Origin of the sequence: Chromobacterium sp., from assembly GCF_041912965.1 — a bacterium.
GTDB lineage: Bacteria > Pseudomonadota > Gammaproteobacteria > Burkholderiales > Chromobacteriaceae > Chromobacterium > Chromobacterium aquaticum.
In genome coordinates this window covers 1-169986 of the sequence record NZ_JAYSGF010000005.1, presented here as the reverse complement: position 1 = coordinate 169986, position 169986 = coordinate 1, and the positions used below count along the sequence as shown (strand labels likewise).

The window sequence follows — 169986 nt, the reverse complement described above, 5'->3', positions numbered from 1 at the left end:
GGTTGCGCCAGTCCTCCTCGGTGATCTTGAAACGCTTGAAGCCGGTTTCCTCGCGGCCCTTGAAACGCGCCATCTGCTCGTCCTTGCTGATGGCCAGCCAGAACTTGACGATGACGGCGCCGTTTTCGCTGAGCTGATGCTCGAAGTCGTTGATCTCGTAATAAGCGCGCATCCAGTCCGCCTCTTTGGCGAAGCCCTCCACCCGCTCCACCAGCACCCGGCCATACCAGGTGCGGTCGAAGATGGTGATGCCGCCCTTGCCCGGCACATGGCGCCAGAAACGCCACAACCAGGGCTTGGCCTTTTCTTCCTGCGTCGGCGCGGCGATGGGCACCACCCGGTAACGACGCGCATCCAGCGCCTGGGTGATGCGGCGGATGCTGCCGCCCTTGCCGGCAGCGTCGTTGCCTTCGAAGGCCAGCACCAGCGAGTGCTGGGCGAAGCGCGGATGCCGGGTCAGCCGGTGCAGCCGGCCTTGCAGTTTTTCCAGTTCAGCCTTGTATTCGGCCTTGTCCATGGCCTGGTCCAGCTGCAGGGTGTCCAGCAACAGCTTGTTGTCTATCGGCGCCAGCAGCGGTGGCGCGTCTATCAGCTCGGCCTGCGAGCCCTGCGCTTGCGCCAGGCGGTTGCGGATGGCGTTGAGCAGGGTGTTGCCCACGGTCAGACTGCGGTAATTGGCGTCCTCGCCGTCCACCACCACCCAAGGCGCGGCGGCGGTATTGGTCAGCCGCAGGATGTGCTCGGCGGATTTGCGGATCTTGTCATAGCGCTCGTAGTGTTCCCAGTCGGTCTTGGTCACGCGCCAACTGCTGGCCGGGTCTTTTTCCATCTGCTTGAGCCGCTTGTGCTGCTGTTCACGGGTCAGGTGGAACCAGAATTTCAACACCAGCGCGCCGTCCATGGTCAGCATGCGCTCAAAACGCAGAATGTCGAAAATCTGCCGGTCCAGCGCGTCGCGGTCGCTGCGGGCGAACACCCGATCGAACAAGGCATCGGAATAATAAGAGCCGAAGAACATGCCGATGCGGCCCTTGGTCGGCAGTTGCATCCAGTAGCGCCACATCCAGGGCCGGGAGCGGGCATCGTCGTTGGCCTCGGCGAAGGCGACGGTGTCTATCAGCCGCGGGTCCAGCCATTCATTGATCAGATTCATGGTTTCGCCGCGGCCGGCGCCGTCGAAACCGTGGATCAGGATCAGCACTGGAAAGTCGGCTTTTTCCTTCAGGTCGTATTGCAGATCCAGCAAGGCCTCGCGCAATTTTGGCATGGCTTCGCGGAAAGTCTTTTTGTCTATGCTGTGGCCGATTTCGGCGGATTCGAACATGATGCGTCCTTGTTATTGTCGGCTCGCCCCGGCGCTACTCTCCCCTTGAACCTGTTTACGATCTGCTGCGCGTCGGCGGGATAGATAGAAATGGGCGTTGAAACCGAGCTCAAAATGCTCATGCACCACCTGTGTATTCCGCTTTTTCGCTCGTTTTCGCCTTGTCTCGCCTTAGCTCGCAAGATCGTAAACACATTCTTACCGGATGCGTTCCACTTCAGATAATTCAGCTTAGTCGGATACCCCTGGCTCGCGCACTCCGCATTCCTACGCATGCCCGCCGGCAAACCAATGGTCCAGCGCGTCCAGCAGCGCCGGCGCCGGCTGGTCGTGCCAGATGCCGCAGCCATCGGCGCCGATGCCGCGCAGATAGAGATAGCGCACGCCACCGAAGCGGGCGGCGAAATCGATGCCGCGCGCGCTGAAATAGCGGCGTAGCGCCACACTGTAGATCAGGTACTGCAGATAATAATGCTCCTGCGCTATCGACTCCGCCAAGCGCTCCGCCCGGTAATCCTCGTGCTGGCCGCCCAGATGGTTGGATTTGTAGTCCACCAGGTAGATAAACCCGTCCGCCTCGAACACCAAGTCCATGAAGCCCTTGAGGAAGCCGCGCACGGTGGCGAAGTCCAACTGCGCCGCCGCCGCGCGCAAGGGCGCGGCCAGGCCGTGCTCCGGCGCGGACAGGATGGCGGACAGCCGAGCCACTTCCAGCTTGGGCGCCGGCAGCATGAACTCCATTTCCACCAGCCGCTTGCCGTCCGGCACCGCCGCCAGCGTCACGCCCGGGTCCAGTTCTGCATTCAGCGTCGCCGCCACCATCTCATAACCGGCCTCGGCCCATTCCGGCGCGAAGCCGTGCTTGGCCAGCGCCAGTTCCACCGCTTGGCGCAGCCCGGCCGCGTCGACGCCAAAGCTGATGGTTTCGAAAATCTCGTGCAGGCAGGTACCCGCCTTGGCGCCGCGTGGAAAACCGAAGCGATCCAGCGCCGGCGGCTCTTGCGGCGCCGGCGCCGAAGGCTGGCGCGCGTCGTGGTCCGGACTTTCCTGCCATTTGCCAGCCGCCTGCGCATGGGTCAGCGAGGTGAAGCTGGCCACTCGCCACGGCGCGGCCAGCCGCCGCGCGAAAACCTGCGCCCGGTAGTCCTGTCCGCCGGCGCGCGGCGCGGCCAGCGACGACCGCTCCACAGCCCCTTCCAGCACCGCGCAGGCGGCGCCGGCCTCGGCATTGGCCGCGGCGACGAAGCCATCCAGCTGACGCCTGACCACCCCGGCGTCCAGTTCCAGCTGTTCCAGCTGCGGCAAACCACGCGCGTCGCGGCCGTGCAGCAGCCAGGACAGCGCCGCGGTTTCCATGCCGCGCACCCAGCCCCAGCACAGGTATTGGCGGTATTGCGCCCTAGTTAGCGCCACATAGAGCAGGCGCAGTTTTTCCGCCAGCAGCTCGCTGCGCGCCGCCAGCCTGACGTCGGCGTCGGCGGCGACGTCCGGCGCCAGCCAGGATTGCTCCTCGGCGTGGTAACGCCAGAAGGCGGTGTCGCGCCGCTCCAGCGCGCCGCCCCATAGAAAGGGGCAGAAGGCCACCGGGTATTGCAGGCCCTTGGCGGTATGGATGGTGACGATCTTGACCAGGGCCGCGTCGCTCTCCAGCCGCAGCACCGCTTCTTCGCCGCCCGGCGGCTGCGCCACCCGCGCTTCCAGCCAGGCCAACAACGGCGCCATGCCTTGCCGGCTGTCGCTTTCCTGCTGCAGCAGTTCCGCCAGATGCGATAGATTGGTCAGCCGCCGCTCGCCGTCCGGCAGCGGCAGCAGGCGCTCGGCCACTCGCTCACGCGCGAAGAAATGCCGCCACGCCGCCATGAAACCGCGTTCGCGCCACAGCAGATGATCGGCGGCATTGGCCTGCAGCTGCGCTTCCCAGCGTGTCTCGTCCTCGACCCTGGACAGCAGTTCGCCGGCATCGACGCCAGCGAGTTCGGTCACCAGCGCCGCGCGCAAGCGCGCCTCGCTGGCCGGTTCCGCCCAGGCGCGCAGCAAGGCCAGCAACTCGCCGGCCTCCCGGCTGGCGAACACGCTCTCCTGGGTCAGCGCCACGCTGGCCACGCCGCGCTCGGCCAACGCCTGCCTCACCCTATCCCCCTGGCGATGGGTGGACACCAGCACCGCGATGTCGCCGCCGGCCAGCGGCCGCCGCGTCTCGCCACCGACGATGGCGGCGCGGCCGGCGGCGGCCAGCGCCAGCAAGCGCGCGATCTCGTCGGCGCAAGCGTCCGCGGCCAGCGCGGTGGCGGCTTCGCCGCTGGCGGCCTTGTCCGCCGCCTCCGGCTGCAGCCATTGGAAGCAGAACGGCGACCGGCCATCGTCGACTTCCAGCCGGCCGCCGGAAGCCGGCGCCGCAGCCACCGGCTGGTAGGCGATGCCGTCGATCAGGAACGGCAGCTCACGCGCGAACAGCGCGTTGACGGCGCGCACCAGCGGCGCCTCGGAACGGCGGTTGGTGTCCAGCGTGTAATGGTGTTGCGCGTCGTCGCGCGCCGCCAGATAGGCGAAGATGTCGGCGCCGCGGAAGCTGTAGATCGCCTGCTTGGGATCGCCAACCAGGAAGACCGGCCGCTGCTGCGCGACGAAGCAATGGCGGAAAATCGAGTATTGGATGGGATCGGTGTCCTGGAATTCATCGATTAGCGCCACTTGGAAACTGCGTGCCACATGGGCCGCCAGCAAGGGGCCGCTGATCGGATCAATCAGCGCCGCGCCCAGATCGGTCAACAGATCGTCGAAACCACGGCTGCGCTCGCCGGCGCGGCGCGCGCTCAGCTGCTGATTAACCCAATCGATCAACTCCAGCTTCAGTTGCGCCACCGACAGGGCCACTTCTGCCAGATAAGCGTCCCAGGCGCCCAGCCAGGCCTCCACCAAGGCGAACAAGGGATGCTCCGGAGCGGCATGGCCTTTCTTCATGCCCTTGGCCAGGTTGGACGGCAGCCATTTATCCAGTTGGCGGCGGCCGTCCTTGTCCAGCACCGGCACCGTGTCCGGCGTGCGCAGCAGGGCGTCCAGCGCCTCGATGGCGCGGCCAATGATGGCCGGACTGTAGCTGCGCGCATTGAAGCCTTCGACCGCGCGCAACACATCGGCGGCCTCCGCCGCCAGTTCCGGCCGCGCCGCCAGCGCCCGCCAGCCCTGCTCCACCGCGAGCAAGGCGCGTTCGAGGCCGGCGACATGCGGCGCGCGCATGCGCAGATAAGGCTTGGATAAATAGGGGCGCACCTCGGCCAGCCAGGCGTCCGGCGTTTCACCGTTATCCACCAGCACCTGGGCCAGCAAAGGGTCGTCCACCACTCGCCGTCGCCAGAAGTCGTCGACGATTTCGACCAGTCTGTCCTCGTCATCGCTGACCAGTTCGGCTTCGAAGGTCTGGCTGCTTTCGAAGGCGGCGTCGGTCAGCACCCGCTGGCAGAAGCCGTGAATGGTGTAAATGGCGGCGGCGTCGAAGCCGGTGATCGCCGCGTTGAGCCGCTGCAGCGCCAGGGTCCGTACCGGACCAGGTGGAAAACGCACCGCCAGCGCCGGCAGGAAGGGATCGCCGCCGGCATCGCCGTCGCCGGCCAAGGTCTGCGCCAGCTCGCTCAAGCGCCGGCGCAGCCGTTCACGCAGCTCGGCGGTGGCGGCCTTGGTGTAGGTGACCACCAGCAGTTGATCGATGCCGGGCGGCGGCTGGCCGTCGCGCTCCTCCAGCAATAGCCGGGCGAACAGGGCCGCGATGGTCCAGGTCTTGCCGGTGCCGGCCGAGGCCTCGATCAGATTGATGCCGGTCAGCGGACAGTTCAGCGCGTCCAGCGCTTGGGGAAGCAGGCTCATGATGGCGACACTTTAATGCGATTCGGCCATTTAAACGACCCGTAAACGTCTGTTTATGCTGTTGCGCACGGGAGCGGCATCCTGAGCAGCCCCACGCCCCCCGGCCTCAAAAGCGCTCATCCAGGATCGCGGGCAGGATGATTTCCCGCGCGAAGGAGGCATCGGACAAGTTCAGCAAGGCGCGCGTCAGGCTCACCACATCATGCAAGGGAATCAGTTGGCCGGCGCCGCGCTCGGCCGCTTGCGCGCGCGGCACGGACAAATCGTCCTCGGTGTTAAGGTAGCCCAATTGCAGGCAGGTCACGGCCAGGCGCTGGGCGCGATACTCTTCGCGCAGCGCGTCGGCCATGCCGCTCAAGGCGAACTTGCTGGCGGCGAAAGCCACCTCGGGCCGGCCGCTGCGCGGCAGCGCCGATGTCGATCCGGTCAAGAACAACTGCGGCTTGGCCGCGCCCGACATGCGCGGCAGCACATGCTTGAGCAGCAGGATGGTCGCCGTGATATTGACCTGCACCACCTCCATCAGCTCCAGGTCCGAGCAATGGGAAAACGCATAGGACGGCTCGAACGCCTCCCGCTCCCAGATGCCCACATTGCACATCACCACGTCCAGCCGTTCCGGCAACGCGCTCATCACCTGTCGCACCGCCTGGGTCGGATTCGACAAATCGGCTTCGATCCAGTCCAAAGCCACGCCAGCCGGCGGCTTCAAACCTTCCGGTCTGCGCCTGGAGACGCCGATCACGCGATCGCCCTCCTGCCCCAATCCTTCCACAAAAGCCTTGCCAAGGCCCCGGCTCGCTCCAATGATCAGTATATTCACGGCCTCTCCCGTTTGAGCAGATTCTGCGCGGCGCTTCCGCGGCAGTTCCAGGCCAGAAGGATAACCGATTCGTCAGATTTGTCGGCCATGCCGGCAAAGGGGATAATCCCTGCCCGAACACTTGCATTCAAGGCCAGACACAATGAGCGACACCGCAATCCGACTTTCAAAACGCATGGTGGAACTGGGCTTGTGCACGCGGCGCGAAGCCGATGCCTGCATTGAGCAGGGCCTGGTGAAAGTGGACGGCCGGATCGTCACCGCGCTGGGCAGCCGGGTGGAACCGCAACAACGCATAGAACTCTTGGGCCGGCCCGACGCGCAACGCGACGCGGCAATCACCTTGCTGCTGCACAAGCCGGCCGACGCCGAGCCGCTGACGCTGCTGGGGCCGGACAGCCAGATGCCCGGCGATGTCAGCGGCCTGAGCTGGCTGCCGCGCCATCGCCAGCATCTGCAAGGTTTCGGCGCGATGGCCGAGCATGCCCACGGCTTGGTGGCGCTGACCCAGGACCGCAAGCTGGCGCAGCGGCTGGCCGATTGCCAGCTGGAGTTCCTGATCAATGTCGACGCCGCGCCTTCCGCCGCAGATCTACAGCAACGGCAGAACGGCCTGTGCCCCGGCGGCAAGCCTCCACGCGATCTCAAGATTTCGCGCCAGAGCGACCGCCAGCTGCGCTTGGTGTTGCCGGCACGCGACGCGCGCTGGTTGGACGATATCTGCGCCGGCCTCGGCGTCAGCCCGCTGGCGCTGCGCTGCATCCGCATCGGCCGGCTGGCGATAGGCCAGTTGACCGCCGGGCAATGGCGCTATGTGCCGGACTTCGAGCGTTTCTGAGAACCGATTCAAAGTCTGCTGCGCGTCAAATGCTCATGTACCGCCTGTACATTCCGCTCCCTCGGCTGTTTTCGCCTTGTCTCGCTCTTGCTCGCTAGATCGTGAACCGGTTCTGCGAGCTTAGTTTCATGCCCAGCGCCAGCGCCGCCGCCGCATTGCGCGCGGCGCGGCGCACATTGTCGCTCGCCTCGGCCAGCGCCTGTTCCACGCTGCAAGGCCGGCTGACCGCGGCGAACACCGCGTCCAGCCCATGCGCATGGGTCAGCTCGCTGCCGGCGCCCAGACAACCTCCTATCGCCAACACCGGCACGCCATAACGCCGGGCGACGCGGGCGACGCCAATCGGCGTTTTGCCCTGCACGCTCTGGCCATCGATACGGCCTTCGCCGGTCACCGCCAGATCGGCGTCGGCCAGCGCCGCGTCCAGGCCCACCGCCTCGGCGACGATGGCGCTGCCGGAGCGTAGCTGCCCGCCCAAGCAGGCCAACAGCGCGGCGCCCATGCCGCCGGCGGCCCCGGCCCCCGCCACCTCCGTCACCGCCACGCCCGCCTCGTGTTCCAGGCGGGCGGCGAAATGCGCCAGCGCCGCGTCCAGCTCGGCCACCATCGCCGGGGTCGCGCCCTTCTGCGGCCCGAAGACAGCCGACGCGCCGCGCGGCCCGGTCAGAGGGTTGTCGACGTCGCAGGCCACGTCGATGCGGCAGCCGGCCAAACGCGGTTCCAGGCCGGACAAATCCAGCCGCGCCAACCGCGCCAGTGCCGCGCCGCCCGGCGGCAGCTCCCGCCCGTCCACGTCCAGCAGCCGCGCGCCCAGCGCCTGCAGCATGCCGGCGCCGCCGTCATTGGTGGCGCTGCCGCCTATCCCCAGCACGAAGCGGCGCGCGCCGGCGTCCAGCGCCGCGCGTATCAGTTCTCCGGTGCCGTGGCTGCCGGTCAACAAGGGATTGCGCCGCGCCGGCGGCACCAGCGCCAGACCACTGGCGGCGGCCATCTCGATCACCGCGACGCCGTCCACGGTCAAACCGTAACGCGCGGACACCGCCTCGCCCAACGGGCCTCGCACCAGCGCTTCGCGCCACTGCCCCCCCAAGGCGTCCAGCATCGCCTGCACCGTGCCCTCGCCGCCATCCGCCATCGGCAGCTTGCAATAGCGGGCAGCGGGAAATATTTCGCGGAAACCGTCCTCGATCGCCTGGGCCACGTGCAGCGCGCTCAGGCTTTCCTTGTAGGAGTCCGGGGCTATGACGATTTTCATGCGGTTTTCAATCACAGAAGATGACAAGAGCAAGATATTAGCGATTGACCAGCCGCGGCGGAATCCTCAGCACCAGCAGCGCGCCCGCCAGCATCACGCCGGACAGGATGTACAGCGCCGGATCGGTGCTGTGGGTCAAGTCCTTGATCCAACCAACCAGAAAGGGGCTGACGAAGCCGGCCACCTGGCCCAGGGAGTTGATCAACGCCAGCCCGCCGGCGGCGGCGGCGCTGCCCAGGAAGGCGGTGGGCAACGGCCAGAACATCGACAGGCCGGCGAGCGCGCCCATGGTGGCCAGGGTCAGGCCCAGCATGGACAACCAGACCACGCCGCCGCTATTGGCCGCCAGCAGCAAGCCGGCCACGCCCATCAACAGTGGCAACACCACGTGCCAGCGGCGCTCGCCGCGCCGGTCGCCGGAACGGCCGACCCAGACCATGAAGAAGCAGGCGGCCAGATATGGCAGCGCGCTGAGCCAGCCGATGGCGCCGGCGTTCTGAAAGCCCAGGCCCTTGATGATGGATGGCAGCCAGAAGTTGATCGCGTACACCCCCATCTGGATGGCGAAGTAGATCGCGCCCAACATCCATACATTGACATTGCCCAGCACGCTGGCGAAAGACTGCTCCATCGGACGCTGCGCCGCGCGCCGCGCCTCGTCGTCGATCAGCGCCTGCTGCATCGCCGCCTTCTCTTCCGCGCTCAGCCAGCGCGCCTGGGCGATGCCGTCGTTCAGATAGAAATACACGCCCAGACCCAGCAATACCGTGGGCAGGCCTTGCAGCAGGAACAACCACTGCCAACCGGCCAGGCCGCCCTGGCCGGCGGCGAAATGCTGCAGCATCCAGCCGGACAGCGGGCCGCCCAGCACGCCGGACACCGGGATCGCCGACATGAACAAGGCCATCACCTGGCCGCGCTTGTCAGCGGGGAACCAGCGGGTGAAATACAGCACGATGCCGGGGAAGAAGCCGGCCTCGGCCACGCCGGTGAAAAAGCGTAGCGTATAGAAGGACTGCGGCGTGGAGACGAACATCAGGCAGGCGGACAGCGCGCCCCACACCAGCATCAGCAAGGCGATCCAGCGCCGCGCGCCCACCTTGTGCAGCATCAGATTGCTGGGCACGCCGCACAAGACGTAGCCGATGAAGAAAATGCCGGCGCCCAGGCCGTAGACCGTCTCGCTCAGGCCCAGCGCGTCCAGCATCTCCAGCTTGGCGAAGCCGACGTTGACGCGGTCCAGGTAGTTGAACAGATAACAGACAAAAATGAAGGGAATCAGCCGCCACACGGCTTTTTTGTAAGCACCGTCCAGAATGTCCTGCCGCGGCGCGTTCGGGGTTTCGCTAGGGTTCAAATCCATCTCCTCCGCGCGCGGGGGCCTTCCCTCCGGCGCATCTCCTTGGTTCTGATGAATATTGTTTTTGTATTGTGCCGCCCATTCTGGTCAGCGCCGCCGGAAAATTCTTCATGCAAACATCTGGTTTATGCACTGGGATTGCCGGAATATATTATGCAAACGCACAAAACCGGGAAGCGCCATGCCCATTCTGACCGCCGAACTCGCGCAGGACATCGTTAGCCGCACCATGCGCATCATCCCCTTCAATGTGAACGTGATGGACGCCCAAGGCGCGATTCTGGGCAGCGGCGACGCTGGCCGGCTGGGCCAGTTGCACGACGGCGCGCTGCTGGCGCTGGCACAGCGGCGCACGGTGGAGATAGACGAGGCCACCGCCGGCAAGCTGCATGGCTCGCGCCCCGGCATCAATCTGCCCTTGCAGGTGGACGGCCGCATCGCCGGCGTGGTCGGCTTGACCGGCCAGCCGGAGCAGGTGCGCCAGTTCGGCGAACTGGTGCGGCTGACCGCCGAGATGATTCTGGAACAAGCGCAGTTGCAGCGGGCGCTGCAACACGACGCGCGCCAGCGCGAGGCTTTCGTGTTGGAGTGGATACGCGAGGAATCCGACGCGGCGCTGGATGCTTGGGCGCAGCGGCTGGGGCTGCGGCTGGATCAGAACCACGTGGCGCTGAGCCTGCAGCTGGATGCGACGGACTTGGCCGCGGACCAGGCCCAGGCGGCGCTGCAGCAGTTGCAGGCGGCGCTGGCGACGCGCTGGCCGCGGCTGCTGAGCGCGGTCGCGGCTCCGTACGAGTTGGTCTTGGTGGAGGCTTGCTCAGAAGACGGCGAGGCCGAAGGCGGAACGCAGCTGCGCCGTCGGCTGCACGCGCTCAACGCCTGGCTGGAACAGGCGGACACGCCGGACTACCACTTGGGCATGGGCATTGCGCTGCCCGGCCGCGATGGCGCCGCCCAATCCTGCCGCAGCGCGCGCGCCGCCGCGCGCATCGGCCGGCAGCGGCAGCCGGAACGGCGGGCGCACAGCTATTACGAACTGACGCTACCGGTGCTATTGTCCGATCTCAATCACGGCTGGCAGGCGCAGCAACTGCGTCTGCCGCTGCGACGGCTGGAGCATGCCGGCAAAAGCGGGCTGCGCCGCACCGCCGAAGCCTGGTTCGCCCACCAGTCCCATCCCGGCGCCACCGCGCGGGCGCTGCACATCCACCGCAACACGCTCGACTACCGGCTGGCCCGCATCGCCGAAATCACCGGCCTGGATCTGCAACGCCACGAGGACCGCTTCCGGCTTTACATCGCGCTGTTGCTGGGCTGAAGAAACTCAGTCGCCGCCGGCATCGGCTTCGGGCTGCCGGCCTATGCGCTTGAGCCGCGCGGGCTTGGCGCCCTGCTGCGCCAGCGCGATTTCCAATAGGGTTTCCAGACGAATCACGCGCTCGGTCAGGCTTTCGATCTTGGCCTGCTGGCTTTTCATCGCTCCGGCCATGCGCTCCACCTTATCATTCATCTTGATCACGGTGGTCAGCGCGTCCCACATCTTGTCAGCCACCCCCATCACGCCACCCGCTTGCCACTGGCGCGCGCTTCCATGACGGCGATGCGGCGGTTGGAGGCCTCGACATAGCTCAAGGTCTCGTCGATGGCGGCGCTGGCTTGCGCGGTGGTTTTCTCCATCTGCGCAATCATCGCGGCCAGCAGCGCATCGTCGTCCCCGGGCCGGAAAGCGTCGGCGGCACGGCGCATGAACTCCCCCACCGGCAGGCCAGCGGCCTCGGCCAGTGCCTTGTAGCGCTTCTTGTCCTCCGCGGTGACCAGCACCGGAATCCGTTCCGTCGTCATTGCCGTAAACCTCCCTGATAGATGGTCATGTGCAGCACATGACCATCATAAACAGCGCCCCCCGCCGCGGCAAGCCTCCGGCGGCGGCGGCGCTGGATGCGCTACACTAGCGCTTTTCCCCAGAATTCGCCGCCATGACGCGAACAAGCACCCTCTCCCGCCGGCTGGCTTGGACCGCCGCCGCCGGCTGCCTTGGCTACTATCTGCTGCTGGCGCTGCGTCCGGCCTGGCTGGAAGCCAAGCTGGGCGGCTGGCCAGCATCCGTCCTGCTGGCGCTGGCCATGTTCCTGCTGTTCTTCCTGCTGGCCGCCGGCTATGCGCTGGCCGCCGGCCGCGCCGACGATGCGGAGCGTTCATGAGCCACGCTTCCGCCTTTTTCCTATTATTCGCGCTGCTGACGCTGGCCATCACCGCCGCCGCCGCGCGGCGCACCACCTCGGCCGGCGATTTCTACACCGCCGGCGGCCGTATCCGCGGCTGGCAGAACGGCCTGGCGCTGGCCGGCGACTACCTGTCGGCGGCGGCCTTCCTCGGCGCGGCCGGCATGTATCTGTCCCAGGGCTACGATTCGCTGGCCTATGCCGTCGGCACCCTGGCCGGCTGGCCGCTCTTGCTGTTGTTGCTGGCGGAGAAACTGCGTGGCAGCGGCTGCTATACCGCCGCCGCGGTGCTCAGCCGCCGCTTCAACCATGACGGCGTGCGGCTGGCCGCCAGTGTCAACTCGCTGACGGTGACGCTGTTCTATCTGATCGTGCAGATGGTGGGCGCGGGCAAATTGATCGAGTTGCTGTTTGGCCTGCCCTATCTGGCCGCGGTGAGCCTGGTCGGCGCGCTGATGGTGCTCTACGTGGCCTTGGGCGGCATGTTGGCCACCACCTGGGTGCAGATGGTCAAGGCGGTGCTGATGTTCGGCTGCGCGCTATTGCTGGCCGGCGGCGTGCTGGCGCGCTTCGGCGGCGATCCGGCGCGGCTGTTCGCCGCCGCCGAGGCGCTGCGCGGACCGCAAGCCTTCCTGCCCAGCCCGGCTCTGAGCGATCCGCTGGAAGTGCTGTCGCTGGGCCTGGGCCTTTGCCTGGGCCTGCTGGGCCTGCCCCATGTGCTGATGCGCTTCTTCACCGTGCCGGACCGCCGCGCCGCGCGCCAGTCCGCCTGCTTCGCCACCGGCCTGATCGCGCTGTTCTTCGCCGTCAACATCATCATCGGCTACGGCGCGTTGGCGCTGGTGGGGCCGGAACCCAGCTTCCACGACGCCGCCGGCAAGCTGCTGGGCGGCGGCAATATGGCAGCCATCCACCTGGCCACCTTATTGGGCGGCCCGGCCTGGCAGGGCCTGGTGGCGGCGGTGGCCTTCGCCACCATCCTGGCGGTGGTATCCGGCCTGGCCATGGCCGGCGCCAGCGCCATCAGCCACGATCTCTACGCCGCCTGGTGGCGGCGCGGCCGCGCCGACGCCAACGCCGAGCTACGGGTGTCGCGGCTGGCCACCGTCGGCCTGGGCCTGCTGGCGCTGCTGCTGTCCACGCTGTTCCAACAGCAGAACATCGCCTTCCTGATGGGCCTGGCCTTCGCCATCGCCGCCTCGGCCAATTTCCCGGTGCTGCTGCTCGCCCTGCACTGGCCCGGCCTCAGCGCGCGCGGCGCGCTGTGGGGCAGCCTGGGCGGCCTGGCCGCGGCGGCGGCGCTGATCGTGGCCGGCCCAGCGGTATGGGTGGGCGTGCTGGGCCACGCCAAACCGCTGTTTCCCTACGCCAACCCGGCCCTGTTCTCGGTGCCGCTGGCCTTTGCGCTGGCTTGGCTGGGTTCGCGCCGCGGCGCAACGGCGGTATCATCGGCTAGCGAAACTTCTCACCGACCCTGACCCTCATGACCACACTGACTCTTTACGGCAACCGCTTGTCCGGCCACAGCTATAAAGTGCGCCTGGCGCTGATGCTGGCCGATGTTTCCCATGATTACGTCCACGTGGACCTGGCCGTGCCGCGCGAGCAGCGCCCGGAGGATTTCCGAGCTGCCAGCCGCTTCGGCGAAGTGCCGGTGCTGGTGGCCGACGGCACCGCGCTGTGCCAATCCAACGCCATCCTGCAATGGTTGGCCAATAATTTCGGCCAGCTCAGCGGCGAGCACGGCAGCCGCGAGACCGTGCGCGAATGGCTGAGCTGGGAAGCCAACCGTGTCGGCTTGTCGGTGCCCAATCTGCGTTGGTCGCGGCTGAACCAGCTACCGCAGCCGGAGGTGGAAGCCTGGCTGGAACAACGCGCGCGCGCCGATCTGGACACCCTGAACGCCGCGCTGGCCGAACAGCCTTACCTGGCCGGCCAGCGCCTGAGCATTGCCGACCTCTCCGCCAGCGCCTATCTGTGGTGGCTGGCCGACGCTGGCCTGGCCATCGCCGACTGGCCTCAGGTCCAGGCCTGGCTGGAGCGCATCGCCCAGCAGCCCGGCTGGCAGCACCCCGATGTGCTGATGGCGCCGGACATTCCCGACTAAGCCCCCACGGAGCCCCGCCCATGTCCTCCCGTCCTGATTGCATCAAACACTGGAGCGAGCTGATCGAGCCCGGTTCGCAAAGCTATCCCGGCAGCCAGGAACCGCTGGCGCGCGGCGCGGCGCTGGGCAAGCATTACGGCTTCGCCCGCCTCGGCATCCATCATGAACTGCTGGAGCCGGGCCAACGCACCAGCTGGCCGCACGCGGAAAAAACCGAGGACGAATTCGTCCACGTGCTGGAGGGCGAGCCCGACGTCTGGCTGGACGGCGCGCTGCACCGGTTGCGGCCCGGCGATTCGGTCGGCTTCAAGGCCGGCAGCGGCCTGGCCCACACCTTCATCAACAATAGCGATAGCCCAGTGCGCCTGCTCTGCGTCGGCGACGTCAACCGCGACGACAACCAGGTGCACTATCCGCTGCATCCTGCGCGCAACGCCGCCATCGGCGATCTGCACTGGAGCAACGCGCCGGAACGGCCGCTGAGCGATCACGACGGTCTGCCCGATCTGCTGCGCGCGGCCGGAGGCCCTTTCTGACATGGACGACTTTCTCCAAGCCGCGGCCTCCCTGATCGGCCCAGCCCACCTGCTGACCGAGGCCGCCGACACCGCGCCCTACACGCTGGACTGGCGCCGCCGCTATCAAGGCCGCCCGCTGGCGGTGGCGCTGCCCGGCAGCGCCACCGAGGTGGCCGAGTTGGTCAAGCTCTGCCGCCGCCACCAAGTGGCTATCGTGCCGCAAGGCGGCAACACCTCCACTTGCGGCGCGGCCACGCCGGACGCCAGTGGCCGCCAACTGGTGGTGGCGATGCGACGGCTGCGCGCGGTGCGCAAACTGGACGCGGACAACAACGCCATCACCGTGGAAGCCGGCGTCACGCTGCGCGAGGTGCAGCTGGCGGCGGAACAGGCCGGACGGCTGTTTCCGCTGTCGCTGGCCTCGGAAGGCAGCTGTCAGATCGGCGGCAATCTGTCCACCAATGCCGGCGGCGTCGCGGTGCTGCGCTACGGCACCATGCGCGAACTGACGCTGGGCCTGGAAGTGGTGCTGCCGGACGGCCGGGTGCTGGACGCGCTGGCCGGCCTGCGCAAGGACACCACCGGCCTGGATCTCAAGCAATGGTTCATCGGCGCCGAAGGCCAGCTGGGCCTGATCACCGCCGCCACGCTGAAACTGTATCCGCTGCCCAGCGCCCGCGCCACCGCGCTGATCGGCGTGGACGACATCGACACCGCCATCGCCTGGCTCAACGGCCTGCGCCAGCGCTTCGACGACCGTCTCACCGCCTTCGAGGTGATCGAGGCCGATTGCCAGCAGGCGATCGCGCGCCATCGTCCCGGCCAATTACCGTTCACCGCGCCATGGCTGTTGTTGATCGAGCTGTCCGACGGCGGCGACGCCGCCGCGTTGAACGAGGCGCTGCTGGACTGGCTGGCCGGGCAGAACCCGCGCGACGGCGTGGTGGCGCAAAGCGAGACCGAGCGACGCAAGCTGTGGCTGCTGCGCGAGGAGATTTCGGAAATCCAGAAACTGGACGGACCCAGCATCAAGCACGACATCGCGGTGCCGACCTCGGCGCTGCCGCAATTGGTGCGCGACTGCGGCGCCGCGCTGCGTCGGGCTTATCCCGGCGTGCGCATCATCGCCTTCGGCCACGCCGGCGACGGCAATCTGCATTACAACATCAGCTATACCCGGCCCGGCAACGTCGATCTGTTCGAAGACGAAGCCGCGGTCAACGCCATCGTCTACGACCACGTCTACCGCCTGGGCGGCACGCTGGCGGCCGAACACGGCATAGGCCAGCTCAAGCCGCAATGGCTAGAGCGCTACAAGGACCCGCTGGCGCTGGAACTGATGCGCACGCTCAAGGCCGCGCTGGACCCGGAGCGCTTGATGAATCCGGGCAAGTGGCTGTGATCGATCCCCCTGTCGCGCTCAGCCGCTGAGGTCCAGGCAGCCCGGCAGCGAGTTCGCCAGGCGAGCCAGCGTTTCCATCCAATCCCCCGGCTCGCGTTGGCGGAACAGGCGATGCCGCGGATACCAGGGCGTGGTTTCGCTCCCCAACCCCCAGCGCCAGTCGGTGTGCCGCGCCGACAGCAGCAAGGCGCAGGGCAAGCCCAGCGCGCCGGCCAAGTGGCCGAAGGCGGTGTCCACCGTCACCAGTCCGTCCAGTTCCGCCAGCAAGGCGGCACTGGCGGAGAAATCCGCCAGCTCATCACCCAGGGCCGGCACGCCGCGCGCGCGCAGCCAGCCGCGCTCAGCCTCGTTCAACTCCGGCTGCAAGGCCAGCCACTGAACACCGGGCAAGGCCAGCAAGGGAAGCAGCGTCTCCAGATCCGGCAAGGAGCGGCAATGATCAAACTCATGCTCCGGCCGGCCACGCCACACCAGTCCCAGTTTGCGGCCGCTGCTTGGCAAGCGCGCGCGCCAGACGGCGCGGCTGGCGGCTTCGGCGCGCAGATAGGCCGGCTCCGGCGCGGGCTCCGGCTGCAACAGGCCGGGCAAGCTCATCGAAAACACATGGCAGTCGTGTTCCGGCCACGGTCCCGCCAGATCCGCCAACGGCAGCCACTCCACCGGCCCACCCTGCGCTCGCAGCAAGGGCAGCAGCACAGGCCGGCAGGCGACGATCATGCGTCCGGGGCCGCGTCGCAGCAGTTCCGGTAAATAGCGCGCCATTTGCAGCGCGTCGCCATAGCCTTGCTCCAAGCACAGCAGCAGGCTGCGGCCGGCCAGTTCCTCCCCGAGCCAGCACGGCGATGGCGGCGTGGGCAGCGGCATCGTCTCCAGCCGCGCCTCGTGCAGCGGCCAGCCCTCGTCCCAACGTCCCTGGGTCAGCAGCAAATAGCCCAGATTGCGGCGCAGTCCGGCGTGCAGCGGCTGAGCGTCCAGCCCGGCGCGCAGCGTCACCTCGGCCTCTTCCCAGCCGCCTTGCTGCGCCAGGATCAAGGCCAGGTGCTGATGCGCGTCGGCGTCGGCGGGCGCCAGCGACAGCTCACGGCGCGCCAGCGGCTCCGCCTCCGCGCTGCGCCCCTGCCGCCACAAACACAGGGCCAGATTGCCCAGCACCTGCGCCTGCCGCGGCGCCCGCTCCGCCGCCGCGCCCAGACAAGCCTCGGCCTCGGCCCAACGCCGCTGCAGCTGCAACAGCAAGCCCAGATTGCTCAAGACGCCGACATGGTCGGCATCCTGAGCCAAGGCGCGGCGCAACAGCGTCTCCGCCTCGGCGTGCTCGCCGCGCTCGGCCAGCCGCTGTCCCAGCAGATTGAGCGTATCGACATCATCCGGCGCGAGCGCCAATGCGCGGCGCAGCCAAACCTCGGCCTGCTCCGGCTGTCGCTGGTACAACAAACGCCCCAGATTGAAGCTGTGGGCGGCGGATTGCGGCCGCAGCCGCAAGGCCTGCCGATATTGCGCCTCGGCCTCGTCCAGTCGTTCCGCCTCCTCCAGCAGCACGCCCAGATTGCCATGGCAGGCGGCGTGTTCCGGACGCTGCTCCAGTTCGGCGCGGTAATGCGCCTCCGCCTGCGCCGCCTGGCCCTGGCTCATCAGGCAGCGCCCCAGATTGTAGTTGGCGTCCGGCGTATGCGGATCGCAGTGCAGCGCCTGGCGCCAGCATTGCTCGGCCAGCGCCAATTGCTCCAGCCGCGCGGCGCAAACGCCCAGCAGATTCCACAGCTCGGCATTGTCCGGCTGGGCTTGCAAGCCGCTTTGCGCGGCCAATAGCGCGCCGCTGACATCGCCGGCGGCCAGCAAGGCGCCGGCGCGCAAGGCGTCGGGGGTCAAATCGGTCATAAGCTCTCGGCGCCCGGAACGCATCCGGGCCGGACGCATCCTGATAAGCGCTTTTTGAAATCAGCGAAATATCGTCTCCCGCATAGTAACCAGCATTCTCTCTTCATGAAATGCCATCCGCCATGCCTAGCCTGAATCTGCTCCAAGCCCTGCGGCCGTCCAACTGGATGCGCAGCTCCGACGCGCGCCCAAGCGCCACCGCCCATGACGGCCCCGTCGCCGGCAGCGCGCCGGCGCCGCGCAAGCTCAGCGCCGCCGACATCCAGCGCGTGGCTCCCGACGGCGGCTGGCTCAGCCACCTGAGCCAGCACGCGCAAGCGCCCCAGGCGTCCTCGCGTTCGCTGCACGGCTTGTACGCGCTGCAAAGCCACAAACTGGAAGCCGCCCACCTGGCCTTGCATGGATTCGGCCTGGGGGACAGCGCCGAGGCCAAGACCTTGCACGCGATGGCCGAGCAATTGCAGGCCGCCCGCTTCAAGCCAGACCGCGCGGTGCAGCCGCGGGAAATGGCCTCCAATTCACAGCTGAGCCGCGATGTAAGGGCGGTGATCGCCACGGCGCTGACCCGGGCTGGCCTGCCGGCCAAGCTGGCGCAGCGCGAAGCCAAAGCCTCATTGCAGCAGGCCAGCACCCGCTTGTTGAACCAGCGCCCGTGGCAGACGGTGGAAACCCGCCTGCAACACAATGGGCGCGAATACAGCTGCACCCTGACTCCGGCCGGGCAAATGAAGCTGGGCGGCGCCGGCGATATCTTCCCCAACGGCTACCACGACAATGGCGTCTGCTCGGCCTCCACCACCGAGACCAGCCACGCCGCCAATCTGTGGCTGTCCGAACTGCATAGTCCGGACGCGGACGACGCGCAGCGAACCCTGTTCAAGGGGATTCGCCACGGCATTCTGTCGCCCTATGGCGTGGAAGACGCCACGCGGCGTCAGGACGGCGCGCGCCAACGCGCGACCGAGGTCGCCACCGCCGCGCTGTTTTCGCAGCCGGACACGCTGCGACAAGCGCTGGCCGGCGATACTGTCACCCTGCGGCTGACCTCGACCGCGCTGGTCACGCCGGGCCTGGGCGGCGAAGGCGGCATGCTGCGCGATCAGATCGGCGCCTGGCGCGCGCTGAGCTCGGCGCCGCAGCCGCTGACGCTGCAAGTCAAAAACGCCGATGGCGAGCTGCAAGCCGTTCAGGTGAAGCTGGAGGTGGCCGCCTTCAATTTCGGCGTCAATGAGCTGGCGCTCAAGCTGGGCATGGGCCATGGAGAATCCGACAAGCTCAACCTCGAAGCCTTGCATCAATTGCTGGGTCCGGATCTGAAGCCGGACGCCGCGCTTGGCGGCTGGGTGGGCAACTATCTGCGAGACAATCCGGACAACAGCGGCCGAGTCTGGCAGATGGCCCAACAATTAAAGGATATCTGGGCGCGGCAATCCCATCGCCGCGATGGCGGCGAGCCTTACAAGGCGGCGCAGCGGGTGGCGATGCTGGCCTTCGAGATCGGCGCGGTGCCGTGCTGGAACTGCAAGAGCGGCAAGGACCGCACCGGCATGCTGGATGCCGAGATCAAGCGCGAGGCGATCGCCCAGCATCAGGGACACGCGCCCAGCCGGCCCGAGGCCGCGCTGGATGCGGGCATGCGCGAACTATTCGGCAAGGTGCTGACCCAGGGCGGCAATCTGGAGGTGCAGGCCTACAACACCGGCGCACCCGGCAACAAGGTGATGAAGCAACTGCCCCTCGGCTCGCTGCTCAATCTGTCCTACGCCCAGCGCGTCGGCGACGCCGCGGCCTGGCAGCAGGCGCAGGGCTTGTCCACCCTGCTCAAATCCTGAGGAGGCGCGCGATGAATACGCTCTTGCTCAGTTTGTACGACACCTTGGGGCTGGCACTGGACGACGAGGAGCCGGTGCTGTTCTTCGGCGACGACTTCGCGGTGCACTTCGAGGAAAGCGCCTCCGGGCTGGAAATGGTGTGCCCGCTGGGCGCGCTGCCCGCCGACGCCGGCACGCTGCAGCGCCTGCTGCAGCACAACTTCGCCAATCGGGTCACGCTGGCGGCGGACGCCGACGGCGAACTGCTGCTGGCGCTGCTGCGGCTGCCGGACGACAGCAGCGGCGCCGAGCTGCAAGCCGGGCTGGAGTTCCTGGTCGGCGTCGCCCGCGGCCTGCAGGCCGAACTGGGGCTGGGCGGCCGGCTGGATGCGCAAGCCGGCTGATCCGCCACATGTGAAAACGGCCGGGGAGCATGCTCCCCGGCCGTGTTTTGCTGCGCTCGCCTTTTATAAACGGAATTTGTCGAACTCGGCGTTCATCTTGCCGGCATTGAGCGACAAGCCGGTCAAGGTGCTGCTGACATTCTGCAAGGCATCGTCGTTTTCCAGCACATGGCCGTTGATCGCCTCCGAGCTTTGCGCGATCAAGGTGGTTGCCTTGTGTTGCTCGCTGGTCGAATCGGAAATCTCGTTCATCTTGGCCACCACGTCCAGCATGGACGCACGGATTTCCTCGATCTTGGCCACCGCTTCGCGCGTCAGTTCCACGCCCTCGTCCACCGCGGCCACGGTCTGGTTGACATCGCTGACCGCGCGGCCGGTTTCGTCGCGAATCGCGCTGACCATATTGGAGATTTCCAGCGTGGCCTGGGCGGTGCGTTCGGCCAGCTTGCGCACTTCGTCCGCCACCACCGCGAAGCCGCGGCCTTGTTCGCCTGCGCGCGCGGCTTCAATCGCCGCGTTCAAGGCCAAGAGATTGGTCTGATCGGCGATGTCGCGGATCACATTGGTGATGCCGGAGATTTCCTGCGAACGCTTGTCCAGCGAGGACAACATGGTTTCCAGGCCGCGCACCGACTGCACCGTGCCCTCCATGCCGCTGGACAGACGCTGCATATTGCTGGCGCTGGCCTCCAGGCTGGCGCCGGTCAGGCTGGTCAGTTCATCGGCTTGGCGCGCGCTGTCGGCGATGTGGGAGATGGATACCGTGATCTGCTCCAGCGTGGCCGCGTTGGACGAGGACACATCGGAAATATGGCGCGAGCTGTCGGCGACGCCGGCCACCAGCTGGCTGGCGTCCTGCACCCCGCTGACCACGCCGGCGGCATCCTGCTTCAGGCCGCGGAACAGCTGGGCCAATTGCGCGACGAAGGTGTTGAAGGCGCGCGCGGTGGCGGCGATCTCATCCTGGCCGTCATCCTTCAGGCGCAAGGTCAGATCGCCTTCGCCATGAGAGATGTCTTCCATCGCGTTCTTCAAGCGCACCAGGCCGGCCAACATGCGGCCTATCACCCAGCTCGCCAGCGGAATCATCAGCACGAACACCAGCGCGGTCAGGCCGGCGATGGTGTACAGCAGCGTGGTCAGCGGCGCCAGCACGGTGGCGCGGTCAGCCACCAGGGCCATCACCCAGTTGGTGCCTGGGATTTCCTGCGCCGACAGCAGCATGCTCTGGCCGCCGATCTGCACTTCCGACGCCTGGTCGTGGCTGACGATGTCGGCCAGCCGCTCCGGCGTCAATTCCGGCGCCACCGAGGTGATCGGCTTCAAAGCCAGGTCGGTTTGCGGGTGGGCGATCACCGTGCCCTTCTTGTCCATGATGAAGGCGTAGCCATTGCCGCGCACTTTCAGACCCAGCACCGATTTCACCAGCGCCTCCACCATCACGTCGCCGCCCACCACGCCGGCGAAGGCGCCGTTGTGGCTGAACGGCGCGGAAATGGTCACCGTCAGCTTCTTGGTGGCTTCGTCCAGATAGGGATCGGTCACCACCGCCTGGCCGCTATCCTTGGCGCGCTTGTACCAGTCGCGGTCAGCCACCTTGTAATCGGCCGGCGCCACCCAGTCGTCGGAAAACAGCGAGCGGCCGTCGGCGTAGCCGGCGTAATTGACATTGAAGCCGCCGGCCTTGGCGCCTGTCTTGAGGAAGCGGATGGCGTCGGATTCCGCCGCCATCGTGCTCTGCGCGACGATCTGCTGTTTCTTCTCTCCCAGCCAGGTGGTCACCACCGAGCTCTGCCCCTTGAGGCTGGCTTCGAATTCCTGGTCCAGGCCCTGCAATATTTCCGTGCGCATCTGCACGAACACGATGACGACGAGCACCAGCCCGAACACCGCCATCAGCAGCGCGTTCAGGGCGATCAGCCGACTACGAAGAGATTTCATGAACAGTCCTTTTTCTCGCGTGATTGACAACCATGGCTCCGCTGTCGCGCGTTTCCGGCGACACTCCCCGATACCGTTGGCAGCCAATTGTTATTGTTGATTTATATCCAGCCAGTTTAACGGAAGTCACCCCTTATAAATATCAAATATGGGTACCGTTGTGACAGATTATGATTTTGTTTGATCAAACACAGGAAGGCGGGAAGACTGACGCGCGCGGCGGGCAAAAAAAACCCCCTGCGGTTTGACAACGGCAGGGGCCAACACGAGGAAGAAACGTCGTCCGGCACGCCGGCCGACATTTCGAGGGGCTAACACCTCAAAACCATGCGGTTTTCAGTGCAGCCGCCACTGTAGCGTAATTACTCTATTCAGTCCAGCCCATTCCGCGGCCAGGCTCAGGAACGCCAGCGATAATCGCGGAACTGCTCGCGCAGCCGCACTTTCTGCAATTTGCCGGTGGCGGTGTGCGGCAGCTCGTCGACGAAGACCACATCGTCCGGCGTCCACCACTTGGCGATCTTGCCTTCGTAAAAACCCAGCAACTCCTCCACCGCGGCGCTGGCGCCGGGCTTGAGCACCACCACCATCAGCGGCCGTTCGTCCCATTTGGGGTGCGGAATGCCGATGGCGGCCGCCTCCGCCACCGCAGGATGGCCGACCAGGATGTTTTCCAGCTCGATGGAGCTGATCCACTCGCCGCCGGACTTGATCACGTCCTTGGTGCGATCGGTGATGCGCATGAAGCCGTCGGCGTCTATGGTCACCACGTCGCCGGTATTGAACCAGCCATCGGCGCTGTGGCTGGCGTCCAGTTCGCGGCGGAAGTATTGCGACAGCACCCACAAGCCGCGCACCTGCAGATTGCCGAAAGCGACGCCGTCATGCGGCAACGGCTTGCCGACATCGTCGACGATGCGCAGCTCGATGCCATAGATAGGCCGCCCCTGTTTGCTGAGCAAGGCGTTGAGTCCAGCCTGGTCCAAGCCCTCGTGCTTGAGCTTGGGCGTGCCGGTGGTGCCGCAGGGCGACAGCTCGGTCATGCCCCACAACTGGCGCATTTCCACGCCGTGTTCGGCCAATTGCTCGATCATGCTTTCCGGCACCGCCGAGCCGCCGGCGATCACTCTCTTCAGCGAGCGCAGCTTCAGATGGTTTTTCTGGCAATGCTGCAACAGCATCATCCACACCGTCGGCACCCCGGCGGTGACCGTCACCTGCTCGGCCTCGATCAGCTCGTACAGATTGACCCCATCCAGCTTGGGTCCGGGCAGCACCAGCTTGCTGCCGTTCATGGTGCAGCTATAGGGCAGGCCCCAGGCGTTGACATGGAACATCGGCACCACCGGCATCACGCAGGCGCGCGCCGAGATGTCGAAGCTGTCCGGCAAGGCGCTGCCGTAGGCGTGCAGCACGGTGGAACGATGCGAGAACAGCACGCCCTTGGGATTGCCGGTGGTGCCGGAGGTGTAGCACAGGCTGGAGGCGGCGTTTTCATCCAGCAGCGGCCATTGATATTGATCGCTGTGGCTGTTGACCAGGTCTTCGTAACACAGCAGATTGGACAGCGGCGTTTGCGCCGGCATATGCGCCTTGTCCGTCATCAACACGAAGTTTTCCACCGTGCCCAGTTGCGGGGCGATCTGCTCCACCAGCGGCAGGAAGCTCAGATCGAACATCAGCACGCGGTCTTCCGCGTGGTTGACGATCCAGGCGATCTGCTCGGCGAACAGCCGCGGATTCACCGTATGGCACACCGCGCCATAGCCGGACACCGCGAAATAGCTCTCGTAATGGCGATAGCCGTTCCACGCCAGGGTGCCGACGCAATCGCCCTGGCGCACGCCCAGCGCCGCCAGCGCATTGGCCAGCTGCCGCGCGCGCTTGGCCGCCTCACGGTAGGTGTAGCGATGGATGGGGCCTTCCACCGTGCGCGACACGATGGCGGTATCGCCATGATAGGTTTCCGCGTGGCGCAGCAGATCGGAAATCAACAGCGGCCGGTCCATCATCTGTCCGTGAAGCATGGTGTCACCCCTCTATTGGCATGGTTTTGGGGATTCACCATACGGCAGGCTAGAGTCAAGGCTCCAATCAATTTTTCTGATGGCGCGGCCAAGCCAAATTTATACCCTTATCATTATTGGGTAATTAAAAAACAAAGCCCGTCACAATCCATATTCGGCCAGTCACAACCGCAATTAAAATGCTGTAGCAATACAACAGCCGCGACTAACTCTTTACCGGTTTCTTGGCCAGCATCCGTTGCAAAGTGCGTCTGTGCATGTTCAAGGCGCGCGCGGTGGCGGAGATATTGCCGTCGTTCTCGCTGAGCACCCGTTGCAGATGCTCCCAGGTCACCCGCCGCAGCGACATCGGCTGCGGCGTCAGCGGCAGCTCCGGATTGGCCTGCTGCTGCTCGAAAGCGGCCAGGATCTCGTCCACCGTCGCCGGCTTGGCCAGGTATTGCACCGCGCCCAGCTTGGTGGCCTCCACCGCGGTGGCGATGCTGGCGTAGCCGGTCAAAATCAAAATGGCGCTGTGCGGGCAGGCGGTGTGCAGCGCCGGCAACAGGCGCAGGCCGCTGTCCCCGTCCAGGTTCAGGTCCAGCACGATGCGCGCCGGCGTGTCGCCGGCCAGCTCCAGCGCCTGCGCCGCGGTCTGCGCGGCGCGCACCTTGTAGCCGCGCCGGCTCAAGGAGCGCGCCAGAATGGCGGCGAAGGCCTCGTCGTCGTCCACCAATAGAAAATCCAGCATCAGGCTCCGTCCTTGTCGTCCACCAGCAGCGGCAGCCGCACTTGCGCGTGCACGCCGCCTTCCGGCCGGTTCAACAGCCGCAGCGAACCGCCCAAGCGCGCCAGCGTGGCGTGGCTCAGCATCACGCCCAGCCCCATGCCCACCAGCTTGCTGGACGGCAGCGGCGTCAGGCCGGCGCGCTCCAACTGTTCCTCGGTCAGACAGCCCTGGCTATTGCTGATGTCCAGCAGCAGCACGCCCTCCTCCAGCCGCGCCGCCACCGTCAACTCTCCGCCGCCGGCTTCGGCCGCGTTATTGATCAGATTGAAGAAGGCCGGCCAGAACGCCGGGTCCAGCGCCACCAGCGGGTCCGGCCCCTGCGGCGCCCGCCAGTCCAGCCTCACGTCCGGCCGCAAGGAACGCCAGCCGGCCAGGCGCTCGGTCAGCGCGGCGAACAATGCGCTCTCGCCCGGCGCCGACTCCGAGCCCAGCTTCAAGCGCGCCAAGGCATTGCCGCAATTGGCCAGCTGCGCCTTCATCAGTCGCAGATCCGCCATCAGCTCGGCGTCCGGCTGCCGCGTGGCCAGCAACTCGTCCACCAGCAAGGTCATGGTATTCAGCGGCGTGGACAGGGAATGGGCGGCACCAGCCGCTTGCATGCCCACCGCCAGCAGTTGTTCGTCGCGCAGCTGGGTTTCGCGCGCAGCCGCCAGCGCCGCCTCGCGCAAGGCCAGCTGCTGCGCCAGCCAGGACACGAAGCCGGCGATAAGCAACGCCGACAAGGCGAAGCTCAGCCACATGCCGGTCAGGTGCATGGAGAAGATGTGCAGCGCGTTGACGTGGTCCACCGGCCAGGACAAATGCCATTCGAACAGCAGGCCGTAGGCCACGACGCTGGCCAGCGCCAACGCCCAGGCGAACAGGCCCGGCGACAGCAGCGCGGCGAACAACACCGGCGGCAAAAACAGCGAGGCCAACGGATTGGCCGCGCCGCCGGTGAAGGCCAGCAGCTCGGTTAGCACCAGCACATCGGCGGACAAGCCCAAACGCAAGGCCAGCAAAGGGTCGCCGCCGCGACGCAGCCACCACGGCAGCGCGGCATTGAGCGCAGCCAGGGTCAGCAGCGCCTGGATCAACAACGGCCAGGGCAGATAGACGTGCTGCCACCAACAGGCCAAGGCCACGCAGGAGCCCAGCAACAACATCAGCCAGCGCAGCCAGCCTATCAGCCACGCCGAGCGCGCGATGTCCGCGGTCAGGCCCAGGCGGGGGGAGGAAACAGGGAATCCGGCAATCATGGCCGACACTTTATCACCATGCGGCAACGCACGGCGCTGCGACACTTTGCCGCATTGGGCCGCCACATCATGCAATTTAGAATTGTCACTCTCAAATTTGTTAACGTTAGTTTCTAAAATGCCTAAAAAACACTATTTGCTGCCGATTCCACTGGTGATCGCCGTCGGCCAAGCCTTTGCCCAGCAGTTGCCGGAATTCCGCGGCGAGGAGGTTCTGGTCACCGCCACCAAGACGGAACAGCCGCTGAAAATGTCGGTGGACCCGCGCGCGCCACGCCAGCCGCTGCCGTCCGCAGACGGCGCCGGCCTGCTCAAGGGCCTGCCCGGCTTCAATGTGATCCGCAAGGGTGGCGCCTCCGGCGATCCGCTGCTGCGCGGCCTGGGCGGCTCGCGCTTGGCCATCCTCGCCGACGGCAACTTCGTGTTCGGCGGCTGCGGCGGTCGCATGGACCCGCCCACCGCCTATCTCTATCCGGACGCTTACGACGAGGTGAACGTGGTCAAGGGCCCGCAAAGCGTCAAGCTCGGCCCCGGCCTGATCAGCGGCGGCGTCAACTTTGAGCGCAAGACCAAGCGCTTCGACGAGGCCGGCGTGCGTTTCAACGGCAGCCTGACCGGCGGCAACGCCGACCGCAACGACGCCTATGCCGACGCCGCCTTCGGCTCCAGCCTGGGCTATGTGCGCGCCATCGCCAGCCACAACCACGGCGGCGATTACAAGGACGGCAATGGCCGCAAGATCCACTCCAGCTTCGATCGCGACAGCCAGACCCTGATCGCCGGCCTGACCCCGGACCGGGACACCACGCTGGAACTGGCGCTGGACCGCAGCCGCGGCCAGGCCGCCTACGCCGACCGCGGCATGGACGGCAGCAAGTTCGACCGCGACGCCTGGAGCTTCAAGGCCGAGCGCCGCAATCTCAGCGGCTGGCTGGACGCGCTGCGCCTGCAGTTGGGCCACAGCGAGGTCGACCATGTGATGGACAACTACTCATTGCGCCCGCAAACCACGCTGGCCGATCGCTCGGCGATGAATCCGGACCGCGCCACCGATACCGGTCGCCTGGGCGCCGACATGGCCTTCGGCGACTGGGAAGTCAGCGCCGGCTTCGACTGGCTGCGCGACCGCCATCGCAGCCGCATGGGCAAAGGTCCCAACGCCGGCGCCTACGTGGACCAGCCGCGTACCCCCAATCAGAGCTTCGACAGCCACGGCGTCTACGCCGAGGCCAGCCACCCGCTGGGCGATGGCGGCAAGCTGATCGCCGGCCTGCGCCGCGACCAGACCCAGGCGGTGTTCGAGCCCAAGGCCGCGGCCATGGGCAAGCCGGCCCAAGCACGCCAGGAAAGCCAGTACCAACTCAACGCCGGCTTCCTGCGTTACGAACACAGCGCCGGCAACTGGACCCGCTACCTTGGCTTTGGCCAGGCGGAACGCGCGCCGGACTTCTGGGAGCGCAACAAGAGCGACAGCCTGAACAGCGAGATCAACCGCCAGTTGGACGCCGGCCTGCTCTATCGCGGCGACAAGCTGCAAGGCTCGCTGTCCGCCTACGCCAGCCGCGTGCAGAACTTCATCCTGGTGGAGGGCAAGCCCGGCCTCGTCGGTGGCAGCGCCCGCAATATCGACGCGCGCCGCTACGGTTTCGAAGGCGATCTCAGCTGGCGCTTCGCGCCGGAATGGACGCTGTCCGGCAGCCTGGCCTGGGTCTGGGCCGCCAACCTCGATGAACACCGCCCGCTGGGCCAGACCCCGCCGCTGGATGCCAAGGCGGCGCTGAAATGGGACAACGGCAAGTACGCGGCCGGCCTCACCGTGCGCGGCGTGCAGCGCCAGGATCGCGTGGCGCCGGGCCAGGGCAATATCGTTGGCACCGATATCGGCGTGACGCCGGGCTTCGGCGTGGTGTCGCTGGACGGCGGCGTGCGCTTGAACAAGCACGCCAAGCTCTTGTTCGGCGTCGACAACCTGTTCAACAAGGCCTATGCCGAAAGCGTCAGCAAGGGCGGCGCGATGGTGGCCGGCTACGAGCGAGTGGACCAGGTCAACGAGCCGGGCCGCACCGTGTGGAGCCGCGTGCAGCTGCAGTTCTGAGAACCTGCTCAATGCCTGCCGCGCGTCGGCAATACGGCATTGAGCCGGCTCTGAGAACATGTTTACGATCTCGCGAGCAAGAGCGAGCCAAGGCATTGCGGTTGAGAAAGCGGAATGTACAAGCGGTACATGAGCATTTCGAAGGTGTTTTCAACGCCGTATCGCCGCAGCGCAGCAGAGCGTAAACAGGTTCTGAGCGCGCGCCCTCTCGCCGCCAGGCCCCCAGTCTGCTAGGCTGGAGGCCTTTTGCCACCGCCCGCTCCCGCCGGATGAAAACGCCCTATCTGAAAATACTCGCCTGCGGCCTGACCCTATTCATCCTGCTCGGTCCGCTGGTGGCGCTGCTGGCCAGCGGCGTGATGCCGATGATGGCTTATTTGATGGGCGCGATCCCGGCGCTGGGTTTCGGGCTGCTGCTCTGCCTGCTGCGCATGCTGCTGGCCCGGCCCATCGCCGGCTGGCAGCACAGCTGGCCGCGCTGGCTGCTGGCCCTGGTCGCCTTCCTGCCCGGCGCCTTCAGCGGCAGCGTGATCACCTTTGTCTACGCCCGGCTGGCCGAACCGCTGCTCTACAACGACATCATGAACCTCTACCTCGGCGCCATGGCCGGCGGCGTCTGCAACGCGCTGTTCTGGCTGATGCGCTTTGGCTCGCCGAAACACCCCAGCTGAACAAAAAGAAAGCCCGCCGAAACCGGCGGGCTGCAACCAATTGTTTAGAGAGCTGGCTGCGTCAGGGCCAGCACCACCAGCATAGCCGGAATCCCCCGCCGCTCCCATGCGGCGAATTGCCGCAGTCCCAGCGTCTGTTCAAAGTCTCGCGAGCAAGAGCGAGACAAGGCGAAAACGACTGGGAGAGCGGAATGTACGCGTGGTACACGAGCATTTCGAGGGCGTACTCCCCGTGCCACGCCTCACGAAGCGCAGCGGACTTGGAACAGTTTCTCAGCGCCGTCTCAATCCGGCCTCCAGCCCGCCGCCATCGCGGTTGGCCAGGCTGAGCCGCAAACCATGCAGCTCCGCCACCCGCTCGACAATGGACAGGCCCAGGCCGCTGCCGGCCACATCCTGGCCCGGCGGCCGGAAGAAGCGCTCGCGTATCCGCTCCAGCCACTCCGGCGCCACGCCCGGACCGCGGTCCTGCACCGTCACGCTGTCCTCGTCCAACACCAGCCGCGCCGTGCCGCCTGTCGCGCCGTAGCGAACCGCGTTTTCCAATAGATTGCGCAACATCAGCGTCACCAGGGTTTCATCGCCGCTCAAGGGCAAGACCCGCTCCGGCGCACATCGCCACTCCGTCTCCAGGCTCACCTTCTTGCCCGCCGCCTCCGCCGCCAGTTCCGCCAGCAGACGCTCCACCAGCGCCGCCCAGGCGATGGGCTCGCCTTGCCGCGGCTGGCTCAAGGGATCCAGGCGCGACAATGCCAGCAACTGCTCCACCAAGCGCGTGGCGCGATCTATGCCCAGCATCAACTGTCGCAGCGCATGCCGGCGCTTGGCTTCATCCGGCAGCAGCTCCAGCACCTCGGCCTGCACCCTCAGCGCCGCCAGCGGCGTGCGCAGCTCGTGGGCGGCGTCGGCGGTGAAGCGCCGCTCGTGCTCCAGCGTGGCGGCGATACGGGCGAACAGCGCATTGAGCGCGTCCACCAGCGGCAGCACCTCCTGCGGCACCTCGCGCGGCACCGGCTCGCTATCGTCCGGCGCGCGCCGGGCAATGCCGGCGGCCAGGCGCTTCAGCGGTCCCAACTCGCGACGCACCGCCATCAGGATCAGCAACAGCATCACCGGCAAGCCGATCAGCCATGGCAGCAGCTGGGCGGACACCACTTTCAGTACCATATCGTGGCGCAGGCCCTGCTTCTGCCCTACCGCCACCAGCCGCGAACCATCCGGCGCGGCCAGATAAATCAGCCGCCAGTTGTGATCGCTGTCCTTGCCGCGATAATCGTGGAAGCCGCGCCGTTCCGGTTCATAATCGAAACGGCGGCCACGGCCGTCGCTGAGTAGCAGATTGCCGTGGCGGTCCCACACCGCCAGGCCGAAATCGTCATTGTCCATCTGCCCCTTGTCAGCGTGCTTGAGCAGGTGCTTGAGCTTGGGCAGATCGACCAGGGAGTTCTCGCTGACCTCCACTAACAGCAGTTGGCGGGCGAACTGCCCCATCTGGGTATCGAACAGTTCGTCCACCTCCTCGTGCGCCAGCCAGGCGGCGGTGGCCGACGCCACCAGCCAGATAAGCGGCACGATCAGCAACAACAGCAGCAGCAAGCGCGCCTGCAGGCTGCGCGGCCTTCTCATGCTGGCTCTCCCAAGGTGTAACCCACGCCGCGCAGGGTGCGGATGAAGGCGCTGCCCAGTTTCTTGCGCAAATGATGCACATGCACTTCCACCGCATTGCTCTCCAACTCCTGGCCCCAGCCGTAAAGCTTGTCCTCGATCAGCTCACGCGGCAGTACCCGCCCCTTGTGGCTGAGCAGCAGCTCGAGCAGCGCCAGTTCGCGCGCGGTCAACTCCAGCGGCGCGCCGTCCAGCGTCGCCACGCGCGCCACCGGATCCAGGCAAAGACGGCCATGCCGCAATTCCGGATGGCTCTGGCCATGGCGGCGCCTATGCAGCGCACGCAGCCGCGCAGCCACCTCGGCCAGCGCGAAAGGCTTGACCAGGTAGTCATCAGCGCCGGCGTCCAAGCCGCCGACGCGGTCAGCCAGCGCGTCGCGCGCGGTCAACACCAGCACCGGCACATCCTGGCCGCCGCGCCGCCACGCCGACAGGATGTCCATGCCGTCCATGCCCGGCAGCCCCAGGTCCAGCACCACCGCGTCGTAGGGCGCGGCGCTCAGCGCCGCCAGCCCCTGCTTACCGTCGCGAAACCAGTCCGCGACAAAGCCCAGCTGCTCCAGGCCCATTTTCAGCCCGTCGCCGATCTGGGCATCGTCCTCCACCACCAAAACCCGCATTTTCTGCCTCTCCGTCGCCGGGCGTTCATTCTCTTGCCGAAGCCTAGCGCGCTCTCGCCGCCGGAACAACCGCGCCCTCCTTGGACCCGATTGCAACACGCGCCTCTTAAGACAATCTTAAACCCTGGACACGGAAGAAATTTCATCGCGCCGTCACCGAAATCTCACGCGGCTGTCACTTGCCGCAGGCAGCATCGCCTGCAGTTCTCAGGACGACGGAGCCGCCATGCAGCCAGACCCCGCCCCCGACAGCGCCAGACAACTGCGCGCCATCTGGATTTCCGACGTCCACCTCGGCACCTCCGGCTGCCGCGCCGACCATCTGCTGGACTTCCTGCGCTGCCACGAATCCGAATACCTGTACCTGGTCGGCGACATCGTCGACGGCTGGCAGTTGAAGAAATCCTGGTATTGGAAGCAAAGCCACAACGATGTGGTGCAGAAAGTGCTGCGCAAGGCGCGCAAGGGCACCAAGGTGATCTACGTTCCCGGCAATCACGACGAGGCGGCGCGCCAATACGCCGGCCTGGACTTCGGCGGCATCGCCATCCGCCAGGAAGCGGAACACCACACCGCCGACGGCAAGCGCCTGCTGATCCTGCACGGCGACGAATTCGACGGCGTGATCCAGTACGCCAAATGGCTGGCCTATGTCGGCGACAGCCTCTACACCCTGATCCTGGAGCTGAACCGCGGCTTCAATTGGGCGCGGCTGAAGCTGGGCCTGCCTTATTGGTCGCTGTCGCAATACCTGAAGCACAAGGTCAAAAACGCGGTCAACTTCATCAGCAACTTCGAAACCATTCTCGCCGGCGAAGCGCGCCGGCGCGGCTTCGACGGCGTGGTCTGCGGCCATATCCACAAGGCCGAGGTCCGCGACATCGACGGCATTCTCTACGGCAACAGCGGCGACTGGGTGGAAAGCCTGTCCGCGCTGGTGGAGCATCCGGACGGACGACTGGAAGTGCTGTACTGGACCCAAATGGGACAGCCGGCCGCCGCCTTGCAAGCCCAAACGGCGCAAGCCGACCACAAGGAGACGACATGCGCATCCTGATTGTCACCGACGCCTGGCTGCCCCAGGTCAACGGCGTGGTCCGCTCGCTGACCGAAACCGCGCGCGAGCTGAGCGGCTTCGGACACCAGGTGGAAATGATCACGCCGCAGGCCTTCCGCACCCTGCCTTGCCCCACCTACCCCGACATCCGTCTGTCGCTGTTTCCCTACCGCAAAGTGGCCGACCGCATCGCCGCCTTCGCGCCGGACGCCATCCACATCGCCACCGAGGGCCCTCTGGGTCTGGCCGCGCGCCGCTATTGCCTGCGGCACGACCTGGCCTTTTCCACCGCCTATCACACTCGCTTTCCGGAATACGTGCACGCCCGCTGCCGGCTGCCGCTGGCGCTCAGCTACGCCTGGATGCGCCGCTTCCACAACGCCGCCCATTGCGTGATGGTGCCCACCCAGTCCATCGCCGACGATTTGAGCGCCCGCGGCTTCCAGAACGTCAAGCTGTGGAGCCGCGGCGTGGACACCGCGCTGTTCAGCCCCGGCCCTCGCGAACGGCTGGACGGCACCGCACCGCCACGCTTCGTCTACATAGGCCGGGTGGCGGTGGAAAAGAATATCGAAGCCTTCCTCAAGCTGGAGCTGCCGGGCAGCAAATGGGTGGTGGGCGACGGCCCGCAGCTGACGCGGCTGAAACAGCAGTATCAAGACGTCCACTTCGCCGGCATCTTCCCGCAACAGGAGCTGGCGCGCTTCTACCGCGCCGCCGACGTTTTCGTGTTTCCCAGCCTGACCGATACCTTCGGCCTGGTGCTGCTGGAGGCGATGGCCTGCGGCACGCCGGTGGCCGCCTACCCGGTGGCCGGGCCGCTGGACGTGGTCGGCGACAGCGGCGCCGGCGTGCTGGACGCCGACCTGCGCACAGCCTGCCTGAAAGCGCTGGAACTGGACCGCGGCCATGTGCGCGCCATCGCCGAGCGCTATTCCTGGCAGGCCGCCAGCCGCCAGTTCGAGCAGCACTTGCGTCCTGCCCGGCTCGCGCTGGGCGCGCCGCTGCCGGACCCAAAGGCCGGCTGAGGCCGGCTTGCATTGGCCGTGGCCGAGTCGTATAGTGAAATGGTCAACACGACAGGGAGGGTTCCGAATGCTTTCATGGCAGAATGCCGGCGGCCATCCAGTGATCCACGCGTTGAGCATCGGCCAATAAACACGGCCAGCCAAATCGGCTCAGTCCGCAACGCCAAGCCAGCCTCCAAGACGGAGCAGCAGCAGTCCCGGCCCGGCCGGTCCGCCAAATTCAGAGTTAGCAAACTTGAAATTACCGTTTGTCGATTTGCCAATAAGAAAGAAGCGGTTGGTCTTTCTGTGATGTCCATCAAGGACACAAGCGCGGTGGCCAGTCATGATGACGGCTCCGCCACGATACGGCATCGTCGTTGCGCTGTCTTTGACAGCCCGTTCTTTGGTAACGGTCTTGCGGCTAGGTTGTGGTAGTTAAGGCCGGCAAGGGTAAAGCGCACAGTATTTCTCTATGATGTTGTCTGAGAGGGCGTCCCGCCATGGTGACGCCCTCTTTCGTTACATCGCCGGCAAATAACGCACAGCGATAAACACATCAGAAAACAATCGTTCGGCGGCGGCGACAATGTCGGTTAACATGCTGTTCCAATTGAATTTAACGTCGACCTCGCCGCGCTTGCCCAGCAAGAACAAGCGGCGATGCGACAAACCGGTTAAAATCGGCCCCATACTTTTCGAGCTTCTACTTCATAAATTAGCGAGCAGCAAACCTTATGTCCTCTCCCAACCTGACCTCCGAAAAGGTCCTGTCCGTCCATCACTGGAACGACACCCTGTTCAGCTTCACCTGCACCCGCGACGCCGGCCTGCGCTTCATCAACGGCCAGTTCGTGATGATAGGCCTGGAAGTCAACGGCAAGCCGCTGATGCGCGCCTACTCCATCGTCAGTTCCAACTACGAAGAACACATGGAGTTCTACAGCATCAAGGTACAGGATGGTCCGCTGACCTCCCGCCTGCAGCACCTGAAGGTGGGCGACACCGTGATGATCAGCAAGAAGCCCACCGGCACGCTGGTGCAGGACAATCTGCTGCCCGGCAAAAACCTCTATCTGCTGTCCACCGGCACCGGCCTGGCCCCGTTCATGTCCATCATCAAAGACCCGGACGTGTATGAGCGCTACGACAAAGTGATCCTGACCCACGGCGTGCGCTGGGTCAGCGAACTGGGCTACCACGACTACATCACCAAGGAACTGCCGGAAAACGAATTCTTCGGTGAAATGGTGCGTGAAAAGCTGATCTATTATCCGACGGTCACCCGCGAGCCGTTCCGCAATCAGGGCCGGCTGACCGACCTGATCACCAACGGCAAGCTGTGCGCCGATATCGGCCTGCCGCAGCTGAACCCGGAACACGACCGCGCGCTGATCTGCGGCAGCCCGTCCATGCTGCACGATCTGTGCGAGATCCTGAACGGCATGGGCTTCAAGGAATCGCCGCGCATGGGCGAGCCGGCCGACTACGCGATCGAACGCGCCTTCGTCGAAAAATAAGCCCGAGCCTGGCTCGCAGCAAAAACGCCATCCTTCACGGATGGCGTTTTTCATGTCCCGGCGACACGCGTTATCCCGCGCCCACCGGACAGGGAAAGCGTGCTTACTTCAGCACGCTTTCCAGTGCCTTCAGGCACAAGGCCACGTTCTCGCGACGCGCGCCGTAGCCCATCAGACCGATGCGCCAGGCCTTGCCGGCCAGATCCCCCAGGCCGCCGCCTATTTCCAGGTTGTACTCCTGCAACAGACGATTGCGCGTGGCCGCGTCGTCTATGCCCTCGGGAATATACACCGCGTTCAGCTGCGGCAAACGCGCGGCGGCGTCGACCACGAACTTCAGGCCCAGCTTCTCCAAGCCGTCGCGCAAGAGCAGATGCATGTCGCAGTGGCGCTGCCAGGCGGCTTCCAGCCCCTCGCCGGCCAGTTGGCGCAGCGATTCGTGCAGTGCGTACAAGGCGTTCACCGGCGCGGTGTGGTGATAGCTGCGCTTGCCGCCGCCCCAATAGGCCATGACCAGGGTCTGATCCAGAAACCAGCTGGGCACCGGGCTTTGCCGTGCCTGCAATTTTTCCACCGCCGCCGGCGAAAATGACAGCGGCGACAGACCGGGCACGCAGGACAAGCATTTCTGGCTGCCGGAATACACCGCGTCCACGCCCCATTCGTCCACCCGCAGCTCCACCCCGCCCAGCGAGGTCACCGCGTCGACGATGCTGAGGCAGCCGTGGCGTTTGGCCAGCGCGCACAGCGTCTTGGCGTCGGACAGCGCGCCGGTGGAAGTCTCGGCATGAACGAAGGCCAGGAAGCGCGCGTCCGGATTGGCTTTCAAGGCGCTCTCCACCGCGTCCGGGTCCACCGGCTGTCCCCAGGGGCTGTCCACCAGCACCGGCACCGCGCCCAGGCGCACCACGTTCTGACGCATGCGTTCGCCGAACACGCCGTTGCGGCAAACGATGACCTTCTCGCCCGGCTCCACCAAATTGACGAAGCAGGCTTCCATGCCGGCCGAACCCGGAGCCGACAGCGCCACCGTCATCGTGTTTGAGGTCTGGAACGCGTATTGCAGCAGGCTTTTCACCTCGTCCATCATACCGACGAACAAGGGGTCCAGATGGCCAACGGTGGGGCGAGCCTGGGCGGCCAGCACTTCCGGGTAGACATCGGACGGGCCCGGCCCCATCAGGATGCGGCGCGGCGGATGGAAGGCATTGACTTGCGGGGCGACTAGCATGGCGGCTCCTTAAGCGCGAAATGAACGGATCGAGCAATGACGATGCCGGGGCATGCGGCCGGCATCGAGCGTCTGAGTGTAACAGCATCCCGCCGCCGCGCGCGCCTGTCCGCCCGGCGGCCGGCCAAAAGAAAAGGAGGCCGCGGCCTCCTTTGAATCCTGGCCTCCCTGAGGGGCCTGTTTTTTTAGCGAGCCAGACGCGAGGTCCGGTTTATTTGGCAGCCGATGCAGCGGCCTTCTTGGCCTTGCCGGCGTGCTTCTTGTGATGAGCGGCTTTTTTCTCCACTTTCTTGGCCGGGGCGGAGGCCTCGGCCTTGGCGGCCTGGGCTTTCTGCGCCGGAGCGGAGGCTACTTTCTTGGCCTGCTTGGCGTGCGGCTTTTTAGCTGCGTGCTTCTTGGCCGGAGCGGAAGCCTCGGACTTGGCGGCCTGGGCTTTCTGGGCGGCGGCGGAAGCGGCCTTCTTCGCATGCTTGGCGTGCGGCTTCTTGGCGGCGTGCTTGGCCTTGGCCGGAGCGGACGCTTCAGCCTTGGCGGCCTGGGCTTTTTGCGCCGGAGCGGAAGCGGCTACCTTTTCGCCTTTCTTGGCGTGGTGAATCTTGGCCGGGTGCTTTTCAGCTTTCTTGGCGGCCGGCGCCATTTTGGCGACCGGGGCGGAAGCAACCGGCTTGGCGGTTTCGGCGGCGAAACCAGCGGCGGAGCTCAGGCCGAAAGCGGCGGTCAGGGCAAGCAGAGTCAGTTTGTTCATGATGCATCTCTCCAGTTTCAGTCTTGGGAGCCTCGAGCTCCCGTTCACCGATCACATCGCGCCGGGTTTGGCGCTTCCTTGAGACGTATCCTAGTCCTGCCCCCTGCCCGGGTCTGTTAGTCGCTTGTAAGCCCGTGTAACGTCAAGTACGGCATGTTCTCAACGCTTCCTCTGCGCGGTTGTCACCTGGTACACCCCGCCGAACAAGGTGCGCTTGTACCAGTCGAAATCGTCGGCCGCTTGCGCGTAATCGCGGATCTCGTGCGTCCACAGCGCCTCGGCGAACGGCTCCAGCACGCGGTTCACCCATTTGAGCAGCCAGCCTATCGGCTGCCATGGCTTGGGCCGGTGGTAATCGACGAACACCGCGCGGCCGCCGGCCGGCACTTGCGCCAGCATATTGTCAATGATGGCGCGCTTCAGATGATCCGGCACCTCGTGCAGCAGGAAGAAGCTGCAGATCAAATTGAAGTCGTCCGCTTCCAGCCGGTAATCGCCGGCATTGGCGCGCACCACCGCGGCCTGCGGCCGGTCGCGCAGCTTGCGCTCGGCGTGCTCGATCTGCACCGGGGTGATGTCGGTGAGCACGAAGCGCCCATCCTTGCCCACCCGGTCCGCCGCGCGCTGCACCAGGTCGCCATAGACATGGGCTACCTGCCACACTTTGTCGCCGGGACGGATCTGCTCCAGATAGGCGCGCATCAGCCTTTGATCGTTGAAGAACAACAAGACGCGCACCACCAGATTGCGATCCAGCCAGCCGGCCTTGCGCGGGTTGACGTAAGCCCAGTCGTATACCTGGGTCATGTATTCCGGCACGCCCTCGTAATACGGGTCGACCGGCAGTTTGGGGTGGTTTTGAGTCATCGCACAGCCATCTGCAAACAGGAGAGTTTCCAGACTAGCAAAACCGGCCGGCGGATTTTTTGAGGCAAGCCAAGAAGCTGGCGGATAGGCCGGCGGCAGCCCGCCTTTCGTCCTGGCCATTTCTGGGGCCAGGCTAGCCAGTCCGCCCAGCGGCCGGCTCACGCTCTTGCGGGCCCGCAGGAACAAGTTCTAACGCGCCACATACACCAAGGCGAACAACAGCAGCCACACCAGATCCACCATATGCCAATAGGCGGCGGCGGTTTCGATCTCGTCCATCGATCCCGGCTGGTAACGGCCGTCGCGGGCCAGCCGCCACACCGCCGCCACGATCACCATCCCCAGCACCACGTGCAGGAAATGAAACACCGTCAACGACAGGTAGAACATCCAGAAATCGTTGCTGGACAAGGTGATGCCCTGCAAGGCCTTGTTCACCAACTCATAGCCCTTGAGCGCGAGAAATCCGCCGCCAGCCAGCAGGGTCAGCGCCAGCCAGCGCCGTCCGGCGCGCTGCCTGCCGCCGGAAAAAGCGCCGAGCGCGGCCAGCATGGCGGCGCTGCCGGCCAGCAGCAACAGGGTGTTGAGCGTGGGCAGGCCCAGCTCCAGCCCGCCCTGCCCTGCCGCGAACAACGCCGGCTGTTGCCGGCGCGCCCAGGCATAGGCCAGGAAGAACACGCCGAACACCGCCAGCTCAGCCAGGATGAAACACCACATCGCCAGATCGCCCGGCACGCGGCGCTGCTGCGGCGCGCTCAGTTCCATATGGACAGCCCTCTCCCTGCCGCCGCTCCCGCCACCGTCAATCCTCGCGCTTGCCGGTGACGAAGAAGCTGATCACATACAACACCAGCCCGCAGAAGAAACTGATACCGAACACCCAACGTCCCCAATAGATGGGCATGATCCGTTCCTGCGTCTCCATGAAGGACAGCGGCGTGGCGGACATGCGCTGCAACCATACCTGGACCGCGCCGGCGGCGGTCAGGCACAAGGTGATGGCCACGATGGACAGGGTCATCACCCAGAACGCGGTTTTTTCCACCTTCTGCGCCTGCGCGCAATTGGCCTCGCGTCCGCGCAGCAGCGGCATGGTGTAGGAGATCATGGTCAGCACCACCATCACGTAAGCGCCGTAGAAGGCCATGTGGCCGTGGGAGGCGGTCACCTGGGTGCCATGGGTGTAGTAGTTGACCACCGACAGCGTGCCGATGAAGCCCCACACCCCGGCGCCGAGGAAGGACATCACCCCGGTACCCAGCGCCCACAGCGTGGCGGCCTGGTTGGGGTGTTCGCGGCGGCGGCGTTTGACCATATTGAAGGCGAACAGGGTCATCATGAAGAAGGGCACCGGTTCCAGCGCGGAGAAGATGGAGCCCCACAGCTGCCAGTAGGCCGGCACGCCTATCCAGAAATAATGGTGGCCGGTGCCGATGATGCCGGTGATCAAGGTCATGGCGATGATCAGGTACAGCCATTTTTCGATCACCTCGCGGTCCACCCCGGTCACTTTCACCAGCACGAAGGCCAGCATCGCGCCCATGATCAGCTCCCACACGCCTTCCACCCATAGGTGCACCACCCACCACCAGTAGTACTTGTCCAGCACCAGGTTGTTGGGATTGACGAAGGAGAACAGGAAGAACACCGCCAGGCCCCACAGGCCCAGCATCATCACGATGCTGATGCTGGTCTTGCGGCCAGCCAGCAGGGTCATGGACAGATTGTAGAGGAAGGACAGCGCCACCAGCACGATGCCCACCTTGGTGATCAGCGGCTGCTCCAGATAGCCACGGCCCATGGTGGGCAGCAGGTCGTTGCCGGTGAGCCGGGCCAGTTCATGGTAGGGCAGGCCCAGGTAGCCGAGTATGGTCAGCGCGCCGGCCACCAGGAATACCCAAAAGGTGATGATCGCCAGCCGCGGGCTGTGCAGTTCGCGCTCGCTCTCCTCCGGGATCAGGTAGTAGCCGGCGCCCATGAAGCCGAACAGCAGCCAGACGATCAGCAGGTTGGTGTGCACCATGCGGGCGGTGCCGAAGGGCACGGCGGGAAACAGGAAATCGCCGATCACGTATTGCAGGCCTATGATCAGGCCAAACACGATCTGGCCGATGAACAGGCCGATGGCGGCGATGAAATAGGGTTTGGCCACGGCCTGCGAGCGGTAGCGCACCTGCGCGACGGCTGCGGTCGCGCCGCGCGGCGGCGTGGCCACGGTAGCGTTGCTCATTGTGTTCTCCAAAGATAAAGGGATGGGACGGGATCAGCCCTCGATATTGGGCGGCCAGTTATTGGTGTTGATCTGCGACGCGTACTTCAGGAAGGCCACCAGGTCGTCCAGCTCGGCCGGGTTCAGATGGAACTGCGGCATCTGGCGGCGGCCCGGCGCATTGGTCGGCATCGCCTGCATCCAGCCCTTGATGAATTCCGGGCCGCGGCGCACATAGACGTTGCCCAGCTCGGGCCCAAAGTAAGCGCCCTCGCCCAGCAAGGTGTGGCAGCCGCCGCAGCTGCGCGTCTCCCAGATCTTCTTGCCGCGCACCGCCTGCTCGGTGAGCTGGGCCTTGGCGTTATGGCTGGGCAGGGCCAGGGTGGTATCCAGGGTCAGCCCCAGGAACAACAGAAAAAAGAAAACCGAGCCGCCGTAAAAAATATTGCGGGCGGTCGATTTGGTGAAGCTCGCGCTCATCATGTCCTCCTCGAATGCTTGCACCGCCGGCGCGGTACTCGGGCCGAACTGTACGGATCCGGGCATCCCGTGAGCATTGATTCGAATCAACGATTTCCGGCCGTCCGGTTTTCTACACTGGCGTCATTCGTCCTCGCCATGCCCTGGAGACCGCCATGATCCACCCTGTTACTCCCCTTCCCCGCGCCGGACAGGAAACCGCCGCCCCTCCGTTTCCACCCGGCAGCGTCGTGCTCTTGGGCGCCGGCCCCGGCTGCGCCGATCTGCTCACCGTGCGCGCCGCGCAGCGCCTGGCCCAGGCCGACGCGGTGCTGTACGACCACCTGATAGATCCCGAGATCCTGAGATTGGCACCACCCTCCGCCCGCCGCGTCTGTGTCGGCAAGCGCGCCAGCCGCCACACCTTGCCGCAGGCCGAAATCAATCAGCTGATGATCGCGCTGGCGCGCCAGGGTCTGCGCGTGGCGCGACTGAAGGGCGGCGATCCCTTCGTGTTCGGCCGCGGCGGCGAGGAGATGCACGCGCTGCTGGCGGCTGGCATCCGCTGCGAGGCGGTGCCGGGCGTCAGCGCCGCGCTGGGCGCTGCGGCCAGCCTGGCGCTGCCGCTGACCCACCGCGACTACGCCCAGGGCTGCCGCTTCGTCACCGGCCACCGCCGCGAAGGCGCGTCGGCGCTGGCCTGGACCACGGACAGCGGGCCGGAAGAAACCGTGGTGGTCTATATGGGCTTGGGCGAGGCCGCCAATATCGCCGAACAGCTGCTGAGCCACGGCCGCGCGCCGGACACGCCGGTGGCCATCGTCGAACAAGCCTGCATGCCGGGCGAGCGCTGCGTCTGCGGCCGGCTCGCCGAGCTGGGCCGGCTGGCGGAGCAATACCGGCTGCGCGCGCCAGCGCTACTGATCATAGGCGGCGTGGTGAAACTGCATCAGGAACTGACGGCGCTACGCGCCGGCCTGGGCCATGGTTTGGGATTCCTTGATCCCGGTCATTCTGCCGCCCCCGTCGTCGCGACCATACTGCGCGCTCCATCCCACGAGTACACGCCATGAGCGCCATCGACACCCTTGTTGAGCAACACCGCGTCTGCGACGCGCGCTTCGCCGACTGCGAAACCGCGGCCCGCGCGCAGGACTGGGCCCTGGCCCTGAGCCATTTCCGGGCCTTTCGCCAGGATATGGAAGCACATTTCGCCGTTGAAGAGGACGCGCTGTTCCCGGCTTTCGAAGCCGCCAGCGGCAGCAGCATGGGGCCGACCCGCATCATGCGCATGGAGCATCAGGACATGCGGGATTTGCTGGAGGACATGGACGAGGCGCTGGCCGCGCAACATCTGCAAGCTTTCCTGGGTCTGAACGACACCCTGCTCATCCTGATGCAGCAACACAATATGAAGGAAGAAAACGTGCTCTATCCAATGTGCGCGCAAGCGCTGCCGGAAATGGCGGCGTTGATTGCAGAGGGCGCGCAGCCATGACCCCGCAAGACCTGCGCCACCTGGCGCCGCCCGAGCCTATGGAGATCATCCTGGACGCCGCCGAACAGATGCGGCCCGGCGACAGCCGCGCCTGGGTGCTACCCCACCATCCCACTCCGCTGCTGCCCATGCTGGAAAAAGCCGGCCTGCTTTATCGCTTTGAACTGTCGGGAGACGGCGGCGTCGTGCTGATTCTTAGTGCCGGTTCAAAGTCTCGCGAGCAAGAGCGAGACAAGGCGAAAACGGTTGAAGAAGCGGAATGTACAGGTGGTACATGAGCATTCTGAAAGCGTTTTTAACGCCGTATCGCCGAAGCGCAGCAGACTTTGAACAGGCTCTGAGCCGGCTATGAGCCAGGCCTGGCTAGACTACCAGCAGGCGCCGCCACTGTGGCTGCCGCTGGCCCATATGCTGGCCGCCCCCGGCTGGCTGCTGGCCCTGGCGGCCTTGCTGGCGGCGCTGCCGGACGGCGCGCCCTCGCGTTTCCAGCCCGAGGTGCTGGCGCTGACCCACGCGCTGGCGCTGGGGGTGCTCGGCAATGCGATGCTGGGGTCCTTGTGGCAGTTGCTGGCGGTGACGGCGGGGGTGCCGATTCCGTATCCGCGCCGGCTGCTGCTGGCTTGTTTCCTGCCCTTGCAGGCCGGCTGCGCGCTCCTGGTGGCCGGTTTCCAGCTGGGCCTGTCGCCGCCGTGGCTGCAGGCGGGCGCCGCGCTGCTGACGCCGGCCTTGCTGACGCCGGCGCTGTTCGGCCTGCGCGGCTTGCTGCGCAGCCCGGCGCGGGACGCCGGCAGCCGGGGCTTGCGGCTGGCGCTATGCGCGCTGGCCGTCGCCGTCGGCTTTGGCGCGGCCCTGGTCTTGTTGCTGGGCGGCCGCGTCGCGCTGCCCTTGGGCCCCTTGCTGGACAACCATGTGCTGTGGGCGGCGCTGGGCTGGCTCTTATTGCTGCTGCTGTCGGTGGCGCGCACGGTGATCCCGATGTTTCTGGTCACGCCGCCGCCGGCGACGGGGCGGCTGCCGCGGGAGACGCTGTTGTTCGGCCTGCTGTGCCTGGGCGGCGTCGCGCTGACCTGGGACGCGCCCGCCGCCGTCTCCGGCCTGCTGGCCGCCTTGGCGCTGTTCGTGCTGTGGCAGGGCCTGCGGCAATTGGACGCGCTGCGGCGCAGCCAGCGCCGCGCCGACCCCTTGCGCCGCGGCTGGCGAGCCAGCATGGTCTGGATGATGACGGCCACGCCGTGCGCGTTCGCCGCGCGCTTGCTGCCGCTGTCGGAAGCGCTGCCCGTTTTGGCCGGCTGGCTCTGGCTGGGCGGCTTCGGCCTGGGCGCGGTGCTCTCCATGCAGGGCAAAATCTTGCCCTTCCTCGCCTGGCTGGACCTGAAACAGCGCGGCCTGCCCAGGCGGCAATTGCCGGCCACCCATGAATTGCTGGGCGAGGCCTCCCACCGCCGGCTGCTGGGCCTGCACAGCGTCTGGGTCGGCTGCGGCCTGGCCTGGATCGTCGGCGGCTATCGCCTGCCGCTGTTCACCGCAACGCTATGGCTGGGGCTGTACTGGGCCGGATTGGCCGTCGCCTTGCTATCCCGGCGCCGCAGTAGCCTTCGCGCCACTCACTAAGAACCTGTTTACGATCTGTGCGCGTCGGCGATACGGCGTTGAAACCGAGAGAGAAAGCGGAATCTACACACGGTCCATGAGCATTTTGACGCTGTCCTCTCTGTGTCACCACTCACGAAGCGCAGCGGACTTTGAACAGGTTCTAAGCCATTCACGCGGACAACCGCTCAACCCCTTGGCGCCGCCGATTATCGGCCTGTTCTTGCCCGACCACAGAACATGGTAAAAAACATAGGCATAATCTGGGCATTTTTCAGGAGCGTCGACCTCGTGTATCGCGCCAAGGGATTCACTCTGTTCGAACTGGTGATCACCATCGCCATCGCGGCCATCGTGCTAGGCCTCGCCGCGACCTCCTATCGCAGCACCATAGACAGCAGCAATATCGTCGCCGAACTCAGCGATTTGAAAAACGATGTCATGTACGCGCGCAGCGAAGCCACCCGCCAAGGGCTCAATGTACTGATCTGCAGCTCCAGCGACGGCCAAACCTGCAGTGCCTCGTCCAACTGGGCCAATGGCTGGATCGTAATGCTGCCGACCGGCGGCGGCTGCACCGTCAGCGCCGGCCTGACCGCGCAGACCGGCGGCCTGCTGCGGGTGCGCACCTCGCTCAGTTCCGGCGATAGCGTGACTTTTGCGCCATCGGGCAGCAACACTAGCCAGGGCATCTGTTTTTCCAGGATAGGCAGCGGCAGCACCGGCAAATTCACCCTGGCCACCGCCACCGCCGCCACTGCGCCAAACCAGTTGAACAAGCAATGCCTGTTCGTCACCGCGGTGGGCCTGCCGCATACCGTGGCTTACGGCATCAGCGATTCTGTCGGGAGTTGTTGAGCGTGGGACATCTCAAGCGCGGCATCCAAGGTTTTACCCTGCTGGAAGTGCTGGTGGCGTTGCTGATCGTTTCCATCGGCCTGCTCGGCCTGGCCGGCCTGCAAGTGGCGGCGATCAACAACACCAATACCTCCCGCGTCCGCGGGCTGGCGGCGATACAGGCCGGCAGCCTGGCCGCCGCCATGCACGCCAACCCTGCCTATTGGCAAAACATCACCGCGTCCACCACACTGGCGAACATCCCGGCCTCCGGATCCTGCGCCAGTTCCGCCTGCACCGCCTCGCAAGTGGCCGGCTACGATGTGGCGACCTGGACCAGCGACTTGGCCAGCCTGGCGATCCCCTCGGCCAGCGGCGGCTTCCAATGCACGCCGGCCAATGCCAGCGGACCGGTGACTTGTACCATCACCATTAGCTGGTCGGAGAAAACGGTGAATGTGAACTCACTAAGTTCCACCGCCAGTTCCGCGGTCAGCACCGCCTCCTATCAAATGGTGGTGCAGCCATGAACACCCAGCGCAGAACCCTGGCCTCGCGGCGCCACAGCCGCGGCATGACCTTGATCGAATTGATGGTGGCCATCACCGTCGGCCTGTTCCTGCTGCTGGCGATGTACGCGATCTTCGTGTCCTTCAAGCTGACCAGCCAGTCCCAGAACGGCCTGGCCCAGATGCAGGACGACCAGAGGATGTCGATGACCATCCTGTCGCAGATCACGCAGTCGGCCGGCTATTTCGGCAATGTGCAGACCCAGTTGGTGAATACCGCGCTACTGGCCGACAACAGCACCGTCAGCGGCGTCAGCTTCAGCGCCGGCCAGGCCCTTTTTGGCACGGACAGCGGCTCGGCCACGGTGCCTGACACCCTCTACATCCGTTTCCAAAGCCAGCAGAACGACGGCGTGCTCAACTGCCTGGGCAATACCAATACCGCCAGCGCCGGCACGGTCACCTATATCAATCAGCTGGCGGTGGCCTCGTCCACTCTTCAGCTCACTTGCGGCATCAACGGCGCCAGCGCCCAGCCCATCGTCGGCGGACTAGCCAGCCCGGTGACCACCTGCCCCAGCATAGGCTACCGCGGCATCAGCAATATCCAGTTCCTGTATGGAGTGGACCCGAGCAATACCGGCTCGGTCACCCAATATGTAACCGCCGGCTCGGTCACCAACTGGTTGAATGTGCGCTCGCTACGCGCCACTCTCTCCATGCAGTACTGCGGGCAAATCGGCGCGGCCCCGGTGACGATTTCCTTTCCCCGCTTCATTTTCCTGCCCAACCAGATATGAACGGACCGCGAAGGGAGGCTGCCATGAAACGATCGCCCAAAGGCATTGCCCTGATCACCGGCCTGCTATTCCTGATCATCGTGACCCTGCTGGGCGTCGCGCTGATGCGCAACTATGGTCTGCAGGGTCGCATGGCCGGCAATTTCCGCGAGAAGGGCCGTTCCTTCGAATCGGCGCAAGCCGCGCTGCAATACGCGGAGTGGTGGCTGTCTCAGGGCAATGTGCCCACCGCGCTGTCTTGCTCCAGCCTGGTATCCAGCGCCACGGTCTGCTCCAACGCCATTTCCAATCCCACCACGCTGCCATGGACCGTCGGCGTCAACTACACCCCCAGCGGCATGAGCACCAGCGGTGGCGGCAGCGGTTTCTCCACCAATCCGCAGTTCTACATCCAGTATCTGGGCGTCAACGCCGTCAACGGCGGCAATGTCTACCGAATCACTTCGGTAGGCTACGGCGGCAACGCCCAGGCGGCCACCGTGCTGCAATCCACCTATGTGGTGGCATCGTCTTTCACCAACCGGGGCCGCTAGCAGCCGAAGGAGTCGCGCCATGGACCATTCAAACAGACAAGCTTGCCGCAACAGCCTCTGGGCGCTGGTCGGCGCACTGTGGGTGTCCTCGACCTGGGCCTCGACCCTGAACGTCGTCGACAACTTCACCGGCGCCACCAATACCGTGAACTGGTACGCCTACGGCGCGCTGTCGGCGGCGAACTCGACGCTGGGCATCGCCAGTGCAGGCGCCTGCCTGACCGCCGGTACCACTTCCAGTTCCAGCAGCAGCGCGGCCAGCCCCAGCAATGCCGGCCAGATCCCGATGTGCGGTTCCGGTTCCGGCGGCGCCACCGGCACCATTCCGGACGCCACCGGCAGTGGCGCATTACGGCTGACCAATAACAGCGCCCACCAGACCGGTGGCATCATCTACGCTGGCGACAGCAGCGGCAACGCTTTCCCGGCCAATACCGGCATCAACGTCACCTGGACCAGTTACAGCTACGGCGGCAGCGGCGCGGATGGCATGACCTTCTTCCTGCTGTCCTCGCCGCAGCAGCTATTCACCGGCAATCAGCCCAATCGCTTGGGCGCCAACGGCGGCTCTCTAGGCTACTCCTGCTCGCAGAACGGCTCCAACCCGACCGACAAAACTGTCACCGGCATGGGCATGACCGGCATTCACAACGGCTTTCTCGCCATCGGCATGGACGAGTACGGCAACTTCTCCAACAAGAACGACGCCACCCCCACCGGCAATAACGGTGGCACGCCGAACGCCATCGTGATCCGCGGCAAGGGCGACCTCAGCAACGACACCTACCCGACCATGCTGTCCACCGTGGTGTCCACCGCCTGCAGCACCGGCCTGGTGCTGGGCACCGCGCAGACGCTGTATCCCTTCTATCGGCTGAATGGAACCAGCAACGGCACCTATGTGCTGCCGTCCAGCGCACCGCTATACACCAGCGCCACCACCCGGGCCACGGCCAAGCCCATCAGTTATCAGTTGCAGATCACCACCAATAATCTGCTGACGCTGAAGTACAGCTATAACGGCGGCGCCTGGACCACGGTCACCAACCCGGCGGTCAACATCACCAGCATCAGCGGCGCGCTGCCGTCTTATCTGAGCTTCGGCTTCGCCGCGTCCACCGGCGGTTCCACCAACTATCACGAAATCACCTGCTTCCAGGCCGCGCCGTTGACGACATCGGCCAGCTCCGCCGGCTCCAACAACCAGCAGACCGCCCAGGTGCAAACCGGCACCCAGGCCTACTTCGCCTATTACAACGCCAACAACTGGTTTGGCGGCGTCACCTCCAACTCCATCGTGGCCAACTCCACCACCGGGGTGGTTTCGGTGTCGAGCACGGCCAGTTGGGACAGCTCCTGCAACCTGACCGGCGGCGCCTGCACCACCACCGGCACCACGCCGGTGGCCTCGCCCATTCCCAGCACCGACCTGAACTCTCCAGCCAACCGCACCCTGGTCACCTGGAACGGCAGCGCCGGCGCGCCGTTCGAATGGGCCAACCTGACCTCCGCTCAACAGACCAGTCTGGGCAGCTCCAATGTGCTGCAATTCCTGCGCGGCGACCGCAGCAATGAAGTGGGCGGCTCCGGCACCCAGGCTTACCGCAGCCGCACCAGCGTGATGGGCGATGTGATCAATGCCAGCCCGGTATGGATAGGACCGCCGGCGCAAGGCTATGCCGCCACCTGGAGCGACTATCTGAACACCTCCGCCACGCAGCCTGAGAACGGCAGCTCCGCCACCAGTTACCCCAGCTTCACCTCGACTTACGCCACTCGGCCCAATGTGGTCTATTCCGGCTCCAACGACGGCATCATGCACGGCTTCCGCACCGGCTCCTACACCAGCGCCGGCGCCTACTCCACCAGCACCGTGGCCAACGACGGCTACGAGGTGATGGGCTATGTGCCGGCTGCGGCGGTCTCCAACCTGGCCAGCTACAGCAACATCATTTACTCCCACCAGTATTTCGTCGACGCCACTCCTGGCACCGGCGATCTGTTCTACTCCAACAATTGGCACACTTGGCTGGTGGGTGGCCTGGGCGCAGGCGGCCAGGCGATCTACGCGCTGGATGTGACCAACCCGGCCACCACCACCTCCACCAGCAGCGGCAATGCCAGCGAAACCACGGCGGCCAGCCAGGTGGTAGGCGAGTGGAACGCGTCCAATATCAGTTGTACCTATACCAACGGCAGTTGCGGCAGCGATCTCGGCTATACCTATGGCACCCCGGTGGTGGCTCGCTTTCACAATGGCAAGTGGGGGGTGATCTTCGGCAACGGCTACAACAGCTCCACCGGCGTCGCCGCCATCTTCGTGATGATGGTGGACCCGAGTACCGGCGCCAAAACCTTCTACGAGTACTCGACCGGCTACGGCCCCAGCAAGGACCCCACCAGCAACAGCAGCAACAACGGCATTTACTACACCACCGCCACGGATCTGGATGGAGACAACATCACCGACTACATCTACGCCGGCGACCTGTTCGGCAACGTCTGGCGCTTCGATGTCACCAACACCGATCCCACCAAGTGGGCGGTGTCCTCCTACGCCGGCACCAAGCAGCCGCTGTTTTCCACCCCCACCAACGGCTCCGGCACCAGCAAGAGCCTGCAGCCCATCACCACCAAGCTGATCGTGGGCTCGATCAGCGCTTCCGCGACCCAACCGCGGCTGATGGTGTATTTCGGCACCGGCCAGAAGATTCCGATGACCACCACCTCGGGCAATACCTACGCCACCGGCAACCAGGGCTTTTATGGTGTCTGGGACTGGAATATGGCCGGCTGGAACGGCGTATCGTCGGCCCAGTACGCCAGCAGCACCACGCCCAGCGGCACGCTCACCACCAGCAGCCTGGTGGCCCAGACCATAGCCGGCACCTCCACATCGTCCAGCACCACGGTGACCAACTATGCCGGCACCAGCAATAACGCTGTCTGCTGGGCCGGCACCTCGGCCTGCTCCTCCGGCAACACCCAGTACGGCTGGAAACTGGTGTTTCCCAACAGCAGTTCCAACGAACAATTGATCTACAATCCGCAAAGCCAGCTCGGCGCCATCGTGTTCAACACCACGATTCCCGCCGCCAACAACGTGACCTCCTGCACCAGCAGCGTGGACACCGGCTGGTCTTATGCGCTGAATCCGGTAAACGGCGGCAATTTCCCCAAGTCCTTCTTCGCCAACAGCTCGGGGAATTTTTCCGGTGTCAGCAATTTCATGATCAACGCCATCCAGGCCAGCGCGGTGGGTTCCTTCCAGTCCGTCGGCTATAACGGCAGCCGCTACCTGGTGTATCAGACCTCGTCCGGCTACGTCACTGGCAACATCATCGGCGTCAACCCCGGTGCGGCCGGCCAGGGCAACCGCCTGACCTGGATAGAATTGCGCTGAAGCCGCGCCCCTTAGGAGATGAAATGAAGCAGCCGCAGCAAGGTTTCACCCTGATCGAACTGGTGGTCGCCGTCGCCATCGTAGGCATCCTGATCGCCATCGCCGTGCCCAGCTACAACACCTATGTGCAAAAGGGCAACCGAGCCGCGGCGAAAACCGCGCTGCTGGACCTGGCCTCGCGCCAGGAAAGCTATTACTCGCTGAACAATGCCTACACCACGCAGATGGCCAGCATGGGCTATTCCAGCAATTCCAATATCGCCATCCCCAGCGCCACCCAGAACTACTACACGCTGAGCGTGGCCGCAGTCAGCAGCGGCACGCCGCCCGGCTACACGCTGCAGGCCACGCCGGTGGTCGGCAGCGTGCAAGCCACCGACGCCTGCCAGGTCTACCAAGTGGACAATCTGGGCAACAAGACCAATGTCAACGCCTCCGGCAGCGCCGTCACCACCAGCGGTTGCTGGTGAGCGGGCCATGGCCGTGCTCGCCCGGCCGCCGGATGAACGTTTCACCGCCGCGGCGCCGTCATGGACAGCGGCTCAATCCCACTGCAGCGCGCCTTTCTTCCATTCATAAACAAAGCCCACCGTCAGCACGCCCAGGAATACCGCCATCGCCCCCAGGCCGAAACCGCCCAGTTCTTTCAGCGTCACCGCCCAGGGAATCATGAAGGCGACTTCCAGATCGAACAGAATGAACAGGATGGCCACCAGGTAGTAGCGCACGTCAAAGCGCATGCGCGCGTCTTCGAAGGCCTCGAAGCCGCATTCGTACGGCGACAGCTTTTCCGGGTCCGGCCGGTTCGGCCCCAGCAACTTGCCCATCAGCAGCGGCACCACACCTACCAGCAGCCCGACGACGATGAATAACAGGATGGGAAAGTAATTCTGCAACATGGGGCCTGCTCCTCCGAATTGTGAATAAAAGGAGATAGACCATCCTGAAACCACAAGTTTACCGCCAGAGAAAATATCCCGGCGGGAAGCCCATCACGGCTCGCCAGCCACATCCGCCAACAGGGCGCTCAGCGCCGCCAGATGGGCCTCGACCTCGGCTCGCACCGCTTGGATCGAGTCCAGTGGCGGCAGCTCGGCCTGATGCAGGCTTTCCTCCAGCCTGGCGGCGGCGGCGGCCAGTTGCCCCAGGCCCAGCGTGGCTGCGGTGCCCTTCAAGGTATGCGGCAAGCGCAGCGCCGCGCTGTGGTCGCCGGCTTTCAAGGCCACCTCCAGCTCAAACATGTCATTGGAGTGGGATACGATAAAACGGCGCAGCAGATCCAGATACTTGTCGACGCGGCCACGCATCAAGGCCAGGCCGCAAGCGATGTCCACGCCGCAGGTATCCGCCAGCGCCTGCAGGCAGGCCTGCTCCCTCGGTCCCGCTTCCACTGCCGGAACCGATGCTGTGGCATCCGCGCTGACACCGCTCCCCGGCAGCCATTTGAGCAGGGCGGCGAACAACAGCGCCGGGTCCACCGGCTTGGCGACAAAATCGTTCATGCCCGCCTGCAGACAGGCCTGCCTGTCCTCGGCGAAGACATTGGCGGTCATCGCCAGCACCGGCAACAACTCGCAACCCGGCAGCCGACGAATCTGCCGCGTGGCCTCCAAGCCATCCATCACCGGCATCTGCACATCCATCAACACCAAGGCATAGGCTCGAGCCTGCACCATGGCCACGGCCTCGCGTCCGTTCTCCGCGGTGTCCACCCGCATTCCGACATCCTGTAGCAGCTCCAACGCTACCTCGCGGTTGATCACATTGTCTTCCACCAGCAAGAGCAAGGCTCCGCCACTGCGCTGGCGCAGACCATCCTCAACGCCGGCTTCGGCCGATATCGGCGACGCCGCCGACAGCATGCCACGCTCCAGGCAGGCGCTGAACCAGAACAAACTGCCCTGCCCGGGTACGCTGCTGACGCCGGAATCGCCGCCCATCGCCTGCGCCAGATGCCGGGTGATGGCCAGGCCCAGGCCGGTGCCGCCATAACGCCGGGTCGTGGCCGCGTCTTCCTGCTCAAAGGCTTGAAACAAGCGCGGCAATTGCTCCGGGGCGATGCCTATGCCGCTGTCTTCCACTTCGAAGCGCACCAGCACTTGCCGCGCGTCGGCCTGCAATACCTTGGCCCGCAGCACGATGCCGCCGCTGGCGGTGAACTTGACGGCATTGCCCGCGTAGTTGAGCAGGGCCTGGCGCAAGCGCGTCAGATCCCCGCGCAGCCACAAATCTCCCTCATCGCACTCCAGTTCCACGCTGAGCCCCTTGCTGCGCGCGCTGTCCTGGATCAGATTGCGCACGTGCTCGACTACCGCGCCCAAGGTCAAATCCTGATCTTCCAACTGCAGTCGGCCAGCCTCGATCTTGGACAGGTCGAGAATGTCGTTGATGATGGAAAGCAAGTGCTGAGCGGCGGCGTCTATCTTGCCCAGACGCTCCTGCTGCAGCGTGGTGGCGCCATCCCGACGCAGCAGATGGCTCAGCCCGAGAATCGCATTCATCGGCGTGCGGATTTCATGGCTCATATTGGCCAGGAAGGCGCTCTTGGCGCGGCTGGCGGCTTCAGCGCGCTCACGCGCGTCGGCCAGCTGCAAAGTACGTTCAGTCACCAGTTCCTCCAGATGGCTGCGGTGACGCTCCAACTCCTCATGCAAGCGTTTTTTCTCGGTGACATCCTCCTTCACCGCGACAAAGTGGCTGATGTGGCCGTCCTGCTGCCGGATCGGGGAAATAGCGGCGAACTCATGATAGAGCTCGCCGTTCTTGCGGCGGTTGATCATCTCGCCATGCCAGGGCTGCCCCTGCCGCAAGGCATTCCACAATGCCTGGTAGGTGGCGCGCGGCGTCAGGCCAGACTGCAGCAAGCGCGGATTGCGGCCCAGCACTTCCTCTCGGCTATAGCCGGTGGACTGGACAAAGGCTTCGTTGACATACTCGATATTGGCCTGCACATCGGTGATGATGACGCTCTCCGGGCTTTGCTCCACCGCCAGCGACAGCTTGCGCAATTGCTCTTCCGCCAGCTTGCGTTCCGTGATGTCCATGCAAATGCCGGACAAGCGCTCCACGCCACCCTCCGCATCCAGGTAGAAACGCCCCTTGGCGCACAGCCAACGCAGCTCGCCGCTCTCGTGGAAAACCCGGTATTCCGCCTCGAAGGCGGCATCGCTGCCTAACGGCGGCCGCCATTGCTTTTCGATTTCCAGCCAATCCTCGGGCAGCACCCGGCGTTGCCAGTCGTCGCGGCTCTGCAGCGCGCCGGGGGCTGCACCATACAGGCGCTCGCACTCCGGCGAGAAATAAATGCGCTTGCTGCCGGCATCCCAGTCCCACAGCCCGATATGCGCGCCATCCTGGGCCAGGCGCAAGCGCTGTTCGCTGTCGCGCAGCGCCTCTTGCGCCAGCTTCTGCTCGGTCACGTCGCGGGAAATGCCGAAAATGCCTATCACCTCGCCCTTGTTATTGCGCAACGGCCCCTTGGTGGCCAAGAACACCCGCCGTCCCAAGGTCGTGTCCAGCACCTCCTCGCAGCTTTGCACGCAGTCATCGGCCAGCACCTGACGACCGATGGCCATCAGCATCTCGGCCTGCTCCGCTGGGAATAAGGCCCGGTCGTCCTTGCCCAGCATTTCCTCTCCGCTCTTGCCGACAAACCTTCCCGCGGCCTGATTGAACAGCAAGTAGCGGCCTTGCCGGTCCTTGGCGAAAATAGCGTCATCCGAGCTGTCCACCAGCGCCTCCAGCAATTGCAGAGTATTCAGGTGCGCCTCCTGCTCCTGACGCATGCCCTGCTCGCGAGCCAATTGCTCGCGCTGGCTCAACAACAGGCTCACCGCGCCCAGCATGAACAGGCCAAACAAGCCCAATAGAGCGGTACCGACCGCATCGCCCAGCATGCTGGCATAGAGCTCGGACTGGTCCTGTTTAACCAATAAAAACCAATCGGTGCCGGCGATCTGACGCACCACGCCCACCACCGGCACTCCGCGATGATCACGCGCCCAGATGGCGATGCCCTGCTCGCTTTCACCGCGCAAGACCCGGGCGATCAATAGCCGTGGATCATTCAATGGCGCGCGCCGTGCGCTGTGCTTCGCATCTCCAGGCTCCAGCTGATTCAGAAACACTACCTGGTCGTCCTCCCGGCGCGCCAACACAGTTTGCTCGCTATGACCCTCTCCCGAGCCGCTGAACAGCAGGGCATGCACCCAAGTGGCCTCGGACTGTAATACCAACAACGATGACCCAGGGCCCTTCAGCGGCACCACGAAATCCAGCCGCAGGCGGTCCGCGCCGCTGAAATAGGGGCCGATGCGGGCCAAGGTTCCTTCCCGGGACGCCAGGGCCACAGACGCTTTCATCGGCGCGCCGGGCTCGGGCAGAACCTTGGCGGAACACCATTGCGTCTTGCCCGCCGCATCCAGCAGACAAGCGCCGCCGAAACCCTCGCTTTGACTCAGGCCTTCCAACCTCCGCTTGAAATCAGAGGACGACACAGAGCCCAACGCCCCGTCCGGCCAGGCGAACACTATGCTGGCGCGCACGGTATCGGCATGCCGTTGCTGTTCACGGAACCAGTTGGCCAATTCCTTGCTCTTCGCCGTGGCCACCGAACGTAGTTGTTCCGCCGCGCGCGCCTGGTGCTGGCGCACGGTCTGAGACACGCCGACCACGGTGCAAATCAACAGCAGCAGCGCGATCAAACCTGACCAGCGGTGCTGGCGCCAACTGGCCTGAACGGCCGCGCCGTCGGCGGAGCGCGTCAGCCGCGCCAACAAGACATAGAGCAGCAGAGAAGTCACGACGATGAACAGCCAGCCTTTCAAAGTACTGACCAGCAGCCACTGCAGCGGATCGGCAAACAGGGAACTGACGACGCGATCGGACAGCGCCACCCATAGCGAAGCCACCACCGCGTAAGTCAGCACCACGCTGGCGGCGCCGCCTCGGCTCAGGCCCTCGACGATGCCAGCGTTCCATTCCTTGGTCTGCTTCATGTTTCCATCACTGAAGGTACCGAATCCGGCGCGGCGCTCAGCCTTGCACATCCGTCAAGCCGGGCGCCGCCGACACGGAGAGCCCCTCTCTCCCCCCAAGGACGTGCCACCGCCGACGCCCCGTTCCAACAGTATAGAAAGCGCGGCGGACCGCCGGACGCCGACGAAACGACGGAAAATATCGGTTACACTATTAAGCCAACGGCATCCCTATCCTCGATGCCCGCGCCCTTCCGGCCCTGGCCCCAACCCCGACGCCAGTTTCGCCTTGCCTCCCCACCCCTTGGGCAAGCCGCGTGCAGGAATAGCCGTATCGGGCCCGCAGCCTGCTCGCCGGACACCTCGCTCACAACATCATTCCATTCCGGCGCGACAGACATGCCCGACCATGCCCAAGAAACAGCAAGGGCAGAGCACGCCGACGGAGGCCCGCGCTCGGCCGTTCAATAACAAAATAGAGGTATCAACCATGCATCTTGCCCTGCAAACCTTACTGACCCGGGTCCGTCAACGCGACCCGGAGCAGCTGGAATTCCACCAGGCGGCGGCTGAAGTGCTGCACAGCCTGGACGGGCTGCTAAGCCGCCATCCGCACTATTTCGACCACGGCTTGCTGGAACGCCTGCTGGAGCCTGAGCGCGTGATCCAGTTCCGCGTCTCTTGGGTCGACGATCACGGCCGGGTCCAGGTCAACCGCGGTTACCGGGTGCAGATGAACAGCGCGATAGGCCCGTACAAGGGAGGGTTGCGTTTCCACCCGGCGGTGACGCTGGGCACGCTGAAATTCCTGGCCTTCGAACAGACGTTCAAGAACGCGTTGACCGGCTTGCCGCTGGGGGGCGCCAAGGGCGGCGCCGATTTCGACCCCAAGGGCAAGAGCGACGGCGAGGTGATGCGCTTCTGCCAGGCTTTCGCCTGCGAGCTATTCCGGCACATCGGCGCCGAGACCGATGTGCCGGCCGGCGACATCGGCGTCGGCGCACGTGAAATCGGCTATCTGTTCGGCCAGCACAAACGCCTGTGCAATCAGTTTTCCGGCGTGTTCACCGGCAAGGGGCCTAGCTACGGCGGCAGCCTGATGCGGCCGGAAGCCACCGGCTACGGCCTGGTGTATTTCGTCGAGCGCATGCTGGCCACCCGCGGCCAAACGCTGGCCGGCAAGCGCGCGGCGCTGTCCGGTTCGGGAAATGTCGCCTTGTACGCGGCGGAAAAGCTGCTGGCGCTGGACGTCAAGGTCGTCAGTCTGTCGGATTCGGAGGGCACGCTCAGCCTGCCGGCGGGTCTGAGCCCGGCCCAACTGGACGCGCTGATGGAGCACAAACACCAGCGCCGTGGACGTCTGGCCGCTTTCGCCGCCAGCCACAGCCTGGACTTTCTCGTCGGGCAGCGGCCATGGCGTCAGCCCTGCGACATCGCGCTGCCCTGCGCCACCCAGAACGAGCTGGACGCCGACGACGCGGAAGCGCTGCTGGCCAATGGCTGCTTTTGCGTGGCGGAAGGCGCCAATATGCCGTGTTCGCCGCAGGCGACGCTGCGCTTCCAGCAGGCCGGCGCGCTCTATGCGCCGGGCAAGGCCTCCAATGCCGGCGGCGTGGCGGTGTCCGGCCTGGAGATGAGCCAGAACGCCTCCCATCTACCCTGGAGCGCGCAAGAGGTGGACGCCCGACTACGCCGCATCATGGAGGACATCCATGCGGCCTGCGTCCAGCATGGAAGGCTGGCGGACGGCGGCATCGATTACGCGCTGGGCGCCAATGTCGCGGCCTTCGGCAAAGTGGCCGCGGCGATGTTGGCCCAAGGCGTGATCTGAGCCGGACGCTCATGTAAAAGCCCCGCCGGATGGCGGGGCTGTGTAAGAACCTGTTTACGATTTGCTGCGCGTCGCGAGACGTCACACGGTGAGTACGTCTTCGAAATGCTCATGTACCACGCGTACATTCCGTTTTCTCAGCCGCAACACCCTGTCTTGCCTTAGAACCTGTTTACGATCTCGCGAGCAAGAGCGAGACAAGGCGAAAACGAGCGAAAAAGCGGAATGTACACCTGGTACATGAGCATTTTGAGCTTGGTTTCAACGCCGTATCGCCGATGCGCAGCAGATCGTAAACAGGTTCTTAGCTCGCGAGACTTTCAACAGGCTCTAACATCGAATAGAAAACGCTTCTAGAACAACTGGTCTTTGACGTTTTCCACCGCATCCTGCGCGGCGGGCTTGTCCTGCGGCTCGCTGGCGCCGCCGCTGGCATCGCCGCCGGCACCCGGCACCGCGCCGTGGTTGTCCACTTTCAATTCCGGATTGGTCTTCTGGAATTCCTCGTAGTAGTACTCGTCGCCACCGCGCTGACCGGCGCCGGCCTTGACCACGATGCCCTGCGGCACCGGCATGTCCACCTCCGGCTGGCCCTTGAGCGCATTGGCCATATAGTTGATCCACACCGGCAGCGCCGCGGTGCCGCCATAGCCGTAGCGGCCCAGCGAACGCGGCTGATCGAAGCCCACCCAGGCGGCCGCCACCAGATTGGGGTTGTAACCGACGAACCAGGCATCCTTCCAGTCCGAGGTGGTACCGGTCTTACCGGCCAGATCGGTGCGACCCAGGCTCATCGCGCGATAGCCGGTGCCGTAGCGCACCACATCCTTGAGCATGGAGCTCATGATGAAGGCGTTGCGCGGATCGATGGCTTGCGGCGCGTTCTGGCCGGCGATGGTGGGCACGGTCTTGGCCAGCACGCGGCCGGACTGGTCTTCAATGCGGTCAATGAAATAGCCCTTGCTGCGGTAGCCGCCATTCGCGAACACCGAGTAGCCTTCCACCATTTGCAGCGGCGTCACCGCGCCCGCGCCCAGCGCCATGGTCAGGTAGGCCGGATGCTGTTTGGCGGCAAAGCCGAAACGCTGGATGTACTGCTGGGCGTAATCGGTGCCGGTCGCCATCAGCACCCGCACCGACACCAGGTTCTTGGACTGAGTCAGGCCGCTGCGCATGGTGATCATGCCGGCGAACTTGCCGTTGTCGTTCTTGGGCTCCCAGCGCTGACCATCAGCGCCCACCACCGACAGTGGCGCGTCATTGATCATCGTCGACGGCGTCAGGCCACGCTCAATGCCGGCGGAGTAGATGAAGGGCTTGAAGGTGGAACCGGGCTGACGCCAGGCCTGGGTCACGTGGTTGAAGCTGCGGCGGTTGAAATCGAAGCCGCCCACCAGCGAGCGGATCGCGCCGCTGCGGGTGTCCATCGACACGAAAGCGCCTTCCACCTCCGGCATCTGCACGATTTCCCAATAGCCTTTCTCATGCGCGCGGATGCGGATCACCGAACCGCGACGGATCTGCTGCGCTGCGCTGACCTTGCCGCCCAACGCGCGTCGCGCGAAATCCAGGCCGCTGCCCTTGATCACCGCCACCTTGCCGCCGCGCATATAGGCGCGCACTTCCGCCGGGCTGGCGGACAGCACGATGGCCGGCAGCATATCGCCGCTGTCGCGCAATTCGCTGATCGCGTCGTCCAGCGCCTCGGTCTGCTGCTCGCCTTCCACGCCGGACAACTCCACCACGCTTTCCGGGCCGCGATAGCCCATCTTGCGGTCGTAATCGACCAGGCCGGCGCGCAAGGCGTCGTAAGCCCACTTCTGATGGCGGCTGTCCAGCGTGGTGTAGACCTTGAAGCCCTCGGTGTAGGCGGACTCCTTGTAACGCTCGTACATCGCCTGCCGCACCATTTCCGCCACATATTGCGCCGGCTGGCTGCTGCTGTCCGCGCTCTGGCTAGCAAGCTTCATCGGCTCGGCCACCGCGGCGTCGTATTGTTCCTGAGTGATGAAATTAAGCTCGCGCATCCGGCGCAGCACGTATTGCTGGCGCAGGCGGGCGCGGTCCGGATTGACGATGGGGTTGTAGGCGGATGGCGCCTTGGGCAGGCCGGCCAGCATCGCCATTTCAGCCACAGACAGATCCGCCAGCGGCTTGCCGTAATAGGCCTGGGCCGCGGCGGAGAAGCCATAGGCGCGCTGCCCCAGATAGATCTGGTTGAAATACAACTCCAGGATCTGGTCCTTGGTCAGCGTGTGCTCGATCTTGAAGGCCAACAGCGCTTCGTTGAATTTGCGGGTAAAGGTTTTTTCGCTGGACAGGAAGAAATTCTTGGCCACTTGCATGGTGATGGTGCTGGCGCCGGAACGGGCATGGCCGGACACCAGATTGCCGACCGCGGCGCGCACCACGCCGACGTAATCGACGCCGCTGTGCTGGTAGAAGCGCTCGTCCTCGGCCGCCATCACCGCCTGTTTCATCAGTTGCGGCACTTCATGGATGCGGGAAAACGAACGACGTTCCTCGCCAAATTCCCCTATCAATTGATTGTCGGCGGAATAAACGCGAAGCGGGATTTTTGGACGATAGTCCGTCAGTACATCAAGACTCGGCAAGCGAGGGTAGGTTATGATGATTGCAATGGCGCCTGCGCCAGCAACCAATACGGCTCCACCTAGAAACAGACCTGCAAGTATTGCGAGGATTCGTCTTAGCATATTTACAATGGGCTTTCACTGGAAACCGGATTATAACGTCTTGTGAAAGCGCGCAAGACAAACAATGGCAGCGACACGCCAAAAAACTGTCGCATAGGACCAATCGAGGCACCTGATGCTTATCGACAAACTTAAAATCGCCCCGTCCTGGCTAGAACCTCTTGGATTGGGGAAAGCCAAGAACGTTCCCATGCTCGGGCTGGATATCAGCAGCACCGCGATCAAATTGGTGGAGCTGTCCCGCGCAGGAAAGAACTGCCAAGTCGAGCGCTATGTGATCGAAGCCTTGCCCAAGGATGCGATCAGCGACGGTAATCTGGTGGAGATAGAAGGCATTGCCGAAACCCTGCGTCGCGCCTGGAAACGCTTGGGCAGCCCCACCCGCCACGTCGCTATCGCCATCCCGACCTCGATGGCGATTTACAAAAAACTGCTGGTGCCGGTCAGCCAGACCGACAATCTGTCCGAGCTGATCGAAGCCGAAGCCAATCAGAGCATTCCCTTCCCGCTGGAAGAAGTGAATCTGGATCATCAGGTGCTGGGTCCGGCGCCGGCCAGCATAGATGACCTGGAAGTGCTGCTGTGCGCCGCCCGCAAGGAAAAAGTGGAGGAGCGCGTGGCGGTGGTGGAAATGGCCGGCCTGCGCGCCCAGGTAGTGGACGTCGAGTCCTTCGCCATGATGACCGCCTTCGAGCAGATCGAGCAGCAATTGCCGGAACAGGGCATGAACCAGACCTTCGCCTTGTTCGACATCGGCGCCAGCCGCATCCACTGCAATATCATCCGCAATAATCAGCAGGTCTATTACCGCGAACAGGTCTTCGGCGGCCAGCAATTGACGCGCGACATCCAGCGCCGCTACGGCATCAGCTACGAAGAGGCTGAAAGCGGCAAGCGCGGCATGAGCCTGCCGGACGGTTACGAATCCGAGCTGATGCACCCCTTCGTCGACTCCCTGGCCCAGGAAATCCAGCGCGCGCTGCAATTCTTCTACACCACGGTCAGCGTGTCGCAATATCTGCGCGTCGACTACATCCTGCTGGCCGGCGGCTGCAGCATGCTGCCCGGGCTGGACGACGCCGTCGCCGGCCGCACCCAGATCAGCACCATGATAGCCAATCCGTTCAGCACCATGGTGCAGTCCGGCAATATCCGCCTGAAGGAGTTGCTGATGGACGCGCCCGCGTTGCTGGTGGCCTGTGGACTGGCCATGCGGAGGTTCGACTGATGATACGCATCAACCTGCTTCCGCACCGCGAACAAAAGAAAGCCGCGCATAGATTGCGCTTCCAGGTGCTGCTGGGCCTAACCCTGGTCGCATCTCTGGCGCTGGTGGTGCTCAGCTACCTGATCATCGGCAGCCGGCTCTCCCATCAGCAGCAGCGCAATGACTTCCTGCAAGGCGAAATCGCCCAATTGGACAATCAGATCAAGAATATCGGCACGCTGAAGAAGCAGCGCGATGATCTGCTATCGCGCAAGCAATTGGTGGAACGGTTGGAACAGGGCCGCAATGAAGGCGTGCACGTGTTCGACCAACTGGTGCGGCAAACCCCGGACGGCGTCTACTTGAAAAGCTTCAAGCAGACCGGCAACCAGTTCACGCTGTCTGGCTACGCGCTGTCCGGCGCCCGCGTCTCCAACTATATGCGCAGCCTGGCGCAGTCCAATGTCTTCGACGCCCCGGTGTTGATCGAGGTGAAAGCCTCCAGCATCAATAATCAGCGCGTCAACGAATTCACCCTGAACAGCAGCCTGCGCGAACCCGCTCCGGCCAAGAGCGGCCAGCCCGCCGCCACACCTGGAGCCAAGCCATGACGCTGGACGAACTGCGCACGCTGGACCCCAAGGATATCGCCAACTGGCCGGCGCAAGGTCAGGCCATCGCCTTGGCGCTACTGGTCGCCTGCTTTATCGGCCTCGGCTATTTCTTCGTGCTGGGAGACGAACTGGACCGGCTCAACGCCGCCAAGCAGCAAGAGGAGCAGCTCAAGCAGACCTATCTCGACAAGAAACGCCAGGCGGTCAACCTGGACGCGCTGCAGCAGCAGTTGAAGGAAATCGACGCCTCCTTCGGCGTGTTGTTGAAGCAGTTGCCGACCAAGTCGAATATGGACACGCTATTGACCGAGATCAACCAGGCCGGTCTCGGCCGCGGGCTACAGTTCGAGCTGTTCCGGCCCAATCCCGAAATCAAGACGGCCGAGATGGCGGAAGTGCCGATCACCATCCGCCTGACCGGCAGCTATAACGACCTCGCCGCCTTCGTCAGCGATGTGGCGCAGCTGTCGCGCATCGTCACCATTTCCGACATCAGCCTGACTCCGGACACCAAAGGCGCCCGCCTGACCATGGATGCCACCGCCAAAACCTTCCGCGCGCTGGAGCCCGAAGAGCGGTCTGCGCAGGCGGCCGCCCACAAGTGAGTCCCAACACCATGAAAAGAACTCTCGCTTGCGTACTGCCCTTCTTGCTCGCCGCCTGCGGCAGCGGCGATACCGACGACCTGCGATTATGGATGCAGACCAGCACCCAAGGCTTGCGCGGCCAGATCGAGCCGCTACCGCAGGCGCAGTCTTATCAGCCGTTCGCCTACCAGGCTTTCGACTTGCTCGACCCGTTCAACGCGCAAAAACTGGCCGCGGCCAAGAGTCAGAACCAGGCCAACGCGCCGGATATGAAGCGGCCGCGCGAGGCGCTGGAAAACTATGATCTGGACAAGCTGGCGGTGGTGGGCGTCATCCGTCGAAGCGGCACCAACTACGGCCTGGTGCGCACGCCGGAAGGCGCGGTCTACCGGGTGCAGGCAGGCAACTTCGTCGGACCCAATTTCGGCCGGATCAAGAAGATCGGCGACACCGAAATCGAACTGACTGAAACCGTGGAAGATTTGAACGGAGAATGGGTGCAGCGCAACACCAGCCTGTACCTGGACGAACAAGGGCAGAACAAATGAGCAAGCACTCCATCAAACTGTTGTCGGGGCTGGGCCTGTCCCTGCTGTTCAGCTGCGCCGCCGCCGGGCCAGCGATCACCGCCATCCAGCTGGCGAACGGCGACGGCGATCAGCAAGTGCTGAAAATCAGCTTCGATGGTCCCGCGGTTCAGCCCAATAGTTTCGCGATCGCCAATCCCCCGCGCATCGCCTTCGATTTCGCCGGCGCCAGCGTCAAAATGGCCAAGCCGCAACAGGACCTAGGCGGTTCGCTGGTCAAATCGGCGGTGGCGGTGGAGGCCAACGGCCGCTCGCGGCTGGTGCTGAGCCTGAGCCGCAATGCGCTGTACAGCAGCACCGTGTCCGGCAATATGCTGCTGGTCACGCTGAATCCGAACCTGGGCAGCGCCGCCCAATCCGCGACACCGGTGGAACGACCCGCCGCCGGCGCCCAAGTCGCCGCGCGCCCTAGCCCGCCGCTGGCCGCCAATGCTCCAGCCCTGGCGCTGGACTTCCGTCGCGGCAAGAATGGCGAGGGCCGGGTGGAAATTAAGTTGCCCTCCGCCAGCACCCCGGTCGATATCCGTCGCGAAGGCAAGCAGCTGCTGGTCGACGTGCTGGGCGCGCAACTGGATAGGCAGAACCAGCGCCGGCTGGATGTTGCCGACTTCGGCACCCCGGTGGCCAAGATCGATGCCCGCAACCAGGGCGGCAACAGCCGCATCCAGATTCAGCCCCAGGGCGATTGGGACTTCTCCTCCTACCAGACCGATGGCCAATTGGTGGTGGAAGTAAGACGGCCGACGCCCGAATCCGCCAGCACCGCCGACAGCAATCAGAAGCCGCAATACAAGGGCGACAAGCTGTCGCTGAATTTCCAGAACATAGAAGTGCGCACCGTCTTGCAGGTGATCGCCGAATTCACCGGCCTCAATATCGTCACCAGCGACACGGTGAGCGGCAATATCACGCTGCGATTGAAGGACGTGCCCTGGGACCAGGCCTTGGACCTGATTCTGCAAACCAAGGGCCTGGATCAACGCCGCGCCGGCAACATCATCCAGATCGCGCCGCGCGAGGAATTGCTGGCGCGCGACAAGCAAGTGCAGGAAGCCAGACAGCAACTGGCCACGCTGGAACCGGTGCGCTCGGAAACCTTCGTGCTGCGCTACCGCTCTGCCGAGGACTTCAAGAAGGTGCTGGACGGCACGAATACCACCGGCAAGAAGGAAAGCATCTTGACCGAGCGCGGCAGCGCGCTGATCGACCCCAAAACCAATACGCTGATCATCAATGATACCGGCAGCACCATAGACAAGATCCGCGACATCATAGGCAAGACCGATGTGCCGGTGAAACAGGTGCTGATCGAGGCGCGCATCGTTGAGGCCACCGACAACTGGAGCCGCAATCTGGGCGTCAAACTGTCCTACGACCGGGTAACCAGCAACGGCATCATCTCCGGCGGTGGCTTGACCAATGCCATTACCAACGCCAACGGGAGGATGGGCATCGTCGGCAATGCCACGCAGACACCCTATGTCATTGCCCCCGGCGTCAACCTGCCCATCACCAACCCCGCCGGCTCACTGACCGCGCTCTACAGCGTGGGCAAGTCCGCCATCATCGGCCTCGAACTACAGGCGCTGCAGACCGAGAACAAGGGACGGGTAATCTCCAGTCCGCGCATCATGACCGCGGACCGGCAGGAAGCCACGATAGAACAAGGCACCGAGATCCCCTACCAGGAAGCCTCGTCCAGCGGCGCGACCTCGACCTCGTTCAAAAAAGCGGTGCTCAGCCTGAACGTGAAACCGCAGATCACACCGGACAATCACGTGATGCTGGACATCAAGGTCAACAAGGATAGCGTCAGCCCCACGCTGACCGTTGGCGGCACACCGGCGCTGGACACCAAGAAGGTCAATACCCAAGTACTGGTGGAAAATGGCGGCACGGTAGTGATTGGCGGCATCTACCAGCAACAGATCAGCGACATCGTCAACAAAGTGCCGCTGCTGGGCGATATTCCCATCCTGGGCGCCTTGTTCCGCAGTTCACAAAAATACGATAACCGTACCGAGTTGCTGGTCTTCATCACCCCCAGGGTGGTCGACGATCTGAGCGGCAACAATCAGTAAAACGGCGGCGCCTGCCGCCGTTTTCACGCTGCTGCGACGCCGAAAGACAGAGCGGCCAAGCTCGGCTACAATGCCTGCCATGGAGAAACTGGCAGGCAATTTTTTTCTGGTCGGCTTGATGGGCGCGGGCAAGACCACGGTGGGCCGCGCACTGGCGCGTCGCACCGACAGAACCTTTTACGATTCTGACCACGAGATCGAGGCCAGAACCGGCGTGCGCGTGGCCACCATCTTCGACATCGAAGGCGAGTTGCGCTTCCGCGACCGGGAAACCTCGGTCATCGCCGACCTAGCCCGCCTGGACAATATCGTGCTGGCCACCGGCGGCGGCGCCGTCATCCGTCCGCAAAACCGCGCCTGCCTGTCCGCCCACGGCACCGTGATCTATCTGCGCGCGACGATAGACGATCTGCTGGCCCGCACCCTGCACGACAAAAACCGCCCACTGCTGCAGATCGCCGATCCACGCGCCAAACTGGAAAGCCTGTTCCAGGAGCGCGACCCGCTCTACCGCGAAGTGGCCGACATCGTCGTCGACACCACGCAACAGAATGTCAGCCTGTTGGTTGCGCGCCTAATGGAGCAACTGGCTGGTCTCCCCCCCAAACACCGCCCCGCACAAGGAAGCTGATTGTGATAAGCCTAGACCTGATCCTGCCTGATACCCGTTACCCTATTCACATTGGCCGGGACTTGCTGGAACAGGTCGAATTGCTGCTACCGCATCTACCCTTGCCCAAGGTCGCCATCGTCAGCAACGAGACCGTGGCGCCGTTGTATCTGGCCCGGCTGCAACAGGCGCTGGCCCAGCACCAGATAGAATCCTTCTCCATCGTGCTGCCGGACGGAGAGCGGCACAAGAACTGGAACACGCTGAATCTGATTTTCGACGCATTGCTGTCGCGCAATGCCGAGCGCAAGACCACCCTGATCGCGCTGGGCGGCGGCGTCATCGGCGACATGACCGGCTTCGCCGCCGCCTGCTATCAGCGCGGCGCACCCTTCATCCAGATCCCCACCACCCTGCTGGCGCAAGTCGATTCCTCGGTCGGCGGCAAGACCGCGATCAACCACCCGCAGGGCAAGAATATGATAGGCGCCTTCTATCAGCCACAAGCGGTGATCGCCGATATGTCGCTGCTGGATACCCTGCCTGAGCGTGAACTGTCCGCCGGTCTCGCCGAAGTGATCAAATACGGCCTGCTCGGAGACGCCGCCTTTCTCGGCTGGCTGGAAGACAATATGCCGCGGTTGCGCGCGCGCGACCCCGACGCGCTGCAATACGCGGTCAAGCGCAGCTGCGAAATGAAGGCGGACATCGTCGGCCAGGATGAAAAAGAACAAGGCGTGCGCGCCTTGCTCAACCTCGGCCACACCTTCGGTCATGCCATCGAGGCCGGCCTGGGCTACGGCGTCTGGTTGCATGGCGAGGCCGTCGGCGCCGGCATGGTGCTGGCAGCGGCCGCCTCCGCCGAGCTGGGCTGGCTCACGCCGGCGGAGCTTGAGCGCGTGCGCGCGCTGATCGCCGCGGCGGGCCTGCCGGTTAAGAGCCCGGCCATGCCGCTGGCGCGCTGGCTGGAGTTGATGAGCCATGACAAGAAGGTCGAGGCAGGCACCATCCGCTTTGTGCTATTGCAACAATTGGGCCAAGCCGCTATCCAGCCAGGCCTGTCCTCTGCGATACTCGAAAAAATACTGAATGAAAACTGTTAGAGCGAAAACAATATAAGTACAGATTCGATAAGGATTTTTACGGATTGCCGCTCGCGCCACTTCATCAGAATAATGAATCTACTGGAGATGAGAACGACTGCGGGCAATATCCGGCATCGTGATTGAGGCCATAGCGCACAACGCGACGGGGTTTGCCGGCGGAATCAATTCGCCGCAAAGCGGAAGGGGAGACCACATGGTTGCGTTGAGCGCGTTTGCCGCCAGCTTCGGACTGATGGCAAGTTACTACGCCCTACGATTCTTATGGAAGAAATTACGCTACACCAAGCCGCGTCAGCGCGGCATTGACCCGGTGGGAGAAGCCGAGGTCTTTCTCGCCTATGGCCGCACCAGCGATGCGGTGCGGGTGCTGAAAGACTCGCTGCGCGACAATCCGGATGACCTGCCGGCAAAAGTCACGCTGCTGCGGGCCTATTCCAGCGAATGCAACCGCGAGGCCTACTGCTTGCTGGCGCGCGATGTTCAAGCGCAAGTCCAAGGCCAGCCGGTCTGGCACACCATACAGGAAAACGGCCGCCGCCTAGCGCCGCAAGATCCGCTGTTCGAAGTCAAGCTCTGAACCGTATTCCTCAATACAAAACGGCCAAGGCGGATGCCTTGGCCGTTTTATTATCGCCGTCGCAAATGCTCAGTCCTCCGCCGCATCCTCATCCTTGAACTGCAAGCTATGCAGCTTGGCGTAGAGTCCCGCGCGCGCGATCAGCTGCGCATGCGTGCCCTCTTCGGCGATCTCGCCTTGGTGCATCACCACGATGCGGTCGGCGCTCTCGATCGTAGACAAACGGTGGGCGATCACGATGGTGGTGCGGTTCTTCATCAGGTTTTCCAGCGCGTTCTGCACCAGGCGCTCGGATTGGGTATCCAAGGCCGATGTCGCCTCATCCAGAATCAACAGCGGCGCGTTCTTCAACAAGGCGCGGGCGATCGCCAGCCGCTGGCGCTGGCCACCGGACAGGCGCACGCCGTTTTCGCCGATCAGGGTGTCGAAGCCTTCCGGCATCGCCTCGATGAACTCCAGCGCATTGGCCGCGCGCGCGGCTTCCACCAAGGCCTCGCGGCTGACTTCGTCAACACCGTAGGCAATATTGGCGGCGACACTGTCGTTGAACAGCACCACGTCCTGGCTGACCAACGCGATATGCCGACGCAGTTCATGCAAGGGAATATCCTGCAGCCGCACATCATCCAGGCGGATCTCGCCATGATCCGGGTCGTAAAAACGTGGAATCAGGCTGACCAGCGTGGTCTTGCCGCTGCCGGACGAGCCCACCAAGGCCACGGTCTCTCCAGGCTGCACCTGCAGATTGATGTCGCGCAAGATCTGGCGCTCCGCCGATGGGTAGCGAAAGCCCACCTGAGACAGGGAAAGCTTGGCGCGTGTGCTCGGCAAGGCGGTATGACCATGATCCGGCTCTTCCGGCAGATCGAGGAATTCAAATACCGACTCCGCCGCGGCCAAGCCGCGCTGCATCGCCTGGGCAATGCCGGTGATACGCTTGACCGGTGCGAACAACAGCATCATCGCGGTCAGAAAGGACATGAAATCGCCGGCGGTGAAAGCCCCGCCCTGGGCTCGCAGCGTGGCGAAATACAGAATGGCCGCCAGCGCGCAAGCTATCATCAATTGGGTCAGGCCGGTATTGGCCGAGGTGGCTGCGCTCTGCTTGACCGCGTTGCGCCGAATCGCGGCCGCCGCCTGGTGGAAACGCCGGCTCTCGCGCGCCTCGCCGCCATAAACCTTGATCACGCGCTGACAATCGATGCCTTCGCCCAGCACCTGGGTCAGCAAGGCCATGTTCTGCTGATTCTCGTGCGACAGATTGCGCAAGCGCTTGCCCACCACCCGCATGCACAAGGACACCACCGGCAACACCAGCAGGCAGATCAAGGTCAGCTGCCAGTCTATATACAGCAGCCAGGCCAGCAGGCTGACCGCGGTGACGCCATCCTTGACCGTGACCGTGATCACGCTGAAGCCGGCCTCGGTGACCTGATTGACATCGTAGGAAACCCGCGACACCAAGCGGCCCGATTGATTGTCGGCGTAGTACTGCACCGGCAGGCACAGCATCTTGGCGAACATCTGCTCTCGCAGCGTCTGCACCAAGTGGCCGGTCAGCCAGCTGGAGGTGTATTCATTGATGAAGCTGGTGACGCCACGCACCGCGAATACGCCGATGATGGCCAAGGGCACCCAGGCGATGGCTTCTGGATCGCGATTGACGAAGCCGCTGTCGATGAGCGGCTTCATCAGTCGGGCGAAGGCCGGCTCGGTCAGCGCCGCCACCGTCATCGACACCAGCGAGATCAGGAATACCTTCCAGTAGCGGCCCAAATACCCCAGCAAGCGACGATAGATCGCCCAATTGCTTTGCAAAGAATGCTTCATCCGTTTCCATCATCACAATGCCCGCATGCGCGGGCGGTCATCAACATGGGCATCAAACGCCCATCGCATCCAATCCGCTCAAGGTCAGGATCTGCCGCAAATTCCGCTCAGGGGCGAAGCGCGAACGCACATCGTCGCGTCCGGCTTGCGCCCAGGCTTTCATCAGCGCCGGCTGGGTCAGCGCTTGATCGATAGCCGCCGCCCAGGCGGCGCTATCCTCCGGAGCCACCAGCATTCCGGTTTCACCGTGGCGCATGGTTTCCGGAATGCCGCCGGTGTCGCTGGCAAGCACCGGAACACCCAAGCCCAGCGCCTCGATCTGCGACATGCCCAAGGGCTCGTAGCTGGATGGCATCAACACCAGGTCGGCGCGCGCCAACAAGGCCGCCACCGGGCTGACCACGCCGACGAGCAAGACTCTATTCTGCAAGCCCAACTGCCGCGTCAGTTCGGCGATCGCCTGCTGCTCCGGCCCTTCTCCAGCGATCAGATAACGCGCATCGGGCCACTTGTCCTTCAACAAGGCCAAGGCCGCCAACACCGTCCTATGTCCCTTTTCGCCGCGCAGCATCGCCGCCTGCACCAGCAGAGGACCGGAAGAACGGGACAACCATTGCTCCAACGCTGCCGGCAAGGGCAGCGCGGCGGCCTGATCCAGGGCGGCGAAATCGATGCCGGGGTAGACCACATGCAGTTTGTCGGCCCGTATCGCCGGATTCTCCAACAAGCAACGCTTCAAATAAGCGCTGGGCAACATGGTCGCGTCCACCAGCTGGTTATAGCTCCAGGCCGAGGCCTTGCCCGGCTGATAGGTGCGCGAGCGCAGCAGGAAAGGCCGGCCACGCCCCATCAGCCGCGCGGCAATGGCCAGATTATTGCTGTCGTGACCGCTATGGCAGATGGCCAGTCGCGGACGGTGACGTCGCATCCAATCATGTAGCGCTAGAATGGATGGCAGGTGCAGGCTGTTGCGAAAACGCAGCGGCAACACCTCAAGTCCGCGCTGACACGCGACCTCCATCACCCGGCTCTGCGGCCGGCAGGCCAGCACCGGCCTGAACCCTCGTTCCCGCAACACGCGCATCTGCTGCATCAGCTGCAGCTCCTGGCCGCCGACATTGGACGAAGATTCGGTGAACAACACCCAATCACGCATGCGCGGAGCCTTTTTCCCGCTGTTTCAACTCCGCCAACAAGGCTGCGGCAGTGAACAGAAAGATATGCAGCATATGATCCTTGTTCACGCTTTCCAGCAACATGCGCCCAAGAAAGCCGCAGGTCACCAACATCAACACCAGTCCCAGCGTATCGCGGCGCAGACGGAAGGCTCGATAGCCGGTCCAGATCAACACGCCGCAAAACGCCAGCCATAACACGATACCGAACACGCCCAGTCCCACACCCAGATCAATGAAACCGCTATGGCTATGACCCACCTGATTGGGATGACCCGTCGCCGTCAGCGCATTGGTGAATGCGTTGCGGCTATAGCCATAACCCAGCGGGTTCGCCGCGATGAGGTCAAGACCGCTATGAATCCAGGCCACTCGCTCATAAGCAGAGCCATCCACAATCACACCATTAGACAACTTGGGTAGCGGCGCTACACGCAGCCAAGCTTTAGTGTCTGCATAATGCCAACCCGCGGTCGCCGACTCAAAAAATATTTTATTTCGACTGTCTTGCTTGATCGCATATGCAGCAAGGCCTCCCAAGGCAACCAAGACCAGGCTGGCAATAAGCAGAGTTTTGCCCCACCCAATTTTCACGCCTTCAAATACGGAATAAACCAGCAGCATGGACAGCATCAGATAAATGATACCAATCATGCCGTTGCGCGCGCCCGCTTTGAGGCTGACAAACAGAATCAAAGCCGCAGCCAAGCACAGCGCCCAGCGGGGAAAGAATGTGAGAGGTTGAGGCCCACGTTGCCCGAAACAAAACGCGGCCACAATGAAGGCCAGCACAAAATTCATGAAGAAGGTGAACTCCAGCTTGGTGGCGGTGGTGAACACATCATTATTGAACGGCCACGAGCCCGTAGTCAGATATACATACGCTCCACGGGTAAACTCGGCCGAGGCCAATACGCAGCCGGCGACGATGACCAAGTCGGAAATCGTCCAGCGCCGAGGCGCATGGAACAAGGCTAGACCCACGGCAAACCACAGCCCCCCCATCAATAACTGACTGTGGAACTCGCCGGCGGAAGCTTCCGGCCACATTGAAAGCAATAGGGTGTGAAGCAACGCGTATAGCAAGAACGCGCCCATGGCCATCAGTGGCCCACGCTGGTCGCGCCAACAGCTTTTGAGTTCGGTATAGTTTTTCGCCACCAGAATCAGCATCAGCAACAGAATCACGTAGCGCAACGCAATCGTGTGGGACACATTCGCCAAGGTCAAAAACGCCAAGGACAGACCGATTGCCAAGCGGCCATGCCAGCGCGGCTCACAACCCAGATGATTATTCATGCAGAAATTTTTCCAAAGTCTTGGCCACTTTCCCGACAGGTATCGCAGCCATACACTGCGCCTGACGGCATTCGCCGGCCTGATTTCCAAATTTTCTAAAACAACGCAGGGCCCAATCCACGTCGCGATAATGCACACTGCGCTGATTACGGCAAGGGAACCAGCTAGGACCTACTCCAACACATGTGAAGTCGGCAAAAAACCGGCTTGCGCCGAACAAGATCTCGCTGCCCGGTCCGAACAGCATCAGCAAGGGCGCGCCCGCCACTTTGGCCAGATGCGCAATGCCGGTGTCCGGACACACGCAGGCGTGGGCGCGGCTCAACACCGCGCGCAATTGCGCCAGGCTCAGCGTGCCGGCCATCACGATATCGTCCGGCCCCGCCTCGACGGCCGACAGCAAATGCTGCTCTCCCGGTCCGCATGACCACAGCACCACGCAGCCGCAAGCCCGGACCGTGGCCGCGACCCGGTTCCAGCTGGCCGCGGGCCAGAAGCGGGTCGCCGAACTCGCGCCAACATGCAGCACGACGAAGCGCGGCGGCACGGGCGGCAACCCTTCAACTGCTACCGGCCAATCCTGCAAACGAAACGGCTGGGGCTCGGGGCCGTCGATCAAGCGCGCGGCGGTATCGGTCCAGGCTTCCGGCTGATCCGTATACGCCACAGCCTCGTCCAGCAGCCAGTTCTTGTAGCGTGGCGTTTCACCAGCAAAGCCCACCACCCAACGCGCACCGATGGCGCGGGCGAGGAAGCTGAGCCGGTTCTCGCCCATCAGATAGACGATGTCGAAGCGAGGTTCGGCGAACAGTCGCCGGATCGAGGCGAAATCGCGCGGCTGCCAAGCCAAGGCACGGATGCCGTATGGTCGCGTCGCATACAAGGGCGCCTGCCCCGGCGGGCAAGCCAGCACGATATCCGCGATGGGAAACTGCTCGCGCGCCTTGGCCAACAGGCTGGTCGCCATCAAGGCGTCGCCCAACAGGAATTGATGCAGAATCAAGACCCGACCCGTACGCTCTGGGTCAGGCTTGCGGCGCAGCCACTGCAAGGGCAGACGCAGCAATAGCGCCGCGAAAATCAGCAAGCGTCCGGGAAAACGTCCCGGCCTCATCTCGATGCCTCTTCGGCGGACAGCAAAGCGCGATACAGCGCCAACATCTGCGCCACCATATGCGCCTCGCTCAAACCGCGCACGCGCTCGCGCGCCAGTTCGCCTCGACGCTGCCAATCGTCGCGCACAGCCAGCCAGGCCGCCACATTGCGCCGCCAGGCCTCGTCGTCACGCGCCGCGGCCAGCCAACCAGTCAGTCCAGGTTCCAGCAGCTCCGCGCCGCCGCAGCGAGTACTGGTCAGCACCGGCAATCCGCAGGCCATCGCCTCACCCACCACCGAGCCGAAGGGCTCGTACACGGTGGGCAGAATAAAGCCGTCCGCCAGCCCATAGTGGCTGCGCACATCGCGCTGCGGGCCGGTGAAGTGCGCGCGCTCGGACACCCCCAGCTGCGCCGCCAGATGCTGATAATGCGCCAGCTTCTTGTCGCCACCGACCACTACCAGATGCACGGCCGCGTGCGGCGCAATGGCGCGCAGCGCCTGGGCCACGCCCTTGCGTTCGAAGCCGGAGCCGACATAGACCAACACCGGCGCCTGCGGCGGAATGTCGTATTGCGCACGCAGCGCAACGCGCTGCTCGCGCGCGGCGGCAGGATTGAAGAAATCGCTGTCCACCCCGTTGTGAATCACCGCGCAGCGCCGCGGGTCCACGCCGAAACGGCCGACCACGTCGTCGCGCACCAAGGCCGAATTGCAGATCACCGCGCGCAGCGCCGAATGCCGGAACATCGCGCGCTCGGTGCGCAGCATGTAATGATGATAAGGGTTGCAGAAAGTGCTCAGCCGTCGCCACCATGGCCGCCCTTCCAGGCGCGCGTCCAGCCAGGCCGCGTGCACGCCGTCGCCGGCGCGAAACACATGGCAGCCGGGGATGCGCTCGTGCGATTGCACCAGGTCGGCGCCCGCCTGTCGCCACGCGGCACGCGCGGCGCGGGCAAAGCCCCAGTCGCGCCAGACGCTGCCCAAGTAGAACGGTTTGACCCGCAGCGCCTCCACGCCAGGCAGGCTTTCCCAATTGCGGCTGATCAACAGCGGGCTGAGCTCGCCGCCAGCTTGCAATTGCTTGACGATGGCGCTGACGATGCGCTCCGCGCCCCCAGCCGGATTGTATTTCTGCCGGATAATCGCCAGCCGCTTCACGCGCTTTCCCTCAATACCGCGTCCACCGCCGCCAGCACCGTCTCCACTTCGATGCGCTGCAGGCATTCGCTTTGCCAGCCACCGCCGCAGCCGGCATTGCCGCAAGGACGACAGGGCATGGGCTCCGACACCACCCGGTGCGGCACCTGCCACGGACCCCATTCGACATCGCCGGACGGGCCGAACAGCGCGACGCAAGGCGTCTTCATCGCCGAGGCGATATGCATGGGCACCGAATCCACGCCGATATACAAGCGCGCCTGGTCTATCGCCGCCGCCAGCTCCTTCAGGCTCAGTTGGCCAGCCAGGCTGGCCACCGGCCGTTGCAAGCGCGCTTCGATCTCGGCGATCATCGCCATCTCTTCCGCGCTGGGCGCAGCCGACAGCACCAGTTGTTCGCCACGCGCGCTCAAGGCGTCGATCAGAGCGCTCATTTTCTCCGCCGGCCAGCTCTTGAACGACCAGCGCGAGGTCGGGTGCACCAGGATGTACTCACCGGACCGCAAACCACGCTCGGCCAGCTTGGCCGCCAGCGTCGCCTCGGCGTTATGCCCAGGCACCAAGACCAGGCCGCGCTGGTCCGCGTCTGGGTAGACGCCGATGCGCCGCAACGCATCCAGGTGGATTTCTATGGTGTGACGGCGATTGCCCGGCACCTGCAAATAGCGGTGGCTGAAACTCTTCTTGAAGAAACGGCCATAATCGCCGTCCGGCCCCACCGACCAACGCGGCGCGAGCAGGCGCGCCAGCCAGGCGCCGCGATTATGCTCGGTCAGCGTGATCACCAAGTCGTAACGGCGAGCGCGCAAGCGGCTCAGCAGGCCCAGTTCGGCGCGGCACTGGCCCAGCACGCCCAGTTTTTTCCAATTGCGGTCTATGGTGTGCAGCTGACCTATGGCCGGGTGCAGGCTCAGCATTTCCCGGGTGTCGTGGTAGACCAGCGCGTCGATCTCCAGATGCGGCGCCTGCTGCTGCAGCGCGGCGAACAGCGGAGAAGTCAGCAGCACGTCGCCATGGTGGCGCAGCTTGATGACAAGCACGCGCCGCACGGCGTTCAGGTCGATGGGATCGTTCAGCATAAAAAGGAAAAAGCCGGATCAGACACCCGGCTCTGCATTCAGTTGTTGCAAAAGATCGGCGATTTTATCAGGGTCTTCGCTTCTAAGCATGCGCGCCGTAATCGGCGCGATCTGGTCCAGGTGGGTGTTGAGCACCTGTTGCTTGACCGCCAGCAGATTGGCCGGATGCATGGAAAACTTGCGCAAGCCCATGCCCAGCAGCAGCCGCGTCAGCCTGGCGTCGCCCGCCATCTCGCCGCACACCGATACCGGCACCCCGCCCTTGATGCCCGACTTGATGGTGTGCAGGATCAGCTTCAGCACCGCTGGATGGATGGGATCGTACAAATGGCTGACCGAGTCGTCGTTGCGGTCGATCGCCAGCGTGTACTGGATCAAATCGTTGGTGCCCACCGACAGGAAGTCGATGTGTTTGAGAAAGCTGCCCACCACCAGCGCCGCCGACGGAATTTCTATCATCGCGCCCGCCTCGATGTCCTCGGCGTAGGCGATGTTTTCCTCGCGCAGTTCCTGCTTGGCGTATTCCAGTTGCGCCAGCGCCTGCTTCAGCTCCGGCAAGGAATTGACCATGGGGAACAAGATCTTGATCTTGCCATGCACCGAGGCGCGCAGCAGCGCCCGCAATTGCGCGCGGAACATCAAGGGTTCGGCCAGGCACAGACGGATGCCGGTCAGCCCCAGCGCCGGATTGTCCGCCACCGCGTGGTTCAACCACTTGGGATTCTTGTCCGCGCCCAGGTCCATGGTGCGTATGGTTACCGGCAACCCCTTCATGGTTTCCGCCACGTGCCGATAAGCCTCGTACTGCTCGTCCTCGTCCGGCAGGGTGTCGCGTCCCAGGAACAGGAACTCGCTACGGAACAGGCCGACCCCAGCCGCCCCGGACTTGCGCACGTCCTCCACGTCCTGCGGCAACTCGATATTGGCCAGCAATTCGATCGCGGTGCCGTCCTGGGTCTTGGCGTTGGACTTGCGGATCGACGACAGCTTGCGACGGGCGTCGCGCCAGGCGCGCAGCCGGCGCCGATACTCGGCCAGCACCAGATCGTCCGGATTGATGATCACCACGCCCTGCAGGCCATCGACGACGATCAACTCGTCTTCGCGGATCAACTCGCGCGAATGGTGCAGCGCGATTACCGACGGCAGGTCCAGGCTGCGGCCCAGGATAGCGGTATGCGAGGTGGCGCCGCCGACATCGGTGATGAAGGCGGCGAAGTTCGAGTCTTTGAAATAAACCATGTCGGCCGGCGACAGGTCGTGCGCCACCAGGATATGGTCGTCGACCAGGTCTTCCGGCGCCGGCAGCTGCGGCACATCGCCATCCAGGTTCTTGAAGATGCGCTCGACCACTTGCAGCACATCGTTCTTGCGCTCGCGCAGATAGTCTTCCTCGATCGCGTCGAACTGCTCGACCAGGGATTCGCATTGCAGCTTCAGCGCCCATTCGGCGTTGCAATGCTGTTTTTCTATGATTTCGCGCGGCTCGCGCGAGATGGTGACGTCGCCCAGCAGCATGATGTGCAGCGACAAGAAGGCGCCCAGTTCCGCCGGCGCGTTCTCCGGAATGCTGCCCCACAGCATTTCCAGTTCTTTGCGGGTATCGCGGATGGCTTCGTCGAAGCGCGCCAACTCCGCCGGGACTTCCTCGTCTTCCAGCAGATAGTGCGCAACATCGTCCATGCTACGCGAAATCAGATGGGCGCGACCGATGGCGATGCCGCCGCCTATGGCCACCCCGTGCAGGATGATGCTCATCGTCCCGTCCTTAGGCTCCGCTTATTCGGCTTCGTCGAACCGGTTGTTGATCAGCGCCACCAGGGCATCCATCGCCAGTTGCTCATCCTCTCCGTTCACCTCCAGCTCCACCGTCGCGCCCTTGGCCGCGGCCAGCATCATCACGCCCATGATGCTCTTGCCGTTGACGCGGCGATTATTGCGCGCGATGAAGATATCGCTCTTGAAACGGCTGGCCAGCTGGGTGAACTTGCTGGAAGCGCGGGCATGCAGGCCAAGCTTGTTGATGATTTCGACTTCAGTTCGCAGCATTGCCTTCCCCCGGAATGATATAAAGCACGCCCTCCAGACCGCCGGTAATCGCCTTGCTGACCACGATTTCCAACGGCTGGCTGCTATAGCACAAGGCCCTGACCACCATGGGCAGGCTGGCGCCGGCCACCGCCTCCACCCGCCCCGGCCGGATCAGCCGGCTGGCGATATTGGACGGCGTGCCGCCATACATATCGGTCAGGATCACCACGCCCTCGCCCGTGTCCAATCGGTCCACCAGGAGCTGGGCCTCGGCTTGCTTGCTTTCCGGGTCGTCGGTCTTGTCGACCGCCATCACCGCCAGATTTTCCGGCTCTCGGCCCAGGATATGCCTGGCGCAATCCGCCAGGCTGCGCCCCAGGTCGCCATGCGCGATTATCAATACACCTACCATGCCTGATTCTTCATGTTGGCAGCGCCGCCGATATCGAACCGGCCGCTGCAGCAAAAAGGTTGATCAACACGTCAGTCTGCCATTGTATCAGCAGTATTCTCTATTCGTCGGAACCATCCCAGCTTATCCGCCAATCCCACCACCTCGCCGACAATGATCAAGGCAGGCGACGCGATATTATGCCTGGACATCAGTTCCGGCAGGTTTTCAAGCGTGCCCGTCACCGTGCGTTGACGCTCGGTGGTCGCCCATTCAACGGCGGCGGCCGGCGTCGTCTCCGGCTTGCCATGCTCAATGAAGGCGCGGCACAGCTCCTGCGCGGTGGACACACCCATGTAGACTACTACGGTCTGGGCCGGCCGGGTCAGCGCAGGCCAGTCAAGGTGAATGCTGCCATCTTGCTTGTGACCGGTGACGAAAGCCACCGACTGCGCATGGTCGCGATGAGTCAACGGTATGCCGGCGTACGCGGCCGCGCCGCTGGCGGAAGTGACCCCGGGCACCACTTCGAAGGCGATGCCGTGCGCGGCCAGCGTCTCGATCTCCTCGCCGCCGCGCCCGAAAGTGAACGGATCGCCGCCCTTGAGCCGCAACACCCGCTTGCCCTGCTGCGCCAATTCGACCATCAACAGATTGATATCTCCTTGCGGCAAGGCGTGATTGGCCCTGGCCTTGCCCACATAGATGCGCTCGGCGTCGCGCCGCACCAGTTCCAGCAGCTCCGGAGCCACCAGATTGTCGTGCAAGACCACATCGGCCTGCTGCATCAGCCGCAATGCGCGAAAAGTCAGCAGGTCGGGGTTGCCCGGCCCCGCGCCCACCAGATAGACCGCGCCCTGAGGCGCCTGCGCGCCTGCGTCTTCCAGCCGCCGCGCCATCGCCTGCTCGGCAGTGGCCTCGTCGCCATTGATCACCGCCTCCGCCAGCGGGCCTTCCAGCACCGACTCCCAAAACGCGCGCCGGCGCTCGACATCGGGAATGCCGGCCTTGACCCGGTCGCGGAAGCCGGCGGCAAAGCGCGCCAACCGGCCAAAGCCGCTGGGAATCAGACTCTCCAGCCGACCTCGGATCAAACGCGCCAGCACCGGCACGCCGCCGCCGGTGGACACCGCGATCACCAGCGGCGAACGGTCGACGATCGCCGGGGTGATATAGCTGGACAGTTCCGGGTCGTCCACCACATTGACCGGAATATTCAAGGCCTGACAGGCGGTGGACACTTGGCGATTGACCTCGCGTTGATCGGTTGCCGCCACCACCAGGCGACGGCCTTGCACCTGGGCCGGCTCGAAACAGGAACACAAATGCTCCAGCTGCCCCCGCCGCGCCATCTCGGCCAGTTCCGGCACCAGTTCCGGCGCGGCCACCGTCAGCTTCGCGCCGGCGGACATCAATAAGCGCGCCTTGCGCAGCGCCACTTCGCCGCCCCCTACCAGTAAACAGGATGCGCCTTGCAATTTAAGGAAGATAGGGAAGTAATCCATTTGGCCAGCTCCGCGATGATGTTTGCAGCATACTGCATTTGTTGCATAAAAACGACGCTGGCGGATGCTATCGATATGACGAAACGCGCGCGGCTTGGCACGAATGCCATCATTGCGGTTTTGCGCGCAGCCACGCTCCGGAGAACTATTTGAACCCAGCCCCCCGCCGCCCATCCCGCCTCTTGCGCGCAGCGGCAGGCCTGCCATGCCTGCTTGCCGCCGACAGTGCCCGGGCCGCGACGCCGGGGTGGATGCAGGAGCTGGCGCTGGCCCTGCCCCTACTGGTCTTGCTCGCCGCGCTGGGCTGTCTGTGGCTCGCACGCAGGCGGCGCGCCGCCTTGTGTCGCCATGTGCGGCAAAGCCCGCAAGCCCTGTTGCTGGCGGATGCCGGCGGTCGCTTGCTCGCGATCTCGCCGCATGCGCCGGCATCGGCGCGCGAGGGCGGCCCGCTGTCCGACTGCGGCTTCAGCGCCCACGATCTGACCCTGCTGCTCGACCCGGCCCACCCCGGACATCGCGACGGCCTGCTGGCGGCCCATGCCGAGCTGCTGGCCTTCCCGCTGCCCTGCGCCATGCCCGGCCTGCTATTGCTGCGAGTACAAACGCAGCACGCCGGCCACGCGCCAGGCGACGAACTGGCCTCATGGCGGCTGGCTCTGCAAGAAGCGCGGCTGGGCTTGCTGGAGTTCGATCTGGATGCCCGCACCGTGCAAGGCTCCCCCCAGGCGCTGCACGCGTTGCTGGGCTTGCCGGCCGACGCGGAAAGACTGGCATTCTCGCATTGGCTGGAATTGCTGCACCCCGAGGACCGCTCCTTGTTCTCCGCGCTGCTCAAACACCCGGAACAGCGCCAGGAAAGCGCCAGCGGCATGGAATTCCGCGTGCGCCATCCACACGGCCACTGGGAATGGCTGGAACAGCGCACCCAGTTCCGCAAGGATGAACAAGGCCGCATCAGTCATATCCATGCGCTATGCCAGATCGTCACCGCGCGCAAATCGGCCGAGGCCGCGATGCTGCGGCGGGAGCAGGAATTCCGCACCCTGGTGGAGAACTCGGAAGACGTCATCGCCCGCTACGACCTGGAGCTGCGCTGCCAGTTCATCAACCGCAGCGTAGGCCGCTATTCGGCGCTGACGCGCGAAGAACATCTGGGCCGCGGCGTCCACGACAAGGACTGGCCGGACAGCGCGCGCGCTAATTTCGCCGAAGAATGCGCGAAGCTGCTCACCAGCGGGGAAGCGCGCCGCTTTGAGCTGGAACTGAACCTAGCCGCCCGGCGCGTGATCTTCGAAGTCAGGCTGTTTCCCGAGTTCGACCTCAGTGGCGGCCTCAGAAGCATTCTGGCGGTGGAGCGTGAAATCACCCACAGCCGTCAGAGCGAGCGCTTGCTGGCCGAGGAAAACGCGGTGATGGAGATGATCGCCGGCAACACGCCGCTGCAGGACGCGCTGAACCAGGTCTGCCGGATGATGGAATCGCAGCTGAATCGCGGCGCCTGCTCCATCATGTTGTTGAACGCCGCCGGAGACACGCTGCGGCTGGCCGCCGGCCAGAGCCTGCCGCCGGGCTACCGTCAGTTGCTGGAGCAGGTGCCGGTCGGCCCCGAGGCGGGCTCCTGCGGCACCGCCGTCCACCGCAAAAGCCTGGTCATCGTCGAAGACATCGCGCTCAGCCCGCTATGGGCCGGCTATCGCGAACAGATCGCGCCATTCGGCTTGCAAGCCTGCTGGTCCACGCCCATTTTCTCCAGCGACCGTCGTCTGCTCGGCGCTTTCGCCATCTACCATCCGGAACCGCACCAGCCGGAGCCGGAGGAGCTGCAGCTGGCGCAGCGCAGCACCCACTTGATCGCCATCGCGCTGCAACGCGACGCCCATGAGAAAAAGCTGTATCAGCTCGCCACCCTGGATGAACTGACCAGCTTGTGCAATCGCCGCCAGTTCATCGCGCTGGCTGGTCGCGAGATCGAGCGCAACCGCCGCTACCAGCTATCGCTGGCGGTACTGATGATGGACCTGGACCACTTCAAGAGCATCAACGACCGTCATGGTCACGCCAAGGGCGATGAAGTGATCGTCCATTTCGCCCAAAGCTGCCGCAATGTATTGCGCAGCACGGATATCTGCGGCCGCCTGGGCGGCGAGGAGTTCGCCGCGGTGCTGCCGGACACCAAGATGGAGGACGCGCTGCTGGCGGCGGAGCGCCTGCGCCGCGCGGTCGCCGAAGCCCGCCTGCCGGGCGGCGAGGCCGGTCCGCTGCAATACACGGTCAGCATCGGTGTCGCCGTGCTGCGCGCCGACGAAAGCGATATAGACGAGGTGCTGATCCGGGCGGACCGCCAGCTGTACCAAGCCAAGCATAGCGGCCGCAACTGCATCAGCGGCGAGGAATTGCTGCTATTGCGCTAAAATGCCGGCTTGAACCCTTTCTTTCCCAAGATGTCCACCGTGAGCGCCTGGCAAACCGACTACCTCTCCCATCCGCTGTATCTGCCCGTCCGCGACGCCGCCGCGCTGATCGCTCCCACCACCTGGCCGGAGCAAGCGGATTATGACCAGTTGCTGCGGCGCTATCGCCGGCAGCGCCCTGACGCGCTACCGCCCCAGCTGCGCTTCGCTTGCGATCTGGAACCGGAAGCCTATTACGAGATGCACATCGGCCACACCGGCGAGGTTCCAACCCGCCGCGGCAATTGGCACGACTGGTTCAACGCCTTGGCCTGGCTGGCCTGGCCGCTGAGCAAGCAGGCGCTGAACCGCCGCCACCTGCGCGCCATCGCCCGCGGCGAAACCAAGCGCGGACCACTGCGCGACGCCGCCACGCTGCTGGACGAATGCGGCATCATCATCGCCGTCGCCGATCCCGCCTTCAGCCGGATGCTGGACGATATGGAATGGCAGCGCCTATTCCTGGAACACCGCGGCGACTGGGGCCAGCGCATCGACGTCCACGCCATCGGCCACGCGCTGTTCGAAGTCGGCCTGCGGCCGCATATCGGCTGGTGCGGCAAGGCCTTGCCGCTGCAGGTGCCGACGGAATTCTTTGCTTGGGAAGAGGCGCGCCGCCTCGCGTACTTGGACGAGGCACTGGCGCGCCGGCTGGACGACGACGGCTTCATGCCGGCGCCGCGCGCGCTGTGGCCGCTGCCGCTGCTGGGCATTCCCGGTTGGTGGCCAGACAATGAAAATCCGGCCTTTTACGATAATAGAGATTATTTCCGGCCGACGCGGCGAGCGAAATCCTCCAGCGTCACCGACTGAAGTTCAGCCGTCATCGGCCCCAGCAGATTTTCCACCCCGACGCCGACGTCATCGTCGCGGTAGTTGTCGCTGCGATAAACGAATAGCTCGAACAGCTCCACCATGCAGATCGCCGACAGCCGCTTGCCCAGCACCCAGCCGTCGCGCTGGCTTTTCTGCACAAAGCCGCGCGACATCAGCATGTCCAGCACGCCGCCCAGCTCGTCGTAGCCCACTTTCACCTGGCTGCGCAGTTGCACCGGGCTCAGCAGTTCGCCACGGCTTTGCGCCGCGTCCAGTAGCAGCAACACCTCCACCGCGTCGAGAAAACGCCGCCGCGGCTCGAAGCGGCGCCGCCAGGCATCGCCCTCCCAGTAAGACAGCGAGGCGGTGAATACCGCGCCGCTGAGCACCACCATCCACAGGCAGTACACCCATAGCAGGAAAATCGGAATACTGGCGAAAGCGCCGTAGACCAACTGGTAATTGGCCACCTGGCCGATGTAGAAGCCGAACAAGGCGCGAGTGGCTTCCAGCAGGATGGCGGTCAGCAAGGCGCCGACGCTGGCGTGCTTGATCGGCACGAAGCGATTGGGCACGATGCGGTATAGCAAGGACAGCACCAGCGCGGTCAGCAGGATGGAACCGCCGGCCTCCACCATATTGGCCAGCACCGGCAACGCATGGTCGAACTTGCTGACCTTGAACAGGCTGCGCCAGGCCAGCAAGCTGCCTCCCAATACCAGCGGCCCCAGGGTCAGCACCGTCCAGTACACCATGCTCTGCTGCAATAGCGGTCGTCCACGGCGCACGCCCCAGATGGCGTTGAAAGTGCGGTCTATGGTGGACATCAGCATCAGCGCGGTCACGCCCAGCATCACGATGCCGGCCGCGGTCAGCTTCTCGGCGTTGTCGGCGAACTGGCGCATATAAACCGTGATCACCTTGCCTGCGAACTCTGGCACCAGCGTGGACAACAGCATGATCTTGAAACGGGTGCTCAGATCGGAGAACACCGGAAACGCGGAAATCACCGTCAAAGCGATGGTGAATAGAGGCACCAGCGCCAGCAGCGTGGTGAAAGTCAGGCTGCCGGACACTTGCGCGACGCGATGGCTGCCCATGCGGCGGGCCAGAAAGCGCGCAAAGCCCAGATAGGGTTCGATTCGACTCATTTGCATCCCGGCAAAATAATGGCAAAGCGCGGATCAGGCAAGCCACGAATAGTTGCATTATCATGCACCCGCTTGCGCTGCGGCGCGCGACTTAGCATTTTTACCTCAGATGGAAGACCACGACCCCATGCAAGACCTCCTGGTGCTTTACTACAGCCAGCACGGCGCCACCCGCGAGCTGGCCCGCCTGATCGCCCGCGGCATAGAAAGCGTGCCCGGCTGCCAGGCACGGCTGCGCACCGTGCCCAAGGTGTCCACGGTCTGCGAAGCGACCGAAGCCGCGATTCCGGACGCCGGCGCGCCCTATGTCGAAACATCGGATCTGACCGAATGCATAGGCCTGGCGCTGGGCAGCCCCACCCGCTTCGGCAATATGGCGGCGGCGCTGAAGTATTTCCTCGACGGCACCAGCCCGGAATGGATGCAGGGCGCGCTGGCCGGCAAGCCCGCTTGCGTGTTCACCAGCAGCGCCTCGCTGCATGGCGGCCAGGAATCGACGCTGTTGACCATGATGGTGCCCTTGTTGCACCACGGCATGGTGATGGTGGGCCTGCCCTATTCGGAAACCGCGCTGACCCAGACTCGCACCGGCGGCACCCCCTATGGCGTCAGCCATGTCGCCGGCGTGCGCAACGAGCAGCCGATCAGCGACGATGAGAAACAGCTGGCGCTGGCCCAGGGCCGCCGGCTGGCGGAGATTGCGCTGAAACTGGCTGCACCGGTTTAAATCTGCGGCGCGTCGAAGAAAGCGCTGGGCGACGCGCCCAGCTCGCGCTTGAACATCGTCGCGAAGGCGCTGGGACTGGCATAACCCAGGTCCAGCGCCACCTCCAGCACGCTGGCGCCGCGCGCCAGACGTTCCAGGGCCGCGACCAGCCGCGCCTGCCGCCGCCACTGTCCGAAGCTTAGCCCGGTCTCGCGCTGGAAACGGCGCTGCAGCGTGCGCGGATCCATCGCCGCCTGCACCGCCCACTCGGCAACGCCACGCGCGTCTCCTGGCTGGTCGAGCAACTGCCGGCATAGTTGGTCCAACACCGGCGACGCCGGCTGCGGCAAGGACAAGGCCAGGCTGGGCAGGCTGCGGATTTCATCCAGAATCAAGCCCATCACCCGCTCCGCTCGGCTATCCGGCGGATAAGGCACCGTAATGCCGGTCGCGGCCAGGATCAACTCGCGCAACAAGGGCGACACCGCCAGCACGCAGCACTCCCCCGGCAGGCCGCTCAAGGCGTCGCCGCGCACATACACCGTGCGCATCCGCACCCGGCTCAACATGTTTACCTGGTGCCAGGTGGCGATGGGCAGCCAGATGCCGCGCGTCGGCGGCACGATCCAGCGCCCCTGATCGGTGGTGACCATCATCACGCCCTCCACCGCGTACAGCAGTTGGGCGGTTGGATGGGCATGGCGCGGCGAAACGCCGCCGGCCGGGTAATCGCGCGCCTTGCCCACCACAGGCGCCGCGCCGCCGTCGTAGTCATGCAAATGATCAAAATCAGCCATAACGCCTCTTTTACAAAGATGCCTGCCCTATTTTCGCAGGACGGGCGTTGCTTTGCTCGCTAGTATGACTTCACCCACTAGCTGAATGATTCTCAAGCCCATGACTACCGCCGCCGCCTCCGCGCCAGATCAAGACAGCACCCGTTTCCGGGTGCTGGGCGCCATCAGTTTCTCCCATTTTCTCAACGACATGCTGCAATCGCTGCTGCTGGCGATCTACCCTTTGCTCAAGGGCAATTACCAGCTCAGCTTCGCCGAGATCGGCCTGATGACCCTGACCTATCAATGCACCGCCTCGCTGCTGCAGCCGCTGGTCGGACTCTATACCGACAAGAAGCCGATGCCGTATTCGCTGGTGCTGGGCATGGGCGCCACCCTGTGCGGCCTGCTGCTGCTGTCCAGCGCCGGCAGCTTCCCGCTATTGCTGCTGGCCGCGGCGCTGGTCGGCACCGGCTCCTCGGTGTTCCATCCGGAATCGTCGCGGGTGGCGCGCATGGCCTCCGGCGGCCGTCCCGGTCTGGCGCAGTCCATCTTCCAGGTCGGCGGCAACGCCGGCAGCGCCAGCGGGCCGCTGCTGGCGGCCTTGATCGTCATCCCCCTGGGCCAGGGCAGCATCGCCTGGTTCGGTCTCGCCGCCTTGCTGGCGATGGCGGTCTTGTTCAAAATCGGCCAGTGGTACAGCCATCAACAGCGCAAGGCCAAAGCCGCCGCCGCCGTTACGCCGCCGCCGCTGTCTCCGGCGCGCGTGAAGCTGACGCTGTTCGCCTTGCTGGTGCTGCTGTTCTCCAAATACTTCTACACCGCCAGCATCACCAGCTACTTCACCTTCTATCTGATCAAGCATTTCGGCCTGGGCGTGCAAGCGGCGCAGCTGCATTTGTTCCTGTTCCTGCTCGCGGTCGCGCTCGGCACCATCTTCGGCGGCCCGATAGGCGACGCCATCGGCCGTAAGCGGGTAATCTGGTTCTCCATCCTCGGCATCGCACCGCTGACCCTGCTGCTACCCTACGTCAATCTGTTCTGGACCAGCGTGCTGTCGCTGGGCATAGGCTTTGTGCTGGCCTCCGCCTTTCCCGCCATCATCATCTACGCTCAGGAACTGATGCCGGGCCGGGTGGGCATGGTGTCCGGCATGTTCTACGGCTTCGCCTTCGGCATCGGCGGCATCGGCGCCGCGGTGCTGGGCCAGCTGGCCGACAGCCATGGCATCGAATTCGTCTATCAGCTCTGCGCCTTCCTGCCGCTGCTGGGCCTGGTGGCCGCCCTGTTGCCAGATCTGCGCGGCGACAAGGTTTGACACTGGCGCCGCCCTGCCCGGATACTTCCGCCATTCAATTTTTCCAACGCGCTTGCGGCGCCGTCTGAGCGCTCGGCGGCTTGCCGGGCGCCTTGCCCATTCGGACAGAAAATCATGTGTGGAATCGCCGGCTTCTTCTCTCAACGCCCCACCGCCGCGGCCACCGCCCAGGCCATGTTGACGGAACTGGGCCGGCGCGGGCCCGACGCCGCCCATCAGTTATTGTTGAACACCGACTGGCAGCCGGCGGCTGACGGCGACATCCACAACGCGCTGCTGCACGCGCGGCTGTCCATCATCGATCCGCGTCCCATTGCCGACCAGCCCATGGCCAGCGACGACGGCCAAGTCTGGATCTGCTACAACGGCGAGGTCTACGACTGGGAGACCGACAAGGCCGAACTGGAAGCCGGCGGCGCGCGCTTCAGCACCCACTCCGACACCGAATTCATCCTGCGCGGCTACCAGGCCTGGGGCATTGAAACCCTGCTGCAGCGGCTGCGCGGCATGTTCGCCTTCGCCATCCTGGACTTGAAGCAACGCAAGGTGCACCTGGCGCGCGACCGCATGGGTGAAAAACCGCTGGTCTACTCGCTACTGGACGGCGATTTCGCCTTCGGCTCGCTGGTGCGCTCGGTGCTGCCCTTCTTGCCGCCACAACAGCGCGATTTCTCCGCCGACGCCATCGACGCCTATCTGGCGCACCGCTATATTCCGTCGCCCGCCACCTTGTTCAGCCATATCCAGCGCCTGGAAAACGGACACCGGCTGGAGTTCGACCTGGACACCCGCTCGCTGCGCAAACTGCGCTACTGGCAGCCATCCAAGGACGACGGCGACTGGCTGCAGGAACTGGACCGCGCGGTGGCGATGCGCACCGTCGCCGACCGTCCGCTGGGCGTGCTCTTGTCCGGCGGCATAGACTCCACCGTGATCGCCAGCCGGCTGGCCACCCAGCAACTGACACAATTCAGCAGCTTCACCGCCGCCTTCCCCGGCTCCAAGCTGGACGAGGCCGCCGACGCCGCCGACTCCGCGCAAAGAATGGGCCTCGCCAACCTGGCGGTGCAGATGCCGGACAATCTGGCGGCGGATTTCGAACGCATCGTCGCCGACCTCGACCAGCCCTTCGCCGATCCATCCAGCTTCCCCACCTGGTATCTGTCGCGCGAAGTCAGCCGCCACGTCAAGGTGGTGCTGGTGGGCGACGGCGGCGATGAGCTGCTGGCCGGCTACAAGCGGATCAACAAGCATTTGCGCACCCGCTGGCGCAGCCTGCTCAAGCTGCCGCTGACGATCAAGCCGTCGCTGGATGGCAAGGGCGCCGGCAAGCTCGCCACCGAGCTGGCGATGAGCTGGCAGGACGCTTACTCACTGCGCTTTTCCGGCTTCACCCCCGGCCAGCGCCTGTTCCTGCAAGGCAACCGGCCGCTGACGCGGCTGTGCCACTGGCGCGCGCCGGACGATATCGGTCCGCCGCCGGCCAATGCGCCGGCCGGCCTGCATCATTTGCTGGCGATAGACTTCGCCAACTATCTGCCGGACTACATCCTGCAAAAGTCGGACCTGTGCACCATGGCCCACGGCCTGGAGGGCCGCGCCCCGCTGGTGGATCACCGCTTCTACCAGACCTTGCTGGCGCTGGACGGCAAGCAGCGCTTCACCCAGCCGGCCAAGCTGATCTTCCGCCGCGCCATCCACCCGGCGCTGCCGGCGGACTTCTTCCAGCGCAAGAAGCGCGGCTTCAACCCGCCGCTGTCCGGCTGGCTGAAAACCAGCCTGGCCCCGCGCATGGACGGCCTGGGCGAGCGCTTGGCACAGCTCAGCAACGGCCAAATCGACGCCGCAGCGGTGGACGCCTTCGCCGCAGCCTACCGCGACGGCGCCGAGCACCTGGCCGAGCAGATGCTGCAATTGCTGATCCTGGACGAAAGCCTGGGGCAGCTCAGCCGGCTGGCGACGCAGGACTGAGGACCGCTCGGCATCCGCACTGGCGGCGGAAGCTGAATGCTCAATGGGCTGAAGACGCTTTTCAAGGTGGCCTCGCCAACGCGCGCTCACTCGCGGACAGCCCCGCGCGCGCCTCGGCGCATGCCATACCTATGGCCAGCGCCGCCCGGCGTCGCATCTGCTACATTCGACAACACATTTTCGTTTGAAAACGATAATGATTAGCATTAGTATTTTTAGGCAGGCCAAGCACATAACAATAAAGCGCTCACCCGCCAGCCCGGCGTCTTTCGCCAGCAAGCGGCCCGCTCGGGCCAAGCAGTGCCCTACTCAATTGAAACCAAAAGGAAACACTATGCGTCGCTTTGTCCAACTGGCTCTCGCCACCGCCGCACTGGCCGCGTCCACCGCCGCCATGGCCAAGGAATACCCGATCGGCAAGCCGGCCCTGAAGAATGGCATGGAGATCGGCGCGGTCTACCTGCAGCCGACCAAGATGGAACCGGAAGGCATGATGCGCAAGGCCGAGCAATCCGACATCCATCTGGAAGCGGACATCCACGCCACCAAGAACAATCCGAACGGCTTCGAAGAAGGCGCATGGATGCCCTATCTGGTGGTCAAGTACGAGTTGAGCAAAGTAGGCGGCAAGGAAGTGCTCAAGGGCGATCTGATGCCGATGGTGGCCAACGACGGCCCGCACTACGGCGACAACATCAAGCTGCAGGGTCCGGGCAAGTACAAGCTGAAATACACCATCATGCCGCCGTCCGCCAACCAGCACGCCCACTTCGGCCGCCACATCGACAAGGAAACCGGCGTGGGCCCATGGTTCAAGCCGTTTGAGCTGAACTACGAATTCACTTATGCCGGCATCGGCAAAAAAGGCGGCTATTAATCCCGTTGTTCTTGTAAAAACAGGATTAATGCGAATGAGAATGTAAACGCAAGCCATTCTCATGCGTTAAAATAAGACAGCGCATGCCTTCGCCTGCGCTGTTTTCAATCCGGAGACCCATTCCGATGAAGTTCACGCCCTTGACCCTGGCCGCCGTCACGGCCTGCCTGTTGTCCATGTCGGCCATCGCCGACGAGATGCCGGTATTCAAACTGGTGATGAAGGACGGCGTGTTCACTCCCGCCCGCCTGGTGGTGCCCGCCGGCAAGAAATTCAAGGTTGAAGTGATCAATGCAGGCAAGACCCCGGCCGAATTCGAAAGCACGCCGCTGCGCAAGGAAAAGGTGCTCGGCCCCGGCGCGGAGTCCTTCCTGGTGTTCCAGCCGCTGTCCCCCGGCGAATACAAGTTTTTTGACGAATTTCACATGAAGACCGGCCAAGGCGTCATCGTCGCCAAGTAAACGCGGCTCATCCGCTGTTTAGCCGTATTCAGGAGTAGACCTCATGGGACAAGTCCTATTCATCGTCTGGCGCGAAAGCGTCGAAGCCTTGCTGGTCGTCGGCATTCTCAATGCCTGGATGAACCAGAACCCGGCCGGCGCCGCCGGCAAACGCTATTTGTGGGCCGGCGTGGCGCTGGGCCTGCTCGCCGCCGTCGGCCTGGCCGTGGCGCTGTTCGCCGCCAGCAGCCTGATGGCCGGCGCTCAGGACATCTTCCAGACGGTGATGGTGTTCACCGCCGCGGCGCTGATCGTGCACATGGTGCTGTGGATGCGCGAGCATGGCCGCACACTGAAGAAAGAACTGGAGGCCGGCCTCCGCGAGAACGCCAGCAGCGCCAACTGGTGGGGCGTCACCTTGCTGGCCGCCATCGCCATCGCCCGCGAAGGCAGCGAGACCGTGGTCTTCCTCTACGGCATGCTGGCCGAGGCAGACGGTTCCACGCTGGCCAGCATGAGCTTTGCCGCCGTGATCGGCCTGGGCCTGGCCTTCCTGACCTTCTATCTATTGCAGCTGGGCGGCAAATACCTGTCCTGGCGCTTGTTCTTCCGCATCACCGAAATCATGCTGCTGTTGCTCGGCGCCTCGCTCTTCCTCAGCGGCGTGGAAAAGCTGATCTCGATGGACATCCTGCCGGCGCTGGTCGATCCGCTATGGGATAGCTCCGCGCTGCTGGACGACATGAGCCCGGCCGGCGGCGTCATCGCCTCGCTCACCGGCTACCGCGCCCATCCCGCCCTGATGAGCCTGATCGCCTACGCGCTGTTCTGGGCGACGATCTGGGCGCTGTTCCAATGGCGCAACCGCAAGCAAGCGCTGGCCGTATGAAATCCGCCCGCCCGCCCCTTCCCCATTCCGCCGGCGCTTGCGCCGGCGCTTCCTGTAGTCAGCCGACGGCCCCAGGATTCATGGCCGCCGTCGGCCTGTGGCTGCGCGACCACGCCGGCCTGCTGCGCGCGCTGCAATGGGGGGTGGTGCTAGTCTACGCCGCGCTGCTCATCGTGCCAGCCTGCCTGGACCTTCCCGGAGATACCGCCCGGATCTGGAACAATCTGACCATCTTCGCCCAATTCGTGTTCTGGGGCATTTGGTGGCCCTTCGTGCTCTTGTCCATGGTGTTGTTCGGCCGGCTGTGGTGCGGCGTGTTGTGCCCGGAAGGCGCGCTGTCGGAATGGGCGGCCAAGAAAGGCCTGGGCCGGCCCATCCCGCGCTGGATGCGCTGGGGCGGCTGGCCCTTCGTCGCCTTCGCGCTGACCACCATCTACGGACAACTGGTCAGCGTCTACCAATATCCCAAGGCGGCGCTGCTGGTGCTGGGCGGCTCCACCGTGGCCGCGGTGATCATCGGCTTCATCTACACCCGCGGCAAACGCGCCTGGTGTCGCCACCTGTGCCCGGTCAACGGCGTGTTCGGCCTGCTGTCCAAGCTGGCGCCGATGTATTACCGCGTGGACGAGGCCGCCTGGAAGGCGGCGTCTCAGGACAAAACCATCCCGATTCAAGCGGTGGACTGCGCGCCGCTGCAACCGCTGCGCCATATGCAAGGCGGCAGCGGCTGCCATATGTGCGGCCGTTGCAGCGGCCATCGCGACGCCATCGAACTGAGCCTGCGCTCGCCCACCGAAGAAGTGGTCAAAGTCGCAGCCAAGGAAGCCGACGGCTGGCAGACCGCGCTGATCGTTTACGGCCTCTTGGGCGTGGCGATGGGCGCCTTCCACTGGACCATGAGTCCCTGGTTCGTGGCCATGAAACAGGCGGCGGCGGAATGGCTGGTGGACCACGACATCCTGTGGCCGCTAGACACCGAGGCGCCGTGGTGGCTGCTGACCCATTACCCGCAGCATAACGATGTGTTCTCCTGGCTGGACGGCGCGGCGCTGATCAGCTACGTGCTGGCCACCGCGCTGGTGCTGGGCAGCGGCCTGCTGCTGTGCCTGGCCGCCGGCGTGCGCATCGCCGGCCCCTGGCGGCTGCAACGCCTGCACCACCTGGCGCAGAGCCTGATCCCGCTGGCCGGCTGCGGCGTGTTCCTGGGTCTGTCGGCGCTGACGGTGACCTTGCTGAAGGCGGAAGGGGTGCCGATGTTCTGGGCCAACGACGCGCGGCTGGCCTTGCTGGCCGGCGCCAATCTGTGGTCGCTGTGGCTGGGGCGTGCCATTCTCGCGCGCTGGAGCAGCGGCGGGCGCCAGGCGCTGGCCTTGCTTCCCTTGCTGGCGGCGCTGGCTCTGGTGGATGCCGCCTGGGGCTTCATGTTCTGGTGGTGGTAGCCGCCCGGCTGGCGGCGGGGTGGGCGCTGTGCGATAACAAAGCATGCTCCCACCCTGATCCTGGAGTCGCGCCATGTGGCGTCCGCTGCTGCTTATCCTCTATTGCCTGGCCGCTTCCGCGCGCGCGGAAGCGCCGGCGATAGACTTCGCCACCGGCGAGTGGCCGCCCTATGTGTCGCGCAGTTTCACCGCCGACGGCGTATTCGCCGACATGGTGCGGCAAGCCTGCCGGCGCGCCGGCTATAACGCGCGCTTTCACTATATGAGTTGGCCGCGCGCGGAGGCCGAGGTCAAGGCCGGCCGCGCCGCTGCCGCTTTTCCTTACCGTCCGACACCGGAACGCCAGCGCGACTTCGACTTTTCCCCGCCGCTGATCCACAGCAGCAGCTACTTCTTCTATTACAAGCCCCGACTCGCCAACCCTCCCGACGGCTTCCGCAGCCTGACCGACTTGCGCGCCTACCGCATCGGCGTGCAGCTGGGCTATTGGTACCAGCCGCTGTTCAAGCAATCCCGCTTGAACACCCTGAACACCAACGACGAGGAAAACGCGATTAGGCTGCTGCGCGCCGGTCATCTGGACCTGGCGCCGCTGACGCTGGAACGCGGGCTGTTCCTGATCCGCACCCAGGCCGCCGGACACGAGCGCGAATTCGCCTACATTCCCACGCCGCTGGACAAGGCCACGCCGCTGGGACTGATGTATTCACGCAGCTATCCGGACATCGCCAAACTACGGCGCGCAATCGATCAGACCTTGCAAGCGATGCAGGCCGACGGCAGCCTGCAAGCCATTTACCAGCGCAACTTTCCCGAACTCAAGCCGCGGCGCTGACCAGAACCGGCCGCAGCACCCGCTGCGCCTCTTTCGGGTCCATGCCGATCAGAAAGCCGCGCTTGCCGCCGTTGATGTAGATGCGCTCCAGCTCGACGATGCTGGCTTCCATATACACCGGCATCGGATGGCGGGTGCCGAAAGGGCTGGTGCCGCCCACCTGGTAGCCGCTGTGCTTGTCCGCGGTCTTGGGATCGCAGGGATGGACCTTCTTGACGCCGATCTGCTTGGCCAGCATGCCGGTGCCCACTTCGCGGTCGCCGTGCATCAGCACGATCAAGGGACGCTTGTTCTCGTCCTCCATGATCAGGGTCTTGATCACGCAGTGCTCATCCACGCCCAACTCCCGCGCCGACACCGTGGTGCCGCCCTTTTCCTCGTACTTGTACAGATGCTCGCTATAGCTGACCTGATGCTCGCGCAATACCCGGATCGCCTGAGTGACCGGGGCTTTCTCCTTGGACATGATCTTCACGGTGAAAAACAAAACGCCACTGTAGAAGTTTGAGCGTCGGCTGGCAAACCCCAAGCCGCCACTCCGCCGCTCCAGTGCGGGGGGATTTGTCCCAGCTCAAGCGCCGCCGGGCCGGCGCAGCCGCCACCACAGCCGCAGCCCCAGCAGCACAGCCAACACCGCCGCGTAGATCAAGGGCTGGCTCAAGTCCTTTTTCACCAGCCACCAGTAATGGATGACCGCCAGCAGCGCCACCGGGTAGACCAGCCGGTGCAAGCGTCCCCAGTTGCGCTTGAGCCGGCGCATCCAGCCCTGGGTAGAGGTCAGTGCCAGCGGCGCCATCAGCAAGAGCGCGGCGAAGCCGACGGTGATGAAGGGCCGCTTGTAGATGTCCCTGACGATGCCGGCCCAATCGAAGAACTGGTCCAGCCACAAATAGGTGAGGAAATGCAGGCTCAGGTAGAAAAAGGCAAACAAGCCCAGCATGCGCCGGCACTTGAGCGGCCAGTTGCCGGCGCCCAGGCGCCGCAAGGGCGTCATCGCCAGCGTCGCCAGCAGCCCGACCAGGGTCCAGGTGCCGGTGGAGCGGGTAATGAATTCCACCGGATTCACCGCCTCGCCGGACAGCACGATCCAGGCGGCGCGCGCCAGCGGCAGCAGACAGACCACGAACAGCAGGCATTTGAACCAGGCCAGCGCGCGATCAGCCGGACGAGCGGAAACGGATTTAAGGCGCAATGTCGTCATCTCCGCCCCATCAATAGTTCTTGCGCAGATCCAGGCCGCGGTACAAGCCCGCCACCTGCTCGGCATAGCCGTTGAACATCAGCGTCTTGCGCTTGAAGAATTCGCCGATGCGGCGCTCGCTGGCCTGGCTCCAGCGCGGATGATCCACTTCCGGGTTCACATTGGAATAGAAGCCGTACTCGCGCGCATTGGCCATATTCCAACTGGTGGCCGGCATGGTTTCCTGCAAATGGATGCGCACGATGGACTTGATGCTCTTGAAGCCGTATTTCCACGGCACCACCAGGCGGATGGGCGCGCCGTTCTGATTGGGCAGCACATCGTTGTACAAGCCGACGGCCAGAATGGTCAGCGGGTGCATCGCTTCGTCGATGCGCAGGCCCTCGCGATAGGGCCAGTCAAGCACCCGACCGCGCTGGCCGGGCATTTCCGCCGGCCGCTGTAGGGTTTCGAAGGCCACGTACTTGGCGCGCGAGGTTGGATTCATCTGCTTGAGCAGGCTGGCCAGCGGAAAGCCCACCCACGGAATCACCATGCTCCAGCCCTCGACACAGCGCAGCCGGTAGATGCGCTCCTCCAGCGGCATTTTCAGCAATTGCTCAATACCGAAGCTGCGCGGCTTGGCCACCTCCCCGTCCACCAGCACATTCCAGGGACGGGTTTTCAGGCCGCCGGCATTCGCCGCCGGGTCGGCCTTGTCGGTGCCGAACTCGTAGAAATTATTGTAGCCGGCAATCTCTTTCAGACTATTGGCCTTGTCATTTCCGGCCAAGGTCGACAAGGGGCTTTTCTTGGTGGCCAGCGCCGCCAGCGTCTCCGTGGACAGCAGCAGGCCGGCGCTGCCCAGCATGAAGTGGCGGCGATTCAGGTACACGCCTTCCGGCGTGATGTCCGACGAGGGAATGTCGGCGGGTTTCTTGATCAGCATGGCGGTGTCTCCAGTCTCTACCCCCATGAGTCGGGAGCGGCTCCTGAATCTGACAATCGACCACGCGGATAATTTACGCAAGCCGTTCCGTATCCGGCCGCCAAGATTGTCCCAGCGCGCTACCCTGGCCGCCGTCCCGCGCCAGCAGCCGGCCTATCGCCTGCAAGGCGGTCCAGCGCGGACCGCACCAATCCGGCGCGATCAAGGTGGGCGCCTGCGCCGTGGCCGACACCCGGTGATACACCACTTGCGTTGGGGTGTGGCGGATCAGGCTGGCGGCCACCTCGGCATAGTCGTCCAGGCTCCACGGCATCACTTCTCCGCGCCGGTATTGCGCCGCCATCCGCGAGCCGCGCACCACCATCAGTGGGTGCAGCTTCAGCCCCTCGACGCCGATGTCCAGCACCGTGGCCAAGGAGGCATGGACGGCGGCGGCATCCTCGCCGGGCAGGCCGGCGATCAGATGGGTGCAGATCTTGAGCCCGTGACCATGCGCGCGTCGCACCGCGTCACGGTATTCGGCCAGACCATGGCCGCGCCGGATCAAGGCCTGAGTCTGGTCATGCGCGGTTTGCAAGCCCAGTTCCAGCCATACTTCGCTGCCTTGGTCCTGGTATTCCGCCAGCAAGGCCAAGGTGGCGTCCGGCACGCAGTCCGGCCGAGTGCCGACGCACAGCCCCGCCACGTCGGCGCCGGCCAGCGCCTCGTCGTACAAGCGGCGCAGCAGTTCGGTTTCGGCATAAGTGCTGGTATAAGCCTGGAAATAGGCGAGGTAGCGCCGCGCGCGATCGGTCTTCTCCTTCTCCCGCGCCAGTTGCTCGCTGATAGACAAAGCCGCCGGATCGCGGCCGAAGCTGCGCACATTGCAAAACGTGCAGCCACCGCGCCCCAGCGTGCCGTCGCGGTTGGGACAGGTGAAATCGCCAGCCAGCGATAATTTGTGCACGGTCTCGCCGAAGCGGCGTTTCAGATAATAACCAAAGGTATGCAGATGCCGGGTCAGGTCCATCGCCAAACAACGCCCAAAGCCGGGCAGTCTAGCAAACGGAGCCGCCGCCGGCGCTGAGCGGGATCAAGGATGGGCGCGGCGGGCGCGGCTCACAAACGATGCCAGCCCAATAGATACAACGCCGAAAACAAGCCAGCGCTGAGCAGCAAGGCCAATGCCAAGGTGCTGAACAACTCGTGCAGGCTCTGCCGCTGACGACGGTTGAGCAGCCAGCGCGCCAGCATCAGCAAGACGCCGCACAACACGAAAAACTTGAAAAGACGACCGAACATGGCGGGCCAACGGAGGAAAGTCGCCCGATTATCCAGCGCGCCGCCCTGGCTGGCAAGACGGCTGTCGCCGGCGGCGAAAGACATGCTAAAGTCCTGACTGTAGCCTACAGGAGGCTCCGCGACAGAGAATGGCCGGCATGGACCGACCGCCGGCGGAGCGGACATGTCCGACGCGCGGCCCAGCCGGCGCGCCCGACGCATGTCGAAAACAGCAATAGAGGCACTCAACCCCCATGTCCGATCCTCACGACTCCATCGGCATCGTCACAGCCCAGACCGCAGTCTTCGATGCCCCCTTGCCGCTGAACTGTGGCGCCACGCTGCATGACTACCAGCTGCGCTTCGAAACCTATGGCGAACTCAACGCCGCCAAAAGCAACGCCATCCTGATCTGTCACGCGCTGTCCGGCCATCACCACGTGGCCGGCCGCCACCAGGCGGACGATAAGGCCGCCGGCTGGTGGGACAATATGGTCGGCCCCGGCAAGCCCATAGACACCCGCCGCTTCTTCGTGGTCGGCGTCAATAATCTGGGCGGCTGTCACGGCAGCACCGGCCCGTCCAGCATCAATCCGGCCACCGGCCAGCCCTGGGGCTCCGCCTTTCCCGTCGTCACCGTGTCCGACTGGGTCGCCAGCCAGGCGCGGCTGGCGGACCGGCTGGGCGTGGAACGCTGGGCGGCGGTGATAGGCGGCAGCCTGGGCGGCATGCAGGCCTTGCAGTGGAGCATAGACTACCCGGATCGCATCGCTCACGCGCTGGTGATCGCCTCCGCGCCCAAGCTGTCGGCGCAGAACATCGCCTTCAACGACGTGGCGCGCCAGGCCATCATCACCGATCCCGAATTCCATGGCGGCGACTTCTATGCCCACGACGTGCTGCCGCGGCGCGGCCTGCGGCTGGCGCGCATGCTCGGCCACATCACCTATCTGTCCGACGACGGCATGGGCGAGAAATTCGGCCGCATGCTGCGCTCCGGCGACTATCGCTTCGGCTATGACGTGGAATTCGAGATCGAATCCTATCTGCGCTACCAGGGCGACAAATTCTCCGACGCCTTCGACGCCAACACCTATTTGCTGATGACCAAGGCGCTGGATTACTTCGATCCGGCCAAGAGTTTTGGCGGCGACCTGGTTGCCGCGCTGAAAAAGGCCAGCGCCCAATTCCTGGTGGCCAGCTTCACCAGCGACTGGCGCTTTTCGCCGGAGCGCTCACGCGAAACCGTCAAGGCGCTAGTGGCCGCCAACCGGCCGGTTGCTTATGCCGAAATAGAATCCGCCCATGGCCATGACGCCTTCCTGATGACCGACGAGCCCTATGTCCAACTGATGCGCGCCTACCTCGACCGCGTGGCGCGGGAGGTGCGAGCATGAACACCCCGCAAACCACGGCGCCGCTGCGCGCCGACCTGCAATTGATCGCCGACTGGATCGCCCCCGACAGCCGGGTGCTGGACCTGGGCTGCGGCGACGGCGCGCTGCTATCCTGGCTGCAGGGCAACAAGAACACCACCGGCTACGGCGTCGATCTGGATGTGGGCAATGTGGTCAAATGCGTGACCTCCGGCGTCAATGTGCTGCAGGGCGACCTGGAAACCGGCCTGGCCGAATTCGACAGCGGCGCCTTCGACCACGTGGTGCTGTCGCAAACCATACAGGCGATGCGCGAAACCGAGCAGATCCTGAATGAAATGCTGCGCGTCGGCCGCGAAGCCATCGTCACCTTTCCCAACTTCGGCTACTGGGAAAACCGCTGGCAGATCCTGCAAGGCCATATGCCGGTGTCCGACACCATTCCCTACCAGTGGTACGATACGCCCAATATCCACTGGTGCATGCTCGGCGACTTCGAGGCGCTGTGCGCCAAGAATCGGCTGCGCGTGCTGGAACGCGTGGTGATGAACGGGGTCAAACGGGTGACTTTCATGCCCAATCTGCGCGGCAGCCTGGCCTTCTACCGGGTGGCGCGCCAATAACAACAAGCGGCGGGGGCGGCCCCGCCGCGCGATCCGTAGAAACATAGCCTGCCCATGAGCAATACAACCATCGATTGGCGGCGCGACGTCTTTTCGCGCACCATGCTGATTTGCGTCTTCACCGGTTTCGCCTCCGGTCTTCCGCTGTACACCCTGATCAATCTGCTGCCGGCCTGGCTGCGCAGCGAAGGCGTGGACCTCAAGGCCATAGGCCTGTTCGCGCTGATCGGCCTGCCCTACACCTGGAAATTCCTGTGGTCGCCGCTGATGGATCGCTATGTGCCGCCGCTGCTGGGCCGCCGCCGCGGTTGGATGCTCTTGACCCAGTTAGCGCTGATCGCGACCATGGCCGGCTTCGGCCTGTTCAACCCGGCCCAGCACATCTGGAGCATCGCCGCGCTGGCGGTGGGCGTGGCCTTCTTCTCCGCCAGCCAGGACATCGTGCTCGACGCCTACCGCCGCGAGATCCTCAGCGACAGCGAACTGGGCCTGGGCAATACCGTGCACATCAACGCCTACCGCTTGGCCGGCCTGGTTCCGGGCTCGCTGTCGCTGATCCTCGCCGATCACATCCCCTGGGACCAGGTCTTCCTGATCACCGCGCTGTTCATGATTCCCGGCCTGTTGATGACGCTGCGAGTCAGCGAGCCCAAGCTCGCCGGCCAGGCGCCCAAGACCCTGCGCGAAGCCGTGGTCGAACCCTTCCATGAATTCATCACCCGCCAGGGCTGGCAGGGCGCGGCCTGGATTCTGGGCTTCATCTTTCTGTACAAGCTGGGCGACAGCATGGCCACCTCGCTGGCCACTCCGTTCTACCTGGACATGGGCTACGCCAAATCCCAGATCGGCCTGGTGGCCAAGCACGCGGCGCTGTGGCCGGCGGTGATAGGCGGCCTGCTCGGCGGCCTGTGGATGATCAAGCTGGGCATCAACCGCGCGTTGTGGGCCTTCGGCGTGGTGCAAGTACTGTCCATCCTCGGCTTCGCCTGGCTGGCCAGCTATGGCCGCTTCTCCGCCATCGGCGCGCATGAGCTGAGCATGCTGGCCGTGGTCATCGGCTTCGAGGCGCTGGGCGTGGGTCTTGGCACCGCCGCCTTCGTCGCCTTCATCGCCAAAAGCACTCACCCGGCCTATACCGCCACCCAGTTCGCGCTGTTCACCAGCCTGGCGGCGGTGCCGCGCACCCTGGCCAACGCCGCCACCGGCTATATCGTCGACAGCATAGGCTGGACCAGTTTTTTCCTGCTGTGCACCGCGCTGGCGCTGCCCGGCATGGTGTTGTTGCTGAAAGTCGCCCCATGGAGGGAAAAGGAGGGAGCATGAAGGCATGGAAACCGGCGCTGCTGGGCACCGCGCTGCTGGGAACGGCCATGGCAGCCGTTGCGGAGCCCGTCGGCGAAGTCATGCACACCATCAAATACCGCTGCAACGGCAGCAAGATGGTGGTGGTCGAATACCCGAAGCCGGAGCAGGACAGCTCCGCCGCCATACGCCTGAACTGGAACAACCATCACTACCGGCTGACGCCGGCCAAGGTCGCGCAGGGCGAGCGTTACGTCAGCCAGCAGCTGATCTGGTCACTGCGGGATGAGCAGGCGCGGCTGACCACCCGCGGCGGTCGGGTGTTGGCTCAAGACTGCCGCGAGATGCAGCTGCCAGCGTCGGGTTCTTAGAACCTGTTTACGATCTCGCGAGCAAGAGCGAGACAAGGCGAAAACGAGCGAAAAAGCGGAATGTACAAGTGGTACATGAGCATTTTGAGCTGGTTTTCAACGCCGTATCGCCGACGCGCAGCAGATCGTAAACAGGTTCTAAGAGGCAAGCCGGACGCGGTCATATCCCAAGTTCAATCTCCCCAGGCGCGGCATGGCGCTGGGACGGCCCCCTCGTCCGGCCCGCATTGCAACAGATTGCCATCCTGATCCACACTCAACAACAGGCGCCCAGCCAGACGATGCCCGGTCTTGGGCCGGGCCAGCAAACGGAAACTCGCTTGCCCTGCGCTATCCGTGCCCGGGCTTGCGCTGCCGAGCTGAATGTCGAAATCACGAGTGCCCTGCCGCGGCAAGCCCGGCCATTCCGCTTGCCGCAGACGGCTCTCCAGCCGCCAGCGTTGGACGAAGTGCAAGTTTTCCAGCAAGGCGGCGCGCGCTTCCGCCAATTGCGCGCGCAACATCTGCTGCTGATACGCCGGCCAGGCCATGCCAGCCAAGATTGCCGCCAGCGCCAGCGCCATCAACAACTCCAAGAGCGTCATCCCCCGCGCAGTCCTCATTCCTCCTCCTCCGCCTGCCGCCAGTTCAAACGCCCGCCCTGCTGTGCCCGCGCGCCGACGCCAGCCCAGAACCAGCTTTGCAGTGTCAACGCTCTACCCTCGTTGTCCCCCCAGACTCGCAAGCTGATCCGGTACAGACGACCGCTGGCGCCGTCGGCGGGGCGGAACGCCGGATTCAACAACTCGACCAGATAACGCGGCGCGCTCCACGGCTGACCGGCGCGCGGTCGCGGCGGGACACAGACGCCAGCCACGCGCCCGTTTTCCGCAGCCAAAGAGCGGCTGGCCCCGCAGGGGTGCAACAGCGGCCAGCGCCTTCCCTGCACCACCGCGCTGCGCCGCCACAACGCGGGGGCCGTTGCGCACAAGCCGTCCCCAAGACCGCCGCCGGCGGACAGACAATCCGGCATGAACCAGCCCGGCGCACGGCCATCTCCCTGCCAGGGCTTGCCGCGCCCGTTCGCCAACTCACCGTCGAAATACGCGTTCAACGCCAATACCCGTCGCTCCGCCGCCTGCAAGGCTTGCATCGCCGCCAGCCACAAAGCCCGCTGTTCGGCCAGGTTGCGCGTGGCGCGCTGCTCCACCGCCAGCGAGCGCGCGGCGCCCACTGCCAGCACCGTCAGCAGGCTGAGCAGCGGCAGAATAAGCCACAATACCGCGCCGCATGGCCTGGCCTTCATTCTCCCGGCTCCAGAGCGCACGGCAGGGCCGGCGTCAACGCCACCATCGTGCTCCATGCCCAACGCTCCTGGCCCAAGCGCATTTCCAGCGTCAGTTCCACCCGCAACAGGCGTCGCCAATCCTCCGTGCTCAATTGGCCGGCCTGCTCCCGCCATTTCAGTGTCAGCGGCCGGCAAGCGCTGCGCACGCCGAAGCGCTGCCGCAGCGCGGTCACCCCTGCCGCCAACAGCTGCGGCGCCTCCGTCGCCTGACCGGGCAGGCCTTGCTCCAACCACAGCATGCTGTCGTTGCCGTTCTGGCGAAGGAAATAACGCTGCCATTTTATGGCCATGGCCTCCAGCGACGCGGGGTCGGCATCAGGCCAAGACTCCTCCGCGCTCCCCGGCAAGATCAGCAGTTGGTCTCCGGATTCCCGCCGCCACTGCCAAGCGCCGTCCCCGCGCCGCACAATGCGCAGGCTGGCGCAACTGGCCAGCGCCGCCTCCGCCAAATCCGCGCTGCCCGACCAACGGATGACGGCCCCGCCTTCCCTCCGTGTCACTACCGCGGGCCTGACCCCGTAGCGAAAGCGCATGCCTTCCGACGTGTCAAATCCGGCTCCGGGCGACGAGCCCAGTTGCGCACAGGCGAAGCGGCCATGCTTGCGCCAGCTATCGGCCAATTGCAGCAACGCGAACTGCCCATCCTGGTGCAGGCGCAGCCGGCGCTCTATCGCGTACAGGCTGTTCTGCATCGTCAACGCGCCCTGCAAGGCCAAGGCCAGCACCAGCAGCCCAAGACTCAGCGCCACCATCATCTCCACCAGGGAGAAGCCCCGAGGACGCACAGCGGGCACCATGGCTAGGGAGCCTCCATGACCAAGGCGTAGCGGTACTCGAAACGAGCGGCGCCCTCCCCGGCGGCCGCACCGCGCCAGGCCAGCGACAAAAAGGAGCCGGTCCCCAGCTGCGCGCAGCGGCCAGTCAAGTCATCCGCCGCGCCACGGCACAAGCGGGCCTCGAGCAGTCCGTCTCCCGCCAGCTGCGCCAACCGCTGCTGCCCGCGCTCCCAATCCTCCACCCGCTGCGCCGCGGCGTCCGGCTCTGGCCACAGCAAGGCGGCCTCGCCCAGCGCCAGCGCCTCCGCGATCACTTCCGCCCGCAGCAGCGCGTCGCGGCCCTGCAGCAAGGCCCGCAGTTGCACCGAAGACAGCGCCAGCATCGCCACCATGAGCACGAACAAGGCCAGCATGGTTTCCAGCAGAGCGCCGCCGGACGCGGATTTATGCCGGGCAATCACCGCGGACCTCGCCTATGTCCGGCCGGCCATGACCGCTGACCGTCAACGTCAGACACTGGCCGGAAAGCGGGCTCTCCAGCAGCAGGCGCACGCCCTGGCCGCGTTCCAGCCGACCATTGGCCATGAATTGCAATTGATCCCGCCCTACCCGCATCCGCAGCTTGCCCGCCGCGAACACCAGCAAATGCAAGCGCTCCTGACTATCGTAGGCGCCCGTGCCGCCACCCCCTCCATCCGCATACGCGAGGATGCCGGCGTCCCAGACTTGCCGCTGCCGGGCACAGCCTTGCAATTGCAGATTCCGTTTCAGATTGGCCGCGCATAGATAGACCGGGCGGTTGCCGCGCAAGGCCTCGCCGCGAGCATAATGCAGCACGCCGGCCACTGCCTGCGCATGGCTGCGCAGTTGCTGCGCCAGCAAAAAGCGGCTCAGCCCCGGAGCGGCCAAGGCCAGGCACAGCAGCATGACGGCCAGCGCCGTCATCGCTTCGATCAGGGTGAAACCGCTCTGGCTGCGCATGGCAGAATCTCCGCCTGGGCTGGAATATGGCTAATATATTCACCAAGCGGCGACGATGAAATCGATCTTGTCCCCGTTCGCCCGCGCTACGCCAGGCATTAAGGCCAGGCGGGCCGGCGGCCAATAAAAAAGCCAGCCCGGAGGCTGGCTTGCGTCAGATGAGCGCGACGACTCAGTGCGCGGCTTCCCAACTATCTCCGGCGCCCACTTCCGCCAGCAGCGGCACCTTGAGCCTGGCCACGCCGGCCATGATTTCGGGCAGGCGGCGTTTGACCTGCTCCAGCTCGGCTGCCGGCACTTCCAGCACCAGTTCGTCATGCACCTGCATGATCAGCTTGCTGCCCAGGGCTTCGCGCTGCAGCCAGTCCTGCGTCGCGATCATCGCCAGCTTGATCAGGTCCGCCGCCGTGCCCTGCATCGGCGCGTTGATCGCCGCGCGCTCGGCACCGGCGCGACGCGCCGGATTGGACAGCTTGATCTCCGGCAGGTATAGCCGGCGGCCGAACACGGTTTCGACATAGCCTTGCTCCCGCGCGGTTTCGCGCGTGGTCTGCATATACTCGGCCACGCCGGGATAGCGCATGAAGTAACGATCTATGTATTGCTGGGCGGCGCTGCGTTCTATATCCAGCTGCGCGGCCAGACCAAACGCGCTCATGCCGTAGATCAGGCCGAAGTTGATCGCCTTGGCGGCGCGGCGCTGATCGGCGCTAACCTGGTCCAGCGCCACGCCAAACACCTCGGCGGCGGTGGCGCGGTGAATGTCCTCGCCGCTGGCGAAGGCTTGCAGCATGCCGGCGTCGTCGGACAGATGCGCCATGATGCGCAGTTCAATCTGCGAGTAGTCGGCGCTGACGATCACATGCCCCGGCGGCGCGATGAAGGCCTCGCGCACGCGGCGGCCTTCCGGCGTGCGCACCGGGATGTTCTGCAGATTGGGATCGGAGCTGGCCAGCCGGCCGGTGATTGCCACCGCCTGCGCGTAATTGGTGTGCACGCGGCCGGTATCGGCATTGATCAGCTGCGGCAACTTGTCGGTATAGGTGGACTTGAGCTTGGCCAGGCCGCGGTACTGCAGGATGCACTTGGGCAACGGATAATCCAGCGCCAGCGCCTCCAGCACCGATTCATCGGTGGAATAGCCGCCGGAAGGCGTTTTCTTCACGCCCTTGGTGGGAATACCCAGCTTGCCAAACAGGATTTCCTGCAATTGCTTGGGAGAATTCAGGTTGAACGGCTGGCCGGCCAGTTCGTAAGCCTCGCTTTCCAGGCGCAGCATCTCGGTGCCCAATTGATGGCTCTGCGCCATCAGCCTGTCGCGGTCTATCAATACCCCGTTGCGTTCCATCGCGAACAATACTTCAGCCACCGGCAGTTCGATGTCGCGGTAGACCTCGCGCAAGCGACCGCTCAACTGGCCGGCGAAGTATTGGTTCAGGCGCAAGGTGATATCGGCATCCTCCGCCGCATAATTGGACGCGGTATCCACGTCCACCTCGCCAAAACCGATCTGTTTGGCGCCCTTGCCGCAGATTTCCTCGTAACTGACCGTGGTTTCACCCAGGTGGCGGCGCGCCAAATCGTCCATATTGTGGCGCTCATGGCTTTCCACCACATAGGACGCCAGCAGGGAATCATCGACCACGCCGGCCAGCCGGATGCCGTGGTTGGCGAACACATGACGATCATACTTCAGGTTCTGGCCACACTTTTTCTTGGCGGCGTCTTCCAGCCAGGGCTTGAGCTTGGCCAGGCACTGCTCCAGGTCCAGCTGCTCGGGCGCGCCGGCATAGTGATGGCCTAGCGGCAGATAGGCGGCTTCGCCGGAGCGCACCGAGAAGCTGACGCCGATGATGCGCGCCTGCATCTGATCCAGGCTGGTGGTTTCCGTGTCCAGCGACACCACTTCCGCCGCCGCCAGCTTGACCAGCCAGGCATCCAGCTGCGCGGGCTCCAAAATGGTTTCATAGCGTCGCTCCGCCACCGCCTCCGGCAGGGCCGGGCTGTGTTGCGCGGCTTCGATGGCGAACAAGTCATCACCCTGCACGCCGGGCGCGGTCTGCGCCACCGCCGGCATTTCCTCGCCCTCGGTCACTTCGCGGTAGAAGGTGCGGAAGCCCAAGCCCTGGTAGAGCTCGGCCAGCCGCGGCTTGTCCTTGACGCCATGCTGCAGGCTGTCCAGGCCATAGGGCATGTCGGTGCTCAGGTCCACATCGCATTTGATGGTGATCAGTTCGCGGCCCTTGGGCAGCCAATCCAGCGCCGCGCGTAGGTTCTCACCCACCTTGCCGCTCACTTCCGCGGCCTGGGCGATGACGGCGTCCAGGCTGCCGTATTGCTCCAGCCACTTGACCGCGGTCTTGGGGCCGCACTTGTCGACGCCCGGCACATTGTCCACCTTGTCGCCGATCAGGGTCAGGTAGTCGACGATCAATTCCGGCGGCACGCCGAACTTGTCCTTGACCCCGTCGCGGTCGAAGGTTTCATTGGTCATGGTGTTGACGATGGACACCAGCTCGTTCACCAGCTGCGCCATGTCCTTGTCGCCGGTGGAAATGATCACCCGCATGCCGGCGGCCGCGCCGGCCCGCGCCAGCGTGCCGATCACATCGTCGGCCTCCACCCCGGGCACCACCAGCATCGGCCAGCCCGATGCTTGCACCACCTCGTTTACCGCCGTAATCTGGGAGGCGAGTTCCTCCGGCATCGACGGGCGATTGGCCTTGTATTCGGGGTAGAGGTCGTCGCGAAACGTCTTGCCTTTGGCGTCGAAAACGCAGGCGCTATAATCGAACTGCACTTCCTTCTCCAGCCGCCTGAGCATGTTCACCATGCCATAGACAGCCCCCACCGGGCGGCCATCCGGAGAACGCAAATCGGGCATCGCGTGAAAGGCGCGGTACAAATAAGAAGAGCCGTCGATCAATAACAGTGTTTTCATAAAAAGAGGCAGAATATGAGCTTGTCCGATAAATTACCGCAAACCAGCGATCGTCACGCGATGATGCAGCGTTTCCGTTCCCGCGAAGCCTGGCATGTGATGAAGATTATGTCGGAGTTTGTCGATTCGGCCGAGGCCTTGCAAGGCATCATGCCGGCGGTGAGCATCTTTGGCAGCGCGCGCACGCCGCGCGACCACAAGTATTACAAATTGACCGAAGAAGTCGCGCGCCTGCTGTCGGATTCAGGCTTCTCCGTCGTGTCCGGCGGCGGCCCCGGCATCATGGAGGCCGCCAATAAGGGAGCATTCTACGGCAGAAGCCCGTCGGTGGCGTTGAATATCGTGCTGCCGCATGAACAGAAACCCAACGAATACCAAGACCTCAGCATCAAGTTCAATCATTTCTTCAGCCGCAAGGTCATGTTCGTCAAACATGCGATCGCCTATGTGGTGATGCCCGGCGGCTTCGGCACTCTGGATGAGATGTTCGAGGCGCTGACGCTGATCCAGACCGGCAAGAGCCGCAAGATCCCCATCATCCTGTGCTGTCGCGAGTTCTGGGAAGGCCTGCTGGACTGGGTTAAGGACCGGCTGATCAGCGAAGGCATGATCAATCCCGACGACATGAATCTGATCCAATTGATCGACGACCCGCGGCAAATCGTCGAAACTATCTTCAAACATTACGAAACCCGCGGTTTTGAAGCTCTGCCAGAAGAGCGCGAACAACTGCTGCACCTTTAAACTAAACTGATGACAATCAAGGACCACGCCATGCGCCGCCTGCTCGCCGCCCTCGCCCTGCTGCCCCTGACAGCCGCCTGGGCAGATACGCCCCCTCCCGCCAAAACCCCGGTGCCGCCGCCGCCCGCCATCAGCGAGCAGAACGCCGCCACCGCGGAACCGGAAGTGCGCATCATCCAGAAGGGCGAGGACAAGATCGAGGAATACCGGCTCAACGGCCATCTATACATGGTCAAGGTGACGCCGTCGCATGGCGTGTCCTACTACCTGATGGACGACAACGGCTCCGGCACCATGAAGCAAATCGATCCCGCCAACCGCATCATCATCCCACGCTGGGTGCTGATCCGGTTCTGACGAGGAAAGCCATGTCGGTTTACACCACGGTCGGCCACGACCAAATGCAGGAGTGGCTCAAGCGCTACACCTTGGGCCAATTGCTGGACTTGCAAGGCATTGCCTCCGGCATCACCAATACCAATTACTTTGTCACCACCACGCATGGCCGCTATGTGCTGACGCTGTTCGAAACGCTGAAGCCACAGGAACTGCCCTATTACCTGACGCTGATGAGTCACCTGGCGCGTCACGGCGTCGCCTGCCCGGCGCCGGTGGCGGATAGTACCGATCAGTTCTCCTCCATGCTGGCCGGCAAGCCAGCCTGCCTGGTTAGTTGTCTGCAAGGCGCCGATGTCGAACGTCCAAGCGCGGCCCAATGCCGCGCGGTCGGCGAGATGTTGGCGCAAATGCATATCGCCGGCGCCACCTTCCCCGGCAAGATGGACAATCCGCGCGGTCCGCGCTGGTGGAGCGCGACCGCGCCCCAGCTTTACTCCCGGATGCGCGCGGAAGATGCCGCCATGCTGCGCGAAGAGGTGCTGTTCCAGGACAACCATCGCTTTGACCATCTACCATCCGGCGTGATCCACGCCGACCTGTTCCGCGATAATGTGCTGCTGGACGGCGATCGCATCTCCGGCTTCATCGACTTCTACTATGCCTGCAACGACGTGCTGCTCTACGACCTGGCCATCGCGGTCAACGACTGGGCCCGCAACGATGACCACAGCATCGACGACCAGCGCGCAGCCGCGCTGCTCTCCGGTTACCAGTCGGAACGCGAGCTCACCGCGGAAGAGAAAAAAGCCTGGCCACTGATGCTGCGCGCCGCGGCGCTGCGCTTCTGGGTATCGCGTCTGCAGGATCTGTATTTTCCGATGAGCGGTGAGATGACTTACACCAAGGATCCTGGCGTTTTTCAGGCTGTACTTGTTTCGCACAGGACTCGCCTGCACTTTTGGGTATAAACCCTAGTAAGCCGTGAAATAGCGCACGTCATACAGCATTCACTTTGCTAAAGCCAATGCACTGTCTTATGATGCAGCTTGTAGTATCTCGCAAATATTCTTGTGCCCAACTTTTCGAATATATAAGGACTTTGTCATGTTGAAGAAAATTATGCTGATCGCTCTGGCTGGCGTGCTTTCTGCCCCGGTATTCGCTGCGGAAGAAGCCGCAGCCACCTCCGCTGCAGGCTCTAGCGCCGCGGGAACCACCTCGGCAGCTGCCGCTGGCGCCGCCGGCACCACTGCAGGCATTGCAGGTTTGAGCGTTGGCACTATTGCTGCTATCGGCGCAGCTGTTGCAGCTGCCGTAGCGGTCTCGAGCAACAGTGACTCCTCGACTAGCCACTCCGCGACCACTCATCACTAACAGTTCACCCATTTGGCCTGATTATCGCTTAGGCCATATGGACTTAGCTGTATTAATCAGGCAGTTTATCTTCGACAAGCAGAGATAGCTGCCTGATGTTTTATCCTATTAAAATTTTGGGCTATGCGGCACCCCGAAAAAGTACGCCCTCATAGCATCATAGAAAATTTAAATAATTCAAAATATTGTGTCAATTTCTCTTTCTTTGCGCAGCGGGATAATCAAAGGGGTTTTAATTAGTGGGGCATATTATTACGCGCCACACACTTTGGCTCAACCAAGTCTAAATGGTCAGCTTGGCTATATCAATATGCCATCCGCTGATGTTGGCCGCGATGGCTCCCTAAGCTTTGGTTTCAGCGCAGACAAGCCCTATGATACTCTCTGGACCTCGGCAACCATTCTACCTTTCCTACAGATTTCTGGCCGCTACATTTCCATTTCTGGCATTGCTGGATTTGACGACCAGCAATACGGAGGAGGGTATGGCAGCTATAAAGACAAAGCCATAGACACCAAGTGGCAGATATTTTCTGAAACCTCAAAGTGGCCCGCTGTATCTTATGGACGCACAGACATATTCGGCACTGCCTTGTGGCGAGGCAATTACATTGTTGCCAGCAAACATTTTCTGCCTAATCTAGAGGCTTCAATTGGCTTCGCCTCGGAACGCATCAACGGCCCTTTTGGCGGGGCCCGCTGGACTCCCCAGAGTTACCCTAACTGGTCATTAGTCGCAGAATACGACGCCAACAATTACCCTAAAGATTTTCGTGCCGCAGACACCTTTGCGCATCAGAGAAAAAAAGGCCCTGCTGCAGGCATAGAATACCGATGGGGTTGGCTAGGACTACAGCTAGCCAAACAGAATACTCACACTAGCCTAAACGCATCCATTGAAATCCCCCTCAATGAACGCGAGTTTGTGCCAAAAATCTCCGAGCCGGCCTACTTCTCAGGCAGCCCGGAAGTACCGCTCCGCCCCACTCTAAAACAGTGGCAAAGTGACACCAGCTATGGGCACCATTTGGTGTCGGCTCTCAGCCGCCAGGATTTCAAGAATATCCGCATTAGCGTTCAAGGCGACGAGTTGCTGCTAGAGCTCACCAATAGTCGTATTTCCAATGTAGGCCGCGCCGTTGGCCGCGCAGTGCGCACCGCCCTTTATTTTGCGCCGATAGAAACACGTAATATCCGCGTCGTATATACCAAACTGGAGCAACCTATCGTCACTTATAGTTTCTTTAACTTGACGGTACTGAACAACTACTTGCTGGGCAAAGTCGATCGGCAAACTTTTCTGGATAGCGTCTCGGTCAAGCCGGGCAGAGATGCTGAACTGGCAGAACGCTCGGCCGAGCAACTGGCCTCTACCATTCGAGATGGCATAAGCCTGGAGATCATGGCGGGCAAGGACGGCGACATTGTCCAAGTCAATGCGGAAGACAATGAAGCTAACCGCTTCCGTCTCGTTCCCAAAACCGGCATTTATTTCAATGATCCCAGCGGAGCATTCCGCTACGAAATTGCCGCCGCCGCTACTTACACCAAGAGACTTGGTAGCGGCTTATATCTGAACAGCGCCCTGAGCACCAATCTATACAATACCGTGTCCGGCGTTAAGCAGCCATCGAATAGCCTATTGCCCCATGTGCGTTCAGATGTTGCAGATTACAAAAAGACGAATACTCCCAAGCTCGATCGCCTGCTGCTAAACCAATATCTGACATTCGGCGCCAATACCTATGCTCGCGCCTCCGCGGGCATTTATGAGGAGATGTTCCGCGGTGCAGGCGGCCAAGTCTTGTACTTCCCGGAGACTAGGCACTGGGCAGTGGACCTGTCAGTCGATGCGTTGCAACAGCGGGATGTCAAAGGCTGGTTCGGCAAGCGCGACTATCAAACCGTTACGGCTCTCGCCGCCTTGCATTACCGCTTGCCGATGAATGTGACCGCCACCGTCCGTGCCGGGCGTTTTCTGGCCAAGGACATGGGCGCCCGCCTGGAAGTGAAACGACGCTTTCACTCTGGCATCGAGATCGGCGCTTGGTATACCAGCACCGATGGCAACGATATTACCTCCCCTGGCAAACCAAGCTCACCTTATAAAGACAAGGGCCTGTTCATCTCCATTCCTCTGAACAGTATGCTGACCTTGGACACTCAGGCTGTCGGCAATTTTTCCCTGTCACCATGGACCCGCGACGTCGGTCAAATGGTCATGTCGCCTGGCGACCTTTACGACATTCTCAGCGACCCACGCCATGATGTAGAGATGTATGATGGCCTCGGCAATTTTGCGGAACGTGCAGACGAGCTGAATCTGCCGGCGGTCAATCCGCCATTGCCAACCTTCCAGCCTTGGCCGGCCATACGTTTGCGTCTTGAGGATAGCCATCAGCAGTTTTCCCGTTTCGATGATAAAACCACTGCTTTGACGACTGCGGCCGGATTGACCCTAGCGGCGATGGTGCTAGACAAGCCGATGAATGATGCCATCGGCAAACGTCAAAACCTGCGCTTGCTGCGTAGCTGGAAACATATCGGCGATGCCGCTCCCCTCGCCGCGATCGGCCTGGCAGGCAGCGCTTTCGCCTTCGGTGATGAGCGATTGAGCAATACCGGCCTGATATCCCTCGAGTCCGCTGCACTAGCAAGTGCCGGTAGCATTGCACTCAAAGGTTTGGTCAATCGAGCTCGGCCCGACAGCAGCGATAGTCCATGGCAGAAGCAGGCTGCCGATGCCGCCCGCTTCCAAAGCAGCTTCACTTCCAATCATGCAGCTGCGTTATTTGGAGCGGTTACTCCGTTCGCCAAAGAGTATGACCAGCCTTGGCTCTATGGCTTGGCAGCAATCGGCGCACTGGGCAGGGTTGCCGGCAAGGAACATTGGCTGTCGGATGTCACCGCGGGCAGCCTGCTCGGCTATGCTTCCGGCGCCTGGCTATGGCAGGCGCAGCGAGATGAGTCCCGATATCGCACCTCGCTGATGCTTGGGCCTAATCAAGCCGGGATCCAAATTTCGAAATCATTAAACTGAATCACTATTGAATATGGTCTTATAAGCAATGAAAATCTTACAAAATATTTCAAGCGACATTTCCATCCGCGTGCTTGCGGGCATCTTCGCCCTCGGTGCTGCCTCGGCCCACGCAGCCCCAAATGGTAAATCCGCCGCCACAGGATTTTCGGAAACGATGATGCAGGGCTATGACAGCGACTCTTCATTCGGCATGCCCAATATAGCCAACCAGCAACCTCTTCCGAATCAGACACCACGTTTTGGCCAAGCATACCAAATGCGGCCTCCCAAGCTCCGCAAACAAGACGAGCAGGAACTTAGTCCATTTATTGAGTTTGTGCGGGTAGCAACCGGCAAGACCTTACCCATCTTTGGTAGTGATCTGTTCACCAATCCACCATCGACTTTTGCACCAACCGATGCGGCCCAGGTCAATCCTGATTATGTCATAGGGGTGGGCGATCAAATCCAGGTCAAGGGTTGGGGCATGGTCGATATAGACTTGACCTTGACCGTCGAACGCAATGGCACCGTCTACCTGCCCCGTGTCGGTTCGGTGGCAGTCGCCGGCGTCAAGTTCAAGGATTTGCAAGACACGCTGAAGAAAAGTGTCTCCCGCGTTTTCAATAATTTCGAACTCAGTGCCAGCCTGCTGCAAACACGCGCAGTGCAAGTCTATGTGGTCGGCAATGCCCAAGCGCCTGGCAGCTACACCTTGAGTGGAATGAGTACGCTGTTGAACGCACTGTTTGCCTCCGGCGGCCCCAACGATAATGGTTCGATGCGCAATATCCAGCTGATGCGCGATGGCAAGGCAGTCGGTACCCTCGACCTGTACAAGATTCTGGTCGATGGCGACAAGTCCACTGACTTGACTCTCCGTGATGGCGACGTCATTCACATCGCCCCAGCCAATAAGCGAGTCGCTCTGCTAGGCGACGTCAAACACCCCGCTGTTTATGAATTCTCTGCAGGGGAAAGCAGTGCAGACTTGTTGCGTTGGGCTGGCGGCCTTGAGTCCGCTGCAGAAGGCAAAGCATGGCGGCTGGAGAAAAATACTGACAATCAATTCACATTGCAATGGCAAGCCAGTCCAGACAATAGCAACATCAATGCCCCGGCGCTGAAACAGCTCAAGCTAGCTGCCAGCGATATCTTCCGGGTATTCTCTCCCAGCGCTCTACCCGTCGATGTCCGCCAAGAAACGGAGTTTGTTCGAGTCACAGGCGAAGCCAAACAAACCGGCACTTTCCAGCTACAAAAAGGCGAGACGCTGCGCGAACTGGTCATGCGCCTGGGCGGCACAACCGAATATGGCTATATCTTTGCCACCGCCTTGCAACGCGAAAGTATACGCAAAGAACAACAAGTCAAACTGGACGAAGTCGCCTCTCGTTTCGAGAAGGAACTGGAACAGACCGCCGCAGCCAGGCTCTCCAAGCAAACCGACAAAGACAATGTCACCGCCATCACCGCCGAAGTCGAGCGCCAGCGCAAGCTGGCCGAGAAAATGCGTACGATCAAGGCGGAAGGCCGAGTCGTGTTGGAACTCAGCGGAGCCGATGCCCAGGTCAAGGATCTGCCAGACCTGCCGTTGCAGAATGGCGACACCGTTACCATTCCACGCCGCCCCGGCACCGTCAATGTATTGGGAGCGGTCTATCAAAGCAATGCCTTCATCTATCGCCCACAACGCGCGGTCAAGGACTACCTTGATCTTGCAGGTGGCATTACCCAGACTGGCGATAAATCCGCAACCTATGTGCTGCGAGCGGATGGCACCGTAGCCAGCAACAATAACGCTGGTTGGTTCTCCAGCTTAGGCGGCAAACGCATCAATCCAGGCGACACCATCGTCGTGCCTGACGAAGTCGTCGTCAGCAGTTGGACCCAGTCCTTGAAAGAATGGACCTCGATTCTTTACCAGTTCGGCTTGGGTGCTGCCGGCCTTAAAGTCCTGAAATAAGCGATCGCGCCCTAACATCTGGAATTGATTATGTCCATGAATGAGAACACCACACTAGCAAGCAACACCCCGGAAGAGCTTAATCTTCTGGATATCATTCGGGTATTGGTGCAACAGAAATACTGGATCCTTGGCAGTACCGCTTGCCTAGGAGCCGCCGCGTTGTTAGTCAGCCTCTTGCTGCCACCCACGTTTACCTCTACCGCAAAAATCCTGCCGCCGCAACAACAGAGCGCAGGCATGAGTGCGCTGCTGGGGCAGCTAGGTGGTTTGGCCGGCATTGCCGGAGGTGCCTCTGGTTTAAAAAACCCAAACGACCTTTATATCGGCATGTTGCAAAGCAGGACCATAGCGGATAGCTTGATTCAGCAGTTCAAGCTGAAGCAGCGTTACCAAACGGAATCCATGGAGACCACCCGAAAAGAACTGCAAAATGCCAGCGCAATCAGTAGTAGCAAGGATGGCTTAATCACTATCCGCGTGGATGATGCCGAGCCCCAATTTGCCGCCAAACTAGCCAACGCCTACATCGAACAGTTGATAAAACTGAATCAAAACCTAGCCGTGACAGATGCGGCCAAGCGGCGCCTATTCTTCGAAAACCAGCTTAAGCAGACCAAGACACAGCTTGCCGAAGCGGAAACCGCATTGCGCAAAACCCAGGAACGCACCGGCATGATCCAGCCGGAGGGGCAGGTATCAGCCATCATGAACACCGTCACCCAAGTCAAAGCCAGTATCGCGGCTAAAGAGGTTCAGCTGGAAGCGATGCGTAGTTACGCCACCGAGCAGAACCCACTATACCTGCGCACTAGCCAAGAGCTTGCCGGCTTAAAAGCACAACTGGCCAAATTGGAAACCGGTAAAGAAAGCGCTGGTGATGTGATGGTGCCAACTGGCAAAGTGCCGCAGTCCGGGCTGGAATATCTGCGCCGCCTGCGCGATGTCAAATATCAGGAGACCATTTTCGAACTGCTCTCCAAGCAATACGAGTTGGCGCGTATAGAGGAAGCCAAGGACTCTTCCCAGATCCAGGTACTGGACAAAGCGGAAGTTCCCGAGTTGAGCAGCAAGCCCAAACGAGCACAGATCGCCATGCTGGGTCTCTTTGGCGGACTGGCGATAGGTATTCTGCTTGCCTTCCTGCGCGACCGTATAAGCTCGGCCAAACAATCCGGACGCTTACGCGAGTTTGCGCTGGCTCTCAAACAAGGCTGAGCCTCTTCAAACAAAAACACCACAGCTAAACTGTGGTGTTTTTTAATGATATTGAAGCCTCACGGCATCATCTGGACGCCATGGTCACCCGCCGCCTATACCCCATCCGGAACACGAAGCCCAGCACCAGCATGACCATCATGCAGGCCGCCAGGCTCAGCGGGCTACCCCAGGCCAGCGGCGCGATCAGGCCGGCCACCACGCTGGACATCATGGTCTGGAAGAAGCCTTGCAGCGACGAGGCGGTGCCGCGCAAGGACGGAAACTGGTCCATCAGGTTCAGGGTGATGGACGGCGCGGCGATCGACATGCCAGTGGTGTACAGCGCCAGCGGCAGCACCGCCCACGGCATCGCCACGGTCGGGGCTAGCAGGTTGTACAACAGGTTCCAGCCGGCGGCGATGAACATCACCACATAGCCGCGCGACACGATGTCCTTCTGCTCCACGCGTCCCGCCATCTTGCCGGACAGATAGGCGCCGAACATGATGCCGGATACCGCCGGGCCGAACATCCACAAGAACTGCCCCGGCCCCAGGTGCAAGTGCTGCATCAGGAATACCGGCGCCGATGGTATGTAAAGGAAAAAGCCGGCGAAATTGAAAGACACCGCCGCGGTCAGCAGTTGAAACTCGCGTTTGCGCCCCACCTGCCAGTAGTTGGCCAGCAGGTATTTGATCTTCAAGGGCTGGCGCGCCGATTCATGATGGGTTTCCGGCAAGGCGAACCAGCTCATCAGGAACAGCGCCAGGCCGATCAACGCCATGAACACGAAGATGGAATGCCAGCCAAAGGCGCCGAACAGCCAGCCGCCCACCACCGGCGCGATCGCCGGCGACAGGGAAAACAACATCGTCACTTGCGACATCAGCCGCTGAGCGTCGGCGCCGTCCAGCTTGTCGCGGATGATGGCCCGCCCCACAACCAGGCCGGCACCGCCGCAGAAGCCTTGCAGCGCGCGGAACAGCAACAGCTGGCCCAGGCTGTCCGCCAACGCGCAGCCTATTGACGCCAGACTGAACAGCAAGGTGGTGACCAGCACCACCGGACGGCGGCCCACCGCGTCCGAGATGGAGCCATGCCACAGCATCATCACCGCGTAAGACAATAGATATACCGTCAGCGCCTGCTGCATCTGCAGCGGCGTGACCGCCAGGCTCTGCCCGATCGCGCTCATCGCCGGCAAGAAAGTGTCGATCGAAAACGGCCCTAGCGTGGACAGGGCCGCCAATAGGATTGCCAGCCCGAAGTGGCTGCGTGTGGAGGCGTGCATGGCGAATAAATAACAATGAGAGTCAATGCATGGTAACGGTTGGGCCGGAACTTGCCAAACAAGACTGATTCAAATTAAACGCCATCGGTGCATATTGTGCTAGCCATAAGCCGCCACGCACGCTGGCGCCAATCGCGATTTCGTGCCACGATCAATTCGCTCCGCGCAAAGCCATAACAAGGAGATACCATGATCCGCCTCTACCATAATCCGCGCTGCTCCAAATCCAGGGAGGCGCTCAGCCTGCTGGAAAACGCCGGCGCGGAAGTCGAAGTCGTCGAGTACCTGAAACACCCGCCCAGCTACGAAGAGTTGGAGCGCCTGCTGGCGCTGCTGAACATGGAACCGCGCGACCTGATGCGCCAGAAAGAGGAAGAGTACGCCGAACTCTATCTGGACGACATCACACTGGAACCCAGACACCTGATTACCGCGATGGTGGACAATCCCAAGCTGATTGAGCGCCCCATCGCCGTCCGCGGCGAGCGCGCCGTGGTGGGACGGCCGCCGGAACGCGTGCTGCAGTTGCTGGACTAGCCGGCATTCCCACCCGCGCCCAGCCCCTCCGGCTGGGCATATTTATTTCCGCCACATCGGCTTTCAACGCAACCGTCCCATCTCCTTCTAAATTATCACTTGCGGAATAGTAACCCAAGTTACTAAAATAGCGTTCATGAATCCAACCAAGTCTTTTCAAACGCTAGAGCAGGCGGTCAATCGGATCGAAGCGCGTTTTCCAGGAGTGCCGCGCCAGGAGGTGATTCTGGCGCGCTTGCTGTACCACATCCTGCCGCGCCTGTCCGCTCACCTGTGCGACAAGCTCAAGCAGCACGGCCTCAACGAAACGGTATGGATGGCCCTGCTGGCGCTGTACGCCTGTCCGCAGCAGGCGCTCTACCCGTCTGAAATCAGCGATACGCTGGATTCATCACGCACCAACGCCACGCGCATTGCCGACGAACTCGTCAAAAACGGCTGGGCCGCGCGTTCGCCCAGCGCGGAAGATCGGCGCAAGATTCTGCTGGAACTGACGCCGAGCGGCGTTCAACTCGTGGAATCGCTGCTCCCCATCTCCCGAGAATGCCACCGCGAACTGTGGGCCGATTTCGACGCCGCGGAAAAACAAGAGTTCGAACGCCTATTGCGCAAGCTGCTCTGCAGCCTGGGCGGTTAAGGCCGCATACGCGGTTTTTTTCGTCCTAATAATAACTTAAGTGACTATCACATCATCAATCACTTCATCAATTGCTAATAAAGCAAGTGAACACGGGGAGACCCTCAAGGTGAAAAAGACTCAATGGCAGCACGGCGTCAGCGCCCTGCTGCTCAGCGCCCTATTGGGCGGCTGCGCGAGCTTCGGCCCCGACAGCGTCCCGGCCAGCCAGCTCAATGCCGAGCAACTGAGCCTGGCCAACAAGCAGGGCGGACAGCTCGCCAGCGACTGGTGGACCCAGTTGAATGACGCCGCTTTGAACCAGTTGGTGGCCCGCGCCTTGCAAGACGCGCCGTCGCTGAAGCTGGCCGAGGCCAGGCTGCGCCAGGCGCGCGCCGCCGTCGGTATTGTCGAAGGCAATAGCGGCCCCAAACTCGACTTCAGCGCCAATATGACCCAGCTGAATTACGAGTTCCCGGCGCCGATCTCGCGCGACTACGTCAACGCCTATACCGCGATGCTGATGGGCAGTTGGGAGTTCGACTTCTGGGGCAAGCACCGTGGCCAGATCGACGAGGCCGTCGGCCAGCAGACCGCGATCGCCTTCGAGGGCGCGCAAACCCGGTTGACGCTGACCCAGGCCGTCATCGCCCAATACACCCAATTGCAGCGGCTGCAGGCGCAAAGCGCGGTGCTGGCCAAGCGCATCCAGCTGGCGGAAAGCCGCCAGACGCTGACCCAGGCCCGCATCAACGCCGGCTTGCTGCCGGGCGACAATCAGCGCGGCAATGAAGTCTCGCTGCACCGCCTGCGTCAGCAGCAAAGCGCTCTGGCGCAAGACAGCGACCGCGCCCGCCACGCGCTGGCGGCGCTGACCGGCCAAGGCCCGGACGCCTTGCGCGATCTGCAGCCGGGCAAGGCGCTGACGGTGCCTGCCATGGATGCCGATGGCCTGAACGCCGATCTGTTGGGCAAGCGCCCGGACATCGCCGCCCAACGCGCGCGAGTGGAAGCCATGGCCGGCGCGGTCAAGGCCGCGCGCGCCGAGTTCTATCCCAATATCAAGCTGACCGCCTTCGCCGGCCAGACTTCGCTGGAATTCAACAAGCTGATGAATGGTGATTCCTCGTTCTGGGGCTTCATGCCGGCGATCAGCCTGCCAATTTTCCACTCCGGCGCGATCCAGGCCAATCTGGGCAAGCAACGGGCCAGCTATGACATGGCTGTGCTCAGCTACAACCAGACCGTGCTGGACGCGCTGCGCGACGCCGCCGACGCCGTCAGCGGCTGGCAGCAAAGCGGCAAGCAACTGGAACAGGCGCGTCAAGCACAGGACAGCAGCCTGCGCGCGGCGGACTCCGCCGGCGCCCGCTTCAAGGCCGGCATCATCAACAAGCTGAACCTGCTGGACGCTCAGGACAGCGCGCTGGCGCAACAATCCGCGCGCATCGACGCCGAAGCCGGCCGCAAACTGGCCTGGACCTCGCTGAACACCGCACTGGGTGGCGGCTTCACCGCTGCCCCCGCCACCCACTAGGACACCATCGTCATGGATAAGAAAACCAAAACCGCGCAAGGCCGCAAGCGCAATCTGATTGTCGCCACCACCTTGTTCGCCGCCATCGCCATCGCTTACGGCGCTTACTGGGCGCTGGTGCTCAGCCACGAGGAAAGCACCGACGACGCCTATGTCAGCGGCCACCTGGTGCAAGTCACCCCGGAAGTGGGCGGCACCGTCGCCAAAGTGCTGGTGGATGACACCCAGCACGTCAAGGCCGGCCAACTGCTGGTCAGCCTGGACAAGAACGACGCGCAGCTGAACTTCGACCGCGCCCGCAATGAGTTCGCTCAAGCCGTGCGTCAAACGCGCCAATTGATGAGCAATACCCAGCAACTGGCGGCCCAGGTCACCCTGCGCGAAACCGAGCTGGCCCGCGCCGATGCCGACCTGAAGCGCCGCAAGCAGCTAGCCGGCACCGATGCGCTGTCGGCGGAGGAGCTGGGCCACGCCAATGACGCCGTCGCCGCAGCCAAGGCCGCGCTGGAGGCCGCGCGCGAACAGCAGAAAGCCAGCGCCGCGCTGCTGGGCAAGGACGCGCTGGCGCAGCAGCCGGCGGTCAAATCCGCCGCCAGCCGGCTGAAGGAAGCCTGGCTCGCGTTGCAGCGCACCGAGATCAAGGCGCCGCTGGACGGAGCCGTCGCCCGCCGCAATGTACAGGTTGGCCAGCGCCTGGCCGCCGGCACCCCGCTGATGTCGGTGATTCCGCTGCAGAACCTGTGGGTGGACGCCAACTTCAAGGAAGGCCAACTGGCCAAGATCCGCATCGGCCAGCCGGTGGAACTGCAGTCCGACCTCTACGGCGGCAAGATCGTCTATCACGGCAAAGTGGTCGGCCTGTCCGCCGGCACCGGCAGCGCTTTCTCGCTGCTGCCGGCGCAGAACGCCACCGGCAACTGGATCAAGGTGGTGCAACGCGTGCCGGTGCGCATCCAGCTGGACCCGAAAGACCTGCAATCGCATCCGCTGCGTGTCGGCCTGTCCATGGACGTGGTGGTGGACACCTCCAGCAAGGATGGCAAGGCGGTGGCGGAAGCCCAGCCCTTCGTCGCCCATCAGGATGTCTCCGGCCAGTTGCCGGACCTGAAACAGGCCGATGAACTGGTGCGGACGCTGCTGGCGGCCAACGCGGGTGAAGGCAAGGCCGAATAAGGAGGCCGGACCATGAATCATCCACCATTGACCGGCTCCAAGCTGGTCTGGATCACGCTGGCGCTGTCGATGTCGGTGTTCATGCAAGTGCTGGACACCACCATCGCCAACGTGGCCTTGCCCACCATCTCGGGCAACCTCGGCGCCGCCACCAGCCAGGGCACCTGGGTGATCACCTCCTTCGGGGTGGCCAACGCCATCGCGGTGCCGCTGACCGGCTGGCTGGCCAAGCGCCTGGGCGAGGTGAAGCTGTTCACCGCCTCCACCCTGCTGTTCGTGCTCACCTCCTGGCTGTGCGGCATGTCCAACAGCCTGGAAATGCTGATTTTCTTCCGCGTGCTGCAAGGCGCGGTGGCCGGCCCGATGATTCCGCTGTCGCAAAGCCTGCTGTTGTCCTGCTACCCGCCGGAGAAGAAAGGCATGGCGCTGGCGCTATGGGCGATGACGGTGATCGTCGCGCCGGTGTTCGGCCCGATTCTGGGCGGCGTGATCAGCGACAACTGGCACTGGGGCTGGATTTTCTTCATCAACGTGCCGGTGGGACTGGCGGCGGCCTTCATTTCCTGGCGCATCCTCAAGCCGCGCGAAACCGACACCGTGGACCTGCCCATCGACCGCATCGGCCTGGCCTTGCTGGTGATCGGCGTCGGCGCGCTGCAAATGGTGCTGGACCGCGGCAAGGAGCTGGACTGGTTCAACTCCACCGAGGTGGTCACCCTGGCGGTGATCGCGGTGCTGGCGCTGGTCTATCTGGTGATCTGGGAGCTGGGCGAGAAACATCCCATCGTCGACCTGAGCCTGTTCAAGCAGCGCAACTTCACCGTCGGCACCGTCGCCATCAGCCTGGGCTTCATGCTCTACTTCGGCACCGTGGTGCTGCTGCCCCTGATGCTGCAGACCCAGATGGGCTATACCGCCACCTGGGCCGGCCTGGCCGCGGCCCCCATCGGGCTGATCCCGGTGGTGCTGTCGCCCATCATCGGCAAGTACGCGCAGCGGCTGGACATGCGCTGGGTGGTGACGGTGAGCTTCAGCGTGTACGCGATCTGCTTCTTCTGGCGCAGCACCTTCAACCCGCAGATGGACTTCGCCTACGTGGTGTGGCCGCAGGTGGTGCAAGGCATAGGCGTGGCCTGCTTCTTCATGCCGTTGACCACGATCACCCTGTCCGGCCTACATCCCAGCCAGATCGCCAGCGCGTCCAGCCTGTCCAACTTCCTGCGGATTCTGGCCGGCAGCATAGGCACCTCGATCACCACCACGATGTGGGACCGTCGCGAGGCGATGCACCACGCGCGCCTGACCGAGCATGTCAGCCTCTACGATCAGGCGTCCAACGCCTGGTTCCGGCTGCTGGACATGGCCGGCCTATCCTCCGGACAGCAGGCGGCGCTGACCTCGCTGCAGATCACCAAGCAGGGCTACATCATGGCGGCCAATGAGATTTTCTGGCTGTCCGGCGTGTTGTTCGTGCTGCTGATCGGCCTGGTGTGGTTCGCCAAGCCCCCGTTCACCGCTGCTGGCGGCGATAGCGGCGCGCATTGAGAACCTGTTCAAAGTCTCGCGAGCAAGAGCGATACAAGGCGAGAACGAGCGAAAAAGCGGAATGTACAAGTGGTACATGAGCATTTTGAGCTTGGTTTCAACGCCGTATCGCCGAAGCGCAGCAGACTTTGAACAGGTTCTAAGCAAGTCAAGTGGACCGGGCGGCAAGATCATTGCCGCCCGATTTTTTTATTCGCCGCGGAACACCGCCGCGCGCTTGTCCAGAAACGCCCGCATTCCTTCCTGCTGATCCCGCGATGAAAATAGCAGCTGGTATGCCTTGCGCTCCAGCATCAGCGCCGTCACCAACGGCGCATCGGCGCCGGCCAGCACCACCTCCTTGATCTGCGCCACCGCCAGCGGCGGCAAGGCCGCGATCTGCATCGCCAGTTCCAGCGCCCGCGTCTCCAGCACCTCGTCCGCCGCCACCTCGCTGACCAGGCCCATCGCCAGCGCCTCAGCCGCGCCGATGCGCTCGCCGGTCAGCAGCAGCTTCAGCGCGCGGAACTTTCCCACCGCGCGCAGCAAGCGCTGGGTGCCGCCAGCGCCCGGCATCACACCCACTTTGACTTCCGGCTGGCCAAACTGCGCCGATTCCGCGGCGACGATGATGTCGGCGTGCATCGCCAATTCGCAGCCGCCACCCAGCGCATAGCCCGCCACCGCCGCGATCACCGGCTGGGGGCAATCGGCTATCGCCTGCCACAGCTTATGCACTTGGCGCTGCATCAGTTCGATGCTGCCACAATCGGCCAGCTCCGCCAGGTCGGCTCCGGCGGCGAACGCGCGCCCAGCACCGCACAGCACCACCACCCGTATGTCGCGCTGTTCCGCCACCGCGTGGAAATGGCGCGCCAATTGCCGTCGCATCTCCAGGTTCAGGGCATTCAATGCCTGCGGACGATTCAAACGCAGCCGCGCCACACCGGGGGCCGGGTATTCCAACAACACCAGCTCGTCCATCAGCCCTCTCCCTCCACCCGTTCCAATATCAGCGCCACCCCCTGGCCGACGCCGACGCACATCGCGCACAAGGCCAGCCTATCGCCGCTGGCCTCCAATTGACGCAAGGCGGTCAACACCAGCCGCGCGCCGGAAGCGCCGAGCGGATGGCCGAGCGCGATGGCGCCGCCGTTGGGATTGACCCTGGCGTCGTCATCGGCCAGGCCCAATTGCCGCAATACCGCCAGCGATTGCGAGGCGAAGGCCTCGTTCAACTCGATCACATCCAGCTCCGCCACGCTCAGGCCCAAGCGCCGCAGCAGCTTTTCCGCCGCTGGCGCCGGCCCCATGCCCATGATGCGCGGCTCCAGCCCCACCGAGCACTGACCCAGAATCCGCGCCCTGGGGCGCAGGCCGTGACGCTTGATGCCAGCGCCGCTGGCCAACAGCAAGGCCGCCGCGCCGTCGTTGACGCCGGAGGCGTTGCCGGCGGTGACCGAGCCATCCGCCACCACGCCCTTGAGCCGCGCCAGATCCGCCAGCGTGGTGGTCGGCCGCGGGTGTTCGTCCTGGGCCACCCGTAGTGGCTCGCTCTTGCGCTGCGGCAGCTCCAGCGCCAGGATTTCCGCATTGAAAAAACCGCGCTCGCGCGCCGTGGCGTAACGCTGCTGGCTGCGCAACGCGAACGCGTCCTGATCGGCGCGGGAGATATTGAACTGGCGCGCGACGTTTTCCGCGGTTTCCGGCATCGAGTCGATGCCGAACTGGCGCTGGAAGGCCGGGTTGACGAAGCGCCAGCCTATGGTGCTGTCTTCCAGCCGCGCATTGCGCGCGAACGGGCCGTCGGCCTTGCCCAGCACAAAGGGCGCGCGCGACATGCTCTCCACGCCGCCGGCCAGCGCCAGGTCGGCCTCGCCTGCGGCGATCGCGCGCGCGGCGATGCCCACCGCGTCCAGGCCGGACGCGCACAAGCGGTTGACGGTGAGCGCCGGCACCGATTGCGGCAGGCCGGCCAGCAAGGTCGCCATCCGCGCCACATTGCGGTTGTCCTCGCCAGCCTGATTGGCGCAGCCCAGAATCACTTCGTCCAGGCAAGACCAGTCCAGCAACGGATGACGCCGCATCAGATCGGCGAGCGGCAAGGCCGCCAGATCGTCGGCGCGCACGCCGGAAAGCGCGCCGCCGTAGCGGCCGAATGGGGTGCGGATGCCATCGCAGATATAGGCATGGGACATGGTGCGACTCCTTATTGAATAAATTAAGAAGTGATTCAGCGCCTGCCGCGTTTCATCAGGCGTCACACGCCAAACATCGCTTCAGCATGATGCTCGGCCATCACGGCTTTCCCAGCCATGACGCCTTGCCTCGCGCGTGCTCGCTAAGCATTGGGCAGGTTCTTAAACAACGACGAGCGAAGCATCCGGGCCTCAAACCTTCACCTCGCTCCTGGCGCGCCTAGCGGTGCTGGAAACGAGGCGGCCGCTTGTCGAGAAAGGCCTGCATTCCTTCCCGCCGATCATCCAGCGCGAAACTGGCGTGGAAGGCGCGCCGCTCGAACAGCAGGCCCTCGGTCAGGCTGGATTCGAAAGCACGGTTCAAGGACTCCTTGATCAGCAGCAGCGCCGGCAGTGAATAGCCGGCCATCCGCGCGGCCAGCGTCTGCGCCGTCGCCAGCACTTCGGCGTCGGCCACCACCCGCGACACCAGGCCGGCCTGTTCCGCCTCGCGGGCGCTGTACAGCTCGCCGCTCAGGCACCACTCCATCGCCTTGGCCTTGCCGATCGCGCGCGGCAGCCGCTGGGTGCCGCCCATGCCGGGCAAGGTGCCCAGCTTGATTTCCGGTTGGCCGAAGCGGGCGGACTCGCCGGCGATGATCACATCGCACATCATCGCCAGCTCGCAGCCACCGCCTATCGCCAGACCGCGTACCGCCGCGATCAGCGGCTTGCGCACGCTGCGCGCGCGCTCCCAGTGCCGGCTCACGTAATCGTCGAGAAAGACCTGCTGATAGTCCCATTCGGCCATGCGACCGATGTCGGCGCCGGCGGCGAAGGCCTGCTCGGTGCCGGACAGCAGAATGACGCTGATGGCGGGGTCGCCGTCCGCCGCGTCCAGCGCGGCCTCCAGCTCCCGCATCAGTTCGGCGCTCAGCGCGTTGTGCCGCGCCGGCCGGTGAATTTCCAGATGGCAGATCCGCTCAGCGCGGTGCTCCCTCAGATACTCGCTCATGGTCAGTTCCCTCTCCACATCCATACACGCCGTGAAGAAACAACTGGCTGACAATGCGCGCCATGCCCGCCCTATCTATCGCGCCATCGGCGCGGAACCAGGTAAACGTCCAGTTCATCATGCCGAACAAGGTCATCGTCACCGGCTTGACCTGCGCCGCCGGCAGCTCCGGCCGCAGGCGGGCGATCAGTTCGGCGAACGCCGCCACCACCCCGGCCTGCTTGGCCTTCACCTGCTTCCGCTCCGTCTCGCCCAGGAATTTGACATCCTGCACCAACACCATGTGGTAATGGCGCGAGGACGCGTACTCTTCCATGAAACGCTCGATCAGCAGCCGCAAATGCGCGTCCGCCGGCAGGCCTTGCCGCGCCGCCGCGTCGACGATGCCGACCAGCTTATCCACATAGGTGTCGGCGATATCGAACAGCAGATGCGATTTGTCGCGATAGTAGTGATACAACAGCGGCTTGGACATGCCGCACAACTCAGCCAGCTGGGCTATCGAAGCACTGGGAAAACTCTGCTCGGCAAACAGCCTGGCCGCGTTTTCCAATATGTTTTGCTGCTGCGCCTCGTAATTGGGAGATTTTGTTCTGGCCATATCCGCATATCAGATTGAGTGAAAAGGCCAGACGCGGCAGCAACGAACCTCCCCGATGACTACGAACCACCGGGCAAAACCGGGGTTAACCGGGTTTTGCCGGCGGCTCTAGGCAAGCAACCGTCAACGCTCATCAAAACTGAGCACCACTTGCTGGGTTCGTGGCCGCGCCTGACAGGCGAGCACGAAGCCTTGTTCCACCTCGGCGGGTTCCAGGGCGAAATTCTTGTCCATGGACACCGCGCCGGACAGCACCTTGGCTCGGCAGGTGCAGCATACCCCACCTTGGCAAGAGTAAGGTAGGTCGACCCCGGCCGCGACCGCGGCCGCGAGTATGCGCTCGCCGGCACGCAGCGCCAGCTGCCGCTGCTGGCCGTCGATGATCACCGTGACGCTGGCCGCCGGGTTCTCCTCCTCCCGCGCCGGCGGCGGCGCCGCGCCGCGCACGGGTTCGCCGAAGCGCTCGCAATGGATACGGGACGCGGCCAGGCCGGCGCTCTCCAGACAGGCGCAGGCCTGGTCTATCATATCGTTGGGCCCGCAGACGAAGGCTTCATCGACCAGGCCTCGCGGCAGCAGCGCCGCCAACGCCCGCTGCAGCCGCGTCCGGTCCAGCCGGCCATGAAACAGCTCGGGTTGTTGCGCCTCGCGACTCAGGAAATGATGCACCGCCAGCCGCGCCGGATAGCTGGACTTCAGCGCCGCCAGTTCCTCGGCGAACAGAATGTCCTGCCGCCGCCGATTGCCGTAAAACAAAGTAAAGCGGCTGCGCGATTCGCGCCGCAACGTGGTCTTGATCAGGGACAACAAGGGCGTGATGCCGCTGCCGGCGGCGATGCCCAGATAATGCTTGCGCTGCGCCTCCGCCAGCGGCGTGAAAAAACGCCCCGTCGGCGGCATCGCCTCCACCCAGCGCCCCGGCTGCCAGCATTGGTGGACATGGCTGGAAAACACGCCGCCGTCCACTTTCTTCACCGCCACCCGCAGCCCATCCTCGTCGGCGTCGCCGCACAGCGAATAGGAGCGGCGCACCTCGGCGCCGTCGATATGCTCCCGAAACACCAGGTGCTGGCCCTGGGTAAAGTGGAATTGCGACTGCAGTTCGGCTGGCGGCTCCAGGGTCAGCACCACGGCGTCGGCGGTTTCCCTGCGCACATCGACAATGCGCAGGCGATGAAAAGCGAGTCTCATCCGGCCTCCTTGTTCAGATCGGTTTGAAATACTCGAACGGCTCCAGACACGCTTCGCAGCGATACAGCGCCTTGCAGGCGGTGGCCCCGAACTGGCTCAGCCGCCGGCTGCGGCGGCTGCCGCACCGTGGACACGCCGGCGATGCCGGCTGAAAGCGCAGGGGCTGCCAGTCCTTGCCGCCGACCTCCGCCGCGCCGCCCGGTTCCGGCGGCGCGATGCCGTAGCGACGTAACTTGTCGCGGCCGGCGGCACTGATCCAATCCGTGGTCCAGGGCGGGCTAAGCTGCGTGCGCAAGACCACCCGCGTTTCTCCGGCCCGGCCCAGCGCCTGGCGCACCGAGGCTGCGATCGCCTCGGTGGCCGGGCAGCCGGAATAGGTCGGCGTCAGCGTCACCTCCAGATCGCCGTCCACCCTGCGCACCCGGCGTACGATGCCCAGTTCGCACAGCGACACCACCGGCACTTCCGGATCCGGCACCCGCTCCAGCGCCCGCCAGGCCTGCGCCACCGTCAGCTCGCGCCTGGCCATCACCAGTTTCCGCCTGGATAGGCGCGCTGCAGAAACTGCATTTCCGCCAGCACATGCCCGAGGAATTCGCTATGCTCGCCGCGCTTGCCGCCGGAGCGGTACGCGCTGGCCTCGGGCCGCTGCAGCGTGGCTTGCGCCAGCACCGGCAGGATCAGCGCCTCCCACGCCGCCCGCAGCTGCCGCGCTGGCGGCGCGATGCCGTCAAGACGCCGCTCCAGCGCGTCGTCGTCGAACATCTCGGCCAGATATGGCCACCAATGCGCCAGCGCCTGCTGCATGCGCCGACGCGATTCATCGGTGCCGTCCCCCAGCCGCACCACCCATTCCGCCGCGTAACGCAGGTGGTAGCGGCTTTCCGCCAGCGCCTTGTCGGCGATCGCCGCCAGCCGCGCGTCACCGCCGCTGCGCAGCGCCTGCCACAGCGCCACTTGATAGCCGCTGAACAAGGCGATGCGCAGCACGGTCTGGCCGAAGTCGCCGTTAGGCAGCTCCGCCAGGGTCAGGTTGCGGTATTCGGGCGCATCGCGCAGAAAAGCCAGCGCGTCCTCGTCGCGGCCGCGCCCCTCCCATTCGCCGGCCAGGCCCAGCAACAGCCGCGCCTGGCCTATCAGGTCCAGCGCGATATTGCTCAGCGCGATATCGTCCTCCAGTTCCGGCGCGTGGCCGCACCATTCACCCAGACGTTGGCCCAGCAGCAATGCGCTGTCGCCCAGCCGCAATGCGTACTCGATCAAATCCTGGCTCACCTCCGCCGTTGCCGGCGTCTCCGCTTGCACGCGCATGCGCGTTCTCCTCACATATGGTTCACGGCTTCCGGCAGTTGGAAGAAAGTCGGCAAGCGATAAGGCTTGCTGGCCATCGGCTCGATAAACAGCCGGCGCTGCTCCGGCTCGCTGCAGCTCAACGCCGTGCTGGGCAGCGCCCAGACCGCGCCGGGCGGGAAGGCGCCGAAAGCGCTCTCGGCCTGCGTCAAGGCCTGCGGCGCCGACTCGGCCAGCAGGCTGGCGACGTGCAGGTGGTCCAGTCCCGGCTTGAATTGGATGAACAGCTCGAACTGCTGCGGTTCCGCCGCTTCCCGGACCACGACCGCCGGCATGCCGTTTTCCTGCAAGCTGCTGCTGAGCGCCACCCACAGGCTGACGCCTTCCTGGCGGCGGAAATAGACATCGCGGGCCAGCAGCAGCGCATGCCGCGCATCGCTGGCGTGCAAGCTGCTGGAATGCTTGTATTGCAAGGCGTGCCGGCCGAGGACGAAGACCTCGAAGCGGGGCCAGCCGGCGCTGGAACGATCAGACATGCGAGCTCCTGGTCAGGCGGCGGCGCGCGCCGCCTGCTTATCGGCGTGGGCGCGGGCGGCGGCGCGCACCCAGCCGCCCTCTTCATGCGCGCGCTGACGCGCGGCCATGCGTTCGCGGTTGCAGGGACCGTCGCCGGCCAGCACTCGCTTGAACTCCTCCCAGTCCGGCTCGCCGAAATCGTAATGCCCGCGCTCCGCGTTCCAGGCCAGCGCCGGGTCCGGCAGGCTGACGCCCAACACTTCGGCCTGCTGCACAATGGCGTCGACGAACTTCTGCCGCAGATCGTCATTGGAAATGCGCTTGATGCCCCATTGCATGCTGCTGGCGCTATGCACCGAATCCCGGTCCGGCGGGCCGAACATCATCAGCACCGGCCACCACCAGCGATTCACCGAACGCTGCACCATGGCGCGCTGCGCCTCGCTGCCGCCCATCATCGCCAGCAGCAGGTCGTAACCCTGGCGCTGGTGAAAGCTCTCTTCCTTGCAGATGCGCACCATCGCGCGGGCATACGGACCATAGGAGCAGCGGCACAGCGGAATCTGGTTCATGATCGCCGCGCCGTCCACCAACCAGCCTATGGTGCCGATATCGGCCCAGCACAGCGTCGGATAGTTGAAGATGCTGGAATACTTGGCCTGGCCGGACAGCAGCGCCGCCACCATCTCGTCGCGCGAAGCGCCCAGCGTTTCCGCCGCCGCGTACAGATAAAGGCCGTGGCCGCCCTCGTCCTGCACCTTGGCCAGCAGAATGGCCTTGCGCTTGAGCGTGGGCGCGCGCGTGATCCAGTTGCCCTCCGGCTGCATGCCGACGATTTCGGAATGCGCGTGCTGCGAAATCTGCCGCAGCAGGGTCTTGCGGTAAGCTTCCGGCATCCAGTCGCGCGCTTCGATCTTTTCATCGGCGTCCAGCTTGGCGTCGAACGCCTGCTGCCGCGGCGATGGCGCCGCTGTCGGCGCGCTGATGTCCGGCTGATCCAATGCTTGGGTATACATCGCCCCTCCTCCTTGATGAACGCCGCCAGGCCTCGCCGCCCGGCATGCGGTGACAACTCCCAATTAATTTACCGACCGTTCGATAAAGTAACAAGCGAAAATGCGACCCATGCGGCGAAGTTGTCAGCGCGGGCGCTTGTCCACCACCCGCCGCGCCTTGCCCACCGAACGCTCTATCGCCATCGGCTCCACCACCTGCACTGTGGTCGTCACGCCGACATGGCTCTTGATCCCGTGCTGCAACTGCCACGCCGCCAGCTGTTTGGCATCGTCGCGCGCCGGCCCGCTGGGTTCGCGCTCGACATAGACCACCAGTCGATCCAGATGGCCGTCCTTGCTCACCTCCAGATAGAAGTGCGGCGCCAAGCCTGGCTGCTGCAGGATCAACTCTTCGATCTGGGTGGGAAACACATTGACGCCGCGGATGATCAACATATCGTCGGAACGGCCGACGATCTTGCCGATGCGCCGCATCGAGCGGCTGCTGGGCGGCAGCAGCCGGGTCAGGTCGCGAGTGCGGTAGCGGATCACCGGCATCGCTTCCTTGGTCAGCGAGGTCAGCACCAATTCGCCCTCCTCGCCATCCGGCAGCACCTCGCCGCTGTGCGGATCGATGATTTCCGGGTAGAAGAAATCCTCCCAGATTACCGGGCCGTCCTTGCTTTCCACGCACTCGCTGGCCACGCCCGGCCCCATCACCTCGGACAGGCCGTAGATGTCCACCGCGTCGATGCCGGCGCGGCGCTCGATCTCCTGCCGCATCAGTCCGGTCCACGGCTCGGCGCCGAAGATGCCGACCTGCAGCGAGGAAAGCGCGGCGTCCATGCCCCGCCGTTCCATTTCATCGAGAATATTCAGCATATAGGACGGCGTGACCATGATGATGTCAGGGCGGAAATCCTGGATCAGCTGCACCTGGCGCTCGGTCTGGCCGCCGGACATCGGCACCACGGTGCAGCCCAGGCGTTCGGCGCCGTAATGCGCGCCCAGGCCGCCGGTGAACAGCCCATAGCCGTAAGCGATGTGCACCATGCTGCCGCGACGGCCGCCGGCGGCGCGGATGGAGCGCGCCACCACCGTGGCCCAGGCATCGATATCGCCGCGGGTATAGCCCACCACCGTGGGCTGGCCGGTGGTGCCGCTGCTGGCGTGGATGCGCGCCACCTGCTCGCGCGGCACCGCGAACAGACCGAACGGGTAGTTGTCGCGCAAATCCGCCTTGCTGGTGAAGGGAAAACGGGACAAATCCTCCAGCCGCCGCAACTGCTCGGGATGGACCTCGCGCTGTTCGCACTTGGCGCGGAAGTGGCCGACATTGTCGTAGGTATGCTGCAAAGACCAGCGCAAGCGCCGCAGTTGCAAGGCGGACAACTCATCGCGGCTGGCGGTTTCCATCGCGTCCAGTTCGCTGGACGACGGGCGGGGGGCGGGCATGGTGCTTCTCCTGTGTGATAGGGGCTGGCTCTGCGGCCATTTCCTGTTTAGAGCGGCGGACAAAACTCCTGATGCTGCGTTGCGCCGACTTGCCTCGGCCGTAAAACTGAGTTTTGTTAGCCACTCTGCGCGGCTGACAACGCTCCTGATACGGCATTGTGCCGACCTGCCTCGGCCGTAAAACTGGCTCTTGCTAGCCACTCTTGCCGGCTGATCCAATACCTTGTCCGAACCTCCTCTTGCTTAATCATCCGAGGCGGTGTCCCGCCTCACTCGGCGCGCGCGCCAATCCGGTGCGAGCGGCCGCGCAGCAAGGCCAGGGTTTCGTCGCGCTGATTGCTCAGCCTCACTTCGTAAAGGCCTTGCCGCCCGCCTTGGTGCAGGCATTCGGCCGTAGCGGTCACGCAGTCGCCGCCGCGCGCCGGCCGCAGATAATCCATGCTGATGGCGGCGCCGACGGCCTGCGGCCCCCAGGAATTGCAGGCGATGGCGAAGGCGGTGTCCGCCAGCGCGCACAGCAGCCCGCCGTGACACAGCAGAAAGCCGTTCAGCATATCGTCGCGCACCCGCATGCACAGCCGCGCGCGGCCCGGCCCCACGTCCAAAAGCTCCATGCCCAGGCTGGCCGATGCGCGGTCGCGGCTCAGCAGCGCCAACGCGCTTTGCTCGGCCTGGCGGCAGGCAAGCTCGTACTCAGTCATGGAAGCACCCTCCGGACAAGGCCAGCCGCCGCAGCAAGGGCGATACCCGGTAGCGTTCGTCGCCGTAATGCGCACACAGGGCATCCAGCGTCTGCGCGACGAAATCGTTGCCGAGGCGGTCCGCCCAGGCCAGCGGCCCGCAGGGATAAGCAGTGCCCAAACGCATGGCCAGGTCCACGCTGTCCGCCGTGGCCACGCCCTGCCCCACCGCGTCGGCCGCCTCGTTCGCCAGCATCGCCACGGTGCGCAGCACCGCCATGCCGGCGGCGTCATCCATCCGCGACGCCAGCAGGCCGGCCGCCTGCAACACGCCCTCCGCCCGCGCAGCCACTTCCGGCGCGGCCTGGTCCGCCACCGCCAGTGCCAACCACCGCACGTTGGCGTAATCCAAAGCCAGATCGAATACCGCCCAGCCGGCGTGGCCGCTGTCGGCCGCGCGGCGGGTCGCGCTGCGGCCATCCGACAGCGCCAGCCGCAAACTCTCCCATTCCAGCCAGCCTTGCGCCGGCCCCGGATTGCGCTCCACGCGCACGCCGCCGGCCTGCAGCCGCGCCAGCAGGGGTTCGGCCACGCCCAGCCCGCCGCGCACGCGCACGGCGGCGGGCGGCTCTTGCGGCGGTGCGGCCTCCGGTGTTGGCTTAGCCTGGCTGTAATCGTAGAAACCATGGCCGCTCTTGCGGCCCAGCCTGCCTGCCGCCAGCAGTTCCTGCTGCAACGGCGATGGCCGGAAGCGCGAGTCTTGCTGCATCGCCTGATATACCGACTGCGTGACCGCGAAATTCACGTCGTGGCCGATCAGGTCCATCAGCTCCAGCGGCCCCAGCGCGAAGCCGCCGGCCTCGCGCAGCAAGGCGTCCAGCGTCGCCGGCGCGCAAGCGCGCTCCTGCAGCAGCCGCAATGCTTCGGCGTAGAACGGCCTTGCCACCCGGTTGACGATGAAGCCGGGCGTGGACGCGGTCGCCACCGGCGTCTTGCCCCAGTCGCGCATCAGCGCGCACAGGCTGTCCGCCAATAACGGCGCGGTCGACAACCCGCTCACCACTTCCACCAGCTTCATCCGCGTGGCCGGATTGAAGAAATGCAGGCCCAGCATCCGCTGCGGATGGCGCAAGCCAGCCGCCAGCGCGGTGATCGACAGGGACGAGGTATTGGAAGCCAGCACCGTCTCGGCCGGCAGCACCTCCTCCAGCCGCCGCAACAGCTCCTGCTTGGCGTCCAGCCGCTCGACAATGGCCTCGATCGCCAAGGCCGCGTCGGCCAGTTCGGACAACTGCGCCACCGGCCGCAGCCGGCGGCGCGCGGCGTCCAGCCGTTCCGGCGTCCACTTGCCGGCCCGCACCAGGCCGGCCCAGTCGGCGGCGATCGCATCCGGCGCGGCGGCGGCTGCCGCCGCGTCCTGATCGTAGAGATACACTTGATGCCCTGCCGCCGCCGCCACCGCGGCGATGCCGCGCCCCATCGCGCCGGCGCCCATCACCGCCACGCGACTGTCTCGTGTCAGCGTCATGTCATTGCCCCTGAAATTGCGGCTGGCGCTTGGCGAGGAAGGCGGCGACGCCTTCGCGGTAATCGGCGCTGCAACCCAGTTCACGCTGCAAGTCGCGCTCCAGCAGCAGTTGCTGTTCCAGGCTGTTGCGCTCCGCCGCCTGCAAGGCCTGCTTGATGCGCGCATAGGCCAGCGTCGGCCCGGCGGCCAGCTCCGCGGCCAATCGCTGGACCTCGGCCGGGAACACCGCATCGTCGACGCAGCGCCAGATCAGCCCCCATTGCGCCGCCTGTTCGGCCGACAGGGGTTCGGCCAGCAGCGCCAGCCCCAAGGCGCGCGCCTGCCCCAACAAACGCGGCAGCCAGTAGCTGCCGCCGGAATCCGGTAGCAGGCCTATCTTGCTGAAGGCCTGCACGAAGCGCGCCGAGCGTGCGGCGATCACCAGATCGCAAGCCAAGGCGATGTTCGCGCCGGCGCCGGCCGCCACGCCGTTGACCGCGGCGATCACCGGCTTGGGCATGTCGCGCAGCCGCCGCACCAGCGGCGCGTAATAACGCTCAATCGATTCACCCAGATCCGCCGCCTGCTGGCCGGGCGTCACCGCCCGGTCGCTCAGGTCCTGGCCGGCACAGAACGCGCGGCCGGCGCCGGTCAACACCAGCACCCGGACCTCAGCATCGTCGCGCAGGCGGTCCAGTTCCGCCGCCAGCGCCCGATGCATGGCCGGATTGAAGCTGTTCAGACGCTCCGGCCGGTTCAGCGTCAAGGTTGCCACGCCGGCTTCCAGTTTCAATTCGATGCTTGTTTCCGCTGTCTGCATGCTTGCCCCTTTTTGGGATGCGGCCATGGTGATGCAGGCCAAACCGCTACTGTGGCAAACGCTATCATTGACCGACCGGAAAATCAATTATAAGCTGACCTGCATCAACGACAGCGCGACCAACACCGTCGCTGCCATGGTCCGGCCCGCCGCTGCGGCATGAAACAGGCCGGCTCCCCTCACCCTCCGCTCGAGGAGAACGCCCATGTCCCACCCTCTGTTCCTGCAACATCAAGCCACCCTGGATCAGGCCTTGCAGGCCTTGCGCGAGCGCCAGTACTGGTCGCCGCATCCGGAAATGCCCAGCCCCAAGAGCTATGGCGAAAGCGCGCCGGCCGATGGGCTGACCGCGTTTGAGGCTTTATTGCAACAAGATTTCCAGTTGGATGGCCTGCCGCCCAGCCAGGGCTGGGTGGGCAGCGAGCGCTCCCCCTATCGCGGCGCGCTGCGCATCCGCTACCCGCGTCACGACGCCGATGCCTTGCTGAACGCCTCCGCCGCGGCACTGCAATCGTGGTGCCAAGCCGGCCCGCATGCCTGGGTGGGTGTCTGCCTGGAAATCATCCAGCGCCTGAACCGGCGCAGCTTTGAAATCGCCCATGCGGTGATGCACACCACCGGCCAGGCCTTCATGATGGCGTTCCAGGCTGGCGGTCCGCACGCGCAGGACCGGGCGCTGGAGGCGGTGGCCTACGCCTGGAGCGAGATGTCGGCCATTCCGGCGCACTGCCGCTGGAGCAAGCCGCAGGGCAAGCATGAACCGTTGGTGCTGGAGAAAAGTTGGAAAATCACCCCGCGCGGCATCGGGCTGGTGATTGGCTGCAGCACCTTCCCCACCTGGAATGGCTATCCAGGCTTGTTCGCCAGCCTGGCCACCGGCAACAGCATCATCGTCAAACCGCATCCGGGCGCGGTGCTGCCGCTGGCCTTGACGGTGCGCATCGCCCGCGAAGTGCTGGCCGAAGCCGGCTTCGACCCCAACACGGTGTTGCTGGCGGCGAACCAGCACGGCGAGCCGCTGGCCCGGCAACTGGCGGAACGGCAGGAGGTGAAGCTGATAGATTTCACCGGCAGCAGCGCGCACGGCGAGTGGCTGGAGAGCCATTGCCGCCATGCCCAGGTCTATGCCGAAAAGGCCGGCGTCAATTGCATCGTGCTGGATTCCACCGATGATTTTCCCGGCCTGTGCCGCAATATCGCGCTATCGCTGGCCTTGTACAGCGGCCAGATGTGCACCGCGCCGCAAAACATCTTCATACCCGCCAACGGCATCCGCACCCCGGACGGCATGCTGTCCTATCAGCAAACGGCGGCCGGGCTGTGCGCGGCGCTGGAAGCGCTGTGCGCCGAGCCGGCCAAGGCGGTGGAGCTGCTGGGCGCGATCCAGAACCCGGATGTGCTACACAGGCTGGAGGCGGCGCAGCAGCTGGGCCAACCGATGCTGGACAGCCAGCGCCTGATTCACCCGGCTTATCCGGAAGCGGAAGTGCGCACGCCCTTGCTGCGCCAGCTGACGCTGGAAGACCGCGCCATTTACCAGCAGGAGCACTTCGGCCCTATCGGCTTTCTGATCCAGGCGCCGGACAGCGCCGCCGCGCTGCGCCAGGTGGAAGACACGGTGCGCCGCCATGGCGCGCTGACCTTGTCGGTGTACAGCACCGATCCGCAGCTGCAACAGCTGGCGCAAAACGTGGCGGAACACGCCTATGTGTCCCTGGCGCTCAATTTCACCGGCACGGTGATGGTCAATCAGTCCGCCGCCTTCAGCGACTTCCACGGCAGCGGCGGCAATCCGGCGGCCAACGCCAGCCTGAGCGACAGCGCCTTTGTCGCCAACCGCTTCCGTGTGACGCAGACCCGCCGTTTCGCCTGAGGCCCGGCCCCGGCCACCGCCGGGGCACCGCCCGCCATCGCAAGGAGCCGCGCCATGACGCCGCAACAGCAGCAAGCGATTCTGAACCATCCCGCCTTTCAACAACTGGCCCGGCGCAAGGCGCGGCTGGGCTGGGGGCTGAGCGCCGTCATGCTGGCGCTGTATTACGGCTTCATCCTGGCGCTGGCGTTCACGCCGCAGTGGCTGGCCCGGCCGATGGGCGCCGGCGCCACGCCCTGGGGCATGCCGGTGGGCGTGGCCATCATCCTGGCCGCGCTGGCGCTGACCGGCGTTTACGTGCGCCAGGCGAACAAACACCTGGATCCGCTGAACGCGCAGCTGCTGCGGGAGTGCCGGCCATGAGGGCGCGCTGCGCCATCGCGCTCTTGGCGCTGGCCGCCCCCGTCCTCGCGGACAACGGCGCGCAACGGCCATTGAACTGGAACGCCATCCTGATGTTCCTGCTGTTCGTGGCGCTGACCCTGGCCATCACCGCCTGGGCCGCGCGCCGCACTCGCTCCGCCGCCGACTTCTACACCGCAGGCGGCGGCGTCAGCCCGCTGCAAAACGGCCTGGCCATCGCCGGCGACATGATCTCCGCCGCGTCCTTCCTCGGCATCTCGGCGATGATGTTCAGCAAGGGCTACGACGGCCTGATCTATGCTTTGGGCGTGCTGGCCGGCTGGCCCATCATCATGTTCCTGATCGCCGAGCGGCTGCGCAATCTGGGCCGCTTCACCTTCGCCGACGTGGTGTCCTACCGCCTGAGCCAGACCCCGGTGCGCATCAGCGCCGCCTGCGGCACGCTGACGGTGGCGCTGCTCTACCTGGTGGCGCAAATGGTGGGCGCCGGCAAGCTGATAGAACTGCTGTTCGGCGCCAGCTATCTGAGCGCCGTGGTCATCGTCGGCGTGCTGATGGTCTTGTACGTGATGTTCGGCGGCATGCTGGCCACCACCTGGGTGCAGATCGTCAAGGCGGTGCTGCTGCTGTCCGCCACCAGCTTCATGGCCTTCATGGTCTGGCGCCGTTTCGGCTACAGCAGCGAGGCGATGTTCGCGGCGGCGGCGCAGATGCGCGGCGCGGCCATCCTCGCGCCCGGCGGCCTGGTGTCCAATCCGGTGGACGCGCTCTCGCTGGGCCTGGGCATGATGTTCGGCACCGCCGGCCTGCCCCATGTGCTGATGCGCTTCTTCACCGTGGCCGACGCTCGCGCCGCCCGTCAATCGGTGTTCTACGCCACCGGCTTCATCGGCTATTTCTACCTGCTGCTGATCCTGGTGGGCTTCGGCGCCATCGTCATCGTCGGCGGCGACGCCGGCTACCGCAACAGCGACGGCGGCATCGCCGGCGGCGCCAATATGGTGGCGATACACCTGGCCCAGGCCGTGGGCGGCAATTTATTCCTCGGCCTGGTCTCGGCGGTGGCCTTCGCCACCATTCTCGCCGTGGTCGCCGGCTTGGCGCTGTCCGCCGCATCGGCGGTGTCGCACGATCTTTACGCCGTCACGCTGCGCCGGGGCAAGGCGGACAGCGCCGAGGAAATGCGGGTGTCGCGGCTGGCGACGCTGGCGATAGGCGTGCTGGCCATCCTGCTGGGCCTGCTGTTCGAACGCCAGAACATCGCTTTCCTGTCCGGCCTGGTGCTGGCGATTGCCGCTTCGGTGAATTTCCCGGTGCTGTTCCTGGCGATGTTCTGGTCCCGGCTCACCACCCTCGGCGCTGTGGCCGGCAGCCTGGCCGGTCTGGTGACCGCCATCGCGCTGCTGGCGCTGGGACCGGCGGTATGGGTGGATATTCTCGGCCATCCACGGCCGGTCTTCCCCTACGCCAATCCGGCCTTGTTTTCAATGAGCGCGGCTTTCGCCTGCGCCTGGCTGTTTTCGGTCTGCGACCGTAGCGCTCGGGGAAGGCTGGAACGCAGCCGCTTCCCGGCGCAATACATCCGCGCGCTGACCGGCCTGGGGGCCGGCGATGGCCGGCGCTGAGCGGAGCCGGCGCGATATCCGCGGCGCTGGGCGCAAGCATGCGCCGAGTCAGGCGGCGAAACGCTCATGACCTCCTCGCACTTGCGCCTGCTCGGCGGTTTTCGCCTTGCCCCGCTTGCCCGCGCGGCTTTGAGCCGCTTCCGTGGCAACACTAATAACCATCCGGCAAGTCCCGGCACAGCCGGACGAAATAGCCGTTATCGACCTCGATATAGCCGCCCTGCTTCAGCTCCTTCAGGATATCCAGCACTCGTGAGCGCGACAGATTGGTGCGGCTGCAGATGAAGGACACCAGGGTATAGCTTTGCCGATACGCATCCGCCGCCGAGGACAGCCATTCGATGGCGAAGCGGACCTTGCCGTAGGCATTATTGGACGTCAGCATATGCCGCGCGCTGATCGCGCATTGATAAACCCAGGTCAGGTACTCGGCCCCTGCGCGCAGGAAATCGGCATCGGCGCGAAAACTCGCCAATTGCTGCTGGCTGCATTCGTAGTACAGCGAGGGCACCAAGGCCTTATGCCATACCGTGACCGGCATGGGGCTGGTCGCAAAGTAATTGTCCAGGCCGATGATTCTGCCGCCGGGAACATGCGACTCTATCATCGACTCGCCCAAACAGGTTTCCCAGGCGCCACGCTCCACCGCAATCAATTTCACATAATCCACATGGATGATTTTGTCTCCCGGCTTAGCCGTTTTGGCTTTCCCGTTTTTTTTTACTTGGGCCAATAGATACTGGGTAGCCTCTACTGGCGGCTTTCTCCAACAGCCAGGCAGCAAGGCCTTGCTGCCTGCAACTAGCAAGCTCATTTTCTTCACTCCCCCAAACCATGGCGCAAGCCCATGAATGCGTGTTATTTCAAGGCTCGCGCCCCTCAACCGTTCCCTCACTGGTCAAGGTCCGGATTTTCGTAATTTACTTCATAAATTAAATATATACAGCAAAATACTGCTTGCCACCTCTGGGAGCCTGTTCAAAGTCTCGCGAGCAAGAGCGAGACAAGGCGAAAACGAGCGAAAAAGCGGAATGTACTCGTGGTACATGAGCATTTTGAGCTCGTACTCACCGTGCTACGCCTCACGAAGCGCAGCTGACTTTGAACAGGTTCTTAGCCGCTTCGCGGTGGACGGTCCCTGCCGCACGACAGAGACCCGCTTCCCGCGCCGCCAAACCCGTGCCCAAGACGCCTGCTCACGACCCCGCGATCAAGAACGAGACATGGAGCAGGCACTAAAGATGAATACTCAATCCCACACAGCGCCTCACTCGGTGTATTTAGATCGCTTCCCGCTATTCACGCGTCTGCCGGCGCTCGCCAAAATAATAGGCCGATGCCGCCCCGGATTCGTTGAATAAATAGCCCAACACAACCCCAGCCAAGGTGCTATCCAATTTCAACTCCCCAAACAACAGCAAACCACCTATCGCCATGGACCCACCGATCAAGATATAAGCCAGATTACGCGGCGTTTTATCTCGTATTGAAATCTCACGCTTACGGGCGGCCTCTCTGTCGCTCAGCAAGCTGCCGATTAATTGTTGGTGATTTTCAAAGCCCAGCTGTTTCAATTTCAATGCAAACTCCTGATCGGCACGCCGCATTGATTGAATCTGCTCGGCATTCAAATTGGCGCAGGCCTTGTTCAGGGCTTTATCGGTTTTTTCCGTCAAACCCAAGGCATCGCTCGCGGCGTCCATTGCCAATTGTCGCAAGGGACCGCTTAATGCGGTAGCGATCCACGGAGCCACGGTGCTTAATAATTCAAGCATGCATCCTCCCGCGCGTAACGCATATTCTGCACCAGTCGCGCTATCCAACCGCGGCCAAAATGCACAAAACCGGGCAGCGCAATATAGCGCTCCATTCGCGCCACATTCATCATGATCATCAGCTCAAACGCCGGCTCAGCCAATACCCCCGCGCGGGTTAGCGGCCCCCATAATCCATCCACGGCTACGCCCGCGCATTGTTGCAGCACACGCATCGCCGTCCCCGGACCATGATTGACACCCGCGTCGAACAATTGGAAAGCCAGACCTGGCGGCAGTTCGGCACAGGCCAGCGGCTGCCAGTAGTCCTGCCGGTAAATCCGCTTGGCCAATTCCAGCTCCAGATCCTGCATTGCACCACGATAACCATGGCGCCGCGCCACCGCAGCGCTAATTCCCCAGCGGGTTTCTCCCCCCGGATCTTGCGGATGATGGCTATACCCGCCCTCATGTTTCAATACCCTTTCCAGCGCCTGCTCAAAATACATATCCACGACTCCCTTCAAAAACCCGGCGACATAAATCATCAAAGAAATCTCAAAGCCCGCCAATAAAACCGGCATGGCAGCGCTATGCTCTGCGCGCGCCCCAAAGCTGACAAGCCAAAATCCAAAATTGGACTTTCCCTTGTCGGCCGCGACGCAAATCTAAACAATTGCCGCCATTCAAAGCGATGAGCAGGCCAGGGCATATGGATTCATATTTCCGTCAGTCCGATATTGATTTGAGAAACGGCAATCAATCAATAACTCGGCAAACACCAATCCACGATAAATACCACTCTGCCTTATTGAATGAGAATCGAAAAAAGACTGGTTCACAGACATCCCGGAATACATCGTGAGCAGGCATTCAATGCCTTGAACACGGTTAAGTCGGAGCAAGACCCCATCAGGAAAAGGCACGGCAATTGCCCGCCGCGTCCAAGCTCCGACCAAACCAGCATGGCCATCGAAGCAGCGCGGGTTTACTGAAGCAGACGCTCAAGCCCGTCGCACACGCGTTGACCGCAGCAGTGCGGCCGGCTCGCCTAAGAGCCTGTTCAAAGTCTCGCGAGCAAGGGCGAGACAAGGCGAAAACGAGCGAAAAAGCGGAATGTACACGTGGTACATGAGCATTTTGAGCTTGGTTTCAACGCCGTATCGCCGAAGCGCAGCAGACTTTGAACAGGTTCTAAGACAACCGGCCGTGTTTTCCACCTTCAATCAGGAGTTATTCATGGCGATTACCGTTATCCGCGACCTGGCCTCCACCGATCAGGCCGACACCATCGGCGACTTGATCGACAGCGGCCTGCATTACCGCCACCCCGATTCCGCGCAAATCGCGTATCCGAGGATAGTGGAAGGGCAACAGGCCATCGGCACCTTGCCACTTAACCAAAACCTAAAGATCGCCATTGTCGGCATGGGCGCGGCCGGCATTGCCACCTTGTACGAGCTGTCGAAGCTGGAAGGCAATCATTCCGTCACCGTGTTCGAGCCGGATGCCAAGCATGTGGTCCATCATCAGAATCCTCGCGATATCGACATCGAGGGCCTGCGCGCCGGCCGCGTCTTCGCCGCGCGGGCCAAGAGCGAGCAGGGCGAGGACCAGACCGTTTACGAAATCGGCGCGATGCGCTTCCCGGAAATTGCCGGCCTGACCTGGCAGTACGCGCAGGATGTGTTCGGCTCCGACGGCAAGGTCAAGGTCTTCCCCAATCCAGGCAAGGTGGCCACCGAATTCGTATTCGGTGATCAGGTCGAGCGTTACAAGGGCGAAACTTGGGCCAATCCAGACGCTCCGACCAGGCAGGTCAAGGATCTGGTGATTCGCTATCTATTAGGCAATGGTGTCGAACCCTTATTGTGGATCGGTGAACGCGCGCCGCTGGACGTCATCCCGCTGCTGAAAGCGAAAGACACCAGCACTGAAACCTTGGCCGGGATCGATCAAGACTGGAAACAATTCGCCATCGACAATGACGGCATGACGCTGGGCGCGGCGGTGCGCGCCATCCTCGCCAGCCATATCGCCGAGCTGCCCGACTTGCCTGGCTTGAACACTGAGCGCGAGCGTATCAACTATTACTTCGAGTTGTTCGGCCGCTTCGGCTTTGGCACCGGCGGTTTCAAATCGCTGTTCTCTCAGTCCATCGTCGAAATGATGCGCTTGATCCTGTGGGACTACTCCAATGAGTACACCCTGCCGGTGACGGAGAATGTCCAGTTCCTCGCCGGCCTCTATCACAAGGCGAAGGACAAGCTGGGCACGCGCTTGACCTTGAAACAAGCTCGCGTTTGCGATGTGCTGCATCAACCAAGGCATACTGGAACGCCAGCAACGATCGCCTACTATCTTGACGGCCGTTCCGAGCTCAGCATCGATGAATTTGACTATGTGATCCTGGCGCTGCCGCATGAGCAATTACTGCCGCTGATCAACCGCGCCGGCGCCAGCCCCACACTAAGCAAACGGCGCGTTGGCGACCACGCGCTGGGTTTGGACACCAAAGAGTTGGAGAATGTGGCCCCCCCCTTGCTGCTGGACGATAGGCAAGAAGCCTTCAACGCTCGCGCCATCAGCGCGGTCAGCATGCTGCGCATGACGCGCTCGGCCAAGGTATTCGGCACCTTCGATAATAAGTACGAAAGCGACCTACCCACCTTTAATGATGAGCCGATCAAGGCCGTGATCTCCGATGGCGGCTTGGCCGCCAGCTACATCGTGCCCAGCCCTATCGCTGGCATGGAGGATAAATACTCCAGCTTCCTGGCGAGTTATACCTGGGATGACGACACCACTCGCCAGCAGCGCGACTTTGGCGAATGGCCGTTGAACCCGGCCGCGGGCGAAGCCGATGACGGCAAGCCAATGTTCCAGCGCTTGATCAGCCGCGCCGATCACAATGTCAAAGCCGCAGGGAGTAACAGCTATCAGCCCTGGTGGTTCTATGAGATCTTGCAGAAAGTGGAACCGGCCAACCGCCTGTCCTTCGACTGGAGCACGCACGGCAGCGCCGGCGGCTTCAAGATCGACATGCCCGGTGATCACCAGCACAGCAATTTCTGCTTCCGCTTCCACACCCATGCGCTGGACGAGACGCTGCCAACCCGCTTCTTCCTCGCCTCCGACAGCTACAGCCACTTGGGCGGCTGGCTGGAAGGCGCATTCATGAGCGCGGTCAACGCGGTGTCCGGCGTGGTGGTGGCCGCCAATGGCCGCGGCGGCACAGGCGTAGAAGCCTTGAACGCAGAGGCGCAGAAGCTGTTCACCACCCTGGACCCGATCACGCAATCACGCGCGTAAGTCCAATAGAGCGCGGCCCGGCTTTCGGGTTCGCTCCCCGCGCCGTCGGCCTTGGCCGGCGGCGCATCTCTTTACGCGCTCATGCCAGCAGCGCCGCCATTGTCATGTTTTGGAACGCCGCCATGCCGCGGGTCAGCGTCTTGTCGCGGTGCTGCACCTGATACAGCGTGCGCGTCAGCGTCGGCAAGCCGGCGCGCACTTCCGCCACCGCGCCGGACTGCAGCAGGTCGGCCACCACTCGCCGCGACAGGCAACTGACGCCCAGGCCTGCCGCCACCGCGTGCTTGATCGCTTCCGAGTGACCCAGCTCCATGCTGACATTGAGCATGGCCAGATGCGGCAGTAGCAGGCGGTCCACCTCCTCGCGCGTGCCGGAGCCGGCTTCGCGCAGAATCCACTCGGCTTGCGCCAAATCCTGGCGCGCCGCCTCGCCCCGCGCCAGCGGGTGATCGGCGGCGGCGAACACCACCAGCTCGTCCTGACGCCAGGGTTGGGCGATCAGTTCCGGGTGATGGCAAGGCCCTTCGATGAAACCGAAGTCCACCCGCAGCGCCGCCACCGCGTCGACGATGTCGCGGGTATTGGCCACGTCCAGTTCCAGCCGCGCCAACGGCCAAGCGGCGCGGAAGGCCGCCAGCTGCTGCGGCAGCAGATAATTGGCCACCGTGCTGCTGGCACCTATCTTCAAGGACATCGCGCCGGCGTTGAACAGGCTCTGCATATCCTGGGCCGCGTCCAGCATCGCCCGCGCCTTGGGCCACAGCAGCCGGCCATGCTCGTTCAGGCTCAGGCGTTTGCCGATGCGGTCGAACAGGCGCACATCGAGACCGGTTTCCAGCTTGTCCAGCGCCTGGCTGGCGGCGGACTGGGTCAGCGCCACCTGCTGGGCCGCCTGGGTCACCGTGCCGTATTCGGCCACCGCGACGAAGACCTCCAGCTCGCGCAGGGTCAGCTTCAAGGACATGCCCTCTCCTTATATCGATTTTGCTACTGATATATATCCATTTTATCCGTTTCTCTACTGAAAACTAGACGCGTATCGTTAGCCTCATCCGCCATAGACCAAACAGGCATTTACTTATGACAAACCTTCGCCAAATCTTGCCGGGCCTGGCGTTGGCCATTGCGCTCGCCATCGCGGCCTTGTACGCCGCGGAACTGCCGGCGATGAAACACCTGGGTTTCTCCGCGCTGACCATCGCCATCATAGGCGGCATGCTGATCGGCAACAGCGTTTACCGTTTCGTTGCCCAGACCAGCCATCACGGCATCCAGTTCTCCAAACAGAAGCTGTTGCGCCTGGGCATCATCCTGTTCGGCTTCAAGCTGACCTTCCAGGACATCGCCGCCGTCGGCTTCGCCGGCGTGTTGATCGACACCCTGGTGCTGTGCTCCACCTTTCTGCTGGCCTTCCGCATCGGCCGCAAATACCTGGGCATGGATGAGCAGAGCGTGATCCTGATCGGCGCCGGCAGCTCCATCTGCGGCGCGGCCGCGATTCTCGCCACCGAGCCGGTGATCAAGGCGCATGCGGAAAAAGTGGCGGTGGCCGTCGCCACCGTGGTGGTGTTCGGCACCGTGGCCATGTTCCTGTGGCCGGCGCTGTATCAATTATTCAGCCACCTGGGCATTTCGGAATTCCACTACGGCGTGTTCGCCGGCTCCACCATCCATGAAGTGGCGCAGGCGGTTGCCGCCGGCAAATCGGTCAGCGAGGCGGCGATGACCACCGCGGTGATCACCAAGATGATACGGGTGATGATGCTGGCGCCGTTCCTGATCGCGCTGTCCAGCTGGCTGGCCGCCAAGCCGCACGGCAGCCACCAGCAGAAGGGCCGCATCGCCATCCCCTGGTTCGCCGTCGCCTTCCTGGCCGTTGCCGCCTTCAACTCCTTCAATCTGCTGCCGGCCGCGTGGGTCAGCGCCATCGTGTCGCTGGACAATCTGCTGCTGGCCGCCGCGATGGGCGCGCTGGGCATCACCACCCACTTCTCCGCCATCCGTCAGGCCGGCGCCAAACCGATGTTGCTGGCATCCATCCTGTTCGGCTGGCTGATCGTCGGCGGCGGTCTGATCAACTTCGGCGTCAGCCATCTGCTGCACTAAACGCCGCTCACGCAAAAACAAAACCGCCCGGTTTGCGCCGGGCGGTTTTTTTCACTGAACCGCCATCATGGCTTAGAACAAGCCGCGGAAAGGGTTCCACCCCTTATATCCCTTGATCTCCTGTTGATAGTATAGGTAGTTCGCCGACATGCCAGCCAGAGCGCTAAAGCCGAAACCAAGCCCCCGGCTAATCGACTCAGGCGCATCCAGCATCACGAGGACCAGATTGATCAGCAGCGCCACGCCCAACAAGGACAGCATGCTCTTCCACAAGCCCAGCACCAGGTAATAGATTGGCCAGAAGAAAAAAGCGATGAAATTCATCTGCACCTTAAGGCGGTCGCCAGACGACAAGGCCTTGAAGGCCACCTTGTAACTGGCGCTGTTCGGCGCGCCATGCTGATCGAAAAAGGCAAATCGCAGCTGCCATTTATCGCTGTAAGCGGCGCGGACGGAAGGTTCTGACATGGTTTTTCAAAATGAGGTCAATAATGACATTATTTTGCAACACACACAAAAATAGGACAATGAAATCGCGATCGGAACCCGTCCCGATCCAAAACAACACCGCCCGGCTTGCGCTCGGGCGGTGATAGTGGCTTACATTGCGACCATGCCTCATGTTCAGCCTTCTTCCAACGCACTCCCTATCACTCCCATGCCTGCTCGCGTGACTGCCCCTGCATAACCTTCTGCTGGCTTTCCACCAAGGCCATCGTGAACTGCCTCTTGAAGTTGTCCGCCGGGCGCCAACCTTTGCCGTCCCGGACAAAGCTGAACTCGCCCTCCAATAACAGACGGCCCTTCTTGCCGATCATTGTCATGAATGGGTCGCGATACTGGACCATCAACTTGCAGTTCCAAACGCCGCCTGCGCCTTGCACGCAGTCGCTCAAGGGCACTACTTCACCGAGCGCAAATTCCGGCTTCCCCAACGCCCCCAGCGCACGGGTCAAAGGGTCGATACCTGGCCCACCCAGCTTGCGAAAATCGAGCACGCCTTGTTGCAGCGCCTGCCTCACGCCCAACCGGCCCAAAGGCTTGCCCAACTCCGGCAACATACCATCCGCGTCCAGCTGAGCATAACGTGTGCGCAGCACACGTTCATCGCTTCCCTTTACATGGATAGCGTCGTCTTTTCCCTGTACCTCGTAGGCGATGGGCGCGCGCTGCTGCTCATCCGCCACCAGAACCGCTACGCAGCCACGGGCGCGCTCCGTCTTGATGTACCCCAGCTCCTTGACCTGCTCCAACTTGAGATTCCGCAGATTGAAGGTTTCCGGCGCACTCGCGCTGAGCTTGGACGATATCTGGTGCAACTTCTCGGACATCAAAGAAGCCCGTATGCTTTTCTTCACCACAGACGCTTCGCATCTCGGCACCAGCGGCGGCGTCAGAAAATACCAGCCGGCCACGCCGAGCAAGGCTGCGCTCCCCAAGCCCCAAGCCAGCTTTCCGCGCCATGTCGTCGCCTTCTGTCGCTGGAGCAGCGCCAACTCCAGCTCCAGATCCTGGTTGTATTCATCCACCGCCTGCCTGCGCACCGCATTGGACGCGAAACCTTCGTCCGCATCCGCCTTGGCTTCGATTTCAATCATTTGCTCAAAGCTCAGCACTTCCTCTTCTTCCAACCAGTCCAGGGCTCCGCCCAAGGTGGAGAAGGGCTCGGCGCCCTGCTCGCGCAGCTTGTCGCGCGCCGCATCGTAGATCGCCTGGTCAATCACGCCGCCGGCCAGCAGACGGTCAAGAATCGGGGTAGCAAAGGGGGAATCGTTCATATCGTCCATCAGGGCACCCATCTCGCATGCGCAAGCGGGCCAGAGAAAAGGCGTCCAGCATACCCCAAAGGGAGCGAGAACGCCTAAAACACAAATCATTATGAATTTTAAATACGAATAAAAATTCATTTGGCATTGAAGTATCGGAAAGTCCTCCCACGCGCAAATGCCACCACGCAGACAATAAAAAACGCCCGGCCAAGCCGGGCGTTCAACCATCACTAAGCGTCAATGCTCAGCACGGACACTTTTTCATGCTCTTGCCGCCATAACGCTCATCCTGGCAGCGGCGGAAGAAAGCCTCGCGGCTCATCACTTCCGCCTTGGGATCGAAACGGCGGCGGCTGGCGACATAGGCGTCGTAATCCTTGACCCCCACCATCAGCCGGGCGGTTTTCGCCCATTGCGCCCATAGTTTTCCCATCACGCGCCCTCCTGGCGGAATACCGCCGGCACCTCTTTGGCGGTGGCCCATTTCACCGCCAGCGATTTGCGGATCACATTGACGGAGAACACCAGCATGGCGATCACCACCGCCATGAACAGCGCCGTCAAAGTGGCGTCCACATAATCATTGAAGATGATTTGCTGCATTTGCGCCATATTCTTGGCCGGCGCCAACACCTCGCCCTTGGCCGCGGCGGCGGAGAATTTGTCGGCGTGAGCCAGGAAGCTGATCTTGGGGCTGGCATGGAACAGCTTCTGCCAGCCTGCGGTCAGCGTCACCACCAGCAACCACAGCGTGGGCACGGCGGTGACCCAGATGTAGCGGGTCTTCTGCATCTTGATCAGTACCGCCGTGGCCAGGATCAGCGCGATGCCGGCCAGCATCTGGTTGGCGATGCCGAACAGCGGCCACAAGGTGTTGATGCCGCCCAGCGGATCCACCACGCCCTGGTACAGGAAATAGCCCCAGCCGGCCACCGCCAGCCCGGTGGCCACCAGGTTGGCAGTCCAGGATTCGGTATTGGCCATCGGTTTGACCACCAGGCCCAGCAGGTCCTGGATCATGAAGCGCAGCACGCGGGTGCCGGCGTCGATGGTGGTCAGGATGAACAAGGCTTCGAACAGGATGGCGAAGTGATACCAGAAGGCCATCATCCCCGGCCCGCCGATCACATTGGACAGGATGTGGGCCATGCCCACCGCCAGCGTCGGCGCGCCGCCGGCGCGCGACAGGATGGTGCTCTCGCCCACATCCTTGGCCATTTGGGTCAGCATGTCCGGCGTGATGACGAAACCCCAGCTGGAAATCACCTGGGCGGCTTCTTCCGCGGTCTTGCCTATCACCGCCGCCGGGCTGTTCATCGCGAAGTAGACGCCCGGGTCCAGCACGCAGGCGGCGATCAGCGCCATGATGGCGACGAAGCTTTCCACCAACATGGAGCCGTAGCCGATCACGCGGGCATGGGTTTCGTTTTCCAGCATCTTGGGCGTGGTGCCGGAAGACACCAGCGCATGAAAACCGGACACCGCGCCGCAGGCGATGGTGATGAACAGGAAGGGGAACAGATTGCCGGCGAACACCGGGCCGCTACCGTCGACGAACTTGGTCACCGCCGGCATGTGCAGATTCGGCGCCACGATCACGATGCCGATGGCCAGGCCGACGATGGTGCCGATTTTCAGGAAGGTGGACAGATAGTCGCGCGGAGCCAGCAGCAGCCACACCGGCAGCACCGAGGCGATGAAACCGTAGCCGATCAAGGTCCAGGCCAGCGTGGTGCCGCTCAGGGTGAACAGCGGCGCCAGGGTTTCGCTCTTGGCGATGTCGCCGCCGTAGACGATGGCCAGCATCAGCAGAATGAAGCCGATGACCGAGATTTCACCGATCTTGCCCGGACGGATGAAGCGAGTATAGATGCCCATGAACAACGCGATCGGTATCGTGGCGGCGATGGTGAAAGTGCCCCACGGGCTGCCGGTCAGCGCCTTGACCACCACCAGCGCCAGCACCGCCAGCAGGATCACCATGATCATCAGGATGCCGATGGAGGCGATGACGCCTGGGATGGCGCCCAGTTCGGTGCGAATGATCTCTCCCAGCGATTTGCCGTCGCGGCGCACCGACAGGAACAGGATCAGGAAGTCCTGCACCGCGCCGGCCAGCATCACGCCGACCAAGATCCACAGCGTGCCCGGCAGATAACCCATCTGCGCGGCCAGCACCGGGCCCACCAACGGGCCGGCGCCGGCGATGGCGGCGAAGTGGTGGCCGAACAACACCCATTTATTGGTGGGCACATAATCCAGGCCGTCATTGTACTTTTCCGCCGGCGTCAATCGGCGCGCGTCCAGCTCCAGCACTTTGTTGGCGATGAAGCGGCCATAGAAACGATAGGCGATGGCGTAGACCGACACCGCCGCCACGATCAGCCACACCGCGTTGACCGGTTCGCCCCGGTTCAGCGCCACGACGGCGAAGGCCGCCGCCCCCGCCAGCGCGACGGCCAGCCAGGCGGCCCATTCTTTAATCTGTTGCATATGCCAAGTTCCTGTTCTCTTTATCCCGTTTTTAATTCCCCGCGTCCCGCCGGCCAAGGCCTGCGCGCGCGGATTTTTTTGCCTGATCGATTCTGGATAGATAGCGCCGGAAGATCAAGCCATGGGCAATGATTTCAAAAACCCTCAAAATTGATTATGACAAATGGCGGTCACGATAACACTAAAGTCGCGCCGGATGGCCGCGTGCTACTATTTTAGGACTCAAGGCCAAACCCTTTCGAAGACATGCCCAGCGATACCCCTCATATTCTCATTGTCGAAGACGATGTGAGACTAGCCGAATTGATAGGCGCCTACCTGACCAAGCACGGCTATCGCATCACCCAGCACGGCCGCGGCGACACGGCGCCGGCCATCATTCTGGAAGAGAAGCCGGACTTGGTGATTCTGGACATCATGCTGCCGGGCAAGGAAGGCTTCGACGTCTGCCGCGAGATCCGCCCGCGCTATAACGGCCGGGTGTTGATGATGACCGCGCGCGACGAAGACGTGGACGAAATCCTGGGCCTGGAGCTGGGCGCCGACGATTATCTGGCCAAGCCGGTGGAGCCGCGCCGCCTGCTGGCGCGGGTGCGCGCGCTGCTGCGCCGCGGCGGCCCCGGCGCCCAGGCCGATGGCGACAACGGCGGCGACGATAGCTTTACCTTCGGCCAGTTCTGCATCAGCCAGGCCACGCGCGAGGCGACGCTGAGCGGGGACTTGATCGACCTGACCACCGCCGAATTCGACCTGCTGTGGCTGCTGTCCTCCCACGCCGGCCAAGTGCTGTCCCGCGACGACATCATGAGCGAGCTGCGCGGCATCGGCTTTGACGGCCTGGACCGCTCGATAGACGCGCGCATTTCACGGCTGCGCCGCAAGCTGGGCGACAACCCCGACGCGCCGGCCCGGATCAAGACCGTGCGCGGCAAAGGCTATCTGTTCTCGCGCAGCGACTGGGAATAAGGCATGAGCGCGCGTCGTCTTCGCGGCTGGCTCAAGCCGTCGCTGGGCACCCTGTTCGCCCGTTATTTCTTCGCCACCATGCTGGCGGAGCTGATCATCATCATCGGCTTCGGCTTCATGGTCACCAAGCTGTACGAAAACAGCGACCGCGACAGCAAGCTGCAATTCATGAACGGTACAGTAAGCCTGATCCGCCAGCAGCTGGAACAGACGCCGCACCAGGATTGGGAGCGCAAACTCGCCGACATCGCCCGCGCCTTCAGCTATCCGGTCAAGCTGATCGCCCATCCACCCGACGATTTCGAACCGGAAGGCCATGCCGCGCTGCAAGGCGGCCGCCCGTATCTGGATTTCGACAACCAACTGCTCTACGTGCCGCTGCCGCGCGATCCGCGGCTGCTGCTGCTCGGCCCGCTGGAAGCGCCGCCCAGCAATAGCAGCTGGATCAGCGAGGACATGGAAATCCTGCTGCTGTGGATATTGCTGACCGGCTCCACGCTGGGCACGCTGATCTATTTCAGCCTGCGCCCGCTGTGGAAGGACTTGCTCGAAGTGCGCCGCAAGGCGGAGATTTTCGCCGACGGCGATTTCAGCGCCCGCGCCCAGCCCTCCAAGAGCCGGCTGCTGGCGCCCTTGTCGCGCGCCTTCAACAGCATGGCGGCGCGGCTGGAGCGGCAGATGGAAACGCGCCAGGCGCTGTCGCACGCCATCGCCCACGAAATCCGCACTCCCATCGCGCGGCTGCGCTTCGGCCTGACCATGCTGGAGGAGGAAGAGGACGAGCAGGAATGGAAGCGCTACCGCGAGGGCATGGAACGCGATATGCAGGAGTTGGAGGAGCTGTTCAACACCAGCATGGAGTTCGCCAAGCTCAATCGCAACGAAGTGCCGCTGCATTGGGAAACCGTGGACCTGTACGACTGGTTCGACGACCTGGTCGACCTGGTGACGCCATTGAAACCGGCCAATATCGCGCTGGAACTGGATTGCGTGCTCGGCAACGGCGCCTTCGACCGCAAGCTGATGTATGTGGCCAGCCGCAACCTGCTGCTCAATGCCTTCAAATACGCCAACGCCAAAGTCAGGCTGACGGTGTGTCACAACACCTCCGGCCAGCTACTGATCCACGTCGACGATGATGGCTGCGGCATTCCCGAAGCCGAACGCGACAAGGTGTTCGAACCCTTCCTGCGGCTGGACCGCAGCCGCGACCGCGCCACTGGCGGTTACGGACTGGGCCTGTCCTTCGTCAAGCTGATCACCGAGCACCACGGCGGCCAGGTCAGCATAGCCGCCAGCGAACTGGGCGGCGCGCGCTTTACCCTGCGCATCATGCAACCGCAGCAATAATAAGACCCGCTAACAAAACCCCTGATCCTGCGTTGCGCCTCCTTGTCGTACAACTGGTACTGCCTGCGTCGGCGCGCCTTGGCTCAGGTTCTCTGCGAGGTGTTGTTAGCGGCTCTAAGGAGAGCCGGCACCGGCCTGTCCGCGCCGGCGAAAAGTAAAGCCTCAGTTTGTTAAGCAATCTGAATTGGGTCACGCTCCGTCACAAAGCGGGGACAGGAAGCCAACAGACCCGAGGCCGCCGCGCCGGGATAATGCCAGCATCTCAACTTGGATTCGGGTATTTCCCATGGTTTCTTCACGACCGGCCGCCCTGCTGGTACACGGTCTGGGCGGCAGCGCATACGACCTCGGCGCGCTTGGACGCACACTGGAAGAGGCGGACATCGTCACCCACACCCCGCTATTGCCGGGACATGGCGGCGAGCCGGAAGATCTGCTGTCCGTCCGCTGGCAGGACTGGGTGGAAACCATACGCAAGGAATACCTGGAACTGAAAACCCGCCACAAGGTGGTGCATCTTGCCGGCGTTTGCCTGGGCGGCCTGGTGGCGCTGGAAGTGGCGCGGCTGGAAAATCATCAGGACGGCCTCGCCTTGTACGCGCCGCCCCTGTTCCTGGATGGCTGGAGCCTGCCCAAGCTGACCTGGGCACGCCACATCGTTTACCGCATTCCCGGCCTGGCCAAGAAGATGCGCGTGCCGGAAGTCGAACCGTTCGGCATCAAGAACGCCCGTATCCGCAAGGCGATCCAACAGCGCTTCGAACGCGGCGAGCGCTTCCATTACGCCTATATTCCGCTGGCCTGCATCCGCCAGGTGGACGGGCTGCGCCGCCAGCTGATGCCACGGCTGGAACAGATCACCTGCCCCACGCTGATCGTGCACGCCGACGAGGACGACATCACCAGCCCGCGCTCGGCTCACTATCTGCAACGCTATCTGGGCGGCAGCGTCGACTTCATGCCCCTATCCAACAGCTATCACATGGTGATGGTGGACAACGAGCGCGGCGAGGTGCTCAAGCGCAGCCTGAAGTTCTTCAATCACCGCGCCCAAACGCCGGCCGCCAGCACCGAGCAAAGCGGCTGGGGCATGTTCGCCGCCGCCTGAACCACGCCCCGCTCCATCAAGGCAAGCTTTCCGCTTGCCTTTTTTCTTGTCTGCTCGCTCATTTAAAGTTGCAAGCAATCACAACTAAACATTGGATTTAACAGCCGCGCAAACTTCCTGGCTGTCTCGTCATCAACCGTCATCAAGCCAGAACACAGCGACAATGGAACGCCAGGGCCGGCTGAAGCAAACTGTTTGCACGAGCCGGATCGGCCCCCCGCCGGTCTTGCAACGGTTCCGTTCTCTTTTCCCTTTGTGTGACTTTGCATGCCCGCCGGCTCCGGCGGGCATCTTTTCTTTCACCTGCCCACCCTGCGCGGTTACACATCGTTACACAAGACCTCCATCGATCACACAAAGAGCGTTTACAAGCTCAACAGACCGATTTGCTTCTTATTCGCACAATAACGCAGTTATCAACAAAGTAAACAGTCGCAAAAAATGAAAAAACTGATTACCGCTTCCGTGCTGAGCCTGGCAGCTCTGTCCGCACACGCCGCCGATCCGGGCCTCTACGTCTTCGGCAACACCGGTTACAACTTCTCCAAGCCTGAGTCCGGCAATCGAAACATCATGCTGAAAGACGCCAAGGCCGCCGGCACGGTCTGGGAACTGGGCGCCGGTTACCGCTTCAATCAATACCTGGCCACCGAGCTGTCTTATGCGGACTTCGGCAAATCCAAGGCCAATGGCTCCTTCATGGGCAGCACAGGCAGCGGCTCCGTCGCCACCACGGCCGAACGCATCGCCGTATTGGGCATTCTGCCGGTGACCCAGGATTTGGAAGTTTTCGGCAAGGCCAGCCTGAACAATGTGCACACCAAGCTCAAGATCGACCGCTTTGCCAGCCAAACTTTCAACGACACCCGCTTGGGTCTTGGTTTCGGCGCGCAGTATCAGCTGCACAAAAACCTGTCGCTGCGTGGCGAATACGAATACATCGCCGGCAATGACTTCCAGCTGCCTGGCGGACAAAGCGTGATCAAGACTTCCGGCACCAGCGTGCTGAAGGCCGGCATCAGCTACCACTTCTGATCCCACCCCTTGCCAGCGCTCGCCAGCCGCGGCCCTTGCGTCCGCGGCTGGTTTTGCGTTTCAAGCCGTCGGCACCGCCATGCCGCGCCGCACCGGCGGCCGCTCGCCCACTCGCTGGAACCAGTCCCGCACCCGGGGAAACACCGACAGGTCCACCTGATGCCAATCATGACGCGCCGTCCATGGGTAAAGCGCGATATCGGCGATGCCGTACTCGCCGGCAACGTAATCCCGCCCGTCCAGGCGCCGGTTCAGCACGCCGTACAGGCGCAAGGCCTCATCGTGGTAGCGCTTCTGCGCGTAAGGAACGGTTTCCGGCGCATAGCGCAGGAAATGGTGGGCCTGGCCCAGCATCGGCCCGAAACCGCCCATCTGGAACATCAGCCATTGCAGCGCCTCATAGCGCGCCGCGCCCGCCGCCGGCAGCAGGCGGCCATGCTTCTCCGCCAGGTATTGCAGGATGGCGCCGGATTCGAACAGCGCCAGCGGCCGTCCATCCGGGCCGTCCGGGTCGACGATGGCCGGAATCTTGTTATTGGGGCTGATCGCCAGAAAGTCCGCCGCGAATTGCTCGTCCTTACCGATATCCACCGTATGCACGGCGTAAGGCAGCGCCAATTCTTCCAGCATGATGGAAATCTTGCGCCCATTGGGCGTGCCCCAGGTGTAGAGCTCAATCATTATCCGTATCTCCCGTGTTCAAACCGGCCGCGGCGCACAGGCGCGCGCCGCGCCGTCTGCTACAATGCAGCCCATTTCAAGCCTTCAGGATACTGCGATGAGCCAGCCGCGCGTCAACGATGTCAAAGCCTTCCTCTTGGACCTGCAGGACCGCATCTGCGCGGCGCTGGAGCAGGCCGACGGCGGCGCGCGCTTCGTCGAGGACGCCTGGCAGCGGCCGGGCGGCGGCGGCGGACGCAGCCGGGTGCTGGCCAAGGGCGCGCTGTTCGAGCAGGCCGGCGTCAACTTCTCCCATGTTTATGGCGATACGCTGCCCGCTTCCGCCACCGCCCATCGGCCGGAACTGGCCGGCCGCGGCTTCCAGGCCATGGGCGTATCGCTGGTGATCCATCCGGAGAACCCGCACATCCCCACCAGCCACGCCAATGTCCGCTTCTTCATCGCGGAGAAGGACGGCGAGGCCCCGGTGTGGTGGTTCGGCGGCGGCTTCGACCTGACGCCCTTCTATCCGGTGGAGGCCGACGCGGTGCACTGGCACCGCGTGGCCCGCGACTTGTGCCTGCCTTTTGGCGAACAGGTCTACCCGGACTACAAGCGCTGGTGCGACGAGTACTTTTTCCTGAAGCACCGCAACGAGGCGCGCGGCATCGGCGGCCTGTTCTTCGACGATCTGAACGCCTGGGGCTTCGATTCCTGTTTCCGCTTCATGCAGGCGGTGGGCAACGGCTTCACCGATGCCTATCTGCCCATCGTCGAGCGCCGCCGGCACGACAGCTGGGGACAGCGCGAGCGCCAGTTCCAGCTCTATCGCCGCGGCCGCTATGTAGAATTCAACCTGGTCTGGGACCGCGGCACCCTGTTCGGCCTGCAATCCGGCGGCCGCACCGAATCCATACTGATGTCGATGCCTCCGTTGGCGCGCTGGGAGTACGATTACCAGCCGGAACCGGGCAGCCCGGAAGCGGCGCTGAGCGAACGCTTCCTGACGCCGCGCGACTGGCTGGCCTGAGCCGGCGTCGCCGCGCCGGTTTTCCCGCCGGCGCAGCGGTCCGGCCAATCACAAGCACGGCGAAATCGGGTATCCTTGCGCAGCCATTCATAATCATTCACACAAAATCCGTTCCGCATGAGCCAACCCCTTTCCTCGGCCGGCCGCCCCGGCCTTGCCGCCCGTTTCCGTGTGGAAACGGTGCTGTGGCTATTGTTCGCCGCCATCTGGTTTGGCTCGCTCGGCTACCGCGGGCTGATACACGCCGATGAGGGCCGCTACGCCACGCTATCGCTGTTCATGTTGCATAGCGGCGACTGGATCACCCCGCGCCTGAACGGTCTGCTGTATTTCGAAAAACCGGCGCTGCAATACTGGATGGGCGCGCTGAGCTTCGCCGCCTTCGGCGTCAACGAGTTCGCCGCCCGCTTCTGGCCGGGCCTGACCGGCTTCTTGACGGTGGCGATGTGCGGCTTCACCGCGCGCCGGCTGTGGGGCGTCGATGCCGGTCGCTACGCGGCGCTGGCCGCCGGCAGCTGCGCCTGGATCATCGCCAACAGCCACTTCCTGGCGCTGGACATGGGGGTCAGCTTCTTCCTGACCGTGGCGCTGTGCGGCTTCCTGCTGGCGCAGCATGACGGCGCCGACGCGCGCGCAAGCCGCAACTGGATGTGGGTCACCTGGGCGGCGATGGCCGCCGCCACGCTGAGCAAGGGCTTGATCGGCCTGCTGATTCCCGGCGCCACCCTGGTGCTGTACAGCCTGCTGAACTGGCAATGGGCGTTCTGGAAGCGCATGCACTGGCTGAGCGGGCTGGGCTTGTTCCTGCTGCTGACCGCGCCGTGGTTCATCCTGGTGTCGCAGCGCAACCCCGATTTCGCCCATTTCTTCTTCATCCGCGAGCACCTGGAACGTTTCCTCACCACCGAGCACAAACGCACCGGCGCGCCGTGGTATTTCGTGCCCTATCTGCTGCTGGGCCTGCTGCCCTGGACCAGCCTGCTGCCGGCGCTGTGCCGCGACGGCTGGCGCGAGCCGGGCGCGCGACTGCGCGTCGGCCGCCTGTTGCTGATCTGGTCGGTCTTCATCTTCGCCTTCTTCAGCAAGTCCAGTTCCAAGCTGCCGTCCTACATCCTGCCGATGTTCCCGGCGCTGGCGCTGCTGCTGGCGCCCACGCTGCAGCGCATGCCGGCCGTCGCGCTGAAAAAGCACCTGCTGCCGGCGCTGCTGCTGTGGCTGGCGGCGCTGGCCGTGTATCCCTTCGTCGACCGCTTCGCCTCCGAGGACACCCCGCTGCCGGTGCTGCACGGCTTCGCCCATTTCGTCGCCGTCGCGGCGCTGCTGTTCCTGGGCTGCGCCGTCGCCGCCTGGCGTCTGCTGGGCCGCGAGCGCAAGCTGGCCGCGCTGAGCTGGCTGGCCTTCGGCAGCCTGCTCGCCGTCAGCATCGCCGCCGCCGGCCATGACAGCTACGGCAAGCTGAAAGGCAGCAAGGAGATCGTGGCCCAGATTCAGCCTTATCTGCGCGCGGACACGCCGGTGTTCTCGGTGCGTTACTACGATCAGACCTTCCCCTTCTACCTGGGCCGGCCGGTCACCCTGGTGCAGTTCGTCGACGAGTTCGAATTCGGCGAAGGCCAGGAACCGCAGCGCTGGATGCCGCGGCTGGAACAATTCGTCGCCGCCTGGAACGCCACGCCGCGCGCGCTGGCGATGACCGACCCCGCCACCTACCAGGAGCTGCAAGCGCTGCGCCTGCCGATGCGGGTGGTGTACCAGGACCCGCGCCGCATGGTGGTGGCCAAGCCCTGAAACTGCTAAAACCAATGGACTCTTTATGAAGTTGATCGAATTCAGCCTGATCCTGCTCGGCGTCTTGCTCAATGCCGCCGCCCAGCTGTGCCTGAAAGCCGGCGTGCGCCAGATCGGCCATTTCGACTTTTCCGCCGCCAACGCGCTGCCGATAGGCTGGTCGCTGGCCACCAATCTGCCCATCATCGGCGGCCTGTCCTGCTACGTGGTCAGCGTGGTGGTGTGGATCATGGCGCTGTCGCGGGTGGAAGTCAGCGTCGCCTATCCCATGCTGTCCATCGGCTATGTGGTCAACGCGCTGCTGGCCTACTGGCTGTTCGGCGAAGCGCTGAGCGCGCAGAAGCTGATCGGCATCGGCGTCATCATCATCGGCGTGGTGCTGGTCGCCCGCAGCTAACGTCAGAAAGGCTCTCATGGATTTCCTGCCCTTTACCCGCCCGGACATCGACGAAGCCACCATCGCCGCCGTCGGCGAGGTGCTGCGCTCCGGCTGGATCACTACCGGCCCCAAGTCCCGTCAGTTGGAAGCCGAACTGTCCGCCCATGTCGGCGGCCGTCCGGTGCGGGTGGTGGCTTCCGCCACCGCAGCGCTGGAAATGGCGCTGCAAGTGGCCGGCGTCGGCCCCGGCGACGAGGTGATCACCTGCCCGCTGAGCTGGGTGGCCACCGCCAACGTGATTCTGAAAGTCGGCGCCAAACCGGTGTTCGTCGACGCCAACCGCGCCAGCCGCAATATCGACCTGAACCTGGTGGAAGCGGCGATCACCCCGCGCACCCGCGCCATCATCCCGGTGGACCTGGCAGGCCTGCCGGTGGACCGCGACCGTCTGTACGACATCGCCAAGCGCCATCGACTGCGCGTGATCGAGGACGCGGCCCAGTCCATGGGCGCCAACTGGCGCGGCCGCCGCATCGGCAGCGACGGCGACCTGGTGTCGTTCAGCTTCCACGCCAACAAGAACATGACCAGCGGCGAAGGCGGCTGCCTGGTGCTGAACGACGAGGACGAGGTGCGCCTGTTCGAGAAGCTGCGGCTGCAGGGCGTCACCCGCCACGCCGACGGCGGCATGGATGTGGACGTGCTGGGCGGCAAGTCCAATATAACCGACATCGCCGCCGCCATCGGCCTGGGCCAGTTGCCGCGGCTGGAAGACTTCAACGCCCGCCGCCGCGCACTGGCCGCGCGGTATTTCCGCCATTTCGACCGCGCGCTGGGCTGCGAGCTGCCGCTGGAAGACATGTCCCAGAGCAACTGGCATATGTTCCAGCCGCTGCTGCCGCTGGAGCGGATGAGCATTGACCGCGGCGAATTCATCGCCCGGATGAAAGACCTGGGCATAGGCGTGGGCGTGCACTACCCCGCCATGCATTTGTTCACCCTGTTCCGCGAGATGGGCTTCCAACCGGGTAATTTCCCGGTGGCGGAAGACATCGGCCGCCGCACCGTCACCCTGCCGCTGTTCCCGGCCATGGCCGACGAGGACGTGGAACGCGTGTGCGCCGCCGTGAGCGCCGTGCTGAAGCCCGTGCTGAGCGTATAAAACATTATGAAAAGCGTAATCGATCTTTCCGTCGTCATCCCGGTATACAACGAGCAGGACGTGCTGCCGGCGCTGTTCGACCGCCTCTACCCGGCGCTGGACGCGCTGGGCGTGTGTTATGAAATCGTCTTCGTCAACGACGGCAGCCGCGACAAGAGCCCGGCCATGCTCGCCGCGCAGTTCGACCAGCGCCCGGACGTGACCCGGGTGGTGCTGTTCAACGGCAACTTCGGCCAGCATCGCGCCATCCTCGCCGGTTTCGAATACAGCCGCGGCGAACGGGTGGTGACACTGGACGCCGACCTGCAAAACCCGCCGGAAGACATCAAGCTGCTGCTGGCGGAAATGGACAAGGGCCACGACTACGTCGGCTCCATCCGCCGCCAACGCAACGACAGCCTGTGGCGCCACCTAGCCAGCCGCGCGATGAACCACCTGCGCGAGAAGCTGACCCGCATCAAGATGACCGACCAGGGCTGCATGATGCGCGCCTACAGCCGCCGCATCATCGACACCATCAATCAGTGCAACGAGCTGCACACCTTCATCCCGGCGCTGGCCTACCAGTTCGCGCAGAATCCGACCGAAGTCACCGTCGGCCATGAAGAACGCTTCGCCGGCGAATCCAAGTATTCGCTGTACAGCCTGATCCGCCTGAATTTCGATCTGATGACCGGCTTCTCCATCGTGCCGCTGCAGTTGTTCTCGCTGCTGGGCATGCTGGTTTCCGCCGGCTCCGGCGTGCTGGTGGTCTATCTGGTGCTGCGCCGGCTCATCGTCGGCCCGGAAGTGGGCGGACTGTTCACCCTGTTCGCCATCGCCTTCCTGCTAATCGGCATCGCGCTGTTCGGCATCGGCCTGCTCGGCGAATATATCGGCCGCATCTACCAGGAAGTGCGGGATAGGCCGCGCTATGTGATCGGCGCGGTGCTGGAGCAAAAGGACAAGCCATGAAAGCCGTGGTGTTCGCTTATCACAATGTCGGCGTGCGCTGCCTGAAGGCGCTGCTCGGCGGCGGCGTGGAGGTGGCGCTGGTGGTCACCCACCGCGACAATCCCAAGGAAAACATCTGGTTCGCCAGCGTGGAGCAGGTCGCCCGCGACCATGGTATCCCGGTGATCACCCCGGACGACCCGAACACGCCGGAAGTGCTGGCCCGGGTGCAGGCGGCGCGGCCGGACTTCCTGTTCTCCTTCTACTACCGCCACATGCTGAAGGCCCCGCTGCTGGAGTGCGCGGCGCGCGGCGCCTTCAATATGCATGGCTCGCTGCTGCCCAAATACCGTGGCCGGGTGCCGATAAACTGGGCCATCATCCACGGCGAAACCGAAACCGGCGCCACCTTGCACGTGATGAACGTCAAACCGGACAACGGTCCCATCGTCGATCAGATGGCGGTGCCCATCCTGCCGGACGATAATGCCGACGAGGTGTTCGCCAAAGTCACCGTGGCCGCGGAAATGGTGTTGGCGCGCAGCCTGCCGGCGCTGCTCGCCGGCCAGACTGAATTCCGCCAGCAGGACTTGAGCCTGGGCGGCTATTTCGGCGGCCGCAAGCCGGAGGACGGCCGCATCGACCCGCTGGCCGGCGCCGCCCAGCTGCACAACTTCGTGCGCGCGCTGAGCCACCCGTTCCCGGGCGCCTTCGCCGACACCGAAAGCGGCCGGCTGGTGATCTGGAAAACGCTGCGCGCCGGCAGCCACGGCCAGGCGCTGCAAGGCGCGCGGCTGCGCGCCGATGACGGCGCCTTGTGGCTGGAAGCGGTGGACGGCGGTTGCCTGAAAGTATTGTCCGCCACGCTGGACGGCGCGCCGCTGGAACAACTGGCGGAACCGCTGGCGCTGAATTGACACGACGGTGACAGGGCCGCGGCGCCCTTCGCCGCGCGAAACACTTATGCAAATCAAGGTCCCCCAAGGGGACGATGAAGGAAATCTCAATGAAAAAAGTACTGATCCTGGGCGTGAACGGCTTCATCGGCCACCACCTGACCAAGCGCATCATCGAAACCACCGACTGGCACATCTACGGCATGGACATGCACGATGACCGCGTGGCCGAGTGGAAAGACCATCCGCGCTTCCACTTCTTCGAAGGCGACATCACCATCAACAAGGAGTGGATCGAATACCACGTGAAGAAGTGCGACGTGGTGCTGCCGCTGGTGGCCATCGCCACCCCATCCACCTATGTCAACAATCCGCTGCGTGTGTTCGAGCTGGACTTCGAAGCCAACCTGCCCATCGTGCGCCAGTGCGTGCAGTACAAGAAACACCTGGTGTTCCCGTCCACTTCGGAAGTCTACGGCATGTGCCATGACGAAGAATTCGACCCGGAGAACTCCGAGCTGATCTGCGGCCCGATCAACAAGCCGCGCTGGATCTACTCCTGCTCCAAGCAGCTGATGGACCGCGTGATCCACGCCTACGGCATGCAGGAAGGCCTGAACTACACCCTGTTCCGCCCGTTCAACTGGATCGGCGGCGGCCTGGACAATATCAACACGCCGAAGGAAGGCTCCAGCCGCGTGATCACCCAGTTCCTGGGCCACATCGTGCGCGGCGAAACCATCAAGCTGGTGGACGGCGGCCATCAGAAACGCGCGTTCACCTATGTCGACGACGGCATCAGCGCGCTGATGAAGATCATCGAGAACAAGGACGGCAAGGCTTCCGGCCAGATCTACAACATCGGCAACCCGACCAATAACTACTCCATCCGCGAACTGTCCGCGATGATGCTGGACCTGGCCCGCGTCTACCCGGAATACCAGCTGAACGCCGACAAGGTGAAGATCGAGGAAACCACCTCCGGCGCTTACTATGGCAAGGGTTATCAGGACGTGCAGAACCGCGTGCCCAAGATCGCCAACACCATGGCGGACCTGGACTGGAAGCCGAGCGTGACCATGGCCGACGCGCTGCGCGGCATCTACGACTACTACCGCGACCAAGTGGCCGCCAGCCGCGACCTGTCCGAGTAAGCGGCTCCCGGCGCCAGGCGAGATAGAAAGCCCGGCGCCGGTTTCAGAGATACCCCATGAAAAAACTCGCCCTTAAAATCGACGTCGACACCTGGCGCGGCACCCGCGACGGCGTGCCGCGGCTGATGCACATGCTGCAGCAGCACCATGCCAAGGCCACGTTTTTGTTCAGCCTGGGTCCGGACCACACCGGCCGCGCGATCAAGCGGGTGTTCCGCCCCGGCTTCCTGTCCAAGGTGTCGCGCACCTCGGTGGTGGAGCACTACGGCATCCGCACCCTGCTGTACGGTACCGTGCTGCCCGGCCCGGACATCGGCAAACGCGAAGCCGAGCTGATGCGCGAAGTCCGCGCGCAGGGCTTCGAGGTCGGCATCCACACCTGGGACCACATCAAGTGGCAGGATTACGTCGCCGGCAAGGACGCCGCCTGGACCCGCGCCGAGATGCGCAAGGCGGCCGAACGCTTCGAACGGATCTTCGGCGAACCGGCGCGCACCCACGGCGCCGCCGGCTGGCAGATCAACGACGCGGCGCTGGCCTATGAGCGTGAACTGGGCATGCTTTACGCGTCCGATGGCCGCGGCAGCCACCCGTTCCAACCGGTGGACGCCGCCGGCCAGCCCTTGGGCGTGCCGCAGCTGCCCACCACACTGCCGACGCTGGACGAGTTGATTGGCCTGGACGGCCTCACCGCCGACAATGTGCACAAGCACATTCTGGAACTGACCGAGGACGAGCCCGCCACCGGCCATGTCTACACGCTGCACGCCGAACTGGAAGGCCTGCGCCTGGGCTACACCTTCGAACACCTATTGGTGGGCTGGAAGGCCCAGGGCTATCAGCTGTGCAGCTGCATAGAACTGTTCAGCAGCCTGGACGCCGCCTCCCTGCCCAATGGCCGCGTGGTGATGGGCGAGATCCCCGGCCGCAGCGGCACGCTGGCGTTGCAGGCCTGAATTCAGCCGCCGGCCAGCCGGTCCAGCAGCGCGCGCAGTCGTTCCATCCGTTCGGCCAGCCCCTCGGTGATGCCCTGCAGCAGCATGTCCTCCAGTCCTCGCGCCAGCTCGGCCAGTTCCGGCTGGCGCATGGTCAAGGCCGCGCCGTAAATGCGATGCAGATGCTGGCTGGCGGACGACCATTGCGTGTTCTGAATCGCCAGTACCGCCTTGTGGTAATCCCGCTCGTTGTGCTCGACGAACAGCGTCCATAAATCTTCCGACTGCTCCGAACGCTGCGCCGCCACCGCCGGTAGCGCGTCCGGCAGCCACAGAAACAATATCTGCTGCAAGTCCTTGATCCGCAATGGCTTGACCAGCACCCCGTTCATGCCGCTGCTCATGCACTTTTCCCTGTGCGCATCGTCATTGGCCGCCGAGATCGCCACGATGGGCACCAGCGCGCGGCCCTCCGCCCGCTCCTGCGCGCGTATCCGCCGCGCCGCCTCGTAGCCGTTGATATCCGGCAGGCTGCAATCCATCAGAATCAGCTGGATATCCGGCTTGCCCTTCAAGATGGACAGGCTGCTCAGTCCAGTGCTGGCCACCGTGGTGGCGCAGCCCAATTGCCGCAACTGCTCGCAGATCATCAATTGATTGGCCGGGTGATCCTCCACCACCAACACCAGTTGTCCCTGCCCCACTTTTTGCGGCGGCTCCGCCAGCGGCGGCTCTGGCTCCCGCCGCGCCAGTTCCTGCCCCAATTGCACCGGCAGCGTGATGGTGAAGGTGGCGCCGGACACACCATCGCTGTCCAGCTCGATGCGTCCTCTCATCAGCTCCACCAAGCGTTTGCAGATGGCCAACCCCAGGCCGGAACCGCCGAATTTGCGGTTGATGTCGGCATCCGCCTGCACGAAAGCGTCGAAAATGGTTTTCTGCGCCGCCAGCGGCACGCCGATGCCGGTGTCCATCACTTGGCACACCAGCCAGCCACGCTCGGCGCCCGGCTTGCCTTCGCGGAAATCCGCCTTCAGCGTCACCGCGCCCTGGTCGGTGAACTTGATCGCATTGGAAATCAGATTGTGCAACACCCGCTGCAGGTGCGAAGGGTCCAGGCATAGCGCCCGCGGCGGCAGATTGCAAACGTAATGCAGCTCCAGCCCCTTCATCTTGGCCGCCAGCGCATACAGTCTGACCAGCCCTTCCAGAATGCCGCCGACATCGACGAAGAACGGTTCCAGCCGCTCCTGGCCGGCATCCAGCCGCGAGGCGTTGAGAATATTGTTGAGCAATTGCAGCATGCTGTTGGCCGCCAGATTGGACTGCAGCACCAATTCGCGCTGCTGCTCGCCCAGCGGCATGGTTTGCAGCAACTCGCCGGCGGCGATGATGGCGTTCATCGGCGTGCGGATTTCATGGCTGACCACCGCCAGAAACTCGCTCTTGGCCGCCTCGCCCATCCGCGCCTTGCGCAGCAGCTTGGTGGTGGTGCGTATCGCCAGCAGCAGCGCGAAGAACAGCAGCACCAGCACGATGCCCTCGCCGGCATAGCTGCGGAACACATTGTAGACCGACGGCCGCGCCGCCACCTGCTCCTCCCAGGCGGAGCGGGCCGCGTCGACATCGTCGGCCGACATCCGCTCCAGGCTGCGCCGCAAAATGGCATAGAGCAGCGGCTGGCTCTTGCTGACCCCCATGCGGTAGATCGCGTAATAGCCCGGCAGCGCGCCGGAACTGGTCAGTTCGGGAAAACGATGGCGCAGCAGGAAGCGGGCATAGGTTTCCGGCACCAGGCCGACATCGGCGCGCCGCTCCTGAATGGCCAATAGCGCCTGCGTCGGCGTTTCCACCGGCACCAGTTTCAGGCTGGCATTGTCTCCCAGCAGCCAGGAACGGGAATTGTCGTTGAAGATGAAGGCGACCTTCTGGCCGTGCAGATTGTTGAAGTCGTAGACCACCGGATGATCGCGGCGGGTGATCGCCATCAAGGGCTGCGAGGAGTACGGCTGAGTGAAATAGTAATGCTTGTTCAGGTTCAAATCGCCGATCGCGTCCTGATTGATGCTGGCCAGCATCATCGCCCGCCCGCCCAGGGTGGCCGCCATCAGTTCCTGGACCGAATGCGCCTGCACGATATTGAAGCGCAGCCCGGTCTGCGCCTCGACATATTGCAGGAAATACGCCTCCATGCCCTTGAAGGGCACGCCGCTGTTCTTGCGCTCCGGCAATGGCTTGGACCTGAGCACATACACATCCACCACCGGGTGCTGCCGCGCCCATGCGGCCTCTTCACGGGTCAGCCAGGTCTTGCCGACCGGATCGCCGCAGCCGGACAGCAAGCCCAGCAGCAACACCCAGACGCTCAGGTGTAGAAGTCGCACCATTACTCCAATTTGGAATGCAGTAAAAACAGCTCGCGGTCAGTGCTGATGCCCAGCTTCTGGAACGCCGCCTTCTTCTGGGTGCTGACCGTCTTGATGCTGCGTGAGAATTTGTCCGCGATCTGGCTGGTGCTCATGCCGTCCAGACAGCAACGCACCACTTCGCGCTCACGCGGCGACAAGCGCGAATAAGGGTCCAGCGTGTTGCCGTCCCCTCGTTTACAATCGCCCGACAGCAGCAGGTCCATCTCGCTCATCATTTTGGCGGTCAGATACACCCGGCCAGCATGCACGCTGCGGATCGCACCAGCCAGCGCGTCCACCGGCTGCGCCTTGCTGAAAAACCCTCTGGCGCCCGCGCGCAGCATCAAGTTGATGGTGCCGACCAGGTCCACCGACGACAGCACCAGGATCTTGCACTCTGGATAACGCACGCTGATGGACTGGATCAGGTTCAGGCCGTCCACTTCGTCGCTGCCCAGGGAGAAATCCATCAGCAGCACGTCCGGCAGGCGTTCGCGGAAAACCGACAACAGCTGGGTGCTATGGGCGAAGCTGCCGATGATCTCGAACTCAGGGTAGCGCTTGAGGCTGGCCTCCAGCCCTACCCTGACCACGTCGTGATCATCCAGGATCATCAGCGATATTCTTTTTTTCATGCCATTCTCATTAAAATTGGCTCAATATGGTTAGCGTCGCGACTTGCGGAAACCATTCCCGGATATCCCCTCCCCCGCAAGCCTGTGTCGTGACGCAACCATCCCTAGCCGCTATCGCCGCGCGCGCCGCGCCGGCATCGCGTCAATGCCACGCCAGCCGCTCCTGCTGCAACAATTCGATGTAGCGCTGCGGCGCCATCGGGCGATGCAGGCCGAAGCCCTGCCCCACTTCGCAGCCCATCTCCCGCAAAGCCTTGATATGCCTTGAGCTCTCCACCCCTTCCGCCACCACCTGCAGCTTCAACTCCTTGCCCAGTTGGATGGAGGAACGGACGATTTCATAGTGCCGCGAGCTTTCCAGCATGGAGGCGACGAACAACTGGTCCAGCTTCAAGGAAGAGAAAGGCATGTCGGACAGCATCTTCAACGAGGAAATGCCGATGCCGTAGTCGTCGCAGGCGATGCCGAAACCATTGGCGCGCAGCTGGTTCAGCGCCACCATCAGGTCCAGGCCGATTTCAGGCTCAATGTTTTCCGTCAGTTCTATCACCAGCAAGGAACGCGACAGCTTGGCGCGGTCCCAGCGCGACATGATCTCGCTGACGATATTGGGCGATGCCAACGTGCCGGCCGAGGCGTTGATGGCGATGGGCAATTGCACACCCTGCCCGGCCAAGGCCTGCTGCGTGGCGATCACCCCGCCCAGCACATGGAAAAACAACAACAAATCCAGACCCAGCTTGTTCACCACCGGCAAAAACACCGCGGGGCGGATATTGCCGCGGGTCGGATGCGAACAGCGCGCCAGCGCCTCGGCGCCTATCACCGCGCCATCACGCAGCCGCACCAAGGGCTGCAGGTCAATCGAGATCGTGCCCTTGGAACACAGCGCCTCTATCACCTCCTGCTCGCTGAACGGACGGGTGCCCAGCCGCCCCGGCACGCCATGGGCGCCGGCCGCCTCGGCCATGGCCGCGCGCGCCTGCACCACCTGGCGCAACAAACGCAAACAGGCATCGGCATCCATGGGCAGGCTGGCCGCCCAGACGTAGTTGAAACCCGCCTCGCGCGCCAACCTCACATGGGACTCCTGCAAAGTCTTGCTGGCCCGGCTGTGCCACAGCAACATCGGCGCATCCGCCAGTTCGCCGCGGCGCAGGCCGGCGTGCACCTTCGCAACCAGCTCGGCGCCGCCGCCATCGGGCATCTGGATATCGCAAATCAGCAAGTCCACCGGCTCGCGCAACAGCTCCTGTTCCGCCTCGCGAATATGGCCGCAACAGCGGATATTGCGAATACCGGCCTGCAACAGCAGGCGCTGGAGCGGTTCGCTTTCCCGCTGCGGCCCGGACACCAGCATAATGTTAAGATTTTCCATCGATTCCCTACCTTTTGGAATACCGGCAGCCTGATATCCGCAAATATGGCATTTGCGCGCTGTCGTTTTTCAACATCCCAAAAGCATGCATTAGATAAGCTTAATTGCCAGGGTTCCTTGTTTGGCTTTTAAATGACAATGTGGCATCACAGTGCCGCGTAAGCTGGAATCGCGTCAATGAATCTAAAGAATCGTTCAACAATCCCTGCCAGACCTCCCGCCAGCACCATGCCGCCGGCAAGGCCTTGATTCACATCACAGCACCACATGACAAAGAGATTTTTATTTTTTATTGCTTCATCAGTCATTTATTTGAAAAAAGCCACCTTTCCATAAAAACCACTGGTAAACGCAGCGACCCATCATCGCCACTTTCGCCCAGCGCGTCCCTGTATTTAATCAAGCTTAATTGCGCTGCTTTAATTAGGCTTTACCAGACCATAGTAAAAAGCGTCCCCAAAACCACAAATAGGATTTGTCTTAAATTACATCGCATACATCTTTTGATACTCATTTAATTTATTTTAGATATTAATGTTTTGGTAAATATTAATGAATTAAATAAGCGAACATCATATGCAACGCTCAGGAAAAAGGACGCACCAGCGCAGATGGAGCATTGAGCAAGACAAAGGGGAAGCAACAAATTTATCCGCTAGATGGTCTGTGGGTCTGACAGCAGGCCCGCCGCGGCATCGCTGCGCGGTCGGCCAACTCTCAAATGCGGAACAATGGAGGGACGGAAGTGGACATCAGACAGGTGGCGACGCCCCCTGTCTGGCGAGAAGACTCAGGGTGGGCAGCGACGCTCAATCTCGCTTGTTCAGACGCAAAGTCAGCATCAGCTCGCCTTCGCCATCGTTCTGCGACTGGATATTCTTCAAAGTAATGCCGCTAGGCAGCAACACGCTGATGCCGTGGCCGACACCATACTTGGACAAGGTTTTTTCCAGTTGCCGCGCCACTCCCTTGGCCGGCAAGCGCGCTTCCTCGTCCAGCGCGAAGCCATAGGATTCGGCGGCGGAACCCATCGCCTGCTCCACCTGTTCACGCGGCACGAACTTCTCGGCGGCGCTGGCCAATTGCCTGGCCGACACATCCTCCTCGCCGCTCACCAGATTGAGAAACTCGTCCTTGAAGCGCGCCTGCTGCATGGGATCGTCGATTTCCTCGGACAGCTGTTCCACCACGCTGGCCATCATCTTGCTGCTGGAGGCCTTGTCCGGCACCCGCATCGCCTTCAGGAAATCCTCCAGCCAGAACTTGGCCTCGCGGCTGAGTCGATCCACCGCATACACCGTGGGACCGTGCTCCAGGATCAGCGCGCCCTTGTCGATCAGCCGCGGATTGATGCCCGAGGCGTGGCTGATGTCGAACACATCGCCGGACTCCACCACGGTGAGGAAATCATCGCGGATCTCGGACTTGAACACCCCCAGCGCGCGCAGTTCGCGGTCGCCGTCATTGAGACCGGAAAACAGGATCACCAGCAAATCGCCGGCATTGATGTTGGGATGCTGCGAACGCGCGTACAAATGCTTGGCGATGCGCTGCGACACCTCGAGGAAATCCAGCTCGCCGCGGAAGAACTGGCGGGTGAAATGGTAAATCTCATTGAGATTGAGATCGGACTCATGGAAAAACTGGTGCTGGCGCTTGTCCGACACGATGTTCTTCAAATAGCCGCCCAGCAACAAGGAAGACACTTCCTCGTCCACCGCGCTGGCCCGCTCGGACAGACGCGCGCCCTCGCCGCGCGAGGCATTGCCCACCCGGTGCACCACCAGCCGCTCCACTCTGCATTCGCCTATCGCCAACATGTCCACGCTCCCGCCTAAAATCGAATGCGCGATTATTGCCACTGCGCCCGGGCTTGGCAACCGCGAAAGCGGCCTGCTATTCCGGTAAAGCCAGCGGATCGTCGGTCAGGGAGTCCGCCAGGAAGTCCATCAGCAGACGCACCTTGGGCGACAGCTGACGGTTCTGCGGCGTCAGCGCCCAAATGCCCTCTTCCGGCTCGCGGTAATCGGCCAGCACCTCGACCAGTTCGCCGCTGGCCAGACCGGCGGCGACGTAGTAATCCGGCAACTGCGCCAGGCCCAGCCCCTGCCGCGCCGCGTGCGCCAGCGCGTGGCCGCTATTGCAGCGCAGGCTGCCCTTGACCCGCACCTGCCGCCGCCGACCGCCATCCAGCAGATGCCAGTGCTCGCTCCCCAGCGACAGACAGCTGTGGCGCTCCAGATCCGCCGGTTCCAACGGCCGGCCATGCAGCGCCAGATAGGCCGGCGCCGCGCACACATGATGACGGCGCGAGGCCAGCCGCCGCGCCATCAGCGAGGAATCCTCCAGATGGCCGATGCGAATCGCAAGGTCGTAGCCGTCCTGCACCAGGTCCAGCACCTGATTGGACAGGTTCAGCGTCGCTTCCAGCTGCGGATGCCGCTGCAGGAAGCGCACCAGCAACGGCGCGATATGGCTCTGGCCGTAAGCCAGCGGCGCGGTCAGCTTGAGCTTGCCCTGCGGCTGCGCCTGGTGGCGCGAGATCGCCTGCTCCGCCTCCGCCAGCGAATCCAGCAACTGGCGGCAGTGGCGCAGATACAACGCTCCGATCTCGGTCAGCGCCTGATGGCGCGTGGTGCGATACAGCAGCTTGGCGCCCAAGCGCTGCTCCAGCTGCGTGACCTGGCGGCTGACCTGGGCGACGGAAATGCCCAGCGCCTGCGCCGCCTTGGTGAAACTGCCCTGCTCCGCCACGCTGACGAATTCGCAAATGCCTTCCCAACCCAACATTATTTCACCTCGGAAAAAATCATTTACCAATTGCGACGATTATCTATTCAAACGAGGGAAATACAATCAAAGTTTTGCCGTCGCGGCCTTCGGCCCGCTACGGCGATCCAACACCAAGGAGGGCTCATGAGCCAGGACATCATCAAGTGCAAGGCCGCCGTGGCCTGGGCCGCGGGCCAGCCGCTGAGCATAGAAGAAGTGGAAGTGCAGCCGCCGCGCGCCGGAGAGGTACGGGTGAAAATGGTGGCCACCGGTGTGTGCCACACCGATGCCTTCACCCTGTCCGGCGAAGACCCGGAAGGCGTGTTCCCCTGCATCCTGGGCCATGAAGGCGGCGGCATCGTCGAATCCGTCGGCCCCGGCGTCAGCAGCGTGGCGGTGGGCGATCATGTGATCCCGCTGTACACCCCGGAATGCCGCGAGTGCAAATTCTGTCTGTCCGGCAAGACCAATCTGTGCCAGAAAATCCGCGCCACCCAGGGCAAGGGCCTGATGCCGGATGGCAGCACCCGCTTCTCCAAGGACGGCAAGCCCATCTACCACTATATGGGCACCTCCACCTTCGCCGAATACACGGTGCTGCCGGAAATCTCGCTGGCCAAGGTCAACCCGGCCGCGCCGCTGGAAGAAGTGTGCCTGCTGGGCTGCGGCGTCACCACCGGCATGGGCGCGGTGATCAACACCGCCAAGGTCAAGGCCGGCGACAGCGTGGCCATCTTCGGCCTGGGCGGCATCGGCCTGTCCGCCATCATCGGCGCGCGCATGGCCGGCGCCGGCCGCATCATCGGCATCGACATCAACGACAGCAAGTTCGAGCTGGCGAAAAAGCTGGGCGCCAGCGATTGCGTCAACCCCAACGATTTCGACAAGCCGATCCAGGACGTGATCGTGGAGATGACCGACGGCGGCGTCGACTTCTCCTTCGAATGCATAGGCAATGTCAAAGTGATGCGCGCGGCGCTGGAATGCTGCCACAAGGGCTGGGGCGAATCGGTGATCATAGGCGTGGCCGGCGCCGGGCAGGAAATCTCCACCCGTCCGTTCCAACTGGTCACCGGCCGGGTATGGCGCGGCTCCGCCTTCGGCGGCGTGCGCGGCCGCAGCGAGCTGCCGGACTACGTGGAGCGTTATCTGAAGGGCGAATTCCGCCTGGACGACTTCATCACCCACACCATGCCGCTGGAGCGCGTCAACGAAGCCTTCGATCTGATGCACGAGGGCAAGAGCATCCGTTCCGTGATCCATTACTGAGCCGGAGACCCGAGTGAACCTGGAAAACATCAGCGCCAACAAGTCGTTCGGCGGCTGGCAGCGGCAGTATCTGCATGATTCGACGACGCTGGGCTGCCGCATGCGCTTCGCCGTCTATCTGCCGCCGCAGGCCAGCCCGCAGCGGCGCGTGCCGGTGCTGTACTGGCTGTCCGGCCTGACCTGCACCGACGAGAACTTCATGCACAAGGCCGGCGCTCAGCGCGTGGCCGCCGAGCTGGGCCTGGCCATCGTCGCGCCGGACACCAGCCCGCGCGGCGCGGAAGTGGCCGATGACGAAGCCTTCGACCTGGGCCAGGGCGCCGGCTTCTACCTGAACGCCACCCAGGCGCCCTGGGATCGTCACTACCGGATGTACGACTACGTCAGCCAGGAGTTGCCGGCGTTGATCGCCGCCCACTTCCCGGTGACCGGCAAGCCCGCCATCGCCGGCCATTCCATGGGCGGCCACGGCGCGCTGATCTGCGCGCTGAAACGGCCGCAGGACTATGCGTCGGTGTCGGCGTTCAGCCCGATCTGCCATCCGCTCAACGCGCCCTGGGGCCAGAAGGCCTTCGCCGCCTATCTGGGCGAAGACCGCGACACCTGGCAGGAATGGGATGCCAGCCTGCTGCTCGCCGCCGCGCCGCAGCGCCTGCCGCTGCGCGTGGACGTGGGCCTGGCCGACAGCTTCCTCGACACCCAGCTGCAGCCGGAAGCGCTGGAGCAAGCGGCCCAGGCCTGCGGCTATCCGCTGGAACTGTACCGCCACGCCGAGTACGACCATAGCTACTACTTTGTCTCCAGCCTGATCGAGGAACAGCTGCGCTTCCATGCGCGCCATCTCGGCCTGTGACACGGCGGAACGCAAAAAAGCCAGGCATAGCCTGGCTTTTTTGTTGAATCTGGTGGAGGGAGAAGGATTCGAACCTTCGAAGGCAGAGCCGTCAGATTTACAG

General features: G+C 63.7%; 154 protein-coding genes and 1 pseudogene. 79 read left to right on the top strand and 76 right to left on the bottom strand.

All coding sequences use genetic code 11. From position 1 onward, the window contains the following. The 3 genes from pap to ACE3QM_RS04505 form a co-directional block, all read right to left on the bottom strand. Nucleotides 1-1324, bottom strand: a 1324-nt coding sequence (gene pap, locus ACE3QM_RS04515) for a polyphosphate:AMP phosphotransferase (protein WP_374420546.1), incomplete at its 3' end; no start/stop codon positions are given. A 267-nt stretch (nucleotides 1325-1591) separates the two neighbouring features. Further along, nucleotides 1592-5185 (bottom strand): exodeoxyribonuclease V subunit beta, encoded by a 3594-nt coding sequence (gene recB, locus ACE3QM_RS04510; RefSeq protein WP_374420545.1) that lies wholly within the window; start codon nucleotides 5183-5185, stop codon nucleotides 1592-1594. A 106-nt stretch (nucleotides 5186-5291) separates the two neighbouring features. Then, on the bottom strand, nucleotides 5292-6008 hold the full coding sequence (locus ACE3QM_RS04505) for an SDR family NAD(P)-dependent oxidoreductase (RefSeq protein ID WP_374420543.1): 717 nt from the start codon (nucleotides 6006-6008) through the stop codon (nucleotides 5292-5294). Nucleotides 6009-6150: 142 nt separating this feature from the next. Here ACE3QM_RS04505 and ACE3QM_RS04500 point away from each other — a divergent pair, with 142 nt between their 5' ends. Further along, the gene (locus tag ACE3QM_RS04500) at nucleotides 6151-6846 is read left to right on the top strand and encodes a S4 domain-containing protein (RefSeq protein WP_374420540.1); all 696 of its coding nucleotides are present in this window, start codon (nucleotides 6151-6153) and stop codon (nucleotides 6844-6846) included. A 94-nt stretch (nucleotides 6847-6940) separates the two neighbouring features. On the opposite strand, the gene ACE3QM_RS04495 is transcribed toward ACE3QM_RS04500, so the two are convergent. Together ACE3QM_RS04495 and ACE3QM_RS04490 are read right to left on the bottom strand one after the other, a co-directional pair. Next, complete coding sequence (locus tag ACE3QM_RS04495) at nucleotides 6941-8101, bottom strand: glycerate kinase (protein WP_374420538.1); 1161 nt, start codon at nucleotides 8099-8101, stop codon at nucleotides 6941-6943. A gap of 37 nt (nucleotides 8102-8138) precedes the next feature. Then, a complete protein-coding gene (locus ACE3QM_RS04490; RefSeq protein WP_374420536.1) occupies nucleotides 8139-9458 on the bottom strand; it encodes an MFS transporter in 1320 nt (439 codons plus the stop codon). A gap of 184 nt (nucleotides 9459-9642) precedes the next feature. On the opposite strand from ACE3QM_RS04490, the gene ACE3QM_RS04485 reads away from it, so the two are divergent. Further along, a complete protein-coding gene (locus ACE3QM_RS04485) occupies nucleotides 9643-10779 on the top strand; it encodes a sugar diacid recognition domain-containing protein (RefSeq protein WP_231465403.1) in 1137 nt (378 codons plus the stop codon). 6 nt (nucleotides 10780-10785) lie between these two features. Here the strand turns inward: ACE3QM_RS04485 and ACE3QM_RS04480 are convergent, their stop codons facing one another. Next, nucleotides 10786-11019, bottom strand: coding sequence for a hypothetical protein (locus ACE3QM_RS04480; protein WP_048409460.1), 234 nt, complete (start codon nucleotides 11017-11019; stop codon nucleotides 10786-10788). Next, a complete protein-coding gene (locus tag ACE3QM_RS04475) occupies nucleotides 11019-11303 on the bottom strand; it encodes a hypothetical protein (protein WP_048409459.1) in 285 nt (94 codons plus the stop codon). The genes ACE3QM_RS04480 and ACE3QM_RS04475 overlap by 1 nt, the downstream gene beginning before the upstream one ends. A gap of 128 nt (nucleotides 11304-11431) precedes the next feature. Between ACE3QM_RS04475 and ACE3QM_RS04470 the strand changes: the two are divergent. The 5 genes and pseudogenes from ACE3QM_RS04470 to ACE3QM_RS04450 all read left to right on the top strand — a co-directional run. After that, nucleotides 11432-11662 (top strand): annotated as a pseudogene (locus ACE3QM_RS04470) (DUF485 domain-containing protein); the annotation flags it as partial. Next, entirely contained in the window at nucleotides 11659-13161 is a 1503-nt protein-coding gene (locus tag ACE3QM_RS04465) for a sodium/solute symporter (RefSeq protein WP_374420533.1), read from the top strand. The pseudogene ACE3QM_RS04470 and the gene ACE3QM_RS04465, both read left to right, overlap by 4 nt. A gap of 5 nt (nucleotides 13162-13166) precedes the next feature. Continuing rightward, the gene (locus tag ACE3QM_RS04460; RefSeq protein WP_374420531.1) at nucleotides 13167-13790 is read left to right on the top strand and encodes a glutathione S-transferase family protein; all 624 of its coding nucleotides are present in this window, start codon (nucleotides 13167-13169) and stop codon (nucleotides 13788-13790) included. A 20-nt stretch (nucleotides 13791-13810) separates the two neighbouring features. Beyond that, nucleotides 13811-14326 (top strand): cupin domain-containing protein, encoded by a 516-nt coding sequence (locus ACE3QM_RS04455; protein WP_374420529.1) that lies wholly within the window; start codon nucleotides 13811-13813, stop codon nucleotides 14324-14326. Between the two features lies 1 nt (nucleotide 14327). Beyond that, nucleotides 14328-15710, top strand: coding sequence for an FAD-binding oxidoreductase (locus ACE3QM_RS04450; protein ID WP_374420527.1), 1383 nt, complete (start codon nucleotides 14328-14330; stop codon nucleotides 15708-15710). 18 nt (nucleotides 15711-15728) lie between these two features. Here ACE3QM_RS04450 and ACE3QM_RS04445 read toward each other — a convergent pair whose 3' ends face one another. Further along, nucleotides 15729-17588: a tetratricopeptide repeat protein gene (locus ACE3QM_RS04445; RefSeq protein WP_374420525.1), complete on the bottom strand. Its 1860-nt coding sequence runs from the start codon at nucleotides 17586-17588 to the stop codon at nucleotides 15729-15731. A 122-nt stretch (nucleotides 17589-17710) separates the two neighbouring features. On the opposite strand from ACE3QM_RS04445, the gene ACE3QM_RS04440 reads away from it, so the two are divergent. After that, a complete protein-coding gene (locus ACE3QM_RS04440; RefSeq protein WP_374420523.1) occupies nucleotides 17711-19420 on the top strand; it encodes a type III secretion system effector inositol phosphate phosphatase in 1710 nt (569 codons plus the stop codon). Nucleotides 19421-19431: 11 nt separating this feature from the next. Beyond that, a complete protein-coding gene (locus tag ACE3QM_RS04435) occupies nucleotides 19432-19803 on the top strand; it encodes a CesT family type III secretion system chaperone (RefSeq protein WP_231464904.1) in 372 nt (123 codons plus the stop codon). Nucleotides 19804-19866: 63 nt separating this feature from the next. On the opposite strand, the gene ACE3QM_RS04430 is transcribed toward ACE3QM_RS04435, so the two are convergent. The 4 genes from ACE3QM_RS04430 to ACE3QM_RS04415 all read right to left on the bottom strand — a co-directional run bounded on the left by ACE3QM_RS04430 (nucleotide 19867) and on the right by ACE3QM_RS04415 (nucleotide 25778). Further along, nucleotides 19867-21744, bottom strand: coding sequence for a methyl-accepting chemotaxis protein (locus tag ACE3QM_RS04430; protein WP_082151001.1), 1878 nt, complete (start codon nucleotides 21742-21744; stop codon nucleotides 19867-19869). 398 nt (nucleotides 21745-22142) lie between these two features. Then, entirely contained in the window at nucleotides 22143-23771 is a 1629-nt protein-coding gene (locus tag ACE3QM_RS04425; RefSeq protein WP_082150980.1) for a 3-(methylthio)propionyl-CoA ligase, read from the bottom strand. Nucleotides 23772-23976: 205 nt separating this feature from the next. After that, the gene (locus tag ACE3QM_RS04420) at nucleotides 23977-24501 is read right to left on the bottom strand and encodes a response regulator transcription factor (RefSeq protein WP_231464908.1); all 525 of its coding nucleotides are present in this window, start codon (nucleotides 24499-24501) and stop codon (nucleotides 23977-23979) included. Next, the gene (locus ACE3QM_RS04415) at nucleotides 24501-25778 is read right to left on the bottom strand and encodes an ATP-binding protein (RefSeq protein WP_374420519.1); all 1278 of its coding nucleotides are present in this window, start codon (nucleotides 25776-25778) and stop codon (nucleotides 24501-24503) included. Before ACE3QM_RS04415 ends, ACE3QM_RS04420 begins: the two co-directional genes overlap by 1 nt. Nucleotides 25779-25896: 118 nt before the next feature. Here ACE3QM_RS04415 and ACE3QM_RS04410 point away from each other — a divergent pair, with 118 nt between their 5' ends. Together ACE3QM_RS04410 and ACE3QM_RS04405 are read left to right on the top strand one after the other, a co-directional pair. Continuing rightward, complete coding sequence (locus tag ACE3QM_RS04410; RefSeq protein WP_374420517.1) at nucleotides 25897-27873, top strand: TonB-dependent copper receptor; 1977 nt, start codon at nucleotides 25897-25899, stop codon at nucleotides 27871-27873. 269 nt (nucleotides 27874-28142) lie between these two features. Continuing rightward, a complete protein-coding gene (locus ACE3QM_RS04405) occupies nucleotides 28143-28544 on the top strand; it encodes a hypothetical protein (protein WP_231464914.1) in 402 nt (133 codons plus the stop codon). A gap of 273 nt (nucleotides 28545-28817) precedes the next feature. Here the strand turns inward: ACE3QM_RS04405 and qseC are convergent, their stop codons facing one another. Then, nucleotides 28818-30170, bottom strand: coding sequence for a quorum sensing histidine kinase QseC (qseC, locus tag ACE3QM_RS04400; RefSeq protein WP_048409447.1), 1353 nt, complete (start codon nucleotides 30168-30170; stop codon nucleotides 28818-28820). After that, nucleotides 30167-30829 carry a response regulator gene (locus ACE3QM_RS04395; protein ID WP_374420514.1) on the bottom strand — a complete coding sequence of 221 codons (663 nt, stop codon included), beginning with the start codon at nucleotides 30827-30829 and terminating at the stop codon, nucleotides 30167-30169. Before ACE3QM_RS04395 ends, qseC begins: the two co-directional genes overlap by 4 nt. A gap of 226 nt (nucleotides 30830-31055) precedes the next feature. Here ACE3QM_RS04395 and ACE3QM_RS04390 point away from each other — a divergent pair, with 226 nt between their 5' ends. Next, a complete protein-coding gene (locus ACE3QM_RS04390) occupies nucleotides 31056-31886 on the top strand; it encodes a UDP-2,3-diacylglucosamine diphosphatase (protein ID WP_231464920.1) in 831 nt (276 codons plus the stop codon). Next, a complete protein-coding gene (locus ACE3QM_RS04385) occupies nucleotides 31874-32914 on the top strand; it encodes a glycosyltransferase family 1 protein (RefSeq protein WP_231464922.1) in 1041 nt (346 codons plus the stop codon). The genes ACE3QM_RS04390 and ACE3QM_RS04385 overlap by 13 nt, the downstream gene beginning before the upstream one ends. A gap of 501 nt (nucleotides 32915-33415) precedes the next feature. On the opposite strand, the gene ACE3QM_RS04380 is transcribed toward ACE3QM_RS04385, so the two are convergent. Continuing rightward, nucleotides 33416-33586 carry a hypothetical protein gene (locus ACE3QM_RS04380; RefSeq protein WP_156183819.1) on the bottom strand — a complete coding sequence of 57 codons (171 nt, stop codon included), beginning with the start codon at nucleotides 33584-33586 and terminating at the stop codon, nucleotides 33416-33418. Between the two features lie 44 nt (nucleotides 33587-33630). Here ACE3QM_RS04380 and ACE3QM_RS04375 point away from each other — a divergent pair, with 44 nt between their 5' ends. Continuing rightward, entirely contained in the window at nucleotides 33631-34413 is a 783-nt protein-coding gene (locus ACE3QM_RS04375; protein ID WP_048409443.1) for a ferredoxin--NADP reductase, read from the top strand. A 103-nt stretch (nucleotides 34414-34516) separates the two neighbouring features. On the opposite strand, the gene ACE3QM_RS04370 is transcribed toward ACE3QM_RS04375, so the two are convergent. The 6 genes from ACE3QM_RS04370 to ACE3QM_RS04345 form a co-directional block, all read right to left on the bottom strand. Then, entirely contained in the window at nucleotides 34517-35644 is a 1128-nt protein-coding gene (locus ACE3QM_RS04370) for an alanine--glyoxylate aminotransferase family protein (protein ID WP_374420508.1), read from the bottom strand. A 211-nt stretch (nucleotides 35645-35855) separates the two neighbouring features. Further along, the gene (locus ACE3QM_RS04365) at nucleotides 35856-36389 is read right to left on the bottom strand and encodes a hypothetical protein (protein WP_374420506.1); all 534 of its coding nucleotides are present in this window, start codon (nucleotides 36387-36389) and stop codon (nucleotides 35856-35858) included. Between the two features lie 159 nt (nucleotides 36390-36548). Next, entirely contained in the window at nucleotides 36549-37256 is a 708-nt protein-coding gene (rquA, locus tag ACE3QM_RS04360) for a rhodoquinone biosynthesis methyltransferase RquA (RefSeq protein WP_374420504.1), read from the bottom strand. Nucleotides 37257-37445: 189 nt separating this feature from the next. Further along, nucleotides 37446-38021: a cytochrome c oxidase subunit 3 gene (locus tag ACE3QM_RS04355; RefSeq protein ID WP_374420502.1), complete on the bottom strand. Its 576-nt coding sequence runs from the start codon at nucleotides 38019-38021 to the stop codon at nucleotides 37446-37448. Between the two features lie 37 nt (nucleotides 38022-38058). Then, the gene (locus ACE3QM_RS04350) at nucleotides 38059-39486 is read right to left on the bottom strand and encodes a cbb3-type cytochrome c oxidase subunit I (RefSeq protein ID WP_048409438.1); all 1428 of its coding nucleotides are present in this window, start codon (nucleotides 39484-39486) and stop codon (nucleotides 38059-38061) included. Nucleotides 39487-39519: 33 nt separating this feature from the next. Continuing rightward, the gene (locus ACE3QM_RS04345) at nucleotides 39520-40011 is read right to left on the bottom strand and encodes a cytochrome c (protein ID WP_269326108.1); all 492 of its coding nucleotides are present in this window, start codon (nucleotides 40009-40011) and stop codon (nucleotides 39520-39522) included. A gap of 89 nt (nucleotides 40012-40100) precedes the next feature. Between ACE3QM_RS04345 and cobA the strand changes: the two genes are divergently transcribed. The 10 genes from cobA (at nucleotide 40101) to ACE3QM_RS04295 (ending at nucleotide 49564) form a co-directional block, all read left to right on the top strand. Beyond that, on the top strand, nucleotides 40101-40997 hold the full coding sequence (gene cobA / locus ACE3QM_RS04340; protein WP_374420499.1) for a uroporphyrinogen-III C-methyltransferase: 897 nt from the start codon (nucleotides 40101-40103) through the stop codon (nucleotides 40995-40997). Then, nucleotides 40994-41422 carry a hemerythrin domain-containing protein gene (locus ACE3QM_RS04335; RefSeq protein WP_374420497.1) on the top strand — a complete coding sequence of 143 codons (429 nt, stop codon included), beginning with the start codon at nucleotides 40994-40996 and terminating at the stop codon, nucleotides 41420-41422. The genes cobA and ACE3QM_RS04335 overlap by 4 nt, the downstream gene beginning before the upstream one ends. After that, the gene (locus ACE3QM_RS04330; protein ID WP_374420495.1) at nucleotides 41419-41700 is read left to right on the top strand and encodes a DUF2249 domain-containing protein; all 282 of its coding nucleotides are present in this window, start codon (nucleotides 41419-41421) and stop codon (nucleotides 41698-41700) included. Before ACE3QM_RS04335 ends, ACE3QM_RS04330 begins: the two co-directional genes overlap by 4 nt. A 70-nt stretch (nucleotides 41701-41770) precedes the next feature. Beyond that, the gene (locus tag ACE3QM_RS04325; protein ID WP_374420492.1) at nucleotides 41771-43033 is read left to right on the top strand and encodes a hypothetical protein; all 1263 of its coding nucleotides are present in this window, start codon (nucleotides 41771-41773) and stop codon (nucleotides 43031-43033) included. A gap of 270 nt (nucleotides 43034-43303) precedes the next feature. Continuing rightward, complete coding sequence (locus ACE3QM_RS04320) at nucleotides 43304-43870, top strand: GspH/FimT family pseudopilin (protein ID WP_231461559.1); 567 nt, start codon at nucleotides 43304-43306, stop codon at nucleotides 43868-43870. A 2-nt stretch (nucleotides 43871-43872) separates the two neighbouring features. Then, a complete protein-coding gene (gene pilV, locus ACE3QM_RS04315) occupies nucleotides 43873-44379 on the top strand; it encodes a type IV pilus modification protein PilV (protein ID WP_231461558.1) in 507 nt (168 codons plus the stop codon). After that, on the top strand, nucleotides 44376-45158 hold the full coding sequence (locus ACE3QM_RS04310) for a PilW family protein (RefSeq protein WP_374420489.1): 783 nt from the start codon (nucleotides 44376-44378) through the stop codon (nucleotides 45156-45158). The genes pilV and ACE3QM_RS04310 overlap by 4 nt, the downstream gene beginning before the upstream one ends. Nucleotides 45159-45181: 23 nt before the next feature. Continuing rightward, nucleotides 45182-45691 (top strand): PilX N-terminal domain-containing pilus assembly protein, encoded by a 510-nt coding sequence (locus ACE3QM_RS04305; protein WP_053074338.1) that lies wholly within the window; start codon nucleotides 45182-45184, stop codon nucleotides 45689-45691. A 19-nt stretch (nucleotides 45692-45710) separates the two neighbouring features. Continuing rightward, nucleotides 45711-49094, top strand: coding sequence for a pilus assembly protein (locus ACE3QM_RS04300; RefSeq protein WP_374420487.1), 3384 nt, complete (start codon nucleotides 45711-45713; stop codon nucleotides 49092-49094). 23 nt (nucleotides 49095-49117) lie between these two features. After that, nucleotides 49118-49564: a type IV pilin protein gene (locus tag ACE3QM_RS04295; protein ID WP_048409432.1), complete on the top strand. Its 447-nt coding sequence runs from the start codon at nucleotides 49118-49120 to the stop codon at nucleotides 49562-49564. Nucleotides 49565-49636: 72 nt separating this feature from the next. Here ACE3QM_RS04295 and ACE3QM_RS04290 read toward each other — a convergent pair whose 3' ends face one another. Together ACE3QM_RS04290 and ACE3QM_RS04285 are read right to left on the bottom strand one after the other, a co-directional pair. Further along, nucleotides 49637-49993, bottom strand: a complete 357-nt coding sequence (locus ACE3QM_RS04290) for an NADH-quinone oxidoreductase subunit A (protein WP_231461555.1) — start codon at nucleotides 49991-49993, stop codon at nucleotides 49637-49639. A 93-nt stretch (nucleotides 49994-50086) separates the two neighbouring features. Next, complete coding sequence (locus ACE3QM_RS04285; protein ID WP_374420484.1) at nucleotides 50087-54091, bottom strand: PAS domain S-box protein; 4005 nt, start codon at nucleotides 54089-54091, stop codon at nucleotides 50087-50089. A gap of 469 nt (nucleotides 54092-54560) precedes the next feature. Here ACE3QM_RS04285 and gdhA point away from each other — a divergent pair, with 469 nt between their 5' ends. Continuing rightward, a complete protein-coding gene (gdhA, locus tag ACE3QM_RS04280; protein ID WP_374420482.1) occupies nucleotides 54561-55901 on the top strand; it encodes an NADP-specific glutamate dehydrogenase in 1341 nt (446 codons plus the stop codon). Between the two features lie 353 nt (nucleotides 55902-56254). Here gdhA and ACE3QM_RS04275 read toward each other — a convergent pair whose 3' ends face one another. After that, entirely contained in the window at nucleotides 56255-58444 is a 2190-nt protein-coding gene (locus ACE3QM_RS04275; RefSeq protein ID WP_231461552.1) for a penicillin-binding protein 1A, read from the bottom strand. Nucleotides 58445-58808: 364 nt separating this feature from the next. On the opposite strand from ACE3QM_RS04275, the gene ACE3QM_RS04270 reads away from it, so the two are divergent. The 8 genes from ACE3QM_RS04270 (at nucleotide 58809) to ACE3QM_RS04235 (ending at nucleotide 65987) form a co-directional block, all read left to right on the top strand. Continuing rightward, nucleotides 58809-59846 (top strand): pilus assembly protein PilM, encoded by a 1038-nt coding sequence (locus ACE3QM_RS04270; protein ID WP_231580989.1) that lies wholly within the window; start codon nucleotides 58809-58811, stop codon nucleotides 59844-59846. Next, nucleotides 59846-60436, top strand: coding sequence for a PilN domain-containing protein (locus ACE3QM_RS04265; RefSeq protein WP_048409427.1), 591 nt, complete (start codon nucleotides 59846-59848; stop codon nucleotides 60434-60436). The genes ACE3QM_RS04270 and ACE3QM_RS04265 overlap by 1 nt, the downstream gene beginning before the upstream one ends. Beyond that, nucleotides 60433-61044 (top strand): type 4a pilus biogenesis protein PilO, encoded by a 612-nt coding sequence (locus ACE3QM_RS04260; RefSeq protein ID WP_231461550.1) that lies wholly within the window; start codon nucleotides 60433-60435, stop codon nucleotides 61042-61044. The genes ACE3QM_RS04265 and ACE3QM_RS04260 overlap by 4 nt, the downstream gene beginning before the upstream one ends. A gap of 11 nt (nucleotides 61045-61055) precedes the next feature. Beyond that, the gene (locus tag ACE3QM_RS04255; protein ID WP_374420478.1) at nucleotides 61056-61574 is read left to right on the top strand and encodes a pilus assembly protein PilP; all 519 of its coding nucleotides are present in this window, start codon (nucleotides 61056-61058) and stop codon (nucleotides 61572-61574) included. Then, on the top strand, nucleotides 61571-63694 hold the full coding sequence (gene pilQ, locus ACE3QM_RS04250; RefSeq protein ID WP_374420476.1) for a type IV pilus secretin PilQ: 2124 nt from the start codon (nucleotides 61571-61573) through the stop codon (nucleotides 63692-63694). The genes ACE3QM_RS04255 and pilQ overlap by 4 nt, the downstream gene beginning before the upstream one ends. A 70-nt stretch (nucleotides 63695-63764) precedes the next feature. Next, a complete protein-coding gene (aroK, locus tag ACE3QM_RS04245; RefSeq protein ID WP_048409423.1) occupies nucleotides 63765-64325 on the top strand; it encodes a shikimate kinase AroK in 561 nt (186 codons plus the stop codon). A 2-nt stretch (nucleotides 64326-64327) separates the two neighbouring features. Next, nucleotides 64328-65407, top strand: coding sequence for a 3-dehydroquinate synthase (aroB, locus tag ACE3QM_RS04240; RefSeq protein WP_374420474.1), 1080 nt, complete (start codon nucleotides 64328-64330; stop codon nucleotides 65405-65407). Between the two features lie 196 nt (nucleotides 65408-65603). Further along, nucleotides 65604-65987, top strand: a complete 384-nt coding sequence (locus ACE3QM_RS04235) for a FimV family protein (protein ID WP_231461545.1) — start codon at nucleotides 65604-65606, stop codon at nucleotides 65985-65987. A 69-nt stretch (nucleotides 65988-66056) separates the two neighbouring features. On the opposite strand, the gene msbA is transcribed toward ACE3QM_RS04235, so the two are convergent. From msbA to cysG, 10 genes are all read right to left on the bottom strand, one after another. Then, entirely contained in the window at nucleotides 66057-67817 is a 1761-nt protein-coding gene (gene msbA / locus ACE3QM_RS04230; RefSeq protein WP_374420471.1) for a lipid A export permease/ATP-binding protein MsbA, read from the bottom strand. Nucleotides 67818-67869: 52 nt separating this feature from the next. Then, entirely contained in the window at nucleotides 67870-68973 is a 1104-nt protein-coding gene (locus ACE3QM_RS04225) for a glycosyltransferase family 4 protein (protein ID WP_374420469.1), read from the bottom strand. After that, nucleotides 68966-70291 carry an O-antigen ligase family protein gene (locus tag ACE3QM_RS04220; RefSeq protein WP_374420467.1) on the bottom strand — a complete coding sequence of 442 codons (1326 nt, stop codon included), beginning with the start codon at nucleotides 70289-70291 and terminating at the stop codon, nucleotides 68966-68968. The genes ACE3QM_RS04225 and ACE3QM_RS04220 overlap by 8 nt, the downstream gene beginning before the upstream one ends. After that, nucleotides 70284-71378 (bottom strand): glycosyltransferase family 9 protein, encoded by a 1095-nt coding sequence (locus tag ACE3QM_RS04215; RefSeq protein ID WP_374420465.1) that lies wholly within the window; start codon nucleotides 71376-71378, stop codon nucleotides 70284-70286. Before ACE3QM_RS04215 ends, ACE3QM_RS04220 begins: the two co-directional genes overlap by 8 nt. A gap of 23 nt (nucleotides 71379-71401) precedes the next feature. Then, nucleotides 71402-72547, bottom strand: a complete 1146-nt coding sequence (locus tag ACE3QM_RS04210; RefSeq protein WP_374420463.1) for a glycosyltransferase family 4 protein — start codon at nucleotides 72545-72547, stop codon at nucleotides 71402-71404. Continuing rightward, the gene (gene rfaQ, locus ACE3QM_RS04205) at nucleotides 72544-73626 is read right to left on the bottom strand and encodes a putative lipopolysaccharide heptosyltransferase III (protein WP_374420461.1); all 1083 of its coding nucleotides are present in this window, start codon (nucleotides 73624-73626) and stop codon (nucleotides 72544-72546) included. Before rfaQ ends, ACE3QM_RS04210 begins: the two co-directional genes overlap by 4 nt. Nucleotides 73627-73644: 18 nt before the next feature. After that, nucleotides 73645-75384 (bottom strand): phosphoenolpyruvate--protein phosphotransferase, encoded by a 1740-nt coding sequence (gene ptsP / locus ACE3QM_RS04200; protein WP_048409416.1) that lies wholly within the window; start codon nucleotides 75382-75384, stop codon nucleotides 73645-73647. A 21-nt stretch (nucleotides 75385-75405) separates the two neighbouring features. Further along, entirely contained in the window at nucleotides 75406-75675 is a 270-nt protein-coding gene (locus ACE3QM_RS04195; RefSeq protein WP_048409415.1) for an HPr family phosphocarrier protein, read from the bottom strand. Continuing rightward, the gene (locus tag ACE3QM_RS04190) at nucleotides 75662-76069 is read right to left on the bottom strand and encodes a PTS sugar transporter subunit IIA (RefSeq protein WP_048409414.1); all 408 of its coding nucleotides are present in this window, start codon (nucleotides 76067-76069) and stop codon (nucleotides 75662-75664) included. The genes ACE3QM_RS04195 and ACE3QM_RS04190 overlap by 14 nt, the downstream gene beginning before the upstream one ends. 71 nt (nucleotides 76070-76140) lie before the next feature. After that, nucleotides 76141-77553: a siroheme synthase CysG gene (gene cysG / locus ACE3QM_RS04185; protein ID WP_374420457.1), complete on the bottom strand. Its 1413-nt coding sequence runs from the start codon at nucleotides 77551-77553 to the stop codon at nucleotides 76141-76143. A gap of 149 nt (nucleotides 77554-77702) precedes the next feature. Between cysG and ACE3QM_RS04180 the strand changes: the two genes are divergently transcribed. Both ACE3QM_RS04180 and ACE3QM_RS04175 read left to right on the top strand, forming a co-directional pair. Then, entirely contained in the window at nucleotides 77703-79964 is a 2262-nt protein-coding gene (locus tag ACE3QM_RS04180) for a diguanylate cyclase (protein ID WP_374420455.1), read from the top strand. Between the two features lie 30 nt (nucleotides 79965-79994). Continuing rightward, a complete protein-coding gene (locus ACE3QM_RS04175; RefSeq protein ID WP_374420548.1) occupies nucleotides 79995-80816 on the top strand; it encodes a DUF3025 domain-containing protein in 822 nt (273 codons plus the stop codon). On the opposite strand, the gene ACE3QM_RS04170 is transcribed toward ACE3QM_RS04175, so the two are convergent. Then, nucleotides 80768-81970, bottom strand: a complete 1203-nt coding sequence (locus ACE3QM_RS04170) for a YihY family inner membrane protein (RefSeq protein ID WP_374420453.1) — start codon at nucleotides 81968-81970, stop codon at nucleotides 80768-80770. The two genes, ACE3QM_RS04175 and ACE3QM_RS04170, sit on opposite strands and share 49 nt — an antisense overlap. Nucleotides 81971-82097: 127 nt before the next feature. Here ACE3QM_RS04170 and wrbA point away from each other — a divergent pair, with 127 nt between their 5' ends. After that, the gene (gene wrbA / locus ACE3QM_RS04165; protein WP_231461534.1) at nucleotides 82098-82697 is read left to right on the top strand and encodes an NAD(P)H:quinone oxidoreductase; all 600 of its coding nucleotides are present in this window, start codon (nucleotides 82098-82100) and stop codon (nucleotides 82695-82697) included. Here the strand turns inward: wrbA and ACE3QM_RS04160 are convergent. Further along, nucleotides 82694-83473, bottom strand: coding sequence for a helix-turn-helix transcriptional regulator (locus ACE3QM_RS04160; RefSeq protein ID WP_374420451.1), 780 nt, complete (start codon nucleotides 83471-83473; stop codon nucleotides 82694-82696). The genes wrbA and ACE3QM_RS04160 overlap by 4 nt on opposite strands. A gap of 100 nt (nucleotides 83474-83573) precedes the next feature. On the opposite strand from ACE3QM_RS04160, the gene ACE3QM_RS04155 reads away from it, so the two are divergent. From ACE3QM_RS04155 to ACE3QM_RS04125, 7 genes are all read left to right on the top strand, one after another. Further along, nucleotides 83574-84770: an MFS transporter gene (locus ACE3QM_RS04155; RefSeq protein WP_082150999.1), complete on the top strand. Its 1197-nt coding sequence runs from the start codon at nucleotides 83574-83576 to the stop codon at nucleotides 84768-84770. Between the two features lie 114 nt (nucleotides 84771-84884). After that, nucleotides 84885-86741 carry an asparagine synthase (glutamine-hydrolyzing) gene (asnB, locus tag ACE3QM_RS04150; RefSeq protein ID WP_374420448.1) on the top strand — a complete coding sequence of 619 codons (1857 nt, stop codon included), beginning with the start codon at nucleotides 84885-84887 and terminating at the stop codon, nucleotides 86739-86741. Nucleotides 86742-87075: 334 nt separating this feature from the next. Then, nucleotides 87076-87618: an iron transporter gene (locus ACE3QM_RS04145; RefSeq protein ID WP_048409408.1), complete on the top strand. Its 543-nt coding sequence runs from the start codon at nucleotides 87076-87078 to the stop codon at nucleotides 87616-87618. A gap of 125 nt (nucleotides 87619-87743) precedes the next feature. Beyond that, a complete protein-coding gene (locus ACE3QM_RS04140) occupies nucleotides 87744-88079 on the top strand; it encodes a cupredoxin domain-containing protein (RefSeq protein WP_374420445.1) in 336 nt (111 codons plus the stop codon). Nucleotides 88080-88122: 43 nt separating this feature from the next. Continuing rightward, nucleotides 88123-88947 (top strand): FTR1 family protein, encoded by an 825-nt coding sequence (locus tag ACE3QM_RS04135; protein WP_048409406.1) that lies wholly within the window; start codon nucleotides 88123-88125, stop codon nucleotides 88945-88947. Between the two features lie 80 nt (nucleotides 88948-89027). Continuing rightward, the gene (locus tag ACE3QM_RS04130) at nucleotides 89028-90386 is read left to right on the top strand and encodes a 4Fe-4S binding protein (protein WP_374420444.1); all 1359 of its coding nucleotides are present in this window, start codon (nucleotides 89028-89030) and stop codon (nucleotides 90384-90386) included. A 73-nt stretch (nucleotides 90387-90459) separates the two neighbouring features. Continuing rightward, nucleotides 90460-91221: a substrate-binding periplasmic protein gene (locus tag ACE3QM_RS04125; RefSeq protein ID WP_374420443.1), complete on the top strand. Its 762-nt coding sequence runs from the start codon at nucleotides 90460-90462 to the stop codon at nucleotides 91219-91221. Here the strand turns inward: ACE3QM_RS04125 and ybaK are convergent. From ybaK to ACE3QM_RS04100, 5 genes are all read right to left on the bottom strand, one after another. Beyond that, complete coding sequence (gene ybaK, locus ACE3QM_RS04120; protein ID WP_374420441.1) at nucleotides 91205-91687, bottom strand: Cys-tRNA(Pro) deacylase; 483 nt, start codon at nucleotides 91685-91687, stop codon at nucleotides 91205-91207. The genes ACE3QM_RS04125 and ybaK overlap by 17 nt on opposite strands. Nucleotides 91688-91792: 105 nt before the next feature. After that, the gene (locus ACE3QM_RS04115) at nucleotides 91793-92422 is read right to left on the bottom strand and encodes a sulfite oxidase heme-binding subunit YedZ (protein ID WP_374420438.1); all 630 of its coding nucleotides are present in this window, start codon (nucleotides 92420-92422) and stop codon (nucleotides 91793-91795) included. A gap of 10 nt (nucleotides 92423-92432) precedes the next feature. Then, nucleotides 92433-93350 carry a protein-methionine-sulfoxide reductase catalytic subunit MsrP gene (gene msrP / locus ACE3QM_RS04110; protein WP_374420436.1) on the bottom strand — a complete coding sequence of 306 codons (918 nt, stop codon included), beginning with the start codon at nucleotides 93348-93350 and terminating at the stop codon, nucleotides 92433-92435. A 73-nt stretch (nucleotides 93351-93423) separates the two neighbouring features. Further along, entirely contained in the window at nucleotides 93424-94359 is a 936-nt protein-coding gene (locus ACE3QM_RS04105; RefSeq protein WP_374420434.1) for a TIGR01212 family radical SAM protein, read from the bottom strand. A gap of 89 nt (nucleotides 94360-94448) precedes the next feature. Next, nucleotides 94449-94715, bottom strand: coding sequence for a hypothetical protein (locus tag ACE3QM_RS04100; RefSeq protein ID WP_231461497.1), 267 nt, complete (start codon nucleotides 94713-94715; stop codon nucleotides 94449-94451). 149 nt (nucleotides 94716-94864) lie between these two features. Here ACE3QM_RS04100 and ACE3QM_RS04095 point away from each other — a divergent pair, with 149 nt between their 5' ends. Genes ACE3QM_RS04095 through ACE3QM_RS04080 form a run of 4 tightly spaced genes read left to right on the top strand, consistent with a single transcriptional unit; the run spans nucleotide 94865 to nucleotide 98282 of the window. Then, a complete protein-coding gene (locus ACE3QM_RS04095) occupies nucleotides 94865-96007 on the top strand; it encodes a homoserine O-acetyltransferase (protein ID WP_374420431.1) in 1143 nt (380 codons plus the stop codon). Further along, nucleotides 96004-96609, top strand: coding sequence for a methionine biosynthesis protein MetW (metW, locus tag ACE3QM_RS04090; protein WP_048409399.1), 606 nt, complete (start codon nucleotides 96004-96006; stop codon nucleotides 96607-96609). The genes ACE3QM_RS04095 and metW overlap by 4 nt, the downstream gene beginning before the upstream one ends. Nucleotides 96610-96663: 54 nt before the next feature. Further along, the gene (locus tag ACE3QM_RS04085) at nucleotides 96664-97932 is read left to right on the top strand and encodes an AmpG family muropeptide MFS transporter (protein ID WP_374420428.1); all 1269 of its coding nucleotides are present in this window, start codon (nucleotides 96664-96666) and stop codon (nucleotides 97930-97932) included. Then, entirely contained in the window at nucleotides 97929-98282 is a 354-nt protein-coding gene (locus ACE3QM_RS04080; protein WP_374420426.1) for an MliC family protein, read from the top strand. The genes ACE3QM_RS04085 and ACE3QM_RS04080 overlap by 4 nt, the downstream gene beginning before the upstream one ends. Nucleotides 98283-98455: 173 nt before the next feature. On the opposite strand, the gene ACE3QM_RS04075 is transcribed toward ACE3QM_RS04080, so the two are convergent. From ACE3QM_RS04075 to polA, 6 genes are all read right to left on the bottom strand, one after another. Then, the gene (locus tag ACE3QM_RS04075; RefSeq protein ID WP_374420423.1) at nucleotides 98456-98866 is read right to left on the bottom strand and encodes a type IV pilin protein; all 411 of its coding nucleotides are present in this window, start codon (nucleotides 98864-98866) and stop codon (nucleotides 98456-98458) included. A gap of 14 nt (nucleotides 98867-98880) precedes the next feature. Beyond that, on the bottom strand, nucleotides 98881-99567 hold the full coding sequence (locus ACE3QM_RS04070) for a hypothetical protein (protein ID WP_374420422.1): 687 nt from the start codon (nucleotides 99565-99567) through the stop codon (nucleotides 98881-98883). Next, a complete protein-coding gene (locus ACE3QM_RS04065) occupies nucleotides 99564-100406 on the bottom strand; it encodes a prepilin-type N-terminal cleavage/methylation domain-containing protein (protein ID WP_374420420.1) in 843 nt (280 codons plus the stop codon). The genes ACE3QM_RS04070 and ACE3QM_RS04065 overlap by 4 nt, the downstream gene beginning before the upstream one ends. 2 nt (nucleotides 100407-100408) lie before the next feature. After that, nucleotides 100409-100846 (bottom strand): hypothetical protein, encoded by a 438-nt coding sequence (locus tag ACE3QM_RS04060; RefSeq protein WP_231461490.1) that lies wholly within the window; start codon nucleotides 100844-100846, stop codon nucleotides 100409-100411. Then, nucleotides 100830-101366, bottom strand: coding sequence for a GspH/FimT family pseudopilin (locus ACE3QM_RS04055; RefSeq protein ID WP_374420417.1), 537 nt, complete (start codon nucleotides 101364-101366; stop codon nucleotides 100830-100832). The genes ACE3QM_RS04060 and ACE3QM_RS04055 overlap by 17 nt, the downstream gene beginning before the upstream one ends. A 172-nt stretch (nucleotides 101367-101538) precedes the next feature. Then, nucleotides 101539-104307 carry a DNA polymerase I gene (gene polA, locus ACE3QM_RS04050; RefSeq protein WP_374420415.1) on the bottom strand — a complete coding sequence of 923 codons (2769 nt, stop codon included), beginning with the start codon at nucleotides 104305-104307 and terminating at the stop codon, nucleotides 101539-101541. Between the two features lie 15 nt (nucleotides 104308-104322). Between polA and ACE3QM_RS04045 the strand changes: the two genes are divergently transcribed. The 7 genes from ACE3QM_RS04045 (at nucleotide 104323) to ACE3QM_RS04015 (ending at nucleotide 112970) form a co-directional block, all read left to right on the top strand. After that, nucleotides 104323-105051, top strand: coding sequence for a TIGR00730 family Rossman fold protein (locus tag ACE3QM_RS04045; protein ID WP_019101898.1), 729 nt, complete (start codon nucleotides 104323-104325; stop codon nucleotides 105049-105051). Between the two features lie 30 nt (nucleotides 105052-105081). Beyond that, nucleotides 105082-105408 carry a DUF2782 domain-containing protein gene (locus tag ACE3QM_RS04040; protein WP_048409659.1) on the top strand — a complete coding sequence of 109 codons (327 nt, stop codon included), beginning with the start codon at nucleotides 105082-105084 and terminating at the stop codon, nucleotides 105406-105408. Between the two features lie 11 nt (nucleotides 105409-105419). Beyond that, complete coding sequence (gene thrB, locus ACE3QM_RS04035; RefSeq protein ID WP_374420412.1) at nucleotides 105420-106358, top strand: homoserine kinase; 939 nt, start codon at nucleotides 105420-105422, stop codon at nucleotides 106356-106358. Nucleotides 106359-106494: 136 nt separating this feature from the next. After that, complete coding sequence (locus tag ACE3QM_RS04030; RefSeq protein ID WP_081554603.1) at nucleotides 106495-106764, top strand: hypothetical protein; 270 nt, start codon at nucleotides 106495-106497, stop codon at nucleotides 106762-106764. A gap of 187 nt (nucleotides 106765-106951) precedes the next feature. Next, on the top strand, nucleotides 106952-109804 hold the full coding sequence (locus tag ACE3QM_RS04025; protein ID WP_374420409.1) for a YjbH domain-containing protein: 2853 nt from the start codon (nucleotides 106952-106954) through the stop codon (nucleotides 109802-109804). A gap of 28 nt (nucleotides 109805-109832) precedes the next feature. Beyond that, on the top strand, nucleotides 109833-111752 hold the full coding sequence (locus ACE3QM_RS04020; protein WP_374420407.1) for an SLBB domain-containing protein: 1920 nt from the start codon (nucleotides 109833-109835) through the stop codon (nucleotides 111750-111752). Nucleotides 111753-111788: 36 nt separating this feature from the next. Continuing rightward, on the top strand, nucleotides 111789-112970 hold the full coding sequence (locus ACE3QM_RS04015) for a GumC family protein (RefSeq protein WP_374420405.1): 1182 nt from the start codon (nucleotides 111789-111791) through the stop codon (nucleotides 112968-112970). Nucleotides 112971-113037: 67 nt separating this feature from the next. On the opposite strand, the gene ACE3QM_RS04010 is transcribed toward ACE3QM_RS04015, so the two are convergent. Beyond that, a complete protein-coding gene (locus ACE3QM_RS04010) occupies nucleotides 113038-114243 on the bottom strand; it encodes a multidrug effflux MFS transporter (protein WP_374420402.1) in 1206 nt (401 codons plus the stop codon). A gap of 189 nt (nucleotides 114244-114432) precedes the next feature. Between ACE3QM_RS04010 and arsC the strand changes: the two genes are divergently transcribed. From arsC to ACE3QM_RS03985, 5 genes are all read left to right on the top strand, one after another. Then, entirely contained in the window at nucleotides 114433-114780 is a 348-nt protein-coding gene (gene arsC / locus ACE3QM_RS04005) for an arsenate reductase (glutaredoxin) (protein ID WP_048409387.1), read from the top strand. 136 nt (nucleotides 114781-114916) lie between these two features. Then, complete coding sequence (locus ACE3QM_RS04000; RefSeq protein WP_374420399.1) at nucleotides 114917-115417, top strand: MarR family transcriptional regulator; 501 nt, start codon at nucleotides 114917-114919, stop codon at nucleotides 115415-115417. Nucleotides 115418-115526: 109 nt separating this feature from the next. Further along, the gene (locus ACE3QM_RS03995; RefSeq protein ID WP_374420397.1) at nucleotides 115527-116933 is read left to right on the top strand and encodes an efflux transporter outer membrane subunit; all 1407 of its coding nucleotides are present in this window, start codon (nucleotides 115527-115529) and stop codon (nucleotides 116931-116933) included. 12 nt (nucleotides 116934-116945) lie between these two features. Then, nucleotides 116946-118106 (top strand): EmrA/EmrK family multidrug efflux transporter periplasmic adaptor subunit, encoded by a 1161-nt coding sequence (locus ACE3QM_RS03990; protein WP_374420395.1) that lies wholly within the window; start codon nucleotides 116946-116948, stop codon nucleotides 118104-118106. A gap of 12 nt (nucleotides 118107-118118) precedes the next feature. After that, nucleotides 118119-119651 (top strand): DHA2 family efflux MFS transporter permease subunit, encoded by a 1533-nt coding sequence (locus tag ACE3QM_RS03985; protein WP_048409383.1) that lies wholly within the window; start codon nucleotides 118119-118121, stop codon nucleotides 119649-119651. Nucleotides 119652-119840: 189 nt separating this feature from the next. Here the strand turns inward: ACE3QM_RS03985 and ACE3QM_RS03980 are convergent, their stop codons facing one another. From ACE3QM_RS03980 to paaG, 13 genes are all read right to left on the bottom strand, one after another. Further along, entirely contained in the window at nucleotides 119841-120614 is a 774-nt protein-coding gene (locus tag ACE3QM_RS03980) for an enoyl-CoA hydratase-related protein (protein WP_374420392.1), read from the bottom strand. After that, a complete protein-coding gene (gene pcaF / locus ACE3QM_RS03975; protein ID WP_374420390.1) occupies nucleotides 120614-121828 on the bottom strand; it encodes a 3-oxoadipyl-CoA thiolase in 1215 nt (404 codons plus the stop codon). The genes ACE3QM_RS03980 and pcaF overlap by 1 nt, the downstream gene beginning before the upstream one ends. Before the next feature lie 220 nt (nucleotides 121829-122048). Then, nucleotides 122049-122822, bottom strand: a complete 774-nt coding sequence (locus ACE3QM_RS03970) for an enoyl-CoA hydratase-related protein (RefSeq protein WP_374420388.1) — start codon at nucleotides 122820-122822, stop codon at nucleotides 122049-122051. Beyond that, entirely contained in the window at nucleotides 122791-123423 is a 633-nt protein-coding gene (locus tag ACE3QM_RS03965; RefSeq protein WP_048409379.1) for a TetR/AcrR family transcriptional regulator, read from the bottom strand. The genes ACE3QM_RS03970 and ACE3QM_RS03965 overlap by 32 nt, the downstream gene beginning before the upstream one ends. 123 nt (nucleotides 123424-123546) lie before the next feature. Next, nucleotides 123547-124614 carry a 1,2-phenylacetyl-CoA epoxidase subunit PaaE gene (gene paaE / locus ACE3QM_RS03960; protein ID WP_374420386.1) on the bottom strand — a complete coding sequence of 356 codons (1068 nt, stop codon included), beginning with the start codon at nucleotides 124612-124614 and terminating at the stop codon, nucleotides 123547-123549. A gap of 13 nt (nucleotides 124615-124627) precedes the next feature. After that, complete coding sequence (gene paaD, locus ACE3QM_RS03955; protein ID WP_048409377.1) at nucleotides 124628-125143, bottom strand: 1,2-phenylacetyl-CoA epoxidase subunit PaaD; 516 nt, start codon at nucleotides 125141-125143, stop codon at nucleotides 124628-124630. Then, the gene (gene paaC / locus ACE3QM_RS03950) at nucleotides 125143-125925 is read right to left on the bottom strand and encodes a 1,2-phenylacetyl-CoA epoxidase subunit PaaC (RefSeq protein ID WP_374420384.1); all 783 of its coding nucleotides are present in this window, start codon (nucleotides 125923-125925) and stop codon (nucleotides 125143-125145) included. The genes paaD and paaC overlap by 1 nt, the downstream gene beginning before the upstream one ends. 11 nt (nucleotides 125926-125936) lie before the next feature. Further along, nucleotides 125937-126440: a hypothetical protein gene (locus tag ACE3QM_RS03945; protein ID WP_374420382.1), complete on the bottom strand. Its 504-nt coding sequence runs from the start codon at nucleotides 126438-126440 to the stop codon at nucleotides 125937-125939. Nucleotides 126441-126452: 12 nt separating this feature from the next. Beyond that, nucleotides 126453-127436 (bottom strand): 1,2-phenylacetyl-CoA epoxidase subunit PaaA, encoded by a 984-nt coding sequence (gene paaA, locus ACE3QM_RS03940; protein ID WP_374420380.1) that lies wholly within the window; start codon nucleotides 127434-127436, stop codon nucleotides 126453-126455. A gap of 123 nt (nucleotides 127437-127559) precedes the next feature. Continuing rightward, nucleotides 127560-128870 (bottom strand): phenylacetate--CoA ligase PaaK, encoded by a 1311-nt coding sequence (gene paaK, locus ACE3QM_RS03935; RefSeq protein WP_374420378.1) that lies wholly within the window; start codon nucleotides 128868-128870, stop codon nucleotides 127560-127562. 269 nt (nucleotides 128871-129139) lie between these two features. Further along, nucleotides 129140-129571: a hydroxyphenylacetyl-CoA thioesterase PaaI gene (gene paaI / locus ACE3QM_RS03930; RefSeq protein ID WP_374420376.1), complete on the bottom strand. Its 432-nt coding sequence runs from the start codon at nucleotides 129569-129571 to the stop codon at nucleotides 129140-129142. Next, nucleotides 129564-131078: a 3-hydroxyacyl-CoA dehydrogenase gene (locus tag ACE3QM_RS03925; protein WP_374420374.1), complete on the bottom strand. Its 1515-nt coding sequence runs from the start codon at nucleotides 131076-131078 to the stop codon at nucleotides 129564-129566. The genes paaI and ACE3QM_RS03925 overlap by 8 nt, the downstream gene beginning before the upstream one ends. A gap of 1 nt (nucleotide 131079) precedes the next feature. Continuing rightward, nucleotides 131080-131877 carry a 2-(1,2-epoxy-1,2-dihydrophenyl)acetyl-CoA isomerase PaaG gene (gene paaG / locus ACE3QM_RS03920; protein ID WP_374420371.1) on the bottom strand — a complete coding sequence of 266 codons (798 nt, stop codon included), beginning with the start codon at nucleotides 131875-131877 and terminating at the stop codon, nucleotides 131080-131082. 25 nt (nucleotides 131878-131902) lie between these two features. Here paaG and ACE3QM_RS03915 point away from each other — a divergent pair, with 25 nt between their 5' ends. The 4 genes from ACE3QM_RS03915 to ACE3QM_RS03900 are packed head-to-tail and all read left to right on the top strand — an operon-like array spanning nucleotide 131903 to nucleotide 135738. Beyond that, a complete protein-coding gene (locus ACE3QM_RS03915) occupies nucleotides 131903-132040 on the top strand; it encodes a hypothetical protein (RefSeq protein WP_231461056.1) in 138 nt (45 codons plus the stop codon). A gap of 42 nt (nucleotides 132041-132082) precedes the next feature. Then, nucleotides 132083-133750, top strand: coding sequence for a phenylacetic acid degradation protein PaaN (gene paaN / locus ACE3QM_RS03910; protein WP_374420369.1), 1668 nt, complete (start codon nucleotides 132083-132085; stop codon nucleotides 133748-133750). A 54-nt stretch (nucleotides 133751-133804) separates the two neighbouring features. Next, a complete protein-coding gene (locus ACE3QM_RS03905) occupies nucleotides 133805-134113 on the top strand; it encodes a DUF485 domain-containing protein (RefSeq protein WP_231461058.1) in 309 nt (102 codons plus the stop codon). Further along, nucleotides 134110-135738, top strand: a complete 1629-nt coding sequence (locus tag ACE3QM_RS03900; RefSeq protein ID WP_374420367.1) for a cation/acetate symporter — start codon at nucleotides 134110-134112, stop codon at nucleotides 135736-135738. Before ACE3QM_RS03905 ends, ACE3QM_RS03900 begins: the two co-directional genes overlap by 4 nt. A gap of 151 nt (nucleotides 135739-135889) precedes the next feature. On the opposite strand, the gene ACE3QM_RS03895 is transcribed toward ACE3QM_RS03900, so the two are convergent. From ACE3QM_RS03895 to ACE3QM_RS03885, 3 genes are all read right to left on the bottom strand, one after another. Then, nucleotides 135890-136399, bottom strand: a complete 510-nt coding sequence (locus tag ACE3QM_RS03895) for a helix-turn-helix domain-containing protein (protein WP_197081428.1) — start codon at nucleotides 136397-136399, stop codon at nucleotides 135890-135892. Nucleotides 136400-137033: 634 nt separating this feature from the next. Next, nucleotides 137034-137513, bottom strand: coding sequence for a hypothetical protein (locus ACE3QM_RS03890; protein WP_048409369.1), 480 nt, complete (start codon nucleotides 137511-137513; stop codon nucleotides 137034-137036). Beyond that, nucleotides 137498-138076, bottom strand: coding sequence for a glycoside hydrolase family 108 protein (locus ACE3QM_RS03885; protein WP_374420364.1), 579 nt, complete (start codon nucleotides 138074-138076; stop codon nucleotides 137498-137500). Before ACE3QM_RS03885 ends, ACE3QM_RS03890 begins: the two co-directional genes overlap by 16 nt. Before the next feature lie 655 nt (nucleotides 138077-138731). On the opposite strand from ACE3QM_RS03885, the gene ACE3QM_RS03880 reads away from it, so the two are divergent. After that, nucleotides 138732-140804 (top strand): hypothetical protein, encoded by a 2073-nt coding sequence (locus ACE3QM_RS03880; RefSeq protein WP_374420362.1) that lies wholly within the window; start codon nucleotides 138732-138734, stop codon nucleotides 140802-140804. A 79-nt stretch (nucleotides 140805-140883) separates the two neighbouring features. Here ACE3QM_RS03880 and ACE3QM_RS03875 read toward each other — a convergent pair whose 3' ends face one another. Next, on the bottom strand, nucleotides 140884-141768 hold the full coding sequence (locus ACE3QM_RS03875; protein ID WP_374420359.1) for a LysR family transcriptional regulator: 885 nt from the start codon (nucleotides 141766-141768) through the stop codon (nucleotides 140884-140886). Nucleotides 141769-141884: 116 nt separating this feature from the next. On the opposite strand from ACE3QM_RS03875, the gene ACE3QM_RS03870 reads away from it, so the two are divergent. Continuing rightward, nucleotides 141885-142910, top strand: coding sequence for a YeiH family protein (locus ACE3QM_RS03870; RefSeq protein WP_231461061.1), 1026 nt, complete (start codon nucleotides 141885-141887; stop codon nucleotides 142908-142910). Nucleotides 142911-142982: 72 nt separating this feature from the next. On the opposite strand, the gene ACE3QM_RS03865 is transcribed toward ACE3QM_RS03870, so the two are convergent. The 4 genes from ACE3QM_RS03865 to ACE3QM_RS03850 form a co-directional block, all read right to left on the bottom strand. Then, nucleotides 142983-143378 (bottom strand): DUF2628 domain-containing protein, encoded by a 396-nt coding sequence (locus tag ACE3QM_RS03865; RefSeq protein WP_231461062.1) that lies wholly within the window; start codon nucleotides 143376-143378, stop codon nucleotides 142983-142985. 182 nt (nucleotides 143379-143560) lie between these two features. Continuing rightward, nucleotides 143561-144697, bottom strand: coding sequence for a hypothetical protein (locus tag ACE3QM_RS03860; RefSeq protein ID WP_374420356.1), 1137 nt, complete (start codon nucleotides 144695-144697; stop codon nucleotides 143561-143563). Between the two features lie 226 nt (nucleotides 144698-144923). Continuing rightward, nucleotides 144924-145112, bottom strand: coding sequence for a YbdD/YjiX family protein (locus ACE3QM_RS03855; protein ID WP_053074331.1), 189 nt, complete (start codon nucleotides 145110-145112; stop codon nucleotides 144924-144926). Further along, nucleotides 145112-147172, bottom strand: coding sequence for a carbon starvation CstA family protein (locus ACE3QM_RS03850; RefSeq protein WP_048409364.1), 2061 nt, complete (start codon nucleotides 147170-147172; stop codon nucleotides 145112-145114). Before ACE3QM_RS03850 ends, ACE3QM_RS03855 begins: the two co-directional genes overlap by 1 nt. Before the next feature lie 246 nt (nucleotides 147173-147418). Here ACE3QM_RS03850 and ACE3QM_RS03845 point away from each other — a divergent pair, with 246 nt between their 5' ends. The 4 genes from ACE3QM_RS03845 (at nucleotide 147419) to ACE3QM_RS03830 (ending at nucleotide 151631) form a co-directional block, all read left to right on the top strand. After that, nucleotides 147419-148138 carry a response regulator gene (locus ACE3QM_RS03845; protein WP_048409363.1) on the top strand — a complete coding sequence of 240 codons (720 nt, stop codon included), beginning with the start codon at nucleotides 147419-147421 and terminating at the stop codon, nucleotides 148136-148138. A gap of 3 nt (nucleotides 148139-148141) precedes the next feature. Then, entirely contained in the window at nucleotides 148142-149488 is a 1347-nt protein-coding gene (locus ACE3QM_RS03840; RefSeq protein ID WP_374420353.1) for an ATP-binding protein, read from the top strand. Nucleotides 149489-149774: 286 nt separating this feature from the next. Next, nucleotides 149775-150596 (top strand): carboxylesterase, encoded by an 822-nt coding sequence (locus ACE3QM_RS03835; protein WP_048409361.1) that lies wholly within the window; start codon nucleotides 149775-149777, stop codon nucleotides 150594-150596. 441 nt (nucleotides 150597-151037) lie between these two features. Beyond that, nucleotides 151038-151631, top strand: coding sequence for an outer membrane beta-barrel protein (locus ACE3QM_RS03830; RefSeq protein WP_053074330.1), 594 nt, complete (start codon nucleotides 151038-151040; stop codon nucleotides 151629-151631). A 60-nt stretch (nucleotides 151632-151691) separates the two neighbouring features. On the opposite strand, the gene ACE3QM_RS03825 is transcribed toward ACE3QM_RS03830, so the two are convergent. Then, entirely contained in the window at nucleotides 151692-152312 is a 621-nt protein-coding gene (locus ACE3QM_RS03825; RefSeq protein ID WP_374420351.1) for a glutathione S-transferase family protein, read from the bottom strand. 97 nt (nucleotides 152313-152409) lie between these two features. Here ACE3QM_RS03825 and hemF point away from each other — a divergent pair, with 97 nt between their 5' ends. From hemF to ACE3QM_RS03785, 8 genes are all read left to right on the top strand, one after another. After that, nucleotides 152410-153321, top strand: a complete 912-nt coding sequence (gene hemF / locus ACE3QM_RS03820) for an oxygen-dependent coproporphyrinogen oxidase (RefSeq protein WP_374420349.1) — start codon at nucleotides 152410-152412, stop codon at nucleotides 153319-153321. A gap of 117 nt (nucleotides 153322-153438) precedes the next feature. Beyond that, nucleotides 153439-155109 (top strand): phospholipid carrier-dependent glycosyltransferase, encoded by a 1671-nt coding sequence (locus ACE3QM_RS03815; protein ID WP_374420347.1) that lies wholly within the window; start codon nucleotides 153439-153441, stop codon nucleotides 155107-155109. A 25-nt stretch (nucleotides 155110-155134) separates the two neighbouring features. Continuing rightward, on the top strand, nucleotides 155135-155506 hold the full coding sequence (locus ACE3QM_RS03810; protein WP_048409357.1) for an SMR family transporter: 372 nt from the start codon (nucleotides 155135-155137) through the stop codon (nucleotides 155504-155506). Between the two features lie 16 nt (nucleotides 155507-155522). Beyond that, nucleotides 155523-156650, top strand: coding sequence for a DegT/DnrJ/EryC1/StrS family aminotransferase (locus ACE3QM_RS03805; protein WP_374420346.1), 1128 nt, complete (start codon nucleotides 155523-155525; stop codon nucleotides 156648-156650). A 6-nt stretch (nucleotides 156651-156656) separates the two neighbouring features. Beyond that, nucleotides 156657-157604 (top strand): glycosyltransferase, encoded by a 948-nt coding sequence (locus ACE3QM_RS03800; RefSeq protein ID WP_048409355.1) that lies wholly within the window; start codon nucleotides 156657-156659, stop codon nucleotides 157602-157604. Next, the gene (locus ACE3QM_RS03795; protein WP_374420343.1) at nucleotides 157601-158500 is read left to right on the top strand and encodes a formyltransferase; all 900 of its coding nucleotides are present in this window, start codon (nucleotides 157601-157603) and stop codon (nucleotides 158498-158500) included. The genes ACE3QM_RS03800 and ACE3QM_RS03795 overlap by 4 nt, the downstream gene beginning before the upstream one ends. Before the next feature lie 89 nt (nucleotides 158501-158589). Further along, a complete protein-coding gene (locus ACE3QM_RS03790) occupies nucleotides 158590-159633 on the top strand; it encodes a bifunctional UDP-4-keto-pentose/UDP-xylose synthase (RefSeq protein ID WP_048409353.1) in 1044 nt (347 codons plus the stop codon). 56 nt (nucleotides 159634-159689) lie between these two features. Beyond that, entirely contained in the window at nucleotides 159690-160589 is a 900-nt protein-coding gene (locus ACE3QM_RS03785) for a 4-deoxy-4-formamido-L-arabinose-phosphoundecaprenol deformylase (RefSeq protein WP_048409352.1), read from the top strand. 2 nt (nucleotides 160590-160591) lie between these two features. On the opposite strand, the gene ACE3QM_RS03780 is transcribed toward ACE3QM_RS03785, so the two are convergent. The 6 genes from ACE3QM_RS03780 to ACE3QM_RS03755 all read right to left on the bottom strand — a co-directional run bounded on the left by ACE3QM_RS03780 (nucleotide 160592) and on the right by ACE3QM_RS03755 (nucleotide 167779). Next, nucleotides 160592-162952 (bottom strand): ATP-binding protein, encoded by a 2361-nt coding sequence (locus ACE3QM_RS03780; RefSeq protein ID WP_374420341.1) that lies wholly within the window; start codon nucleotides 162950-162952, stop codon nucleotides 160592-160594. A gap of 2 nt (nucleotides 162953-162954) precedes the next feature. Beyond that, nucleotides 162955-163611, bottom strand: a complete 657-nt coding sequence (locus tag ACE3QM_RS03775) for a response regulator transcription factor (protein ID WP_053074328.1) — start codon at nucleotides 163609-163611, stop codon at nucleotides 162955-162957. Nucleotides 163612-163753: 142 nt separating this feature from the next. Continuing rightward, nucleotides 163754-164989: an EAL domain-containing protein gene (locus tag ACE3QM_RS03770; RefSeq protein WP_374420338.1), complete on the bottom strand. Its 1236-nt coding sequence runs from the start codon at nucleotides 164987-164989 to the stop codon at nucleotides 163754-163756. Between the two features lie 146 nt (nucleotides 164990-165135). Beyond that, entirely contained in the window at nucleotides 165136-165297 is a 162-nt protein-coding gene (locus ACE3QM_RS03765) for a hypothetical protein (RefSeq protein ID WP_156183814.1), read from the bottom strand. Between the two features lie 501 nt (nucleotides 165298-165798). Next, the gene (locus ACE3QM_RS03760; protein WP_231460825.1) at nucleotides 165799-166809 is read right to left on the bottom strand and encodes a nucleoid-associated protein; all 1011 of its coding nucleotides are present in this window, start codon (nucleotides 166807-166809) and stop codon (nucleotides 165799-165801) included. 76 nt (nucleotides 166810-166885) lie between these two features. After that, the gene (locus ACE3QM_RS03755; protein ID WP_048409349.1) at nucleotides 166886-167779 is read right to left on the bottom strand and encodes a LysR family transcriptional regulator; all 894 of its coding nucleotides are present in this window, start codon (nucleotides 167777-167779) and stop codon (nucleotides 166886-166888) included. Nucleotides 167780-167917: 138 nt separating this feature from the next. Here ACE3QM_RS03755 and ACE3QM_RS03750 point away from each other — a divergent pair, with 138 nt between their 5' ends. Together ACE3QM_RS03750 and fghA are read left to right on the top strand one after the other, a co-directional pair. Further along, nucleotides 167918-169030: an S-(hydroxymethyl)glutathione dehydrogenase/class III alcohol dehydrogenase gene (locus tag ACE3QM_RS03750; RefSeq protein WP_369799201.1), complete on the top strand. Its 1113-nt coding sequence runs from the start codon at nucleotides 167918-167920 to the stop codon at nucleotides 169028-169030. Between the two features lie 19 nt (nucleotides 169031-169049). Beyond that, nucleotides 169050-169883 (top strand): S-formylglutathione hydrolase, encoded by an 834-nt coding sequence (gene fghA, locus ACE3QM_RS03745; RefSeq protein WP_197081434.1) that lies wholly within the window; start codon nucleotides 169050-169052, stop codon nucleotides 169881-169883. Nucleotides 169884-169986 lie beyond the last annotated feature (103 nt).

Bases quoted from the DNA above. Each gene is read 5' to 3' on its own strand.
- recB (WP_374420545.1), bottom strand. From the start codon at position 5,185: ATGAGCCTGCTTCCCCAAGCGCTGGACGCGCTGAACTGTCCGCTGACC.
- ACE3QM_RS04500 (WP_374420540.1), top strand. From the start codon at position 6,151: ATGAGCGACACCGCAATCCGACTTTCAAAACGCATGGTGGAACTGGGC.
- ACE3QM_RS04495 (WP_374420538.1), bottom strand. From the start codon at position 8,101: ATGAAAATCGTCATAGCCCCGGACTCCTACAAGGAAAGCCTGAGCGCG.
- ACE3QM_RS04485 (WP_231465403.1), top strand. From the start codon at position 9,643: ATGCCCATTCTGACCGCCGAACTCGCGCAGGACATCGTTAGCCGCACC.
- ACE3QM_RS04480 (WP_048409460.1), bottom strand. From the start codon at position 11,019: ATGGGGGTGGCTGACAAGATGTGGGACGCGCTGACCACCGTGATCAAG.
- ACE3QM_RS04475 (WP_048409459.1), bottom strand. From the start codon at position 11,303: ATGACGACGGAACGGATTCCGGTGCTGGTCACCGCGGAGGACAAGAAG.
- ACE3QM_RS04465 (WP_374420533.1), top strand. From the start codon at position 11,659: ATGAGCCACGCTTCCGCCTTTTTCCTATTATTCGCGCTGCTGACGCTG.
- ACE3QM_RS04460 (WP_374420531.1), top strand. From the start codon at position 13,167: ATGACCACACTGACTCTTTACGGCAACCGCTTGTCCGGCCACAGCTAT.
- ACE3QM_RS04455 (WP_374420529.1), top strand. From the start codon at position 13,811: ATGTCCTCCCGTCCTGATTGCATCAAACACTGGAGCGAGCTGATCGAG.
- ACE3QM_RS04450 (WP_374420527.1), top strand. From the start codon at position 14,328: ATGGACGACTTTCTCCAAGCCGCGGCCTCCCTGATCGGCCCAGCCCAC.
- ACE3QM_RS04445 (WP_374420525.1), bottom strand. From the start codon at position 17,588: ATGACCGATTTGACCCCCGACGCCTTGCGCGCCGGCGCCTTGCTGGCC.
- ACE3QM_RS04440 (WP_374420523.1), top strand. From the start codon at position 17,711: ATGCCTAGCCTGAATCTGCTCCAAGCCCTGCGGCCGTCCAACTGGATG.
- ACE3QM_RS04435 (WP_231464904.1), top strand. From the start codon at position 19,432: ATGAATACGCTCTTGCTCAGTTTGTACGACACCTTGGGGCTGGCACTG.
- ACE3QM_RS04430 (WP_082151001.1), bottom strand. From the start codon at position 21,744: ATGAAATCTCTTCGTAGTCGGCTGATCGCCCTGAACGCGCTGCTGATG.
- ACE3QM_RS04425 (WP_082150980.1), bottom strand. From the start codon at position 23,771: ATGCTTCACGGACAGATGATGGACCGGCCGCTGTTGATTTCCGATCTG.
- ACE3QM_RS04420 (WP_231464908.1), bottom strand. From the start codon at position 24,501: ATGCTGGATTTTCTATTGGTGGACGACGACGAGGCCTTCGCCGCCATT.
- ACE3QM_RS04415 (WP_374420519.1), bottom strand. From the start codon at position 25,778: ATGATTGCCGGATTCCCTGTTTCCTCCCCCCGCCTGGGCCTGACCGCG.
- ACE3QM_RS04410 (WP_374420517.1), top strand. From the start codon at position 25,897: ATGCCTAAAAAACACTATTTGCTGCCGATTCCACTGGTGATCGCCGTC.
- ACE3QM_RS04405 (WP_231464914.1), top strand. From the start codon at position 28,143: ATGAAAACGCCCTATCTGAAAATACTCGCCTGCGGCCTGACCCTATTC.
- qseC (WP_048409447.1), bottom strand. From the start codon at position 30,170: ATGAGAAGGCCGCGCAGCCTGCAGGCGCGCTTGCTGCTGCTGTTGTTG.
- ACE3QM_RS04395 (WP_374420514.1), bottom strand. From the start codon at position 30,829: ATGCGGGTTTTGGTGGTGGAGGACGATGCCCAGATCGGCGACGGGCTG.
- ACE3QM_RS04390 (WP_231464920.1), top strand. From the start codon at position 31,056: ATGCAGCCAGACCCCGCCCCCGACAGCGCCAGACAACTGCGCGCCATC.
- ACE3QM_RS04385 (WP_231464922.1), top strand. From the start codon at position 31,874: ATGCGCATCCTGATTGTCACCGACGCCTGGCTGCCCCAGGTCAACGGC.
- ACE3QM_RS04380 (WP_156183819.1), bottom strand. From the start codon at position 33,586: ATGGGGCCGATTTTAACCGGTTTGTCGCATCGCCGCTTGTTCTTGCTG.
- ACE3QM_RS04375 (WP_048409443.1), top strand. From the start codon at position 33,631: ATGTCCTCTCCCAACCTGACCTCCGAAAAGGTCCTGTCCGTCCATCAC.
- ACE3QM_RS04370 (WP_374420508.1), bottom strand. From the start codon at position 35,644: ATGCTAGTCGCCCCGCAAGTCAATGCCTTCCATCCGCCGCGCCGCATC.
- ACE3QM_RS04365 (WP_374420506.1), bottom strand. From the start codon at position 36,389: ATGAACAAACTGACTCTGCTTGCCCTGACCGCCGCTTTCGGCCTGAGC.
- rquA (WP_374420504.1), bottom strand. From the start codon at position 37,256: ATGACTCAAAACCACCCCAAACTGCCGGTCGACCCGTATTACGAGGGC.
- ACE3QM_RS04355 (WP_374420502.1), bottom strand. From the start codon at position 38,021: ATGGAACTGAGCGCGCCGCAGCAGCGCCGCGTGCCGGGCGATCTGGCG.
- ACE3QM_RS04350 (WP_048409438.1), bottom strand. From the start codon at position 39,486: ATGAGCAACGCTACCGTGGCCACGCCGCCGCGCGGCGCGACCGCAGCC.
- ACE3QM_RS04345 (WP_269326108.1), bottom strand. From the start codon at position 40,011: ATGCCCGGATCCGTACAGTTCGGCCCGAGTACCGCGCCGGCGGTGCAA.
- cobA (WP_374420499.1), top strand. From the start codon at position 40,101: ATGATCCACCCTGTTACTCCCCTTCCCCGCGCCGGACAGGAAACCGCC.
- ACE3QM_RS04335 (WP_374420497.1), top strand. From the start codon at position 40,994: ATGAGCGCCATCGACACCCTTGTTGAGCAACACCGCGTCTGCGACGCG.
- ACE3QM_RS04330 (WP_374420495.1), top strand. From the start codon at position 41,419: ATGACCCCGCAAGACCTGCGCCACCTGGCGCCGCCCGAGCCTATGGAG.
- ACE3QM_RS04325 (WP_374420492.1), top strand. From the start codon at position 41,771: ATGAGCCAGGCCTGGCTAGACTACCAGCAGGCGCCGCCACTGTGGCTG.
- ACE3QM_RS04310 (WP_374420489.1), top strand. From the start codon at position 44,376: ATGAACACCCAGCGCAGAACCCTGGCCTCGCGGCGCCACAGCCGCGGC.
- ACE3QM_RS04305 (WP_053074338.1), top strand. From the start codon at position 45,182: ATGAAACGATCGCCCAAAGGCATTGCCCTGATCACCGGCCTGCTATTC.
- ACE3QM_RS04300 (WP_374420487.1), top strand. From the start codon at position 45,711: ATGGACCATTCAAACAGACAAGCTTGCCGCAACAGCCTCTGGGCGCTG.
- ACE3QM_RS04295 (WP_048409432.1), top strand. From the start codon at position 49,118: ATGAAGCAGCCGCAGCAAGGTTTCACCCTGATCGAACTGGTGGTCGCC.
- ACE3QM_RS04290 (WP_231461555.1), bottom strand. From the start codon at position 49,993: ATGTTGCAGAATTACTTTCCCATCCTGTTATTCATCGTCGTCGGGCTG.
- ACE3QM_RS04285 (WP_374420484.1), bottom strand. From the start codon at position 54,091: ATGAAGCAGACCAAGGAATGGAACGCTGGCATCGTCGAGGGCCTGAGC.
- gdhA (WP_374420482.1), top strand. From the start codon at position 54,561: ATGCATCTTGCCCTGCAAACCTTACTGACCCGGGTCCGTCAACGCGAC.
- ACE3QM_RS04270 (WP_231580989.1), top strand. From the start codon at position 58,809: ATGCTCGGGCTGGATATCAGCAGCACCGCGATCAAATTGGTGGAGCTG.
- ACE3QM_RS04265 (WP_048409427.1), top strand. From the start codon at position 59,846: ATGATACGCATCAACCTGCTTCCGCACCGCGAACAAAAGAAAGCCGCG.
- ACE3QM_RS04260 (WP_231461550.1), top strand. From the start codon at position 60,433: ATGACGCTGGACGAACTGCGCACGCTGGACCCCAAGGATATCGCCAAC.
- ACE3QM_RS04255 (WP_374420478.1), top strand. From the start codon at position 61,056: ATGAAAAGAACTCTCGCTTGCGTACTGCCCTTCTTGCTCGCCGCCTGC.
- pilQ (WP_374420476.1), top strand. From the start codon at position 61,571: ATGAGCAAGCACTCCATCAAACTGTTGTCGGGGCTGGGCCTGTCCCTG.
- aroK (WP_048409423.1), top strand. From the start codon at position 63,765: ATGCCTGCCATGGAGAAACTGGCAGGCAATTTTTTTCTGGTCGGCTTG.
- ACE3QM_RS04235 (WP_231461545.1), top strand. From the start codon at position 65,604: ATGGTTGCGTTGAGCGCGTTTGCCGCCAGCTTCGGACTGATGGCAAGT.
- msbA (WP_374420471.1), bottom strand. From the start codon at position 67,817: ATGAAGCATTCTTTGCAAAGCAATTGGGCGATCTATCGTCGCTTGCTG.
- ACE3QM_RS04225 (WP_374420469.1), bottom strand. From the start codon at position 68,973: ATGCGTGATTGGGTGTTGTTCACCGAATCTTCGTCCAATGTCGGCGGC.
- ACE3QM_RS04220 (WP_374420467.1), bottom strand. From the start codon at position 70,291: ATGAATAATCATCTGGGTTGTGAGCCGCGCTGGCATGGCCGCTTGGCA.
- rfaQ (WP_374420461.1), bottom strand. From the start codon at position 73,626: ATGCTGAACGATCCCATCGACCTGAACGCCGTGCGGCGCGTGCTTGTC.
- ptsP (WP_048409416.1), bottom strand. From the start codon at position 75,384: ATGAGCATCATCCTGCACGGGGTGGCCATAGGCGGCGGCATCGCCATC.
- ACE3QM_RS04195 (WP_048409415.1), bottom strand. From the start codon at position 75,675: ATGCTGCGAACTGAAGTCGAAATCATCAACAAGCTTGGCCTGCATGCC.
- ACE3QM_RS04190 (WP_048409414.1), bottom strand. From the start codon at position 76,069: ATGGTAGGTGTATTGATAATCGCGCATGGCGACCTGGGGCGCAGCCTG.
- cysG (WP_374420457.1), bottom strand. From the start codon at position 77,553: ATGGATTACTTCCCTATCTTCCTTAAATTGCAAGGCGCATCCTGTTTA.
- ACE3QM_RS04175 (WP_374420548.1), top strand. From the start codon at position 79,995: ATGTCCACCGTGAGCGCCTGGCAAACCGACTACCTCTCCCATCCGCTG.
- ACE3QM_RS04170 (WP_374420453.1), bottom strand. From the start codon at position 81,970: ATGAGTCGAATCGAACCCTATCTGGGCTTTGCGCGCTTTCTGGCCCGC.
- wrbA (WP_231461534.1), top strand. From the start codon at position 82,098: ATGCAAGACCTCCTGGTGCTTTACTACAGCCAGCACGGCGCCACCCGC.
- ACE3QM_RS04160 (WP_374420451.1), bottom strand. From the start codon at position 83,473: ATGGCTGATTTTGATCATTTGCATGACTACGACGGCGGCGCGGCGCCT.
- ACE3QM_RS04155 (WP_082150999.1), top strand. From the start codon at position 83,574: ATGACTACCGCCGCCGCCTCCGCGCCAGATCAAGACAGCACCCGTTTC.
- asnB (WP_374420448.1), top strand. From the start codon at position 84,885: ATGTGTGGAATCGCCGGCTTCTTCTCTCAACGCCCCACCGCCGCGGCC.
- ACE3QM_RS04145 (WP_048409408.1), top strand. From the start codon at position 87,076: ATGCGTCGCTTTGTCCAACTGGCTCTCGCCACCGCCGCACTGGCCGCG.
- ACE3QM_RS04140 (WP_374420445.1), top strand. From the start codon at position 87,744: ATGAAGTTCACGCCCTTGACCCTGGCCGCCGTCACGGCCTGCCTGTTG.
- ACE3QM_RS04135 (WP_048409406.1), top strand. From the start codon at position 88,123: ATGGGACAAGTCCTATTCATCGTCTGGCGCGAAAGCGTCGAAGCCTTG.
- ACE3QM_RS04130 (WP_374420444.1), top strand. From the start codon at position 89,028: ATGGCCGCCGTCGGCCTGTGGCTGCGCGACCACGCCGGCCTGCTGCGC.
- ACE3QM_RS04125 (WP_374420443.1), top strand. From the start codon at position 90,460: ATGTGGCGTCCGCTGCTGCTTATCCTCTATTGCCTGGCCGCTTCCGCG.
- ybaK (WP_374420441.1), bottom strand. From the start codon at position 91,687: ATGTCCAAGGAGAAAGCCCCGGTCACTCAGGCGATCCGGGTATTGCGC.
- ACE3QM_RS04115 (WP_374420438.1), bottom strand. From the start codon at position 92,422: ATGACGACATTGCGCCTTAAATCCGTTTCCGCTCGTCCGGCTGATCGC.
- msrP (WP_374420436.1), bottom strand. From the start codon at position 93,350: ATGCTGATCAAGAAACCCGCCGACATTCCCTCGTCGGACATCACGCCG.
- ACE3QM_RS04105 (WP_374420434.1), bottom strand. From the start codon at position 94,359: ATGGACCTGACCCGGCATCTGCATACCTTTGGTTATTATCTGAAACGC.
- ACE3QM_RS04100 (WP_231461497.1), bottom strand. From the start codon at position 94,715: ATGTCTTTCGCCGCCGGCGACAGCCGTCTTGCCAGCCAGGGCGGCGCG.
- ACE3QM_RS04095 (WP_374420431.1), top strand. From the start codon at position 94,865: ATGTCCGATCCTCACGACTCCATCGGCATCGTCACAGCCCAGACCGCA.
- metW (WP_048409399.1), top strand. From the start codon at position 96,004: ATGAACACCCCGCAAACCACGGCGCCGCTGCGCGCCGACCTGCAATTG.
- ACE3QM_RS04085 (WP_374420428.1), top strand. From the start codon at position 96,664: ATGAGCAATACAACCATCGATTGGCGGCGCGACGTCTTTTCGCGCACC.
- ACE3QM_RS04080 (WP_374420426.1), top strand. From the start codon at position 97,929: ATGAAGGCATGGAAACCGGCGCTGCTGGGCACCGCGCTGCTGGGAACG.
- ACE3QM_RS04075 (WP_374420423.1), bottom strand. From the start codon at position 98,866: ATGACGCTCTTGGAGTTGTTGATGGCGCTGGCGCTGGCGGCAATCTTG.
- ACE3QM_RS04070 (WP_374420422.1), bottom strand. From the start codon at position 99,567: ATGAAGGCCAGGCCATGCGGCGCGGTATTGTGGCTTATTCTGCCGCTG.
- ACE3QM_RS04065 (WP_374420420.1), bottom strand. From the start codon at position 100,406: ATGGTGCCCGCTGTGCGTCCTCGGGGCTTCTCCCTGGTGGAGATGATG.
- ACE3QM_RS04055 (WP_374420417.1), bottom strand. From the start codon at position 101,366: ATGCGCAGCCAGAGCGGTTTCACCCTGATCGAAGCGATGACGGCGCTG.
- polA (WP_374420415.1), bottom strand. From the start codon at position 104,307: ATGAAAACACTGTTATTGATCGACGGCTCTTCTTATTTGTACCGCGCC.
- ACE3QM_RS04045 (WP_019101898.1), top strand. From the start codon at position 104,323: ATGAGCTTGTCCGATAAATTACCGCAAACCAGCGATCGTCACGCGATG.
- ACE3QM_RS04040 (WP_048409659.1), top strand. From the start codon at position 105,082: ATGCGCCGCCTGCTCGCCGCCCTCGCCCTGCTGCCCCTGACAGCCGCC.
- thrB (WP_374420412.1), top strand. From the start codon at position 105,420: ATGTCGGTTTACACCACGGTCGGCCACGACCAAATGCAGGAGTGGCTC.
- ACE3QM_RS04030 (WP_081554603.1), top strand. From the start codon at position 106,495: ATGTTGAAGAAAATTATGCTGATCGCTCTGGCTGGCGTGCTTTCTGCC.
- ACE3QM_RS04020 (WP_374420407.1), top strand. From the start codon at position 109,833: ATGAAAATCTTACAAAATATTTCAAGCGACATTTCCATCCGCGTGCTT.
- ACE3QM_RS04015 (WP_374420405.1), top strand. From the start codon at position 111,789: ATGAATGAGAACACCACACTAGCAAGCAACACCCCGGAAGAGCTTAAT.
- ACE3QM_RS04010 (WP_374420402.1), bottom strand. From the start codon at position 114,243: ATGCACGCCTCCACACGCAGCCACTTCGGGCTGGCAATCCTATTGGCG.
- arsC (WP_048409387.1), top strand. From the start codon at position 114,433: ATGATCCGCCTCTACCATAATCCGCGCTGCTCCAAATCCAGGGAGGCG.
- ACE3QM_RS04000 (WP_374420399.1), top strand. From the start codon at position 114,917: ATGAATCCAACCAAGTCTTTTCAAACGCTAGAGCAGGCGGTCAATCGG.
- ACE3QM_RS03990 (WP_374420395.1), top strand. From the start codon at position 116,946: ATGGATAAGAAAACCAAAACCGCGCAAGGCCGCAAGCGCAATCTGATT.
- ACE3QM_RS03985 (WP_048409383.1), top strand. From the start codon at position 118,119: ATGAATCATCCACCATTGACCGGCTCCAAGCTGGTCTGGATCACGCTG.
- ACE3QM_RS03980 (WP_374420392.1), bottom strand. From the start codon at position 120,614: ATGGACGAGCTGGTGTTGTTGGAATACCCGGCCCCCGGTGTGGCGCGG.
- pcaF (WP_374420390.1), bottom strand. From the start codon at position 121,828: ATGTCCCATGCCTATATCTGCGATGGCATCCGCACCCCATTCGGCCGC.
- ACE3QM_RS03970 (WP_374420388.1), bottom strand. From the start codon at position 122,822: ATGAGCGAGTATCTGAGGGAGCACCGCGCTGAGCGGATCTGCCATCTG.
- ACE3QM_RS03965 (WP_048409379.1), bottom strand. From the start codon at position 123,423: ATGGCCAGAACAAAATCTCCCAATTACGAGGCGCAGCAGCAAAACATA.
- paaE (WP_374420386.1), bottom strand. From the start codon at position 124,614: ATGAGACTCGCTTTTCATCGCCTGCGCATTGTCGATGTGCGCAGGGAA.
- paaD (WP_048409377.1), bottom strand. From the start codon at position 125,143: ATGGCCAGGCGCGAGCTGACGGTGGCGCAGGCCTGGCGGGCGCTGGAG.
- paaC (WP_374420384.1), bottom strand. From the start codon at position 125,925: ATGCGCGTGCAAGCGGAGACGCCGGCAACGGCGGAGGTGAGCCAGGAT.
- ACE3QM_RS03945 (WP_374420382.1), bottom strand. From the start codon at position 126,440: ATGTCTGATCGTTCCAGCGCCGGCTGGCCCCGCTTCGAGGTCTTCGTC.
- paaA (WP_374420380.1), bottom strand. From the start codon at position 127,436: ATGTATACCCAAGCATTGGATCAGCCGGACATCAGCGCGCCGACAGCG.
- paaK (WP_374420378.1), bottom strand. From the start codon at position 128,870: ATGCCCGCCCCCCGCCCGTCGTCCAGCGAACTGGACGCGATGGAAACC.
- paaI (WP_374420376.1), bottom strand. From the start codon at position 129,571: ATGACTGAGTACGAGCTTGCCTGCCGCCAGGCCGAGCAAAGCGCGTTG.
- ACE3QM_RS03925 (WP_374420374.1), bottom strand. From the start codon at position 131,078: ATGACGCTGACACGAGACAGTCGCGTGGCGGTGATGGGCGCCGGCGCG.
- paaG (WP_374420371.1), bottom strand. From the start codon at position 131,877: ATGCAGACAGCGGAAACAAGCATCGAATTGAAACTGGAAGCCGGCGTG.
- ACE3QM_RS03915 (WP_231461056.1), top strand. From the start codon at position 131,903: ATGGTGATGCAGGCCAAACCGCTACTGTGGCAAACGCTATCATTGACC.
- paaN (WP_374420369.1), top strand. From the start codon at position 132,083: ATGTCCCACCCTCTGTTCCTGCAACATCAAGCCACCCTGGATCAGGCC.
- ACE3QM_RS03905 (WP_231461058.1), top strand. From the start codon at position 133,805: ATGACGCCGCAACAGCAGCAAGCGATTCTGAACCATCCCGCCTTTCAA.
- ACE3QM_RS03900 (WP_374420367.1), top strand. From the start codon at position 134,110: ATGAGGGCGCGCTGCGCCATCGCGCTCTTGGCGCTGGCCGCCCCCGTC.
- ACE3QM_RS03890 (WP_048409369.1), bottom strand. From the start codon at position 137,513: ATGCTTGAATTATTAAGCACCGTGGCTCCGTGGATCGCTACCGCATTA.
- ACE3QM_RS03885 (WP_374420364.1), bottom strand. From the start codon at position 138,076: ATGCCGGTTTTATTGGCGGGCTTTGAGATTTCTTTGATGATTTATGTC.
- ACE3QM_RS03880 (WP_374420362.1), top strand. From the start codon at position 138,732: ATGGCGATTACCGTTATCCGCGACCTGGCCTCCACCGATCAGGCCGAC.
- ACE3QM_RS03875 (WP_374420359.1), bottom strand. From the start codon at position 141,768: ATGTCCTTGAAGCTGACCCTGCGCGAGCTGGAGGTCTTCGTCGCGGTG.
- ACE3QM_RS03870 (WP_231461061.1), top strand. From the start codon at position 141,885: ATGACAAACCTTCGCCAAATCTTGCCGGGCCTGGCGTTGGCCATTGCG.
- ACE3QM_RS03865 (WP_231461062.1), bottom strand. From the start codon at position 143,378: ATGTCAGAACCTTCCGTCCGCGCCGCTTACAGCGATAAATGGCAGCTG.
- ACE3QM_RS03860 (WP_374420356.1), bottom strand. From the start codon at position 144,697: ATGGACGATATGAACGATTCCCCCTTTGCTACCCCGATTCTTGACCGT.
- ACE3QM_RS03855 (WP_053074331.1), bottom strand. From the start codon at position 145,112: ATGGGAAAACTATGGGCGCAATGGGCGAAAACCGCCCGGCTGATGGTG.
- ACE3QM_RS03850 (WP_048409364.1), bottom strand. From the start codon at position 147,172: ATGCAACAGATTAAAGAATGGGCCGCCTGGCTGGCCGTCGCGCTGGCG.
- ACE3QM_RS03845 (WP_048409363.1), top strand. From the start codon at position 147,419: ATGCCCAGCGATACCCCTCATATTCTCATTGTCGAAGACGATGTGAGA.
- ACE3QM_RS03840 (WP_374420353.1), top strand. From the start codon at position 148,142: ATGAGCGCGCGTCGTCTTCGCGGCTGGCTCAAGCCGTCGCTGGGCACC.
- ACE3QM_RS03835 (WP_048409361.1), top strand. From the start codon at position 149,775: ATGGTTTCTTCACGACCGGCCGCCCTGCTGGTACACGGTCTGGGCGGC.
- ACE3QM_RS03830 (WP_053074330.1), top strand. From the start codon at position 151,038: ATGAAAAAACTGATTACCGCTTCCGTGCTGAGCCTGGCAGCTCTGTCC.
- ACE3QM_RS03825 (WP_374420351.1), bottom strand. From the start codon at position 152,312: ATGATTGAGCTCTACACCTGGGGCACGCCCAATGGGCGCAAGATTTCC.
- hemF (WP_374420349.1), top strand. From the start codon at position 152,410: ATGAGCCAGCCGCGCGTCAACGATGTCAAAGCCTTCCTCTTGGACCTG.
- ACE3QM_RS03815 (WP_374420347.1), top strand. From the start codon at position 153,439: ATGAGCCAACCCCTTTCCTCGGCCGGCCGCCCCGGCCTTGCCGCCCGT.
- ACE3QM_RS03810 (WP_048409357.1), top strand. From the start codon at position 155,135: ATGAAGTTGATCGAATTCAGCCTGATCCTGCTCGGCGTCTTGCTCAAT.
- ACE3QM_RS03805 (WP_374420346.1), top strand. From the start codon at position 155,523: ATGGATTTCCTGCCCTTTACCCGCCCGGACATCGACGAAGCCACCATC.
- ACE3QM_RS03800 (WP_048409355.1), top strand. From the start codon at position 156,657: ATGAAAAGCGTAATCGATCTTTCCGTCGTCATCCCGGTATACAACGAG.
- ACE3QM_RS03795 (WP_374420343.1), top strand. From the start codon at position 157,601: ATGAAAGCCGTGGTGTTCGCTTATCACAATGTCGGCGTGCGCTGCCTG.
- ACE3QM_RS03790 (WP_048409353.1), top strand. From the start codon at position 158,590: ATGAAAAAAGTACTGATCCTGGGCGTGAACGGCTTCATCGGCCACCAC.
- ACE3QM_RS03785 (WP_048409352.1), top strand. From the start codon at position 159,690: ATGAAAAAACTCGCCCTTAAAATCGACGTCGACACCTGGCGCGGCACC.
- ACE3QM_RS03775 (WP_053074328.1), bottom strand. From the start codon at position 163,611: ATGAAAAAAAGAATATCGCTGATGATCCTGGATGATCACGACGTGGTC.
- ACE3QM_RS03770 (WP_374420338.1), bottom strand. From the start codon at position 164,989: ATGGAAAATCTTAACATTATGCTGGTGTCCGGGCCGCAGCGGGAAAGC.
- ACE3QM_RS03765 (WP_156183814.1), bottom strand. From the start codon at position 165,297: ATGACTGATGAAGCAATAAAAAATAAAAATCTCTTTGTCATGTGGTGC.
- ACE3QM_RS03760 (WP_231460825.1), bottom strand. From the start codon at position 166,809: ATGTTGGCGATAGGCGAATGCAGAGTGGAGCGGCTGGTGGTGCACCGG.
- ACE3QM_RS03755 (WP_048409349.1), bottom strand. From the start codon at position 167,779: ATGTTGGGTTGGGAAGGCATTTGCGAATTCGTCAGCGTGGCGGAGCAG.